This is a genomic window from Brucella sp. RRSP16 (genome assembly GCF_052246815.1).
GTDB classification, from domain to species: domain Bacteria; phylum Pseudomonadota; class Alphaproteobacteria; order Rhizobiales; family Rhizobiaceae; genus Brucella; species Brucella intermedia.
On the sequence record NZ_JBQQAM010000008.1, the window covers coordinates 1 to 223,598 of the forward strand.

The following is a 223,598-nucleotide window of genomic DNA, read 5'->3' on the forward strand; positions in this document are numbered from 1 at the left end:
AGCGGGATTATATTCGCATCGCAGCACTACCGGACGCAGAAACAGCGCTCCAGTTCATCGACGGATGGATCGAGGACTATAATGAAATCCATCCACATTCCGCGCTCAAGATGGCTTCCCCACGGCAGTTCATCAGGGCTAAATCAAACTAGCCGACCTGTCCGGTGAAATGGGGAGCACTCCAGGAACCGCTCAAGACGGTTGACGAAATCCATAATGTTAGGGCGGACTGTGCTTGTCCGGCGGGACATATTTGTTTTGACCCATTCGTCAGCGTCTTCCGTGCTGGCGCGCTCGCCCGTCTGTGAACCGACAAGGATCTTGACCGGTATCGAGATGGAAGCTGCGAACGCCTGGAGGGCGATGGCAAAGAAGTGTTCCGGGCTCGGCAGTGTGACGCCAAGTGTCTTGGCAGTCATGCCCTGCATCATCAGCAGCTTGTCAAAGCCGCGTTGCCAGTCCTCGACCTGATCATTCATGCGGTCGACAAGTTCATCCACCGGTACGCCCATGATCTTGGCCATTTCGTCAAGCTTGGCCTCGGCGTCGACTTCGAGCACTGGCGCGGACTTCGCGTTCTTCCAGAAGCCCTCGCCGCCTGCGCCGCTGACCTTCTCCAAGGTGATCAGGTCGTTGTAACCGGGCTCAAGTAACGAACGGCAATCCAGCGTTCCATCCCGCGACCAGACAATCACCCGATCTGGATGCAGCATGAACTGGCGGGGCTGGCGAGTTTCTTCTCCTACGCTGGCCTCATTGAACTGATACATCAGCGGCTGACCGTAGGTATCGGAAAGTTCATCCGTATCCCACTGCGAGACCTGCAGCTGGCCTTCCCACGCCGGGAGTACTTCGACCAGCCCCAAAAGACCGCCGGGCACCGTATCAACCGGCTCCGAGAACTTCTTGTTGTCCGCCAGACGAAGGATCAGACCGGAGTACGACCCAACCAATGACCGGCGATCTGTCTCAGCAATGCGTGACCAGATGCGCAGGTCTTCGAACCGTTGACGAATATCGGCTTCAAGCTTCGTCTCCTCGGTTCTCTTGCCCTCTGACCCGTCACGCTGCTTTTCCTGAAGGAATGGATTGTCCTGCCAGGTCTTCAATATTGTCTTGTCAACACCAGCTGCGGCAATACCGTTTCGGCGGTACATGCCATACACCATATCGAACGTCAGGTTTTCAGGATATCCGAAATCAGCGTAATGATTATGCTTGGCAGCGCTGAAGTAGCCCGGGAACATAACGTCGAGCCGACGCGCCGCGGCATTGGCCAAGGCTCGAATTGGGTTCATCGGTGCTTCTTTCTAAGGAACATTGCGACGTTTTTCTCGTCACCAAGCATCAATTCAGTGATTGCCCATACAAGGGCGTCTGCACGGTCGGGTGCCCCATCCTTCCGGCGACAACTGACAAGTGCCATCTTCAAGAATGTAAGCGTGACCGTCTACCCCACGGCCGGCGACAACGATGCCGATATCGTCGCCACCGTCATCACCACGCGTGCCTGATGGATCGACAGCGACCACGATACGAACAAGCTCTGGCGCCTGTTTCACTCGCAAGCTGTCTATACCTGGCATTATCTTGCCGTCGGCAGCCGTGCGGTCATCCAGCGCCCACAAGGCGCCGTTGACTTCACTTGCCCATTCGCCCGCTTCAAAACGAAGCCGCTTTGGTGCTGACATCGAGGCCAGCACGTCGAAATACTCCGCCGGCAGATTATCGGCATTATCGGAAGGGTTAACCTTCATCTCGACGTAGTCGTCGGGATTAGGAAGCGCCTCTTTCGTGCCAGGCTTCATTTTCGCCCGGAATAGCTGAAAGCTCCAATGCAGTTTTGACGGCGGGTTACAGTCGAAATAGGCCTTGAGCGCCAGATACTGCCGTCCGGTGGCTTTCGCTATTTGAGCCGCGAGCTCACACTTCTGGGCCAGTCGGGACATTGCGGTTTCAACCGATGCCCAAGGTATTTGGCTGCTTTCGTTGAAATAGAGCGTTGCGTATTCCTGCCCGAGAATCTTCTCAACGCGCTCCTTGTCGTCCAAGCCCGCAATCCAGACCTGAGAACCGTTCGGTAACTCGACATAGAAGTCAGTCTTATCGAACCGCACGCGCAGCGATGGGAAGCAAAGCTTCAGAACCTTCGGCAGAGTGTCGGACCAAACCGAGGTCTTGGCGTGATTGAACCGGAAACGGAAAATGACATGCCGAGAGCCTGGCGCATTGATTGCCCGCTGAACGATGGCTCGGACAAGCACGAAGGTCTTCCCCGACCGGGAGCCGCCGCGCAGCATGATGTTGCGCGCAGGACCAGCCAATAGGCGGTTAGCCTGTCGCTGTTTCTCCGTAAGTTGAATTGAAGCCATGTCTCACAGTTCAGCGTCCTCTTGCGACACAGTCAGAGATATCCCACCGGAATGCTCGTGCTTCTCAATGAACATCCCGAGGTGTTTACCAATGTCGACAAGCGCGGCCTTCTTGTCATGCAGCTTCAACTTGATCCCGCCGGTAGAATTCTGGCTGATCTCTGCGATAGCCGCCGCCGTGTCGTCGTCAATTTCGTCGCTCGATACGAGCTGCACGTTATTCGTGACCACATTCTTGACGACGAGCACGTCACCGCCATCGGGATTGTCTTCCTCGGTTACGAGCGAACCATGCCATTTGATGGCTTTCCGAATGTCCGAAAACCCGATCTTTGCCAGCTCTGCTAGAACTCGCTCTTTGGTGATCGCGAGCTTGTCGATGGCCTTTTCAGTGGCCTTGCGCTCTACCGTTTGTTCCCATTCGAGAAGCTCACTCACCCGTTTTGAAATGCTTTGTTTCCGCTTTAACGTCGCAGCATTCCCGCGGTTCGGTTTAAAGCCTGCAATCCTGTATGCTTCATCCGCAGTCTTTCCCTTTGCGAGCTCTTGCGCAAACGCTTCATGACGGGCATTTTTCAGAACAGGCATCGGCTAACCTTGGGGATTCGAGTATGGCGAAATGCGGACATTGCAATCATATCGGGACTAAGCTAACGGAAATATCTCCGTCAGGTGGCCGCTATAAAATGATGGCTGTTTGCTGTTCTAGCTGTAGCGCTATTCTTGGTGTTACCGACTACTTTAATTCCGGGACGCTGATACAATCCGTTGAGAAGAAGGTCGACACATTGAGATCAGAAGTTGGCTTTGTTAAATCCGCAGCGAATCAAATCCTGGACCTCCTGCGCAGACGCTAAACTTATACCGTTCTTGCTTTGGGGTGAGGGAAACGGTTAGCCGCTATGTAGAAATGGGAATAGAGGGGGAAAGATGAAACAACCGATATCGCTTCACGTGCTTTGCCGTACGGAAGGATTATTTCCGAAAGGTGTAGTCAAAATTGGGTCAAGCAAAGACAAAATCATTTACGATTCCATATCTTGGCGAGTGAAAAAACATGAGTTTGCAGGATTGGAGGGCAAGCCGTTTTTTTTACATGAATCAAAAACGCTACCATCTTATCGCAGCGGTATAATAATAAATCTTCGTGAAGAAGCCATCCCTGATAATAACGGCGAATTGCGTGCAATCGTACATTTTGAAGTTACGAAAGATGCCCCAAAGCCGTCTATGTGGCCGAGCACCGACAATCCAAATGAGTATTGCCGCGTGAATTACGACGATCCCTTGGAGAACTTACAGCGAAAGTAATTAGGGAGCAGATTCTCAGTCGTTACCAATTCCGCGGCCAATTCTAATCCCTCGTCTGCATCACGGCTTTGACAACAGCCTCAGACCGGTGATCGAGATGCACGTCCAACATATCGTGCATCCTTCGCCGGATATCCTCGGCGCTATCCCTGTCACCACGCATTGCGGCGGCGAAGTGCTGTCGCTGAAGGCCAAGAATGTCTTGCCATGCGGCTTCGGCCAATACGACTGGATCAGGCATCAGACAGTAAAGCTCACGTTCCCGTTCTGCATATCTATCTCAATGCCATTGCTTGTCCGAAGCTTCCCGGACGTGATCTGTCCGATGTTTGCCTGATTGATCCAAAACTTTCCATCTTGGAAGATCAGAGGCTTGGTAATCTCTGGATTGATGACCAATTCCGGCCCAGCTTCACCTGTTACGATATTCTTGACGGTCTCCGCCCTTGGCAGCGCCATTGCAGGAACGGCAGCAGCTACAGGAGCGAGGCCGAGGAATTTGAGGAATGCTCTGCGTTGCATACGGGTTCTCCGGTAAGAATTGCGCGCTCTATCGCTGCGGCTGCGGCGGCATAGACATAAGAGACATGGTGTTGTTCTTTTCGCGCCGTGCAATTGCAGCGCAACGTTCCCGCTCCGCAAGGATAGCTTTGGCGATTGCCTCATACGCACCTGCCGCATACGTCCCATCAGGGAACTGATACGCTCCATCCAGCAATTCCGTTGCCAGTGCCATTATGTCGGCTGGTATATCTGCCATGCCTTTACCCCTTCGCCTTAAGCTCTGCTGCTACTGCTGCCTCGGTCTGGTGATCCAGGTAGGCGTCCATGTGCGCGAGTATCTGCTCTCTGATCATCTGGGCGTCGTCCATGTCTCCTCGCAGCACAGCGGCAAGGTGAAGGCGCTTGAGGCCAAGAATAGCTTGCCACGTGGCGTTAGCGAGGATGATGGGGCGGCGCATCAGTATCGTCCTAGCCGTTCCAGTTCGCCGGTAATGTGGCGGAAGCTATCCGATGTCCATTTAAACGATGCGGCCAAATATCGTTGAGCGCATCGAGATCGATTGGTGCAAAAAAACCGCCCGGCCAATACCGAGCGGTTTAAATCGACTGGAGATATTTCTGCTATTAGAACTTGTAGTTCAGCCCAACCCGTACAGTGTGAAAATTCACCTTGCTTTCCAGATTGTAGTTGAACAGATCCGCATCCGTATAGTTGATCAGGGTCCGCTTGCCGAGGTCGGTGTAGAGATACTCAGACTTCAGCGTCCAGTTGTTGTTGATCGCGTATTCAGCACCAGCACCGATCGTCCAACCTGCCTTGGTCTTCGAAGTGGATTCGCCAATGCTGTCCACACCGTCGGACAAGCTGTAGCCCGACTTGACCTTGCCGTAAGCAAGACCACCCGTACCGTAAACGAGCAAGCGCTCGGTAGCAGCATAGCCCAGACGAGCACGCACGGTACCGAACCATTCAATCTTGGTTTCGGCGTTCGCGCTAAGGCCGTCGGCATGGGCGGAGACATCACCCTTTACGGTTGAGCCTTGGAAGTCAGCTTCTGCGCCTACAACAAACCGATTGTCGAATTGCCAGTTGTAGCCAACCTGCACACCGCCAACAAATCCGCTTGCATTAAAGTTCACCGAACCAGAAACCAGCGTTTCATCCAACAGTTCGTCATAAACAGAGAATGGGTGCTTGAATTTCCCGCCAGCATAACCCGCATTGATACCAATGTAGCCGCCGGTCCACGAAAATGTGTCCACTGCGACTGGTGCTGGCTCTGCTACGATTGCGTCGGCAGCTTTCGCACCGGAAACAAAAGAAACAGCAATAGTGGAAGCGAGCAGAATCGATTTCAAACGCATATTACCCCCTTAGATGGACAAGAAAGATCAAAACTTTCAAGGATATCTAAATACCCATTTCCGCAACAATGTCTGTAGCCAAAGTGCAACACCCGCAGGTTAGATCAACCATTGGTTTAAAGGAGAGACACCCTTGTGTGAATATCCCTCCTTCTTTTTCCCCTTCATGTCTCGCGCTACCCGGATAAGTGGGACGGTACTGCATGAGGGCTGACTATTGATCCTGCATTTAGATAATCGCATTATCCTGATGGGAACAGGAGGCAGCAATGTATCAGATCAAGGTATTGGAACTCTTAGAAGACGGAACTTCACGGCCATACGAGTTCACCGAACTCGAAACCGCTCAAGAGTTTGTCCGACATGCCACGTTTGACCTTAAGGTATGGATCGAAGGCTACAATATCTTTGACCGTGACGACTTCTTGAAACTCCGGTCAATGCCGCAGGATGAGGCCATCCCGTTTTGATTGGTGCGCTAGTCGGACCCTTTCGGGCGAGGCTCTCACAATGTCTTTACGCCACCCTTAACCGACTACGGCTATCTTCGCTGGCCGTCAGCTACTTTCGAGGATCGGCGCTTGATACGCTCGAAGTGCGAAACGCCCTCGCATTCCGTTGAGGCACTCCCTCGAAACTTATCGCCCCTGAAGCACTTTGACTATGTTGGGGGTGACTTGCCCACGTGAAGCAGCATTGATATCGGAATGTGTGAGGCGTCCAGACGCCATGCCATTCGTCAATCTGGTGCAGTACACCCTCGGGGCGGATGATACCGACGTATTCGCTATTCTCGCTATTCCTTTACGCGTCTTAAACGGCTTATTGCGTATTCTCTGCGTGCAAGTGCGGATGAAATCGCTCTTTACTGCCGGACTTCCCTTTAATGCTTGCTGCCCCGTCGCGTAGGTCGATGCGCTCACGCCGCAACCGGATAAGAAAATCCCCGCTATAATCGCTGGAATAAGTACTTTCCCCATTTCCTCTCTCCTTTCAGAGAGAAGATTGGGGTAACCAAACGGGCTGGTCAATGAAAAATCAGCCCAGAAGCCAATGCCACTTAGCCTAAATGCCTGCCCAAAATGATCGTAAGCCCTGCCACTAATGCGATCACCGCCAGATACACGAACTTGAACAAGGTTGGCATTGGTAGTTTGAGGCAAACATATGCCACAGGCGCACAGATCAGCAATGTGAAGGCCGCTAAAAATGCGGTGAACATCGGCTCGCCTAAAACAAGAAGCGGCCCGAAGGCCGCTGAATTCTTATTCAGGCCGCAATTTTGCACCCTGAAACTATGCGCAGATTATTCTGCTTCGCCCGACATGACAAGACATTTATCCAACTTTCTTTCGAGCTTTCGTGAAAAATGTCGATAAAGTGCATTACAGGCGAGACGAATATCCCCGATCATATGAGGGAAGTATTGGTCATTCTCCAGCATGAACTGCACAGCAGCGAACAGGTTCGAGTTTCGTGTCTCTAGCTGTGCCTCTTCAATGACGCGGCGCGCATCGCTGTAGGCCTGCTTTGCCCGAACAACCCATTTGGCATATTCATCCGGGTCACAGGCGCCGACAGGACCCGTTTGATCGTAATGCGCGGCAGGAGAGCATTCGGCCTTACGCCGGTCGTTCAGCACTTCACGATAGCGCTCGGCGGCGTCGTACTGGCTTGTGCTGATGCCTTCCGATTTGTCGCGCTTGTACGCCATGTGAAGCCTACCGAGATTGTCGCTTGCCAGATCCGAAAGCGCTTCCGATGCTGTCATGCCGAATATCCTCATCCTCGCAAGCTGGGCCGCTTTTGCTGGCGGCTCCTTTGCTCGGCTAATCTGACCAGAAGGCGTGCGCAGAGCTCCTTCCTTCTTCGGCCTTCCGCGTTTCGCCTTGATCTTTGCCGCCTTCGTCCTGGCCATGTCCGTTCCTCGCTGCCTCAGTACTTCGCCAAAATCCAAAACCAAGCCACTATCGCGAAAGCCACACCTACGATTGCGAATGACGCTGGCCAGCCAATACCGTTCATGATTGCGTGATTGATCGCTTCGTCCATCGCCCTCTCCTATGCTGCTTCACGAGCTTCGAGTTCGTCCAGAACTTTCCGCGCTTCTGAAACTGTCAGCTTTTGATTGTTAAAGAACGCTATGCTCCGGCAGGCTATGACGAAGAAGCCTATAATCGCGCCAACCCATTGCAGCGCTGAACTTTCGAGATAAACGCCGATGGAAATAAGGCCCGCAAACGTAAGGAAAGTGCCGAAATCTCGCGCCCACGAGTTCCAAACATTTTCCTTGAGAACGATGACTTTCGTGTCCTTGAACGACATGCTTCTCTCCTATGCCGCTTGTTTGTGCGCCGCGCTGAAGGGTTGAAGCCCCTGCGCAATGCGGATTTCATCTGCCAGCGCAATCAGACCCGGCATGGACATACGTCTCCACTGGCCTTTGCCACGACGAACCTTGACGCCTCCGTGGGGCGCGCCGGCAACCTCATAGCCATATTCGGCCAAGAATGGTGCAAGCCCGTGGATGCCGGAAGACGTTCCCTGCTCGAACCGGCGGGCTCCATGCTTGGCGAGGTATTCATTGATCAAAACAGTTTCAGGTTTCATGATAGTGTTCCATGCTTGACAAAACGGGCTGGGCGGCGGTTTTCATGACTGATCATCGTATGGACCCGTCGATGCGCATCGGCTTCGCTGATCCCCATGATCCTGCCTATTTCCAGCGTGTCCTTGCCTTGACGCCAAAGACGAAATGCTTCGCCGTAAACCGCGTCTTTCTCTGCCATGTAACGGGTGATGGGCTGGCGCATCATGCTGCCCTCTTTGACTGGTCATCCCAACGGACGCCGTATCGGTCTTTTCCGTCGGTTGGTTGAAGTAGATTGCTTGGAACACGGCACCCGGCATCACCGGGCATTGGACCCCATACCGCTGAAATCCAGTTAGAATTTCTGCGGGCGTAGTTGAGACGCTTTTCCCATTCTGCTTCGAGAGTTTCTGGAGCTAACTCCGTGTCTGGGGTTATGATGCGCGCCGGTTTGGCAAGCCCCTCGCCTGCCTTGATGCGGTTGTTGTAAGCGTCTTTGATCGGTCCAACGAAGAACGACCACTTGCTAGCAGGGCTGTCGCCTCTGGCTCGCATTTGAGCGGCCTTTGCCCGGATGGCCGGGAGAATATCCGTTTCGAGATCAGCACCAGCCGACATCAGGCCAAATATTGGACTGCAATGGAAAGCTCCATGCGGTTGAATTTTATCTCCAGAGGCACTTACTGCAATCAGCCTTGAGGTCGGTGATAAATACAGCGTCACTCGCGGCGATGAACGCGGGTTAATCGTTCTACGAAAAGCTAAATCGTATACGGCTCCGCTTTTGCAAGAGCCGGAAACCATCAGATTCAGACCAACATTTGTGCTCGAATTTCTCGGAAATAATGCTGGGGTCTCTGCTCAAGAGCTGCCTCTAACCGATATCTCGTTCGAGCTGATTGACGGGACCTTGGTCGGACGTCTGCCGGACACCGTGCAAACATCTGCGCTTCAGGATCGCAAAAGAAGAGTTGCTGATGCGGACATTGACTGGCGCGACGTCGTCCGTGGATATTCCGGTGCTTCAGCGGCGTTGGCGTTGGATGCGCATAGAAATGCTTTGAAGGGCGAGACTTGCAAATCAGTTCCGATTTCCGAGGCACATATGATTTGGCTGCTTAGAGAAGAAGGACATCGCGTTCAGCAGCTTAATGAGCGGCTATGGAAATTGGACGATAGCACGGCAACGCTTGGCGACCTGATTCAGCTAGCTCGGAAATATGAAGACGGATTAGTACTTGTCGCAGCGTGACAGCATTAAAACACTGTAATCCGACAGCACCAAAACATTGTGATCCGACATTGAAAAAGGTTTCGCTGGAGGCCTTTTTTAGTTTGCAACTTACATTTTAGGGCGGCATTATTGGATTATCGATACCCAGTAGCTCAGGAACATTAATAGAGCGCAGGCATGACGTCTTAAGACGATGAATGAGGTGGCTGGTTTGAATCCAGTCTGGGTATCGAGCAGAAGGTCGCTTTCGCGGCCTTTTTTTGTTGCCCATTTTTGACGTTGCGACGGCCTATGTAACCTATATGTTACAAACTCAATTTTTCCTGATTTTTTCTGATTTGCGATGAGTTGCCGACAACTCGAATTACCGCTCGGGAATATGGCTTCCAACTTTCACGCCGACGTCGCACTATTCTACGTGAAGGGAGACCCGCCATGAAAATTCCGATACCAGAGTTTGACGAATTCGGCGACGAGATCGTCCGGCCAGTCGTATCTCATAGAGATGGTCTCATCGAGGTAGTCGACAATTTCGATGAGTGGTCGGCTTATACAAAAGAGCTCGAACGGAAGCGCGACGCCGCGATGCTGGAGCGCGGGGATATCAGCCAGGATGATCTCAGAAGGAAAAACGGCATGCTGCCTAGGTCGGTACTGGCGAAGGCTCGTATCATCGAGTGAAGAGCATCGGATAAAGAAATGGCCTGAATCCAGTTCTCTAGAATTCAGGCCATCCAAATGCTTTCTCAGCTCACAGTCGCCAGAGTTTGCTGAGGTCGGCCTTCAGCAAGGAAGACCCACAGGCCACGAGGACATCCGATTCTGCGACTGCAGACGTCCGCCTGAACCAATTATTGCCACCGGCGGCATTTGATTCAAGGAGGGTTTTCGGTGGCGGTTTCGGTGGCGGTAAAACAAAAGCCCCGAAGGGCTTAGCTGTAAGTCGTTGATTTTCTTGAAGAAAAATGGTGGGCGATGAGAGACTCGAACTCCCGACATCTTCGGTGTAAACGAAGCGCTCTACCAACTGAGCTAATCGCCCGACTGCTTCGCCAAGTGTCTGGCCAGTCGTTGTGAGAGCCGTTTAGGCAATTCGCGCGACGAGCGCAAGTGCAAAAATCAGCATCTGGCTTCTTTCTTGTATTTTTCTACAAGCACCTCCGTACTCCCGCCAAGGGACCAGTCAGACGCAGGAGAGCCGGCTGAAAGACACCGCATAAAGCCAAGCGTCGGCAAAGTCGGCAACCCGTGTTGATGATTGCTGAACAGAGCAGGTAAACAAATTGTCGGGGGCGGCGAGCATTCAGCCGCCGCCCTGAATTTTTATCCCGCCAGACGGTCAGGCGAACGCAGGATGGAAGCGCCGCCCGCCGCCTGCACTGCAAGGCTTCCATATTCGATACCGGCCGCGAGCGCCCGGTGCACATCGTGACCTTCAAGCCAGGAATCGATGAAACCGGCATTGAATGCATCGCCGGCCCCGGTCGTATCGACAACCGGCACATCCTTCGCCGCCATATGAATATTGGAATCAGCAGTGCGCAGCCACGCGCCCTCGCCGCCCCCCTTGAGAGCTACGACCGGGAAATGGGCCGCCAGCGCATCGAGTGCCTTTGCCGGGTCATCGTACCCGGTGATGGCCTGCGCTTCCTCGCGGTTTGGCAGGAAGATATCGACGCCTTCACAGGCGGCAAGCAGGCTTGGATCTTGGATCAGCGCATCGTCCCAACTTGGGTCGAGCGAGACGGATAGGCCCGCCGCCTTCGCCTGCTGCACGAGGTCAGGGATTTCGTGCAGCGTTGCAAATTCAGCAATATGCAAATGCCCCGCCTCCTTCCACTGCAAGGCAGCAGAAAGGGTTGTGGGAAGCGCCGAACCGGCGCGGCGCGACAGAAATGCGCGGTCATTGCCGATCACACTTGCCACCGTCACCTGCGGCCCGGCATCGTCGGCCCGCTCCAGAAAGCGCAGATCGACACCGTCGATCTTCAAATCCGGCTCAAGCCCGCGTGACAGTCCGTCGAAGCCCAGCCGCGCAACCAGCGCAACCGCCCTTCCCGCATGGGCAAGATGCGCCGCGGAAATGAAGGCCCCGCCTCCGGCCGCCATCTTCATGCTTTCGGCAAAGACCTCGCGTCCCGGCTGCGGCAGCGATTGCAGCCCGGTGAAGATGAGGTCGCAATAAATCCGTCCGATGCTGAGGACAGCGGGACGCCTGAACTGTTGCGGCATCATAGGCGGCCCAGACTCTTCTCGGTCTTGGCATCGAAGAGATAAAGGCTCCCGGCAGGCGCAGCCACGGAAAGCGTGCCGCCCGTTGCGGGAATGACCTTGCCGGGTGCCGTTGCAATGACCGAAACGCCGTTGACATCGAGATGCACGAGCGTTTCTGCACCAAGCGGTTCAACCGCCGTCACCGTACCGGTGAGCGACAGGCCATTGGCCGTTCCCTTCTCGACCTTGAGGTCGTGCGGGCGAACGCCGATCAGAATGTCGCCATCGGGTGCAAGTTCGACGCCCGCACCGCTTCGGCGACCGGCAATCAGATTCATCGACGGGCTGCCGATGAAACGTGCCGTAAACACGTCAGTCGGATTATCATAAAGCTCTGTCGGTGTGCCGGTCTGAAGAATACGACCATCCCGCATGACGACGATGCGGTCGGCCATGGTCATGGCCTCGACCTGATCGTGGGTCACATAAACGGTCGTCGTCTTGAGGCGCTGATGCAAGCGCTTGATTTCAATGCGCATTTGCGCGCGAAGCTGGGCATCGAGATTCGACAGCGGCTCATCGAACAGGAAGGCCGACGGATTGCGCACCATGGCGCGGCCGATGGCGACGCGCTGGCGCTGGCCACCGGACAACGCTGCCGGGCGACGGTCGAGATAGGGTTCCAGCCCCAGCGCCTTGCCGGTTTCCTCGATGCGCTTGTCTTTCTCGGCTTTGGACAGCTTCGAAGTGTAAAGCCCGAAACCGATGTTCTGGCGCACGGTCATATGCGGATAGATCGCATAGTTCTGGAACACCATGGCGATGTTGCGTTGTTTGGGGTCACGTTCATTGACGACTTCACCGCCGATCTTGAGATGACCGCCAGAAATATCCTCAAGCCCTGCAATCATGCGCAAGGTGGTGGACTTGCCACAGCCTGAAGGCCCGACAAAAACGACGAATTCGCCGTCCTTGATCTGGAGATCGATTGCCCGGACCGCCTCGACCTTGCCATAACGCTTGACCAGCTTTTCAAGTTCGATGGTTGCCATCAGCGTGCCTCCACAAGTGCACTGAATTTCTCATTGAGTTCGCGAGCAGCCTTGGCTTCTGCGGCTGCATGATCGAAAGCCACCGCCTTGAAGCGATCTGCTTCCGCCTTATGCCGGGCAAGCGCTGCATTCATCGCGGCCGGTGCCGGACCGCCGAGACGATCACGCACAGCCACGAAATGCTGCGGCGACACCAGTTCTTCAAACTTCCCACGCCCGAAGGATGGTTCGCGTCCCGCGGATTCGCGGAATGCTTCAAGGAAGGGTTCGAAACCATCCTTTTCCAGACCGCCGCCCATCGACACGACAGCGCGAGCAACCTTGGCCGCGATTTCATGCGCCTGGCGGAAAGAGAGATTTTCCATACGGACCAACGAGTCCGCCAGTTCCGTGATCGTGATGCAGGAACGTCGGATGTTTTCCGCGACACGGGCCGGATCGATGCGGATCGCACCGATGAAAGCGGCCAGAAGATCGAGCACGCGATCCGCGGAGGCGAATGCCTCATATCCCATCTGCTGCGTTTCGCCTTCACTGTCGTTCATGTCTGTGAAGGGCGTGTTGTGCATCACATCCAGAACAGTGCGGGCGCGGCCCATGGTCTGGCTTGCCAGATGGCGCATATGTTCCACCGGAACCGGATTGCGCTTCTGCGGCATGATCGATGAAATCTGCACGAAGGCATTCGGCACATAAATCTGCCCGACCTCGAAACTGGTCCAGAACTGGAAGTCCTGAATGAGACGCCCGAGATGGACGAACATCAGTTCCAGCGCCGAATAGGTCGAGGTGATGTAATCCACCGCTGCGATGCAGCTATAGGAATTGGACAAGGGGGCGGCAAAGCCCAGCAGGCCAGCGACCTGTGCGCGATCGATCGGGAAGCCTGAGGTGGTGATGGCCGCCGCCCCCATGGGCGACATGTTGACGATGGCGCGCGCGGCTTCCATCCGTTCCATATCGCGAATGAGAACCTCGATTGCCGCCGAAAGATAATGGCCGAAAGTCGATGGCTGCGCAGGTTGGCCGTGCGTATAGGCGACGATCAGCGTCTGCTTTTCGCGTTCCGCAGCTTCAATCATCGCATCCAGCAGGTTGCGCGCCTGCGCCATCAGCGTATCGATGCGGGCCTTCAGGCCGAGCTTGAACAGCGTATGGTCGATATCGTTGCGCGAACGCGCCGTGTGAAGGCGACCGGCAATATCGGCGCCGATCCGCGCTTTCAGCTCCTTCTCGATGAGGAAGAAAAAGTCCTCCACCTCACCGGTATAGGTCAGTTTCGCAGGATCGATTTCCCTGTCGATTGCTTCCAGCGCACCGGCAATGGCTGCAGCCTGTTGGCGGTCGAGAATGCCGGTTTCAACCAGCATGACGAGATGGGCGCGGTCGATGCGGCGAAAGCCATCGACATGGTGGGTCTTGGCGCCGTCAAAAAGCGGGCGAAGCACGGTTTCCTTGTAAACCGGATCGGGGAATACGCTTTTATCGGACAGCCGTGGATCAAGATCGGACATGTTCAACCCTTGAGGCCAGCAAGCATGACACCGCGCACGATGTAACGCTGGAGAAGAAGAAAGACGACGAGCGTGGGAAGCGTGGCGATGGCTGCGCCGGTCATGATCATTTCCCACTGGATGGACTGCTCGACGGCGAAGCTAGAAAGCCCGACCGGCAGCGTGTAAAGCTCCGGGCTGGTGGCAACGATCAGCGGCCAGAAGAATGCGGTCCAGTTGCCGAGGAAGGTGAAGATTGCGAGCGCCGAGAGCGCAGGCGTCACCAGCGGCATGGCCACTTTCCACCATATCTGGAATTCGTTGAGACCATCGACGCGGGCAGCTTCCAGGAAGTCGTTGGGAACGCCTTCAAAGAACTGCTTCATGAGGAAGGTGCCGAAGGCCGTCATCATGCCGGGGAACATGATGCCCCAGTAGCTGTCCAGCCAGCCGAGCTTGCTCGACATCAGATACCACGGGATCACCAGCATTTCGGTGGGGATCATCAGCGTGGACAAAATGGCGAGGAAGATGAAATAGCGTCCGCGAAACTGGAATTTCGCCAGCGTATAGCCGACGAGACTGTCGAAGAAGACGTTCGACAGCGTGACCACGACTGCAACGATCATCGAATTCAGGAACCAGCGGATGAAGCGGCCATCGGCGAGAATGGTGACATAGTTTTGCAATGTCGGCTCTGCCGGGATCAGGCGCAGGTCGTAGACCTGCCCTGCCGTCTTGAGCGAGGTGGAGAACATGAAGGCCAGCGGCGTGATCATGATGAGGCCGCCGATAAGCAGCAATGTCCATGTCACGATGCGACCGGGCCGCAGGTTCTGGAACGGGAGCGGTTTGTTTTGAGCGGACGCTGTCATTTCTTTTCCCTCAGGATCCAGAGCTGCAACAGCGAAACGCAAAGCAGGATGGTGAAGAGCACGACGGTTTGCGCAGCCGCATAACCCATCGCATAGGAGGAAAACGCCGTCTGATAGATCATCAGCACCAGCGGCTTGGTTGAGCCGAGCGGCCCGCCTGGATCATTCGTGGTCATGTTGTAGACCTGATCGAAGATGCGCAGGAAGCCGATGGACGAGAAGACGACGAGGAATACCGTAGTGGGCTTCAAAAGCGGGATCGTGATCTTGCGCAGGATCGCCCATTCGCCGAGGCCGTCGATGCGTGCGGCTTCATAGAAAGTGTTGGGAACAGCGCGCAGGCCCGCCATGAAGATGATGATCTGGAAACCGAGGCCGGCCCAGATGGACGTCGCCATGATCGCATAGAGACCCTGATCGACCGAGCGCAGGAAACCCTGCTGCGGAAGACCCAGTGCATTCAGGATATTATTGATGAAACCGATAGGCGCAGGCTGGTAGAACCAGCGCCAGACCCATGCCATGGCAGCCGCCGTGGTGAGATAAGGCAGGAAATAGAGAGCACGGATAAAGCCGTGCATGATGCGCACACGATCCAGAAAATAAGCGATCGTGAACGCCACCACGAGGCTGATCGGTGTGCCGACCAGAAGATAGGTGAAGGTGTTCCGGAACACTTTCCAGAATTCGGGATCGGCAAAAAGCTTCTGGTAATTGGCGAAGCCGATGAACTTTGGCGGGTTCATCAGATCCCAATCGGTAAGCGACAGCCAGAAAGCCTCTATCGTGGGGTAAAAGCGGATGACCGAATAGAACAGGATCGGGAGAGCCAGAAAGCTCCACACCCAGATCAACCGTCTTGTGCGCATGGAAAGGCGATCCGTCAGGCGGTTGCCCGAAGGCTCCTTCGCCGTGCCGCCTGTTGCAGTCGTCCCGGCTACAGTCGTTGTCATGTTTCAAGATCCTTCGGTTGCGGCGAGGCCGTACCTCGCCGCAATTTCAAAGCCTGTTACTTGGCTGCGTCGAGCACTTCCTGCTCGGTCTTGGCGGCCTGTTCGAGAGATTCCTTGACCGGCTGCTTTTCCAGAATGACGCGGTTGGCCATGTCGACCGCAGTCTGGCGCTGCTTCAGTTCGTCCACGAACATGGTCGTGTGCGCATATTCCAGACCTTTCAGGAACGGACCGTAGATCGGATCGGCAAGGTTCGTTTCCGTCAGGGCCGCCGAACGGCGCGCAGGCAGTTCGCCTACGTCCTTAAGCCAGATTTCCATGGCTTCCGGCGAGGAGATGTAGTTCAGGAACTTCTTGGCAGCTTCGAGTTTCTCACCGCTTGCCTTGGCGCTGATGCCGTTGGCGAAGTAGCTGGCATAGTTGGAGCGCACGCCTTCCGCATTGGCCGGAAGCTCGGTCACACCCCATTCGAAGTCCTTGATGGTGCGGAACGAACCGAGACGGAAGGTGCCGTCGATGGTCATGGCTGCCATGCCGGCACGGAAAGCCGCCTGCCCTTCGTCCATGAACTTGACTTCGCCGACCTTATGTTCGGTCTGGAGACCGGTATAGAAGGCAAGCGCCTTTTCACCGGCAGCGTCATTATAGGCGACCTTACGGTCGTTGTCGGTGTAAGGCTGACCGCCGAACTGGCGCACCAGAACCTCACGCCACCAATGCTGGTCCTGCCCCGGCATGTCGAGCGTGATGCCTTCGGCCAGAAGATTGCCGGAAGCGTCGCGCTTCGTCGTCTTCTTTGCGGCTTCGACCATTTCATCCAGCGTCTTGGGCGGATTGTTCGGGTCGAGACCGGCTTCGGTGAAGAGCTTCTTGTTGTAGAAAAGCGCCAGTGAACGCACGGCGGTCGGCAGACCGTAATATTCATCGCCGCGCTTCATCGCCGAAACGATCGGGAAGAATTCGCTTTCGATCTTGTCATGCGGGAACGCGTCCTGCGGCAGCGGCTGCAGAATGCCGCCAGCCACGAACTTGTCGAGCCAGCCGTAGAAAAGCTGCATCACGTCCGGGCTCTTGCCAGCCATCTTGGCTGCGATAACGCGCGTCTGATAGTCGTCGTAAGGGAACGTGACCTGCTTGACCTTGATATCCGGATTGGCCTTTTCGAAATTCTCGATCAGCTTGTCCATCGCCTTGACGCGTGTCTCAAAGACATACTGCCAATATTCGATTTCGACAGCCTGCGCGGCATTGATCGCAAAGGTGCTGAGCCCTGCAACCAGACCTGCCAATAACAGCTTGCGCATTTAAACCTCCCTATTGCCCCGCCCACCGGTACGAATGCGGTCCCAGGCACGGCCACGGAGATGCCTGGCATCATCCGCTTATTCCACCACATGCCGCGCAGGTCGTGCGCAGCGCCCATTTTCCTCACGCAGGAACCCACTTCCCCACATGAGCAAGAGCAGTCTTCACCACCCTCTCTTACGGTTCAATGTTGCGAGCGTTTTGTCAATAAGATAATTTAGTTGAATTAATATATTGCTGTTAGAAACAGCCCGCGATATCTCTCTGACGGGAGACAGGAGGGACCATGACATCGAAATCGGACGGCGCACCGGTCACCGCATATGCGACCGCTGCAAGCGGGGCGCTTGCGGTTACCCTCGGCAAGAATCCCGAACGAATCCGCGATCATAACCGGCGCGTGGTGCTTGACGTCGTGCGCCGGCATGGGCCGCTTGGCCGTATGCACATCGCCCGCCTGACCCACCTGACTGCACAGGCCATCGCCAATATCGTCGACGAACTGGTTTCAGAGAACCTGTTGATGCAGCTCGGGCGGCTGAAAACGGGGCGCGGCCAGCCGCCGATCCAGTTCGCGGTCAATCCTGAAGGCGCGATGACCATCGGCGTCGAAATGGGATCGACGCATATGGTAACGACTGCCCTCGATCTTTCCGGCAAGCCCCGCACGCAGCACGTACGCCCGATCTATGATGTCAGCCCCGACAAGCTTTCCGCGCAGTTGCGAAAGGAAGTCGATGCAGTAAAGACTTCGTTTCCGGCGCGCCTCCTCGGCATAGGCGTGGTGATGCCGGGGCCCTTTGACATTGAAGGCATGAGTTCGGTTGGACCGACCACCCTGCCCGGCTGGTCCGGAATCGACGCGGCGGCGGTTTTGAGCGAAGCCTGCGGAGAACCCGTCCTGGTCGAAAACGATGCCAATGCCGCCGCCGTTGGTGAACGCCTGTTCGGTGCGGGCCATGCCATTTCCAACTTCGCCATGATCTATTTCGGGGCCGGTATCGGGCTCGGCATGATCCAGGAAGGCGCACCGTTTCGCGGTGCTTTCGGCAATGCCGGTGAAATCGGCCATATCGTCATTACACCCAATGGACGTGGCTGCGCCTGCGGCCAGAATGGCTGTCTTGAAACCTATGCCTCGCTTCATGCCCTGCGTGAAAAGCTTCATGCGGCGGGCATCGGGGAAACCGATTTCGACGCGCTCCAGAAACTGCACGAAGCCCGCAATCCGGTTCTGATGGGCTGGGTGCAGGAAGCTGCCGACCATCTGGCGCCAATGATCGCCATGATCGAAAATATCCTCGATCCCGAGACGATCATATTGGGCGGCATGTTGCCCGATGCGATTATCGACGACCTGATCTGGCACATGGGTGGCCTGCCGATTTCGGTCGCGAGCCGCCGCGCCCGCGCATTGCCGCGCGTTATTCGCGGACAGACGGGACAGTTTACCGCTGCTCTGGGCGCCGCATCCCTTCCGATGTTCGAGGCCATGACGCCGAAGCTCGATACCAATTCGGAAGTCTGATCATGCTGACCGCCCGCCAGCGCATTGAGCGCCAGAAATCGTCCCCCGCCCTCGTCCGCCTGCATCGGGCGCTCGGCAGGCTACGCTCCACCGTGACGCTGATGCATACCGGCGCGCATCCGGACGACGAGCAAAGCGGCCTTATGGCCTATTTGCGGTTCGGACTTGGTATGCGGGTGGTGATCGCCTGTTCGACGCGGGGCGAAGGTGGGCAGAACGCGCTCGGCCCGGAACGCGGCGGTGCGCTCGGCGTCATCCGCAGCCGCGAGATGGAGGAAGCGGCGCGCATTCTCGATTGCGACGTGCATTGGCTCGGCCACGGGCCTGACGATTGCGTCCACGATTTCGGCTTTTCCAAGGATGGTGACGGCACATTTGCCCATTGGGGAGAGGAGCAGACCATCGAGCGGCTCGTTCGCGCCTATCGCGCCGAGCGCCCGGATATCGTGCTGCCTACCTTTCTCGATGTTCCCGGCCAGCACGGCCACCATCGCGCCATGACCCGGGCCGCCGAACGGGCTATACGGCTCGCCGCCGATCCCGATGCCTTTCCTGAACATTTTGCTGACGGGCTGACGCCGTGGCAGGTAGCGAAATTCTATCTTCCTGCATGGTCAGGCGGTGGCGATACATATGATGACGAACTTCCGCCGCCGGACGCAACATTGACGCTTCATGCCAGTGGCCGGGAAGAGGCAACGGGCGCGGATTTTGACCGCATTGGCGAGTGGTCGCGTGCCTGCCACGCCACTCAAGGCATGGGTCAATGGCCGGAAAAGCCAAAGGTCGAATGGCCGCTGCATCTGAAACTGCCGGATAGCCGTTCGGAAAAGACAATTCTTGAGGGACTACCGGAAACCCTCGCCGTTCTCGCCGATGGGCTGGCATTTGAAAATCGGAAGCAGCTTTTTCATGTTCATGAATCCGTCGAACAGGCCATTGCAGCGTTTCCGGATCGTGAAGCCATCACCAAAAACCTTGCCGATGCGGCGAAAAGCCTGAAAAAAGTCCTGACCAGCGCACCTGATGGTTTTCTCCTGCTGCATGGCCACAGGCTGGAGCGCAAGCGGCAGGAAATCGATGCTGCCCTGATCGAAGCGGCGTCGCTGTTCGAGCGTGCTTATCTGGAACAGCCGATATTGGCGTCGGGGGATGAGACAAGGCTCGTCATCGAGCATGGCTCCGGAGCGGCAGAAATCGCAATAATGGCTGAACCTGTCCTGCCTGAAACCTGTTCTATCGCCTGCGAGCAGCAAACCTCGGAAGGAAAGGTTTTCACCGTCTCGCTCATGGAAGACGCGGCACCTTCCCCGCTTTTCGAGCCTGCATGGCGGTCGCTTGGCGGTAACGGGCAAGCCTTTGTCCGGCTAAGGGCGCAGTTTGACGACCATCTGGCGGAGTGCGGCTTCGATCTCGAAGAGCCATTCGCTATTGTTCCCCCCGCTTCACTGAAGTTCGATCCGCCTGCCGTCATTATATCCGGCGGAGAAGAACATTTGCCGGTCAGGCTTGTTGTCGACGGCAGGGCTGAACGGATTGCTTTCACACCGCAAAACGGCTGGAACATAAGCCTGAACGGTCAGAGCGCCGTGCTGCATGGGCCTTCCGCTCCGAAACCGGGCCTGACAAACCTCCAAGCTGCGATCAACGAAAACCCCGCCTGGCAGATGCAGTTTACCGACTATCCGCATATTGGCAGAACCGTGTGGCGCGAGCCTGCAGTGCTGCCGGTGCTGGTCCTTGACGTAAAACTGCCTAATGCACGCATCGGCTACATCGGCGGCGGTGCCGACAATGTCGACCTTTGGTTGAAACGCATGGGATTCGACGTTACCGACCTCGAAGCGCACCATCTTGCGGGCGATCTTTCACAATTCACCACAATCGTGGTCGGAATATTTGCCTTCGGCATACGCGACGACCTCGCAGCAGCGACAGCCAGGCTGCACCGCTTCGTAGAAGATGGCGGGCATCTCGTGACGCTCTATCATCGGCCATCCGATGCTTGGCATCCCGACCAAACGCCGCCGCGAAAACTGACGATTGGCTCCCCCTCGTTGCGCTGGCGCGTTACGAAACCCGATGCGGCGGTTACAGTTCTTAAGCCTGAACACCCACTGCTCGTCGGCCCCAATGTCATTAGCGAAGTGGATTGGGATGGCTGGCACAAGGAACGCGGGCTTTATTTCGCCTCCGCATGGGATGATGCTTATCAGCCGCTGCTTTCAATGCACGATGATGGAGAGCAACCGCTTTATGGCGCACTTGTTTCGGCCCAAATTGGCAAAGGCCGTCATACGCATACGAGTCTTGTATTGCACCACCAGCTCGACAAGCTCGTCCCCGGCGCTTTCCGTTTGATCGCAAATCTTATGCAACCTGCGGAATAACTGGCATATGACGCCCCCATGAAATATTCATGACGCTCACACCTTCCGAGAGGAATTATTTTTCTTTATTTTTCATTTCACTATTTAATTTTTCTTGAGTTTCCTTTGCCGAAAAATTTCGCTCTATCACAACGTGTATTTGACTCATGGAGATGAATTATCATGCGCAATCTGGTACGTGTTTCTTTGGCCGGTCTTTTCCTCGGCGCAAACCTTGCCACGGCTTTCGCTCAGGCAACGCCGGAGCAGATGGAAATGGCCTATAATGCCGCCCGCAATCAGCTTGGCGTTCTCCAGTACTGCCAGGAAAAGGGTTATACCGATGGCGGCGCCATCGAAATCCAGACGAAAATGATCGCGCTTATCCCAGCTCCAGCCGACACGTCCAAGGCCGAAGCTGCCGAAGCAACCGGCAAGCAGGGCAAGGTTTCCGCGATGGGTATGGAGCAGGATATTGCCACGAGCGCAAAAGCGCAGAACCTCTCTGAGGAAAAGCTCTGCCAGACCATGGCCGATGCCGTTAAGCAGGCTGGCGCTCAGCTGCCGCAGTAAGGTGGACGACAACCACCCGAGAATGGAGCCTCGCGCAAGCGGGGCTCTTTGCTATCTGCAACCCTGCATTCAGCAATTCTCCAATGTCCTTCATGGCGAAGTTTCGAATTTCATTTTGTATTCAGCACTTTATTAAGCATATGCAATACTCACCTTCCGTTTACCATGCAACTTAAGAGGGTGAACATAATTGCCGGATAGTTTGCTCGCAGGTCACAACGACCGCTAAACAAACAAAAATGATCTCAGGAGCAACACATGACCAAGCTTATCGCACGCTTTCGTAAAAATGAATCCGGCGCAACCGCCATTGAATACGGCCTCATCGCAGCCCTGATCGCTGTCGTCATTATTGGCGCGACGACGGCTTTGGGAACTAACATCAGCGAAAAGTTTACCGAAATCGCTACCAAGATCGGTGCTGCGAAGTCTCAGTAATCTCTGATAATGACTCCGAACACCTCAACCGCCCTCCGGGGCGGTTTTGTCTTTTGGAGTGCTTTTTACCTGTCCAAGCAACTTTTGAAACGTTATTGCGTTATTCAACAGGCTTGCAGCATCAGCTCGAAATGAGTGTCGTTGACGTGGAGATATGGAGTAAGCTAACCAAGCTAACGTTCTGTAATCTTTATTGATTATGGGTTAGCAATAGAAATGCGCATAATCCCTCTAAATAGTGGTTCGCCGCGTGGTTATTGCGTTTCCAGCGCTGACCCCGGCCTTTCGGGAGTAGCGAACATGTCATTGAAATCCATTTTACTTGCGCTTGGCATCGGCGCTGCCAGCCTGACGCTTAGCGGCTGCGTGTCCGAAGGCTATTACGGCGACGGTTACGATCCCTATTATTCGCGCGGCAGCTATATCGGCACCGGCGTCATTTATGACAGCGGCGGCTATTACCGCGATTATCGTCGTTACCCGCGTTACTATCGAGATTCTGGTTATCGCTATCGCGACGGTTATCGTTACCGCGACCGCGACAGGGATAGGAACCGTCCAAGCTACAACAGGCCGGACCGCCCCCGCCCGCCGCGTCCCGAACGTCCGTCATCCGGAGCCCCTGTCGTAGAGCGGCCCGGACCGAATACGGTTCCGGTTTTCCGACCGATCAGGCGCGAGTCGCATAACTGACAGCATGCCACCAGACAAAACACCCGCCGACATCCGGCGGGTGTTTTATTTGATATAGCGGCGTTTGGGTCAGAACCTGATCACATATTCCTTGCGGGTGGTTTCGATGACTTCCCAACTGCCCTTGAAGCCCGGTCGGATGACAAAACTGTCCCCGGCCCCGACTTCCCGGCTCCCGCCGCCGTCCTCGCTGACGATGGAGCGGCCGGAAAGAATGTGGCAGAACTCCCATTCGTCATATTCGATACGCCATTTTCCCGGCGTACTCTCCCATATGCCTGCAAAAAGCGTTCCTTCGGCGTTCTCCTCCAAGTTCCAGGTGCGGAATTCGGGGCTACCTGAAAGAATGCGCTCCCGTGGGGGAGCGCCTTCTTCCGGCTCGATGCCGGAAAGGTTGAAATTGAGAAACCGGCTCATCGATCAGACCTTCGCCAGCGCCTGTTCCAAATCGGCGATGATATCATCAGCATCCTCGATACCGATGGAAAGGCGCACCACATCCGGTCCCGCACCCGCAGCCACCTTCTGTTCGTCGGTCAGCTGACGGTGGGTGGTGGATGCCGGGTGGATGACCAGCGAGCGCGTGTCACCAATATTGGCAAGCAGGGAGAAGAGGTCGAGGCTGTCGACGAATTTCACGCCAGCGTCGTATCCGCCCTTAAGGCCGAAAGTGAACACCGAGCCGGCCCCCTTCGGTGCGTATTTCTGCTGGAGCGCATGGAATTTATCATGCGGCAGTCCGGCATAATTGACCCACGATACCTTGTCGTGACCGTGCAGCCAGGAAGCAACCTTCAACGCGTTGTCGCTGTGGCGCTGAATGCGCAGCGGCAGCGTTTCCACGCCTGTCAGTATCTGGAACGCATTGAACGGTGAAATGGCAGGCCCGAAATCCCGCAAGCCCAGAACACGGGCAGCGATAGCAAAGGAAATATTTCCGAAAGTCTTGTGCAGTTCCAGGCCGGCATAGTCCGGGCGCGGTTCTGTGAGAAGCGGGTAATTGCCGGACTTCGCCCAGTCGAATGTGCCGCCATCGACCAGAATGCCGCCCATCGAATTGCCGTGACCGCCGATAAACTTGGTCAGCGAATGGACGACAATATCCGCACCGTGCTCAATCGGGCGCACCAGATAGGGCGATGCGAGCGTGTTGTCCACGATCAGCGGCAGGCCGTGCTTGTGCGCGATTTCGGCAATCGCCTCGATATCCACCACAATACCACCCGGATTGGCGAAGCTTTCGATGAAGATGGCGCGGGTCCGATCGTCAATCTGCTTGGCGAAATCGGTAGGATTGGTAGCATCGGCCCAGCGCACATGCCAGTCGAAAGACTTGAACGACTGGCCGAACTGGTTGATCGAGCCGCCATAGAGCTGCCGCGCTGCGATGAAATTGTCGCCCGGTCGCAGAAGCGTGTGGAACACGAGCAGCTGTGCCGCATGGCCCGATGCGGTCGCGACCGCCGCCGTGCCGCCTTCAAGCGCGGCAATGCGCTCTTCCAGAACCGCCGTGGTCGGGTTGGTGATGCGCGTATAGATATTGCCGAAAGCCTGAAGGCCGAACAGGGATGCCGCGTGGTCGGCGTCCTCGAACACGAAAGATGTGGTCTGGTAGATCGGCGTTGCACGCGCACCCGTCGTTGGATCGGGCTTCGCGCCTGCGTGGACAGCCAGCGTTTCAATTCCGGGCGAACGTTTCGACATGATTTCCTCCAGCGTCTAAGCCTCAATGATGACAGGACGTTATGCGTTGCCGCCAGGAAAGCAAAGGTGGATTTTCCACCAGATGGCGGAATCGCAGAATTTAAATCCAAAACGTTCTATTTAGCGATCAGGCGGGGGTATTCGATGGCTGGACAACGGTCCATAACGACGGTCAGACCTGCTTCGCGAGCGCGGTTTCCCGCTTCTTCGTGCACCACACCGAGCTGCGTCCACAGGACTTTCGGCCTCGGCTGCATGGCCAGCACCTCATCGACGATTCCCGGCAGCGAATAGGGTTCGCGGAAGACATCGACCATGTCCACCGGCTCATCGATATCCGCCAGCCGGGCCACCACGCGCTGGCCGTGAATATCCTTCCCCGCCTGCCCCGGATTGACCGGAATCACGCGGTAACCCTTGGAAAGCAGGAACTCCATCACGCCATTGCTCGGGCGCTCCGGCTTCGGAGAAGCGCCGAGAAGCGCTATGGTTCTGACGGAAAGGAGAATTTCGCGAATCTGGTCGTCGGAAGGATTTTGCATCTCTGTTCCCTTCGAATGGCTGGAGCCAGTGCTTGCATAGAGGCACATGCACCCCTTATTGAGTACTTAAGTTGGGAGGAATGCATGATTATCAATACCACGCATCGCACAGGCGTCGGCCCCGTGATGACAATCGGGGATCTGCAAGCTTTCATGAAACGCGAGTTCCCACAGCTTGGCGACACATTCGAGATCACGGCAATCGACGATGGTTCTGCAACGATGCGCCTTCATGCCGACGAGCAGCATCTGCGACCGGGCGGCACCGTGTCCGGCCCTTCGCTTTTTGCCTTAGCCGACGTAACCGCCTATGCCGCCATACTCGCCCATATCGGTCCGGTTGCCCTGGCGGTAACGACCAGCCTGAACATCAATTTCCTGCGCAAGCCATCACCCGGAGCAATCGATGCCGTGGCGCATCTCCTGAAACTCGGGAAGCGTCTCGCGGTGCTCGAAATCAGCCTGACCGATGGTGCAAACGGCGAACTCGTCGCCCACGCGACGGCCACCTATTCGATCCCGCCGCGCTAAAAATGATGTAAAATATACGGTATTATAATACCAAATATCTAACTTATTGATTTTGTTAATTTTTAAACGAGCGCCCGGATTAAAGGGCTTGACGGAAGCGTCAACATTGTATATCGACCCGCCGGAAGCGAGCAGAAGTAATCTTTTGCCCGCTCGTTCGGGTTGGATCAGTCCAACACAAGCAACAAAAAAAGCCCGGTTCGCAAGGACAGGGATCAAGTCAAGGAAGACTTCAATGGCAACTTTCTCTCAGAAGCCGGCTGAAGTGGTGAAGAAGTGGGTACTGATCGACGCCGAAGGTCTCGTCGTCGGCCGTCTCGCATCGCTCGTCGCCAATCGCCTGCGTGGCAAGCACAAAGCAACCTTCACCCCGCATGTTGACGATGGCGACAATGTCATCATCATCAATGCCGACAAGGTTGTTCTGACCGGCAACAAGTATGCCGACAAGAAATATTACTGGCACACCGGCCATCCGGGCGGCATCAAGGAGCGCACTGCTCGCCAGATCCTCGAAGGCCGTTTCCCGGAACGCGTTCTTGAGAAGGCAATCGAGCGCATGATCCCGCGTGGTCCGCTCGGCCGTCGCCAGATGAAGAACCTGCGCGTTTATGCAGGCCCGAACCATCAGCATGAAGCTCAGCAGCCGGAAGTCCTCGACGTCGCAGCGCTGAACCGCAAGAACAAAGGGAATGCATAATCATGGCTGAGCAGCTCAACTCGCTCGAAGAACTCGGCACCGTTGCCAAGACCGAAGCTGCCGCTCCGGTTCATGTCCAGAAGCTGGACGCACAGGGCCGCGCCTATGCCACCGGCAAGCGCAAGGACGCCGTTGCACGCGTATGGGTCAAGCCGGGCACCGGCAAGATCACCGTCAACGACAAGGAATTCGAAAAGTATTTCGCACGTCCGGTTCTGCAGATGATCCTGCAGCAGCCGATCGTCGCTTCGAATCGCGCTGGTCAGTTCGACATCGTTGCCACCGTTGCCGGTGGCGGTCTCTCCGGTCAGGCCGGTGCCGTTCGTCACGGCATCTCCAAGGCCCTCACCTACTACGAGCCGGGCCTGCGCACGGTTCTCAAGAAGGGTGGCTTCCTGACCCGCGACAGCCGCGTTGTCGAACGTAAGAAGTACGGTAAGGCCAAGGCTCGCCGTTCGTTCCAGTTCTCCAAGCGCTAATAATCTTTTCGCTTCGGATTTACAGAAAAGCGGGCCTTCGGGTCCGCTTTTTTGTTTTCGTTCCGCACCGCATTTCAGCCTGCCCAACTGCGGATGGACTTGCGTTTGATCTCAAGCTGCCTTTGCGGAGACTGTTTGTAATAGTCCTGCGCCATGCCTGAAACCCAGTCGCCGTAGCTCGGGTTGGGCAGCATGAAAAACTTCGTGCCGAACGCTTCCCGGCTGGCTTCGACGAATGCGCGTCGCTGCTGGTTGTTCTTGTGAAAGGTCGCAGCTCCGAAGTCGTTGAGATTGTCCCCCATATAGATGACGACATCATATCCTTCAGCCTTGATGCTATCGAAACGCTCCTGCTTGTTGGACTGACCGCTGTTCAGCAGAAGCGTTTTTGCCGACACGCCGGGAAAGCCAAGCTTTTCAATGTTGGCTGCGGTAGACTGAAACGACCGGGCATCGCGGTTCGTGACGTAGAACATCGTACCGCCGTTCGCGTTCACATGCCTTGCAAACTCCACAGCGCCCGCAATTGGACGTGCCTGCCCAGCGGCCATCCAGCGCGCCCATGTCTCCTCCGTAAAGGCTGCACCCTGCCTTACGCGCCATCCGGCATAGGCGGTATTGTCGATCATCGTCTCGTCGAGATCGACAATTACGGCCTTCTTTCTTCCCTTTGCCGGTTTTGCTGCGTCGAAGGCCCGACGCGCGCCATTGAATGCCTGATAAGCCAGCGCGTCATATTCGCCAGACAGCTGCATCCAGTTGATTGCGCTTACATTCTGCTGCTCCAGCTGATAGCTGGCGAAGCGTTGGTTCGTTGCACAGCCCGCAAGTGAAGCGGAACAAACAAGAAGCGCCGAGATCGCAAGCAGCGTTTTTCGCATGATGTCCCTCCATAAAAGAGAGCCATTAGCGCTTAACGGTTCCCGCACCTCAATTGCTGTTATGTGCCCTCAAGATGTTAGGTAGCAGTGCGCCTTCGCCACAGTTGCAAGCCGGTTCGATAGCAGTCATGAGTATTCCAGGAACCTCTGACCCTACTCACGAGCGGATAAACCCCATGTCCCTGCCTGTAGCATCAAACCGTTTCGCGGCCACACCGGAGCAGCCGCCCTACCTGATCGTCACCTTTGCTTCGCAACGTGTCATCGGCGAGGACGATGGCTATGGCGACATGGCAGTTCAGATGGGTGAACTTGCGGCGAAACAACCCGGCTATCTCGGTATTGAAAGCGCGCGCGACGCGGAAGGCTTTGGTATCACCAATTCTTTCTGGGCCGACGAAGAAAGCATCCGCGCGTGGAAGCGCGACGTGGACCATCTGGTTGCGCAGAGACTCGGGCGTCAGAAATGGTATGAAGCCTATCGCGTGCGTATCGGCCGCGTGGAGCGCGCCTATGGATTTGATGCCAAGAGCGAATGAAAACGCTATAGAAGCCAGACCATCATCCCGGACGACAGACATGCCTGCAAAGACCATCGACCACGCGATCACTGCCCGCAGCCTGACCGGCGCAGCCACCGACCCGACCCATGCGGGCGTGCTATCGTTCATGCGGCGGATATACACGAAGTCGTTCAAGGGAGCCGAAGCGGTTGTCTGGGGCATTCCCTTCGATGCCGCCGTTTCCAACCGGCCCGGCGCACGGTTCGGTCCACAGGCGATCCGCCGGGCCTCGGCCATCTTCGACAACGACCCGCAATATCCGTTCGAGCGTGACCTCTTCGAGAATCTCGCCGTCATCGACTATGGCGACTGCCTGCTGGATTACGGCAATCACTACAAGACCCCCGCCACTATCGAGCGCGAAGCGGCAAAAATTCTGAAATCCGATGCGTTCCTGCTGACACTTGGCGGCGATCATTTCATCACGTGGCCACTTCTCAAGGCCCACGCAGCAAAATATGGCCCGATGGCGCTGGTGCAGTTCGATGCGCATCAGGACACATGGTTCGACGATGGCAAGCGGATCGACCACGGTTCATTCGTGGCCCGTGCGGTGCGCGATGGCATCATCGATCCCGACCACTCGATCCAGATCGGCATCCGCACCCACGCGCCGGAAGATTGTGGCATCAAGATCATCTATGGCCACGAGGTGGAGGACATGTCGGCGGCGGCGATCGCCGATGAAATCCTGAAGCGCACCAATGGCACGAGGGCCTATCTCACCTTCGACATCGACTGCCTTGATCCGGCCTTCGCGCCGGGAACCGGCACGCCGGTCGCTGGTGGCCCGTCATCGGCAAAGATGTTGTCCGTCCTGCGCAAGCTCGCAGCTCTTGACTTCGTGGGCGCCGATGTGGTCGAGGTTGCACCAGCCTATGATCATGCCGATATAACAGCCATCGCGGGAGCGACGATTGCAATGTACTATCTGGGCCTTCTGGCCGAACGGAAAGAACGACGATGAGGCGCTTGTTCACAAAGTGATTCAAACAGCTCAAACGCTGATTCCACGTAATGTCGTAACTTTCTGAATTCAAAGGCAAAACGCATGAAACCGAAAATCTTCATCGATGGCGAACACGGCACCACCGGCCTGCAAATCCGCGCCCGTCTGGCCGAGCGCGACGATCTCGAAGTGATCTCAATCCCGGAAGCCGAGCGGCGCAACAAGGATTTGCGCGCCGACTATCTGCGCGCTGCCGATATTGCGATCCTTTGCCTGCCGGACGATGCCTCCAAGGAAGCGGTTTCTCTGCTCGAAGGTCACAACTCGACCCGCATCATCGATACGTCGACCGCTTATCGCGTACATCCCGACTGGGCCTATGGTTTTGCCGAGCTGGCGAAAGGCCAGCGCGAACGCATCAGCGAGGCGCGCCTCGTCGCCAATCCGGGTTGCTACCCGACCGGCGCGATTGCGCTTGTTCGCCCGCTTCGCGATGCGGGCCTGCTGCCTGCCGACTACCCGGTGAGCGTCAATGCTGTTTCCGGCTATACCGGCGGCGGCAAGCAGCTGATCGCCCAGATGGAAGACAAGGACCATCCGGACTATCTGGCGGCAAACAATTTCCTTTACGGCCTGCCGCTCAAGCATAAGCACGTGCCGGAACTGCAAATGCATGGCCGTCTGGAACGCCGCCCGATCTTTTCGCCCAGCGTGGGACGCTTCCCGCAGGGCATGATCGTGCAGGTTCCCCTGTTCCTGAGCGAATTTGAAGGATCGCCGTCGCTTGCAACGGTTCATGCTGCGCTGACCGATCATTATGCCGGTCAGGATATTGTCGAAGTCGTGCCGCTCGAGGAAAGCGCGAAGCTTCCGCGTGTCGATGCGGAAGAGCTTGCGGGCAAGGATGGCATGAAGCTTTTCGTCTTCGGCACCGAAGGTGACGGAGAAGTCAATCTCGTGGCGCTGCTCGACAATCTGGGCAAAGGCGCGTCGGGTGCCGCCGTCCAGAACATGAACCTCATGCTCGGCAAGGCATGATGCCGAAGCAGCCGGTGTTTCCTGTCGAATGGAATATCGGCTCGTTCGAGCCACTGGCGGATACGCATTCGAGCCTCGTCTGGAAGGTCGAACGCATCGATCATCCGGGCGAGGTTTTTGTCGTCAAGCAATTGAAGCCGGCCGGAATGGAAGAATTGCGCGGAGCCCATTATCTTGCCTGGCAGGATGGACATGGTGCGGCGCGATTATACGCCCTGGATGGTGCGTCGATGCTGCTCGAATATGTGGGCGACTACCACCTCGATGAACACCTGAAACGCGGCAACGACGCCGAATGCCTGCTCATCTTCGGCGAGGTGCTGAGCGCGCTGCATACGCTCTCTCCCGCCCCGATACCGGCTGACCTGCAACCGCTCGACAAACACTTTTCCGGTCTTTTCGCGATGATGGATGAAAGCCCGCTCTATGCAGAAGGCGCGGCGGTCGCCAGGCGCTTGCTCGCAACGCCCCACGAAACTATCCCGCTGCATGGCGACATCCACCATGAAAACATCATCAAGGGACCCCGCGGCTGGCTCGCCATCGATCCGCACGGGGTGGCTGGGGACGCCGCCTTCGATGCGGCCAACATTTTCTACAATCCGCTCGATCGCGACGATCTCTGTCTGGACCTCGAGCGTGCGCGGCGCATGGCCGAACATTTCGCGCCGATCATCGGGCGAGATCCGGCCTATATTCTGGATTATGCCTTCGCCTATGGCTGTCTCTCAGCCGCGTGGCATCGCGAAGACGGTAACGACGCGGATGAAGCGCGGGAACTGAAGATCGCCTCCGCGCTCAGGCACTTGCGTCGGACCAGCTATCCCTCGTAAGCGCCCTTGGTTGCGCGCCAGTGCGCAACCGCGAAAGCCAGAACGATCAGCGCGAAGAACTGATGCGTCAGGCCCAGATGCAGCGGAACACTCATCAGAAGCGTTGCAATACCGATAACAGCCTGCACAAGTACCAGACCGAGGAGAACAATGGTGCGGCGTGCATGGGTGGTGCCCGGAGCGTGTTTCCAAACCTGCAGCGAATGCAGCACAGCCAGAACAAGAACCGTATAGGCGAACATGCGGTGCACGAACTGGACCGTTTTCGGGTTCTCGAACAGGTTGCGCCACCATGGCGACTGTATGAACAGATCCGACGGCACCACAGCACCATCCATCAGCGGCCATGTGTTATAGGTCAGACCGGCATGCAGCCCGGCCACGAGCCCACCCAGGTAAATCTGCACGAGCACGGCGAACACGATCCAACCCGCAAAGCGCTGGACCGACCGTTCCGCCGGTCGTTCGCTATAGGTGACAAGGCCACGCGCAATGTAGAATACCGCCGTTATGATGACACAGGCCGTCGTCAGATGGATCGCCAGACGATACTGGCTGACGCTCGTCAGCTCGCTCAGGCCGGAGGCCACCATCCACCAGCCGATAGCGCCCTGCAGGCCGCCGAGCGCGAGCAGACCCAGCATGCGGTATTTGAGGCCACCGCGGAGGCGTCCCGTCACCCAGAAGAAGGCCAGCGGAACGGCGACCAGAAACCCGACAAAACGCGCAAGCAGGCGATGCGCCCATTCCCACCAGAAAATGTACTGGAATTCCTCCAGCGACATGCCCTTGTTGATCTGCTGATACTGGGGAATCTGGCGATACTTGTCGAACTCTTCCACCCATTCGGCATGGTTCAGCGGCGGAATGACGCCGTGAATGGGCTTCCATTCGGTTATGGAAAGGCCCGAACCCGTCATGCGTGTGGCACCGCCGACCATGACGATGGCAATCAGCACGACGAAAACTGCATAAAGCCAGTGACGCACGAGGCGACGGTCGCGGTTCTCTTTCGATGACCTGCCCTGTCCTACACGCTGCGCCGTTGCTGCCGTCATGCCATTCATCCTTCGATAACAAGAGAAGGATACATGCCGCATAGGTGAAGCCGTTACAAGTTGGTGTGACGCGACATGCCGCCGCGTTTTTACCCTTTCACTGTCACCGTTCACCGGTTAGTGAAGAAACGGGAAAAGGAGAACTGCGCCATGCCCGTTCGGCTGAAGAAACTGATCGGCACTTTTTTGCTGGTTTCACTGGTCATCATCTATGCGGTATTCGCGACCGTTATCGCCGTAGCGCATCTGGCCCAGTCAAGCGCGTGGGTGCATCTCCTTTATTTCTTCGTGACCGGCATTCTGTGGGTTTTGCCAGCCATGGGCATCATCTGGTGGATGGCGCAGCCACCACGCAAGAAACAACATTAATCCCCTCCGAGGAAGCTGCAGACAATGGCGGGTGAAGTCGCAGCGCGCATTCTGACGGATTTCAGCGAGATCGCGCGGCTCTGGAAAGATGCCGAGGCCGTTCACGGCGCGCCCCAATCGCTCGAATGGATCGATAACTGGCGCGCCATCGTCAATGCCGACAGTTTTGTCGTCGGGCTTTTTCACGGAACCACGCCGATCCTGCTCGTGCCGCTGGAAGCTGTCAGCCACAGGGGTGTAAAAATTGCGCGCTATCCCGGCGGAAGCCACGCCAATTGCAATTTTCCCTGGCTCAGCAAGGAATATGATGGCGTTGCGGGTCGCGACGCAGTCAATCAGCTACTCGGCATCATCCGCAAGGTGCGACCGGACATCGATGCACTGTCGCTGACACGCCAGTTTTCTGAAATGCAGGGTGCAATCAACCCGCTGCTTGCTCTCGGAAAAGCGCCCAATCCAAATCCGGTTCTCGCCGTCTCTCTTAATGGCGGCTTCGATGCCGTGCTTGATCGCGCCAATCGCAAGCGAAAGCTGAAAAAACATCGCCAGCACGACCGCCGCTATGAAGAAAGCGGAGGCTGGAGAATTGACGCACCCCGAAGCCCTGCGGAATCAGAAAATGTTCTCGATCTCTTTTTCGCGATGAAGGCGCAGCGTTTTCGGCAAATGGGTATCAGCGACCCCTTCGCCGACGAGAAGGTGCGCAATTTCTTCAAAGCCTTCTTCTGCGCGGGCCTGACGAAAGATCATCAGTTGAACGAATTGCGCTTTCTTGAGGTGGGCGGGACCATACGTTCGATCATCGGAAAGGTGTTCGGCGCTGCAGGACCGACCGTTGAGTTCGGCGCAATCGCACAAGATGAACTGATGACGGCCAGTCCGGGTGAATTCCTCTTCTTCGAGGATATCAGCCGCAGTTGCGGTGAAGGCCATTCGGTCTACAGTTTCGGCATTGGTGACGAGCCCTACAAGCGCGAATGGTGCGACATCGATCTTGCGATCTATGACACGCTGGTGCCGCTATCAGCCAAGGGCAGGTTGTTCACGGCGCTGCAATCAACCCGCAACGCGGTCGCCGGAAGCCTCAAGCGCAATCCGCGTCTCTGGGGCATGGCCAAGGCGCTGCGCAGCAGGTTCGCGAAAAGGTAGAGCGTGCTGGCGATCCGATTCAGGAACCCGTTGCAAGACATTGTTCCAGAATCAGATTCCGGCAATCAGGCCGGTTCGTCCATCAAAATGACAACGTCTTCATAACCACCCTGGTCGAGGTCGAGCGCGGCGAGCGCGACGCCCTTGTCGTCCGGATCGACAATGCTCATCACCACGGAAGCAGGTCCATCGGCAATGCGCCCGATCTGTTCCGAAGACGACGGACCACACTCTACGACGACAAAATCATAGACGGTTTCCAGCGCGTCGAGAATGAGCGGCAGGCGATCGGCGGAGCGCATGGCGATTTCGGGATCCGCCTCCCCTAGCGGCACAACGTGAGCCTGTGAGAACCGGTCGCTGTGGATGACCTCGTTGAAACGCCGCTCGCCGGACAAAAGCTCGGTAATGCCGGGCAGATGCGTACCATCCAGCATGGCCAGACCTACGGTTCCCTGAGCAGTCATATCCACGAGAATCGCGCGCTTGCCGCGATCCGCGAATTCACGCAACAGACGCACCGTCCCCGCCGATGCCTTGTCACCTTCGGGAGAAACAACCACGATGCGCTTCTCCTTACCGCTGGCAAGCAGATCGGCGACAGCTTCCACACCATTGGGATTATGCTGGCGCGTTTCGCGCTGGCTGGTCTTGTCCCGCCTGTTCATGGGAAACTCCTCCACGGTTTTCCGTGTGTCCGATACCGGCGGCCTCACCGCAAACGGCATATTCCACGAACGGCGCGGCGCCACAATTGTTTCATTCGAAACTGCATCGCCGCCTTCGGCTCTCGATGGCGGCACGGCAGCGGCTTCGGCGGCAGCGGCAATAACCGGCATTTCGATTTCCTCCACTGCGGCAGCCCTCTGGCCACCGGTCGTCACGAACGCCCGGCCGCTGAACAATTCACGCAGCAGAACGAAAATAGACAGCAGCAGCAGGCCCGCCACGAAAGTCGAACCGACGATCGGCAGTATCATCGGATAATAGGGAACCGCCGGGGTTTCGGCGGAAGAAAAGACGCGGGCATCGACCGGCACATAGTTGCGGTCGGTACGGGACGCGGCTTCGCGATAGCGCGTCAGATAGGTTTCAAGAAGCTGGCGCTGTGCCGCCGCTTCGCGCTCCAATGCGCGCAACTCGACTTCCTGATCGCCAGCCTGTGCCGCCTGTGCCTTCACCCGGTTCAGCTCGCGATTGAGTTCGTCCTCGCGAAGCTTTGCTGCGGAAACTTCGTTGTCGAGGCTGGCAACGAGCTTGCGGCCTTCGTTCCTGATCTGCTGGTCGAGATCAGCAAGCTGCGAACGCAGCGCCTTGATACGCGGGTGACCGTCGAGAAGCGTCGTCGAAAGATCGGCAATCTGGGCATTGAGCTGGATGCGCCTTTCGGCAAGACGCTGCATCATCCCGGAAGCCAACACATCGGGCAGCGTGTCGATGGGCGCACCGGAGGCGAGCGCCTTGCGAATGCTTTCCGCCTTTGCTTCCGCAGAAGCGCGGTTGGTGCGAACCCGGGTGAGTTCGGTCGAGACTTCAGAAAGCTGCTGTGTCGCGATGGTGCTGTTGCTCTGCCCGGTCAGAAGCCCGCGCGAAGCACGGTAGTCCGCAACCTTCCTTTCCGCATCGCGGACACGGTTGCGCAGGTCGTCAATTTCAGGGGCGAGCCAACCGGTCGCATCGTCGTTCGATTCAAGCTTCGCGGCCTGTTGAAACAGGATGTACTGATCGGCCAGCGCGTTGGCGACATTCTTGGCCGTCTCCGGGTTCGCCGACGTATATTGAACCACGATGACGCGCGAAGCAGTAACGGCAAAAACCTGCATGTTCTTGCGCAGTTTCTGCAAGACGCGCTCTTCCGGGGTCAGACGCTCCGGATCGGTCCGCATGCCAAGCATGATGAGAACGCGGGTCCAGGGCTTCACTTCCGTTGTCGTGAAGGCTTCGTTGCTGGTCAGCTTGAGCTCGTCGGAAACTTTCTTGAGAAGATCGCCGGAGGAGAACACTTCGACCTGGCTCTTCACCCCTTCGGCATCGAAAAGCGGCCGCTCGGCAGAGGTCTCGCCATTGGGGCGAGTATAGATGGATTCACGGGCCTCGATCATGAGGCGGGCTTCGGCGCGGTAATCCGGTGTCAGGAGAAGGCAAATGGCCCAGGCAAGCGCCGCCATGAGAAGCGCGCCGCCCACAATGAACAGCCAGTGACGGCGCAGGCTGGAGAACAGCGCACCGATATCAATATCTGCGTCCCTTGATAACGGATCGACTTCTGCCATTCCCCATTCTCCATGGACTTCGCGAGTGCGCTTGCGCGCGTGATCGCTCTCGCCCGCGTGGGATGAAACACCCCCGAATCTGGGCGGAAGGTAAAGGAACAAGGTAACCAGAGGGTTAAGCAGGGTAAGTTCGCCACCGTGACGAAGCATAAAGATTTTGCGCCGGACCCTGTCTTCTTTACCAGCCATTAACCCTAATCAATCGATAACGCTTGCAACCGATATTCGTAATCGCGCTGGCAGTACCGCGTCGATTGCGTGCGTTGAGAAATATTGCTTTTCGGAAGAACCGAGGCGGAAAATGACGGCGAAGACAATTCAGAACAAGCGCAAAGGCCACACTCTGCTCGTGGCACTCGGCCTTGCCGCCATGACGCTTTCTGCCTGCTCCAGCTATCGCCCCGCCCCGCCCGCTTTCCACGAGGCGCTGAACCAGCCCTATATGCTGGATGCCGGCGACCGTGTGCGTATCACGGTTTTCGAGCAGCCGAGCCTTACCAATACCTATAGCGTCGATCAGGCTGGCTATATCGCTTTCCCGCTCGTGGGCAGCATTCCGGCACGCGGCAAGACATCCAAGCAACTGGAAGGCGTCATCGCATCCAAGCTGCGCGGCGGCTATCTGCGCGACCCTGACGTCAGCGCTGAAATCGACCGCTATCGTCCGATTTTCGTGATGGGCGAAGTGGGTGCTGCCGGCCAGTATTCCTATGTTCCGGGTATGACCGCGCAAAAAGCGATCGCCGCAGCGGGCGGTTTCAGCCCGCGCGCCAATCAGGAGAATGTCGATATCACGCGCCAGTTCAACGGCAAGGTCCTGACGGGCCGCGTGCTGATCTCCGATCCCATCCTGCCGGGCGACACGATCTATGTGCGCGAACGTCTGTTCTGATGGCGATTGATGGCTGATGATACCAATGCCTCCCCGCTGCGCATCCTCCACTGCTTCCGCGAACCGACCGGCGGGCTCTTCCGCCACGTCCGCGATCTGGTGGGCCTGCAAGCGGAAAAAGGCCACGCGGTCGGCATTGTCTGCGACGCAACGACCGGCGGTCCGCGCGAAGACGCGCTTATGGAGGAATTACGGCCAAAGCTCGCGCTCGGCCTTCACCGCATTGCCATGCAGCGCCATGTCGGACTGGGGGATGCAGCGGCAGCCTACAAAACATATCGCATCATCAAGAAATTGCAGCCGGACATATTGCACGGACATGGCGCCAAGGGCGGCGTCTATGCGCGTTTGTTCGGCTCAGTCTTACGGGTATTAAGGTCTCGCGTAGCCCGTATCTATTCACCGCATGGCGGAAGCCTGCATTTTGACAGAAAGACGCGCCGCGGCGGCGCCGTCTTTCTGATCGAGAGGTTGCTGGCCCCTCTGACCGATGCGGTGATGTTCGTCTCGAACTTCGAAAAGCGTATTTACGAAGAAAAGGTGGGGAGGCCCTATGGCCTTCATGCCGTCATCTATAACGGCCTGGCCGAAGATGAATTCATGACCGTCGCCGACGCAGCCGGTGCCTGCGATTTTCTGTTCGTGGGCACAATGCGCGAACTGAAGGGACCGGACGTCATGATCCGCGCCCTTGCTCGCCTGCGCGACCGGAACCAGCGCGCCCTCACCGCGACCATGGTGGGAGATGGCGCGGAAAAGCCCGGCTTCATCGCCCTTGCCGAAGAACTAGGCCTTTCCGGGCAAATCCGCTTTCTGCCCGGGATGGCTGCACGCGAGGCCTTTGCCCTGGGGCGTATAATGGTGGTTCCATCACGCGCCGAAGCGTTTCCCTATATCGTTCTGGAGGCGCTCGCTGCCGGAAAGCCCGTCATCGCCAGCAACGTCGGCGGCATTCCCGAAGTGTTTGGGCCTCGCTCCTCCGCACTGGTGGAGCCGGAGGAGGAGGCGCTTGCGGATAAGATGCTGGGCGTTGCGGATGATCCCGCAGCGTTTCGCGCCGCGATGCCGGACGCGGCGCGGCTGCATGAGCGTTTCAGCCTGCAAACCATGGCCCACTCGATCGAGACGATCTATTACGAGGCACATCCCGACCGGACAGTGCCGGAAGATTGAGGGATACCCCTCACCCAACCATCGCGGCGAAGGGTTCCGAGGCGGACACAGCTCTGTCCACTTGTGACCGAAATCCGCCCCGCGCCGCAAAATAGATATAGTGGAAGGCGTCGGCACGCCCGCCGATCAACGATATATCCTCGCGTTGCCATTGCCAGGGCAGCATGTCCAGCTTGTCTTCAAACGGGTCGGATATGGTTGCGGACCAGAACGCGGCGATGCCGTTCGGCTTCAGTGCCCGTTTCACCACCCCGAGCCCATCGTCCTCATAGATGGCTCCGTTGGCAGCGCGGACGGTGAAATCCGGTCCATTATCCGTGTCCATCAGTATGGCATCGTACCGGTCCTGCTCAGCGCGAAGGACATCCATCACGTCGGCAACCCGGACATCGACCCGCGGATCGTTCAGCGGATGATCGGCAAGGTGGCCGATATGGGTCCGGTTCCAATCCACGATCTCTGGAACAAGCTCGCACACCGTCACTCTGGCGTCGGGTCCAAGTAAGTCAAGTGCGGCCCGGAGCGTGAAGCCCATGCCGAGCCCCCCGATCAGCATATGCGACACCGCCCGTCCGTGCAGGCGAAGCGACCTCTCTGCCAATACGGTCTCGGACTGGAAGTTGACGTTCGACATCAATTCCAGGCCGTTATAACGGATTTCATAGATGTGATCGCGTTTTCGCAACAGAATTTCATCGCCGGCATGATTGCCCGCTCTCGCCAGTTCGGCCCAGATAGTCATGATCAACCCTAGCGCGCCTTGCCGAATGCCGCTAACGGCTCGGACAAAACCGCATCAAAACAAACAGTTAATACGACCTCAAAAGGTCGCAGCGTGAATTGCTCTCATCAGGATTTTGGGTCGCTGTGCGGTCAGGCGCGCAGCAACCCCATGACATCGTCCGATCTGGTGCCGATCAGAAGTGGGAAGAGAGCCTGCCTGTTGACGGCAATATGCGCCGAACAGTTCGACGGCAAAATGCCGCTTGCTGCTTTATCTTCCAACGGTTCCATATCACCGTCCTAGGCAATATAGTCCGACAAGGCAAGCCTTGCGGCTGCTTGCGTTGCGACAACTGGCGCATACCAGCAGCGGCTGCCAATGCTCTAACAGTGCGGGCAGAAATCTTTTTATTTTAGCCGTTGCTAACAGTAACGGCTTTCAGTCATGTATTTAATCGAGTGTTTACCTAAGCCATAAGCTTGTCCGGCGACGTTTATATTCTGCTTAGGACTTTGGGGCTAATCACTACGCGTCATTTTATGATCAGGGGCAATGTTGTGCGAGATAATGATGCGCTTTCTCCTTTTGGCCGAAAAGCCATGGAAGCCAGCGGCAAGCAGGATGCCGGGACACACGGTCCCGTGAAACTCGGCCCCCTTGCGCGCCAGATGGCAGAGCAATATCAGCGCGAAACATTTTCGCCGCTGATGCTGAGCGGCGTCATGCGCATCGTGGAGTTCGGGCTCGTCTTCCTGTCCGGCATTGCGAGCTTTCTGCTTTATGTCGGCCTCGGTACGCATCTCATCTTCTATTACCCACTCACAATCATCGCGGGGGGCGCGCTTTTCGTCCTGATGATGGAGATCAACGACGGCTATCAGATCAACGTGCTGCGTAGTCCGGGCCGTTATCTGCGGCGGCTGTTCATCAGCTGGGCTGCCGTACTGGGAACGCTGGCCATCGCCGGCTTCCTGATGAAGTCCTCCTCCGATTTCTCGCGCGGCTGGTTCCTTTACTGGGCGCTCAGCGCCTGTGTTCTGCTCGTGCTCTCGCGTCTCTTCATCGCCTGGAAAATCAAGCGCTGGGCACGAAACGGCACGATGGAACGCCGCGCCGTCATCGTTGGCGGGGGTCCCAATGCAGAACTGCTCATCCGATCACTGGAACAGCAGCCCGACAACGATATCCGCATTTGCGGAATTTTCGATGATCGCGATGACAAGCGCTCGCCGCCCATCGTCGCGGGTTATCCCAAACTCGGCAATATCAATGAATTGATCGAGTTCGCCCGCATTGCCCGTATCGACATGCTGATCGTGTCGCTCCCGATCAGCGCCGAAGCCCGCGTGCTGGCCCTGCTGAAAAAGCTCTGGGTCCTGCCTGTCGATATTCGCCTTTCAGCCCTCAACAATCACCTGCGTTTCCGCCCGCGTGCCTATTCCTATGTGGGCGCGGTGCCAATGCTGGATATTTTCGACAAGCCGATCAACGATTGGGACTCCGTCGCCAAACGCGTCTTCGATGTCGTGTTCAGCATTCTGGGCATCGTTCTGCTGTCGCCCATCATGATCGGCACGGCGATTGCCATCAAGCTGGACAGCAAGGGTCCTGTGATCTTCAAGCAGAAGCGGCACGGCTTCAACAATGAAATCATCAATGTCTGGAAGTTCCGGTCGATGTACACCGAGATGTGCGACCCCTCTGCGAAGCAGGCCGTTACCAAAAACGATCCTCGCGTCACGCGTGTCGGGCGCTTCATTCGCAAGGCTTCCATCGACGAGCTGCCGCAGTTCTTCAATGTTCTGGCAGGCTCCCTGTCACTCGTAGGTCCCCGCCCGCATGCGGTCGCCGCCCATTCGCATAATGTACTCTATAACGAAGTGGTCGACGGCTATTTCGCACGGCACCGCGTGAAGCCCGGCGTCACCGGATGGGCACAGATCAATGGCTGGCGCGGCGAGATCGACAATGAAAACAAGATCCGTATGCGGACGGAATTCGATCTTTATTACATCGAAAACTGGTCGCTCTGGCTTGATCTCAAGATTCTGTTCCTGACGCCGATACGGCTCCTCAACACGGAAAACGCCTATTGACCAGCATTGCGCAAAGGCTTGACGGGAATCCGCGTCCAGCTTTGACGCTGCCAGCGGAGGCGGCGCGCAAACGCGCGCTCAACCGCCTCATCGCCAACAGCGCAATCGGCCTCGGCGTCTTTCTGCTTGGCTTCGTGATGAGCGAGCCTGCGCCGTATGAACTCTACATGGTTGGCCTTATCGCGCTGGCATTGCTGTTCGGCCTGCGGTTGACGCGAACCAGCCTGGTGCTGCTGGCCATCCTCGCGGTGTTCAATTTCGGCGGCATGATCTCGGTCATGCAGATGGCTGACGTCAAGAAAGCCCCCCTCTATATTGCCGTTTCGCTGTTTCTGGCTTTTACATCGGTATTCTTCGCGACGGTGATCGAAGCAGACTACCGGCGCCTGCGAACCATCTTCAACGCCTATCTTCTCGTCGGCATGCTCTCGTCGCTCCTCGGCATTGCCGGTTATTTCGGCCTCTTCCCGGGAGCGGAAAACTTCACGCGTTATGGACGGGCGCAGGGCGCTTTTCAGGACCCCAATGTCTATGGGCCCTTCCTGATATTGCCGCTGACCTGGACGCTTTATCGCATCATGCGCGGGAGCCTGCGCGATGTGGCTGTCTATCTGCCGCTCTGCTGCCTGCTCACGCTTGGCGTACTCGTGTCCTTTTCGCGCGCGGCATGGGCTATGGTTCCTCTCTCCTTCGTCGTATTGTTTGGGGTGCTGTTTCTACAGACCAACAGCAATCGCTTCCGCCTTCGCCTGATCGCAATCGGCCTCCTCGCCGTTGTGGCGATCATTCTTGCGATCCTGATTATCCTGCAGATCCCCGGGGTCGGCGAGTTCTTTCGCGAGCGCGCACGCCTTGAACAAAGCTACGACAGCGCAAGGCTTGGACGTTTCGCGCGGCATTGGCTTGGAATGGTTCTGGCCACGCAGCATCCTCTGGGTATCGGGCCGCTGGAATTCGGGCCGATGTTCGGCGAAGACACCCACAATATCTGGCTCAAGGCCGTGCTCGACTATGGCTGGGTCGGCTTCATGGCTTTTCTGACACTGACATTTCTGACGCTCGCGATCGGATTCAAGCTGCTGTTTCGCAATCGCCCCTGGCAGCCATTTCTATTGGTGGCCTATGCAACCTATCTCGGGCATGTCCTGATCGGCAATGTCATCGATACCGATCACTGGCGTCATTTTTATCTGCTTTTCGGAATTATCTGGGGTTGTGCGGGGCTGGAATACAAGTATCAGCTTTCACTCAAACTCAAAGAAGGCTCAGGAGAGCAGAACCTTGCAATTCGCGATATACGCCGCCGCAGCCCTCTTTGAAATTGCCGGATGCTTCGCCTTCTGGGCATGGTTGAAACTCGACAAGTCACCGCTTTGGCTGGCGCCCGGCATGGTGTGCCTCGCATTGTTCGCCTATCTGCTGACACTGATTGAAAGCAATGTCGCCGGTCGCGCCTACGCGGCTTATGGCGGCATCTATATCATCGCGTCGATCCTTTGGATCTGGTTCGCAGAGGGCGCCCGCCCCGATCGCTGGGATGTGGTCGGCGCATGCACGGCCTTCGCCGGTACATGCATCATCCTGTTCGCGCCGCGCTCCTGATTTCGAAGCTCAGACCTAGCCTGCTGCGCCTATAAGCGAGATGGCTGGAACTCGCCGCCGCCTATCAGCTTCGCGAGACGGGACGGACGCGGTTCTACTTCGATTACCCAGACCGCATATTGGCCCGGCATGTTACACCAGACATTCGCCCGGCGACGACCGTCAATCAGGATGTCCGTGTCCTGCGTGCGGACCACAACCAGACACCCGTTGACATAACGGGGCGCTTCCTCTGTCCGCACTTGCTTTTGTGCTGATCGGGCATCGCTGACTTTCTGCATCTGATCGAGAAGCTCACCAATACGGCGGTTCGACCATTTCTCACGGACGACATTTCCCCGAAACACGTCGACCCGCCGAAGGCCGTAAAGCCGGGTCCACTCGCGCGCCAATCTCTGGATCGCCAGCACTCCGTCGCGATGAAAGAAGAACAACGGCAATATGTTCTCCCAGACCGGCTCGCGATTGACCGCCAGATGCGCCCGCCAGAAATCAAGCGTCTTGAAAAGGTGACTGATTCTCATCCGACGATACCCTCCTTCCCCCAATTTATTAGGAGAGGCATAGCTGCTATCGAAGGTGACAGATTGTCACAATTTCTTCACAATTCCGACACAATGCGCCACTGCCCGGTTGGAGCAACGTTTCCGATTTCGCGCATGACGTAAAGTCGGTGTGCAATTTACCAGTTTCGAGAAATTATCCCTTGCGCACCAAGTCGTTATATTCTACGGCTTTCCCCGGCTCGGAGCGTAGCGCAGCCCGGTAGCGCACTTGACTGGGGGTCAAGGGGTCGTGGGTTCGAATCCCGCCGCTCCGACCATTTTTCCCCTTAAAATTTAATGCCTTGCGATTCCTTTCAATCGGGACTGCAATGGCATTGAAGGGAACGAAACGGAATCCAGGTCCCGTAAGGAGCGCCAGAAGTCCGGAATAATACTGAAAATTCCCGCACCGTTTCCCGACTCACTCCCCGCTGTTTCAAAAGAAAAATCCACTACCAGTAATTAGCCCCGCAAGGGGAATGTGGGTAGCCAATCCCCGAACACGGAAATTCGTTCAGAACGAGTGAAGAGGAGTTTGACTACACTATAAGATTGCGGTTACTTGCAGCGCGTTGGGGGAACGATCGGGAGGGGGCCAATGATCGCCAGGCGTGACAATAATCGTCGCAATTGGACGTATAGCGAATTTGCGTCAGAAAGATTTGGCGCGTGGGTCGGTTATAAACTCGACCCGATCAAGAAATCCGAAGGCAAGACCATTTATATTGCTGGAGCTGTTCGCTCCAATGGCAAGGTTATGGCTAATACCCAAATCGGCCTTGGTCACACGCCGGAATTCGCCATTGAGGAGTTTCTTAGAAATAACGGAATGCCGGTATCCGAAACAGCGCAGAAGAATCTCGCCGGGCTATTGTAAATTAAAACAAAGATTCGGAACGAGAGAAAAACTCGTGCGGCGCCCCCGTGTTCAAGTCAAGCGGGAGGCCAATCGCGCGTTTTCCAACGGTTGGATTTTTCACTTCGGATGCGCAACAAAATGACCCGATTGAAATGATCGAGCATCCCTGCAAGGGTTTGGAATAGTACCCGGCACAAACGCTTGTACTCGGAGAGATTTCAAAGTGTGGCGCTCGGCAGCATCGCGCAGTGAAAGCGAACGAATCAAGTTCTGTCTTCGAACCTATATTTTCGTACGATCTTTCCTTTGCACATAAAGTGCAAATCGGATTACCTCTGCCATGGTTGGCATGGAGGAGAGCATGAGGAACGTTCTGGTCACCGGTGGAAGTCGCGGCATCGGTCGCGCTGTTATCCTGCGCAGCGCGGCGCAGGGTTGGTCCGTGGCCTTGAATTATGCCGGGAACGAACGGGCTGCACAGCAAACAGCGGCCGAAGCAGCGAGGCTTGGTGCGAAAGCGCTGGCCATCCAGGGCGACATATCCAGCGAAGAGGACGTGATCGCCATGTTCGACAAGGCCGAAGCGGAGCTTGGTCCGCTGAAAGGCGTGGTCCTGAACGCCGGCATCGTGGCCCAGACGATGCCGCTTGCGGACATGAGCGCCGAGCGCCTGAAAACCATGTTCGACGTGAATGTTTACGGCACCTATCTATGCGCCCGCGAGGCAGCGCGACGCTTGCAGCCCGACAGCGCCATCGTCATCGTTTCGTCCATGGCGTCACGTCTCGGGTCGCCCTTTGAATATGTGGATTATGCCGGAACAAAAGGCGCGCTCGATACGCTGACCATCGGCCTGTCGAAGGAACTGGCGCCAAAGGGCATCCGGGTCAATGCGGTGCGACCGGGCCTGATCGATACCGATATTCATGCAAGCGGAGGCAACCCGGATCGCGCGGCGCGACTGGGCGCCGGTACGCCGGTGGGGCGGGCCGGAAAGGCGGAGGAGGTCGCCGAAGCCATTTTCTGGCTGTTGAACGACGCTCCCGCTTATGTAACCGGCACATTCATTGATGTTGCCGGCGGACGCTAGAGCGCTTCGGATTTAACGGAATCGCCGGAAGCGCTCCAAGTATTTGTTTTCCGCATTTTCCAAGGCAAAACCGCTTCGCACTTTTGCTGGAAATGCTCTGGACGAGCGGTCATCGCTCGAAACTATTTCTCACGGAGCTGATAGGTTTCCGCGATGTAGCGATAGCCCTCACCTTCCCGCTTGAGATAGGCCAAGGCGGGAAACGGCATATGATAGCCGATGAAGGGCAGCCTGTCCGTCGCGATCATGTCGAACATGCGCTTGCGGGTCTGGACGGCGGCTTCCTTGTCGATATCGAAGGAAACGTGCCATTCGGGCCGCTGCAAGGTGATGACGAAATGGTTTGCCGTGTCCGAGATGAGCATGAGTGACTTGCCGCCCGTTTCGATCCGGAAAGCGAGGTGACCCGGCGTGTGGCCGTAGGCGGCCACGGAACGGATGCCGGATACGACCTCGCTGTCATCCCCCAGAAACGTCATCTTGTCGGCCAGAGGCTTGACGTTTTTTGCCACCATTTCGGCAACTGTCTTCGCGGTACTGTCAAGCCGCGCGGGGTCTGTCCAGAAATCGAACTCCTTCTGTCCGGCCGCGTATCGGGCATTGGCGAAGGCTGGCTTGCCGTCTTCCATCAACCCACCGATATGATCGGGGTGGAAATGGCTCAGCACGACCAGCGAGACATCATCCGTCTTGTAACCAGAGGCTTCCAGCGCGCTGGCCAGCCTGCCGAGCCCCGCCTCGCGAGCGCCAGCCCCCATGCCTGTGTCGAACAGCACAAGCTCCTTGCCTGTATTGATGAGCACCGGTGTGAAACTGTTGACGAAACGGTCAGCGGGCAGAAGGTTTTCCTCGAGAAGTGCGGCGACCGCCTTCGGGTCCTGCCCCACCGCATAAGTCTTTTCAGGCGCCTCGCCTGCCCTGCGCCCATCGGAAAGCGTGGTGATTTCGAAATCACCGAACTGGAAACGATGGAAGCCCGGATTTTCTACCTGGGAAGGATTTTGCACTTTGGAACCGCCTGTTTCGGCTGCTGCCCTGGCAAGCTCCAGCGGCGACAAGGCCAGTCCGGCCCCGGCAGCAGATGCTGTAACAATGAAATTACGTCTTGAGATGGTCATCGATCGATCTCCCGGCATAATCTGTGGTTAAGAACGGTAGAATACGCGAAAAAGCTCCCTGATACATGGGATGCGAGATCAAGTTTCTGTTGAACGCTCCAGAAGCGTCAATTCTCTTGCCTCTCCCAGCAAGAATCACTATTTAAAATGCCGCGCGGGACGACCTGCGCCAGTGTTCGCATCGGGGACGGCCCCATAGGAGGAAGTCCTATGGCAGGACCGATCGAACAATTTGCAATCAAGCCCATCGTTGAACTTGGCGAAATCGGCGGACAGCCGGTTGCTTTCACCAATTCCGCACTTTTCATGGTGCTGACGGTGCTGGGCGCGGCTGCATTCATGTTCCTCTCGTCCAAAAGGGGCGGCGTGGTCCCCGGACGCTGGCAGTCCTCCGCCGAAATCCTCTACGAATTCGTGTCGAAGACATTGCGCGAGAATGCCGGTGAGAAAGGCATGACCTTCTTCCCTCTCGTCTTTTCGCTGTTTCTGTTCATCCTGTTCGCCAATCTGATCGGCATGTTCCCCTACGCATTCACGGTGACGAGCCATATCATCGTGACCTTCGCGCTGGCCATGCTCGTCTTTCTGACAGTGACGATCTACGGGCTTGTGCGCCACGGCTTCAGGTTCTTCCGCCTGTTCATGCCTGCGGGCGTACCGATCGTGCTCGCACCGATCATCGTGCCGATAGAGATCATGTCCTATATCTCGCGCCCCGTCAGTCATTCAGTCCGTCTCTTCGCCGTCATGCTGGCGGGGCACATCACGCTGAAGGTCTTTGCCGGCTTCGTCATCGGGCTCGGCAGTCTTGGAACGCTTGGCATATTGACCGCCGTACTGCCGCTTGCCATGACCGTCGCGCTGACGGCGCTCGAATTGCTGATGGCGATCATTCAGGCTTATGTCTTCACCATGCTGACCTGTATGTATCTCAACGATGCACTTCATCCGTCGCACTGATCAAGGACTTCGCGGGAAGGACGGCCTTCCTGCCCTCATCAACGAACGGGACGGCCCGTTCAGAACCCTCATCAGGGAGCATTAAAATGGCATGGATTTATCTGGCCGTGGCCGGGATTCTCGAAGTTGTCTGGGCCTTCTTCATGAAAAAATCGGAAGGGTTTTCCCTTCTCACACCGAGCGTCATCACCATCGTGACCATGATCGGCAGCTTCGCTCTGTTGTCGATAGCCATGCGCAGCCTGCCGCTCGGCACGGCCTATGCAATATGGACGGGCATCGGCGCGGTGGGCGCTTTCGTGGTGGGGATCGTCATCCTCGGCGAAGCAGCCACCTTCTTCCGCGTCGCAAGCGTGACGCTGATCCTCGCCGGTATCATCGGATTGAAACTCTCATCAAGTTGATCCAGTTCGGCTACAAAAGAAAAGGGAGGCAAAAGCCTCCCTTTTTCATGGGTTAGAAGTCGATCATCGCACCTGATCGAGAAGACGCTTGCATTCGAGCAGATCGAATAATGCCTCCTGCAGCAGCGAGCGATTATCCTTCGACGGACGCCGTCCATCGGCACCGATGGGACCATCTTCCTCGCCCTTCAGGAGACCGAAAAGCTTGCGGGCCGGTTGCGGCGCCTTGATGCCGCTTGGCAAAGCCATTTCATTATCCGCCGCCTCTTCGGCAGCGCGCTTGTCGGCGGCGGCCTGCTTCTGGCGCGTGATCGCCTCTATGGCCTGCACATCGCCATTGCCAAGCGCGATGATGAACTGCGCATTGTTTTCGCGGAGCAGACGCTGCACACCCTTGATGGTGTAGCCCTGATCATAGAGCAGATGGCGAATGCCCTTCAGCAATTCCACGTCGAGCGGGCGATAATATCGGCGGCCACCGCCACGCTTCATTGGCTTGATCTGGGTAAAGCGTGTTTCCCAGAAACGCAGCACATGCTGCGGAAGATCGAGGTCCTCCGCTACTTCGCTGATCGTCCTGAATGCATCAGGGCTCTTGTCCATTCCACTTGCCCTTTCCAGAGGTTCGGGTTTCGCCGTCGCGGCGCAACCTCGCCGATCCAGATAGTTCAACTCGCCAACGCGAACGCGCTTGCTACACAAAAGGCGTTTCAGCATCGGATTTTAAAGGACGGGAGTTAACAATCTCCAGCATGCAAAAAGGCACGGCTCAACGTCATTCAAAACCGGACGGCGCTCAACGCAAACTCTTTCTGAAAAACCTGCCGTTTTTCAGATTGCAATATTAGCAAAGCGATTCGCCCTGCAAAATCCATTATATAATATCAGAGCTTTATAAGCATCCCTTCACGCAGAACGGAAGGCAGCGCGGCTGGCACCGGCGCACAGTAAGAGCCGGTTCCTGTTCTAACAGAATCGCCGGAACCGCTCTGACTACTTGTTTTATCGCATTATCCAACACATCGAAGCGAGTTAAGAAATCAGTCCAGTGAACTGATTTCCCCGCGTAGACGTTTCACACTTTTGCTGGAAATGCTCCAGCCATGCAATGGCAACCTGCATCAGGCAAAAGCCAGTCCTTGCGCTTGACCCAGGGGCAAGCGCAGAAGGAACCGATGTCAGTTTGAGATGATGGCGCAAAAACAAAAATGCCGCCCGTTGGGCAGCATTTCAGGAATTATTTCTGGCTTTTGGCTTCGCGCTTCTGATGTTCCTGCAGGATACGCTGCTTGAGAACGTTGGAAGCTTTGAAAGTCATCACACGGCGGGGAAGAATTGGAACTTCCTCGCCTGTTTTCGGATTACGGCCAATGCGCTCGTTCTTGTCGCGAACCTGAAATGTCGCGAAGGACGACAATTTCACCGTTTCGCCGTTGACGATAGCGTCACAGACTTCGTCGAGGATCATCTCGACAAGAGCCGCCGACTCCGTTCTGGAAAGGCCTACCTTCCGGTAAACAGCCTCTGCCAGATCAGCTCGCGTGACCGTTTTACCTCCCATGACCGAACCTGCCTGGTTAGCGTTTGAACAGATAATATCCTTACGTGACAGGACGTTACACAAATAAAAGCGCAACGGTCAAGCAGCGAGTTTCCTCACGGCAGATCAAATTTATCGCTTACCAACGCAACAGAACCGCGCCCCAGGTGAATCCGCCGCCCATTGCCTCCAGAAGAACGAGGTCGCCCTTCTTGATGCGACCGTCCGCAACAGCGGTTGCGAGCGCCAGCGGAACCGAGGCAGCAGAGGTGTTGCCATGACGGTCAACGGTGATGACCACCTTGTTTTCCGCAATATTCAGCTTCTTGGCGGAAGCGTCGATAATGCGCTTGTTGGCCTGGTGCGGGACGAACCAGTCGATATCCTCGGCAGTAAGGCCGGTTTCGTCGAAAGAGGCCTCGATAACATCGGTGATCATGCCGACTGCGTGCTTGAAGACTTCGCGGCCTTCCATGCGCAGGTGGCCGACGGTCTGGGTCGTGGACGGGCCGCCATCGACAAAGAGCTTCTCCTTGTGATTGCCGTCCGAACGCAGGTTGGCGGCGAGAACGCCGCGATCCGAGGTCAGGCCATTGCCCTCGGCGGCTTCCAGCACGAGCGCACCAGCGCCATCGCCGAAAAGAACGCAGGTCGTGCGGTCACTCCAGTCGAGAATACGCGAGAAGGTTTCCGCGCCGATGACCAGCACCCGCTTCGCCATGCCGCCGCGGATATAGAGGTCCGCCGTGGTGATGGCATAGATGAAGCCGCTGCACACGGCCTGCATGTCGAATGCAAAACCACTGGTGATTCCCAGCTCGCGCTGGATTTCCACGGCACTGGCCGGAAACGTATGGTTGGGTGTAGAGGTGGCCAGCAAGACGAGATCGATATCGGTCGGCTGCAAGCCTGCATTCTCGATCGCCGCGCGCGCTGCTGCGGTGCCAAGCGAAACCGTAGTTTCATCGTCGCCTGCAATGTGACGTTCACGGATACCCGTGCGCTGCACGATCCATTCGTCCGAGGTTTCGATGATACCTTCGAAATCGGTATTCTTCATGACCCGCTTCGGCAATGCCGAACCGATACCCCGCACGACAGATCTTATCATCTCTTATTTCCTGTCCTTACATGCGACCGGCGCGGCGAACATCGTGCGCGCAGTCGAGAATTCTGGCCCTACACATAACCGGCAAAAGTTACTTCACCGCTTCGGCGCCGAAGGATATCCGGCAATCCGCAAGTCTTTCAAATGCACTTCCTGGATGGCGTTGCGGAATTCAAGCCTTCGCAGCCTCGTCACCTTCACTCGAAACATGCGGATGACTGTGGTGGAAATGCGCCAGATCGGCCTCGATCTTTTCCAGAAGGCGATTTCTCACCATGTCATAGCCGACTTCCACCGCCGAACAGAAGCCTTCGGCATTCGCGCTGCCATGACTTTTGATGACAATTCCGCTCAAGCCAAGGAAAACCCCGCCATTGACCTTGTTCGGGTCCATTTTCTCACGCAGGCGGTCGAACGCACCCTTGGCGAAAACATAGCCGATCTTGGCAAGCAGCGTGCGGCTCATGGCCTGACGCAGCAGCTCCGCCATCTGCCGGGCCGTACCTTCCGCGGCCTTGAGCGCGATATTGCCGGTGAAACCTTCGGTCACAACCACATCCACCGTACCTTTGCCGATGTCGTTGCCTTCAACGAAACCGGAATAGGCAAGTCCTTCAAGCGGCGTATCGCGCAGAATCTGGCCTGCCTCCTTGATCTCGTCGAGGCCCTTGACCTCTTCCGTGCCGACATTGAGAAGCCCGACGGTCGGCTTGCGCACCTCGAACAGGGCACGCGCCATACCGGCGCCCATGACGGCGTAGTCGACAAGCTGGCGCGCATCGGCGCCGATGGTAGCGCCAATGTCGAGCACGATGCTTTCACCACGTAGCGTTGGCCAGATGCCCGCAATCGCCGGACGTTCGACATCCGACATCATGCGCAGGCAAAACTTGGACATGGCCATAAGCGCGCCGGTATTGCCGGCGGAGATACACGCCTGTGCGTCGCCGGTCTTTACGGCCTCGATGGCCTGCCACATGGACGATTTGCCACGACCGGCGCGCAGGGCCTGGCTTGGCTTGTCGTCCATGCTGATGGCAACCTCGCTCGCGCGGAACTCCGATGCGGCCTTCAGCTTCGGATAGCGCGCCAGCACCGGCTCTACCTGCGCGGGGAGACCGAAGAATATAAAGCGGATGTCAGGATGACGCTCAAGCGCCTTCGCTGCGCCGGGGATGACCACTTCAGGGCCAAAATCACCGCCCATCGCGTCAATCGAAATTTTGATCACTCTTGATTATTCCTGTGCGACCCTGCTCCTGCTCTGCCTTTTGCAGCAGACAGGTTTCGGCGAAAATAGTGCTTTTGCGTTTCCACACAACCAAATTCTGACAAACTCACTGTGAATTACGGCTTCTTTTGCCATTCCGAAAGTTTCGCAAATGGCGAAACGGGCTTCTCTTCCCCGTCATCGTCCCCGAAAACCTTCGGCTCGCTATCGTCCGGCAAACCCGGCTTGCGGGGATAGGGATCAATGGCGAGATCGAAGAATTCCTCCGCAATCGCACCGACATCGATCTTGTCGCCGACAAAAACTTCTGGACTGTCCGCGCCTTCCGCATCGAGCAGCATTTCGCCGCTATCATCAAGCTGAATTCGCGCCAGCCGTGAATTTTCCGGCACGAAAATCGTATCGACTTCCTCGGCAATGCTGTTGGTCAGCGGTTCCAGCGTCACGACGCAGGATTGAACGATTTCCGCGTCGATGCGGCCACGCACCCGGATACCGTCCTTTTTCCAAGGCGTAATCAGAAACTCCGCGGCAAAGGCATTCACGGCCTCAAGCCCATGGTCTGCCGCGAGCGCTGCGCGCTCTTTCTCATCCGTGCCTATTTTCACCGTCACGCCCTTTTGCGGCAGGTGAAGAACCGGAACAGGATAGGTGAGCGCCGGTTTATCAGTCATTCTCATTGGCCTTTTTCAGCATTGTTCGTTGGCGCAAAGTCGCCTTTGGCGCGCATCTTATCCGAAACCGTTTTACACTTTTCAGGATGCGCTCTTAAGTTTTGTTCCCAGGCAAGTCTCCCAAAACTGGTTCCCACTTTTAGGAGACATGCTTTAGTCTGCATCCATATAGGAAATGTCGCCTGCCGCCAAAGCGTCGTCTGCAATTTTTTGCAGCCGGTCGCGGCACGCCAGAACATATTCAGCCAAATGGTGGGCGTGCGGCCAGAATTCGAGGTCCGGGCGGATGTTTCGCGTCAGGGCCGCCGCCAGCGCATCGCCATCATTTGCGTCGAGCGCCTCGCCATAAGCCGCGACGCGGCCATAGAACATGCGCGCAAGCTTTTTCATGCGCTTCGGCACGCCCTGGTCGCCGATGCCCAGTTCGCGAAGCGAATGGTCGACATCCTTGAAAAACTCGTCGGCGATTTCCTGCGCGAGGTCGGCCAGCGCCCTGTTTTCTCCCCTCATGCGGTGAAGCGCGAGGAAAATATGCAGGGAAAGCATTTCATAACGGCCCAGCGGCGTGTCAGGCACCTGAAATTGTGCATAGAACCGTTTTTGCCGCGCCGCCGCCACGATCACCTCGTAAACGCGAAGCATAATTGCCTCGTTTGCTTTGGATTTGCGGCGGAAAAGTTGGAGAATCATATCCGTACGACCGTTCCAGTTGCATAAATAAGCAAGGTGGTTTACCGAAGTTCTCCCGACGGCGAAAGTGCCGCGCTGATTTAGAATGTATGGAGAGGTCTTTGTTGCAGCGAATTTTTCCAAGCATGCGCACGCAGCGTGCTCTTCTCGCAGGCACGACAATTCTCGTCTCAGTGGCGCTTGCGGGGTGCAATACTGCATCCACGCTCAATCCGTCCGAAACTCTGACAGAGGGTTACGTGCTCGATCAGAACGCGCTTGATTCGGTCCCTGTCGGCTCCAGCCGCGAGCAGGTGCTTCTGGCGCTCGGCACGCCGTCGACCACCGCGACCTTCGACAATGAAGTGTTCTATTACATTTCGCAGAAGCGTTACCGCGCCGCGCAGTTCATGAAGCCGAAGATCATCGAGCGACAGATCCTCGCCATCTATTTCGACAAGGACGGCAAGGTCGAGCATATCGCCAATTACGGTCTGAAGGACGGCAAGCTGTTCGACTTCGTGTCGCGCACGACGCCGACCGGCGGCAAGGACCAGAGCTTCCTCGGTCAGATCATTCAGGGCGTGTCCAAGGCCCCGACATCCCTGCCGGGCGCCGCAGGCGGCCCCAGCAACTGATCCTGCCGATACCTCCAAAACGAAAAACCCGCCTTCAAGGCGGGTTTCTTTGTTTGAAGCTCAGTCCGTCAGGACATATGCGCCAGCACAGCCAGCAGCAACAGGGCCACGATGTTGGTGATCTTGATCGCCGGATTGACGGCTGGACCGGCAGTATCCTTGTAGGGATCGCCGACCGTATCGCCCGTCACCGATGCCTTGTGCGCTTCCGAACCTTTCAGGTGCTTCACGCCATCGGCATCGGTAAACCCGTCCTCGAAGCTCTTCTTGGCGTTGTCCCATGCGCCGCCACCAGATGTCATGGAAATTGCCACGAACAGGCCATTGATGATGACGCCCAGAAGCGATGCACCAAGGGCTGCAAAGGCCGCAGCCTTGGAGCCTGAAATAAGCAAAACGCCGAAATAGACGACAATCGGCGCCAGCACAGGCAGGAGCGACGGGATGATCATTTCGCGGATTGCCGCCTTCGTCAGAAGATCGACCGCGCGGGCATAATCCGGGCGTTCCTTGCCGGTCATGATGCCCGGCTTCTCGCGGAACTGGCGGCGCACTTCCTGAACCACCGCGCCCCCGGCCCGGCCCACGGCGGTCATCGCCATGCCACCGAACAGATAAGGGATAAGCCCGCCAAAGATCAGTCCCGCGACCACATAGGGGTTGGAGAGATCGAAGGAGACAGGCCCCATATCCGCGAAATAGGGATAGGTCTGCCCGTTGGCGGCAAAATAGGCCAGGTCGTTGGAATAAGCCGCAAACAGAACCAGCGCACCAAGCCCCGCCGAACCGATGGCGTAGCCTTTGGTGACAGCCTTGGTTGTGTTGCCCACGGCATCCAGTGCATCGGTGGCCTTGCGGACTTCCGGGTCGAGACCGGCCATTTCCGCGATGCCGCCCGCATTGTCGGTAACCGGGCCGAAGGCATCGAGCGCCACGATCATGCCCGCAATGCCGAGCATGGCGGTGACGGCGATAGCGGTCCCGAACAGGCCCGCAAGCTGGTAGGTCGAGATAATGCCGCCAACGATCACGATAGCCGGAAGCGCGGTCGATTCCAGCGAAACTGCCAGCCCCTGGATGACGTTGGTGCCGTGCCCTGTCACAGAGGCCTGCGCGATGGAATTGACCGGGCGCTTGTTGGTGCCGGTATAATATTCCGTAATCACCACGATCAGCCCGGTAACGATGAGACCGATCAGCCCGCAGATGAAGAGATTGGTGCCCGTGATGCTTTTTCCGGCGACCGTTCCGATCTCGCCCCAGCCGATTGTCAGCGTGTTGGCGACGGCAAGCCCGACAATAGAAAGCAGGCCCGTTGCGATCAGCCCCTTGTAGAGCGCGCCCATGATGGAGCCATCGACGCTGAGCTTGACGAAGAAAGTGCCCACGATCGACGTAATCACGCAGGCGCCGCAGATCATCAGCGGATAGAGCATGACGCTTGAAAGAACGTCCGATCCGTTGAAGAAGATCGCGCCCAGAACCATGGTGGCAACGACTGTCACCGCGTAGGTTTCAAACAGGTCGGCGGCCATGCCTGCGCAATCGCCGACATTATCGCCGACATTGTCCGCAATGGTCGCGGGGTTGCGCGGGTCATCCTCCGGGATACCGGCTTCCACCTTGCCGACGAGATCTCCGCCAACGTCTGCGCCCTTGGTGAAGATGCCGCCGCCAAGACGCGCAAAGATCGAGATAAGCGAAGCGCCGAAGCCGAGCGACACCAGCGCATCGATAACGGTGCGGTCAGAGGGCGCGTAACCAAGCCAGACGGTGAGAATGCAATAGTAGACGGAGACGCCAAGCAGCGCGAGCCCTGCCACCAGAAGACCGGTAATGGCCCCGGACTTGAAGGCCAGTTCAAGCCCTCCGGCGAGGCTGAGCGATGCCGCCTGCGCAGTGCGCACATTGGCGCGAACCGAAACGTGCATTCCGATGAAGCCGGTGACGCCCGACAGAACTGCGCCGATCAAAAAGCCGATTGCCGCACTGATCGACAGCAGATACCAGGCGGCGAGGAAAACCACGACGCCAACGATGGCAATCGTTGAATATTGTCTTGTGAGATAGGCTGAGGCACCCTCGCGGATGGCTTCAGCAATTTCCTGCATGCGCTGCGTCCCCTGATCGGCTGCGAGAACCGAACGGATCGCCCATATGGCGAAAAGAACGGAAAGCACGCCGCAGGCAATGACGAGAATTAAGACTGCCACTCCCATTTGCATAAAGGCCAACTCCCATTGAGCGCATCCCGAAAAATGTGAAACGATTTTCGGGAAATATGCGCGGCCACCCAGACAATTGGAGCGCCGGCCTGTCGCAACAGATCGGAACGCGCTCCATAGCTCGCGCTGGCTGCCGTCTGACCGCGAGCCGCGATTGTCGGCAGACACGTGCGCAGGATAGGCCCGAAAACCCCTCCCCGGACCCGACTGAGCGGCATGGAAGTGCCTGAAGCCAATGCAAGATACCGGGCTTCTTCGGTATATTCGCCAGGAAACTTACGCCTTGGATTCAATGAATTGGCGCGATTCCCTGCATTTCAGCATTCTCAATGCCGCGCGACCAACATGCGAAACGGTTTAACAAACGTCAAGTCGTTCTTTGCCAGCGTACAATGAAAGAAGGGCTGCGATTTCTCACAGCCCTTCTTTCATGATTATCGTCGGCGAAGCCGGATCAGCGCGGCTTCACGCCACGGCTCTCGCCACGAATGACAAACGCCAGACGATCGAGCACGGCATTGACCAGCTTCGGCTCTTCCTCCGTATAGAAGGCCTTGGCGATATCGACATATTCCGACACGATGACTGCCGTCGGCACGTCCTTGCGCGTCTGCAATTCCCATGCACCCGCGCGGAGAATGGCGCGCAGCGTCGAATCGAGACGCGACAGCGGCCAGTCCTCCGTCAGCGCCTGATGGATCATTGGGTCGAGCTTCAGCTGCTCATCCACGACACCGGCTACGATTGCGCGGAACCATTGCGGATCGGCGTCGAGATACTGCGTGCCGTCCACTTCCTTGCCGAGGCGGAAAGCTTCGTATTCGGCCACCACTTCCAGGACGCCCGTCCCGGCCACATCCATCTGATAGAGCGCTTGCACGGCAGCAAGACGGGCGACGCCGCGCTTGTTGGCCATGCGCGGTGCATTGGGAGTCGGGCGGCCTCCGGTAGAAGAACTCATAACGATCAGACTCCGAACTTCTTGCGCAGGTCGATCATGGTCAGTGCGGCGCGGGCAGCAAAACCGCCCTTGTCCTTGTCAGCGCGGCGGGCGCGAACCCATGCCTGCTCTTCGTTCTCGACGGTCAGGATGCCGTTGCCGATGGCGATGCTCTCCTCGACCGAAAGGTCGGTGAGCGCGCGGCAGGATTCATTGGCAACGATATCGAAGTGATAGGTTTCACCACGGATGACCGTGCCGAGCGCGACATAGCCATCATATTCCGTGCCGCCATTTTCTTCACCGTCGAGCGCGAAGGAAATCGTCGCCGGAATTTCGAGAGCGCCGGGAACCGTCACGACATCATAGGTCGCCCCTGCCTCATCCAAGGCTGCCTTTGCGCCATCCAGAAGCGCGTCGGCGAGATCATCGTAGAAACGCGCTTCAACAATAAGCAAATGCGGCGCATGCGCCTCGTGCTTGGACATGAGAGACTCCATGACAAATCTTGCGGACCGCAACGATTGCGGTCAACGCTTAAAATCGGGAAATGCTGTTACAGCTTTAGAGTTTTAGGCTCTAAGCCTATTTCTGATATTGCGCAAGCCTTGCTGCGTATCGTGCCAGCTGGTCGATCTCGATATTTACCTTATCGCCCGCTTTCCGCTCGCCCCATGTCGTGACTTCCAGCGAGTGGCGGATCAGGAGCACATCGAACTCGTTTCCATCGACACCATTGACCGTCAGCGACGTACCATCAAGGGCAACCGACCCCTTCTGGGCGATGAACGGCGCCAGTTCTTCCGGCGCGCGCAAGGTGAAACGCACGGCGTCGCCCTCTTCCTTGCGGTCGATGATTTCAGCCTGTCCGTCAACATGGCCGGAAACCAGATGACCGCCCATTTCGTCGCCAAGCTTCAGCGAACGCTCCAGATTGATGTTGCGTCCGTTCTGCCAAGCGGAGATCGTGGTGAGACGCAGCGCCTCTTCCCATGCCTCCACCTCGAACCAGCGGGCATTGGTGCCTTTTTCCGGCAGCGCCACCACCGTCAGGCAGACGCCGGAACAGGCAATCGACGCGCCCAGCTCGATCGTTTCCGGGTCATAGGCGGTCTCGATACGCAGAAGGACTCCTTCATTCAGCGGCTTGATCCGGTCAACCTTGCCTATATCGGTGATAATGCCTGTAAACATCAAATCTTCCTTACATATTTTGCATAGGCATCGTCGCCATAGCGCGCCTGCCTCAGAATTTTGAATTCGTCTGCGATATGGGTTTCAAGGCCGTCCACGGCAACCCCATGTTCCGAGCCGATTTCAACCGGCGAACGGAAGATGGCAAGCCGATCCACCAGCCCCTCATCCAGAAAGCTCTTTGCAACACCCGCGCCGCCCTCAACGAGAACCGAGGAAATGCCCTGCGCGGCAAGGTCGTCCATCAACTCGGGCAATGCGATGCGGCAATCGTCGGCTTCGGTCGCGAGGATGCGGCAACCGGCAGCCGTCAACTCATAACGCCGTTCGGGCGAGGCCTCCTCGCCGCAGGCGATCCACAAGGGCTGGGCATCGGTGGTCTGTACGAGTCTTGACGAAAGCGGCAGGCGCAATCCGCCATCGAGCACAACGCGGACCGGCGAACGCTGTTCCAGTCCCGGCAGGCGGCAGTTCAGAACGGGATCATCCGCAAGCGCGGTTTCAATACCGATCAGGATAACATCCGTCTGTGCGCGGAGGATATGGGACTGCGCACGCGCAATCGGTCCCGTTATCGCGACCTGTCCCTCGCCCCGCCTGCCGATCATGCCATCGGCGGAAAGCGCAAGTTTCAGAATCACTTCCGGGCGTTTCTTCGCAGATCGATTCAGATAGCCCGCCAGATCGTCGGCAGCCTGATCGGCGAGAATGCCGGGCACGACCTCTATCCCTGCCTCACGCAGGATGGCGAAGCCCTTTCCGCTGACCCGTTCGTCCGGATCGGTCGCCGCCGCCACGACACGCGCCACCCCTGCCCGCACCAGCGTTTCGGCGCAGGGCGGCGTGCGCCCGTGATGGGCGCATGGCTCCAGCGTCACATAAGCCGTCGCGCCACGCGCGGCGTCTCCCGCCTCCGCCAGCGCCTGTGGTTCCGCATGGGGCCTGCCGCCCAGTGCGGTAACGCCGCGCCCGACGATGACGCCATCCTTGACGATGATCGTGCCGACGGACGGGTTGGTGCCGGTCAGCCCCTTGTGACGGCGCGCATATCGGATCGTCGCCTCCATGAAGCGAACATCATCCGAAGTCACGTCCGAATGCGGAAACTTGCTGCCACTCATGCTCAAGCGTCCAGATCGTCCTCGGTTTCAGGAACCGTCAGCTCGTCGATGACATTGTGGAAATCGACAGCCTTGCTGAAATTGCGATAGACCGACGCAAAGCGGATATAGGCGATATCGTCGATGCCTTTCAGCGCATCCATGGCCAGCCGCCCGATCTCGTCGGAGGTGACTTCCGCTTCGCCTGAACTTTCAAGCTGGCGGACAATGCCTGAAATGGCCCGTTCAACCCGGTCATTATCGACATCGCGCTTGCGCAACGCCACCTCGATGGACCGCGTGAGCTTGTCGCGATCGAAAGGAACGCGACGCCCGCTTTTCTTCACGACCATCAGGTCGCGCAACTGCACACGCTCGAAGGTCGTGAAACGCCCGCCGCAAACCGAACAGACACGACGCCTGCGAATGACAGCACCGTCTTCCGCCGGGCGGGAATCCTTCACTTGCGTATCTTCAGACTGGCAATAGGGACAACGCATGGAACTCTTTCAATTTCAATATCGGCAGCTTCAAAACTGGCAACCTTAACACTGGCAATGGACCGCTCATATGTGGGGTCACTCCCCTTGAAAACTCAAGAGCGCGCCCTCCGTAGCCGATTCCTGCCAATCATAGCCGATTAGTGGCAATCCACCTACCGGATGGGAGAATGAAAAAACCCCGCTCAACAGGGTTGAACGGGGTTTTCTCTCGATCATGGAAACCGGCTTATCCTTGATAACCGTACATCGGGAAACGGTCGGTGAGCGCGATGACCTTTTCCTTCACTGCCTGTTCGACAGCGGCATTGCCTTCGTCGGAATTGGCAACCTTCAGGCCGTCAAGAACTTCGGCGATCAGCGAACCGATTTCCTTGAATTCAGCAACGCCGAAACCGCGCGTCGTGCCGGCAGGCGTGCCAAGACGAACGCCGGACGTAACAAACGGCTTTTCAGGGTCGAACGGAATGCCGTTCTTGTTGCAGGTGATGTTGGCGCGGCCAAGAGCAGCTTCTGCACGCTTGCCCGTCGCGTTCTTCGGGCGCAGGTCAACCAGCATCAGGTGGTTGTCGGTGCCGCCCGAAACAATGTCGAGGCCGTGGGACTTCAGCTCTTCGGCCAGTGCGCGCGCATTGTCGACGACGTTCTTCGCATAGAGCTTGAACTCCGGCTTCAGTGCTTCCGCGAAGGCGACAGCCTTGCCGGCGATGACGTGCATCAGCGGGCCACCCTGAAGGCCGGGGAAGACAGCCGAATTGATCTTCTTGGCGATGTCGGCATCGTTGGTGAGGATCATGCCGCCACGCGGACCACGAAGCGACTTGTGCGTCGTCGTGGTGCAGACATGCGCATGCGGGACCGGCGAAGGATGAACGCCACCGGCGACCAGACCGGCGATATGCGCCATGTCGACCATGAGATAGGCGCCGACTTCGTCGGCAATCTCACGGAAGCGCTTCCAGTCCCAGATACGCGAATAGGCGGTGCCACCGGCGAGAATGAGCTTCGGCTTGTTTTCGCGTGCAAGGCGGGCAACTTCGTCCATGTCGAGCAGGTGGTCGTCCTTGCGGACGCCATAGGAAACGACATTGAACCACTTACCGGACATGTTGACCGGCGAACCATGCGTCAGGTGGCCACCGGAATTCAGGTCGAGGCCCATGAACGTGTCGCCCGGCTGGAGCAGCGCGAGGAACACGGCCTGGTTCATCTGGCTGCCGGAATTCGGCTGAACGTTGGCAAATTCGGCGCCGAAGAGCTTCTTGGCGCGTTCGATGGCCAGTTCTTCCACGACGTCGACATACTGGCAGCCGCCGTAATAGCGCTTGCCCGGATAGCCTTCGGCATATTTGTTGGTGAGGATGGAACCCTGTGCTTCCAGAACAGCGCGCGAAACGATGTTTTCCGAGGCGATCAGCTCGATTTCATGACGCTGGCGACCGAGTTCGTTGCGAATTGCACCGAAAATCTCGGAATCGATGTCCTCGAGGCTTGCATTGAAGAAAACGTCGGAAGACGCGTTCTTGGCGGCGGCGTTGGCTTGAGACATGTTTCACACCCTCCGGGTTAGCCGGTAAAAGCTATATGGATGAGGCGCATTATCACACTTGAGCGCACAAGGCCAATGGCCGCAAAGCGAAAAGCTTATTCCAAAATGCGGCAAACCGATTTGATAATTGAGCCAAGACGAAAAAGCCGCCCGGAACGGGTCCGGACGGCTTGAAACTCGCAGTCGAGATGAGAATCAGGTGTCAGTGCCAAGCGCGAGGGCCGTTGCACCGTCCATCTTGTAAATGTCGTCGCGGAACTGCACCACGCCGTCGCCGGTGGACCATGCGGAAATGTAGACGAAGTGCAGCGGAACCGGATCGGCAACCTGGATCGGCGTGTTCGTACCCGACTTGATCGTGTTTTCGATGGTCTGGCGATCCCAACCAGCCGTGTTCTTCAACAGCCATACGTCGAGATCGCGGACATTCTGGACGCGGACGCAGCCGGAAGAGTCGAAGCGCATGAGCTTGTTGAAATAGCTCTTCTGCGGCGTGTCGTGCATATAGACCTGATGCTGGTTGTGGAAGTTGATCTTGGTCGAGGACATGGCGTTGATCTTGCCCGGGTCCTGACGGAACATCAGCTTAACTGCATCATCCGTGTTCCAGTCCACGGTTTCAGGCGCAACTTCCTGGCCGGACTGGTCGTAGAGACGAATCTTGTTTTTCGCCAGATATTGCGGATCCTTCCGCATCAGCGGAATGATGTCCTTCTGGATGATCGACTTGGGCGCGGTCCAGTAAGGATTGAGAATGACCTCGTGAATCTTTGAGTTCAGGATCGGCGTCTGGCGGTCGATCTTGCCGACAACCGCCGTATGACGCTGCACGACGCTGCCGCCTTCAACGGCTTCGATGCGCGCGGCCGGAATGTTGACCATCACGAAACGCTGTTCCTGCATGCCCTGATCGGCCAGAGGCGAAAGCCGCTGGAGATTGGTCTGGAGCTGTCCGAGGCGCGTATTCGCGTCCACGTTCATCGCGGCATAGGTGAACTGCCCCATGACGCCATCGGCAGGCAGCCCATGACGGGACTGGAAGCGCTTGACGGCTGCATCGACATAGGTGTCGAACGAGCTGGAAAGACCGGCTTCCTGTGGGAGGTCGCCGGAAATCATGAGACGCTTGCGCAGTGCCTGCACGGCGGGATCGGTCACGCCGATCTGGAGCTTTGCATTGCCCGGCACGCTCGGCCAGCCGCCGCGACCGGCAATGTCGGTATACTGCGCGATGGCAGTCTGGAGATTGCCGACCGTCTGGGGGCTCAGAACCGGCTGGTTGGTCGCGACGCGTTGCCCGCCCGTCGCACGGGCATCGAACTGGTCGTCCCAGTTGCCGCGCCGCGGCGCTGCGATAACATCAGTCAGAACCTGCTGGGCATAGGCCGAGGAAACCATGGCGGAGGCTGCCACGGAAAGGCCGGCGGTTGCCGCGCCGCGCAGGAAACTGCGGCGATCTACTTTCAAAGCATCGGCTGATCTGTCGGTCTTGGTCATCTTGCGTAGTCCCAAAAGGCTAACCGCTCGCGCGGGATCTTCCCAGAGAATATCAGCAATAGTTCAGCAAGGCGATATCCGGACAGAAAGCGATGCGACGATGCCCGCTTATCCGAAATTCGACTTTCGAGCCCATTCCTGAATGAAGGAGGCACAATATTGCCCGTGCCACTGTAAAACGCTTATGTCGTTTTTTATGGCTTAATCATGTCGCATGGCCGGAATTTCAAGCCATGCGCCTTACGATTGAGAGCTTCACAGCGCCTTATTCTTCTCAATGGCAGCCTGTTGTGACAGTTCTGCAACAAACCATCAGTCAGCCAGCGGCGGCGAGCCGCTCAGAGGCGGTATGCGATGCTGTCGTTCCAGAAGCGGTCGAGACGCTGCAGCGACTTATTCATCGCCATGAATTCATCGACCTGAATACCGCCAATCTGTTCGATGGAAGAGATATGGCGTTCGTAGAGCGCGGCCACCTGATCGGCGATGGCATTGCCCTTGTCCGTCAGGCTGACGCGCACCGAACGGCGGTCGACACGCGAGCGCTGATGATGGATGAAGCCCATCTCGACCAGCTTCTTCAGATTGTACGAAACGTTGGAGCCGAGATAGTAACCGCGCGAGCGCAGTTCGCCTGCCGTCAGTTCCGAATTGCCGATGTTGAAAAGCAGAAGCGCCTGCGTCGCATTGATGTCGCTCTGGCCGTTGCGGTCGAACTCGTCCTTGACGACGTCGAGCAGGCGGCGATGCAGGCGCTCGACCAGCTGGAGGGCTTCCAGATAAAGCGAGCGAAGTGCGGTTTCCGGTGTCGTGAGCGGAACGGACAAGTCCGTCTTGCGCTGTGCGTTGATCATTTCTTTTGCCTCTCTGCCGGAGCCACATTCCATGAAACCATGATGCAGCTCCCTGTCCTGTTTTACGCGGTGTATTGTTTCTCACCGTCTTGAGAGCAATTTGGGGGAGATGCATAAAATTCGACTTAAAAGTCAGCCTTAACAGTAACTTACCGGCAAAATTGGCCATTCAGGCTTAATGTTTGCTTACTCCGCGCCGTCCTTGAGCCTGCTCCGCAATGCGCTGTTTTGGCGTAAAATGCCGGTTTTCCGGGGCTTGGAAAGCGCGTCACATTAAACTTTCGTCATTTGAGAAGTATGTGGACAGGCGCTAGTTACCGGCTATCAACATTCCATTGGAGGGACCATGACGCTTCGTTTCGCACAGTATTTTGTGGTCGGCGGACTGATAAGCTTTACCGGCTTCACGAATTTTGCTCATGCCGAACCCGTTTTCGCCGCTCCGCAAATGACCATGTACAAGGACCCTTATTGCGGCTGCTGCGACGGCTGGGCCGAACATATGAAAGCCGCCGGGTTCAATGTGACCGTGAAGGTCGAGGAAGCGATGGAAAGCGTAAAGGCAAAACATGGCGTCGCCGCCAATCTTGCCTCGTGCCACACGGCGGTCGTCGATGGATATGTCATTGAGGGGCATGTGCCGGCTGGAGCGGTCAAGCGGCTACTGGCGGAACGTCCGCAGGCAACGGGGCTGACCGCGCCCGGAATGCCCATGGGTTCGCCGGGGATGGATATGCCGGGCAGCAAGGCCGATACCTATGATGTGCTGCTTTTCAAAGGGCAAATGACGAAGCCCTTCGCCCGCTATGAAGGAACGCAGCCCCTATAAATCTATATCGGCAGGCTCGCGCGGGCCTGCCGTTTCTTCTCGAAGAAGAGCAGAATACGAAATGCGATAAATATGACGATGCAGACCGCGTTGAACCCGACCGTCAGCGGCTTGTATTCGAAATGCCGCGAAAAAACGGAATAGATGGCGATTTCGCCGAGCGCTGCCACGAACCATAGCACAGGCCCCCAGGGCGCCCGCATCCATAGTCCCGTTGCCGCGACCGGCATCAGAACAGCCAGAGCGACCACCGCCGTCTGCCAGGTCCATGGCATCAGGTCGAACCGCCACAGAAGCCCGGGATGAATACCGATCAGCCTGACCCAATAGAACACACCGCTGGCCAGCGCCACGAGAGCGAGTATCCGGACGAACCATGTGAAGGCCCATTCGGTTCCGCTCGGCTGGATATGCTGGCGCAGCTCGTTCATATGCATCAGGAGATCCTCACAAGGTCAGTTCCCCGTCGCCGAGATTTGCAAAATAGGCGTTGACCTGTTCGGGCTTCACGTCATCGAGCGTTGCAGGCTTCCATGTCGCGCGCCGTCCTTGTCGATAAGCAATGCGCGAACGCCCTCATAGAAATCATACCCTTCCAGCATGCGGTTGGCGATGCGGTATTCCATGCGCATGCAATCGTCGAGATCGAGCGCGCGCCCATCGGCAATCTGGCGGAAAGTGACAGCGACACTGGTCGGGGAGCGCGTGGCGATCACCTTTACAATGTCCATTGCGGCCTTGTTGCCGGCTTCCGCTTCCTTTTCCAGCGCGGCTATGCAGTCGGCAAGCGTTGCGCCGGAAAAACACTCCGCAATGATCTGGCGGGTTTCGACAGAGGTTTCAAAATCGGGGTACTGGCTGCGTGTCAGCGCCGCGTCGATGTCAGCGGTAGCGATGATGTCTTCGCGCAGGTCATGCAGATCGCTTGCGGCGACCGCATGGGTAGCGATCCCGCTCTGCAGGCAGTCGCCCCAGCGGATGCGGTTGCCGGTGAGCGCCAGATAATACCCGAAATTATCATGCAGATGCGGGAGGAACGCGCTGCCGCCTACATCAGGAAAGAAGCCTATGCCGGTTTCCGGCATGGCAAACATGGTGTTTTCGGTCACGATACGATGCGAACCGTGAACGGAGATGCCGGCGCCGCCGCCCATGACGATGCCGTTGATCAGGGAGATATAAGGTTTTGGAAAACGGCCAATGCGCGCATTGAGCCGATATTCGTCGCGGAAGAATTCGTAAGCTGGTGTTCCGGCCTGACCGGCCTTGTAGGCAGCGACCACATCGCCGCCGGCACAGAAGGCCCGCCCCTCGCCTTCGAGAATGACGCATGCCACTTCAGGATCGTCTTCCCAAGCCTGCAATGCGCGGTCGAGCGCCAGAATCATCTTATGCGTGAGCGCGTTGAGGGCTTCGGTCCGCGTAAGCTTCACAAGCCCCGCTTTTCCCTTGCGTTCAAAGCTGATTTCGCTGCCACCGCCGAAGTCAATCTGCATATCGTGTCTCCCGTTCCTGTAAATGGGTAGAAAGTGAGACGCCCCGCGTCAATCCTGCACAGGTCAATGTTCTTGGTTTCGGCACTTTTCCCATGATAAACGAAGCGCATCCGATACTAGTGGATTGAATTTGACGTTTGATATCCGTCCGATATTAATCCCGTTTCAAACGTCAAATTCGAAAATCCACTAGATTCATAAAGTTACCGGTGGTCTTTTTGACCAGCCCTGCGATTTCATGTTCCAGGGCCTCCATTCTCGGGAATAGCCTCATGACCGATCGCCAGTCCAAATATCTGCCCGCCAATATCAGCCAGCATGTCGATGACGTCACCGGCAGCAGACGCCTGCGCCGCATGCGCAAGGCCGACTGGTCGCGCAGGCTCGTGCAGGAAACCCGTTTGACGGTCGATGATCTTATCCTGCCGTTCTTCCTGACCTATGGCACCGGCGTTGCCGAGCCTGTCGAAGCCATGCCCGGCGTCGAGCGCTATTCGGTCGACATGGCAGTGCGCATGGCGGAGAAAGCCGCCAAGCTCGGCATCCCCGCCATTGCCCCCTTCCCGCGCGAGAAGCTGGAAGTGAAGACCGAGGACGGCGCTTTCGTCGCAAGCCCCGACAATCTGATCAATCGCGCCGTGCGCGCAATCAAGAAGGAAGTGCCGGAAATCGGCATCATCACCGATGCGGCGCTCGACCCGTTCACCACGCATGGCCATGACGGCATCCTGCGCAACGGCGAAATCATCAACGACGAATCCGTCGCCATGGTGGTTCGGGGCGCGCTTTCGCAAGCCGAAGCAGGTGCCGATATCATCGCACCTTCCGACATGATGGACGGCCGCGTCGGCGCCGTGCGTAAGGCGCTGGACGAACACGGCTTCTGCCACATTCCAATCATGTCCTATGCAACCAAGTTCGCTTCCGCCTTTTACGGGCCATATCGCGATGCCATCGGCACACAGGGCCTGCTGAAAGGCGACAAGAAGACCTATTATCTCGATCCGGCCAATCCGGAAGAAGCCGTGCGCGAAGCCGAGCAGGACATTGCCGAAGGCGCGGACATGCTGATGGTCAAGCCGGGCCTGCCCTATCTCGACATCATCCATCGCCTGAAGAGTGAATTCCGCCTTCCCACCTATGCCTATCAGGTGTCGGGCGAGTATGCGATGATCAAGGCCGCCGGGATCAATGGCTGGATCGACGAAGAAAAGGTGATGATGGAAAGCCTGCTCGCCTTCAAGCGCGCCGGCTGTGACGGAATTCTCACCTATTTCGCAATCGAAGCAGCTGAAAAGCTTAAACAGCAAGGCTGACCGGCAAGGCACGCTTTCGGGAAATCATCACATTTCCTTGAATCCGCCGGTTTTGGTTCCCATGTTGATGACTGTTCCGCCGAGGTGGCTGGGCAGCGCCGGTTGTCACATCCCCTGGGCGCTTCTTTTGAAACGACTGGAAGGAAAAATGTCCGACCATATCCTGCACGGCGAAGTCATGGGCCCGCGTTATGAAAGCCGCGCATTTTTTGAAGGCGTGCGCACGCGCCGCATTATGGCTTTTCTCATCGATTACCTGATTGTTTTCCTGCTCTGCATCCCGGCAGCAATCGTCATCGCGATCCTGGGCATAATCACGTTCAGCCTCGGCTGGATGCTCTACGGCATTATGTTCCCGATGGTGGCGCTGTTTTATGTCGCGCGGACCCTGGGCGGGCCGCAGCAGGCCACCAAGGGCATGCAGATGATGAATATCAAGCTCGTCCGGCTTGAAGGCGGCACGGTCGATCCCATGCTCGCAATCGTCCATACGGTCCTTTTCTGGGGTCTGAATGTCGTCCTGACGCCGCTGATCCTGCTTGCAACGCTGGTTCTCGACCGCAAGCGCACTGTGCACGATCTTCTGCTCGGCACGGCTGTCATTCGTTCTGATCGATAAACGACAGAGCATTTCCTGATTTTCATGAAACACCGGAAATGCTCTGCTTTTTATCGCGCATCCTGACCCGAAAACCGGGTCCCACTTTTCGGGGTGCGCTTCAGATCAAAAAAATTCAGAGCCGGCTGCGCAAAATGCCTATTGACGTTTTGTGCGGTCGGCTCAATCCTTACAAAAAGTATCGTGATGGTTTCGGTATTGCCATTTCGTGGATATTGAATGACCCATCAACCGCAACAGTCTCCGCAGTTCTTTCTGACAGCTCCGTCTCCCTGCCCGTATCTCGAAGGCCAGATGGAGCGAAAAGTCTTTACGCATCTGGTCGGCGACAAGGCGAACGAAATCAACGATCTCCTGACGCAGGGCGGTTTCCGCCGATCCCAGAACATAGCCTATCGTCCGGCCTGCGAATTGTGCCGGGCCTGCATATCCGTTCGCATCCTTGCCGGAGAGTTCAAGATGACGCGTAACATGCGGCGCGTCTGGACGCAGAACAACGATCTGATCGGACGCGTGCACAAGGCCCAGCCCAGCACCGAGCAATATGCGCTTTTCCGCGATTATCTCGATGCGCGCCATCGCTCGGGCGGCATGTCGGACATGACGGTTCTCGATTATGCGATGATGATCGAGGATACGCATGTGAACACGCAGATCATCGAATATCGCAAGCGCGGCCCGGAAAGCTTCATCAGCGCCAAGGGCGATGGAGAGCTGGTCGCGGTAGCACTTACCGACGTGATGGCCGACGGGCTGTCGATGGTGTATTCGTTCTTCTCACCGCATATGCATGAGCGGTCGCTTGGCACCTATATGATCCTCGATCATATCCAGCGCGCGCATGCTGCCGGTCTGCCGCATGTCTATCTCGGCTATTGGGTCGAGGGATCGCGCAAGATGCAGTATAAAATCCGCTTCACACCGCAGGAGCATCTGGGCCCCCGCGGCTGGCAGAGGTTTGAAGGGTAAAAGCCCCTCACAAATCCAGTATAGAGTGCCTTTTTTGAATCTCCGAAGCCAATGCCTCCAGAACATCTGGTGCGGTTCCGGGATAATCCATTATGCTAAAATTCCCATCTCGCGCTGAACCAGAAAAGAAATAAAGCTCATAATGGTCATCATGAACCTCAACTTCTATTTTTCCGTCCTTCCATAATAGGCGTACAGTCGGCCAATATCCTCTGCTTGCTGCTTCGGGTGGGAAGCCAGCAGCGCGGGTGGCAGTAATAAGGCTGGCAGCGTGTTTGAGAGCAGCTTCGGTCGGGCGCTCGTCCTCCTGCCAAAAGCACCTGATGCCGCTCCAAATATTATCCATCCGATCAGCCTAAGCCTGCGAACCCATCCTCACAACGCCCAATTCAGAATTTACCCGAACGCGGGAAGCCCTTCGGCACCAGACGGCCCGCAGAGGCGCGCGCGCCGATCCATTCCACAAGCTCTTCCTTGCTGCGATTGAAGGTGCGCTCTGCCGAATCCTGCCAGGAAAGCCCGTCGGCAATTGCAAAGGTGCGGACGTCGGATACACCGCCATCCTTGTATTTTTGCAGGCGCACGCCCTTGCCGCGGGTCATTTCCGGAATGTCGGAAAGCGGGAAGACCACCATCTTGCGGTTCTCGCCCACCACTGCGATATGATCGCCGGAAACACGCTGGCAAAGCTTCGCCTCGTCCGGCGCCTTCACGTTCATCACCTGCTTGCCCTTGCGGGTATTGGCCACAGCCTCGCTTTCGGGAACGATAAAACCGTTACCCTCGTGGCTGACGAGAAGCAGTTTCGCCGCCGGATCGTGCACGAAGGCTGTCAGAATGTCCTGATCGTTTTCCATATCGACAAGGATGCGGATCGGCTCGCCATGGCCGCGACCGCCCGGAAGCGTGTTCGCGCCGATGGTGAAGAACTTGCCGCCTGTCGTGAAGAACAGGAGCTTGTCGGTCGTCTCGGCATGGAAAGCGAGCTTGAGCTTGTCGCCCTCCTTGAAGGCGAGCGTCGAGAAATCGGCCAGATGCCCCTTCATCGCGCGCAGCCAGCCCTTTTCGGATACAACGATCGTGACCGGCTCGCGCTCGATCATTGCCTGATGGATATCTTCCAGATCGTGGGTTGGCGCGTTGGCGAAGGTCGTGCGGCGCGCACCAAGTTCGGTCTTCGGGCCGAACTTTTCGCGTACCGACTTGATTTCGGCGCTGATCTTCTTCCATTGGCGCGTGCCGGAAGCGAGCAGTCCTTCAAGGTCCGTCTTCTCAACCGTGAGTTCATCGAACTCCTTGCGGATTTCGAATTCCTCAAGCTTGCGCAACGAACGCAGGCGCATGTTGAGGATCGACTCGGCCTGAACGTCGGTCAGCTCGAAGGTGCGCATCAGGTCCTGTTTCGGCTCGTCCTCCTCGCGGATGATGCGGATCACCTCATCAAGGTTGAGATAGGCGATCAGCAGGCCGCCGAGAATTTCCAGGCGCCGTTCTATTTCCGCCAGACGGAATTGCGAACGGCGAACGAGCACTTCCTTGCGATGGTCGAGCCACTCGCGCAGGACAGCGCCCAGCGACAGGACATTCGGCACCTTGCCGTGCGACAGCACGTTCATGTTGAGCGAAACGCGGCTTTCAAGCTCGGTCAGCTTGAACAGCGATTCCATCAACAGCTCGGGATCGACCGTCCGGTTCTTCGGCTCCAGAACGATGCGAATGTCTTCCGCCGACTCGTCGCGAACATCATCGAGCAATGGCAACTTCTTTGCCAGAAGCAGTTCGGCGATCTTTTCGATGAGGCGCGACTTCTGCACCTGATAGGGAATTTCGGTGATGACGATCACCCAGGTGCCGCGATTGCCCTCTTCCTTTTCCCAACGTGCGCGGACACGAAACGCGCCGCGGCCCGTGCGATAGGCATCAAGGATATTGCCGTGCTCTTCGACAAGAATGCCGCCGGTCGGGAAATCCGGGCCTCGCACCTTGCATTTCAGCAGAGCAGCCGGATCGGTTTCGGCTTCGCGCTTCAGTTCTTCCCATTGTTCCGGGGAGGTAACGAGCTCCTCCACCGGCGCTTCGGGATGATTGATCAGATAGAGCGCGGACGAGCAAAGCTCCGCCACATTGTGCGGCGGAATGTTGGTCGCCATGCCGACCGCGATCCCGGCGGAGCCGTTGGCCAGCAGGTTCGGGAAAGCGCCGGGAAGGACGATGGGTTCCTCGTCTTCCTCATTATAGGTCGGACGGAAATCGATGGCGTTTTCGTTGATGCCTTCGAGCAGCAGCGTCGCGACTTCCGTCATACGCGCTTCCGTGTAACGCATGGCGGCAGCATTATCGCCGTCGATATTGCCGAAATTGCCCTGCCCGTCCACGAGCGGATAACGCACCGCGAAATCCTGCGCCAGACGCACCAGCGCATCGTAGATCGACGCATCGCCATGCGGATGGAACTTACCCATCACGTCGCCGACGATACGGGCGCATTTCGCATAGGCCTGATCGGGATTGAGGCGCAGCAGGCGCATGGCATGCATGATGCGGCGATGCACGGGCTTCAGGCCGTCGCGCACGTCCGGCAGCGCGCGATGCATGATCGTCGACAGCGCATAAGCGAGGTAACGTTCCTCGAGAGCCGATTTGAGATCGACCCGCTCGATGTGTTCTTCGCCGTCGTCCGGCGGAATCAGACTTTTTCCCATGTCTCTTCGTACCAACTGCGCGATTCGCCAGCAAGAGTTCAGGAGAACCAATCCAGTACATTAGTGTGCAATAGTCGCAATCCTGCCGCCATTTGCGTCCTATAGAGCTATCAGGGTGAATTTCCCCCGCTGCAATCGCAGGCTGAGGAAATCATGTTGTTATTGCGAGTGATTTCCGCCTATGAATGCCGCGCTACATCAGAGCGCCGATCCGATTGAATCAGATCGGCGCTCTGATCCTTTGTTTTGACGCGCATCTCATCCGAAAGCCGTTTCACGCTTTTCGGGATGCGCTCTAAAGATCAGGCAGGAGCTTCGAATGCAGGTTTTCGTCAATATCAGGCCAGCGGCACGTGTTCTGGCTGCCGGAACAGCGCTTTCGCTGGTATTCGGCAGTGCTGCCATGGCCGCAGACGCCAATGCAGTCGCCGAGCGCATCAAGGCGCTCTACGCCAAACAGGGTGGCGAACTGAGCTTCGCCAATGTCCAGGCGAGCGGCTCCGACATCGTGCTTCAAGGCACCAAGATCAAGCTGCCGACCATCGGCGAAAAGGAAACCGCCATCGGTGACGTGACGCTGCAGAACGTTCAGGATGCACCGGACGGCGGCTACAGCATCGAGCAGGTCACCGTGCCCGACCTGGCGCTTGCCGGTGAGACCGACAAGAACGACAAGGCCGAAATGAAGGGCCTTGCCCTGCAGAACGTGCACATTCCGTCGGAAAAGGCCAAGGGCCCGCTCGACAGCGTCGTCATGTATGACAAGCTGAAGGTCGATGAAATCCTGTTCGGCACGCCGGGCAAAGACGGCGCCACGGTGAAGGGCTTCGACCTGTCGCTCGACACCACCAACAAGGCCGAGAAGATCGGCTATGTCTGGACCATCGCCAATATCGACGCGACATTTGAAAAGGGCGGCAAGAACCCGCTGGCGCCGCTCGACATGAACACGTTCAACGGCTCGCTGACCTCGAAGGGCAGCTGGTCGCCGGCTTCCGGCGACACGTCGCTGGACCAGTTGGAGCTTGAGGCGAAGGAACTCGGCAAGATCAACATCACCGGCAGCCTCGGCGGGTATGATCTGGCATTCCTCGAAGCCGTCCAGAAGACGCAGGAAAACATGAGCAAGGCCGATGCGGACAAGGACGCCGCCGGTCTCGCCATTCTTGGTCTGGCGGAACAGCTCAACCTCAAGAACCTGTCGATCCGCTTCGATAACGATACCCTGACCCAGAAGGTCCTGGATTATTATGCGAAGCAGCAGGGCGCGGACGGCAAGCAGCTCGGCGAGCAGATGAAGATGATGGTTCCGCTGATGGCGACACAGCTCAAGAACCCGGAATTCGCCCAGCAGCTCAAGGTCGCGGCCGACAAGTATTTCACCGATCCGAAGTCGCTGACCATCAGCGCATCGCCGGATCAGCCGGTGACCTTCGCGTCCATCGTTGCGACCGCATCGCTGGATCCGACCAAGATCATCCAGCTTCTGAAAATCAGCGTCGACGCCAACAACTAGAGCATTTCCAGCAATAGCGCGAAGCGGTTTTGCGCTGAATAATGCGGCAAAACAAATACTTGGAGCGATTCCGACCATCCCGTTTCAATCGGAAGCGCCCCAGAATGAAAAAAGCCCGGTGCATTTCCACCGGGCTTTTTCTCTCAGCTGATAAAAAACCCGGCTCAAGGCCGGGTTTTTTCTTTCTGTAATACCGCTTAGCTCTTCTGTACCGGAGCCAGACGGATATGGAGGTCGCGCAGTTGCGCGGGCGTCACATCCGAAGGCGCGTTCATCAGGAGGTCGAGCGCCTGCTGATTCATCGGGAACAGCGAGATTTCGCGCAGGTTCTTCGCGCCGACCAGAAGCATGATGACGCGGTCGATGCCAGCGGCCATGCCGCCATGCGGAGGCGCACCGTACTGGAATGCGCGATAGAGACCGCCGAAGCGCTCTTCCACGTCCTGCTGGCTGAGGCCGACCTTCTCGAATGCCTTGACCATGACGTCAGGCAGCTGGTTACGGATCGAGCCGGAAGCAATTTCAAAGCCGTTGCAGACGAGATCGTACTGGTAAGCCTTGATCGCCAGCGGGTCCTGGTTTTCCAGCGCGTCCATACCGCCCTGCGGCATGGAGAACGGGTTGTGCGCGAAGTCGAGCTTCTTGTTGTCCTCGTCCCATTCGTAGAACGGGAAGTCGATGATCCATGCCAGTTCGAAACGGTCACGATCGACGAGGTTCAGTTCTTCACCGGCGCGCGTGCGGGCGTCGCCCGCGAACTTGTAGAACTTGGACGGCAGGCCAGCCACGAAGAAGCAGGCGTCGCCATCGCCGAGGCCGAGCTGGTTGCGCAGCGCTTCGGTGCGTTCTTCGCCGATGTTCTTGGCAATCGGGCCGGCGCCTTCAAGCTTGTCGCCTTCCTTGCGCCAGAAGATATAGCCGAGGCCCGGCTGGCCCTCACCCTGCGCCCAGGAATTCATGCGGTCGCAGAATGCGCGGCTTCCGCCGGTCTTGGCCGGGATTGCCCAGACTTCGACCTTCGGGTCGTTGGCGATCATGTTGGCGAAGACCTTGAAGCCCGAACCTGCAAAATGTTCGGTCACGGCCTGCATTTCAATCGGGTTGCGCAGGTCCGGCTTGTCCGAACCATAGGTTCGGATCGCATCGTCATAGGCAATGCGGCGGAATTTCTGCGTCACCGGCTTGCCTTCGGCAAACTCTTCGAAGATGCCGCGCATGACGGGTTCCATCGTTTCCCAGACTTCTTCCTGGGTCACGAAGCTCATTTCGAGGTCGAGCTGGTAGAACTCGCCCGGCAGGCGGTCGGCACGCGGGTCTTCGTCGCGGAAGCACGGCGCAATCTGGAAGTAGCGGTCGAAACCGGCAACCATCAGAAGCTGCTTGTACTGCTGCGGCGCCTGCGGCAGCGCGTAGAACTTGCCCGGATGAATACGGCTCGGCACAAGGAAGTCGCGCGCTCCTTCCGGCGAGGAAGCCGTCAGGATCGGCGTGGTGAACTCGTTGAAACCGATCTCGGTCATGCGGCGGCGCATCGCGGCAATGATCTTCGTGCGGCTCATGATGTTCTTGTGCAGCGTTTCACGGCGCAGGTCGAGGAAGCGGTACTTCAGGCGAATGTCTTCCGGATAGTCCGGTTCGCCGAAGACTGGCAGCGGCAGTTCCTTGGCAGCCGCCAGCACTTCGATTTCCGTTGCGAAGATTTCGACTTCGCCGGTCGGCAGGTTGGCGTTGACCGCATCGTCTGCGCGGGCCTTCACTTCACCATCGACACGGATAACCCATTCGCCGCGAACGGTTTCGGCAACCTTGAAGGCGGGCGAATCGGGATCGGCCACGATCTGTGTAATGCCGTAATGATCGCGAAGATCGATGAAGAGAATGCCGCCATGGTCACGGACGCGGTGAACCCAGCCGGAAAGGCGAACGTTGGAACCAACGTCCGTCTTGCGAAGGGCTGCGCAGGTATGGCTGCGGTAACGGTGCATGATTTCTGCCTTTTGGTAAGATAAATCAGTGCAGGCAAAGCGCTGCAAATTCTGGCGGAAAAGCGCATTTTGACCAGGTTTTGTCAAGTCTGCACTCTCTGCAAGCGTCGAGGTTCGGGCGCCTTGACGCAAAGTATCGACAAAAAACACTATTTGCACTTGTTATACGGCGCGTTTTGCGCATTCTTTCGCGACAAGCGGCCGCGCTTTCTCTAAAAGGTAACCATGCATCTTATTACGACGACAGAGGCCCTCGAAGAGGCCGTATCCGCCCTTGCCAAATCCGATTTCGTCACAGTCGATACGGAGTTCATCCGCGAAACGACGTTCTGGCCGGAATTGTGCCTTATCCAGATGGCCTCGCCCGACCACACGGCGCTTGTGGACGCTCTCGCGCCGGGACTGGACCTCGCGCCCTTCTTCCGCCTGATGGCCGACGAAAAGGTGGTCAAGGTTTTCCATGCCGCGCGGCAGGACATCGAAATCGTCTTCCACCTCGGCGACCTGATCCCCTCTCCCGTCTTCGACAGTCAGGTGGCAGCAATGGTCTGCGGGTTTGGCGACGCCATTTCCTACGACCAGCTCGTTCAGAAGGTTACGGGCAAGCACATCGACAAATCATCGCGGTTTACCGACTGGCGACGCCGCCCCCTTTCCGAGAAGCAGCTCGACTATGCGCTGGCGGACGTGACCTATCTGCGCGACATCTATCTCTATCTGAAGCAGGAACTTGAGAAAGAGGGACGCAGCGAGTGGGTGAACGAGGAAATGGCGGTGCTCACTTCCCGCGAAACCTACGACCTTCATCCCGACGACGCATGGCGGCGGGTGAAGGCGCGCGTTCGCAAGCCCATCGAGCAGGCAATCGTGCAGGCCGTTGCCGCCTGGCGCGAGCGCGAAGCCCGCGAACGCAATGTGCCGCGCGGACGCATCATCAAGGACGACACGATTGCCGAAATCGCCCAACAGCAGCCGCGCGACGCGGAAGCGCTTGGACGTCTTCGTTCCATCCCCAAGGGCTGGGAGCGTTCCGCGCAGGCTGCCGGTCTGGTCGCTGCGATCCAGTCGGCGCTTGAAATCCCCAAGGAAGACCTGCCGAAATTGCCAAAGCAGTCGCACTCGCCGGAAGGCAGCGCGGCGGCAGCCGATATCCTCAAGGTCCTGCTCAAGCTTGTGACAGAGGAACACGGCGTCGCGGCAAAGATCGTGGCGAGTTCCGACGACATCGACAAGATCGCAGCGGAAGGCGACAATGCAAACGTGCCTGCCCTGCATGGCTGGCGCCGCGAGGTTTTCGGTCAGAAAGCGCTCGATCTCATCGACGGCAAGATCGGCATCAAGTTCGAGAACCGGCGGATAAGGGCGGTGGAGTTAGGGCAATAAGAGTAAGGGAGTAAGGGAGTAAGGGAAGAAGATTGCTTATTCCCGGTCAAGGCCAAGATTTTACTTGCCCCGAACTTCACCTGATCGCACCCTATTCCCCTATTCCCCTATTCCCCTATTCCCCTAACTTATTCCCTTGTCCCCTCAATCGCGCCGTCGCCGACTGCGAAATAGATGTTCTTGCCCGTCAGTTTCGCCAGTTGCTGCAACCGGCCTTCGGGGCGGTCCGAAATCAGATCGGCGAGATCGCCGGGAACGACCAGCGCAATCCCGTTTTCTTCCTCGCGCCAGAAAAGACGCGGGATGACGCCCGGCATCGAAGCCGACAGAAGGTAGACCACGCGCAGAAGCGCCCCGAGCAGTTTGGCCCGTTCGCGCAGACGCGGTGTGGCGAGCTGCATGATCTCCGGTGCGATTTCGTCCTCGATCAGCCCTTCGTGACGATAGTAATTGGCAAGCGCCATGAAGGAACGTCCCGCATGGTCGATGCCCCCGAACGAACCGTGGGCGATGATGTTCAGCGCCTGCGAGCCGCGATAATCGGGATGCGCGCGCCAGCTTATGTCCGCCACGAGGCAGGCGGCCTGCCTGTAGCGCGCCTCGTCGTCGGTTTCGTCAAAACCGAGTAACGGCAGGGACAATGTCGTCCACGTCGCCAGCTCACGGGCATGGCGCGGAGAGCGCGAGCGCAGAATGGAAAACTCTTCCGCCGAGGCCAGCAGCGGATCGAGAAGCTGCTCATTCTTGGGCAAGAGCGAATAAAGATAGCCTTCGCGCACGCCGAGCGCCGAGAAAACGATCTTGGAAGGCTTCATCAGGCGGATCGTCTCAAGCAGCACCGTCGCGCCGTAGGACAAGAGCTGGCGGCGGTTCTTCGAAACTGCCTCGATGCCGCGCATCGTGTCGAGATTGCCCTTGGCGACGCGCTTCAGGAAGCTTTGCGCCTCCACCGGGTTCATCTCGTAACCGTGCATGACGTGCAGCGGATAATTCTTCGCCGTCATATGCAGCTTGGCAAGGTTACGCCACGTGCCGCCCACGGCATAGAAAACCTGCCCCTGATGGGCTTTCAGAAGCGTCGCCTTCGCCAGTTCCGCGCGCGCAATCTTCGTCGCCTCGGGCAGTTTCTCGTTGGACATATCCTGCAAGCGCAGGCCGCCGAGCGGCAAGGTGATCCCCTCGCCCACCTCGTGGTCATCCACGGCGACCAGTTCAAGGCTGCCGCCGCCAAGATCGCCCGTCACGCCCTTCGGCTTGTAGAAGCCGGAAATGATGCCGAGCGCCGAATAATAGGCTTCTTCCTTGCCGGACAACACCTCGATGTGCCGACCGAGAATGGCTTCCGCCTGGGCGATGAAGTCGGGGCCGTTCTTTGCTTCACGCGCGGCAGCAGTCGCCAGCGCATGAATGGAAACCGCGCCCGCCTGTTCGGCCAAGGCGCGAAAACGTTTCAGCGCGCGAAGGGCCGCCTCAACGGATTTCTCGTTGAGCTTGCCGGTCTTTGCGAGGCCTTTGCCAAGGCCGCAGAGAATCTTTTCGTTGAAAAGCACCGTCGGCGAACGGACGATGCCTTCATAAATGACGACACGGATCGAGTTCGAGCCAATGTCGATGACCGCAACGGGTTTCAGCCCCTTGAGGCGGCCTTGTGCTACAGCTGGACTCATGCAGTCGTTTTTCTTTCCGCCTGCGCACGCTTGCGATGCGCGATAAGGCGGGGGGCCGAAGACTTCAGCGACTTTCCGCGACCCGACAGGCTAGGATTGGTCATGAAATATTCCTGCGCGTTGAAAGCTTCCTCTCCTGCCTCTTTTTCTATCCGGCGAGAGGTGCCGTCCGCAAGTAGCTGATAGCTCTGTTGGTTATCAATTATGTTGGCAAACATGATTTGCGACAGGATTTGCTGATGCACTGTGGCATTTGTGATCGGAACGAGGGTCTCCACGCGGCGATCAAGATTGCGCGGCATCATGTCGGCGGAACCGATATAGACGATTGCCTTGTCGGAGGGCAGGTCGTTGCCGTTTCCGAAGCAGAAAATGCGGCTATGCTCCAGAAAACGGCCGACAATCGACTTGGCGCGGATATTGTCCGAAAGCCCCGGAACTCCGGGACGCAGGCAGCAGATGCCGCGCACGACGAGATCGATCTGCACGCCAGCCTGGCTCGCCATGTAGAGCGCATCAATTATCTGTGGATCGACCAGCGCATTCATCTTCATCCAGATCGCAGCCGGACGTCCGGCCTTCGCATGTGCCACCTCATCCTCGATGTGCTTGAGGATTCGGGCGCGCAGCGTGAAGGGTGAAATCGCGATCTTCATTTCCTCGGCAGGCTGGGCATAGCCGGTAATGAAATTGAAGATATGCGCCACATCGCGCGCAATATCCGCATCCGAGGTGAAGAACGAAAGGTCGGTATAGATGCGCGCCGTGATCGGATGATAATTGCCGGTGCCCAGATGCACATAGGAGCGCAGCTTCTGGTCTTCGCGGCGCACCACGAGCGACATTTTGGCGTGTGTTTTCAACTCGATGAAGCCGAACACCACCTGAACGCCCGCGCGTTCCAGATCGCGGGCCCAGCGAATATTGGCTTCCTCATCGAAACGGGCTTTCAGCTCGACCAGCGCCGTCACCGACTTGCCTGCCTCGGCTGCATCGACCAGCGCGCGCACGATCGGGCTGTCGTTGGAAGTGCGGTAAAGCGTCTGCTTGATGGCCAGCACGTCCGGGTCGGCTGCGGCTTGCCGCAGGAACTGCACCACCACGTCGAAGGATTCGTAGGGGTGATGGACCACGATGTCCTTTTCGCGAATCGCAGCGAAGCAATCGCCGCCATGTTCGCGAATGCGCTCGGGAAAACGCGGATTGTAGGACACGAATTTCAGGTCTTCACGCGGGATCGAAACGATCTCCGAAATCATGTTCAACGCCAGCAGGCCTTCGTGCACGCTGATCCGGTTTTCCGAAACGCCCAGTTCCGTCGCCACGAATATGCGCAGCGCTTCGGGCATTTCGCCGTCGAACTCGATGCGGATCACCTGGCCGCGGCGGCGGCGCTTCAACGCCGTTTCGAAGAGACGAACCAGATCCTCGGCCTCTTCTTCCACTTCGATATCGCTGTCGCGGATGATGCGGAACGTACCGGCGCCACGCACTTCATAACCGGGGAAAAGCCGCCCGATGAACAGGCTCACCGCATCCTCGATGGTGATGAAGCGATAGTCGTTGGTCTGCTCGGTCGGCAGCTGGATAAAGCGCTTCAGCGCGACCGGAATGCGCAGGAGCGCGGTCATCGGATGATTGTCGGCGCGGCGCGCAAGCTGCAACGCGATGGAGAAGCCGAGATTCGGAATGAACGGGAACGGATGCGCAGGATCGATGGAGAGCGGCGTCAGGACCGGGAAAATCGTTTCGAGGAAGTGGTTTTCAAGCCATTCCTTTTCCGGCCTGGAAAGCGCGGAGGGGCGGACGATCTCGATGCTTTCCTGTTCCAGTTCCTCGCGTAGCGCGCGCAGTCGTCCCTGCTGTTCTTCCTGCAGCCGCCCCACTTCGTCCAGAACGAAATCGAGCTGTTCCTGCGGCGTGCGCCCATCGGCACTGCGCAGCGCCACGCCAGCGCGCACCTGTGCGGCAAGTCCGGCGATGCGAACCATGAAGAACTCATCGAGATTGGCGGCGGAGATGGACAGGAAGCGCAGGCGTTCGAGCAGAGGCTGGCGCATGTTGGCGGCTTCTTCGAGAACGCGGCGGTTGAACTGCAACCAGGAAAACTCGCGGTTCACGAAGCGGTCGGCGCTCTGCATCAGTTCGCCGTTCAAAGCTTTGTGAACCTCGGGGTCCGCTTCCATATCGGGAACGACGGTTGGGTTGGGGGCCAGTCCGGCTGTCATCTCGTGGTTCCCGCCTTCGGTCACGCTGGGGGTTTCGCTCGCCATAACGCTGTTTTCGCTCATGTTTCCTGTCCCGACCGCCACCGGAACATTCCGGCTCCGTCTGTCTGTTTCTCCGCGCATCCTGATCGAAAATTGCTTCGCACTTTTCCGGATGCTCGATAAGCCTATGGCTGTCATATGACAGTTTGATAGCAAATAGCTTGAAATGTCCTCAGAATTGATGAAAACGCTTCCGGAAACAAGACTTTCGCGGTACACGCATGCCAATGTCCAGCATGATCCTGTCCGGCACCCGGCGCAAGACCATGCCCATACCGCCCATCGACCAGAACCGGAGCATGTTATGTCCGATCACATCATTCCTCACTTTCAGAACGACGCCGGCCATGCTGCCATCGAAATCGGCGTGAAGGAATTCATGTGCGTCGGTGCCAACCCGCCTTTCGATCATCCGCATGTGTTTCTCGACATGGGCGATGAAAGCGAAGCCGTTTGCCCGTATTGCTCGACGCTCTATCGCTACAATGCAAAGCTCCATGCCGACGAAACCGTTCCGGCTGGCTGCGCCTACGAAGCACCTGCCGATAAGGCAGCCTGATCACGGCTGTTGATCCGGGCTGAACTCCGGATGGTCTCACCGACATGAGCAAAGGGCGCATATTGATTGCCGGGGCCGGAGTTGCCGGCCTGTCGGCAGCGCTGGAACTGGCAGCGCGCGGCTGGAACGTCCGGCTCGTCGAAAAGGCAGAGACGCTTTCGGAAGTCGGTGCTGGCTTGCAACTTGCCCCCAATGCAATGCGCCATCTGCAACGGCTCGGCGTGGCCGATCGTCTCTCCACCCGGGCCGTCACGCCGGAAGCGCTCTACCTCATGGACGGGCGCAAGGCGCGTCCCCTGATGGAAATGAAGCTCGGCGACAAGGCCCGCCAGCGCTGGCATCATCCCTACGCCGTGTGCCATCGCGCCGACCTGCAATCGGCACTGCTCGACGCCTGCCGCGAACAGCCGGGCATCGAGATCAGCCTCGGCGCTGAAATCACAAATCATCACGTCGAGAACGGGGCCGTTGCGGCCACCGTCCGCCATGGCAATTCCGAAGAGCCTGCCGACGCTGCCTATCTGATCGCCTGCGACGGCGTCTGGTCGGCTGAACGATCCAAGGCAGGTTTCAGCAAGGCGCGGTTCAGCGGGCATATTGCGTGGCGTACGACGCTCGCCGCCAGCGCCCTGCCCGCTTCCTTCCTCAACGCCACGCCGGAACGCAAAGCCGTCTCCGCCTGGCTCGGCAACAAGGCGCATTTCATCGCCTATCCGGTCAAGGGCGGCAGTTTCTTCAATTTCGTCGCCATCACGACCGGTGAGAACCCCGGTGAAGTCTGGTCCAGAACCGGCGACCCCGCGCGTCTGCGCTCCATCTATGCCGATTGGGGCGCGCCCGTTCGCGACGTGCTGGCGGCTGCCGATGAGTGGACCTACTGGCCGCTTTTTGAAATGCCGGATGCTCAATTCGTCGGGCCGGACCGGACGATTTTTCTCGGCGACGCATCGCATGCGGTCACGCCTTTTGCGGCGCAGGGCGCTGCCATGGCGATCGAGGATGCGGCCGCGCTGGCGCAGGCGCTGGACGGCAGCGACCGCGAATCCGGGCTGAGGCGCTTCGATGCGGTCCGCAAGGAGCGGATCTCTGTTGTCGCCAAACGGGGCCAGCTCAACAGGTTTGCCTATCACGCCACCGGTATTTTTGCGCTTGGCCGCAACATGCTCTTCGCCCTGCGCAGCCCGGACAGCTTCCTCAAGGATCTGGACTGGCTTTATGGCTATGACGCTATTGCGGCCTTGCAGGATCAGGGCAGGTCCTGACCCTAGGCCGCGTCGCGTGCGGCTTCCAGCGCCCCAACATCGATCTTGACCATCTTCATCATGGCATCGGCGACGCGCTGGCGCACGTCCGGCGGACCGTCCTGCAGAATATCCAGCAGCATGTCCGGCACGATCTGCCATAAAAGGCCGTATTTGTCGGTCAGCCAGCTGCATTCCATCGGCGAACCGCCTTCCAGCAGCTTTTCCCAGAACGCATCCACCTCCGCCTGATCCCTGCATCGCACGATCAGCGAACTTGCCGGTGAAAACTTGAACTGAGGTCCGCCGTTCAGGCCACATATTTTTTGCCCGTCGAGCGTAAAGTTCACCACGACCGGCTGGTTCTCGTTTTGCTGATGGCCATGCCTGAAACGGATGGCCCCGTCGATCGAAGCCGGTCTTCCGCACGCGCGGAAGACCGAAACATAGTGGTTGGCGGCTTCTTCAGCATTTCCGTCGAACCAGAGACAAATCGTCAAACCTGACATTTTCTCCTCCATTGTCCGGGGTAGTCATTCTCCCGAATGCTAGCCCATGACCTTTTTGGCTTCTTCCATGTCCATCCACATGATCTCCCAGATATGGCCGTCGAGATCCTCGAAGCTGCGTCCGTACATGAAGCCGTAATCCTGCTTCGGGCCGGGGTCGGCCTTTCCGCCAGCGTTCACCGCCTTCTCCACCGTCGCATCCACTTCGGCCTTGCTTTCCGCCGACAGACAGACCAGCACCTCGCTAACCGTGTTGGCATCGGCGATCTTCTTCGGCGTGAACTGGCTGAACTTGTCGTGATCGAGGATCATCACGTGGATCGTATCCGAAAAGACCATGCCGGAAGCCGTTTCGTCCGAGAACATGGGGTTCCGGGTGGCGCCGATGGCTTCGTAGAAGCTTGTCGACTTCGCGACATTCTTCACAGGCAGGTTCACGAAAATCATTTTCGGCATGGGATTTCCTCCGTTGGTGGGCCGGCGGCCCGCTCCTGTTTTTTCGATTATCTATCGCCTGCCCGGTTCCCCGGCGATAACAAGGTCGAGCCTTCCGGCGCAGAACTCACGCAATTGGCATCGGAAGAACTCAAAGTTCGCTTGTACATAATGGCATATAAGTTATAATTAGCAACCATGAAGTTAGAAAAAATAACCAACTCGCAAAAACCATCGGCGAAGCGCAGCTATGACGATGCTTGTGCGGCGGCCCATGCCCTTGATTTGATTGGGGAACGCTGGTCGCTTCTGGTGATGCGCGAATTGATGTTCGGCCCCAAACGCTTCAGTGATTTGCGGGCTGACCTGCCGGGCGTGAGCGCCAATGTCCTCACGCAACGCCTTGAAGGGCTGGAAGAAGCAGGCATTCTTTGCAAGAAAAAACTGCCCCCTCCCGCCTCGGTCCAGGTCTATGAGTTGACCGAGTGGGGTTATGAGAGCGAACCTATTCTCCAGACACTGGGCCGATGGGCGGCGCGCTCGCCGAAACATGATCCCAACCTGCCGATTTCGACCGTTTCCTTCCTGCTTTCGCTGCGGACCATGATCGATCATGACAGGGCTGCGGGCCTGCGGGCGGTGATCGGCCTTTGTCTGGAGGGGGAAGACTTCACGGCTCATCTTGACGATTCCGGGGTTCGGATCGAACGCGGCGCGGCGCAGGAATATGACCTGCATTTCGAAAGTTCGCCGCGTATGCTGGCCGCTGCGATCTATGGCGGGCAACCTCTCTCGGCGCTGGAAAGCGCCAATGTTCTCAAGGTCATGGGCGACCGCGCGCTTGCAGAAAAATTCGTGACGCTGTTCCCCCTTCCCGACAAGGCCCCACTGCCTGAATAAGATATGCAACTTTTTGGTTGCTTATTTCGCCCCTACCCCTATATTGGCAACCATGAAGTTGCCAATTACGGAGGATGCAATCATGACCGTTGAAAGCAATACCGACCGCATTGTGAAGACTGTGGACATCCGCGCGGGGATTGACCGCGTATGGCGCGCCCTCACCGACCATGAAGAATTCGGGAGCTGGTTCCAGGTCAAGCTCGACGGCCCGTTCATCGTCGGCACCAGGTCGACCGGACACATCACCTATCCGGGTTTCGAGCATGAACCGTGGGAATCCTTCATCAAGGAAATGAAGGCTCCGTCCTATTTTGCCTTCACATGGCATCCTTACGCGGTGGACCACAGCATTGACTATTCCAAGGAGCCGCCGACCCTGGTGGAGTTCAGGCTGGAACCGATCGAGGCGGGAACGCGGCTGACGGTGATCGAAAGCGGTTTCGATGCCCTGCCCGCAGAACGCCGGCCGCTGGCGCTGCGGATGAACGAAGGCGGCTGGGAGGAACAGGTCGGCAACATCAAGAGACACGCCGAAAATGGACGATAGGCCAGAAATGACCGGCACGGACATGTCCATGGTTTTCGCAGCGCTTGCCGATCCAACCCGGCTGGCGCTCATCGAGACCCTGAGCGACGGCGAAAGCCGCTCGATCGTGGTTCTGTCGCAGAATGGCAGCATCACCCGGCAGGCCGTCACCAAGCACCTGTCCGTGCTGGAGCAGGCAAATCTGGTCGAACGCGAAAAGGTCGGCCGGGAAAGCCGGTTTCGGCTGCATCCCGCCCCGCTTGTCGACGCCCGCGCCTATCTCGCGAGCGTTTCCAGCCAGTGGGACGGTGCACTCCAGCGCCTGCGCCGGTTTGTCGAAGATTAGGGTTGCCTGAACAGAAGCGACGAAGTGCCCTTCACGAAGCCAAGCTTCTCGTAGAAGGGCACAAGCCGATCCGGGCAGTAAAGCTCGAAGCTTTTCACGCGCTTCAGCTTTTCATGGTGGAGTATGCGCTCCACAAGGGCCTGTCCGAGGCCCTGCCCGCGATAATCTTCGGCCACAATGACATCGAAGATCATCGCCTTGAAGGTGAAATCGCTCAGCACGCGCGCAAAACCCGCAATACGGTCATTGCCATCAGACAGAACAACAGCAGGTCGCAATGGGCCAGCATATGGGTGACGTCTTCCAAGCTGCGCTCCCTGGTCCCATTCGTTGCAATAGAATGTGTGGAACTCCTGATAGCGCTCGGCTGGAAGCTCTTCGATCCATTGAATATTCGTCACAATGCCCCCTGCTGTTCTCGTAAAAACACCCGCCGGCGGACCGGCGGGTGTTTTAATTTCGAGCGATGAGCCTGATCAGTGCAGGATCTGGCTGAGGAACAGCTTGGTGCGTTCGTGCTGCGGATTGTCGAAGAACTCGTCCGGCGAGTTCTGCTCGACGATCTGGCCCTGATCCATGAAGATCACGCGGTTGGCGACCTGACGGGCAAAGCCCATTTCGTGCGTCACGCAGATCATGGTCATGCCTTCGGCGGCAAGGCTCACCATCGTATCCAGCACTTCCTTGACCATTTCCGGGTCGAGAGCCGATGTCGGCTCGTCGAACAGCATGACTTTCGGGTTCATGCACAGTGCGCGCGCAATGGCGACGCGCTGCTGCTGGCCGCCGGAAAGCTGGCCCGGATATTTGTTGGCCTGTTCGGGAATCTTCACACGGGCCAGATAATGCATGGCGATTTCTTCCGCCTGCTTCTTCGGCATCTTGCGCACCCAGATCGGCGCCAGCGTGCAGTTTTCCAGAATCGTCAGGTGCGGGAAGAGGTTGAAGTGCTGGAACACCATGCCTACTTCGCGGCGCACTTCGTCGATCTTCTTCAGGTCATTGGTCAGCTCGATGTTGTCGACGACGATCTTGCCCTTCTGGTGTTCTTCCAGACGGTTGATGCAGCGGATCATGGTCGACTTGCCCGAGCCCGACGGGCCGGCCACAACGATGCGCTCGCCGCGCATGACCTTCAGATTGATGTCGCGCAGAACGTGGAACTCCCCGTACCACTTGTGCATGTTGGTGATTTCGATGGCGACATCGGTTTTGGAAACCTGCATCTTTGAACGGTCAACTTCCACTCCGAGCTCGGATTGCGGGAGGGCGCTTTGTGCACTCATTTCCATTATTCCCTTTATTCTTATCGTTTATGACCCGTATCGAGGCGTCGTTCCATGAATATAGAGTATCGCGACATTGCGAAACAGAAAATCCAGAAAACGAAGCCCGCAAAGATCAGACCAGTAGCAGGCGTCTGTGGAGAAGCCCAGTTAGCGTCGGCGAAGTTCTGACGGACGATGCCCAACAGGTCGAACATGCCGATGATGTAGACAAGGCTCGTATCCTTGAAGAGACCGATGAAGGTGTTGACGATTCCCGGAATGACCAGCTTCAGCGCCTGCGGCAGGATGATCAGTCCCGTTTTCTGCCAGTAGCTGAGGCCAAGCGCATCCGCGCCTTCATACTGCCCGCGCGGAATGGCCTGGAGGCCGCCGCGCACCACTTCCGCCATATAGGCCGAAGCGAAAAGCGCCACGCCGATCAAGGCACGCAGCAACTTGTCGAAAGTCACGCCCGGCGGCAGGAACAGGGGCAGCATGACGCTGGCCATGAATAGCACCGTCACCAGCGGAACGCCGCGCACCATTTCGATGAAGATGATCGAGAACGCCCTGATGACCGGCAGCTTTGAACGCCGTCCGAGCGCCAGCACGATCCCCAGCGGCAGCGACACGGCGATGCCGACAAAGGACAGGACAAGCGTGACCAGCAGCCCGCCCCACAGCGGCGTTTCCACATAGGGAAGGCCGAACCAGCCGCCGACCAGCAGGAAGAAGGCGACAATCGGAAAGACGAAGAAGAACAGGATCGCGTTGAGCCCCTTCTTCGGCGCCTTCGGAATCAGGAGCGGCACCAGAAGAACGGCGAAGATCAGCGCCGTCAGGTTGACGCGCCAGCGCTCCGAAATCGGATAGCGGCCATAGAGAAACTGCTCGTATTTCGCATTCACGAAAGCCCAGCATGCGCCCGACCAGCCTTCCGGCTGTGCGCCGCCCTGCGCGACGGTGAGGCAGGCGGTGCGATCCGCACCGGTCCACACGGCCTTGACGAACAGCCATTCGATGATCGGCGGAAGAAACCAGGCCACGACCAGCAGGCCGAGAATGGTCAGCGCCGCATCGACGGGCGTTGCGAACAGGTTGACGCGCAGCCAGTGGGAAAGCCCCTGCACCGAGCGCGGTGGCGCTTCGCCATCCACCATCTGCGTGCGTACATATTGGAGATCTGCGTTTTCCATTGTCATCTCTCCACCAGCGCCATCTTGGCATTGAACCAGTTCATGAGGCCCGAGGTAATCAGGCTGATGCCGAGATAGATCACCATCCAGATCGCCACGACCTCGACCGATTGACCCGTCTGGTTGAGGATCGTTCCGCCGACGGCGACAAGATCGGGATAGCCGATGGCGATTGCGAGCGACGAGTTCTTGATAAGGTTCAGATACTGGCTCGACAGCGGCGGGATGATGATGCGCAGCGCCTGCGGCACAATGATGAGGCGCATCGTCTGGCCGGGACGCAGGCCAACGGCATAGGCCGCTTCCGTCTGCCCCTTGTTGACGCCCAGAACACCGGCGCGGACCGTCTCAGCGATGAAGGACGCGGTGTAGAAGGACAGCGCCAGGAACAGGGCGAGGAACTCCGGCTTGACCTGCGCACCGCCGGTCAGGTTGAAGGTCCCCAGTTTCGGCAAATCGAACGAGATCGGAAAGCCGGTCGCGATCAGCGCGAGGATCGGCAGGCCGATGATGAGGGCCGCCGCCACGCGTATCGTGTGGAAAGGCTGGCCCGTCGCCATCTGGCGGCGCTTTGCCCAGCGCGCAATGACGATCGAAGCCACGATGCCGATGAGCAGCGCCACGGGCAGAAGCCATGCCCCCTCGCCCCATACCGGCGCGGGCATGAAGAAGCCGCGATTGTTCATGTATGTGCCGAGCGGCAGGGCGATGCTGTCGCGAGCCTGCGGCAGCACCGAAAGCACGCCGAAATACCAGAAGAAGATGACGAGCAGCGGAGGAATGTTGCGGAAGACTTCGACATAGACCGTGCAGATCTTGCGGATCAGCCAGTTGCGCGAAAGCCGCCCGATACCGACCAGAAATCCGATGATTGAAGCCGTCACGACACCGAGCGCGGCGACGTAAAGCGTATTCATCAGGCCGACCAGAAAGGCCCGGCCATAGTTCGAGTCGCTGCTGTATTGAATGAGCGTCTGACTGATATCAAAACCGGCGCGGCCACTGAGGAAACCGAAACCGGACGCGATGTTCGCACGCTGCAAATTGGTGACCGTGTTGCCCACGATCCAGTAGATTGCCCCGATGACCACCCCGAAGACGATCACCTGATAGAAGATGCCGCGAACCCGCGGATCATACAGGAGCGAGGTTCCGCCGCTATCTTGGCGGCGTTCAGTTGCAGAATAGGAAGCCATATGTTTCCTGTGCCTCTCGGCTGACAGCATCAAACCCGAAAAATTGACTTGGCCGCCTTTGCGGGCAACGCCTGAAATCGGAATATCGAATGCCGAACCGTTCGGTCCTGCCGTTCCTGTCCGGGCTCGGTTCGAGCCTTCGAGGACTGCAAGACGCGGTTGAATTCCCAAAAGCAGCTTGTCAGCATCCTATGCCCGGCAGATGCGGGATCGACAGCAAACGGACAAACTGCAAAGCCGACAAATCCGGCGGGCGCTGCTGCACCCGCCGATGATCAGTCCGGAGAGTAATGCCCGTCAGCGGACGGGGATGCCATATTGCAGGCCGCCCTTGTTCCACTGGGCATTGATGCCGCGTGCAATCTTGAGCGGGCTGCCGGAGCCGATGTTACGCTCGAAAATTTCGCCGTAATTGCCGACGCCCTTGATGATCTTCACCACCCAATCGTTCTCGAGACCGAGATCGGTGCCGATCTTGGTGTCCGCTTCCACGCCGAGAAGACGCTTGATGTCCGGGTTGTCAGACTTCTTCATCTCTTCGACATTGGCCTGCGTGATGCCATATTCCTCGGCGTTGAGCAGCGCGTTGTGCACCCAGCGAACGACGTCCGTCCACTTGGAATCGCCCTGACGAACGGTCAGGCCGAACGGCTCCTTGGAGATGATTTCCGGCAGGATGACATGATCGTCGGGATTGGCGAGCGCCAGACGAACGCCGTAAAGGCTGGACTGGTCGGTCGTATAGGCGTCGCAACGGCCGGAATCGTAAGCGGCGTTCGCTTCTTCGATCTTTTCGAAGACCACCGGATTATATTCCATCTTGTTGGCGCGGAAATAGTCGGCCATGTTCATTTCGGTCGTCGTACCGGCCTGAACGCAGATGGAAGCGCCGGAAAGCTGCAATGCGGAATTGATGCCCGACAGCTTCTTCGAATTGATCATGAAGCCCTGACCATCGAAGTAATTGATGCCGGCAAAATCGAGGCCGAGCGCAGTGTCGCGGCTGATGGTCCAGGTCGTGTTACGGATCAGGACGTCGATTTCGCCTGACTGCAGGGCCGTGAAGCGCTCCTTGGCGTTGAGCGGCGTAAACTTCACCTTCGCCGGATCACCGAAAATCGCAGAAGCCACGGCACGGCAATAATCTACGTCGAAGCCGGACCACTCACCCTTGTCGTTGGGGGAAGAGAATCCAAGCAGACCCGTATTAACGCCGCACTGTAGAAAACCTTTCGCCTTCACATCGGAAAGCGTGTCAGCGGATGCTCCCGAAGCTACGCAAAACAGCGCCGCCGCACCCAATACACCCGTCATAAGAGTTTTTTTCATCTGGCCTGCAACCTTTTTCGTTCCCTGGAGAGCGCCGGACCTATGGCCCATGGCGTCTCTTGTTGCTTTATTTTTTGCATAAACCCGTTGGATAAGTCGCGTGACCTCCCAAGCCCATGCCCTACAACAGCTTGCCCTCGCCCGAGACCGCTATCCGGTCTTCAATTTTTCTTTTGAGCGCAGTGACAAACCTGTCGCCTTCACGGGTCTTATCGAAGGCGAAATTTTGTCTTTGGTCAAGGCTTTAACGCAGGCGAGCGAAAAGGCTTTCAAAAAAGATGAGGGAGAAATATTCGAAAATTTACACGATTTCCCGATTTCTGGGTAGGAAGGTCGTCGGGTGCAGCCCACATTGCACGCGAGGACGGAGCACAGGTTTTTTCAAATAAACACAGATTGTTAGGCAGTACTACCATACCAGATGGGCCGCGATTCCGGCAATTTCCGGTAGAAATCAGACGCGCGGCATCGTGCTTTCGTCGTCCAGAGAAAAAATAATATTTCGCGTGGCCATATAGCGAGCCACCCACCAGGTCGTGACGAATCCGATTGTCAGACCGGCGACCACATCCGTGGGGTAGTGCGCCCCGGCTGCGAGCCTGCTTATTCCGAAGAGAATGCAGATCATAACGGTAAGGATGCGCCAGCGCGGCAGGAATATCCAGAGCGAAACCATCATGACGCCAGCCATCATGGAATGGCCGGAAGGGAAGCTTTCATAGAGGAACTGGCCCTTGAAAGGCGAGAAATAGGCTGCGCCGACGTCATCGAGCAGGAACGGGCGTGCCCGGCCAATCGCGAGCTTGCCGATTTCGACCGGCACACTTGCGACGATGATCGAGGTCAGGATGAGCGTTGCCCAGCCGTGGAGCTTCACCAGCCACGCTCTGGCGCCGGAACGCAATTTCGGTGAGAGCAGTATCGCCGTGGCGAGCCATACGACGATGCCGATTGCAAGCCATACGACGGTGCGAATCGCATCCGTTACCGTCCGCAGGAGCTGCATGATGAAATTGGTGCTTTGCGCGGTCACGCGAATGATGTCCGCATCCCACAGATGCAGCACGAGAATGATGAAGGGCAGAAGCACGACGATTGCTGTCATTTCCAGCGTCCACGAGGACGGCGCGCCCTTATAGGCCGGACGCAGAAGAGCTTGAAGGAGTTCCAGCGCTGCGCGAAAGGGATAAAGAAAAGTGCTTCCCGTGCCTGACGCCGCCATACTGAAATGTCCTTTCACAAGCTTATTACGCAACAAATGGCACGCGAGGTTGCATCCGGAACGCGCGCATCCTATCCAAGTATTCAAAATTTCCGCCGCAGACGGAATCGCAGATCTTTTTGCCGCAGCCGACCTTGATGCGACCCGGCAGAATCCTCTCTTTCGAGAATCGGCAGGCGAGAATCAGCGGGATAGCATGCAACATGGTCTGGAGGCATTTTCGTGACTAAGCAGCAGGTCAAGACAGAGAAGCTGGGTATAAACACGCGTCTCGCCCACGACGGTTATCAGCCGCGCGACTATCATGGCTTCGTGAACCCACCCGTTGTCCGTGCCTCAACCGTGCTTTTCCCCGATGCGGAAACAATGGCGACCGGCGGCCAGAAATACACCTACGGCACGCGCGGCACGCCGACCAGCGATGCCCTTTGCGCCGCGATCAACGCGCTGGAAGGTTCGGCGGGCACGATCTGCGTCCCGTCCGGCCTTGCCGCCGTCACGGTTCCGCTTCTCGCTTTCCTGTCGCCCGGCGACCATGCGCTGTTCGTCGATTCGATCTACAATCCGACCCGCCATTTCGCCGATACGATCCTCAAGCGCTTGGGCGTGGATGTCGAATATTACGATCCGGAGATCGGGTCCGGCATCGCGAAGTTGATGCGTGCGAACACCAAGGTCGTGTTCACGGAATCGCCCGCCTCGAACACGTTCGAGATGCAGGATATCCCCGCTATCGTCGAAGAGGCGCACAAGGGCGGCGCCATCGTCATGATGGACAATACATGGGCCACCGCGCTCTACTTCAAGGCGCTCGATTTCGGCGTGGATATTTCCATCCACGCCTCGACCAAGTATCCGTCCGGCCATTCCGATATTCTGTTCGGCACGGTATCGGCCAACGAAAAATGCTGGCCGCAGCTTCTGGAAACGCACGGAACGCTCGGTCTTTGCACTTCGGCTGACGACACCTACCAGATATTGCGCGGCATGCGCACCATGGGCGTGCGGCTGGAACAGCACCGCAAGAACGCGCTGGAAATCGCGCGCTGGCTTGAAGGCCATCCGGCGGTTGACCGCGTGCTGCATCCAGCGCTGGAAAGCCATCCCGGCCATGAAATCTGGAAACGGGACTTTTCCGGCTCCTCCGGCATTTTCTCCATCGTGCTTGCCGGCGGCGGGCAGAAGGAAGCCCATGCCTTCCTCGATGCGCTGGAGATTTTCGGCCTTGGCTATTCCTGGGGCGGCTATGAAAGCCTCGCGGTTCATGTCCGCCTCAATGACCGGACCATCGCCAGGGGCGACTATCCGGGACCGGTGATCCGCCTGCAGATCGGTCTGGAAGACGTGCCGGATCTCATTGCCGATCTCGAAAAAGGTTTCGCGGCAATTTGATACCGAGGCACTGAGATACTCAATCGCCGCAGGGGCTTAACAAAAGCGCGATGAGTCAGGCTCATCGCGTTTTGTCTATGCGGGCTTTGCAGCGGTTGCCTTGCGCGACTGTGCGCGCGCCGTCTTGCCCGCTGCCTTCAGCGGCTTCGGCTTTGTTTCCGACAGCCCTTCAACGACGGCCTCAATCATGGTGCAGGCGACGAAATCCGCCTGCATCTCCTCCCGCAATGCCTCCCGGTCGACAGATCGTGCTTCGTTCGGCTCATGCCACAGCACCACGCCTACCCTCACAGCGGGTTGCAGCCGCCGCAGACGGCGCACCGCAAACCGGGCGTGACGCGCCGCCTGCCGGTCCAGAAAACAGATCATCAGCGTATCCCTGCCGGAAATATCCAGCGCCTTCAATCTGGCGGGAGTGAGCGCATCATGCGCGACCGCCTCTGCCGAGGCGCCCTGCACGGCAAGCACCTGCGCCAGCATGACCGCCGCCGTGTCATCGAGCCCCCTTCGCCCGCCGAAGGTCAGGAGCGACCGACCTTCGCCGGAAGGAAGCTCCAGATCGGTTTTGCTGCCATCGCCATCAGGATTTTCAATCGCGATCTCTTCATCGTCGCCCTCCTCCTCGGTTGCAATCTGCTCCAGATTGGCCACCAGCGTCTTCGTGCTTTCAGTGACGATCTGCAACTGCTGCTCTGTCAGCACGCTGCGAAGCCGGTCGCGCTCCGCCATCAGAAGTGCGGGAACAGCAACCGAGCCGTAGAACTCGACCAGATATTTCTGTTCCAGCATTTCCTCGGCATTGTCAGTGGCTTCATCCGGGTCGCCTGCAAGGAGGCGTTGATAGAGGCGTTCCTTCGGGTCAAGCACAGGCTCATTGCCGAAGAGGATTTCCAGGAACTCGAATTTCGGTACATGGCGGCCCAGCACCACGAGGCAGACCGTCAGAGGCGTCGACAGAACGAGCCCGACCGGCCCCCACAGCCACGCCCAGAAAATGGCCGACACGATGATGGCAAGCGGCGACAGGCCGGTGCGTGAACCATAAAGCCACGGCTCGATCACGTTGTTTATAAGAAGCTCGATGACGACGAACAGCCCGATCGTCCAGAGAAGCAGGTTCCAGCCGGGCGCCACGGCAAAGGCAAGGAACAGCGGCAAGATGGCCGCGATGACCGGGCCGATATAGGGCACGAACCGCAAGACGATTGCCAGCATTCCCCACAGGGCCGCGTTGGGGATGCCGAGAATCCAGAGACCGAAGGCGAGAGGCACACCATAGGTTATATTCACCACGAGCTGCGTCAGCAGATATTGGCCGACCCGCTTTCCCGCATCCTGCAAGGCTTCGGTCGTTCGATGAAGATCGCCGTAACCCACCAGCCTTATGAAGCGGTCGCGCAGTTCCTCCCTTTCGAGCAGCATGAAAATCACCACGACAACGACGAGACCCGTCGTCGCCAGCGGTCCGATAAGCGGTTCGATGATGCTCCTAAGCGTTTCCACCGGATGGCGTGGTGCGAATATCTGGACAAGGAGCGGCTTTTCCTCGGGCTCATCGGAAGGGAGCGCCTGCGTTTTCTGTTCCGGCCGGTTGATTTCCGTGCCTATGCGCTCGGCGAAGCTGTTCAGCCTGTCGAAGAAACTGTTGTCGGAACCCGCTTCCTTGAGTGTCCTGATCTTCTCGATGATGTTGTACTGATAGTATGTAACATTCTGCGCGACTTCGGAAACCTGGAAGGCAACCACGGCGCTGAAAACGGCCACGATCAGGAAGCCGCCCGCCACGCTGGTAATCACCGCGAACAGGCGCGGAAGGCCCGCCCGGCGCAGAAAGGCGACGATCGGCGCCAGCGCGAATGTCAGCAACACCGCGATGGCAAGCGGCAGAAACACATCCTTTGCAAAGTAAAGGATGGCGACGGTGACCGCCATTGCTGCCAGGGTGGGCAGACGCGGCGGCGCCGACGTGATCGGCCGCACGGCAGAATCCGGATTGTCGATATTTTCCATGAACCCCTCTTTTGCCGCTTTATGACTTTCGGCTTGTCAGCCGGGTAACTGCAAAAGGCGCGTTCGGTTCCATAGAACGAGGGAACATATAATAAATTTAATTAGCGGGTACTAATAATAATATTACGCGGAATAAATTGCCTGCAATGGAAGTCAATATTAATATAATTCAAATACAGAAATCGGCCAGATTGAAGCATCTGCAGGAAGTTATGGGGGATACCGTGTCGTTAAAGGCAGCAACGAGCTTAATCAGTCGCAACTTATGGAAAGCTCTGCTTACTCTACTATTGGTAGCGGCTTCTTCATTCGCACACGCCCAGCAAACGCCGAGGCCTGTTCAGGTGGGTGTGTATGTAAGCGAGCCTTTCGTCAACAAGGAAGGCGATTCCTACTCCGGCATGGCCATCGACATCTGGCACGATATCGCCACGCGGATGAATCTTGCTTCGCAATATGTGGAATATCCCAACTATGGGGAGCTGGTGAAAGCTGTTTCCGAAGGCAAGGTTGAAGCAGCCGTCACCAATCTCACAATCACGGAGAGCCGGGCTGAAATCATCGATTTCACGCATCCATGGTTCGATGCGGGCCTGCGCATCATGATCCACACCCAGGCGGGCAGCGGCTGGGACGATCTGATCAATCGCCTGGATGATGCCGGGCATCTGGCGACCTATGCGTGGATATTGTTCATCCTCCTCGCCGCTACGGTGGTGCTGACGATTTTCGACCGGCGTTTTGATGAAGGTTTTCCAAAGCGGTGGCGCGAGGGGCTTGCGGAGAGCTTCTACCACGTCGTTTCCATTGCCACTTCGGGCAAAACCTCGCGCAAAAACCTGTTCGGCTGGGTGGGACGCGTCTGGCAGACATTCTGGATGGTGTTCGGCATTGCGATCATCGCCTATGTGACTTCATCGGTTACCAGCGTCATGACGGTCGCCCATATCGACAACAGCATTTCCAGCCTGTCGGACCTGCAAGGGAAATCCGTGGGCGTGCGCGCGGACAGTGTCGCGGAGCAGTTCCTGAAATCACGCTCCATCGCGACCGTGCCTTTCGATCACCTGCCTGAAGCCGTCGGCGCGCTCGTGAACGACGAGATTGCGGCAATCGTCGGCGACGGTCCGGTCCTCGACTATTATGCCCATCAGCATGCCGACCAGCCTATCGATGTCGTCGGCAATGTGTTCAGTCCGGACAAATATGGCTTCGCCTTCCCGCGCCAGAGCGAACTTGTCAAACCGGCGAGCGTGGCGATCATCAGTGCCCATGAGAATGAGGAAATCCCCAAGCTGAAAGCCAAATATTTCGGCCCCGAGAACTGATGCGCAGACGCAAAAAAGGCGGCCAGTGGCCGCCTTTTTCATTTCCGCCAGTGATTTACCGACCCGCGACGATCGACGAAATGATGCCGGTTGCGATGCCGATCAGCAGGTAATCGTTGTTGACCTTGACCCAGTGATAACCGCGCGGCGGCTGGCGCAGCTTGTAGCGCGAATAGTTGTTCACGACGTGACCGCGATAGTTCGGCGGCAGGCGGTTGCCCTTCCTCCAGCTCTGATGACGGCGGTCGTCATATCTGCGCGCATCATATTTCGGGCCGCCCTTGTGCATCTGGCCGTGAGACGGCTTGCCGTGATGCGACGGATAAGACTGTGCCATCGCAGCAGGCGCGGCGAGAAATGAAAGGGCAGTGAGAGCAATAACGATCCGCTTCATATCGGCTTTCCTTTGTTACATTCGATGGGTGGACAATGCGCCCGCCAATGTGAATGCCAAGTGAATGCGCCCATTAAATTAATTTAATGATTTCATCGGCCTGGCACAAAGCAGCAGCCCCGCATTTCCCATCCGTGCAAAATGCGCTAGGTAAAGCCCGAATACATGCGCACCCGCAAGGGCAAGGCTCAGAGGACTGGATCATGATGAACTGGGTTTTCATTCTGCAAGGCGTTATCGCGTTCGGACTGGCCGCATTGGCCATCGCGGTCATCCTGCGCCATCGCCGCCACTGACGCCGGTTCGCACCGCTATATTTTTGCCTGGACCTTGCCGGTCCGACGCAACCGAATTTGAGATCGATCGTTCATACATGGTCTGGTATTTTTTCTGGAGGAGATGGGGATGCGGAAAGTAGCACTTGGGCTGGTTGCCCTTCTGGCCATAACGGGCTGCACCACTACGGAAAAGGATCTTTCCATCGGCACGGGCGCCGGGGCCATCATCGGCGGCATTGCCGGTGGCGGACGCGGCGCCTTGATCGGCGCCGGTGCGGGTGCGCTGGGCGGCCTGCTGGTGCGTGAACTGCGCAACGGCAATTGCCAGTATCGCGACCGTCATGGCCGCATCTATGTGGCGCGCTGCCGGCGATAATCCCCAAACCGTGCAAGGTTGTCGAAAGCGCCGGTTCTCCGGCGCTTTTGCTTTCGGGGATTGCGGCCCGCCTGCCCTCGCTGGAACCTTCCCGCGCCGATGGCGTTTTACTGGAAATAACGACAGGGAGAACTCCGATGAAGCTTGCTCTCAAAGCCGCCCTTGTTGCCCTGGGCGTGTTTGCGGCGGGCGCAGCGCAGGCGGCGAACGCCATTTCCACCACCAATCTCAATATCCGCACCGGCCCCGGCACGCGCTATGCGACGCTGGGCTCCATCCCGAGCGGAGCGCCCGTGACGGTGCGCGGCTGCACAGCCGGCTACGGCTGGTGTCAGGTGAGCTATGGCCCGACCTTTGGCTGGGCCTCGTCACGCTATCTCGCGTTCAGGGAAGGAACTTCCGGCGGATATTCCGATGATTTCGGTCGAACCGCTGCGTTGATCGGCATTCCGCTGATCGCCGGCCTTGCCATAGGCTCGGCCCTCAATGATCGTGACGATTACTGGTATCGCGACCGTCGCTATTACCGGAACAGACATTGGGATCGTCGCGACTGGCGTGACCGCCCGCGCTGGCATGGCAATCACGGGCCGCGCGTCTACCTGAGGCAGCGCGGACCGGACGGCCCGCACGGTCAGTGACTGACAATTCACGTAGAGACGGCAAACGCCGCGAAGCGAACCACTTCGCGGCGTCTGCGCGCAGTTTTGTCGAGTTTCGCGCTAAAACCTGCATTATCGGATTACGGAAAGCGTCGCCCTCGACAGGTGCCGCAGGGAAGCGATCAAGCAAATAATTGATGAGGCGAAGATGGCGATCCCGGCAGGATTCGAACCTGCGACCTACGGCTTAGAAGGCCGGTGCTCTATCCAGCTGAGCTACGGGACCTGATCTTTCGATTAAGATCGAAGATATTCAATGAATGCAAGGCTTTGATGGCAAAGCCCTGCCGAACTAACCTATTGCCGGGCCTGATGCAATTGTCAGGCCATACAGGCAATCAGTGCGTCCAGGGCATCGTCCGGTCGAACCGGAAATTGTCAGAATAGGAAACCTTGCGGCGCTTCGGCTCGTTCGGCTCGAAAACGCGATAGGCGATGCCATTGCGCTTCGCATAATCGACGGCTTCCTCCCGGGTGGCGAAGAAAAGACGAATCTGGCTCTTCATATCGCCGGAAGACGTGTAGCCCATCAAAGGCTCGACCATGCGCGGGCTTTCCGGCTCATATTCCAGAAGCCACTGGTCTGTCTTGGCCTGACCGGACTGCATGGCAGTCTTAGCTGGACGGTAAATACGTGCAACCATTTGAAGAACCCTGAACTGCTTTGCTCCGCCGGGGAGCTGAAAATCCACCAAGGCAATAGTTTACACGTGAATGCATGTCAACGCGATAAAGACGCACGCCACAGCCTCTGCCGGGGCATCCAAAGTGTCGACCATTTAAACCTTGGGGAAGATGGTCGGAGCGGCAGGATTCGAACCTGCGACCCCCTGATCCCAAATCAGGTGCGCTACCAGACTGCGCTACGCTCCGTCGCTTTCAAGCGGGTGCGGCTTCACTAGATAATCAAACGAGATAAAGCAAGAGGCAAAATTGTCAGATTGCGCTTTTTCCCTTCAATCCGAACAGGATGGCGGGAAGAGCGGGTTTTCGCAGTATTTCGCTCGCCGCCCTCGACGTCCCGCCAGCATGAGCGCAACCTCCGGCAGCAGAAACGGGGTCGCTTGCAACGGATAAAGCCATTCTCCGTCCGAAAGTAGCAGAATCACCGAATTGACAGCGCTGGTAAAGTAAGCTTACCAATTATCTGCCTACATAAATTAGCAACGCACCACATGACTGCCGTTCGGGGAGAGAATGGCCGTTCATTGCATAACCGTCGGCGAAATTGCGGCGGCGTATTTCATGTCAAGGAAAGGAACGCATATCCAGGAAGGGAGGACCGATGCCCTGGAATCAAGTTTATGACCCTTTGGGAAGCATGTTCTTGTCGACATTACTTGCCGCCTTGCCGATTGTCGTCCTGCTGGGCGGTATCGGCTTCTTTCACATCAAGGCGCATACCGCAGCCATACTTGGTCTTCTTACAGCGCTTGTGATTGCAGTTGTCGGCTTCGGGATGCCCGCCGACATGGCAGGCGCCACTGCCGTTTACGGTGCCGCCTACGGACTTCTGCCCATTGGCTGGATCATTCTCAACGTCATCTTTCTTTATCGGCTGACAGAACAGACCGGCCAGTTCAACATCCTGCGCGATTCCATTGCGGGCATCACGCCGGACCGCCGTCTCCAGCTTCTCTTTATCGCCTTTTCGTTCGGCGCCTTTTTTGAAGGTGCCGCGGGTTTCGGCACGCCTGTCGCTGTGACTGCCGCGATGCTGATGGGACTGGGTTTTGCGCCCCTGCCCGCAGCAGGGCTTTCGCTCATCGCCAACACCGCGCCGGTCGCCTATGGCGCGCTTGGAACGCCGGTCATCGCGCTTTCGGCGGTGACGGGGATAGACTTGATGCAGCTGTCGGGGATGATCGGGCGTCAGCTCCCGTTCTTCTCCGTCCTCGTGCCTTTCTGGCTGATCTGGGCCTTTGCCGGGCGCAAGGGCATGCTGGAAGTCTGGCCTGCGCTGCTGGTGGCGGGCGTGGCCTTCGCCATTCCGCAATATCTGGTCTCCAATTTCCACGGGCCATGGCTGGTGGATGTGGTGGCTGCGATCTGTTCGATGGCAGCGCTGGCGGGGTTCCTGCGGGTCTGGCAGCCGAAGCGGATATGGACGTCGACGGGACAGGAAGGCGAAGTGGATGCAGGCCCCATGCCCGCACCGCCGAAACATTCCACCGGAACCGTTTTCCGGGCATGGACCCCGTGGCTTATCCTTTCGGTGTTCGTGTTCCTCTGGGGCACGCCGCAGTTCCGGACATGGCTCGATTCGCTGTGGGTGTGGAAAATGCCGATCCCCTATCTGCATAACATGGTGTTCAAGGTTCCGCCGGTGGTGGCCGAAGCGCATTCGGAGGCCGCGATCTATACGCTCAACCTGCTTTCGGCCACCGGCACCGGCATCCTTCTCTCGGCAGTGGTGGGCGGGCTGGTGCTGGGCTTCAACCCGCTCCGGCTGCTGAAGGAATATGGCAGGACGGCCTATGTGGTCCGCTTCTCGCTGATCACGATCTCGGCCATGCTCGCGCTCGGCTATGTCACGCGCTTTTCGGGAACCGACGCGACGCTCGGGCTCGCCTTCGCGCAGACCGGCTGGGTCTATCCGTTCTTCGGTGCGATGCTCGGCTGGCTCGGCGTGGCGCTGACGGGCTCCGACACGGCATCGAATGTGCTGTTCGGCGGCTTGCAGAAGATCACGGCGGAACAGCTCGGCCTGTCACCCGTCCTGATGGCTGCGGCAAACTCGTCCGGCGGCGTGATGGGCAAGATGATCGACGCGCAGTCCATCGTCGTCGCCTCCACCGCAACGCAGTGGTACGGGCATGAATCGAAGATCCTGCGCTATGTGTTCTTCCATTCCGTGGCGCTTGCCGCCCTCGTCGGCCTTCTGGTGATGGCACAGGCCTACCTGCCGCCATTTACCTCCATGGTCCCGACAGAAACACTGCCGGCCATCACGCATTGACGTGATCGACCGGAAGGCAGACCCACGCGAGCCCCCGCTTGCGTGGGTTTTGTTTTGAGAAAGTTCCTTCCGGAACCAAACCCCACGCGCTGGCGTTCTCACTTCACTACCAACCAGCTGGAGACTGAATGTGAACAGAAACGGGCTTTATCTGATTATTGGCGCGCTGATCGTCGTGGCCGCAGGTCTGGCGATCTATGTCTATCGCGAAGAGACCAAACCCGCCGGGATCGAGATGAAAATCGGAGAAGGCGGCATTTCCATTCAGGAAAATTGAAATCGAATTCAAGTTATAAACATATAAACCGATTAAGATTTCAAGCGCTTACGCTTTGTGATGCAACGTTTTCGCCCTCGCCATGTTATTTGGGGCACCAGATAAAACGGAGGACCAAATGGGTATCCAGACTGTTTCCGATGAGCTTTATCGTCGTCATGAACGCGAATGGGCGGAGTTGCGCAACGCGGTTGAAGCAAGCGAAGCCAACCAACGGCAGCAGGAGAAGGCTTCCGGCCAGACCTCCTGCGATCATAAGACGTCTGGCCACCAGTAAGTCTTGCCACCCTGCCTCGAAACGCCGCGAAAGCGGCGTTTTTTGTTGCCGTCTCAGCGCTCGGGCAGCGCTGGGGCAGCGCTCGGGCAGCACCGGCGGCAAGCCCCGGTAACCAAATGCGAAGGAACAATTGGTAGCGTCTCCCCATCGCGATTCGAACAGGAGACAGACGATGGCTGCACGCAAACGCACCACCCGCTCGCCCAAGCGCTCCACCAAGCGTTCAGCCAAATCTTCGGGCTCGTCCACTCCCCTGCTCGCGCTGGCCGCCATTCTGGGTCTCGGTGCCTTCAGCCTCTGGGCGACGTCCCAGCACAAGAGCCCACAGGCTGCGATAACAGCGCTCTTCCAGCGCCCTGTGTCCAGGCCGGTTGCGCAGCCCGCCGCGAAAACGGAACCGAAGGCGACCGTCACCAGCAAGGCCCCTGAAAGCAAGTCACCGTCGAAGGATTATGGCGCTGCGGTCGGCCCGGTGCCACGCCCGTCCGCGCCCGTTGCGGCGCCCGCTCCGCAAAAGCCGGTGCAGCAGGCTGCAATCCAGACCGCCACCCCACCGCGCCCCGCAAATCAGGTCGTTGCGCCCCAGCCGCCCGCGGCTGCGTTGCGCTCAATGCCGCCGCGCGGCGTCAACACACCGGCAAGCTCGCCTTCGGTGATCTACGCCAAGGCGCGCCTCACCATCCACAAGAATGCCTGGGACAAGTCGCCATCCATCGGCGTCGTGGAAAAAGGCCGCGAGATGCGCTCTTATGGAAAGACCGGACGCTGGCATCGCGTGATCGTCCCGAAGACGAACATGATCGGCTGGGTGCATGAGGACCAGCTTATCGGCGGACGCAACAAGCCGGACAGCGCCAGCCTGATAACCGGCTCGATTGCCAAGAAGCAGCAAACCGCGACCGTAGCGCCGTCCAGACAGGCTCCGCGTCCAGCGCATTCCCGCATGGAGCCGCCAAAAGCTGTCGGCCAGAAGAATTGATCCAGAATGTTGGATCAGACCGCCTGCGCCATTGCTTCAAGCTGTCGGTCACCCGGCAGATAATCGAATCCTGCTTCAATCAGCGATGAAGTGTCCGCGACCAGATCGCCATAAAGCTGGTCGTAAAGCCCGCTTTTGCCCGCTGCCGAAAGCAGGAGCCGCATGACGACCGGCGGAATCGGCACAAGCCGCGAAGGCTTTCCCAAGGCAGCCCGCAGCTTCGTCACCAGTTCCTTCGTGGAACGTGGTTGTGGTTCAGCAAGGTGAAACACGCGCCCGGCAACCTTTTGCGCAGGCGCAACGCTTAGAAATGTCAGCGCGCGCGCGACATTCTCCAGCGACACAAAGCTGCGCCGGTTGTTTGCCAGACCGAAAGGCAGCGGCAATCCGCTGTCGCAGAGCCTTATCAGCGCTTTCAGGTTCGCCCGCGCTCTCGGGCCATAGACCAGAACCGGACGTGCGATGACGATCTCTATCCCGCTTAGTTCCCGCAGATCGGTTTCGGCCCTGGCCTTGGCGCGCCCATAATCGTCACGCGGCTTCAGCGGCATGTCCGGCGTCAAGGGCGACGGGTTTCCCGCGACCGTATAGATCGTGGATACGAAAACGAAGCGCTTTACACCGGCCGCCTTTGCCCTGGCGGCAAGTTCCACCGCCAGCCGATGATTGACCGCATCGAATGTTGCGGCATCGGGACGTTCCGCGCCCGTCCGATGCGCGAGTGCCGCACAATGGACGACTGTTTCCACGCCTGAAAGGTCCGGACCGGACAGCGCGTTTCGGGACAGAGGCAGCGCTTCGTGCCCCTCACCGGCCAACATTTGCGTCAGTGCGCTTCCGATGAAACCGCCTGCCCCTGTGACCGCTATCCTCATCCTCAGCGTTCCGGCTGTTCGCTGTCGGCCAGAACCTGTGCGGCGAGCGTGCGCGTGATGCGGCTTTTCTGCTCCAACGCCGCGCGGTCGAGCTTGTCGACGATGCGGATTGCAGACAGAAGCGAGCGCTCTATCCGGCTGACCAGGTAGGCGACGACATGGGGCTCCACGCTCACCTGCCGGTCAGCAAAGAGCTTGTGAATGACGCCTGAAAGCAGCAAGTCGTCCGGTTCGGCGATTTCCACGACGGTCGCAGCCTTGAGGCGCGACGCAAGATCGGGAAGCTTGACGTTCCAGTTCGCGGGCCACAGCCGTGAGGTCATGAGCAAGGAAGGTCCAATTCCCTGCGCCGCATTCTGCCGGACGCTGTTGATGAGGTGGAAAAGCCCCGTTTCATCGAAAGGCGTGGCGCCAATATCGTCGATCAGCACGGGATATTCGGCAGCGCCATTCACGGCTTCTTCGGTGATGCTGGAAGGGTCGACCAGAAGCGCGCCCGTTCCGGCCCGCCAGATTTCCGCCAGATGCGTCTTGCCCGAGCCGGTCGGTCCGGCAAGGATGGTGACGGGCGACAGCCAGTTCGGCCAGCGGTCGATGAGGTCGACGGCGGCCCGGTTGGAGCCCGTGACGATCAGGTCCTCCCGGTGGTAACCGGGCTGATGCTCAAGGTTCAACGGAATCTGGCGCGGTGCCTCACGCATCGCAGCCTCCTGCACATCCTGTTGTAACGCCCGGCCCGTCACGACCCAATTTCATTTCTCTCTGCCCGCACTCTCGCCCGCCTCGATCAGCGGCCCCGCATCCGGGTCCGGCTGATGGTAGGCAGGATCATACATCGGTGAGTGGAGATAGCTATTCAATGCGAACCGCACAAGCACCCCGACCGCCGCCGCGGCAGGCACCGCCACCAGCATTCCGGTGAAGCCGAACAGCGAGCCGAAGGCGAAAAGCGCAAACATGAGCCAGACCGGATGCAGGCCCACGGACGAGCCGACGAGCTTCGGCTGGAGGATGTTGCCTTCCACGAACTGGCCAAGGAAAAACACGCCCGCGACGGCGCAGATCATGATCCAGTCGGGCCAGAACTGGACCAGCGCCACGCCGATGGCGAGCGCCAGCCCGACAAAGGAGCCGATATAGGGAATAAAGCTGATGAGACCGGCGAAAAAGCCGATCAGCAGGCCGAAATTGAGCCCCGTCAGCGTAAGGCCGATGGCGTAATAGGTTCCAAGAATGAGGCAGAGCGTTCCCTGCCCGCGAATGAAACCGGCAACGGCGGCGTTCATCTCGCGTGCGATGCGGCGCACGGTGTGAAGCTGGCGGCGCGGTACCCATGAATCGATGCTCGAGACCATGCGGTCCCAGTCCAGAAGCATGTAGAATGCGACCACCGGTGTGACGACGAAAAGGCCCGCAATATCGATCAGCGATTTCCCCGAATTCCACAGGGACTGAAGCAAGGTCGAGAGGAAACCGGCGCCTTGCTGGAGCAGCGAGCTCAGATTCTGCTGAATGACGGAACTGTCAATGCCGATGTATTTCTTCAGCCACTGCGAATCCTCATTCGCCAGAAGCGATTGCAGCTGGGTGATGTATTCGGGGATTTTGGAAATGAAATCCGCAAGCTGCGTTGCGAGGATCGGCACGACGATCATCAGGCCGAGGACCAGCGCCATCAGGAAGATGAGCAGGATGACGACCGTGGCGGCAAGCCGCGAAAGGCCGAGGCGCTCCAGCCGGTCCGCAACGGGATCGAGGAAGTAGGCCAGCGCCATCCCGGCCACGAAAGGCAGCAGGACGGAACTGAACACGACGAGAAACAGGACGAAGACCGCGACTGCGCCCACCCAGAACATCGCCTGACGGCGCACCGAAGAGCCGGTCAGCGCACCGACTTCCACATTGACGTGAATGTCGCCGTCGCGAACCTTCGCTTCCGATTGACGGATCGTTCGGCTGGCGGTGGTGCGCGTGGATGTCGGTTTCTTGACCATGTGCGTCCATTTTAAAGGAAAACTGTTGGATAGAACCAGTCCTGATAGCAGAACGGCGTTACGGATGTCTTATTGCAGTCGCGGACAAGTTAGAACGGTTGCCGAGGATTGCAATGTCTGTGCGAAAGGCCTGACGAAACACAACCTTTCTGTCGGATGATGGGCAGCGCTTTACAATTTTAGTCGGAATTCTGCGCTGTTTCACTCTTTTCGGGCCTTGTGGCCTTGCAGGCAGCGCCGTCTCATGGCATTGCGCGCACATTCTCTGTTTATCGCATTTTTCCTGAGCAAAACCGTTATACGCTTTTGCCGAAAATGCATTAGACAACTGCGTGGATAAGCGCCCATTTCAGGAGCAGGCCATGACCATGGAAAACAAGCCCGCCAATAAGCCCGCCGACAAGTCTGCCGCCCATAATGGCCTGACCTATGCGCAGGCTGGCGTCGACATCGATGCCGGCAACCTGATGGTCGAGAAGATCAAGCCGCTCGTGCGTTCCACGCGGCGCCCCGGTGCGGACGGAGAGATCGGCGGCTTTGGCGGCCTGTTCGACCTCAAGGCCGCAGGCTTCAAGGACCCGGTGCTCGTTGCCGCCAATGACGGCGTCGGCACCAAGCTGAAGATCGCCATCGACGCCGACAAGCACGACACGGTGGGCATCGATCTGGTTGCCATGTGCGTCAACGATCTCGTTGTTCAGGGTGCCGAGCCACTTTTCTTCCTCGATTATTTTGCGACCGGCAAGCTTTCGCCGGACCAGGGCGTGGACATCGTTGCGGGCATTGCCGAAGGATGCCGTCAGGCCGGTTCTGCGCTGATCGGCGGTGAAACCGCTGAAATGCCGGGCATGTACCGCGACGGCGATTACGATCTTGCCGGTTTCGCGGTTGGCGCGGCTGAGCGCGACCGCCTGCTGCCGCGCGGCGACATTGCCGAAGGTGACGTCATTCTCGGTCTGGCTTCGTCCGGCGTTCATTCCAACGGATTTTCGCTGGTGCGCCGCATCGTCGAGCTTTCCGGCCTCGGCTGGAAGTCCGATGCGCCGTTCCAGCCGGGCGCGACGCTCGGTGAAGCGCTGCTCACCCCGACGCGTATCTATGTGAAGCCGCTTCTCGCCGCGATCCGCGCTTCGGACGGCATCAAGGCGCTGGCGCACATCACTGGCGGTGGTTTTCCCGACAATATTCCGCGCGTCCTGCCGGAAGGTCTTGCCGCCGAAATCGACCTTGCCTCCATTTCCGTTCCGCCAGTCTTCTCATGGCTTGCCAAAACCGGCGGCGTCGCGCCGAACGAAATGCTGCGCACCTTCAATTGCGGCGTCGGCATGATCGCTGTCGTGAAGCCTGAAAAGGTCGATGAAGTCGTGGCAGCGCTTGCCACCGAAGGCGAAAAGGTCGTCACGCTGGGCCAGATGGTCAAGCGCGAAAAGGATGGCGTCGTCTACAAGGGCCAGCTTGCGCTATGAGCCGCAAGCGGGTCGTCATCTTCATTTCGGGCGGCGGCTCCAACATGGGAGCGCTGATCCGCGCCGCGCAACCTGCGGATTTTCCAGCCGAAATAGTGGCCGTATTCTCCGACAAGGCAGAAGCTGGCGGTCTTGCCAGGGCGCAAGGCGCAGGCGTTGCGACGCAGGTCTTCAAGCGCAAGGATTACGCCTCGAAGGATGAGCATGAAGATGCCATTCTGGAAGCCCTTGCCGCGTTGCAGCCGGACATCATCTGCCTTGCCGGTTACATGCGCCTTCTGTCGGGCCGCTTCATCGCTCCCTATGAAGGCCGCATTCTCAACATTCACCCTTCCCTGCTGCCGCTCTTCCCCGGACTGCACACCCATCAGCGGGCGCTGGATGCGGGCATGAAAGTCGCAGGCTGCACCGTTCATCTGGTGACCGAGGGGATGGATGAGGGTCCAATCCTGGCGCAGGCCGCAGTGCCGGTGCGCGCCGGAGATGATGCTGAAACACTTGCAGCGCGCGTCCTCAAGGCCGAGCACCAGCTTTATGCCGCCGCCCTTCGCAAATTCGCCGCCGGAGAGGCAGGGGATCGGGCAGAGATTCAGGCAGATAGCGTAATTGTCAGCGTCTGATCCGCGGCAAAATCATCACACACGAAGTTTTTTGTTAACAAAACTTTAATTTCCCGCAAAAAGCTCTAATTCCCCCTCGTAACGGAACTTGCTTCGGCAAACCCCGTTAAGAGTCGTGGAAAGCGATTCTTTCAATATGTTTTCAGAAGAGGACAAAGACATGTCTCTCCGTTTCTCGACTTCCTTCCTTTCGGCAATGGCCGTGGTTTCCGGCCTTGCGGTTACGGCTCCAGCTCTCGCAGCCGACTTCGTAGCTCCTCCCGCTTCGGGTCGTACCCAGCCACGCTCGGAAGTCGGTATGCTGTCCTGCGACATCTCCCCGGCTATCGGCGTAATCATCGGCAGCCAGCAGGATGTGGATTGCGTATTCCGGCTTGCCCGCGGTCGCGGCCCGATTGAGCATTACACCGGCACCATCACCAAGCTCGGCGTCGATGTCGGCTTCATCAATGGTGGCCGTGTCGCCTGGGCCGTATGGGCTCCGAGCGTTCGTCCGGAAGGCGCGCTTCAGGGCCGTTATGTCGGTGCTTCCGCCAATGCAGCCATCGGCGTCGGCTTCGGCACCAATATCCTGACGGGCGGTTCGTGGAAGACGATTTCGCTTCAGCCGATTTCGCTTCAGGGCCAGCGCGGCCTGAATGCCGCCGTGGGTGTTTCCAAGCTGAAACTGCGTTACGCCGGCTAACGGGCAGCGCGAATAAACAACAACGCGGGGCGCATATATAGTTTATATATGCGCCCCGGCGTTGTTGGATTAATATTTATGCATTTATTTTGCGTATCCAGATCTTGGTATCGTGCACCGCAAGCCCGCCATAGGGAGCTGCCGGTTCGGCGCCGATCAGGATGTTGATCCCCTCGCCGCGCTCGAAGGTGGAATTGGGGAAAATGCCCTCGGAAACAACGACACCGCGTTTTTGCCCCGCGCGCAGCACGGCATAAAGCACCAGCTCGCCGCGATGATTGCCGATCTCGATGCGCTCGCCGTCCTCTATGCCAAGCTCTGCCGCATCGTCGGGATGGATCAGTAGTTCGGGCCGGATTTCCTTGGCAAGCGATGTCGGCGTCTCGGCAAAGGTCGAGTTCAGGAAATTATGGGCCGGTGAGGTCGTCATGCGGAATGGATGTTCGGAATCCGCCGTTTCAATCACTTCCCAATGGTCCGGAAATTCCGGAATGGAATGATGAGGCCCCTGAAGTCCCATGACTTCCGGCGGCTTGTTGGGCGAAGGGCTTCCCGTCCAGTCCGGGCGGAAGCGGAACTTGCCGTCCGGCCATTTGAAACCGTTGATATAATGCGCTTCCTCGAAGGGCGGTTGCAGATCGACAAACCGCTTTTCCTTCAATTCGTCGAAATGCGGCAGATCGCTATTGGCATTCATGTTGTCGATCAGCGTGCGCTCGTCCAGGTCGAAGCCCGGCAGATGCCCTACGCCAAGCCGTTTCGCCAGTTCGTTGATGACGAAGATGTTCGGACGCGCATCGGCAAGCGGCTCGATCAGCTTCGGCCCGAGCACGACATGCTGCTGCCCGCCGCCGCGATAGATATCGTCGTGTTCGAGGAATGTGGTCGCAGGCAGGACGACATCGGCCATCTTCGCCGTATCCGTCATGAACTGCTCATGCACGGCAACGAACAAATCCTCGCGCGCGAAGCCCTTGCGGACCAGCCGCTGTTCCGGCGTCACATTCATCGGATTGGTGTTCTGGATCAGCATGGCCATGACGGGCGGCCCGCCATAAAGCGCTTCCGGGTCACCGGTCAGGATGCGTCCGATCTTCGACTGGTCGAGAAAGCGGAGGCTCACATCCTGCATGGCGCGACCTTCGATCTCGCGCTTGTCCATCTTGAAGATGCCGGAATTGGAATGAAACGCCCCGCCGCCTTCATGAAGGAAAGCGCCCGTCACGCAGGCGATCGAAGCGGCAGCATGCATGTTGACCGCGCCATTGCGCTGGCGGGTGAAACCATAGCCGAGGCGGAAATAGGTTCGTTTGGTCTTGCCGACGAGATGAGCAAATGCCTCAATCTCTTCAACGGACAGGCCGGTGATCGCAGCCGCCCATTCCGGCGTGCGGGTCTGAAGATGCTTTTCAAGCCCCTTCGGATCGTCGGTATAACGCTCCAGATAATCCCAGTCAGCCAGACCGTCGCGGAACAGCACATGCATGACCGCGCAGGCAAAGGCGCCATCGGTTCCCGGCTTCAGCACGATGCCCATATCCGCCTGCCGGACTGTCGCATTGGCATAAACGTCGATGACGACGATCTTGGCACCGCGTTCCTTGCGCGCGCGGACCGCATGGGTCATGACATTGACCTGCGTTGCGGCGGCATTGGTGCCCCAGATGACCACGACATCGGCCTTGGCCATTTCACGCGGATCGGGACCGGTCAGGCTGCCGGTTCCGGCGAAATAGCCGGTCCAAGCCATATTGGTGCAGAAACTGTCGAACTGGTTGGAATAACGCTTGGCAAAGCGCAGACGATTGATCGAGTCGCGCTGCACCAGCCCCATCGTGCCTGCATAATAATAGGGCCAGACGCTTTCGCTGCCATAATCCTGTTCGGCTTTCAAAAAACGCTCTGCGATGAGATCAAGGGCTGCTTCCCACGAAGCCTGCTTCCACTGCCCCTCACCTTTTGCACCGGCGCGAACCAGCGGGTGCTTCAGGCGGTCGGGGTGATGCACACGCTCCGCATAGCGCGCCACCTTGGCGCAGATGACGCCAGCGGTGTAGCTGTTGTCCTTTGCGCCGCGCACGCGCCCGATGGTGCGCTCGTCGAGAATTTCCACGTCGAGTGCGCAGGTTGACGGGCAATCATGCGGACAGGCCGAATGACTGATCTTGATATTCGAAATGGGAGCGTGCTGGTTCATACTACTTTATTAGCTCAAGCCACTTGCCGCAGAAACGAATTTCTGCCGGAAGATTGTAACTGTGACGAAATAAATTTTCACGACAGGCGCAATGAAATCGCGCCGAAGACAATAAGCCCGGCAGCTACAAAGCGCGGCAGGCCGACTTTTTCTTTCAGTACCACGAAGGAAATGAGCACGCCGAAGAGGATCGCCGTCTCCCGCAGTGCCGCCACGACGGCAATCGGGGCCATGGTCATCGCCCAGAGCGCCAGGCCATACGACCCCAATGTGCCCACCCCGCCGATCATGGCCGGTCGCCAGTGATTGCGCAGGTAATGGATGAAGCGGTCCGGCTCGCGATAGAATGCCCAGCCGGCGAGCGGTATGGCGTTCATCATGAACAGCCACAGCGTATAGGAAATCGGCTCTCCCGAAACGCGGACGCCAAGGCCATCGATGATCGTATAGCTGGCAATGAAACCGGCATTGGTGAGAGCCAGCAAGGCCGTGCGGCTTGAAGCACCGCGATTTCGGCGCCGGGCATCAAGCGCCATCGCCAGCACGCCGGAACAGATCAGGATGATGCCAAGCCAGCTTTGCCAGCCCATGACCTCGCCCACCAGAGGCGCGCTCACCAGCGCCACCAGCAAGGGCGGCGTGCCGCGCATGATCGGATAGGCTTCGCTCATGTCGCCGGACTTATAGGCCGCAGCCACCAGCGACATGTAAAAGGTCTGCGTGACCGTCGACAGAAGCATGTAAATCCAGCTTGCGGGATTCGGCAGCGGCAGAAAAGGCACGATGAAAAGGGCGATCAGCCCCGCAGCGCCGGTAACGCTGGCGGCGCTGAAGAACTTGTCTCCGCTCCCCTTTACGATTGCGTTCCAGCTCGCGTGGAGGAACGCGCCAAAGAGGACGATCAGAAGGACGCCACCAGACATTTCGGGACTCGACTCAGAGGATAGGAGCAGATGTTGAAGGTTGTATGTCACATTTGTGACAGGAGAGATATTGCAGCAACGACGCAGTACCCGCTCCAAAAGTCGCGAATTTCGTCGCCGCCTGCCGCTTTTTGATTGAGACACCGGGGCGTTTGCCATTCCCGGCCTCTTGCCGAAAACAGGCCAACATGAAACAAGCGCAGCCATGAACTATCGTCACGCCTATCACGCCGGAAATTTCGCGGATGTCGTCAAGCACGTCATCCTGACCCGTCTTGTCGAATATCTGAAGCGCAAGGATCAGGCCTTTCGCGTCATCGACACCCATGCGGGCATCGGCCTCTATGACCTGAAAGGTATCGAGGCTGGGAAGACCGGCGAATGGACGGGTGGCATCGACCGCATCGTGGATGCGGTGAAGAAAGGGCAGATCGAGCAGCCAGCGCTGGAATTGCTGGAGCCCTATCTCGCCGCCGTCCGCGCCGTCAACGAAGGCGAAAAGCTCCGTCATTATCCGGGTTCGCCGCTTGTCGTGCGGCATCTTCTGCGCAAGCAGGACCGTTTGTCCGCGCTGGAACTGCACCCGCAGGATTCGGCCAGGCTGGCAAAACTCTTCGACGGCGACTATCAGGTGCGCGTGACCGAACTCGACGGATGGCTGGCGCTTGGCGCGCACCTTCCGCCGAAGGAAAAGCGCGGCATGGTGCTGGTTGATCCGCCTTTTGAAAAGGAAGGCGAATTCGACCGTCTGGTCGACGGGCTGGCCAAGGCGCACAAGCGTTTCGGCGGCGGCATCTATGCGCTGTGGTATCCGGTGAAGGACCGCAGGGAAACCGAACGGTTCACCAAACGCCTGCGTGAAACCGGCATTCCCAAGATCATGCAGATCGAGCTTGCGATTCGCGCGCCTTCTGCAGAACCGCGCCTCGATGGCACGGGCATGATTGTAGTCAATCCGCCTTTTACACTCGAAAGTGAGATGCAAACCCTGCTTCCCTGCCTTACCAAGCTTCTGGCCGAGGAAAAGGGGAGCAATTTCAGCCTCAAGTGGGTGCGCAGCGAGACGGATCGCACTTGACCCGGAGAAATTGCTAGCAGAAACTGCGCCTCGACGAGGCTTCGGTCATCACAGAATTCAGCGAGCTGGCTCGCAATTTCGGACAGGATAGAGATATGCAACGAACCCTGGATCGCATCGGACAGTTTTCACGCGCAGCCGCTTTCGCCGCAGCCGTCCTTCCCCTGACGCTGGCTTCCCTGCCAGCGAGCGCCGCAGACTATCTTGCCCCGGCACCCGCAGGTGTTGCAGATGCGGGTGCGTGCAGCCAGCAGAGCGTGCTGCGCTCCGTGGTTTCCGATTTCGGCTATCAGGTGCGCCACGTCCCGAACCTGCCGCAGGTCGGCATTTCGGCCATGAGCGACGTTCAGCTGACGCGGTATGAGCCGAAGACCAACCCTGCCCAGATTGAGCGCACCTATTGCAAGGCGACCGCCGTTCTGAGCGACGGTCAGTATCGCTCGGTCTGGTATATGGTCGAGGAAGGCCAGGGCTTTGCCTCCATGGGCCGCAACGTCGAGTTCTGCGTCGACGGTTTCGACCGCTGGTATGTATACGACGCCCGGTGCCGCGTTCTTCGCTAGTGGTCTGATCCCGACATTTGCATCCCTCGGATATGAGCGCTGAGCAAATGTCGGAACCAAAAGACCACTGGTATCTGCTCTTGGAGTCGCCATGCCGGTCTCCCGCTTTTTGATTCAGACAACTGACGCCTTGAGCAACGATTGAGTGGAGGGCATATGCTGCGGAAGTTTGGCGCTGCTGCGATTACGTTGCTTGCAGCGGCAACGGCGAATGTTCTGGCAGCCCTGCCTGCACGCGCTGATGATATTCCGGGCGAGTTCGATTTCTACGTCCTCGCCCTTTCCTGGTCGCCAAGCTATTGCGCATCGGAAGGCCCACGCGCCAACAAGCAGCAATGCGGCACTAGCCGGCCTTTCGGTTTCGTGGTGCATGGTCTCTGGCCGCAGAACGAATGGGGTTATCCGGCGAACTGTCAGGTGGACAATAACCGAAGCGGCGGCAGCTATGTGCCGCGGCGGATTATTTCCAGCCTGTCGGACATCATGCCTGCTGCGGGCCTCGTCGCCTATCAATGGCGCAAGCACGGGAGTTGCTCGGGCCTTTCACAGAATGATTACTTCGCCACGCTGCGCAACGCTTTCGATCAGGTCAACATTCCGCACAGCCTGCGCAGTCTGGCCAGCGGGACGGCGGGCGGGCGACGCGTGGACCCTATCCTTGTCGAAAAAGCGTTCATCGCAGCCAATCCCGGCATGAAGCCGGACGGTATTTCGATCAGCTGCAAGCGGAATTATCTGCAGGAAGTCCGCATCTGCATGACAAAGGACCTGCAATTCCGTTCCTGCGATGAGGTGGACGCCAATGCCTGCCGAAGCCGCTCCGTGATGATGCCCGCCACGCAATAGACCCTACATAGCCTGTTCAGGAAATTACGATGACACAGATTCTCTATTCACCCGCCTCGCCCTATAGCGCGAAGGTTCGCATGGCCGCCCATCACGCCGGCATTTCGTTTGAAAGCGTCATCGTCAACACTTCGGCGGAACCGGCGGATCTTATTCAGGCCAATCCTCTCGGAAAGATTCCAACGCTTTTGGCGGATGACGGCAAGGCCGTCTTCGACAGCCGCGCGATCACCCAGTACCTGAACCGGGTTTCGGGCAACAAGCTTTTCCCGCGCAATGCGGAAAAGCGTACCGATGCCGAGCGCTATGAAGCCATCGCCGATGGTCTTTGCGACGTGCTGCTGGCCCATGTCTATGAACGGCGGATGCGCCCCGAAGAGAAGGTCCACCAGCCCTGGCTCGACCTGCAATGGCGCAAGGCCGAGCGGGCGCTCGACCTTCTGAACGAAGCGCCGCCCCGCCTTGCGGGCAAGCTGCATGTGGGACATATCGCCGTTGCCGCAGCGCTTGGCTATCTGTCGCTGCGCTTTGAAGGCAAGTGGGAGTGCAACCGCTCCAAGCTCAAGCGCTGGATGAAGCGTTTTCAGGAGCTACACCCGGAACTGACCGAACTTCTGCCGCGCGGCTGATTGATTTGAAAATGAGGAAACCCCGGATTTTCCGGGGTTTTCTTTTGCGGATCACTCGCTTTTATCGATCGCCTGCAAAATGCGGTAAGCGGCCTTTATGCGCTCATCGTTTGGATAGTTCCGGTTGGCGAGCAAAACAATGCCGGTCTTCTTCGCGGGGACAAAGGCCGCATAGGCGCCAAAACCCTTGGTCGAGCCGGTCTTGTTGATGAACATATCCGCCGAGGGCGCGTGTGGGGGATCGAATTTCTCGATCTTGTGCGATTTCAACGCCATATCCGACGAATTGCCAGCGAGAAGCGTCTTGAGCGTGACCGGATAGGTATAGATTTCCCAGCCGAGACCCTGATTGTTCGCCCCGACACGGTAATAACCCGTATGCGTGGCGACGACGGCTTTCTGGAAGTCGGACGCAAGCGAGGCGCTGTCGATATTCAGCTCCACGAAGCGAAGGAGATCGGGCGCCGTGGTCTTTATGCCATAAGCCTCCGCATCCCGCGTGCCGCTTGCCACCCGGGTCGGCTTGTCGGCCTTGGCGTAGCCATAGGCATAGTCCTTCATCCGGCTTTCCGGCACATGGACGAAAGTGTTCTTCAGGCCGAATGCGGGCAGAAGCTTCTGCTCCATCAACACGTCGAACGGCTGGCCCATGCTGCGCGCTGCGAGATAACCGAATAGCCCGATGCTGGGGTTCGAATAACGGCGCTGGGTGCCCGCCGGGTAATCCGGCTTCCACTTTCTGAAATAGGCCAGCATGGAACGGTCGTCGGTGACAGCATCGGGGAACTGCAAGGGCAATCCTCCCGGCGTATAGGTTCCAAGATCCAGCATGGTGATCTTGTCGAAACTGCTGCCCGCAAGTTCGGGAGCCCATCTGGTCGCGGGATCGGACGGGGAGAATGCGCCGGTAGCCAATCCATAGCCGCCAAGCGTCGCGGTGAAGGTCTTGCTGATCGAGCCAATTTCGAAAATCGTATCCTCATCGACTTTCTGCCCGCTTTCCTTCGACGCCACCCCGTAACCGAAGAAGTGGCTTTTGCCATCGATGCTTATGGCAACGCCCATGCCGGGGATTTTCTGCCCGGCCATGAGCGGGCGTACGGTTTCATCGACAATGCGGCGCAGTTCGTCGTCATTTATCGTGCCTGCCGCCAGAGCGCCGCCGGCGGGGATGATGGCTGAACCAGCAAGGAAACCAATCAAAAGCGTCGTATATTTTCTCATGACAGATGAATAAACCTCATGATTATGCATTCGGCTGCGTCTCAACCGAGACATAGCCGTCGCTGCGCGATCCATTATACTGAAACCCGTTTCCCACGGGATATAAGCCTTTCAGGCCCTGCTGATATACGATGCTTGCGCTGCGGCGACAAACGACGTTATCTAGCATTTGACATTAGAAAAATTTGGGTCTTCATGGTTCGTCCGCATCTTCCACTCAATTCGCTGCGCGCCTTCGAAGCGTCGGCGCGCCACCTCAGCTTCACCAAGGCCGCGATCGAGCTCTGCGTCACGCAGGCCGCTGTCAGCCATCAGGTCAAAAGCCTTGAGACCCGGCTGAATGTGACGCTGTTCGAGCGCCTGCCGCGCGGGCTGATGCTGACCAGCGAAGGGGAAACGCTGCTCCCCACATTGAAGGACGCATTCGACAGGATTGCCGGAACGCTCGAACGTTTCGAGGCGGGGCATTACCGGGAAATATTGCGGGTTGGCGCGGTGGGGACGCTGGCCGTCGGCTGGCTTCTGCCACGTCTGCGCGACTTTCAGAATCGCTATCCGTTCATCGACCTGCGGCTTTCGACCAACAACAACCGGGTGGATATTGCGGCGGAGGGGCTGGATTACGCCATCCGGTTCGGCAGCGGCGCTTGGCACGGCATCGATGCAACGCGATTGCTGGAAGCGCCCTTGTCGCCGCTTTGCATTCCCGAACTTGCGCGCGAATTGCGAACACCGGCCGATCTTGCGCGCCACACGTTGCTGCGCTCCTACCGTGCCGATGAATGGGCGCGGTGGTTTCTGGCGGCAGGCGTCACGGGCGACATGCCCCTGCCCCGAAGCATCATGTTCGATTCGTCGCTTGCGATGATGGAAGGCGCCATGCAGGGAGCGGGTATTGCGCTTGCGCCGCCGCTGATGTTTTCCCGGCAATTGCTGTCGGAAACCATCGTCCAGCCATTCGAAACGACGGTGACGATGGGCAGTTACTGGCTGACGCGGCTGCAATCGCGCGCGGAAACCGAAGCGATGTCGGCTTTTAGCGGCTGGCTGACAGATGCCGCGACCAACTGAGCCCAAAAACGGCGCAACAAAAAACCGGGCAGTTGCCTGCCCGGTTTTCCGTGTTCAATTATCAGATAATTAGAACTTGTAGCCAACGCCGACGCGGATGTCGTGGGTGTCGAGCTTGTTACGGACCGACTCGGTGCCAAGATCATAGGTCTTGTTGCCGAACTGGGTGTAACGGTATTCGACGCGGCCCAGGATGTTGTCCGTGAGCTTGGCTTCCAGACCTGCACCAGCAGTCCAACCAACGCGGAACTTGCTTTCGTCGTCAAAGCCGTTGTCGAGCTTGACCTGCTTACCAGCAACACCGGCGGTGATGTATGGCATGACCGGGTTCAGGTCGTAGCCGAGACGGCCACGCAGCGAGCCTTCGAAGCCTTCCTTGACTTCCAGGCCGTTCTTGGACTTCTTGGCCCACGAGTAGCCGGCGTCGCCTTCAACACCGTATACGAACTGGTCCTGCTGGAAGTTCCAGCCCGCGTAAGCGCCAGCCTTCATGTCGTCCGGCTTGATGCTGCCGTCGGTGTTGGTCTTGACCTTGTTCCAGCCGTAGCCGAGGTACAGACCGGTGTAGCCGCCAGCCCAGCTGTACTGCGGAGCCATTTCGACCGGAGCCGGAACAGGAGGCTGTTCCTGGATCGCGTCAGCAGCGAAAGCAGTCGCAGAGAACGGCAGCAGCGCAGCCGAGGCGATTACGAGAGACTTAAGAGTGCGCATAGCATTCTCCTTACACAAATTACCTTTTGCGCGGTCCCTTATCGGGCGGGCGACATTGGGAGTAATCGTCCATGCCGCGCTGACAGGACCGACATATCGGCGGTAATTGCGGCACGAAATGCCCGCTTCTGTGGAGAGAACCTGACGAGAACGTGGCAAAATTGCGATGTTGCATTATCGCAACGCCCGTTGCGGGCACCTATATAGTGGGAGGATGGTGTCGGTGGCGTCGCACGCCGCAAGGTCAGACGAAACGAAGTCGCTGAAATCCCTACAAATTTGTCAGCTATGAATGTTGCGGATGCTATTTTTAGCTGCAATTTTCCGACCGAAGTGGCATGAAATCGATTGAAGAATCTCGATAAGAAAGTGTTTACCGTGTTGAATGATCACGAGCCTCGCCTGCTTGCCAAATGTCCGGTTCTGGTAACCGGCGGCGCACGGCGCATTGGAAAGGCAATCGTCGAAGACCTTGCCGCCCATGGCTTCCGGGTTGCCATACACTGCAATCACTCCGTCGATGACGGCGCGGCCCTTGCCGCAGCCATAAACGAACAAGGCGGAAAGGCCTGTGTCGTGCGCGCCGACCTTGCCTCGGAAACCGATGTCCGCAACCTTGCCCGGGATGCAGCGAAGCTGATCGGGCCGATCCGGCTTCTGGTCAACAATGCATCGCTGTTTGAAGACGACCGTATCGGGCAACTGGACATGGCGCTTTGGGACAAGCACTTTGCGATCCACCTCAAGGCGCCGGTCCTGCTGGCCGAGGAAATGGCGAATGCCCTGCCCGACGGCGAGGACGCGGTTGTCGTCAATGTAATCGACCAGCGCGTATGGAAGCTCAATCCGAACTTCTTTTCCTATACGCTTTCGAAGACGGCGCTGTGGAATGCCACCCGAACCATGGCGCAGGCGCTCGCGCCTCGTATCCGGGTCAATGCAATCGCGCCGGGCCCCACATTGCCGAGCGAACGGCAAAAGCCGGGCGATTTTGAACAGCAGGTTGAACAACTTCTTTTGCAGCGCGCGCCGGAATTGTCGGAATTTGGGCGTACTGTTCGCTATTTCTGGGAAAGCCGCTCCGTCACCGGCCAGATGATCGCCCTTGACGGCGGACAGCACCTGGCATGGGAAACCCCGGATATTGCAGGAATTACCGAATGACTGGAAACCGCAAGAACAATGAGGATGCTGTCGCCAACCTGCCGCCCGACGACGAGCAGGACGTGGCCGGTATCATCATTGGCGACGCGGAGACCGAAGAGGATGACGAGAGCGACGATATAGTCGATGCTCCCGCATCGCCGTCGGCAGCCGATTCCATCCAGTGGGATTCCTCCGATGGCCTGCCGGATATCGAAGGCCTGAGCGGGCAGGACATCATCAATGCGTTCGTGAAGCGCCTGCCGAACAATCCGGGCGTCTATCGCATGTTCAACAGCGATGGCGACGTGCTCTATGTCGGCAAGGCGCGCAATCTCAAGAAGCGCGTGTCCAACTATGCGCGCGGCATCGGCCATTCCAATCGCATAACGCGGATGATCCGCGAAACGGTGACGATGGAATTCGTCGTCACCCGCACGGAGACGGAAGCCCTGTTGCTGGAGGCCAATCTCATCAAGAGATTCGCCCGCGCTTCAACGTGCTGATGCGCGACGACAAGTCGTTTCCTTATATTCTGCTGACCGGCGACCATCGGGCGCCCGGGATCTTCAAGCATCGCGGCGCCCGGTCGCGCAAGGGCGACTATTTCGGCCCCTTCGCTTCCGCCGGGGCCGTAGGCCGCACGATCAACGCGCTTCAGCGCGCTTTCCTGCTGCGAACCTGCACGGATTCGGTTTTTGAAACACGAACCCGCCCCTGCCTTCTCTATCAGATCAAGCGCTGTTCCGGCCCCTGCACGCATGAGATCAGCGACGCGGACTATGCCGAGCTGGTGAGCGAGGCCAAGGCGTTTCTTTCCGGCAAGAGCCAGTCGGTCAAGGATCATCTGTCAGCCGCGATGCAGGCCGCATCGGCGGACCTCGATTTCGAGCACGCAGCCGTTTACCGGGACCGTCTGGCGGCGCTCTCGCATGTCCAGTCGCATCAGGGCATCAATCCGCAGACGGTTGAAGAGGCAGACGTTTTCGCCATCCATCAGGAAGGCGGCATGACCTGCATTCAGGTCTTCTTCTTCCGCACCGGCCAGAACTGGGGCAATCGCGCCTATTTCCCGAAAGCCGACAGTTCGCTCGGTCCCGCGGAAGTTCTCGGTGCCTTCCTGTCGCAGTTCTATGACGACAAGCCATGCCCCCGTCTCGTCCTGTTGTCCGAGACCGTGGAGGAACAATCGCTCATCGCCGAAGCGCTCTCGACGCGCGCCGGACACAAGGTGCAGGTCAACGTGCCGCAACGCGGCGAGAAGAAGGACCTTGTCGATCACGCGCTCACCAATGCGCGCGAGGCGCTTGGGCGGCGGCTTGCCGAAACATCGTCGCAGGCCCGTCTTTTGCAGGGTATGGCCGAGACCTTCGGCCTGTCGCAGCCGCCGCGCCGGATCGAGGTGTATGATAACTCCCACATCATGGGCACGAATGCTGTCGGCGGCATGATCGTCGCCGGGCCGGAAGGCTTCGTCAAAAATCAGTATCGCAAGTTCAACATCCGCTCGACCGACATTACGCCAGGCGACGATTTCGGCATGATGCGAGAAGTGATCGAGCGGCGTTTCTCGCGGCTGGTCAAGGAACACGGCACGCCGGAAGAACCGACCGACGCCGAAGTAACGGATACGTTTCCAGCCTGGCCCGATGTCATCCTGATCGACGGCGGGCAAGGCCAGGTGGGCGCCGTGCGGCAAATTCTTGGCGAGCTTGGCATCAGCCATCTTGTCAATGCCATCGGCATCGCGAAGGGCGTCGACCGCGAAGCGGGACGCGAACGCTTTTTCGTGGAAGGCAAGCAGGCCTTCACGCTGCCGCCGCGCGATCCGGTGCTCTATTTCATCCAGCGTCTGCGCGACGAGGCCCACCGGTTCGCCATCGGCACGCACCGCGCCCGGCGCAAGAAGGAAATGGTCAAGAATCCGCTCGATGAAATCGCGGGAATCGGCCCGTCGCGCAAGCGTGCGCTCCTGCATCATTTCGGGACCGCAAAGGCGGTTTCGCGTGCTGCGGTCGAGGACCTCATGCAGATCGACGGCATTTCGGAAGCCATGGCGCGGACGATCCACGACCATTTCCGGGATCGATGACACAAACTTGTCCGGGAATCATCTACAAGCGTCATTAGAGCGCATCCTGAAAAGTGTGAAACGGCTTTCGGATAAGATGCGTGTCAAAACAAAGGATTAGAGCGCCGATCTGATCCAATCAGATCGAAACGCGCTCTAAGTCTCGGGCGAACATGTTAGCGGGAGTTGATTTTATGTCATATCCCTGTTGATGTGCGACTGACAAACATGCGGCGGAACGAATGCAGAAGAATCATACCCTCTCCCTACCCAATATCCTCACGTATGGCCGGATTATCGCCGTGCCTCTTGTGGTGTTGTGTTTCTTTATCGAGGGACGGTTGGAGTCGAGCGATTTCGCCCGCTGGACAGCTCTCGGATTGTTCGCCTTCGCCAGCATCACCGACTTTTTCGATGGCTATCTCGCCCGCATCTGGAAACAGACATCGACCATTGGCCGCATGCTCGATCCGATCGCCGACAAGCTTCTCGTATCGGCCATCCTGTTGCTGCTTGCCGCTGACGGCACGATTGCCGGCTGGACGCTCTGGGCCGCCATCATCATCCTTTGCCGCGAAATCCTGGTTTCGGGCCTGCGCGAATATCTTGCCGAGCTGAAGGTCAGCGTGCCCGTTTCGCGCCTCGCCAAATGGAAGACGACCGCACAGATGATCGCGCTTGCCTTCCTGCTGGCAGGCCCTGCCGGTGACAAGATCATGCCCTATGTAACGGAAACAGGCATTGTCCTGCTTTGGGTATCGGCCCTTCTGACGCTTTACACGGGCTGGGATTACTTCAAGGCGGGCCTCAAACACGTGATGGATTGATCCAGTGGCGGTAAAACTCGTCTATTTCGCATGGGTGCGCGAAAAAATCGGCAAGGGTGAGGAGACTATCGAACTCCCCTCGCCCAAAACGACCGTTGGCGACCTCATCGGCCATCTGAAATCGCTTGGGCCGGAATATGATGCCGCTTTCGAGCATGAGCATGTCATTCGCGCCGCGATCAATCAGGAACATGCCGAGCATGATGAACTGGTGAATGACGGCGACGAAGTCGCGCTCTTTCCGCCCATGACGGGAGGATGAGATGAGCGGGCAAGCTCCATGCCCACTGTTCGTCGGCATAAGAAGCGAAGATTTCGACACGGCGGCGGAACTGCGCAAGCTCGAACAGGGGCGCACGGATATAGGCGCCATCGTCACCTTTACCGGTCTTTGCCGCGACGAAAGCGGCACGCTTTCCGCGCTGGAACTGGAGCACTATCCCGGCATGGCCGAAGCGGAAATAACCCGCATCGCCCGACAGGCCATCGCGCGCTGGCCGATAACCGCACTTACGATCATTCACCGTTACGGGCTTATCAGGCCCGGCGAAAACATCGTTCTGGTCGCTGCGGCCTCGTCGCATCGCCACGCAGCTTTCGAGGCCGCCTCGTTCCTGATGGATTACATGAAAACCGATGCTCCGTTCTGGAAAAGGGAGCATCTCGCTGACGGTTCGGTCGGCGGATGGGTATCGTCCAAAGAGGAAGACGAAAAGATACGCGAACGCTGGAAACAGTCCTGATCTTCCGATCAGGGGCCCACTATTGATCTCAATTTTTCATTTTAATCGCGAATTAACTATTTAACCCCCTAGAATAGTGGGTAATTTAGCTGGCGTGTTCTTGCGCCGCCACAATTTTCACACGAAGATTTCGCTATTGTCGATATCATGAATCAGATGCCGACAGGCGATGATGACAGACAGACTGGAATCCGCATCAGCGCCATCTGTCTTGCAACAAACAACGCATGCGGGAACGGAAGTTTCGGGCTTTAACGATGCGAAATGGATTGGCGAAAACCCTTTCAATTGCTGCGGCACTTGTGGTCGGCATTGGCGCGCTTGGCGGCGCTGCCTTGTTCCTGACCACCTCGATGCCGACAAGCAGCCTGGCGGCGGAAAAGACCGTCAGCGGCAAGGTCGTATATCGCGAGCGGATCGCGCTGCCGCCGGAAGCAAGCCTGACGGTCCAGCTTTCCGACGTCTCGCTGGCCGATGCCCCTTCCGAGGTCATCGGCGAAACGCGGATCGAATCCGTTCAGGGATCGCCGATCCCGTTTGCCATCAATTTCGATATGGACCAGATCCAGCCCGGCCATAGCTATGCCTTGCAGGCGCGCATTTCGGCGGGCGACACGCTGTGGTTCGTCAATGACGAACGCTATGCGATCGATCCGGAAAACCCCGGCGAACCTGCGGAAATCAAGGTTGTGATGGTGCGCAAGAGCGGTGACGAAGGCGCTGCCATCGGCATCGAGGGCAAGGACTGGCTCGCGGAAGACATTCAGGGCGGCGGCGTGATCGACAATGCCCAGACAACCCTGACGGTTTCGACCGATGGCGCGGTCAGCGGGTCGGGCGGCTGCAACCGCTATTTCAGCAAGGCGACCGTGACCGGCGAAAATATTTCCTTCGCCGAGATCGGATCGACCTATGTCCAGTGCCCGCCTGCCCTCATGAACCAGGAACGCAAGTTCCTCGACGTGCTCGGCAAGACCCGGTCCTACAAGATCGATATGGGCAAGCTCGTTCTCTTCGACGACGAAGGGAAGGAAGTGGCAAGGCTCGCGCAGAGCCTTTGAAACCTGTTTCCACGCATCGCCCAGACAACAAAAAAGCCCGCCGGGAAGGCGGGCTTTTTCTTTATATTCTCGTTGGGATCAGCCGACGATTTCGGTGCCCGAGAACCAGTATGCGATTTCTTCCGCAGCGGTTTCCGGAGCGTCCGAACCGTGTACGGAGTTTTCGCCGATCGACAGGGCGAATTCCTTGCGGATGGTGCCTTCGTCAGCGTTTGCCGGGTTGGTCGCACCCATGACTTCGCGGTTCTTGGCGATGGCGTTTTCGCCTTCCAGAACCTGAACGACCGTCGGGCCAGAAGACATGAATTCGGTCAGTTCGCCGAAGAAAGGGCGATCCTTGTGAACAGCATAGAAGCCTTCAGCTTCACGCAGGCTCATCCAGACGCGCTTCGAAGCGACGACGCGCAGGCCAGCTGCTTCGAGCTTGGCGGTGATTGCGCCGGTCAGGTTGCGGCGGGTCGCATCGGGCTTGATCATGGAGAAGGTACGTTCGATTGCCATTATGACACCTTGTGCTGGAATTTTCAGAAAAGTGAGGCTCTATACCGTCGATAGCCCCGATTGCCAAGAGGCGAACCGATTAGCACCTTGAGACGACAGAAAATTGATTGCATAGATGATGCCGCGCCGATTCAGCCTCGCGGAAGCGGCGCCGACGGGTGGTCAGGGGGTTCTCGTGGAACAGCATTTTCAAATGTTCGCCTATTACAACCGATGGGCAAATGAACTGGTCTATGCCGCCGCTGCCCAGTTGAGCGACGAGGAATACAGGCTCGATCTCGGTCTCTTCTTCGGCTCCATCCATCGCACACTCAATCATCTGCTCGTCGCCGACCGCATCTGGATGAAACGCTTCACCACGGAAGGCGATCATCCGAAGACGCTTGATGCGATCATTTCCGACAATTTCATCATGCTGCGCGATCTGCGGCAGGCGGAAGACGCGCGCATATGCCGCTATGCGGACGGCCTCGACGCGCAGAAACTCGGCGGGCGCTACAGCTACACGGCGCTCAACGAAATGCGCACGATAAGCCAGCGGCTTGCCCCGTCGCTTGCCCATATGTTCAACCACCAGACCCACCATCGCGGACAGATCCATACCGCCTTTACCAGACTGGGAACGGAAGCGCCGTCGCTCGATCTCATGCATTTCCTGCGGACGGAAGGCGGGCGGCGTTTCGCCTGACTGATGTTGATACTTGCGGAAACGCTTCAAGCCGTGCAAAAGCGCTTTCATCATGCTTATCCTTGACGACATCTCCGTAAGAATTGCCGGACGCCTCCTGATCGACCATGCCAGCGTAACGCTGCCGGCGGGATCGAAGACGGGTTTCGTCGGCCGTAACGGCACCGGCAAATCCACGCTGTTTCGCGTCATCACGGGCGATCTCGCGCCGGAAACCGGCAGCATCTCGCTTCCGAAGAACACCCGTATCGGCCAGGTCGCGCAGGAAGCGCCCGGCACCGACGAAGCGCTGATCGAAATCGTCATGAAGGCGGACAAGGAGCGCGCGGCGCTTCTGGAGGAAGCTTCCACCGCGACCGATCCGCACCGCATTGCGGAAATTCACACCCGCCTTGCCGATATCAACGCTCACTCTGCGGAAGCGCGCGCCGGTGCCATTCTGTCCGGCCTCGGTTTCAGCGCGGAAGCGCAACGCCAGCCGGCATCGGCCTTTTCCGGCGGCTGGCGCATGCGCGTCGCACTGGCTGCGGTTCTCTTCGCCGAACCGGACCTGCTGCTGCTCGATGAACCGACCAACTATCTCGACCTTGAAGGCGTGCTTTGGCTGGTCGATTATGTGAAGCGCTATCCGTACACGGTCATGATCATCAGCCATGACCGCGATCTCCTGAACTCGGCCACGTCATCGATCATGCATCTTGACCAAAAGAAGATCAGCTTCTGGCGGGGCAATTACGACCAGTTCGAGCGGCAGCGGCATGAGATGCTGGAATTGCAGCAGAAGGCCCATGCCAAGCAGGAAGCCCACCGCAAGCACATGGAATCCTTTGTTGAGCGTTTCCGCGCCAAGGCCAGCAAGGCCCGTCAGGCGCAATCGCGCATGAAGGCGCTGGAAAAGCTCAAGCCAATCGAGCTTTATGTGGAAAGCAATGTGCAGCCGTTCCGCTTCCCGGATGCGGAAAAGAAGGCCGCCTCACCGATCATCGCTCTGGACAACGCCGATGTGGGCTACGTGCCGGGCAAGCCGGTGCTGCGCAATGTGACGCTGCGCATCGACAATGACGACCGCATCGCGCTCCTCGGTTCCAACGGCAACGGCAAGTCGACGCTGGCCAAGCTGATTGCCGGTCGCCTGACGCCCGAAAAGGGCACGCTCACGGTTTCGCCCAATCTGAAGGTTGCCTTCTTCGCCCAGCACCAGCTTGACGATCTGGTTCCCGAGGACAACGCCATCGAGCACGTGCGCAAGCTGATGCCGACAGAACCCGAGGCCAAGGTCCGCGCGCGCGTTGCGCAGATGGGCCTTTCGACCGAAAAGATGCTGACACCGGCCAGGGATCTTTCCGGTGGTGAGAAAGCGCGCCTCCTGATGGGGCTTGCGACCTTTCACGGTCCGAACCTGCTGATCCTCGACGAACCGACCAACCATCTCGACATTGACAGCCGCGAAGAGCTTGTGCATGCGCTCAACGCTTTCAACGGCGCGGTGATCCTGATCGCCCACGACCGCCATTTGATCGAAGCGACGATGGAACGGCTGTGGCTGGTCCGCGAGGGTGGCGTGAAGACGTTTGAAGGCGATCTCGACGAATACCGGCAGATCGTTCTGGCCGACGCCAAGGGAGAACCGGTTTCCGACCGCGACGACAACGCCAGGGTCAACAAGGCCGAGCAGCGAAAACTCGCTGCCCAGAAACGCGAAGCCATGGCGCCGCTGCAAAAAAAGATCAAGGAAACCGAAGCCTTGATCCAGAAGCTGCAGAAACAGATTCAAGTCTTCTCGTCACAGCTCGAAGATCCGGCTCTTTACGAGAAGGAGCCTCAAAAGGCGATCCGGATCAACAAGGAGATGAGCGATGCACGCTCTGCCCTTGCGGATGCAGAGGACAAATGGCTGGAACTCTCGACCGAATATGAAGAAGCGATGGCGGACTGATCCGCCACCGCTGGCAAGTCATTGCGCTGCAGTGGCAATCACAGCACGAAGAAAACTATATAGACCAAACCGATGATCGACGCGCCAGCGATCCGCAGTGCCTTCGGCAACGGGCGCGGCGCGCACCGCACCGCAAGAACTGCGAGAATGGCGGTCAGGATCGGAAAAGCCACGAACATGGCCAGATAGCCGCTCGATCCCTCAAAGGACGAACCGAACCAGCCGAGTTCCGCCATCGGAACGAGCGCGATAAAGGCGGCAAGTGCGGACAGCAGCAACAGCAGAATGCGGTCGAAAATCGCAGCGCCCATCTGCGCTTCCTCAGCCTTGAGGACGCAGGCGCGTGCGCATCAATGCATAAAGCCCGAAGGCACCGAGGATCAGGCCGATGGTCGTATAGACCTCGTTGGGCGTTTCCGCCCCTCGCCGCAACACCAGATCGGCCTTTGAAATCTGAAGTCCGTCTGTATTTCCCTGCACCAGACGAAATGCATAAAGCCCCGGAATGACGGGGTCGATGTCACCGGCACTCTGGCGCAGAACACTGCCATCCTGCGGGCGGTCCCTGTTGATGGAACCGGTGGTCAAGGCAAAGTCGAGCCCCTGCGAGAGAACCGGCTGCCCGTCGCGGCTGACGGCAAGCGTCACCGCCGAGCGCCGTTCCGCAGGCACATAACCCGGCAGAGGCGTGGCATCGATGAACACGCGCACCGGCCCATCAGCCGCCGACAGCCTGACTTCCTGAATCTTGAAACCGCTCTGCCGGTTTTCCAGCATGGTCCAGCGGCCAATTTCGCTGCCGGTGAAATGGCGCACATACCACGGATAGCCAATGGCAAGACCAAAGCCGGCGACGGCCATCAAGATGAATAGCGCCCTCATTACGCTTTGCGCTCCCAGCGGCGGTCCGGCGTCTGCTGCCAGTAAGTCAAATCGTGGTTCTCCGCCTTGAAACTTTTCCATTGCCGCGGGCAATATCGAGTTGCTCCTGATCGTGCCCGTCGAACATGACCACAAGGCGTTCATAGGCGTCCGCCTGTTCCAGCCCGGCGCCTTCGACGAGAAAGCGCACAGTCGCGCCATTCGGATTGGCTTCACTGGTGGTCAGCAATACCGGCTGGTGTTCGGGATGAGGCTCCTTGTCGGTGCCATGCGCCACGAAGGACGTGTCGGAAAAGGTCCAGAGCAAGCCGTCAAGCGCATCGCGTCTTTCCTCGCTGACGGTCTGGATCGTGACGCGCCAGCCGCGTCCGAGCGACCGCTCGACCAGGCCGGGCAAGGCTTCATCAAGTGTCGATTCCGTCAGGTGATAGAAGAGGATTTCCGCCATGCACTATCCGTTTCGCGAACGGGTGGAGAAACTGATTCCGCTTCTCCACCCATCCCTTTGTTCAGAAAAGATTTTAGCTTTCGAAATGATCCCGGACAAGGCGGTCCAGCAGGCGGACGCCATAGCCGGAAGCCCATGTCTGGCTGTATTCGTTTGCAGGCGAACCCATGGCCGTTCCGGCAACGTCGAGATGCGCCCAAGGGGTCTCACCGACAAAGCGCTTGAGGAACTGTGCCGCCGTGATCGATCCGCCGTAACGGCCAGCGCTGTTCTTCATATCGGCGAATTTCGAATCGATCATCTTGTCGTATTCGGTGCCGAGCGGCAGGCGCCACAGCTTTTCACCCGTCGACTGACCCGCATCGTAAAGCTGGTCCGCAAGCTCGTCGTCGTTGGAGAAGAGACCGGCATGATACTGGCCGAGGGCGACCATGACCGCACCCGTGAGGGTGGCCAGATTGATGATGAAGCGCGGCTTGAAACGGTCGTTCGTATAGTGCAGTGCGTCGGCGAGGACGAGACGGCCCTCCGCATCCGTATTGATGACTTCAATCGTCTGTCCGGACATCGAGGTAACGATGTCGCCCGGACGCTGGGCGTTGCCGTCAGGCATGTTTTCCACAAGGCCGATAACGCCGATGGCATTGACCTTCGCCTTGCGACCAGCCAGAGCGCGCATCAATCCGGTGACGGCTGCCGCGCCTCCCATGTCGCCCTTCATGTCTTCCATGCCAGCGGCAGGCTTGATGGAAATGCCGCCCGTATCGAACACCACGCCCTTGCCGACGAATGCGACCGGCTTTTCCTTGCTCTTCGCGCCCTGCCATTCCATGACGACCAGACGCGGCGGGCGGACAGAGCCCTGCGCCACGCCGAGAAGCGCGCCCATGCCGAGCTTCTTCATTTCCTTTTCGCCGAGGACTTCGACCTTGACGCCAAGCTTTTCGAGCTTTTCGGCTTCCTGCGCGAACTCCACAGGCCCCAGAATATTGGCAGGCTCGTTGACGAGATTGCGCGCCTGGATAACGCCGTCCGCCACCGCTTCGGCGACTTCGAGGGCCCGCTTCGCAGTGTGGGCATCCGCGACGCAGATGTTGATCTTCGCGGCGTGTTTCGGATCGCCGTTTTCCTCATCGTTCTTGCGCGTCTTGTAGCGTTCGAACTTGTAGGAGCGCAGCATCATGCCCAGCGCCAGATCGGCGGCTTCATCACCGGCGATGGTGGTTTCAGGCAGTGCCAGCGTCACGGTTGCGCGCTCCGCCTTGCCGATTCGTGAAAATGCCGCGCCGCCGATCTTCAGCCAGTCGTCATTGCCAAGCTTGCCCGGTTCTCCGACGCCGACCAGAACGATCTTGTCGACACCGCTGGAAGTCGTCTCGATCGCTTCCGCCGTCTTGCCCAAAGCACCGGTGAACCCGGAAATTTCGGCAATACGCTTGATCTTTTCCGCACCGCCAGCAGCCGCGGCCGCCTCGTCCGCAAAGCCGCCGCCCTTGGCGACGAGGACGATGGACACGCCTCTTTCCGGTACTGCAAAATCGCTGAAAGAGATCGAAGGACGTTTAGACATGACAACTCCAAACCTGATGTCGATTTAAGAATGACACGATTGTGTCGCGACTTTTCCCCACTCATGTGAGACGAATATGGCGAAACAGCAAGAGTGGAACCAAGATTGTTCCAGTTTTAGGCCGAGGAAAACCGTGCAAGACACAATTGCGAGCCTGTCTTACCCGCTCCATGCAAAAACTGGTTGCCTTGAGCCGACTCATCGCTCATTAACGGGACCCGTTAACAGGAACACGAGAGCTGGCATCTTCGTGATGGTTTTAGTAATCTGTTAACCGCGTTTATTGGGTCAATCTTAGCCAAGCGTCATTAAGTTTAGTCATTGTCACGAGTGCCGCAGCCTTTTTCGGATGCGCGCTCCTTCAACGGAACCGGGATGTAGACTCCACCTATGCGATTGATCGAGTTGTACATCCTGCGCCGGGTGGCGATCATGTTCCTCGCAGTGCTTGGCGCTGCGGTCGGGATCACCTGGACCGTGCAGGTGCTCCAGCGCATCGACTTCCTGACCACAAGCGGCCAGACATTCCAGACCATCGTTCAGTTCAGTTCGCTGTTGATTCCATCGGCTATTCCGCTCGTGATGCCGTTTGCGCTGATCATTGCGATCACGCAGACGCTGTCCACCATGAACCAGGATTCCGAGCTGGTCGTCATCAATGCGTCCGGCGCACCGCGCAGCGCGGTCATGCGCCCGATCCTGATTCTTGCCGCCGTCATTTCCGTCGTGTCGTTTCTGGTCGCAAACTATGTCGATCCCTATGCGCGCATGAACATGCGCGCCATGATCGCCAATGCCAGCGCCGACCTCATGAATGTCATCGTTCAGGAAGGCAATTTCCGCAAACTTGCCGACAATCTCTATATCCAGGTGGCGGAACGACGCGCCGATGGGAGCATTGGCGGGCTTTTCATCGCCGATTCCCGCGATCCGGCGCTCGATCTCATCTATTATGCCGCCGACGGCGCGATTGCTTCGACGCCGACCGGCGACATGCTGCTGATGCAAAACGGCGAGGTGCAACGCCGTGACGTGTCGGATGGCACGGTTTCGATCATCAAGTTCAATTCCTATGCGTTCGACCTCAGCCAGTTTGCCTCGGCCGGGGATGATTTCGTCATCTATGCCAAGGACCGTCCGCTTTCCTATCTGCTGAACCCCGACCCGAACGACCCGATCCTCCAGACGCGCCCGCTGCGCTACAAAGCCGAATTGCACCGGCGGCTGACGCAATGGCTCTATCCGGTTGTGTTTGCGATGATTGCGCTGGCGTTCGCAGGCGATTCCCGCTCGCATCGCGAAGCCCGCGTGTCCGCGTCCTTCTCGGCGATCAGCACCGCTCTCCTCGTCTATTGGGCAGGCTATTTCGCCTCTGACCGCGCCGACAAGGATGCAGGCTACATCGTCCTCATGTATCTGGTCCCGGCTGCCGTCATTCTCGTGACGGGCTTCGCGCTCGCCACCGGGCGGCGGATCGGCCTGCCGGACAAATGGAACGACCGCATTCTCGACGGTTTCGACAGTTTGAGACGCCGGGGCTCGGCGCTCTATGCCCGCCTCACCGGACGTTCGCGCAATAATGCCGGAGGAAAGGCATGATCGGCTGGACGCTTGGGCGCTATTTCTTCATCCGCTATGTGCAGATCACCTTCTATTTTCTGCTCGGCATTTTTGCCTTGTCGCTGCTTCTCGATTTCACCGAGAATGCGAGCAAGCTTTCAAACCTGCCGGACTATTCCGTGTGGGCGGCGCTCGGCCTTTCCGCCATGCGCGTGCCCTTCATCATGCAGCAGATGATCCCCTTCGTCGCCCTGTTCTCGGCAATGGCGACGCTCATTTCGCTCAACAGAAAATATGAGCTGGTCGTCGCACGCTCCGTCGGCGTATCGGCCTGGCAGTTCCTCCTGCCCGCGTGTTTCGGCGCCTTCCTGTTCGGCCTTGCCACGATCTTCATTCTCAATCCGTTCGCCGCTTATGGCTTCGCCAAGGCCGATGAAATCGCATCGACATGGAAGACCGGCAAGGTTACCGACGTTTCCGCGCTGCGCGATCCGTGGCTGCGCCAGAAGACAGATGAGGGCGAGACCATCATCGGCGCGAAAAGCATTCTGGATCAGGGCGCGACGCTGGCCGACGCGACTTTCATCCAGTTCGATGAGAAAAAGAACATCAGGGAGCGTTTCGACGCGCGCAGGGCGCAGCTCAGGGACGGTCACTGGGAGCTTACCGACGTGACGCGATTCGCGCGCGGCGAAGAGCCACAGAAAATGGCGAGTTTCCAGATCGAGACGCAGCTGCGTCCCGAATATGTGGAAGAGAAGCTCGCGACGCCCGATACGATCCCGTTCACGCAGCTGCGCCACAAGATCGAGGTCGCGCGTTCGTTCGGCTACTCCGCAAACGCATTTGACATGCAATACCAGTCACTTCTGGCTTTGCCGGCATTGCTGATGGCGATGACTCTCATTGCTGCAACAGTGTCGTTGAAATTTGTGCGATTTGGTCAGTCAGGAGCTATGATTCTGGGTGGCGTTATCGCAGGCTTCATGCTTTATGTCGTTTCGGTGCTGGTGAAGGCATTCGGGAATGCGGGATTCGTTCCGCCATTCGTGGCTGCCTGGGTGCCGGTTATTATCGCGACATTTTTTGGTGTCTCCTTTTTGTTGCATAAGGAGGATGGTTAGTGGGTTCGAGTAACGCCCGCATGGTATTGCCCCATTCGCTCTCGCGCCTGACGCGCGGGACGGCCTTGGCGTGCGTCCTTGCTTTACCTTTCATTTCTGTCGCAGCCCTGCCCTCACCCGCATTGGCACAGGACGCTCTCGGCGCCAATTACCAGAGCGATCCGAATGCGCGCATGCTCCTGCAGGCCGACGAACTCGTCTATGATCGTGACGTTAATACCGTCACGGCTCAGGGCAAGGTGCGCATCGAATATGACGGCAATCATCTTGTCGCCGACAAGGTGACCTACAACCAGCAGACGCGGCGCATGACCGCGACGGGCAATGTCGAGATCGTCGAGCGCGACGGCAACAAGATCTACTCCGACCATATGGACGTCACCGACAGTTTCCGCGACGGCTTCGTGAACGGCCTGCGCGTCGAGACGACGGATAACACCCGTTTCGCCGCTGAAAGTGCCGAACGCAGCAATGGCGAAATCACGACGTTCAACAACGGCGTCTATACGGCCTGCGAACCCTGCGCGAAAAATCCTGACAAGCCGGTTCTCTGGCAAATCAAGGCGCGCAAGATCATCTGGAACAGCACGACCAAGACGGTCCGCTTCGAACATGGCCGCTTTGAATTCTTCGGCATGCCGCTTGCCTATTTCCCGGCATTCGAAATGGCCGACCCGACGGTGAAGCGCAAGAGCGGCTTCCTGTTTCCGGGCTTCTCCTACAAGGACGATCTGGGCGTCGGCATCAAGAATTCATATTTCTGGGCGCTCGCCCCGAATTACGACCTGACGCTGTCCACGACCGGCTACACCAAGCAGGGCTTCCTGACGGAAGCCGAATGGCGTCACCGCCTGGAAAACGGCACCTACAATCTTCGCATCGCGGGCATTCATCAGAACAAGCCGGGCGAGTTTGATGTCAACACCGTTGACCGCGAAGAAGACAATCGCGGCATGGTCGCCTCGAAGGGTGATTTCGAGCTGAATTCGCGCTGGCGCTTCGGTTGGGATGTGATGGCGCAGACCGACCGCAACTTCAGCCGTACCTACAGCATTGACGGTTATAATGCAGGCACGCAGGTCTCCAAGATTTATCTGCAGGGGATCAGCAATCGCAATTATTTCGACCTGAACTTCTATCGCTTCAATGTGCAGGAATCGCTGCTGTCGAACAATCCCAATGAGATGCACTCGAAGCAGCCATGGGTATTCCCGAGCCTCGATTACTCCTACACATTGCCGGAACCGGTCTATGGCGGCGAGCTGAACTTCAATACCAATTTGCAGGTTCTCTATCGGCAGAATGCGAACTATACGCCAGCGATTAGAGACCGAAGCGGGAACCTTATTGGTCCTCGCTATCCTCGCGTTCCCGGTTTTGACGGCACCAATGCGCGCCTGACCACTGAAGCGGAATGGAAGCGCACTTTCATCACGCCTGCCGGTCTGGTCATCACGCCCTTGCTGGCACTGCGCGGTGATGCGATTGGGGCCAATACGAACTTCAATCTGGCAGATGCTGGCTATACGGATGCACTCGTGCGTTCGGAAGCACTTCGCGCCATGGCGACCGCCGGGCTTGAACTGCGCTGGCCGATCCTGTTCTCGTCCACCAGCTCGACCCACATTCTCGAGCCGATCGCACAGCTTTATGTTCGCAACAACGAACGCTATGCGGGTGAGCTGCCGAATGAAGACGCCCAGAGCTTCGTCTTCGACGCGACCAACCTGTTCTCTCGTGACAAGTTCTCCGGTTATGACCGTGTTGAAGGCGGCACACGCGCCAATCTCGGCCTGCGTTATTCGGGCAACTTCAACAATAGCGACTGGGCTCTTTATGCTCTCGGCGGCCAATCGTTCCAGCTGGGTGGCGTCAATTCGTTTGGCACAAGCGACTTCCTGAATGTCGGCGCAGATTCCGGCTTGCAGGATGCACGCTCCGACTATGTTGCGATGATCGGCACGTCCAACTCGACGGGTCTGGCCCTCGCTGCCCGCGGACGCTTCGACAAGGACAGCTTCTCGGTTCGTCGCGGCGAACTTGAAGCCCAGCAGAGCTGGCAGAAGCTGACGATCTCCGCGCAATATGCCTATATCGCGCCTCAGCCTGCTTACGGATATAACGATCTCCGTCAGGAAGTCACGGGTGCGGCCACAGCGCGTATCAACACGAACTGGCGCGTTTTCGGTTCGGGCACCTATGATCTGGTTTCCGAAACGCTGGTCCGCGCATCGTCTGGCCTTGCCTATGATGACGAGTGCTTCACTTACTCGATGAATTACGTCCAGACCCGTAACCCGGGCGATGACAAGGCGTCCCATGGCGTCGGGTTCAATATTTCGCTGCGCACATTGGGTGATATAGGCAGCGGTAACCAGACATTCTAAACTTGAAGGACCGGAAGCGTTGGAAATGCTTCCGGTCTTTCCATTTCATTCGACAAAGAAATTTTACACTTCACAGCTTAATCCGGCTTCCTTTTTGCAGTATTCAGAGGATGCAAGCCTCGCAAAATAGCTTTTGGGTCATTGTTTCGCCGCACTAGCTCATCTATACAGGCAGCTTATGATCAGCCGCTGATATGATTTTTGCTCGGCTGGATAGCGGCAATGACCATGATGGGATATGTCCGGTAAGGATTGTCGTTCGTCGACCGGAAGGAATCGGGAAAGAAAGATGATGATTGCAAGACCTCTCTTCGCCTCCATGCTGAGCGCCGCAGTCTGCCTGACGACGCTTGGGACGGTTGCAGCTCCCGCATTTGCGGCCGGCGCAGGTTCTGAGGTCAAGGTCATCGTTTCCGGCAATGCCATCACCAACAGCGATATCCAGCACCGCATGGCCTTCTTGAAGTTGCAGCGCAAGGGCGGCAATCTCGCCCAGGTCGCCAAGCAAGAGCTGACGGACGAGATGCTGAAGCGCATCGAAATGAAGTCGCGCGGCATCGATATTTCCGACCGGCAGGTCGACGAGGCCTATGCAGGATTTGCCACCCGCAACAAGATGAGCCTGGCGCAACTGAACCAGTTGATGAATCAGTCGGGCGTCACGCCGGATCATTTCAAGAAATACATCATGGTGCAGATGGGCTGGGGCCGTCTCGTCAGCGCACGCTTCCGCGCAACCGGTATGGTCAGCGAGCAGGAGGCCGTCCAGCGCATGTTGAAGGACGGCGGCAAGAAGCCTGTCGCAACCGAATATCGCCTGCAGCAGGTCATTTTCGTGGTGCCTGCCTCGAAGCGCTCCCCTGCCTTGCTTGCCAAGCGCAAGCAGGAGGCCAATGCGCTCCGTTCGCGCTTCCAGAACTGCGACGCTACCCGCCAGCAGGCCAAGGGCATTCTTGACGTGACCGTTCGCGATCTCGGCCGCATCATCGAGCAGCAATTGCCGAACGAATGGTCGAAAGCTATCAAGTCCACTTCGGTCGGCGGCACCACCCCGCCGCAGGAAACCGAAAAGGGCGTCGAATTCCTGGCTGTCTGCTCGACCCGACAGGTATCTGACGATCGCGTTGCGCAGCTGGTTTTCTCCATGGAGGGGGCGGATTCCCCTGCCGGACAGGAAAAGAAGGCCGAACAGCTCAGCGAGAAATATCTGGGCGAACTGCGCGAGAAGGCGAAAATCATCAATCGCTGACAGTCAGCGCATCTTTCGATCTGATCGATCGCCGCTTTGACTGTTTGTTTTGGGCGCATCTTTTCCCGAAAATGGGCTACCGCTTTGGGGATGCGCTCTGGACGCCTTCATCCGTATTCAGTGGAATATTGACGTGATGTCCGCAGCACCGCTTGCTCCTCTCGCCATCAGCATTGGCGACCCGTCCGGTATCGGCCCCGATGTTGCGCTTGCGGCCTGGCGGCGACGCGACGAGCTTTCGCTGCCGCCTTTCGCCCTGCTGGCGGACCCACAGCAGCTTGCCGCGCGTGCGCGGCATATGGGGCTTGAAGTCCAGATCGAAGTCATCCCAACCATTTCTGCCGCAAGCGACGTCTTTGCGGATGCTTTGCCGGTGCTTCCGCTCAACAACACGCTGACGGACAGCGTCGGCAAGCCATTGCCGGAAAACGCTGCGGGCATCATCGAAGCTATAGAACGGGCGGTCGAACTCACGCTGAAAGGTGAGGCTTCGGCGGTCGTCACCTGCCCGATTTCGAAGAAGCCGCTTTATGAAGCCGGGTTTCGGCATCCCGGCCATACGGAATTTCTGGCGGAACTCGCGAGCCAGCATACGGGCAAACCGGTAACGCCGGTCATGATGCTGGCCGGTCCGCAGCTCCGCGCCGTTCCGGTCACCATCCATATCCCGCTAACCGAAGTGCCGGTCCGTCTGAGCACTGCCGATATCATCGAAGTTTCGCGGATCACCGCCGCCGAACTGAAGCAACGCTTCGGCATTCCCGCACCGCGTCTGGCCATATCCGGCCTCAACCCGCATGCGGGTGAAGGCGGGGCCATGGGCAAGGAGGATGACGCCATCATCCTGCCAGCAATCGAAGCGCTGCGCCGCGCAGGGATTGACGCTCGCGGTCCCCTGCCCGCCGATACGATGTTTCATGCATCCGCCCGCGCAACCTATGATGCGGCGGTCTGCATGTATCACGATCAGGCCCTTATTCCTGCCAAAGCGCTGGCTTTTGACGAAACGGTGAATGTGACGCTCGGACTGCCCTTCATTCGCACATCGCCCGATCACGGTACGGCTTTCGATATTGCGGGCAAGGGCATCGCCCGTCCGGACAGTCTCGTGGCCGCGATTCGCCTGGCGCGGCAACTGGCGGAAAACGCAGCGAACGGAAACGCATGAGCATAGACAACCTTCCTCCACTGCGCGAAGTGATCGAGCGGCATGATCTGATGCCGAAGAAGTCGCTCGGCCAGAACTTCCTTTTCGACCTCAACCTGACATCGAAGATTGCCCGACAGGCCGGCAATTTGCAGGACCAGCCCGTGATCGAAGTGGGTCCGGGCCCCGGTGGCCTGACCCGCGCGCTTCTCGCACAAGGCGCTTATGTCACCGCAATCGAACGCGATGAACGATGCCTGGATGCGCTTGCGGAAATCGAGGCGCATTATCCGGGTCGCCTGCGCATCATCTCCGGCGACGCGCTTGAGCAGGATTTTTCAGCCTTGTTTCCAGATGGGCCGAAGCCGCGCATCGTTGCCAACCTGCCTTACAATGTCGGCACGCAGTTGCTGCTCAACTGGCTTCTGGTCGAGCCTTGGCCGCCCTTCTATTCGTCCATGACATTGATGTTCCAGCGCGAGGTCGCCGAACGTATCGTCGCGACGCCCGACACCGATCATTACGGGCGCCTGGGCGTGCTTGCCGGGTGGAGAACCGTTTCAAAGATCAGCTTCGATGTGCCGCCGCAGGCATTTACGCCGCCGCCGAAAGTCATGTCGTCGGTCGTCCATATCATTCCGCGTGAAGACCCGCTGCCCTGCGATGCAAATGCGCTCGGTCAGATCACGCAGGCCGCTTTCGGGCAGCGCCGCAAGATGTTGCGCCAGAGCCTGAAACCGGTTGGCGGTGCCGAGCTTCTGGCCAAGACCGGCATCGACGGGACGCGCCGCGCTGAAACGTTGAGTGTGGAAGAATTTGTCGCCCTGGCAAATGCCTATCGCCCGCCAAGATAGTCAGCGGTGACGGCTGCCCTTCCCTGAAGCTGGCTTCGTGGATTCGGGCGCATTCGGAATGACGGGCAGCTTCATTTCGTTGACGATCTGCCCGACATGGTCGATTTCCTCGCGGAAACTGTTCAGGGACGAGCCCGTTAGTTTTTCGCCAGCATTGAGGCGCGCTGTCAGCGGATTGACATATTGATCACCGACCTTGAGTTCGTAATAAAGATGCGGACCGGTCGAGTAGCCCGTCGATCCCACATAGGCGATCACATCTCCCTGCTTGACATGTTCGCCGGGCTTCAAACCCTTTCGTGCCGATGAAAGATGCGCATAGGTCGTGCTGTAGCCGCCCTGATGGCGTATGCGGACATATTTTCCATATCCCTTTTGATAGGAAATCAACTCCACGACACCGTCACCTGCCGCCACGATGGGCGAGCCGATTGGCGCGTCGTAGTCGACGCCATTGTGGTGCTTGCGCACATGCAGAACGGGATGAACGCGCCAGCCGAAACCATCGTTGAGACGGCCATTCGGCAGGGGCTTCGGCATGAGATATTTCGCCATGGACGAACCGTCTTCATTGAAATAGCCGGTGCCATTTTCGCTTTCATGACGATAAAGGCGGCGACTTTTACCGCCGGTCGTGAACTCGACAAAAACCAGTTCCGGTTCCGTCTCGGCGCTCCTGCGGAACAGTAGGTCGATCAAATCCGGCTTTCCGGCGCCATCCAGCGAAACGCCGTTCTGCGCGGCCAGCTTGCCGATCTCGTCGACGATCGCCTTCGGCGCTCCTGCTTGCCCCAGACGCGAGGCAATGGAGCCGCTGCTGTCCGGCGCGCTTTGGGGGCGGTAGGCCGTCAGCATGGCGTCACGCGAGAGGCGTGCAAACAGACGTTCATCGCCCGTGGCGCGAAAAACGCCATCGTCGGCCCGTCCATAGATTGCCTTGCCGATATCACCGTGCTCGAAACGGGCGAGAGCGATGTGCTGTTCTCCATCGGTGTGCTGTCTGGATTTATCGACCAACAGTTCGAGATTGTCGCCGGGCACGAGTTCCGTCCGCGCCAGGGCTTCTTCCAGACGCTTGCTGTCCTCAACTGCGATACCGGCCGCTTGCAGCAACGCGCCCAACCGCTCACGCGACTGCGGCGCGACGATGATCTCGTGAACCTTTGCGCCGGTAGCGGAAGCCGGTTTGGCGAGGCTGACATTGATAGGGACGCCGCGCTCCAGTTCTTCCTCGGGCCGTTTTGGAAGAGATTTCTGTGTGGAAACAGCACCGCGAAGCGCGTCGTCGATCTGGGCCCGGCTCTGGCCGTTCACGTCAAGAACGACATGCTGGTAGGTGTAAAGACGCGCGTCGCCGTCCTCGACACCTTCCGCGATATCGATACGCCGCGATACGTTGCTCGCCGGATCGCCGCCCATTGCGGGCGTCAGGCGCGCCTCTTTCGGTGCGGCGTGACTGTGAACCAGGGTTGCCGGATTGACCATGACGGGTTGTGCGGCATGGCCGTGGCGTACCAGCAGCCCTGTCGCAAACAGCAATCCTCCACCGGCGATGGCGGTAGCGGCCATCAGCGCCAGACAGAACCGCAGATGCGTGTGCAGGGAAAAACGGACCTGCCGGAATGGCTTCAAGCTTTTGGAGGAAAGCGGTTCGCCCTTCAGGGCAGTGCCGAAGGCCGCAAGTTCTCGCTCCGCCGTTTCAGCAGACTGCGTTTCGCTTGCCGGGGCGCTTGGTTGGGCTGACCCGAAGACCATTCTGATATTTCTCTACCGCTGGATTATTGAGGGATAAGCGGTAGAGAGAGCGGCTAAAATAAGGCTCGCTGTTGCGATATCCCCCGGAAGAGAACCACATTCAGCGAATTGTGAAGATCAGACCTTCGCCCGGCCCCGGCGATGCTCGACCAGCATCGACCAGGTATAGAGCGCAAGCCCTGCCCAGATCAGCGCGAACGCACCAAGCTGTGCTGCCGAGAACGGTTCGTTGAAGATGAAAATCGCAAAGAAAAACAACATCGTCGGCGTCATGTACTGCATGAGGCCCAGCGTCGTATAGCGCAGCAGCTTCGCGCCGCCAGCATAGAGGATCAGCGGGATGGCCGTGAAAGGCCCTGCCAGAAGCAGCATTGAGACGTTGAATGCAGGGCCGGTGAAGAAATGGTCCTGACCGGTCGCCGCCAGCCACAGCACATAGCCCAGCGCCGGGATGCACAGAATGAGTACTTCAAGCGTGAAGCCCTGCAATGGTGGCATCGGCAGTGACTTGCGGAAGAAGCCATAGAGACCGAAAGTCAGCGGCAACACCAGCGATACCCAGGGCAGACCGCCAGCGTTGACGGTCAGAAGCAGCACCGCCGCGAAAGCAAACCCGACGGCGACATATTGGACCCTGGTCAGTCTTTCCCCGAGGAAAAGACCGCCGAGAACCACGTTGAACAGCGGATTGATGTAATAGCCAAGCGCGGCGCCCATCACCTGATCATGGGCAACGGCCCAGACATAGATCGACCAGTTGATGGTGATGAGCCCGGCTGTCAGGGCAGCCATTGCCAGCATGCGCGGCTGGCGCACGGCGTTGAGTATATCCCTGAACTGTCCAAGGGCCAGAAGAAGAAGAAGCGCGACCGGAACCGACCAGATCACGCGATGCGAAACCACTTCCATGGCCGGAATGTGACCGAGCGCCTTGAGATAGAACGGCAGCGCGCCCCAGAGCCCGTATGCTCCCAGCGCCATCAGGAATCCGCGCGCGCCGTCAGAAAGGCGCATATCGGTGATGGTCTGGTCGGACATGCCTCTCTCCTCGGCGAAATCACAATTGTTCGCGCGCCGGATGAGGCAGGCGAAGCATCGAACTTCACCTGCTATGCGCCCAACAATTCATAAAATCCATTCAATTAAACTGATCGAAGCATCAATTGTTGTGAACGGATGGCTTCACTCGGCAGCGGCCAGTCCCGCCATCGAGCGGTTCTTCATCAGCTTGTAATTGACCGAATCCATCAGCGCCTGGAAGGACGCATCGATGATGTTGTCCGACACGCCCACCGTGCGCCAGCGCGCGCCTGTGGCATCCCCGGACTCTATCAGAACCCGGGTGATAGCCGCCGTGCCGCCATTGAGGATGCGCACCTTGAAGTCCACCAGCTCGAGATCCTCAATCTCCGCCTGAAAGCGCCCCAAATCCTTGCGCAATGCGATATCGAGCGCGTTGACGGGGCCGTGTCCTTCGGCCACCGACATGCGGACCTCGCCATCGACCTCCACCTTGACCACGGCTTCCGAAACGGTCTTCAGCATGCCGTTGGCATCGAAGCGCCGCTCGACAAGGCAACGGAAGGAGTCGACCTTGAAGAATTCCGGCTGGGGCGTCAGCATGTTGCGGGCCAGAAGCTCGAAACTCGCATCCGCACCTTCATAGGCATAGCCTTCCGCCTCGCGCTCCTTGACCAGCGCGATCAGCGTATCAAGGCGCACATCGTCCTTCGCGACGCGAATGCCCCGGCGCTCAAGTTCGGCGATGAAATTGGATTTTCCACCCTGATCCGACACCATGACGCGGCGGCTGTTGCCAACCGATTCCGGCGGCACATGCTCGTAGGTCTGCGGTTCCTTGAGCAGCGCGGAGGCATGAATTCCGGCCTTGGTCGCGAAAGCGGAAGTGCCGGTATAAGGCGCCTGCTCCGTCGGCGGACGATTCAGGATGTCATCGAAAGCACGCGAAATGCGCGTGATGCTCTTCAGTGCAGCGGGCTTGATACCCAGTTCAAAACGTTTCGCCCAATAGGGCTTCAGCGCAAGGGTCGGGATCAGCGAAATAAGATTGGCATTGCCGCAGCGCTCGCCTATGCCGTTGAGCGTCCCCTGCACGTGGCGCACGCCCGCATCGATGGCAGCAAGCGAAACAGCAACCGCCTGTTCCGTATCGTTATGAGCGTGGATGCCAAGGCTTTCGCCGGGAACCACAGCCGTCACGGCAGCGATGATTTCGGCCACCTCCGATGGCTGCGTGCCACCATTCGTATCGCAAAGAACGACCCAGCGCGCGCCTGCCGAATAGGCCGCCTTTGCGCAGGCAAGCGCATATTCGGGATTGGCCTTGTATCCATCGAAGAAATGCTCGCAATCGACCAGCGCCTCCCGCCCCGCCATGCGCGCAGCGGTGACCGAGGCAGTGATTGAATCGAGATTTTCCTCATTGGTGCAACCAAGCGCGAGCCGGACATGATAGTCCCAGCTCTTGGCAACAAAGCAGACGGCATCGGCGGAAGCCTGCAGGAGGCTGGACAGGCCGGGATCGTTGGACGCCGAAACGCCTGCACGCTTCGTCATGCCGAAAGCGGCGAATTTGGCGCGAGCAGTCTGGCGGCGCTTGAAAAACGCCGTATCGGTCGGGTTGGCACCTGGATAGCCGCCTTCCACATAGTCGACGCCCAGCTCTTCCAGCAACACGACAATCGACTTCTTGTCCTCCACGGAAAAATCCACGCCGGGTGTCTGCTGCCCATCCCGCAGGGTGGTGTCATAGATGTAGATGCGTTCGCGTGCCATTATTCTGCCCCCTGCATTCGGGCTGCACAGCAACCACCCGTTTCAACCTCTGTCCGTCCTCGCACGCTTCGCGGCTGCGGGCGGCCATTCGATTTACTTTCTGTCCGTCCTCGCACGCTTCGCGGCTGCGGGCGGACGGTAACTGTCTGCTGCCCATCCCGCAGGGTCGTGTCATAGATGTAGATGCGTTCGCGTGCCATTGTGCCTGCCTGTCGGTGGGTATGCTGCGGTCCGGTCAACCTTGCTGTTGCGGCCAGCTTTCAGTGTCGTGATCGGGATGCTGGTAGGATACCATCGTTCTCACAAACTCGATGCTCTCCGGATCGCGTTCCGTTACATAACCGGGAAGACTCGCAAGCTTCGGCACATAGGTCAGCTGCTTCTCGATCCCCCATTGAATGGTCGGCTCGATTTCCTCCGGGGCATCGAAAGCACCGATGGCAAGCGCGATTCCATCAGGCGCTTCATAGGTAAGCGGCGTGCCGCATTCAGGGCAGAAACCCCGCTGCACGTGATTGGACGAACGGAAGCGCTTCGGCTCGTTGCGGGTCCATTCGAGCTTCGCCTTGCTGACGGAGACCAGCGGCGCATAGAAATTGCCAAACGCTTTCTGGCACATGCGACAGTGACAGATCGATGGGGAGCCCATCGCGCCATCGACCCGAAAGCGAACCGCACCGCACTGGCATCCGCCGGTATAGACCGGTTTATTATCAAGCGTCATATTACCCTCCCTGTTCCACAAGCCTGCCAGAGCGGTTCCGATTAAGACGGAATGGCGGGAACCGCTCCAGGCATTAGCCTACCACATCCCAGCTGGTTATGCGTTCGCCCGTTGCCGGGTTCTTGCCATCCTTGAGCTGGATACCTTCGCCGAGCAGTTCATCGCGAATGCGATCAGCCTCGGCCCAGTTCTTCTCATTGATGAAGCGCAAACGCTCCGCGATACGTGCTTCGACGGCTTCGCTATCCACCTCTGCCTTTGCAAAGACCGGAATGTCATTCGCCGTCACGAAATGCGGATCGAAAAGGCCCAGCAGCGCCATGCCCTCGCCCAACCCGGCGACATCCCGCGCCTTGAAAGCCTTGCGCAAGGCCGTGATAGCCGTCCAGCTGTTCAGGTCGTCAGACAGAGCCTCAACCACTTCGCCAACCGCCGTCAGCTTTTCCGGCACCGTGAAATTCCTGTCGCGCAGCAGGCCGTACCAGCGATGCAGCTCCTCGGCGGATTCCGCCAGCCGCTGCGCCGTCCAGTTGATCGGCTCGCGATAATGCGTCTGCAACATCGAAAGGCGCGCTGCCAGGCCGACCCAGCGGTCACGCACATCAACATCGTCCCAGACACCCAGTTCCGGCAAGCCATCATTCAACACATCGCGAATGGTGATGAAATTGCCGAGCGATTTTGACATCTTCTGCCCTTCGACCTGCAAGAAGCCGTTATGCATCCAGATGCTCGCCATGCGCTCCGTGCCGAATGCACAGCATGATTGTGCGATTTCGTTCTCGTGATGCGGGAAGACGAGATCGATACCGCCGCCGTGAATGTCGAACTGGTTCTTCAGCGGATCATCGCATTTGAGGCCCCCGCCGAACGGCTCAAGCAGTTTGGCCATCGACATGGCCGAGCACTCGATATGCCAGCCCGGGCGGCCCAATACCGCGATTCCAGCAGGAGACGGCCAGCCTGGCTCCCCTTCCTTCGACGGTTTCCACAAAACGAAATCCATTTCGTCCCGCTTGTAGGATGCCACGTCGACGCGGGCACCGGCCAGCATCTCATCCAGCGAGCGGCGGGCAAGCGCGCCATAGCGCGGCCCCTTCCGCTCGTTCATGGCGGATGGCGAGAAGAGGACGTGATCCTCGGCGACATAGGCCACGCCAAGCTTCACCAGACGGTCGATCATGGCGCGCATTTCGTCCATATGCTCGGTGGCCCGCGGCTGCACGCTTGGCGCCAGATTGCCCAGCGCCGTCACATCGGCCTGAAACTGCGCATTGGTACTTTCCGTCACCCGGCGAATTGCTTCATTAAACGGCAGGTTAGGATAATCGCGGGCCGCGCGGGCGTTGATCTTGTCATCGACGTCCGTGATGTTGCGCGCATAGGTGACATGATCCGCGCCATAGACATGGCGCAGCAGACGAAACAGCACGTCGAAAACGATCACGGGACGGGCGTTGCCTATATGCGCGAAATCATAAACCGTGGGGCCGCAGACATACATGCGCACATTGTCGGCATCGATGGGGGAGAAATCCTCCTTCGTGCGGGTCAGCGTGTTGTACAGACGCAGTTGCGGCGCATAAGCCATTGTAAATATTCCCCAAAAAGACCTGTGAAATCAGTGCGCGACTGACTGCAGCCGACTGGCCGGGGCGTTATCATCCAATTTTTATGAAGGGAGACGAAAACGGCCGGACCAGCAAGCTGCTAGCCAATAATAATCGCACAAATACAAATGATCGTGGTCGGCGTTTTCATGCCAGCACTTATCCTCAGTGGAGGTGCCGCCGTCAAGAACTTTCACGAGATGGCTGATAGTTTAGCGTCTGCGGGAAGCAGGTTTGGAGCCAGGTCCTCGCAGGTCCCAGTCACATCGCCGGAAATGTTGTATTTTTGCAACCCGCGACTGTCCTTTCCGGCGTTAACCGGAAAACCCCAAAACCGGCTCCAAACAGCCTTCATTCGGTCTCAATCCATCACAAAATGGTGATCAGGCATTATCGAAAGGAAGGACAAATGTCTAAGAGTGAACTGCAACCCCGCCAAGACCGACTGGTTGACAAATACCGCGAGATCGGGCCTGCCGTGCTTGTTGCAGCATTGCTGAACGCAACGCGGCGCAGCAGCGACGGTCGCAACGACAATCGCCGGGGTTCCATTCTCGCCGTCAAGAAGACAGGCTGAGAAAGCTGATCCGGTTCAGCGCCCGGAGTGCCCACAAGTGAGGCGCCCGTAGTTGGTGGATGCGTAATAAACGGCGCCAGTCCGGAAAGACTGGCGAATGCTGTCAGAACATCGAAAGCTGCCCGTCATCGCCGTTATCGGAATCGGGCTTGCTCTTTCGCTTCGGCACTGCACGCTCCGAAGATAGCTGTTCCTTCACGCGGTCCTGCAAATCGGGCGTCGTGTTGGCCACCTTGTTGACCCTGTCCGACACGGGAATGGCTTCAAAGAAATCATCCTGAGCCGGGCGCATTATATCCGCCACTTCACGAGGCAGGAATCGCTTGCAGTCCAGCCAGCGGGCAAAATCCTCGGGCTGCACGACAACGGGCATCCTCTCATGGATCGGTCGCAGCAGGCCGTTTGCGCTCGTGGTCAATATGCCTCCGGTATCGATCTGCGATCCGTCCGCACTGCTCCACGTCTCGACCAGGCCGCCAAAAGCCACCATACCGCCCCCGCGCGGTCGCACCCAATAGGCTTGCGCCTTGTTCTTTCCCTCGCGACGCCATTCGTAGAAACCCGATGCCGGGATCAAAACGCGCCGGTGGTTCAGGGCTGCGCGAAACGAATTCTTCTCCGCAGCGGTCTCGGAGCGGATATTGAACATGAGCGGCCAGTCGTTCGGGTCCTTGACCCAGGACGGAACAAATCCCCAGCGCACCAGCAACCCGACGCGATCCGGCCTGTTGCTGCCCGGGGGCGGCGTTTCCCCGCCCAGAATGGTCAATATGGGCTGCGTTGGCGCGATATTATATCGTGGAGGAAAATCCTCTGCGATCAATGCGGCCGCGAAGGCTTCCAGCTCTTCCCGGCTTGCAGTCAATGAAAAACGTCCACACATAGTGGGCATGTTCAAGCTTTTTGGTAAGCGGTCAAGGGGCGCTTTGCCATTGCCAACCAGTGTCTGCACGATCATAGCTAGGGCATGATGAAAACAGTTCCCGTATTTCCGATTCCCGCCAAGGTTCATGGTGTGTCGCTGATCTGCCGGCGCGAAGGGCGCTTCCTGCTGGTCGAGCGCGGGAAAGAACCGTGGAAAGGCTGGCTCGCCTTTCCGGGTGGCAGTATCGAAGCAGGCGAAACGCCGGAACAAGCGGCAATTCGTGAACTGAAGGAAGAAACCGCGCTCGATGCAAAGGCCCTGTCGCATGTCATAACCGTGGATCTGGCGCTTGAGGGCAAGGCCTATGCCAGGAGCTATTACCTGTCGGTCTTCCGCGCCCTGCACGTGTCGGGCCGGGAGATAGCGGGGGACGACGCCGCTTCCATCCACTGGCTGACGATAGAAGAAATGGCCTTCGCGAAGGTGACGGACAGCACGCTCGATGTCGCCCGGTCGGTGGCGGAGACAGAAGACGAATGTCCGGATATTAATCCTGTTTAGCGATCTGCCTTGAAGCGGCCCCTATTTGTGGCAATAGCTCATTTCAGGTGAGAGGTTTCGATTGAAGAGCATTCCGTTTTTTCGACCGGCTGCCTGCTTCTCGATTGCTTTGTGGGTCGGGGCGGCATTTCCGGCCTTCGCTCAGGACGCGCCCTATGAAGGGAAGATGTTGCGGCTCGCCGAAATTCTCGGCTCGCTTCATTACCTGCGCAATCTGTGCGGCGAAGCCGGCAGTGAATGGCGCGATCGGATGGATGCGATCGTGACGGCGGAAAAGCCTTCCGAAGCCGAACGGGTGCGGCTCGTTTCAAGCTTCAACCACGGCTATCGCGTTTTCAGCGACAACTATACCCGCTGCACACCCTCGGCGCTTGCGGCGATAGATCGCTACATGAAGGAAGGCGGGGACTTGTCGAACGAGATCATCTCACGCTATGGAAATTAACCAATCATTCACTCTTGTGCGGATTGACAGGATTAGTTCATTCAAATCCGTGATAATCTGTTAACACTGTCTTAAGAAGGCAGTCACGTTGCCAGGTGGTTGAGCTCCCGCAAAACGGTGAGACACCGACAGCGCAACAGAAAGGCGAAAGCCAGGATGAAGTCTATGGAACATGCACCGGCCGATCTGGACGAAATGATTGCGCGCGAGAAAAAGCTCGTCGCAATCGAATATCATAACGAGGCCTGGGCAGACGGTATCTCTGAAGGTATCGAACCGGAAATCCTTGCTGAAGCGGCCTTTACGACCGCGCTTACCGAATTGATCCGCGAAGCCGGTGACGACTGTGCACTGGAGTTGATCGAGAAAATGCGTGAACAGATCGTGGCGGGAACCTTCCTGCCGCAGCGCGTTCTTCAGTAAACATTCCATATAACGCCGGTCGCGGGACCAGACCGGCGCAGCGGTTCCCTCCGGCGTCCCCCATTCCAGCGCCAAATGTCATTCTCGATCAGGAACTCCGCCTCGCCCCGAAATCTACTGGCAGGGATATTCCTTGCCTGCGGCATTGCCTTGCCCGCGGCGGCGGCAAACGCATTCGACGTCGCGCTGGCGGATCAGTCGGATTTCCTGCAACGCCCCGGCGCCCGCGTTGCGGCGGATGAAGACGACAACCCTTCCCCCATTCCCCTGCCCGGCGCGCTTCCCCGCGCCGTGCCGAGAATTTCACCGGACAACGCACCTGTCCCGGCAGCGTCCGCGAAGCCCATGCCGGAAATCCACCGCGACTTCGACAAGCTACCTGAGCCTGTCAGGCTGATGCGCGAGCGCATGTTGCAAGCCGCCCGTTCCGGGGACATAGAGCAATTGCGTCCGCTTCTCGGTATCGAGGACAAGGCTACACAACTGTCGCTGGAAGACCACGAGGAAGACGTCATCGATTTCCTCAAATCGCTTTCGGGCGACGAGGCAGGCCGCGAGGTGCTGGCGATCATCGTCGATCTGCTGGATACGGGCTACGTGCACCTGAATGCAGGCAAGGATGACGAGGTCTATGTCTGGCCCTATTTCTACGCCATGCCGCTCGACAGGCTGACGCCGCCGCAGATCGTCGAGCTGTTCGAAATCGTCACCGCAGGCGATTTCGAGGACATGAAGAAGGCGGGCGGCTACATCTTCTACAGTATCGGCATCGGACCGGACGGGAGCTGGCGCTTTTTCACCGCTGGCGAATAATCAGACCGCAAGGCGAACCCGGCTCGGCGGCTCGTTGTAGATGCGCTGCCAGACCCGGCGAAATTGCCGCGCGGATGCAAAGCCAGCCCTTGTCGCCACATTCTCGATATCGAGTTCGGAATTCAGAAGCATATCGCGTGCGAGGCTGATCTTGAGCCTGTTGACGTAATCCGTCACCGTCATTCCGGCATATTCATTGAACAGGCGCGAGAAGTTGCGCGGGCTTGCCCCACCGATATGCGCCAGCCGCTCCACAGACCAGTCCGCTACCGGATCATGGGCGATGGCATCCTGTGCCCTGTGCACGACGGGGTTCATGTGATTTCGCCCCTCAAGCCAGGGCGATAACTGCGGATCACTGCCGCTGCGGCGCAGATAGACGACCAGATAACGCGCGACCGCCAGCGCCGTGGCGTGATCGGCAAGCCCTGCAACGATGTGCAGCATCAAATCGATCCCGGCGGTGATGCCCGCGCTCGTCAGCCGCTCGCCATCTTCCACGAAGAGCCTGTTTTCCTGCACCCGCGCGGCGGGCGCCAGCCTCTCAAGCTCGCCGATCGTCAGATGGTGGGTGGTGCATGAGTAGCCGTCGAGAAGGCCCGCACGCGCTGCGAGCAGCGCGCCGGAACAGATCGTCACCAGCCGCACTCCGGGACGAACCGCCTGCCGAAGCCACACAACAATGTCCTTTTCCAGCGCGGCATCGGTAGACCGGTCAGTCTCCGCATTTCCCAGCGGCACATCGGCTGCACCCGAAACAATGACCAGCGCGCCATCCGGCAGAGCCTGCGGCAACGGTTCCACGCCCGCGACCGGCAGGCCGATGGAACTGATCGCAGTCGGTGCGGGCCCGACAAAGTGAACGTCGAACCGCACCTTGTTCTGTTCAAGATTTGCCTTGCGCAGAACCTCAAGCGGTCCCGCCACGTCGAGCAGAAGCACGCGTGGCGGGATGACGACATAAACCGGTATCAGCCGGGCGATGTCCGCGTGGTCACTCATGCCGCCTTCCGTTCTCCGGGCGCAGCCAGCGCCTGTTCCACGGTTACGATACGGGCAAAGCGATTGGCCAGCACAAGTTCCGTGCGAGCCTTGATTTCCGCAGCGCTCCATTCACGGCCAGCTGCGTCCGTCATCGGAAAGGTCAACGTCGCTTCGCTGACGAAATCGACCTGATATCCAAAATCCGATGCCTGCCGCGTGGTTGTCTCGCAGCACTGCTCGGTACGAATGCCGGAAACCAGCACGCGGCGGATGCCATTGGCAACCAGCCAGACGTCGAGCCCGCTTCCGACCAGCGCGCTGTGGCGGCGCTTGCGGAAAACCGCATCGGGTTCAATCGATAGCGGCGAAATCGGCTTCACCAGACCCGAGGCTTCCGAGAACGGGCCTTCATTCTCGACGTGAAAAATCTGGACCACCGGAATGCCGGCACGCTTCGCGCCGTCTATAAGCGCCTGCTGGCGTTCAATATAGGCACCCACCTCTTCGTCCCGGTAATAAGGCCGATGGCGGAATGACTCCTGAGCGTCGATAACCAGCAGGGCTGTATCGTGAGCGGACATTTTCGTTCTCCCTATGAAAAGACTATAGGGAGAAAATAGGCCTTGCAACCACGACCGAAAGCCACCTTGCGGACAAAGAGCGGACAGATCACGCCAACGCGCGGGGCCCGCAGCCCTTATCTACAGAGTATCGGCCAGAGCCGGAGCATATTTCACGGGGGTGAACTCGGTAACATCATAAGTCGCCAGCCCGTACTGCCTGAAAGGATCCAGGTTCAGTATCGTTTCCAGCTCATTTCTGCTGATCTTGCCGCTTGCGAGGATCACGCCGCCGTCGCGTGGATTTTTCGGTCCGGAAGCCAGAAAAATACCCTCCGCATATTGACGGTTCAGAAAATCCCGATGCGCCTCGAGATGCCTCTCGATCTCTTCGAGAGGCTTGATGTAAGTCAGGTTGACAACGAACATGAGACGACTTTCAGCGATGCGGCAGCGCTTCGAGGAACTCCACCGGCTCGCCCTTGCTGGCGTTCACGATTTCCGCTTCCCACATCACCTTGATCCCGCGCACGAAAGTGCCTACCGGCCATCCGGTGACGGTCTTGCCGTGATAGGGCGTCCAACCGGCTTTCGAACCGGCCTGTTCATGCGTGATCGTTTCGCGGCGCTTCATGTCCACGATGGTCAGGTCTGCATCGTAGCCAACCGCGATACGCCCCTTGCGGGCCATGCCGAAAATACGGTTGGGGCCATGGCTGGAAAGATCGACGAAGCGCTCCAGTGTCAGCCTGCCCGCATTGATGTGATCGAGCATGATCGGCACCAGCGTCTGCACGCCCGTCATGCCGGACGGGGAAGCCGGATAGGGCTTCTGCTTTTCTTCCAGCGTATGCGGAGCATGGTCTGAACCGAGCACATCGACAATACCCTGATCGATCCCTTTCCACACGCCATCGCGGTGGCGCTTGTCGCGAACGGGCGGGTTCATCTGAAGGAGATTGCCAAGCGTTTTGTAGTCATCGGCCGACAAGGTGAGATGATGCGGTGTTGCTTCGCACGTCGCGACATCCTTGTGATCTTTCAGGAAGTCGATTTCCTCGGCAGTTGAAATATGCAGCACATGGATGCGTGCGCCGGTGTCGCGTGCGATGCGCACAAGGCGTTCCGTGCACTGAAGCGCTGCAATTTCATCGCGCCAGACCGGATGGCTCGACGGATCGCCCTCTACGCGCAGACCCTTGCGCTCCTCCAGCCGGAACTCGTCCTCGGAGTGAAAAGCCGCACGGCGGCGCGTGTTCTTGAGGATGGAGCGAACGCCGTCGTCATCCTCGACCAGCAGATCGCCGGTGGACGACCCCATGAAAACCTTGATGCCGGCAGCGCCCGGCAGGCGTTCCAGTTCCGCAACGTCCTTCGCATTATCGCGCGTGCCACCAACCCAGAAGGCAAAATCGCAGTGCATGCGATGGCGGCCACGCCTCACCTTGTCTTCCAGCGTCTCGGCGGAAGTGGTGAGGGGCTTGGTGTTCGGCATTTCGAAGACAGAGGTCACGCCACCCAGCACGGCGGCAAGGGAACCGGTTTTAAGATCTTCCTTATGCTCAAGGCCCGGCTCGCGGAAATGCACCTGACTGTCGACCACACCGGGCAGGATATGCAGGCCGGTGCAATCGATCACCTCACCCGCCGCATGGGTGGCAAGGGAGCCTATGGCAGCAATGCGACCATTCCGAATCCCGATGTCTCGCTGGCCTATACCGTCGTGGTTGACGATGGTTGCACCCTTCAAAATCGTATCGAATGTTTCGGCCATGGTTGTCTCCTGCCAGATTGATGGGACTTGCGAGCCTGTCCATTGGGGCTTACGTAACGAGGGCGCGAAAGGCAAGGACGAAGCGATGACGACGGCAGCTGAAACGGTAAATCTTTCCAACAAGGCGTTGGTTCATATCACGGGCGAGGAAGCGGAAAAATTCCTGCAGGCGGTGATCACCACCGATCTCGACAAACTCGGACCGGACGACCTGAAACCCGGAGCATTGCTCATTCCACAAGGGAAAATCCTGTTCGATTTTCTCGTTTCACGCATCGATGGCGGCTTGCGCTTCGATCTTCCGGCAAGCGTTGCCGCCGATTTCATCAAGCGGATCACCCTCTACAGGCTGCGCGCGAAAGCCGAGATAACCCAGCAGCCAGAATCACTTGTCAGCGTTTCCTGGCAAGGTGATTCACCGCCTTCACAAGATGATTCAATCAAGCGCGACAGCCGCTTTCCGGCTGAACTGAATGTCCGCCGGATTTATGGCCGGGCAGATGGCACGACCGACCAGAGCGCGTGGACAAAGCTGCGGGCGGAACATGGCATAGCGGAAGGTGAAACGGATTTCGCTTACAATGACGTCTTCCCGCATGACGTCAATTTCGACCAGACGGGCGGCGTCTCCTTTCCGAAAGGCTGCTTCATCGGACAGGAAGTCGTTTCCCGAATGCAGCATCGCGGCACGGCCAGACGGCGCGTTCTGGTGGCACGTTCCGAAGCCCCTCTTCCGCCAATGGGTACACCGATTACTGTGGACGGGCGCGAGATCGGCACAATGGGAAGTTCGGACGATATGGTAGGCATCGCACTTGTGCGCATCGATCGCGTCAAGGATGCAATGGATGCCGGCAGCACCGTTCTGGCGGGCGAGACGCCCATAACGCTTACATTGCCGCCGCATGTGCGGTTCGGGTTTCCGGAAGCCGAAGCAGGTAACGCCTGATGGCAAGCGCCGACCAATCTTCCGGCAAGACGCGCGCCTGGCAACGCATGTTGTCGGGGCGGCGCCTTGACCTGCTCGACCCCTCGCCGCTCGATGTCGAGATAGAGGATATAGCCCATGGTCTCGCCCGCGTGGCGCGGTGGAACGGGCAGACTGTCGGTGAACACGCATTTTCCGTTGCCCAGCATTCGCTGCTGGTGGACCAGATATTCACCCGACTGGTGCCTGACGCCAGCATTGAGTGGCAGCTACTCTCGCTTCTGCACGACGCGCCGGAATATGTGATCGGCGACATGATTTCACCCTTCAAGGCGGTGATGGGCGGCAACTACAAGATGATCGAAACGCGGCTGGAAAACGCCATTCACCTGCGTTTTTCTCTACCTATAACCGTTCCCGCCCAACTCAAGACGCTCATCAAGCGCGCCGATCAGGTCGCAGCCTTCTTTGAGGCCACGCGGCTCGCAGGTTTCACCGAGGCGGAAGCCGTCAAATATTTCGGCCGTCCACGCGGTTTCGATCCGGCAGGGCTGGATATAACACCCCGCCCCACACAGGAGGTGCAGACGGATTTCCTCGCACGGTTTGCGGCATTGGAAGAAGCACGGCAGAACCGATGAGTCTGGTCGTCGTGACGCCCTTGTCGCAACTGGCGGCGCAACTCGCATTGCACCGGCCAAGCCATGTCGTGACGCTGGGAAGCGAGGCCCCAGCAGCCTTGCCTGATAGCCATGATGCCAACCGTCTCACGCTGACATTCAACGATATTGTTGAGCCGCGCGAGGGGCTGGTTGCGCCCGATGAAAGCCATGTGCACGCACTTCTCGACTTCGCGAAGGTCTGGCCCAGGAACACGCCTTTGCTCATCCATTGCTACGCCGGCATTTCCCGCTCCACGGCGGCGGCTTACATCGCAGCTTCCGCTTTGAAGCCGGAACTGGGTGAAAACGAGCTAGCCGCGATTATTCGCAGCCTCTCTCCTTCCGCGACGCCGAATATCCGGCTAGTGGCGCTCGCAGACGAAATTTTGGGGCGTCAGGGGCGGATGGTTGCAGCCATACGCGCGATCGGGCGCGGAGCAGATGCCTTTGAAGGCGAGGTTTTCAGCCTGCCTGTAAATCCACCAGATTCATAAAGTTGCTAGTGGTCTTTTTGATTCCGGCATTTGATCAGCGCTCATGTGGAACCGCTCTAACTGTTTGTTCTATCGCATTATCCAACGCAAAACCGTTTCACACTTTTGCTGGAAATGCTCTAGGCATTGATCGCCCGACCGAGGGCGTTCAGGAACCCGCCCCGCGCATCGGATGGCGTTATCGCACGTGGTTCCCAGACGTGCCGCATCAGAAAATAGCCTGTCATCGTGAAGGCATGGTCGATGTCGTCATAGGACGCCGCGCGAATGGCAGTATTATTGACGAAGCCCGGCAAAAGCAGGAGCTTGTCGGCCCAGGGCTCACCCGCTTCGCGGCAGACCGCACGCCCCGATTTTGGCGAGACATAGATCAGGTCTTCCTTGACGCCGGTCGCGGCGCATTCCTTGAGATCTAGGCCGAAGCCCAGCTCTTCCAGCATCATAACTTCAAAGCGCAATACCAGTTCGCCAGACGCAAGCGGATCGTCGAAATGTTCGATGATGAGCCGAAGCGTCTCATAAAGACCGCGATGCGGGTCGCGCTCGGGCAAAAGGCGCAGGTGGGAAGCCGCAAGCTGGATGCCATAAAGCGCCACTGGCGTTTCGATGAGGCGGGCGGCCGCAAACTCCAGCGGTTCGATTGTAAAGCTGCCCATATGCTCATCCAGCCGCGCCCACCATGTCACATCCACATGATTGCCCGGCTGCAGCAGAGGCTGCATGCGGCGGGAACGCCCGCCGCGCACCATACCCATATGGCGGCCATGCTCACGGGTCATCACTTCCACGATGGCGCTTGTCTCGCCATGGCGTCGTGTCCCGAGAATTATGCCTTCATCGCGCCATTCCATGGTCGCCAGTGTTATAATCTAGGTTGGGAAATCAAGACCCATCTCGCGATAGCGTTCCGGATCGTTACCCCAGTTCTCACGCACTTTTACGAAAAGGAAGAGATGAACCGTCTGTTCCAGTATTTCGGAGATTTCCTTGCGTGCGGATTGTCCGATTGCCTTGATCGTCTCGCCCTTGTGACCGAGCACGATCTTCTTCTGGCTTTCGCGCTCGACATAGATGACCTGCTCGATGCGAACGGAACCGTCCTTGCGTTCTTCCCAGCGCTCCGTTTCCACGGTCGACGCATAGGGAAGTTCCTCGTGCAGGCGCAGGTAAAGCTTTTCGCGGGTGATCTCGGCTACGAGCTGGCGCATCGGCATGTCGGAGATCTGGTCTTCCGGATAGTACCATGGACCATTCGGAACATTGTCGGCCAGATATTTCGCCAGATCCTTGCAGCCGGATCCGTTCAAGGCCGAGACCATGAAAGTCTGGTCGAATACGACAAGCTCGTTGGCCTTGCGGGCGAGATCCAGCAGAACCGGCGGATCGACGCGATCTACCTTGTTGAGCACCAGAACCTTCTTCTGGCGCACATCCTTCATGCTCGAAAGCAGCGCTTCGGCATTTTCATTCAAGCCGCCTTGCGAATCGAGAAGGACCAGAATGATGTCGGCATCCTTGGCGCCGCCCCAGGCCGTGGTGACCATGGCGCGGTCGAGCCTGCGCTTCGGGCGGAAAATCCCCGGCGTGTCCACCAGAACGATCTGCGCCGGACCTTCGATGAATATGCCGCGCACGAGCGCGCGTGTCGTCTGCACCTTATGCGTGACAATAGAAACCTTTGTTCCCACAAGCTGATTGACCAGTGTGGATTTCCCCGCATTCGGCGCCCCTATCAACGCCACGAAGCCGGAACGGGTTTGTCCTGCTTCGTTTTCGCCGTCAGCCGGCGTCGTCCGATTATTCATTGTTTATCCTTCCAGACGATATTTCCTTGCGGGACGCCGCCGTCCTCCAGCGCACGACGTCCCAGATACGACAAAACTGCTCGTGAAAGCGGCATTATCCGTATCAGACCATTATAACCGATCACGATTTAAAATTTGCCAATTCTTGCATCAAGCCGGATTGTCACGCTTCCAGACGCCTTCACGATAAAGCATCGCTTCCGCCGCGTGCTGCTCGGCTATCCGTTTTGAACGGCCCTCGCCCGTTTCCGCGGCAAAGCCCTTGACCGTCACCTCCACCATGAACAGCGGATCATGGTCCGGGCCGGTGCGGCTGATGATCGAATAGGCAGGGTGGACATTGCCCTGCTGATGCGCCCATTCCTGCAATTCCGTCTTGGCGTCACGGCGGGCGGCACCGGTTTGCAAAGACCGTTTCTTCCAGAAGCGCTTGACGAAGGGACGCACGGCGTCCAGTCCGCCATCCAGATAGATCGTGGCGATCAGCGCCTCCACGACATCGGCGCGCACATTCAAAAGGCGTTTGTCATTCAATGATTTTATATCGGAACCCGTATGGATGAGATCGGCAAGCCCGATCTCGTCGGCAATCGCCGCACAGGTTTCCGCGTTCACCAGCGCATTGAGACGAACCGACAATTCGCCTTCGGATGCTTCAGGAAACTCGTCGAACAGCATTTCCGCGACGGTTAGTCCCAGAACGCGATCGCCGAGAAATTCGAGACGTTCATAATTTGCCCGCGAGGGCGCTTGCACACTTGAGTGGGTGAGCGCACGATCCAGCCGCTTTACGTTGAGAAAACGGTGTCCGGTGCGCTCTTCCAGAATTGCTGCTGCCTGATTTGCCGAAGCCATTTCAGTTTCCGGTTACGGCTGTATGCGGTGTGCCTGCAACTGAACTGAACAGTCGGCCAAAGCGTACTTCAGTCGGCCATTTCCAGATTTCAAGCGGACTCGCCTTGTCGGCGATGGAGAAGAAGATGATGTTCGCGCGTCCGACAAGATTTTCAAACGGCACGTAGCCAACGCTGAAGCGGCTGTCGAGCGAGTTGTCGCGGTTGTCGCCCATCATGAAGAAATGACCGGCAGGAACTTCAAAGACGCGCGTATCGTCACCGATGGAATTCGGTGCGAGATCAAGCGTATCATAGGTCACGCCTTCCGGCAGGGTTTCCCGATAGACATCGACCGGACGGTTCTGCTCGGTCACATCGGGATTATCGATCGTGCCGATCCGCTCGCGCTTGACCGCCTGATCGTTGATATAGAGCACGCCGCCGCGCATCTGCACGCGGTCGCCCGGCAGGCCGATCACGCGCTTGATATAATCGACCGATGGGTCGCTTGGCAGCTTGAACACCACCACGTCGCCGCGCTTCGGCTCCGTGCTCCAGATACGGCCCGAAAACAGGTCCAGTCCAAACGGCAGCGAATAGCGCGAATAGCCATAGGCATATTTCGACACGAACAGATAATCGCCTTCCAGAAGCGTTGGGCGCATCGAGCCGGACGGTATGCTGAAAGGCTGGAAAAGAAGGGTGCGGATGACCAGTGCCAGCAGCAGCGCCTGCACGATAACGCTGATGGTTTCGCCAAGGCCGCCGGATTTTTTTGTCTCACTCTTGCTGGACACGCTCATTGTATCTCCGCTTCCGATAACGCGATCTAATAACGACTATGAATGGATGACGCAATCACGCCGCCCGCAGAACGCGGGTTTATCGCACGATTATGAGCAGGAGTTATCTGTCACAATCACAATTATTCCGTCTCAAGCAGGGCTTCGATGATAACGAAGGCCTGAGCGAGAGGAAAATCATCGGTAATTGTCAGATGTATGGCGGCGCGCGTTCCAGCGGGCAAGAGTTTTTGCAACTGTTTCGCCGCACCGCCGGTTAGATGCATCGTGGGCTTTCCGGAAGGAGCGTTGACCACGCCCATGTCGCGCCAGAACACGCCCTGGGCTATGCCGGTTCCCAGCGCCTTGGCGCAGGCTTCCTTCGCCGCGAAACGCTTCGCATAAGATGCGGCGCGCTGCTTGCGTCCATCCGATTTCTTCTGCTCGATCTCTGTAAAGACCCGGTTGCGGAAACGGTCACCATGCCGTTCAAGCGCACTTTCGACACGGCGAATATCGATGAGGTCGCTGCCAATCCCGACAATCATACTTTCTGGGGCTCCTGTACGCGGTGCAGGCGGTGCTTTTCCGCAAGACGCTCCATACGGCGGCGGCGGAAAGCCGAAACCGCAAACCGGGTGACAAAATAGACCACGACGGCGAATGCAGCACCCAGAATGGTGGAACCGAAAAGCATGGGCTTCAGGAGCGGGGTCCAGATTTCATCGAAACGCATGGTTTCCAGGGCCCGCCCCAGATGGATCGGCGGCGCATCGTCGATGCTTCCATTCATGATGAAGCGGCCAAGCTCGAACGTGCTTCCCCAGATGAACGGCAGCGTCAGGGGGTTGGCAAGTGTCGTGCCAAGGGCCGCAGCCGCGATATTCCCGGCAAGGACATAAGCCAGCACGATTGCAATGATGAGATGGAAGCCGAAGAAAGGCGTGAAGGCCGAGAACACGCCGACTGCCAGGCCAGCGGCCACGGCATGGGGCGAGGCAGTGATGCGCAGAATCCGCTTGCCACCGTACCGGAGGGAACGGGAGAAGGAGCGGCGCGGCCAGACCAGAAGCCTCAGGCGCTCTTTTCTGGTCGGGGGATTACGGCGTTGAAAAAGCATGTGGCCCTATTAATGCGCTCCAATCGCAGAGACAATTGTTATTATTCCGCCGCGACGCTATCGCTGCGTTCAAACGGAACAGTATCCAGCCGCGGCAGATAGAACCGCGGCGAAACTCCGAGCATCCTGCGGAACATCGTCGTGAAAGCGGAAACGCTGTCATATCCCAGATCCAGCGCCACGCTCGTCACCGCTTCCCCTTCCGTGAGGCGGGGGACCGCAGCGAAAAGGCATGCCTGCTGACGCCAGACCGAAAGGCTTACGCCGGTTTCACGCTGGAAATGCCGAGTGAACGAGCGTCGGCTCATCGCCATTCTGTCCGCCCAGTCGTCAATTGTGGCGCGTGAAGAAGGCTTTTTCACGAATTCCCGGCATAGTTTCTGCAAGCGCGGATCGGATGGAAAAGGCAGCCCCAACGAGCGCTGCGGCAATGTGTGAAGGTCCCGCAATATAAGCTCGATCACCAGAGCATCGCGACTGTCCGGTTCCGGTGTGCTGTCCTGCGCCGTTGCATCGGTTATGAGGCACCGCATCAGGTCGGTCAGCCCGACCACATGAAGATAATCCGGCACACCGGACACGGCATCGACGCAGATATAGATCGACCGCATGAAGACTTCGCCGAGGATTTCGACCGAATGCTCCACACCCGCCGGTATCCACATGGCGTGATCGCTCGGGATCATCCAGCGTCCGGCGTCAGTCGTCACCAGCACCACCCCCTGGGAAGCGCAAAGAAGCTGCGCCCGGCTGTGACGGTGGCGCGGCACGAAATAGCCATCGGGATAGCGCGTCGGCAGGGCAATCACTGGCCCGCTCATGCCTTCCAGCATGGCAATGCGCTGCTCGTGGAACTTCTGCAGTTCCTCGCTTCCCGGAAGCAGCAGGCCCGGGGGCGACTTCGGTTTCATTGCAGCTCTGCCCCTTGTTTGGCCCACTCTCGAAACTATTGGACCAAATCACGAAAGCGGGCGAGAGGCAATAGTCCTATTAATAGCGTGCTGAGAATGGGTCGCGACATTCGCTGGCGGAATGAATTTGACGTTTGAGCAGAATACGTGCCTGTTCAGACATCAAATTCGCAAATTTTCGCCGGTTTCTCATCAAAACCCCGCAATTTCCTTGAGGTCTCGTTTCCAGTCGTCAGATAGTATCGGCAGGAAATACACCAGAAGACTGACTTCCATCTTCGGAGTAGCAGTATGAGCATGAGTGCTGCACAGCAGCCATCAAACAGCGGCGCGGACAATACTGTCCTCGCCATTATTCTGGCCACTAGCATGGGCCACTTCCTGAACGACATGATGCAGTCGCTCCTTCCGGCCATCTATCCGATGCTGAAGGACAATTACAGCCTGTCATTCTGGCAGATCGGACTTCTGACGTTCACCTTTCAGATGACGGCATCGATCCTGCAGCCACTGGTGGGTATCTACACCGACCGCAAGCCGATGCCTTATTCCCTGCCCTTCGGCATGGGTTGCACGCTTGTCGGCCTCGTCTTTCTGGCGACCGCGCATCATTATTCGATCCTGCTTCTGGGTGCGGCCTTCGTCGGCTTCGGCTCGTCTGTTTTCCATCCCGAAGCGGCCCGTGTGGCACGTCTCGCCTCGGGTGGACGACATGGCTTTGCGCAGTCCCTGTTCCAGGTGGGCGGTAATTTCGGCTCGTCGATCGGCCCTCTTCTGGCAGCGTTCATCGTTCTGCCGTTCGGCCAGATCAGCGTGTCCTGGTTCTCCGTTGCCGCGCTGATCGGCATTATGCTGCTCTGGTATGTGAGCAACTGGTACAATCGCTACCGGATTGCCAACGCCAGCAAGGCAAAGCCGGACAAGACCCTTCCGCTGCCGCGCAACAAGGTTCTCGTCTCGGTTGGCGTTCTGGCGATGCTGGTCTTCACCAAGTACATCTACATGGCCAGCCTGACGAGCTACTACACCTTCTACACCATCAGCCACTTCGGCGTGACGGTGCAGTCATCGCAGTTGCTGCTGTTCCTGTTCCTCGGCGCGGTTGCCGCGGGAACGATCATCGGCGGCCCCATCGGTGACAAGATCGGTGCGCGCAAGGTGATCTGGGCATCGATCCTCGGCGTCCTGCCGTTCACGCTTGCCCTGCCCTATGCCAACCTCGAAATGACGGCTATCCTGACGGTCATCATCGGCCTGATCCTCGCCTCGGCTTTCCCGGCCATCGTGGTATTCGCACAGGAATTGCTGCCGGGACGCGTCGGCATGGTGTCGGGCCTGTTCTTCGGTTTCGCATTCGGCATGGCCGGTATTGCCGCCGCCGTCCTCGGCGTCGTGGCTGACCAGAAGGGCATCGAGTATGTTTACAACATTTGCTCGTATCTGCCCCTGCTTGGGCTGCTGACGATTTTCCTGCCAAAGCTGGAAAAGAACCGTAAAGCCTGATCCTTAGAGCATTTCCAGCAAAAGTGTGAAACGGTTTTGCGTTGGATAATGCGATAAAACAAATAGTTAGAGCGGTTCCGCGGTTCTATTAGAACAGGAACCGCTCTAAACGCACAGCCCAAAAGCCATCCGGCTTCCGGGCTGTGCTCTAAACAGTGGAGCACCGCACGTCCCCCAACGGCGGTGCTCCCATGCCACTGACCTTTTGACGGCCCGGTGCAGCAGCATTCTTTTGATAGAGCTTCTTTCGCTCTACCTCTTTGTTCCAGCGCAAGTTCAGACGGCAAAACTGAAGCCGTGCATCGTCTCCCTGCGAAATTCATCAAAAGCGGCAGCAACCAGACGGATCAGCGGCTTTCCGTCGCTCGTCGCGCTGATGACCCCGCCACGGATTTCCACCAATCCGTCGGCGACCAGAGGGCGCAACAGGGCCATTTCGTCGGAAAACTCCACGCCCGGCGCGGTCATGTTCAGATCGACCCGGAAATTGCACATCAACGCTGTGATGATACCGGCGCGGATACGGTCGCTGTCGCGCATGGCATAACCGCGAACCGTTGCAAGTTCACCCGCTTGGACGCGTTTTGAATATTGCGTCACGTCCGAGATATTCTGGGCATAGCCGCCGGGGAACTGCGAAATCGATGACGGGCCCAGGCCGATCAAAGTCTGGCAGCGATCATCCGTATAGCCCTGGAAATTGCGGTGCAGCGTGCCGTTGCGCGCGGCAACGGCCAAGCTGTCGTCCGGCAATGCATAATGGTCGATCCCCACAGGTTCATAACCGAAACCCATGAAGCTTTCCGCGACGACGCGCGCCTGCGCGAAGCGTTCATCGGCATCCGGCAGGAGGCTCGCATCGATGAGGCGCTGATTGGCGCGGCGCTGCGGAAGATGCGCATAGCCGTAGCAGGCAACGCGATCAGGCTTGAGCGCGGCAACCTTTTCGCAGGTCTCGCGCAATGTCTCCACCGTCTGCAAGGGCAGGCCATAGATGAGATCGAAGTTGAGCCGATCGATGCCGACTTCGCGCAGAAGACTCGCTGCCTTGGCAACCGTCTCTATCGGTTGGATGCGGCCGATGGCTTTCTGAACCTCGGCGTCGATATCCTGCACGCCGAGGCTGGCGCGATTGACGCCCATGAGCGAAAGCGTACGGGCGAGCTGTGGCGTGACGGTGCGCGGATCAAGCTCGATGGCATGTTCCATCTCGGGCGAAAAGTCGAACGCAACGCGCAGTGCAGCCAGAATGCTGGTAAACTGGCGCGGGTTCAAGATCGAGGGCGTCCCCCCGCCCCAATGAAGATGGACGACGTTTGGCCGCGCGGTCAGGCTCTTGCTGACGGTCTCGATTTCGCTCAGCAGAGCGGTACAGAAATTCTCGACCACATCGTTGCGGACAGCCATTTTTGCGTGGCAACCGCAGTAATGGCACAACTGCCGACAATAAGGCACATGGATGTAAAGGGAGACACTTTCCTCCGGCCCGATCTGGCGCAGCCAGCGATGCGTCGTCTCGACACCTACCGGTATGAAATCCGCAGCCGTTGGAAAGGATGTATATCTGGGAACCGCCAACGCCGCGTAGCGTCTTATCGCTTCTTCATGCATAGCGCGTCCACCTTAAGCGTTGAGCGCTCCGGCGAAGCCCGTCCGGGGATACGCACACCCGAACCGGGGCGACATTCTGCGGGGCAAGACGGCATGATGCGGCAAGGAAGCCCGCATGCATGACAGCCGATATTGCAATTCCCAGCCACAACAGCACCTTTTTTCCCCATTCTGAACGGCGCGACCCTCAAGGCCGCGTCAACTTCCATGGTCAGAAATAGGCTGTTCCGCCGGACTCCGCATTGATTTGAATCAACGCAAATAGGCCCGGAGATGGCTCGAAATCAGAGTATTTTTTCAGAAATTTTGCTGGAAAGCCTAAAGGCTCTCCGGGTCCATTCCGGCAACGGCCGCCAGCGACCGGCGGGCCAGGATTTCCACCGTATTGGCGTCTATCAACTGAATCAGGCCCTGGGTTTTCAGCTTTGTGAAGCTGCGGCTGACGGTTTCGATCGTCAGGCCGAGATAGTCGGCAATGTCGGTACGGTTCATCGAAAGATGAACGGGGTTGGGCTTCTCACCGCGCTTTTCCGCACGGGCGGAAAGAACCAGAAGGAAGCTCGCGAGCTTTTCCACTGGCGCAAGGCGACCGAGAACCAGCTGGTTGTCGCGCGCGGTGCGAAGCGCGGCCCGCGTCATCTGATGCAGGCGCTCCTTCAGCCTGGGAAAGCGCTCCATCAGGTCGTCCATCTCCCTGGTGGAAAAGGCGCACAGGACCGAGGGCACCACAGCCTCGACCGACTGGGAGTAAGTCTCGTCGTCAGCCAGACCGAGATAATCGCCGGGGAACAGGAAACCCGCAATCTGCCGACGCCCATCGGGAAGCGACGTATAGATGCGCAGCATGCCGGAAGTCAGGCTGAAGACACGACGCTTCGGCTCGCCCTCCTCCACCAGCTGCTCATTGGCATCAAGCCGCTTGGAGGTCATGATTGCTTCCAGAGCGCCGAGATCCCCATCGTCCAGCGCAGCACAAACCGCCATCCGCCGAACACCGCAATCCACGCATACCCCACATGGCGCACGATAGGGCGACCTGGGATCGAATATGATAGGCGCTACACTCACGATGGAATCCTGTTTACGGGGCCGGAAGTGTGTCTTCGCGACACACCCTAAATAGGTAACTAGAACGCGTCCCGCAAAGCGGAATTTCGCCGCAGGGGTGTATCCTCCCCTGCAGCGTGTGGAAAGCCGTCGGCTGGCCTGCTTAAATGTTGCGGCTACCGGGCTTCACAGCCGGTATTGCAGCAAGCTCCGGCGGCAATTTATCCGCAGGATAGGCTGGAACTTCATATTCGGCCAGAGAAATCAACCTCGTGCCGACATCGGCCTTCCCCGCCGAGCGGTCGACGATGCAGGCCGCAGCCACGACTTCGATACCGAGGTGCTTCATGCAGTCTATGGTTTCGCGAATGGAAAGCCCCGTCGTGACGATATCTTCCACGATGACGACGCGCGCGCCTTTGGGCACATCGAAACGTCGCAGGCGGAACACCCCGTTCTCGCGCTCCACCCAGATCGACGGGACGCGCAGATGACGCGAGGTCTCATAGGAAGGAATCAGGCCGCCAATCGCCGGTCCGACCACGTAATCGATGGCCCCGAGATTTGCCGCCCCGATCTTTGCCGCCAGTGCCTTGCAGAGCTTTTCCGTCTTGTCGGCGTGCATGAAAACGCGCGCCTTTTGAAGAAAAACAGGGCTGCGCAGGCCCGATGTGAGAATAAAGTGGCCTTCAAGGATCGCTCCCGCTTCGCGGAAGACGGCAAGCACATCTTCGGTGTTCATCTTAGTCCTATCCGTTCACGCGTTTCGCGCCGCTGACGCTCGCGCTTTCTTTCAATTGGGAAATGATACGGTTGAGATGCTTGAGGTCCCAAACCTCGACATCGATAATCATCTCGGTGAAATCCGGTGCGGTGCGCACCATGGAAAGATTGTGAATATTCGCGTCGTTGGCCGCCACGATCTGCGCAATCTCGGCCAGCGAGCCCGGCGAGTTGATGGCCGACACGCTGACACGCGCAGGGAAACGCTCGCTCATCTGCTCATCAATGTCCCAGCGCACATCGATCCAGCGCTCCGGCTGATCGTCATAGGCTGTCAGCGCGGGTGACTGGATCGGATAGATCGTGATGCCGGCGCCCGGCTGAAGAATACCGACGATACGGTCGCCGGGCACGGCGCCCTCGGGGGCAAAGCGCACCGGCAGGTCCGAATTGGTGCCGCGAATCGGCAATGCCTTTTTCCCCGGTTTCGGCGCGGTGTCGGCATCGGACTTTGTCGCGTCCTCACTGCCCTCCGGCACCTTGAATATCATGCCGGCTGCGTTCTGGATGTTGAACCAGCCCTTCTCGCCGGTCTTCGCCGGGTTGTTCTGGGAGGTCACGCGGGTATCCTGATAGTCGGGATAAACAGCCTTGACGACATCGGTCGACGGCAGTTCACCGCGGCCGACTGCGGCCAGCACGTCCTCGACATCCTTGCGCGCCAGACGGGGCAGCCCCGGCTTCAGGATATCCTTGCTGAATGGCTTTCCGGCCCGCTCGAAAGCGCGTTCGAGAATGCGCATGCCCAGTCCCGAATATTGCTTGCGGACTGCCGAGCGCGTTGCACGGCGGATGGCGGCGCGCGCCTTGCCGGTCGCGACAAGCGATTCCCAGGCCGCAGGAGGAACCTGTGCCTTGGAACGGATGATATCCACTTCGTCACCGTTCTTCAGCTCCGTCATCAGCGGCATGATGCGGCCATTGACCTTCGCCCCGACGCAGCTGTCGCCAATATCGGTATGAACGGCATAGGCGAAATCGATTGGGGTCGCGCCGCGCGGCAAGGCGATGAGACGGCCTTTGGGCGTGAAGCAGAAGACCTGATCCTGAAAAAGCTCAAGCTTGGTATGTTCGAGAAATTCTTCCGGATTGTCGCCTTCGGAAAGCTGCTCGATGGTCTGGCGCAACCATGCATAAGCATTGGTCTCGGTGGAGATCTTGTGCGGATTGTTCGCGCTGCCGCGATCCTTGTAGATCGAGTGGGCGGCGACACCAAATTCAGCAATCTCATCCATTTCGCGCGTGCGAATCTGCAACTCGACACGTTGGCGCGACGGACCGATGATAGTGGTGTGGATCGACCGGTAATCGTTCTGCTTTGGCGTGGAGATATAATCCTTGAACCGGCCCGGAACCATCGACCATGTCGTATGGATAAGACCAAGCGCCCGATAACAATCCTGCACCGTATCCACCATGACACGGAAGCCGAAAATGTCGGAAAGCTGCTCGAACGACAGCCCCTTTGTTTCCATCTTGCGGAAGACGGACCAGGGCTTTTTCTGGCGGCTCTTCACACTGGCCTTGATGCCGTGTTTCTCGAAAATCTCGGACAGGTCCTTCTCGATCTTCTGCAGAAGGCCGCGATTCTTTTCCAGAAGTTCTGCCAGACGATCCGTGACCGCGCGCCACGCATCCGGGTTGATGTAGCGGAAAGCAAGTTCCTCAAGCTCTTCGCGCATGTCCTGCATACCCATGCGGCCAGCAAGCGGCGCATAGATATCCATCGTTTCCTCGGCGATGCGCAGGCGCTTGTCTTCCCGCATAACGCCTAGCGTGCGCATATTGTGCAGACGATCCGCCAGCTTGACGAGAAGCACGCGCACATCTTCGGAAATCGCCAGAAGCAGCTTGCGGAGGTTTTCCGCCTGCACAGCCTTCTTTGAAACGAGGTCGAGCTTCTTGAGCTTGGTCAGCCCTTCAACAAGCTTGCCGATTTCGGGGCCGAAAAGCTGGTCGATTTCCTGTCGGGTTGCCGTCGTGTCTTCAATCGTATCATGCAGAAGGGCGATCGCAATCGTCGCTTCGTCGAGATGCATATCGGTGAGGATCGCGGCGACTTCGAGAGGATGGGAAAAATAGGGATCGCCGGAAGCACGTTTCTGACTGCCATGCTTTTGCATGGCATAGACATATGCCTTATTAAGAAGCGCCTCATTCACGTCAGGCTTGTATCGCTGTACACGCTCCACAAGCTCATATTGGCGCATCATCTACGAAAACTCCCTTTGGAAACCGATACTTGCATGCATACGCGGCAACATATCGGGCATTCTGACCCAAAATCGCCGAAAATCGAACAATTCTCGACATTCAGGTTTGATTTTCTGCCAACAATATTAATTTCCGGCGGAAATGGCTCGTCATTAAAGGGGTGCGCGTCCACTCGACGCACAAAGGATGCCTCCACCCACCGAAGCTGCGCGCCCGCCTTTCCGAAAATCGCAACCGATAGTTCAGGTTGTCACCGGCGCATAAAAACATGCGCCACGACCGGAAAGTCGCAGCGCATGCAAAAAGAATTAACCCAGAGGACGATCAGAAATCGTCGTTCTTCTCAGGCGCAACGAGGCCTTCGATGCCAGCGAGCAGTTCTTCTTCCGACATGCGGTCGAAAGCAACCACATCTTCCTCAGCGGCTTCTGCAATGCCTTCCGCGACGTCTTCAGACGAAGAGGCGATTTGTGCAGGTGCAGCCGCTTCCGGCTCATCGACTTCCACATGCTTCTGCAGCGAGTGGATAAGGTCTTCCTTCAGATCGTCCGGCGACAGGGTTTCGTCGGCGATTTCGCGCAGGGCAACGACGGGATTCTTGTCGTTGTCGCGGTCGATGGTGATCTGTGCACCCTGGGAAATCTGGCGAGCACGGTGACCAGCCAGCAGAACCAGCTCAAAACGGTTCTCGACCTTATCTACGCAGTCCTCAACAGTGACGCGGGCCATGCGCGGTCCCTTTCATTTCTCGAACTTTAATGGATTTTTCCCCACATAACGCGTGTGGAGCCAAATTACAAGCAAAAGCGGAATTGCTCGTGCATCGCCGCATTGAAATCTGCCAAAACAACGTCAATTTCATGGATTCGCCTCATAAAACACGGCGGCGCGTCAAAACGGCACAATATTTTATAATCTCGAACGCGATTACTGAGACAAGACTCCCTTACTGGTAATTTAGTGGGGGCAAATAACAACCAATGGTTGCTTGTTTTTCTGTGATATGTCCTTAGAAGGCAATAAACGCACTGGTAAATTTCGATACCACCCGCCGTTTAGAAAACAAACTGAATAAGCGGTCGCCGGTCCACTCCCGTCCGGCCGTAGAGTGGATATATTGCACGATGTTCGATTCTCGTGAAAAGATTGCGCTTTTTATTGATGGCGCCAATTTATACGCCGCCTCCAAGACCTTGGGGTTCGATATTGATTATCGGAAGCTTTTGAAAGCGTTTCAAAAGCGTGGCTATCTGCTCCGCGCTTATTATTACACTGCCCTTGTTGAAGATCAGGAATATTCCTCGATCCGCCCGCTGATCGACTGGCTGGATTACAATGGCTACAAGGTCGTCACCAAGGCTGCCAAGGAATTCACCGATTCCACCGGACGCCGCAAGGTGAAGGGCAACATGGATATCGAACTGACGGTTGATGCCATGCAGCTTACCGATACAGTTGACCATTTCGTTATTTTCTCTGGCGATGGCGATTTCCGGTCGCTCGCTGAAGCTCTTCAGCGCAAGGGCCGCAAGGTTTCGGTCGTCTCGACCCTCACCACCCAGCCAGCCATGATTTCGGATGAGCTGCGCCGCCAAGCCGATCATTTCATCGATCTGGTCTCGCTCAAGGCCGAGATCGGCCGCGATCCATCAGAACGTCCGCCGCGCCGTCAGGATGATGATCTCGACGAGAGCTATTGACGCCACCGTCGAGCCGGTTCATGCAAGGGCATGATTTCCGAACCATCTCCCAACTGTCACATCTGCCCGCGGCTGCACGCCTTTCTGCAAGAATGGCGGCGCAAGGAGCCGTCGTGGCACAACGCCCCGGTTCCTCCATTTCTTCCGGCAGATGACGCCGATGTCCGGCTCCTGATTGTGGGTCTGGCACCGGGCCTGCGCGGCGCCAACCGGACCGGGCGTCCCTTTACCGGCGATTATGCCGGCGATCTTCTCTATAGCACTCTGTGCGAATTCGGATTTGCGACCGGCAAGTTCGATGCACGTCCGGACGACAGCCTGCGGCTGCTGGATGCCAGCATCGTCAACGCGGTACGCTGCGTCCCGCCGGAAAACAAGCCAATCGGCTCCGAGATCAATAATTGCCGTCAGTTCCTGTCGCCGATGCTGACCCGGTTTCCCAATCTGCAAGCCGTCGTTACGCTGGGAACGATCGCGCATCAATCGACCGTTCGTGCACTCGGCGCGCCGGTTGCGCGGCACCCCTTCGGCCACGACAGGGCAAGCGACATTGGCACCTTGCGTATTTTTTCCAGCTATCACTGCTCACGCTATAATACGAATACCGGGCGACTGACGGATGCCATGTTCCGCACCGTGTTCCGGAATGTGCGTGATTATCTGAATCAAAAGAGCGCCTGAGGCGCTCTTTCTACATCCCGGTGCTCAACCGCGGTCCCGCAGCAAGCGAGCCTTTTCGCGATTCCAGTCGCGCTTCTTTTCGGTCTCGCGCTTGTCGTGAGTCTTCTTGCCTCGCGCCAGCGCCAGTTCCAGCTTCGCGCGGCCACGATCATTGAAGTAGAGCTTCAACGGCACCACGGTCATCCCTTCCCGGGACACGGAATTGAACAGGCGGGACATTTCACGCTTGCTGATGAGCAGCTTGCGCAGGCGCCGCGGCTCATGGTTGAAGCGATTGCCCTGCGTATATTCCGGAATATAGGAATTGATGAGCCAGAACTCGCCATTTTCAAAGCTCGCATAGCTTTCCGCTATGTTGGACTGATTGGCGCGCAACGACTTAACCTCGGTGCCTGTCAAAACGAGACCGGCTTCGAGCGTATCGAGGATTTCAAAATTGAAGCGCGCCTTGCGGTTTTCCGCGATGATCTTGCGCACGGGAGAATTCTTAGGCTTGTTCATGATGGCACCATATAATGTGCAATGCCTGAAATGAAAACGCTCCCGAAGCTACGGGAGCGTAAAAATCAGCGCAAGCGGCAAAGTTTGCAGGTCAGTTGATCAGACCCGCATGTTTCATGGCCTGATCGATCTTCTCTGCCGTCGCGGCTTCAACCGTCACCATCGGCGAACGCAGTGCATTTTCCACGCGGCCAAGTCGCGACAGGGCATATTTCGGACCCGACGGATTCGGCTCGATGAAGAGCGCCTTGTGCAACGGCATGAGGCGATCCTGCAATTCAAGCGCCCTGGCGAAATCGCCCGCCTGACATGCATCCTGGAATTCGGCGCAAAGACGCGGCGCGATATTGGACGTCACCGAAATGCACCCTACCCCACCATGGGCGTTGAAGCCGAGCGCAGTGGCGTCTTCACCGGAAAGCTGGATGAAGTCCTTGCCGCAGGCTGCGCGCTGTTCCGAAACGCGCTCGATCTTGCCGGTGGCATCCTTGACGCCCACGATGTTCTTGTGGTCGCGAACAAGGGCGCCCATCGTTTCGGGCGTCATGTCGATGACCGAACGACCCGGAATGTTGTAGATGATGAGTGGAATAGAGATCGAGCGGGCCACGCGCGAGAAATGTTCGTAAAGGCCACGCTGGTTCGGCTTGTTGTAATAAGGCGTGACGACGAGAACGGCATCGGCACCGGCCTTTTCGGCGTGCTGCGCCAGTTCGATCGCTTCCACCGTATTGTTGGAACCGGCACCGGCAATGACCGGAACGCGGCCAGCCGCAACTTCGATGCAAACCTCGATGACGCGCTTGTGCTCGTCATGCGAAAGAGTCGGCGTTTCGCCGGTCGTGCCGACCGGAACCAGTCCTTTGGTACCTTCTTCGATCTGCCAGTTTACAAATGCGCGAAAGGCTTTCTCGTCGAACGCTCCTTCGGAATCGAATGGCGTGACAAGCGCGGTAATTGAGCCCTTCAGCATTAGTGAACTCCTGAAAAAAGAAAGACGGGACCTCATTCCCCAGTCATCTTGGGCATGTGACCGGGTCGAGGCGTTGCACAATAGTCTTGCAGCACGAGTGGAGCAAGCGGGGTATGCTGGCAAAACAGGCGCAATGCGGCAGTTTTGCGGCAAAATTTGTTGCCGGTTCCGTGCACTGCCGATGATACACCGGGATTGTTTAAAGGAACATCAAACGTCACGGAGTAGCTGTGTCAGGCAGAGCTCGCAGATAACACTTTGTTAAGGATAGATTCATTCCTTGAGCCTAACCTCGAAGGAGAAATCGGCGGCAAAAAGCCCGGCTAAGAAAAGCCTGATTTCAACAACATATTGCGCATCAACCAAGTCTTTGTTCTAGTTAGCCAATGTCAAAAGAAGCCGCAGCGATATCCCTAAAGAAAAGAGCACTCCTCGCGAGTTGCTTTGTTGCGGCTGCCTTGCAGCCGATGATTTCGCTCGCGCAATCGTCGCTGCCGTCGGATATTCCAACCCCGCTCGCGCGCCCGTTTGCGCCGACCGCGACACATCAGTCGCCGATGAATCTGGTGACGCCGAAACCCCGTCCGGCTACGCCCGACCCGCTTGTGACATCGGCGGTCGGCCGCGTAGAAAATCCGGCCACCATCGGCGGAACGCTGAAAAGCGGGCTCGATGCTCTTTCTTCTCGTGATGCAGCAAGTGCGATCGCGTTTCGCAACGCCATGCCGCATGGGTCGCTCGACCGCCAGATCCTGACCTGGGCGATTGCGACTTCGGGCCTCGACGGTGTGCCGAGTGCGGAAATTGCTGCCGCAGCGACGGATCTTCGCGGCTGGCCGGGAATGTCGGCTCTGCGCAGCAATTCGGAACGGGCCCTCTTCAAGGAAAATCCTGCTCCCGCCACGGTCATCGCCACGTTTGGCAACAGGCGCCCACAAACGACCGAAGGCATGATCGTACTCGCCCGCGCCTATGTCGGCTCCGGCAATGCTGGCAAAGCGCGTGAGTTGCTTTCACCATGGTGGGCTACGCAGCGCCTTTCTGCCGATGACGAGCAAAAGATCCTGAAAGAGTTCTCGGGCGTCCTGACCCGTGAGGACCATCAGCGCCGTATTCTGCGCTCTCTCTATAATGACCGCATGCAATCGGCAAAATTGCTTGCAGGTCCGGCGCAGGCTCAATCGCTCTACAACGCCTTTGCGGCAGTTGCACAAAAATCTCCGAACGCCGCCGAGGCGATAGCGGATGTCGACCGCAGCTGGCAGGGCAATGCCGCCTACCAGTTCCTGAAGATTCGTTATTTGCGTCGCGCCGAACGCTACAACGAAGCAACGGACCTCATGCTGAAAGCGCCGCGTCAGGCCTCGGCACTGGTCGATCCGGATGCCTGGTGGGTGGAGCGGCGTATCCTGTCGCGGGAACTGCTTGATCAGGGCAAGCCGCAACTCGCCTACAAGGTGGTTTCGACTCACGCAGCCGAATCCCCGACAATGGCGGCAGAAGCTGAATTTCATGCCGGGTGGTATGCGCTCCGCGCCCTGAACCAGCCAAAGACGGCTGCACCGCATTTCGCAAGGATCGCGGAAATTTCCTCGCGTCCCATTTCCGCCTCACGGGCATTCTACTGGCTCGGTCGGTCGGCTGAGGCGGGCAGTGGCGGCGATGCGCGGGACTTTTATCGTCGCTCCGCTCATTTCGGCACGACCTTCTACGGACAGCTTTCAGCAGCCAAGCTGAACGAAAAGGCACCCGAACTCATTTATCCGAAACCGACCGACGCGGATCGTACGCGCTTTGCCGGTCGCCCTGCTGTGCAGGCAATCAAGCGGCTGGAACAGGTCGGCTATAGTAATCGTGCAACCGCGCTCTATAACCAGCTTTCGCAGGAACTCGACAGTGTGGGCGAACTGGCCCTGCTAGCGGTCATGGCCGAACGCAACGAAAATCATTATCTGGCGCTGCGCGTCGGCAAAACCGCTGCGTTGCGTGGTCTCGATGTCGGCGCTCTGTCACATCCGCTCGGTGCAATTCCTGCTACCGCCAATATAAGTGGGTCCGGCAAGGCGCTCGCCTATGCAATCGCGCGACAGGAAAGCGAATTCAACGTCGGTGCCGTTTCAAAGGCCGGTGCACGCGGCCTCCTGCAATTGATGCCCGCAACAGCGAAAAGCGTGGCGACCCGTAACGGCATGAGCTTCTCCGCGCCGCGTCTCACGACGGATGCAGGCTACAACGCGACGCTTGGCGCCCACTTCCTCGGAGAACAGCTCGACCGTTTCAACGGTTCCTATGTGCTCACCTTCGCCGGTTACAATGCCGGCCCCAGGCGCGCATCGGAATGGGTCGAAAAATACGGCGATCCGCGTGGGAAGTCTATCGATCAGGTCGTGGACTGGATCGAGCGCATTCCCTATTCGGAAACGCGGAACTATGTTCAGCGCGTGATGGAAAACTACGAGGTATATAAGGCTCGCCTGACGGGCAGCGCCGATATTCAGGCTGACCTGATCCACGGTCGCCGTTAGAGTGGTTCCTGTTTAACAGAAGCGCCTGAACCGCTCTAACTATTTACTTTATCGCATTATCCAACGCAAAACCGTTTCACACTTTTGCTGGAAATGCTCCAAGCGAAAATACAAGACAAAGAAAAAGCAGGCTACTCGCCTGCTTTTTTTGTCCGTCGCGGCTTGGTTTTGGCCGCCGCCTTACGGGGCTTGTCCGCCTGCTTGGCGCTGGCTTTGTTCGCTGCATTTGCCAGTTTCGCAGCTTGCCCGATCCAATCCTCGCGCTCCACGCGGCGCGGGAAACCAATATTTCGCTCAATCCAGCGCGATTCTTCATCGTTCCAGCTGGCAATCTGGTCATAGTGAAATACGCCGATACCGTTGAGCAAATCCTGAACAGCCTTGCCGATACCTTTTATGACGGTCAGATCGTCGGCTTTTCCACGACGCGCAGCTTCAAGAAGCTCTGGACGGCCCGGATCGAGAACCGGTTCCGCATCTGCGTCAGGGCTTTCGGCCTCCAAGGGCCAACTTCCAACGACTTCTGCCTCGGGTACGGCTTTGACCGGAATCGTCTCCGGTTCGCTAGGCTGTGTTGCAGCCTTGGGCTCTTCGGCTTCAGCCGGTGCTGCAGCTTCCTTGGGCGTTTCCGGCTTCTCATCGACTGGCAATGTCGCACGTGCTGCGGCAATGATCGTGCGTTCGCGATCGGGGACAGCAGCATTTCTCCGCCTCACGAAGCGGCCCAGAAGGCACCCGATAATAAAAGCGACGGCAACAAGAACAGCCAGTTGAACAATCAGCAACGGCATATGGTTTCCTCGTACTCCAAATTACTCAAGCCCGGCGAACATAGTCACCGTCAATTTTCCCTGCCCCAAATTTGCAACCATTACTTCGAACCGGTCAGCCAGCCCACGACCGCGCCGATCAGGACCGACATGACGAGAACCGGCCAAAACGATACAGCTAAATAAAGCATTGTCAGGTCCGCTTTCTATTCCGGAAACGGAACATATGCTCCGCTATGCCTATTCATAGTGCGAAAGGAAAGGCCCGAACAGGCGGGCTGTCAATTCCGAACAGAAAACTGGCGGAGATGAACTCCAAATCGGATCAGCCTGCCTCACTGCCGAAGCTCGGCTTCGCCAATCTCCACCTGTCCGGCCGTCAGGCCGAAAGGGAGCGGCGAATTCAATCGGGCCTGGAGCTTTTGATAGCTCGCCGTGTCTGCTGCGCTGCCCTTGATCGAAATATTGCGATCAGAAATCCCGATCTCCCCTTCCCGCAATCCCGACAGAAGTTGCAAGGCAAACTCCACCGAATCAGCGAAGTTCGGTGGGCTGCCGCGGCCCACTGCCATTTGATCATCAAGCGGAATGCCCGGAGCCGCTCTTTCGGCGGCAGTCATGATTCGGTCTCTGACATCATTATCCGGAACTGAACCGGACAGGACTATTCCGTCAGCACTCTTCCTTATCTGCAATGCATAGGGCGACACGAGCGGCAATACACTCGTCAGATCTGTGATCTCGCGAATCCCCCATACCTTTGCCAGCGCATCCTGCGCGGCAGATTGCGCCGCTGGATCGGGGGCAATGCCCTTCAGCGTCACATCGCGGCCATCCACATCGAAGCCCGTCCACACGAATGGAGCAAGCGCTTCGCCGGTCCGCGTCGCAATATCCGTCTCGACCCGATCGGCCCCGAACCAGAGCGCAAGCGCTGTCAGCGCTGCGGTCCATGTTATGCCGGGCCAAAACCATTTGAACATATCGCGGCGTCTCCACGCTGGAAATGATGGGAGGTGAAGCGACGAAACACGTATCGTCTTCTTATCCGTACAAAGACCGAGTTTTCGGTGAAAGCAAGATCACAACGTCGAAAATCGAAAAACAAAAAACCCGGCAGCGATGCTGCCGGGTTCTTTTTGAACAATCCCGAAGGATTAGAACGAGCGCTGGAAGCGAACCATGCCCTGCCAAGCGTCTTCGCCCTTGAGGACGGAGTTCTTGTCGTTCCACTTGGTGTAGGAAACTTCCGGGGTGATGGTGAAGCCAGGAACCAGTTCGTAAGCAACGTTTGCGGTTGCTGCGAAGGTTTCTGCATCTTCGTAAGCGAGCTGAACGTTGAAGGTAGCCTTTTCGGTTGCCTTGAACGCTGCGCCGCCCCAAACGGCCCAATCGCCGCCCCAGGTGCCGTAGAAGCTGTCATAAAGGCGGATACCGCGATCACGACCATTGGCATCCGTGTAAACGTATTCATAGGTGTCGTCGTTAGACTTGTATCCACCCATTACCCAGACCGAGAAACGGTCGGTAACGTTTACGTCAGCGCGGACCTTACCAGCCCATTCTTCGTTACGAGCGTCGTAAGCTGCAACAGCTGCGATGGAACCCCAGCCGCCAGCGTACTTCAGACCGCCAACAACGTGCGGCATGTAGTCCTTGATGGTGACGTCTACGTCAGAGTCGCCATTGCCGCCTTCTTCGAGCGACAGGATGGCCGAGAAGCCGTTGCCGCCGGTGAAGGTGTAGCTGATGAGGTTGGTGCGGTAGCCGCCAGCTGCGATCACGTCGTCGTTGATGACGTTGCCGAGGTAACCAGGGAAGGTCACGAAAGCCGATTCATCAAGACCAACGCGGAAGCCGCCGAGCTGGATGTAAGCGTAACGGAGCGAGCTGTTTTCGTTAGACGTGCCATCGTGCGTTTCTGCACCGTCGCTGCCGCCGTTCCAGTTGTAACGCAGCTCAGTGAACGTCTTCAGAGTGCCGAGTTCGGTTTCCGAAGCGGTCGAGAAGCGAACCGTTGCACGGGCATTCTTGCCCCAGGTGTCGCGGTCAAGGTCGCCAATGCGATAGCGGCCAAGCTCATCAAAGGAACCTGCGCCACGTGCGTAAACGCGGTCGCCGCCCTTGGCGTCGTAACGAACGTAGCCATGAATACGCAGGCAGGTTTCGGTGCCTGGGATGTAGAAGTAGCCAGCGCCGTATGCGTCGCAAACGCGGACATATTCAACAGCTTCTGGTTCTGGTGCTACAATCGCGTCGGCAGCCTGAGCGCCGGAAGCTGCAACCAGAGCTGCAGCGGAGCCAAGGAGAAGGCTCTTGATGTTCATTTCTGACCTCCAGTCAAAGTTAAAAATGGGTCTGGGCATTCTGATTTGGCTGAAGGACAACCTGTCCCCATCCCCTTTTGAAAAAGTCACCCCGAAGCGCTCCTTCTTCTGGATGTGAAGATACTCGCCCGCTTTCTCGTTTCAACATCGAATGCACTCTCCCAACCTTTCTGGTGCTTCTATGAGGGAGCTCTGTTGCAGAAAAGACACGAAATTGCCCGTTTCCGGGCAGGAGGTTTAGGGTTTATTAACATGAGTAAATGGGAATTAACGGGTCTTAACGCTTGAAAACACGCGTTTTTTGGCATCAGCCGCACTTCGGGGAAGCGAATCCACGACTTATGGCGTTAAAGGCGGAGAATATGTCAGACTATCGTCATGGGTCGCCACAATGGTCGAAACCAGGGCGAATCTCTCCTTCTTATGCGCCGCAAAACGACACCGCCGGGCCAGACGAAAGCCAATGATTCCATGCACATTCCTGATCGCGTATATATAAAGAGCGATAATTCGCAGGAAATTTTGCCAGTTGGCGCGCAATTCGCTTGAAATGACAAAGCGTACCGGCTATCTCGCCCTTACCGGAGAGGTGGCCGAGTGGTCGAAGGCGCTCCCCTGCTAAGGGAGTAGACCTCATAAGGGTCTCGTGGGTTCGAATCCCATCCTCTCCGCCAGTTGCTCCAAGCACATTCCCTCACAAGATCAGACCCTAATTCGCTTCTTGGCGTGCGATTATGTGCCTTTTCGCACCATATCAGCCACGCCACCGACTGGACCCCAATTTCCTGACTTTTTGCGCTTCGGATTCCGAAATCTGGCAACCGATTGAAATATATAGTTTATTTTCAAAACCTCCGATTCTTGACTGGAGGTCAGAAATGAACATCAAGAGCCTTCTCCTTGGCTCCGCTGCAGCTCTGGTTGCAGCTTCCGGCGCTCAGGCTGCCGACGCAATCGTCGCGCCAGAGCCAGAAGCCGTTGAATATGTCCGCGTCTGCGATGCTTACGGCGCCGGCTACTTCTACATCCCAGGCACCGAAACCTGCCTGCGTATCCATGGCTATGTTCGTTACGATGCAACCGGCGGTGACAATGTTTACGGCCGCGGTTTCGCTGATCGTAACGGCGACGTCGATACCGACCGTGACACTTGGTCCAAGCTCGCTCGTTTCGCCCTCAGGGTTTCGACGGCTTCGGAAACCGAACTCGGCACCCTCAAGACCTACTCCGAAATGCGTTTCCAATGGGCTGACGGCGCTGACTCTGGCTCGACCGGCACCCTGCGCTTCGGCTACATCCAGCTCGGCGGCCTGCGCGTCGGTCTCGATGAATCGGCCTTCGTGACCTTCCCAGGTTACCTCGGCAACGTCATCAACGACGACGTGATCCTCGCTGGCGGCTACCGCACCGGCTTGATCAGCTACACCTTCACCGGCGGCAACGGCTTCTCGGCCATCCTGTCGCTCGAACAGGGCAACACTGTTGACGTTGACACCGGCACGTATCGCGACGTGAATACTGGTGCAGAATACACCATCTCCGGCAAGATCGATGACTACATGCCACACGTTGTGGGTGGTCTGAAGTATGCTGGCGGCTGGGGCTCGATCGTTGGTGTTGCGGCTTACGACGCCTACAACGAGGAGTGGGCTGGTAAGATCCGCGCTGACATCAACGTTACCGATCAGTTCTCGGTCTGGGTGATGGGTGGTTACAAGTCCAACGACGATACCTATCAGTACGTCTACACGGACGCCAATGGTCGTGACCGCGGTATCCGCCAGATCAATAGCTTCTACGGCACGTGGGGCGGTGACTGGGCTATCTGGGGTGGCGCTGCTTACAAGGCAACCGAAAAGGCTACCTTCAACCTGCAGCTCGCTTACGACGACTCTGAAACCTTCGCCGCGACCGCAAACGTTGCTTACGAACTGGTTCCTGGCTTCACCATCACGCCAGAAGTTTCCTACACCAAGTGGGAAGACAAGAACTCGGTCCTCAAGGGCGAAGACGCTTGGCAGGGCATGGTCCGCTTCCAGCGCTCGTTCTAATCAGATCGACGCTTAGGCGAAAAGCGCCAACGGGAAACCGTTGGCGCACATTCATTTGAAACGATGCTCACGAATGCGTGAATTTGATCCCTTAGAGATGGGGATTTCGAAAAGGATCGAAAACCGAGGGGAGTGACGGGGGACGACACAAAGCTGGGGGCAAACACGGTCTTTTAGAAAGGTCCGAGCATGTCTCCGCATAAAGTTAGCTCACTTATCTTGTGCTCTGAGAATTATTTCATTAATTGTGCGTCTCATAAAGCTATGGGGGGCGTGCAATGATCGTCGTTGGGGAAACGAAGATCGACATGGGCGACAAGTTTACGCCGATAGTCGACTACAACTTAAAGTACACATCCAGCAAAAGTCCGAACCACCGGCTTGTCGAACAATTTTCGGTGGCGGAACTGACGGGGAAATACATCAACATCCTGTGGGATGACGGGTCGCACAAGTATAATGTGAAGTCGTTTCTCGGCGAAATTGACGAGATTCTGAAAGGCGAGCGCTTTTCAGGTTTCGATCAGGAAATGCTTGACTCCGTTATCGGTTCGCTCCGTGAGCGCGGCAACAGCAATGCAACCATCAATAGAAAGATGGCTGCGCTGAGCAAGCTGCTGCGAAAGGCGCACAAGATGGGAGATATCTTCAATTTACCGGAGTTCGTCCGGCAGAAAGAGCGAGTCGGACGCATTCGATTCCTTGAATATGAGGAAGAAAAGCGCCTGTTCGCCGCGATCAAATCGCGCTGCGAAGATAGCTACCGGCTTTCCCTGTTCCTTGTCGACACGGGTTGCCGTCTGGGTGAAGCGATCGGCGTTACCTGGAACGATGTTCAGGATCAGCGGGTTACATTCTGGCTCACCAAGTCGAATCGTAGTCGCACTGTCCCCCTCACCCGGCGTGCACGAAAAGCAGCACATATCCCGCATGAGAAGCTCAAAGGTCCCTTCTCGATGCTCAATCAAGTCCGGTTCCGCCAGATCTGGAATGAGGCAAAGATGGAGGTTGGGCTGGGCACCGACGATCAGGTCGTTCCGCATATTCTGCGTCATACCTGTGCCTCCCGTCTGGTCCGGGGCGGGATCGATATCCGTCGCGTTCAGATGTGGCTGGGCCATCAGACTCTGCAGATGACCATGCGTTATGCGCATTTGGCGACACATGATCTCGATTCATGCGTGAAAGTGCTCGAAGTCCATTGAAACACCTTGGAAAGCTGCGAAACGGTTTTCGGAAGATGTGAGACGGCTATCGGCTGGAATTCATTCCGTCGAACTGATCAAAATGCGTCCGGTGCGACTTCAACACTGTGGGGGATTTGACGGCCAACTGGGTTGGTGCGGCAGTGATAATGGCGATGCCCATATTCGGACCTGCGTCCAGATCATTCAGTTTGGGTGGATCCGGAGTTCAACTCAGTTGAACGTCTGCCAGCCTGATCGTTGCTTGATTATTCAGCCGACGCAGAATCATTGTGATGGCACCGGCCAATACAAGTTGCTATGCCTTTCTCACCGGAACAGGCGCGGTGACTGACAGCATTATCGGTCGCTCGACTTGTCCGCATTTACAGGACTGAGAATCGACTGGAAATCGTCATGGGATCGCCTCGCCTTACACCGCTCGTTGCAAACCTGCCGTCTACCGTTCCATTTACCGGTCCCGAGACGCTTGAGTTGCAGCGTGGAAAGCCATTCAAAGCGCGGATCGGCGCGAATGAGAGCAGTTTTGGGCCTGCACCTTCTGTCCTCGAAGCTATTCAAGCCGAAGCAGGCGAGATCTGGAAGTACGGCGATCCTGAAAATTATGAGCTGCGTCACGCAATTGCGGCACATCACGGCGTAAAGCCCGAAAATATCATGCCGGGAGCCGGTGTCGATGCTTTGCTTGGCCTTGTGGTCAGACAATATGTTCGGGACGGCGACAGGGTCATCAACTCGCTTGGTGGCTACCCGACTTTCAACTACCACGTTGCCGGTTATGGCGGCAAACTGGTCACCGTTCCCTATATCGCTGACAAGTCCGACCTCAATGGCCTGCTTGATGCGGCGCGCAAGCAAGATGCAGCGATTTTGTATCTCGCCAACCCTGATAACCCGATGGGGACCTGGCATGAGGGTTCGGATATCCAGTCCTTCATCGAGCGTGTGCCGGAAAGCACGCTGCTCATTCTCGATGAGGCCTATTGTGAAACAGGGCCTGCATCCGCTTTCCCGCCCTTCGAAACCGACCGCCAGAACGTCCTTCGTATGCGCACCTTCTCCAAAGCCTATGGCCTTGCCGGAATTCGGTGCGGCTATGTTGTGGGCAGTGCCGAAGCCATCAAATCCTTCGATAAGATTCGCGATCATTTCGCGGTGAACCGGCTTGCACAGGCGGCAGCTATAGCTGCCCTCAAGGACCAGGCCTACCTGAACGCCGTGGTTGCGAGAATACAGGCCGGGCGGGACCGTATCGCTAAAATCGCCGAGGCCAATGGCCTTTCAGCCATTCCATCCGCCACCAATTTTGTCGCCATCGATTGCGGCAGGGATGGAGCGTTTGCCACGGCAGTTCTCAACGGGCTCATTGCGCGGGACATTTTTGTCCGCAAACCCGGAGCTCCGGTTCTGGAACGCTGCATTCGCGTGAGTGTCGGCGTTGAAGAGCAGCTCGATCTTTTCGAGGCTGCCCTTCCCGCAGCTTTGGAAGATGCCCGCAAGCACGCAGACATTCGCGAAACTGCCTGAACGGTGGAGGTCAAATTGCAGAAACGATCCGATAGCTGGCCTCAGAATATTCTTTTCAACACGCTTGCGGGCTCGTGCGGCGCATTTGCGATTGCCGCTTATGCGGGAGCTGCCCACGGAGGAGAGAACCATCTGGGCAACATTGCTCCGCTGCTTCTCGGCCATGCGCCTGCCTTCCTCGCGCTGTCGCTGATTGTACCGGGAAGCCGCGTCGCTTATCTGGGCGGGGCATTGCTCGCTCTCGGCCTCGCCTTGTTCTGCGGCGACCTCTTCATGCGCGACATGACGGGCGACCGGCTTTTTCCCATGGCCGCACCGACTGGTGGATCATTGATGATTCTTGGCTGGCTCATCGTCGCAGTCGCGGGTTGGTTCTCAAGAACCAAATAAAAAGGGGCCGAAAGGCCCCTTCTCGTTCTCATGCGTCGAACAAATCAGGAGTTACCCTTCAGGCGTGCATTGCAGAGGCTGTAATAACCGCCGCCCTTCTGCACCCACTTCAGGCCGCCCAGCGCATTGGCGTCCTTCAAAGCGTGGTACTGTTCGAGGCAGGTGTGCATACGAGCCTTGCCAGCGGATTCACTGGAATACTTCGCCGATACGGCGGTCGGGAACTTTACGCCCTTCGGCGCAGCAACCGTCGGCGCCGCGGGTTCGGAATTACCGTCCGTGCTGAGCGCAACCGGATCGGCGCCCGGGCCGCACTCGGCCTTGCGGAAATCGTTCCACTTCGCGCCATTGTCCGTGCCGGCGTCCTTCGCTGCCTGATACTTGGCACTGCACTGCTTCATCGTCAGGCCCTTGGCGCTATCGTCTGCTGCAGGTGCAGCGGCGGCCTTTTTGGTCGGAGCAGCAGCTGCGGGCGCAGCCGGAGCTGCGGCGGCATCCGCGTCGTCACCGCACTGAGCCTTGCGGAAATCGTTCCATTTCATGTTGCCAAGCGTACCGGCATCCTTGGCCGATTGATACTTTGCGCTACATTCCTTCATCGTCAGCGCATTGGCTGGCGAAGAAAAAGCGAATGCGGCGGCACTCATGATAATGGCTGTGCCGGCCATAGCTGTGATGGATCGAATAGACATCTTGTCACTCCTGTCGAATGCAGCTCTTGCAATCACCCGGCATGTTTCATGCCTTGCGATCTTGCTAATATAGAAAAACGGCAGACGTCGTCGTTGCTCTGACCCGTTCCGCTTATACGTCAACATTGCGCCTCGCAAAGTTGACTGTCAATCATCTGGGCAATATTACCTTCAACTCCAATACAAATTTTCTAACGGACTTTCTTTGCTTGTTATGGTCATTCGGGTGCCATGAAGTAAAATTATAGTACTTCGCTCCTCATGTCCGATTTTTATTCGAACAGAGTTAAAATCCGGGAACGAGACAGGTGACGAAGCGGATCATGATCATTGGCGGTGCCGGTTCCGGAAAATCAAGCCTTGCGCGTGCGCTTGGCGACATTACCGGCTTGCCGGTCGTTCATATCGATACCCTCTATTGGCAGCCCGGCTGGGTGATGCGACCGCGTGACGAGATCGGTCGCCTCACCATCGAAGCGACAGATCAGGATGCTTGGATATTCGAAGGCAATCATAGCGAAACTATGGATTATCGAGCCTCACGAGCGGATATGCTCATTTTTCTCGATATATCGACCGGACGGCGGCTATGGCGAGTCGTGAAAAGGACGCTAAAGCACTATGGCCGCTCCCGTCCGGATATGGCGAAAGACTGCGTGGAGCGTTTCGACTGGGACTTCCTGAAATGGGTGGCGGGCTATCGCAAGAACGGGCGCATTCGTGCGCTCGCCTTTCTGGACAAGGCGCCCCCGCACCTCGTCAAGCACCATTTGCGCAACCCGCGTGAAGTGGAACGCTTTCTGTCGCGGGTGAAGCGCGAAATAAAATAAAACAATCCCCCCTTCCGATAGCGACAAATCCACAAAGTCGACCGCGAAATAACAATATTTCAAGCGGTGCGAAGGGCCGAGGCGACTGTTATATTTGGCCGTCTCCCAAGACTTTACGCTGCGTGCCACGGCCTCGCCATCTGCACAGCGCGAATGCATGCCACACCGGATTTCTTTCCGGCACCGTAATCTTTTTGCCGGCCTGCCGGCTTTTAGCTGTTCTGGAGTTTACCCGTGGCCGATATCGCTGATAACGCCGCCCCGCTCATCGATGCGTCAAAATCCGCCGCGCCCGACCGCCACCGTCTCTATGAAGATGCGATGGCGATGCTGATCGGCTCATCCTTCATCGCGCTCGGCATTACACTTTACAGCCAGGCCAGGCTGATGACCGGCAGCACCGCCGGCATTGCACTCCTCATCCAGTATGCGACGGGCGCAGAATTCGGATTGCTTTATTTCCTGATCAATCTGCCGTTCTATTATTTCGCCGTGCGGCGGATGGGCTGGGCGTTCACCATCAGAACTTTCGTCGCGGTGGCGATGATGTCGGGCTTTGCCCGGTTGATGCCGCTCAGCGTCGATTTCTCAAGCGTCCATCCGCTTTTCGCGGCACTCATGGGCGGCACGCTGATTGGCATGGGCGTGCTGGCGCTATTCCGGCATCGTTCCGGCGTCGGCGGCGTCAATATTCTCGCGCTCTATCTGCAGGATACTTATGGGATAAGAGCAGGCTGGTTTCAGCTCGGCCTCGATGGCGTGATCATGCTGGCATCGCTGTTCTTTATTCCGTGGGAAAATATGTTGCTTTCGCTGATCGGCGCCATTGCGATGAACCTCATTATCGCGATTAACCACAAGCCCGGTAGATATCTCGGCATAAGCTGAACAACAAAAAGCCGCCCGAAAGGCGGCTTTTGTCACAAAAGATAACTCGTCAGTGGGTGGTCATCCACTCGCGCGCGCCACGCAGGGCTGCAGCCAGTTCGCCCTTGCTCATCGTAGCCGCTACCTGGTTGCGCATGCGGGCGGCTTTTTCGCTACCGCGGATGGCGGCGATATTCAGCCACTTGTGGGCTTCCACAACGTCGATCTCGCAATCACGGCCGATAGCGTATTTCATGCCCATTTCCAGAAGAATGCGATCCTGTGCAACTGCGCTGTTCCTATTCGTAAAGCTCTGAAACTGTGCCATTTTCTTTTGTCCCTGTTAAATCCCGAGAACCGTCCGGTCTTTTTTTCAAAGCTTGATTTCATTGCTTTGAAACTGCCGTCTCTGTCGTTCCGTTCATGCTCTCAAATCTACGGGAAAGGGTTGAAATGCACGTTAAATCGGATGCTTAACGAGCGACCAACAAAATCCGAACAAGGGGTAAACTTGGGATTTTGTTAAACATGCAAGTGCCGCCGATTGCTGGATTTTGCAAAATTCGATTCAAATGCTCTTCGTCGAACGAAACCAGTTGCTAACTATAGACAGCATTCAAACGCAGCCATCCGTATAGAAGCAGGCTGTTTCACGGATGATTTGCAGGCGCAACTATCCTCTTCCGCTCGGTCAAAAACTATATTACGTTTACGTTTGCGTAAGTTTGGCAGGTGGTCGAGGAGGCTTCTGTTTCAAACCTCAGAGCGCAGAACAGCGGTTTCATCGCTGCAACCGGCAATGCCGGGCCAGCGGCGACTTGGGAGGAACGAATGATCCGCACATTTATTCTTGGAATGACGCTTGCAGCCACTTTTGCCGCTCCTGCCCTTGCCGAGGAAGGAATTGTCGGCACGTGGAAGCGCCCCAACGGTACGGTCATCAGCTATGCATCCTGCGGCGCCAACAAGTTTTGCGGTACGGTGCAGACGGGCGAGTACAAGGGCAAGTCCATCGGCACGATGTCCGGCACCGGGGGCAGCTACAAGGGTGAAGTCAACAAGCTCGACGAAGGCAAGACCTATACCGGCAAGGCCAGTGTCAAAGGCAACACGCTCTCACTTTCCGGCTGCGTGATGGGCGGCCTGATCTGCAAGAGCGAGAGCCTCACGCGCCAGTAATGGCGGCATCGGAATCGAAAAGGGCGGCCCGGGGCCGCCCTTTCTATGTCCGCCTCAGCGTGCCTTCTGGCCGAAGAGAATTTTCTGGGCTTCCTTGTCGGTTGCCAGATTGGATTTCTCCCGCTCCTCTTTTCCCACAAGCAGGCCGCGCTGCACTGCGGGACGAGCGTTCATCGTCTCATGCCAGCGCTTCAGGTTCGGGAAATCATCAAGGTTCTGGTCATAGTTCTTGTAGGCGTTGATCCAGCCTAGCGAGGCCATGTCGGCAATCGAATATTCGCCCGCGATATATTCCTTGCCTTCCAGCTGCCTGTTCAGCACACCATAAAGGCGATTGACTTCGTTGGTATAGCGGTCGATCCCGTACTGAACTTTTTCCGGCGCGTAGATACGGAAATGCCCCGCCTGCCCCGACATCGGGCCAAGGCCGCCCATCTGCCACATCAGCCATTCATCGACGGCCACGCGCTTGCGCTCGTCAGTGGGATAGAACTTGCCGAATTTGCGCCCGAGATATTGCAGGATTGCACCGGACTCGAAAACCGAAATCGGTTCGCCGCCCGGACCTTCGGGGTCGATGATGGCGGGCATGCGATTGTTCGGAGCAATCTTCAAAAAGTCGGGCTGAAACTGATCGCCTTTGCCGATGTTGACATATTTAACCTCATAGGGAACGCCCAATTCTTCCAGCATGATGCTGATCTTGAAGCCATTCGGCGTGGGCCAGTAGTACAATTCGATGGGCTTGGTCTGTTGGGCCATGGGCTCTCTCCCGCTGATCCTGAAGTTGCGCGGGACACGGTCCCGCATTCCAATGATGGGAAACATAAGACCCTTTCGAACAGGCACAAGAGCCCGGTGCCGCAATAAACGGAACATCAATATTTTTGAACGCCGCATGAACGACGCTCTCAGGGGCGGTTCAGGCGTGATCGCTAAATTGGCAAGGGAGAACGGAAATCAGAACGGCTTTGGGGTCAGTGGTATGCTTCGTCGTTTAACAATTGTCTGCCTGATGATCGCTGGCTTTGCGGCTGTCGCCAGCATTTTCGTCGACCAGCGATACAATGTGTATCGGGACCAGCCGGTGATCGGGCCTGTCGCCGTATTCACCCAGAAGCACGCCGGAGAACGGCAATGAGGCGAACCCGGGCCATCGCCGCAATCGCGCTTCGTGTTTTCCTTTTCACGGCCATTTTCACGGGTCCGGCAGCCACCTTCGCCTATACGCAGATCGGTCAGCATTCCCAGATGAGCGGCATCGGCCTCGTACTTTACGTAAGCCTGCAGCGCGCCGCATAAACTGGGTCATGTCATGGTCGTAGACTTTGCTATACTGGCGTCCTGATTCTGAAATTTGCATTGGGCTGATATATCCAGCGAGATGCAAATTTCAGAAGCAAAGGGATACTAGCAGCGTGGTTTCCTAGTGTCGTTTCGATCTCGAAGTTCGGTTGCGACGACGATATCGAAACACAAGCGAACTTCGAGATCACGACACCAGGCCATGACACAGCGAATCGAACATCCATTTCTGACCGAGATCAAAACACCGCCGACGGTTGACCCGGAGGTTTTCACCGATGCCGGTGCGGCGGTTGCCGCCCTGCAGAAACTCTATGATCGCAACACGGCCTTCCTGCGCGATGCGTTCGAGAAGGTTGCGCGCGGCGAGGTTCCGGCGCAGCGTTACCGCGCCTATTATCCGGAAATATGTCTGTCGACATCCAGCTTCGCGCACGTAGATTCGCGGCTGGCTTATGGGCACGTCTCGACGCCGGGGGATTATTCCGCAAATATCACGCGCCCCGATCTGTTCGATCATTATCTGAACGAGCAGATTCGCCTTCTGATGCGCAATCACGGTGTGACCGTGATGGTGAAGGAATCCTCGACGCCAATTCCGATCCATTTCGCCTTCAAGGAAGGCACCTATGTCGAGGCATCTGTCGCGAGCGCTTTCACGCATCCGCTGCGTGATCTGTTCGACGTACCCGATCTGGCTGCAACGGATGACAAGATCGTCAATGCTGACTTCGAGCCCGCACCGGGCGAACCGATGCCGCTTGCGCCATTCACCGCCCAGCGCGTCGATTATTCGCTGCATCGGCTGGCGCATTATACGGCGACAAGCCCCGCGCATTTCCAGAACTTCGTGCTTTTCACCAACTACCAGTTCTATATGGACGAGTTCTGCGCCTATGCCCGCGAATTGATGGCAGAGGGCGGCGGCGGTTACGAACGGTTCGTGGAGCCGGGCAACATCGTCACGCTGGCGGGAGAAACCGCGCCCACCAACGGCAATCCGCTCCAGCGCCTGCCCCAAATGCCCGCATATCATCTGCAGCGGGCAGACCATTCGGGCATCACCATGGTCAATATCGGTGTCGGCCCGTCCAATGCCAAAACCATTACCGATCATATCGCGGTGCTTCGCCCGCACGCCTGGCTGATGCTCGGTCACTGCGCAGGACTGCGCAACAGCCAGCAGCTCGGCGACTATGTTCTGGCGCACGCCTACATGCGTGAAGACCATGTTCTGGACGATGACCTCCCGGTCTGGGTGCCTTTGCCGGCGCTTGCGGAAATTCAGGTCGCACTTGAAGAAGCCGTCGAGGAAATCACCGGCCTGCAAGGCTATGACCTCAAACAGATCATGCGCACCGGCACGGTCGCGACCATCGACAATCGCAACTGGGAACTGCGCGACCAGCGCGGCCCGGTACAGCGCCTTTCGCAAGCGCGCGCCGTCGCACTCGATATGGAGTCTGCCACGATTGCCGCGAACGGGTTCCGCTTCCGCGTGCCTTACGGCACCCTGCTTTGTGTTTCCGACAAGCCATTGCATGGCGAATTGAAACTGCCGGGCATGGCGACCGAATTCTACAAGCGGCAAGTGGCGCAGCATCTGCGCATCGGCATCCGGGCGATGGAAAAGATTGCGGCCATGCCGGATGAGCGGCTGCACTCCCGCAAGCTACGCAGCTTCTATGAAACGGCTTTCCAGTGAGGCAGGGAATAGGTGAGTAAGGCAATAGGGCAGTAGGGCAGTATGCGAGTTAGCGCTCTTAACATACTGCCTTATTCCCCTACCGCCTTAATGCCCTCACCTTCATCATCACGCCGCAATCGACACCTATGGGAATTTTCATGTCGAAAAGCCGTGAAAACCTTTCATTCCTGTTGCTGCTGGCTGCCGTTGCGCTGTCTGTCCCGCTCGTGCTTGGATTTCTGGGGGCAGTGCATCCGGCTCTCGATTCTTTCTCGCACTTCAGAGCCCATATCGCCGTCCTGCTGGCAGTGCTGACCTTGCCCTTGCTTTTCACCAGGATGCGGCGTGAAGCGGCTATGCTCCTGCTTTTTGCGGTCATGGCTCTCAGCACGACTATCGGTGCGGCACGCGATTTCCTCAGCGGATCCACCGGCGCACAGGCAGACGAACAGGCTGGCGCGCGCTATAGCCTCGTCCAGATCAATCTGCGCGAAGACAATCCTGAGCCGAAACGCATTCTCCAAATGATCGCGCGGGAGAAGCCCGACGTCATCACCTATGAGGAAGCGAGCGACCAATGGACGAAATGGCTCACCATCCTCCAGGGCTCTTATCCCTACCATCTTAATTGTGCTGACGACCCCAACACATGGGGCGTGGGAATCCTGTCCAAGCGGCCTTTCAGCGAAGAGGCGCAGACGGCCTGCGTCGGTGACGGCTTGCTGGCCATCGCGCCGATCAACTTCGGCGGAACCACCGTGCATGTGGCCGCCATTCACTTTTCATGGCCATGGCCACGATGGCAACCGCATCAGCTCCGCTATATTGAACCGGAATTGCAGAAGCTGAACGGTCCAGTGATCATTGCCGGCGATTTCAATGCGGCTCCGTGGAGCAATGCCGTTCGCCGGGTCGAGTACGCCTCCGCAACCCGCCATTTGACCGGTATCGGCGGCACGTGGATGACACATCTGCTGCCGGTTTCACTGTCGCCTTATATCGGCCTGCCGATTGATCAGATACTTGTAAGCCCCGAAATCGGAGGGGCGAAGGTCTCAGCCCGCGAAGACGCCGGCTCCGATCACCTGCCGGTGCGGCTCGAGTTTTCCGTTCCGCCGCCTGTCCGACCCGATGAAGAAGAACCGGAAACGCAGTCCGTGATGCTGCAATAAAAAAGGCGGTCGGGGACCGCCTTTTTCTTTTACATGTTCACGTAAACGGGTCCTTCGCCGACACTCCCTTAGACGCATTTCCGAAACGCAAAACCGGTGCCCACTTTTGCTGGAAATGCTCGGACGGCGGACGAAACGGACGCCGTTTCCGCAAACATCACATGTTTACGTAAACGGGTCCTTCGCCGCCTTGTGGCGGCACCCAGTTGATGTTCTGGTTCGGGTCCTTGATGTCGCATGTCTTGCAGTGCACGCAGTTCTGCGCGTTGATGACGAACCGCACGTCCTTTGCCTGCGGATCGGCAGCGGCGTTACCGTCCGCATCCACCCACTCGTAGACGCCCGCAGGGCAGTAGCGTGTCGACGGACCTGCAAAAACATCGTGCTCCGAAGTCTGTTGCAGTTTCATGTCAGCGACCTGGAGATGCACAGGCTCGTTCTCATCATGGTTCGTGTTCGACAGGAACACCGACGACAGCCGGTCGAACGTCAGAACACCGTCCGGTTTCGGATAGTCGATCTTCGTGTGCTTTGCGGCCGGTTCCAGCGACTGCGCATCGGTCTTGCCGTGTTTCAGCGTCCCGAAGATGGAGAAGCCGAACAGCTGGTTGGTCCACATGTCGAGACCGCCGAGCGCTACGCCCACAATCGTGCCGAACTTCGACCACAACGGCTTGACGTTGCGCACGCGCTTCAGATCCTTGCCGATCAGGCTCGAACGCCAGTTGTTTTCGATCTCCACCGGCTCGTCATTGGCGCGGCCCGCTGCAATCGCCTCTGCGATCTTGTCGGCGGCGAGAATGCCCGACAGAACGGCATTGTGGCTGCCCTTGATGCGCGGCACGTTGACCAGACCAGCCGAGCAGCCGATGAGCGCACCGCCCGGGAACGAAAGCTTCGGCACCGACTGGAAACCGCCTTCGGTAATCGCACGTGCACCGTAGGAAAGACGCTTGCCGCCCTCGAATACGTCGCGAATAGCCGGATGCGTCTTGAAGCGTTGGAATTCCTCAAATGGCGACAGATACGGGTTTTTGTAGTTGAGGTGCAGCACGAAGCCGACCGCAACCATGTTGTCTTCCAGATGATAAAGGAACGAGCCGCCGCCGGTCTTCATGTCGAGCGGCCAGCCGAAGGAGTGTTGGACCAGACCTGGCTTGTGCCTGGAAGGGTCGACCTGCCACAGTTCCTTGAGACCGATACCGTATTTGGCCGGTTCGCGACCTTCGTCGAGCTTGAACTTCGAGATCAGCTGCTTGGCAAGCGAACCGCGTGCGCCCTCGCCGACCAGCGTATATTTACCGAGCAGCGCCATACCGCGCGTATAGTTCGGCCCGTGCGTTCCGTCGCGTTCAACGCCCATATCGCCCGTGGCGACGCCGATGACCGCGCCTTCATCATTATAAAGCACTTCGGTTGCCGCAAAGCCCGGATAGATTTCCACGCCCAGTTCTTCGGCTTTCGTGCCAAGCCAGCGGCAGACATTGCCGAGCGACACGATGTAATTGCCGTGATTGTTCATCAAAGGCGGCATGGCAAAATTCGGCAGGCGCACCGAACCAGCAGGCCCCAGAACGAGGAAATGATCAGCCGTCACCGGCGTCTTGAACGGATGTCCCTCCTCCTCGCGCCAGCCCGGCAGAAGCTGGTCGATACCCACGGGATCGACGACAGCGCCGGAAAGAATATGCGCGCCGACTTCCCCGCCCTTTTCGAGGACAACGACGGAAAGCTCCGGATTCGCCTGTTTCAAACGGATTGCCGCAGCAAGGCCCGCCGGGCCTGCGCCGACGATCACAACGTCGAACTCCATGCTCTCGCGTTCGGGAAGCTCCTGATTTGCATATTCTGGGGCTTCAGACATTCATCCCTCCGTCCGGTGTAATATCGTCTTCTCACTAAGATAGCCCAGACGACACATCCAATTGTTTTTGTGCATGATCTGATCGCGAATATCCATGAACCGACTGCCCGTCAGCACTGGCGGCACACGAAAGACCTGCCGTTTCCCCGTATTCCGCCTTACCCTGTCGCAGAGTTGGAGACTGTCGCAAATGCGTCCAATTGTCCAAAACGGGCGTCTTACGTCCTCAAATATATTTACCTTAACGTAAACGTCAAATCTATTCCATTCAAGAAGCTACGATGAGCATTTGTCCGAACGGTAGGGAAGCATAGCTTCATGTCATATTGAGGGTTCTGGTCAAGCCCGCGCAGGAAACAGGGTACGAACCGGAACTAATGGGCCAAACACCCCCAAAATCTGAACAGGGCTATTGCATTCACCTGCAAAATTCGCCACCTCAAAGGTGAGGTAGATAATGGCTGAAAATCGCGAAACGCTGGATATTGAAGGTTTGCTACGCTTCTATGCAGAAGCGGGCGTCGACATGCCGCTTTCCGAAACGCCGATAGACCGGTTTGCCGAGCCGCAACGCCCTGCCCCGGCCCAGCCCGCCATGCAGACGCCAAGCCCGCCTGAACGCCCCCGGCAGCAGCCCCGCCCCGCACCAGCGCCTGCTCCTACCAGCAGACCTGTTCAAGCTGCGGCCGATCTTCCCGATACGGCGCAGATTGCACTTGCGCGCGAAGCGGCGGCGCAGGCTTCAACGCTGGACGAACTGCGGGAAAAGCTTGCGGCATTCGATGGCTGCAATCTGAAATTCACGGCGAAGAACCTTTGCTTTGCCGATGGCGATCCATCCTCCGACATCATGTTCATCGGCGAAGCGCCCGGACGGGATGAGGATATGGAGGGGTTGCCCTTCGTCGGAAAATCCGGCCAGCTTCTCAATCGCATGATCGAATCCATCGGCCTGAAGCGGGAAAGCGTCTATATCGCCAACACGATCCCGTGGCGTCCGCCGGGTAATCGTACACCGACGCCGCTTGAAACAGAGCTTTGCCGGCCTTTCATTGAAAGGCAGATCGAGCTTGCCGCGCCCAAGGTTCTGGTTGCGCTGGGCGGACCGGCGGGCAAGGCGCTCACCGGTGCGACGGAAGGCATCCTGCGGCTGCGCGGCAACTGGAAGATTCATCGGACACCATCCGGCATCGAAATCCCCGTCATGCCGACGCTGCATCCGGCTTATCTTCTGCGCACTCCGGCGCAGAAACGTTTCGCCTGGCGTGATTTTCTGGCCGTGAAGCTGAAATTGGCTGAATTGACGAGTTGAAAACCGGATATTTCAGTGGCATCGGCAAGGACCCGGGCGGCATTGTCACCAACATGCCGCAAACATGGTCTATTCCGCCGCTTGCCAAAGCGCCTATCGGCGACATGTAGCCCTAAATTCTGGTTCATAGAGCGGAATGCGCTCTATCCGTTTGTTTTATGCATTGTCCGACGCAAAGCCGCTTCGCACTTTTGCTGGAAATGCTCGAGTGGAGTTTTTCATGGCTGGCCAGCTCCTGCCCATAGCCGCTTTGCTTGCAAGCACCTTTCTCATGCTGCTTGCAGGTGGCCTTGCGGGCATTCTTCTGCCTTTGCGCGGCGGCATGGAAGGTTGGTCGACCACGACCATCGGCTGGATGGGCACGAGCTACTCCTTCGCTTTCACGATTGGCTGCATCGTGGTACCGCATCTGGTGCGGCGCGTGGGGCACGTACGGGTTTTCTCCGCGCTGCTGACACTGCTTTCGATGGCGCTTCTCTTGCACGCACTGCTCGTCAACCCCGTCGCATGGATGATCTTCCGCGGCGTTGCCGGCTTTTCACTCGCGGGCAGCTACATGATTATCGAAAGCTGGCTGAACGAGCGCGTGACCAATGAATCGCGCGGCCGCATCTTCTCGATCTATATGATCATCACGATGCTCGGCCTGCTCTGCGGGCAGTATATCCTGCCGTTCGGCGACGCAGGAACCCAGACGCTCTTCATCATCTGCGCCATCATCTATGCCAGCGCGCTGCTTCCGACCGCCCTTTCAAGCGCGCAATCGCCCAATCCGCTGACGCAGGTTTCGCTCGACCTCAAGGGGCTTTACCGGCGGTCGCCCGCTGCTGCTGTGGGCTCGCTGATCGCCGGTATCGTTGCGGGCACGTGGAATTTCCTCGCCGCGATCTACGGCGAGATGAATGGCCTTTCCACCTTCGGCATTGCGACCATGCTTGCCTGCGCGATGATCGGCGGTGCGATCTTCCAGTATCCGCTTGGCCGGGGATCAGACTTCGTGGACCGTCGCTATGTGATGGTGATAGCCGGGATCATCGGCTTTGTCCTGTCGTTGGTGATGGTGCTGTTCCATCCCACTTCGCCCACAGCGCTCTACATCATGATGTTTCTGTTCGGTTCGGTGATTTATCCGATCTACAGCCTGAACGTCGCCCATGCCAACGACTATGCAGACGCCAGCGAATTCGTGAAGGTTTCCGGTGGATTGCTGATCATCTACGGGGTGGGCAGTGTCATCGGCCCCGCGCTTTCCGGCCCGTTGATGGATCTGATTGGCGCTTCCGGCTTCTTCGTGACCATGGCTATCGCTTACGCTTTATATGGCCTGCACGCGTTCTGGCGCATCCGCCGCTTCGAGCGTCCGGCCATCAGCGACCAGAAGACCGAGTACAAGTTCCATACGCCGGACGGCCAGTCCACGCCGGAGACCATGCAGCTCGACCCTCGCGCAGAAGGCGCACCTGGCCAGAGTTGATTTACTGCGTTTGCGGCGCATTCACCTTGTGCGGCGCTATGGAAAGCTTGTGCTCGCGATAGATGATGAAACCGCCAGCCGCCATGACGATGGCGCTGCCTGCCAGCATTTCCAAGGTCGGGATATCGCCGAACAGCAGGAACCCGATGGCAAGCCCCAGCAGCATCGATGTGTATTCGAAAGGGGCAATGGTCGACATGGGCGCGTGGCGATAACATTCCGTCAGAAGGATCTGCCCGACCCCACCGGCAAAACCGGCCCCTATCAGCATGGCAAGCTGCGGCCAGCTGGGTACGATCCAGCCGAATGGAAAGCTCGCCAGGGAGATGACGCTCGCCGATATGGAAAAATAGATCACGATGGTCGATGTGCGTTCTGTCTGCACGAGATGGCGCACAAGCATCATGGCTACCGCGGACATGACCGCTCCACCGAGGGCGGCAAGGGCACCGATGGCCTCTTCAAACCCTATATCGCCGCCAGAGAACACCGTCAGCCGCGGCCATATGATGAACGTTACCCCGCCGAGCCCGATGAGCACCGCGCTCCAGCGATAAAGCCGCACCACTTCGTGCAGGACGACCGCGCCAAGAATGACGCTGATCAGCGGCGAAGCGTAATTGATGGCGATTGCTTCCGGCAACGGCAACTTGGTCAGAGCGAAAAAGCTCATCGACATGGAACAGACGCCGACCAGCCCGCGCCAGAAATGGCTGAAACCGTTCTGCGTGCGGAATACGCCCGAAAGTTGCCCGCGCCAAGCGAGATAGAGCAATATCGCGAAGATAGCGAAGAACGACCGGAAGAAGATCAACTGTCCGACCGGCACGCCATCAGTCGCCTTCAGCAAGGTGGACATGGCGACGAAAACGGCAACGGAAGCGATTTTGAGACCGATGCCAAGCATCGGGTTCGTTTCAAGATGGGCAGCCTCGACAGGCGCGCTCGCATGAGCGTTCACAACGCAATTCCTTAAAATATGATGCGCAGCTACACCCGAAATATTCGCGTGCCCGTCTTTCTTATTCCTGTTTGTGACACAGCACCAGTAGCTCAAAGGTCAAGTCGAAAAATATTTGGTAAAACATCCATCCTGCTGCAAAGCCCGGTTGGTTGTTCTGGAATTAAGTTTCCCTCGGCAGCAATTCCGGGTACGAATCCAGCATCGTGAGTTCAACGTGAGTTCAGGGAGAGAGTTTCGCTATGCGTACTGAAACCGGCCAGACATTTCGTCTCGAATATTACCGTCCGACCCCTTACGCCATACCCGAGACGAAACTGGATTTCTCACTGGAACCGGAAAAAACCATCGTCCGTGCGACCCTCACGATCGAGCGCCGCGACGACACCCCCGCCGGTACGCCTCTGGTGCTGGATGGCGACGAACTGAAACTCGTCAGCATCGCCATTGATGGCAAGCCGCTCGCCGATAACAGCTATGTTGCAACGCCCGACCAGCTGGAAATCAGCGACCTGCCGGAAGGAAATCGCTTCACGCTTGAAATCGTGACGGAAATCAACCCAACGACAAACCGCCAGCTGTCCGGCCTTTATCGCTCAAGCGGTGTCTATTGCACCCAGTGCGAAGCCGAAGGCTTCCGCCGCATCACCTATTATTACGACCGCCCGGATGTGCTGTCAGTCTATACGGTCCGCATCGACGCTGACAGGCAAGCCGCTCCAATTCTTCTGTCCAACGGCAATCCGGTCGATGGCGGATCGGTCGAAGGCAAGCCCGACAGGCATTTCGCCGTCTGGCACGATCCGCACCCGAAACCTTCCTATCTTTTCGCGCTCGTTGCCGGATCGCTCGGCGTCGTGAAGGATCACTTCACCACGCAGTCGGGAAAACCGGTCGATCTGGCGATCTATGTCGAACATGGCAAGGAAAGCCGCGCAGTCTATGCGATGGATGCATTGAAACGCTCCATGCGCTGGGACGAGGAGAAATTCGGTCGAGAATATGATCTCGATGTCTTCAACATCGTTGCCGTGTCCGATTTCAACATGGGCGCAATGGAGAACAAGGGGCTCAACGTCTTCAATGACAAATATGTGCTGGCCGATCCAGAGACAGCAACCGACATCGACTATGCAGGTATCGAGGCGGTCATCGCGCACGAATATTTCCATAACTGGACCGGAAATCGCATCACCTGCCGCGACTGGTTCCAGCTGTGCCTCAAGGAAGGCCTGACGGTCTATCGCGATCACGAGTTTTCCGCTGACGAGCGTTCGCGCCCGGTCAAGCGCATTACCGAAGTGAAGATTCTGAAAGCGCAGCAATTTCCCGAAGATGCGGGGCCGCTCGCCCATCCGGTGCGCCCGCGTGAATATCGCGAGATCAACAATTTCTATACGGCGACCGTCTATGAAAAAGGCTCGGAAGTGGTGCGCATGATCCGCACGATCATCGGACCCGATCTCTTCCGCAAAGGCATGGACCTCTATTTCGAGCGTCATGACGGGGACGCTGCGACCATCGAGGATTTCGTCAAGGTTTTCGCTGATGTTTCCGGCCAGGACTTTTCACAATTCGCTCTCTGGTACGATCAGGCGGGAACGCCGAAGGTAGAAGCCGCCTTCGCCTATGATGCGGCAAAGGAAACCTACACGATTGAACTTTCGCAGTCGCTTGGAGCCACGCCGGGGCAATCGGTCAAGAAGCCGATGCATATTCCGATCGCCTTCGGCCTTGTCGGGCCAGACGGCCAGGACATGGTTCCAGCTTCCATTGAAGGTGGCGATGTGCGCGGCGATGTCATCCATCTGCATCGCTCATCGGAAACCATTGTCTTTCATGGCATCAAGGAACGCCCTGTGCCGTCGCTACTGCGTGGGTTCTCGGCTCCCGTCAATCTGTCAGCGCCATTATCGGACGATGACCGCGCATTCCTTGCCCTGAACGACAGCGACCCGGTCGCACGCTGGCAGGCGCTGACCGGAATTTTCAGCCAGGTCCTGCTCGAAGGAGCCAAGCGCGTTCGCGGCGATCATGCACCGGCGATTGATGAGAGAAATGTGGAACTTGCGGGCAAGGTGGCGTCCGATGAGACGCTTGATCCGGCCTTCCGCGCGCTCTGCCTGACGCTGCCTACCGAAAGCGACATCGCGCGCGAAATGGGCAGCAATGTCGATCCGGACGCGATCCTTGCGAGCCGGAACCATTTCATCGATGCCATCGCCGACCGCTATGCCGATGAATTTGCGAAGCTCTACGATGCCCTCAAACAGGATGGCGCCTTCTCACCGGATGCCGATGCAGCAGGCAAGCGCGCGTTGCGAAACGCACTGCTCGACTATCTGAGCCGTCATGAAAAAAGCCAGCAACGCGCCGCCGGCCAGTTCGCCCTTGCCGATAACATGACCGACCGCTTCGCGGCGCTGACCGTGCTGGTGCATCGCTTTGGGGATACGCGCGAAGCAAAGGACGCACTGGCAAGCTTCGAACAGCAGTTCGGCAAGGATGGGCTCGTCATGGACAAATGGTTCAACGTGCAGGCGAGCCGTCCCGGTGATGTAGCCTTGCAGGCCGTGCGCGACCTTACGAAACACGCCCTCTTCTCGCTCGACAATCCTAACCGCGTCCGTTCATTGATCGGTTCGTTCTCCGCGTCCAACCCGACCGGCTTCAACCGCAAGGATGGTGCGGCTTACGAGTTCTTTGCCGACACGATCCTGTCCATCGACCCGGAGAACCCACAACTGGCGGCGCGGCTTCTGACTGCGCTCCGTTCCTGGCGTTCGCTCGAAGATGTCCGGCGTGAACATGCGAGAGCAGCGCTGGCGCGCATTTCCGGCGCGGGCAAATTGTCGACCGACCTGCGCGACATCGTGGACCGCACTCTCGCCTGATTCGCGTTCCATCCTGCCATCGTGATGATTCGCCCGTTCCGGTTGCTGATATGCTACCGGAACGGAGCTTTTGATGCGGGCCAGGGCAAAGGTGGCGAGGCAGTCAGCTTTCATGAGCCTTTTCATGCGTTTAGCCGAATCAAATGCCACGCAGATTCCACTTAACAGCTTGAGATTCATGAATAAATTGGCCGGTGAATTTCCGATTTTTACGCCTCATTAACGAATTCGCTGGACAGCGCGAATCACTTTTGATTCATTGATGTCATTCGGAGGTGGCGTATTCCGAATCACTTCACTCGCAGGGAATTCACGAGGGACCATTATATGGCGAGCACCGACGCGTATGGCGCGCCGGCGGGGACGCATTGCGAATCCGGTCGGAAAAGAAGAAAGGGCAAGCTTTCGGGCCATGTCAGTCTTCTTGCTGGTCCGGCCTATGGCAAATTCGTCTCAATCGAGCCTATCCTGCGACGTCTCGTACCTGCACTCATCATCATTTTCCTGATTATTCTCGGCGTTGCGCGCGTCTTTTCGATGCTGGCGTGGCGCGACGATATCGAGCAGCAGCACAAGGCATTTCTGTCCGCTGCAACGGCCAATCTTGCACAAATGATCGAACGCGCCGCCAATGGCACCGACGCCGGCGCGCAGTTATCCGCGAAGGACATTCAGGACACGATGGCGGAGTTTCGCTCTCGCGGGCTGTCATCCCCGGGCATGACGCTTGCCGTCATTGACGGGCAATCGTCCGTGGTGGCGGCATCGGGTCCGGGCCCTGATATTTCCGGCAAACCGGTCGACACGATCCTGTCGGATGCGCAGCCGCTGTTCCTGTTTGCAGAGCGTGCAGGTGTGCTGAAAGTCACGCTGCAGGACGAACCGGCATTCGGCGCCCTGTCGAAGCCGCTGTCCCTGCCCTATTCCATTATCGCCGTGGAACCGGAAAGCACGATCTTTGCGGAATGGCGCCGGGCCGTGTCGCTCAATGTGACACTCTTTGCCGGTACGACGGGCGTCATGTTCGCCATTCTCTACGCCTATTTCAGCCAGGCGGCGCGCGCTCGCGAGGCCGACGATCTTTCCGGCCAGATTCAGCGGCGTATCGATCTGGCGCTGGCGCGCGGCCGTTGCGGGTTGTGGGATTGGGACATGGCGCGGGGCCGCATCTACTGGTCGCGCTCGATGTATGAAATGCTGGGCTATGAAGCGCAGGACGCAGTGCTGCCATTCGGCGACGTGGCTGCAATCATCAATACGGAAGACGGCGACCTCTATTCCATCGCCGAACAGGCAGCTGCGGGCGATATTTCGCATGTTGATCGTGTGTTCCGCATGCGTCATGCCGATGGTTCATGGGTGTGGATGCGTGTCCGCGCAGAAATTGCGAGCGAAGGCGACCTCCATCTGGTCGGCATTGCCTTCGACGTCAGCGAACAGCACCGCTTTGCACAGCAGACGGCGGAAGCCGACATGCGCATCCGCGAAGCCATCGAGAACATTTCGGAAGCCTTCATCCTGTGGGATTCCAACAATCGCCTCGTCATGGCGAACTCCAAATTCAGCGAATATGCAGGACTGCCGGTCTGGACGCTGAAACCCGGCGTGCCACGCAACGAAGTCGACGCCCATACGCGCCCATTCACCTTCGAGCGCCGCATGGCCAATGAGCATAACCGCGCCGGTGGCCAGACATTTGAACGGCAGTTGAGCGATGGCCGCTGGCTACAGGTCAACGAACGGCGCACGCAGGATGGCGGCCTTGTCTCCATCGGCACGGATATTACCCAGCTCAAACTGCATCAGGAACGTCTGGTCGATAGCGAACGCCGCCTGATGGCGACCATTCACGACCTGTCGATTGCGCGAAAGGGCGAGCGCGACCGTGTGCGCGAGCTGTCCGAGCTTGCCCGCAAATATGGTCAGGAAAAGGAACGCGCCGAGGCCGCAAACCGCGCCAAGTCCGAATTCCTCGCCAATATGTCCCACGAATTGCGCACGCCGCTCAACGCGATCATCGGTTTCTCGGAAATGATCCAGGCTGGCACATTCGGCCCGCTCGGCTCCGATCGCTACGAAGAATATATCAACGACATCCATACGAGCGGCAACTTCCTGCTCAACGTCATCAATGACATTCTCGATATGTCGAAGATCGAGGCCGGACATTTCTCGCTGGACCGCGAGGAAATCGATCTCTGCCCGCTCATCAACGAGACAGTGCGCATGATCTCGCTACAGGCGGATGAGAAGAATATTGCGGTCAATACGCGCATTGAAGACGCGATGCAGCTTTATGCCGACCGGCGTGCGATCAAGCAGGTGCTGATCAATCTTCTTTCCAATGCGGTGAAATTCACGTCCTATGGCGGGCAGATCACGGTGCGGGCACGCAAGACCGGCTCGGCCCTGTTCATGACCATTCAGGATACCGGCGTCGGCATTCCGAAATCGGCGATCAAGAAGATCGGACAGCCCTTCGAGCAGGTGGAGAACCAGTTCACCAAAACCCACACCGGTTCCGGTCTGGGGCTTGCCATCACCCGCTCTCTGGCCGAACTTCACGGCGGTTGGCTTCGCATTCGCTCGACCGAAGGCGTCGGCACCGTGGTTTCTGTCTGCATTCCTGACCGCAAGCGCGGTCTCGTTGGAAATGGCGCAGAAACTCACGCGGCTTGATCAGATATTCAAGAGCTTCTCGAAACCTGTCCGCACGTCGGTGGCAACTTCCGCCAGATGATGCTCGACACGCTTTATATCGGGCATGTCTGCCGCACGGCATAACAGATCGATCATGCCCGGAATGAACTCCTCGCGCTTCGCATCGCTTCCAAGGCACAGGCGGATCGTCTGGCTCAGATTGGTATAGAGGCGGTGTGCACTCACCAGATTGTCGGCAAGCGCCGGATCGGCAAAGGACGGGTCGAGCGCTGAAAGGATTTCTTCCGTACCCAGGGGGCGCGGCTTCCGGTCAACCCTGTTCGCCAGCACGGCAAATTGGGCAATGAACTCCAGATCGACAATGCCACCGGGCTTGAGCTTGAAATCCCAATCATCGGCAGGCGGTTTTTCCTGATAGATGAGATCGCGCATCTCACGCACATCCTTGGCGATCTTCTTTACATCACGCTGCGTTGAAAGAACCTCGTCTATCTCGCTCCTGATGTGCTCCATAAAGGCCGCGTCGCCGTGGATCGGGCGCGCGCGGGTCAGGGCCATATGTTCCCATGTCCATGCTTCGCTGCGCTGATATTTGCCAAAGGATTCGATATGGGTCGCAACCGGCCCCTTGTTGCCGGAAGGGCGCAGCCGCATATCGACTTCGTAAAGTACGCCTTCCGCCGTCGGCGCGGAAAGTGCTGCAATGAGCCGCTGCGTCAGGCGGATATAATATTGCGACGGAGCCAGCGGCTTTTCGCCGTCGGATTCATCCGTTTCCTTGTCATGATCGTAAAGCAAGATCAGATCGACATCGGAACCAGCGGTCAGCTCACGACTGCCAAGCTTGCCCATCGCCAGAAGGCGACTTTTGCGCCCTTCACCCTGCCGTGTCGCCTTTCCAGTTCAGCCTCGACAACCTCGAAAGCCTTGCCGATCATCAGTTCGGCCAGATCGGAAAAAGCGCGGCCAGCCCGCACGCCGTCAATGGCGCTTGTGAGCAAGCGAACACCGATCAGAAAGCGATGCTCGGCGGCAAAGATGCGCAACCGGTCCAGAACTTCCTCATAGTCGGTCGCAGGCCCCAGAAACACGCGAAGGCGTTCTTCCAGATAGGCACGCGTGGGCATTTCGGAAAAGATCGCCGGATCAAGCAAACCGTCGAAAACATGCGGATTTCGCGTGATGATTTCAGCAAGCCGGGGTGCGGCGCTCATGATCATCACGAGAAGGTTCAGGAGGCGGGGATTGGATTGCAGCAGGCTGAAAAGCTGGATGCCCGCCGGCAGGCCTTTCAAAAAGCCATCGAAACGCAGCAACGCCTCGTCGGCACGTTTGGTCTCGGCAAAAGCCTTGAGCAGGGCTGGCGTAAGTTCGGTCAGACGCTCACGCGCTTCGGCAGATTGGGTCGCGCGATAACGCCCGAAGTGCCATGTACGGATCACGCGGCATATATCGCTCGGACGCTCATAGCCCATTGCGGCGAGTGTCTCCAGCGTACCCGGATCGTCCACATCGCCGGTAAAGACCAGATTGCCGGATGAGCTTCCAAGTTCGGGAGCCTGTTCGAACAGCGCCGCGTAGTGCTTTTCAACGATCCTGAGCGCGTCGAGAAACGCATCGGCAAAGACTGCCGGATCGGTATAGCCCATCATATGGGCGACACGCGCAAAGCCTTCATCGTCTTCCGGCAGTATGTGCGTCTGTTCGTCGGCAATCATCTGGATGCGATGCTCCACATCGCGCAGGAAATAATATTCCTTCGCCAGAGCGTCGCGGGCCTTATCGGTGATCCAGCCCCGCTCCGCCAGTCTTGCCAGCATCGGCACCGTCTGGTTTCCCCGCAATTCAGGAAAGCGCCCGCCAGCGATCAGCTGCTGCGTCTGGACGAAGAATTCGATTTCACGGATACCGCCGCGTCCAAGTTTCACATTGTGGCCGCGCACGGCAATATCGCCATGGCCCTTATGAGCGTGAATCTGCCGCTTGATCGAGTGCACATCGGCAATGGCCGCATAGTCGAGATATTTGCGCCACACGTAGGGGGAAAGTTCCGCCAGCACCTGCTTTCCGGATTCGCGATCACCGGCAACAGGCCGCGCCTTGATCATGGCCGCGCGTTCCCAGTTCTGGCCGCGCCCTTCGTAATAGTGAAGTGCCGCGCCGACAGGAATGGCCAGCGGCGTGGAACCGGGATCGGGGCGCAGGCGAAGATCGACACGGAAGACATAGCCGTCACCCGTCCTGTCCTGCAGGATGCGGACAAGGCGGCGCGTCAGCCGTGAAAAAGTTTCGACGCATTCATATGGATCGCCGATGGCTGGTCTGGTCTCGTCGATAAAGACGATAAGATCAATATCGGATGAGTAGTTGAGTTCACGCGCACCGAACTTTCCCATGCCAAGCACGATCCAGCCACTGTCCTTGTCGGGATGGTTGCGGTCAGGAAGTTTGATCTTGCCCGCGCTATCCGCATCGAGCAGCAGGAAGTGGACGGCAGCGCCCGTGCAGGCTTCAGCCAGATCGGTGAGCCAACCGGTCGTTGCCTGCGTGTCGAAGATACCGGCGAGATCGCAGAGGGCGATCAGGACATGTGCTTCGCGTTTCAAAACGCGCAAGCTCGTCATGAGCGAGGCTTCCGTCACGGCATCGCTTGCAGCGCTGGCCGATATTTCCGACAGAATATCCTGCAACGCCGCCTCGGGCGTTTTTGCGACGATGCGGTCGAGAATGCGCGGATGGCGGGTTAGAGCTTCGCGAATGAACGGTGAGAGATCGAGAACAGCCGAAAGGAAACGGGCGGCTTCCGCCTTTCCCAGCAAGGCAACGACGCCCGTAAGCTCCTCTTCTCCGGCGCGTGCTGCAAGGTCGGCTAAAAAACTTTCCGCCCTTGCGGGATCAAGAGGCGTCAAAGCACGAATATCTCTGTCGAAAAACTGTGCCTTTGCGTTTTCTGCCGCCATGATCCCCTCTTACGTCACGTTATTCCACCTTCTCCGATGGCAACGGGAACTCCAGAACGGCGCGCAGGCCCGGATCGTTGCCTTCAAGACGAAGTGCGCCACCGTGCAATTTCATCACAGCCTTGGCAAGGCTTAAACCGAGTCCAGAGCCGGGTTGTGTGCGGCTTTCCTCAAGGCGAACAAAACGTTCCGTCGCCTGTTCGCGGTTTTCCTCCGGAATGCCGGGGCCGTTATCGGCAACGATAATGCGGACCCAGTTCGGATCACGTTCCATCGAAAGACTGACGGTCGCGGTCCGCTCATCGCCGCCCGCATATTTGATCGCATTATCAACTAGATTGGAAATCGTCTGCCCGACCAGTTCGCGGTTGATGTGAAGCGCTACTTCATCCAGATCGCCAAGCGTGAGATTCACGCCAGCATCTTCGGCGACCGGTTCGTACATTTCGGCCACGTCCCGAAGAATGGGCGCCACCGGCATGTTTTCGAGACTCTCCGATGAATAGCCCGCTTCAAGCCGCGAGATCATGAGGATTGCGTTGAAGGTACGGATCAGTTGATCCGACTCGCCAATGATGTCTTCCAGGGCCTCACGGTATTCCGGGCCAGCCTTCTTGCCGGAAAGGGCTTCTTCCGCACGGTTGCGCAGGCGCGTGAGCGGTGTCTTGAGATCATGGGCGATATTGTCGGAGACCTGTTTCAGCCCTTCGTTCAATTCGAGAATCTTGCCGAGCATGACATTGAGATTGCCCGACAGGCGGTCGAATTCATCGCCCGAACCGTTGACCGGAAGCCTGCCCGTCAGGTCGCCATCCATGATGCGCTGTGAGGCCTTCGATACTTCATCGATGCGCTTCAAGGCGCGCCGCCCCACGAACAGCCATATCAGCAGCGCCCCGATTCCCATGATGCCCAGCGCCAGCATGAGCGACCGGCGGACCACGTCGCGGAACCGTTCCGGTTCGCCAAGATCACGGCCAACCAGCAGCCGCATGCCGTTCGGCAAGGCGATCACGACCGCGATGGCGCGGTGTTCCGTCTCGGCACCCTGCTCGCCGTAGCGCCGATATTTGAAATCACGCTCGATAACGCCGTTCGTGTCCAGAACACCGGGTTCCACACTCTCGACATTGCCCGCAAGGATGCGGCCCGTCGGATCAGCGACCAGATAGAGGTAGGCCCCCGGCTGGCGCGAGCGATAGTCGATGGTTCGCACGAGCTGCGGAATGCCGCCTCGCGCATAGCTCTTACCGATGCTGCCTATTTCCTCGCCGAGCGACTGCTGCGTCTGTGCGGCCAGCATGGAGGCGGACAGATTGGTCATATAGAAGACCAGCGCCACCGCACCCACAATAAAGAGCAGCAGATAAAGCGTCGACAGTCGAACGGCGGTGGTGCGCATGAGCGCGGAAAAGCGGCCCATTAGAGCATTTCTTGTTTAAACTGAATCATAGGAAACGCTCTTCCTTTGTTTCTACGCATGTCTTTATCCAAAACCGGTTCCCCCTTTTGGGAGACATGCTCAATCCACTTTGGCGGCTGTGGACTGTTTCCATTTGCCAGCCTTCAGCATGTAACCGGCGCCCCGCACCGTGTGAAGCAAAGGAACGTCAAAGCCCTTCTCGATCTTCGAACGCAAACGCGAGATATGCACGTCGATCACATTGGTCTGCGGATCGAAGTGGTAATCCCAGACATTTTCGAGCAGCATGGTGCGCGTGACGACCTGCCCGGCGTGGCGCATCAGATATTCGAGGAGGCGGAATTCGCGGGGCTGGAGGGTGATGTCCACATCCTGACGGCGCGCGGTGTGCGCGAGCCGGTCAAGCTCCAGATCGCCGACACGGTAGATGGTATCCGCCTCACGCGGGCTGGAACGGCGCTGCAAAACCTCGACGCGGGCCAGCAATTCCGAGAATGCATAGGGTTTGGTCAGATAGTCGTCGCCGCCGGCGCGCAGGCCGGTAACGCGGTCGTCCACTTCGCCCAGCGCGGAAAGGATCAGGACCGGCGTTTCCATGCCCTTGGCGCGCAAACCAGCCACCACGGACAGGCCGTCGCGCTTCGGCAGCATGCGGTCGACTACGAGAACATCGTAGCTTCCATTTTCGGCCAGCGCATAGCCGGTCTCGCCGTCACCGGCGATATCGGCGGAGTGTCCAGCCTCGGTGAAGGCCTTCTCCAGATAGCGGGCCGCTTCGCGGTCATCTTCGATAACGAGAATCTTCATGGCGCTACTATAATAGTGTTTGAGGATAAGGCGATGCCAGGCGGTGCACCGCCTGGCATCGAATTTCTCAGAGCCTTGAGCAGCCGGTCATCATCCCTGATCGATCGGCAGGGCCACGAAGCGGCTCTGGTCGTTGCTCTGCAATTGCAGCAGCACTGCCTTGCGACCCGACTTTTCGGCTTCGCTGATGGCGTTGTTGATGTCCTTGGCGCTCTTCACCGTCTGGTTGTTGACACTGACGATAATGTCGCCGGAACGGATACCACGGTCGGAGGCATCGCTGTCAGGATCGACATCGGTCACCACCACGCCGTTACCGTCCTCGGACGGGGTCACGGTCAGGCCATAGGAGTCGAGGGTCTCGTTCTGGCCGCCGCCATTGTCGGACGAAGGGTTGGCCGACTTGCCCATATCGCCAGGCATCGCTTCGATGGTGACGCTGATTTCCTCGGCCTTGTTCTTGCGCCAGACGGTCAGAGCCGCCTTTTCACCGGGAGCAACGCCCGCCACCTTGCGTGCCAGATCACGAGTGTCCTGCACGGTTTCGCCGTTGACTGCCGTGATCACGTCGCCGGACTGGATGCCAGCCTTGGCAGCCGGGCCATCTTTCTGCGGCGAAGCGACGAGTGCGCCCTTCTCTTCGGCAAGGCCGAGCGAAGCCGCGATATCCTTCGTCACCGGCTGTATCTGTACGCCAATCCAGCCACGTTCCACCGAGCCCTTCTTGATGAGCTGGTCAACGACCTGCTTTGCGGTCGAGGCCGGGATTGCAAAGGCAATGCCCACGCTGCCGCCCGAAGGCGAGAAGATGGCGGTGTTGATACCGATGACCTGGCCCGAAAGGTTGAAGGCGGGACCACCGGAGTTACCCTTGTTCACGGCCGCGTCGATCTGGATGAAGTCGTCGTAAGGACCAGCGCCGATATCACGGCCACGGGCCGACACGATACCGGAGGTCACCGTACCGCCGAGACCGAACGGATTACCGACAGCCACGACCCAGTCACCGACGCGGATCTTGTTATCGTCGCCGAATGCGACATAGGTGAACTTCTGCTTCGGATCGTTGACCTTCAGTACGGCCAGATCGGTGCGCGGGTCGGTGCCGATCAGCTTGGCGTCGAGTTCCGTGCCATCGTCCATGACCACACTATAGGCATCGCCGTCGGAAACAACGTGGTTGTTGGTTACGACATAACCGTCTTCAGAGATGAAGAAGCCGGAACCTTGAGCAACCGGACGTTCGTGGCCCGGACGGGGACCGCGCTTGCCGGGGCCGCGGCGATCAGGGCGCGCATCGGGACGTGCATCGCCGCGCGGGTCCATGCCAAAATCACGGAAGAAGCGCTTGAGCGGATGGTCGTCCGGAAGCTGATCGAAGCCCTGAGGGCCGGAGAACTGGCCGCCGCCACGATCAGCGGTTTGCTGCACGTCCTTCTTGACGCGGACGCTGACAACAGCCGGACGAACCTTCTCAACGAGATCGGCAAAACCCGCAGCCTGCGGCGGCGGCGTTACCTGCACGGCATCCGCACGGGCGTCATTCAGCGCGCCGATAGGACCGGTCGCGACAAAACCACCGGCAAGAACGGCCGACAATGCAATCGCGGCAACGCCCTTGCGATAGTTGGAAATCCTGGCTCTGGACATCTATTTCTCCTTACGAGCAGTAATCCGGCCGCGGTCCTGATCATTCAGGAAACGTGGACCTGTGAAACCTTTATAGAGCGTAAGATAGTCAGGGCTACCTTACCGCTCCGTTTCCACCACATGAAAGTTTCGTAAGGTTACGAATAACAAATGCCGGCGACCGGCGCCTATTTTCCGTCCAGCAAGCGCGAGAGTTCCGCCTTTTCGCTTTCGGTAAGCGGTTGAGGCGCTTCTCCCACCCGCTTGCGTCCGCGAAAGGCGAAAACCAGCGCTACAGCACCGATCAGCAATATGACGACCGGAAATCCCCACAGAAGTACGGTGCGCGCGTTGAGACGCGGCTTCAGAAGGACGAACTCTCCGTAACGGTCGACGATGAAGTCCATCACCTGTTCGTCACTGTCGCCTTCTTTCAGCCGGTCACGGACAAGAATGCGGAGATCGCGGGCAAGCTCGGCATTGGAATCATCGATGGATTCATTCTGGCAAACCATGCAGCGCAGTTCGCCGGAAATGGTGCGGGCGCGCTTTTCAAGCACTGGATCGGAGAGAACCTCGTCTGGATTGACGGCGAGCGCTGCCGTTCCCTGAAAGGCCAGGGCTGCGCCAAGCAGAAGTGCCGCAAATGCCGAGCGCGTTTTCATGCTGCGGCCTCCGCCTCTTGGCGAGCCGATTTGCGGGTGCGCGAAGGCGCACCCACCCGCAGGCGCCGGTCAGCCAGCGAAAACAGTGCACCCACCATCATGACGAGAGCCCCGTACCATATCAGTGTCACGTCCGGCTTCCACCAGATACGGACGACGACCGATCCGTCTCCCGGTTCGTCGCCAAGCGCGACATAGACCTGGCTGAACCATAGCGTCTTGATGCCCGATTCAGTTGTCGGCATCTGGCGAGCTGGGAAAAACCGCTTGGACGGTTCGATCTGTCCAAGACTGCGCGAGCTCGAATCGAGCAGCGTGAAAGTACCGCGATTTTCGGTGAAGTTGGAGCCAGTCAGCGGGCGCAGGCCTTCAAAGCGCAGCGTGTAATCCTGCACCCTGGCGGTATCGCCCGGACGCATGATCAGCACATTTTCCGTGCCGAAGGTGGTGACGCTCACGATGCCGAGCAGTGTCACGCCGAGCCCGATATGGGCAAGTGCGGTACCGAAAACCGAGCGCGGCAAACCCTTGAAGCGCGCAAACGCCTTGCTTGCGGAGACCTTGCCTATCCCAGCCTTGAGAACAAGGTCCGTCAGGCTGCCGAAGATCAGCCATGCCGCAAGCCCGATCCCGCAGGCGGCGAGAACCGATTTCGCCGATGTGCTCCACAGGACGATTGCCGCAGCCACGAGCGAGAGCGCGAAAGCCGTCATAAGCCGCTGCGAGACGCCGTAAAGATCGCCGCGTTTCCAGGCGAGCAGCGGGCCGAAGGGCACCGCGAACAGAAGCGGGATCATCAGCGGGCCGAACGTCATGTTGAAGAACGGTGCGCCAACGGAAATCTTGTCGCCGGTCATCACTTCCAGCAGCAGCGGATAAAGCGTGCCGATCAGCACGGTCGCAGCGGCGGTCGTCAAAAACAGATTGTTGAACACCAGTGCGCCTTCGCGCGAAATCGGATGGAAGATGCCGCCTGCCGTCAGGCTCTGCACCCGAAGCGCGAAAAGCGACAGCGAACCGCCAATGAAGATGGCAAGGATAGCCAGAATGAAGAGGCCGCGCCCCGGATCGGTGGCGAAGCTGTGAACCGAAGTCAGAACGCCGGAGCGTACAAGGAACGTGCCGAGCAGCGACAGCGAAAAGGTGAGGATCGCCAGCAGCACCGTCCAGATTTTCAGCGCCGAGCGCTTTTCCATGACGAGTGCTGAATGGAGCAGTGCGGTGCCGACCAACCAAGGCATGAAGGATGCATTTTCAACCGGGTCCCAGAACCACCAGCCGCCCCAGCCAAGCTCGTAATAGGCCCAGTAGGAACCCATGGCGATGCCGCCGGTCAGGAACATCCATGCGACAAGGGCCCATGGACGCACCCAGCGCGCCCATGCTGCATCAAGGCGTCCCTCCAACAGGGCGGCCACGGCAAAGGAGAAACAAACCGAAAACCCGACATAGCCGAGATAGAGCAGCGGCGGATGGATCGCGAGGCCGATATCCTGAAGGATCGGATTGAGATCACCGCCCTCCATCGGAGCCGGAAAAATACGAGTAAAAGGATTGGAGGTGAAGACGATGAACGCCAGAAACGCTACCCCGATCCAGCCTTGCACGGCGAGGACATTGGCGCGCAGCGTCTCAGGCAGGTTGCCGGAAAAAGCCGCGACCAGCGCACTGAAGAAGGTGAGAATGAACACCCACAGCAGCATTGAGCCTTCGTGATTACCCCAGACGCCGGTGATCTTGTAGAGAAGCGGCTTTTGCGAGTGAGAGTTCTCGACCACATTCAGCACCGAGAAATCCGACACGACATAGGCATGGACAAGCACGGCGGATGCAAGGCAGATCAGCGCAAAGACTGCAATTGCCGTCGGGGCGGCGACTGACATGAGCTGTGTGTCGCGACGATGCGCGCCGACCACCGGCACGATCGATTGGACAATCGACAGTGCCAGTGCCAGAACCAGAGCAAAATGGCCGATCTCGACGCTCATCTGCAGTCTCCATCAGGCACGCAACCGGACATCGCCGGTTGGAGTGCCCCAACTGTTACTTGCCTTCCCAGACGCCCTTTTCCTTCAGGCTGTCCGCAAGGTCCTTGGGAATGTAATTTTCGTCGTGCTTCGCCAGCACGTTGTCGGCGCGGAAAACCCCGCCATCACCGAAACGGCCTTCGGCGACGACGCCCTGCCCTTCGCGGAAGAGATCAGGCGGAATGCCCTCGAACACGACCTTCACGGTCTTGATCGTATCGGTCACCGTGAAACGCAGTTCGCTGCCCTCGCGGCTGACCGACCCTTCCTCGACGAGACCGCCGAGACGGAATCGCGAGCCTGAGGCCATGTCCTGTTCCGTCAGGTCGGCTGGCGTGCGGAAAAAGCGAATGTCCTGACTGAAAGCCATCAGCATCAGCCCGACCGCCACGGCCAGAACTGCCAGCGCGCCGCCGATCAGGAACAGGCGCTTGCGCTTTCTCTGACTTACGGTACGGGCGAAACTGGCCACCGGTTTGCTTTTGCGTGCATTGTCGTCTGCGGTCGCGCTCATTTTTGTGCGTTCCCTGCCTTTAGATCTAGTCCAAGCCCGGCTGCGAAACTCTCAAGGTTCGACCGGCTTTCGCCATCAAGGGCTGTCATTCCGCGATTGAGAGCGTCGAGCGCTGCATCGCGGCGGTTGAGGATCATATAGGAGCGCACAAGGCGCTTCCAGCCTTCGACATCCCCGCTATTCTGGCGAAGACTTTCATCGAGACGTTGAACCATGCCTTCGATCATCGCCTGCCGGTCTTCGGGGCTCATCGACGAAGCGGCATCGACATCGTCAGCCGTTGGCCCCTTCGGCTGCTGCTGAACGGCAGCGGGATCGCGAAGCCGGGCGATGGCCTGTTCAATCTGGCCGCGCCACGGCGCGTCGGCGGGGGCTTTGTCGAGGAACGCCTGCAGGCGGTTGGCCGCCAGATCCATGCGACCATCCTGCATCTCACCCTGCGCGAGATAGAATTGCGGGCGCACATCATTCGGTTCGAGATCGGCAGCCTTCCTGAAGAAACCTTCGGCCTCGGCGGTAACAGTGCCGCCTGAAGCGGTTGCCAGTGCTTCACCCAGCCCCAGAACGCGCGGGAAATTCTCACCCGCGATACGAATGGAACTGCGATATGCATTGACGGCATCGGCAGCGCGGCCAAGCCGCAAGTAAATCGGCGCCAGCACATCCCAACCACGCACATCGTCGGGATTTTGTGCCAGATGCGCTTCGGCACGCGCTACCAGCTCATCGACAGAGCCACGATCCGCGCTTGCCGAAAGCCGCTCGGCGAGCGGCATGGACGGCATGTCCGGCTTTCCGAACAGCGGGTAGACGCCCCAGGCGACCAGCGGCACTGCAAGCACGGCCAGAAAAGCGAGCCACCGGCCCGGTGTCGTCTTGCCTGCGACTTCGGCAGCTTCCCTTGCTGACTTTTCGGCATTCAAAATGCGACGTGAAATCTCGATGCGCGCCTGTTCGGCGCTTTGCGGGTCGATCATGCCTCGGGCAGCGTCGGCTTCGACCTCGCGCAATTGGTCCCGATAGACCTCAAGGTCGTTCTTTTCAGCGGGCAAAAACGCCTGCTTGCGCCGCGTGAGAGGCAACAAAACAACCAGAGTGGCTGCCAATGTCAGTAATGCTGCAATAAGCCAGAATCCCATGGCTACGACTTAAGCGCAGCCAAGGGAAAAACCAACCACTACCTGCAGTAAGTTGCTGCCTAGGGCAATTCGCCGCAAAGGATGTCAGGTCAATGGCGTCCAGCTGCCATCCGGATTGCGACATGCCGTTCCGCGCGAAGTCTGCTGCGATCCGCCGATGGTGAAGCTGTGCGAATACTGGCGGCAATTCTGGGAGCCGACCTGATAAGGCTGCGCCGCAGTCACATCGCCGGAATTCGATCCGCTGCCGCTCCAGGATACGACCTTGCCCGCGGGCGAATATTCGAGCGCGCGATATTCGGCCTCAAGCGCCTTCTTTCGGTCGGCTGCATTCAGCTGATTTGCCGAACTGCCGAGAAGACCATTGCCGAGCGGCGTCAACAGGCTGGTTTCCGGCTTCTGCGCCGCAGAGCCGCCGCCTAGCGAGCCAAGCCCGATGCCCTTGCCGGTGGTCGTGCCACAAGCTGACAATGCAAGCGCCACGGCAAACATCGTCGAAGCAACTGAAACCGGGTGAGAAGACAACCTGGATACCATTACCATAACAACCAGCCTTCATGAACAATTAGCACGCATACTATAACGGCATGCGGCTTTTCAATTTATCTTCTAGTTCGCTTTCAGCCAAAAACAACCGTCAATCTTCTGTCAGGGGCAACAGGACCCGGACTCCCAGTCCGCCGAACGAACTCTTGCCCAGATGCAAGCCGCCGCCATATTCGCGGACGGTATCCTGCACGATCGCCAGTCCCAGCCCGGTTCCCGGTTTCGTTTCGTCGACGCGGCTGCCACGTTTCAGCGCCGCCTCGATCTTATCCGATGCCAGCCCCGGCCCGTCGTCTTCGATCAGGATTTCGAACTGGCGCTGCTCGCCGGAAACGGGGGAAAGGCTGATATTGATGCGTTTGCGGCCCCATTTCCCCGCATTCTCCAGCAGGTTGCCGACGATTTCTTCCAAATCCTCCCGTTCCCCCGCGAAGACCGCGTCAGGCAAATCGTTGCGGAACGTGACCTTGAAAGCCGGGTTGAGCTTAGCCGTTACCCGCTGCATGCGCTCGAGAACCGGGGTCACAGGCGTGCGGAAAACAACGCTGTCGCGCTGCGCGGCGATACGTGCGCGTTGCAGATAATGCTGTATCTGCACCTGCATCGCCTCGCTTTGTTCCTGCACGATGCGCCCATGTTCGCCGCCCATGCTTCGTGCTTCATTGACCAGCACCGAAAGCGGTGTCTTGAGAGAATGGGCGAGATTGCCGACCTGCGTTCGAGACCGTTCCATGATGCGGCGGTTGTTTTCGATCAGCGCATTCATTTCGCTGGCGAGTGGCGCGATCTCGACAGGCAGCGACGTGTCGAGCTTTGACGAACGCCCCTCGCGAATGTCGGCCAGAGACTGACGCACCTTGTCGAGCGGGCGCAGTCCGAACAGGATTACGGCCGCGTTGATGAGAATGCTTCCGATGCCGAAGATCGCCAGATAGGTCGCGAGGCTGGTTCTGAAATCGGATATTTCCTTGAGGACTTCGCTGAGATTGCCCATCACGCGAAAACGCGCAACCCGATTGGCGGCGTCCAGAACCACTTCGGTTTCAACGATGAAAAGTTCCTCGCCATGGAGACCGGGCAAGGTGTAGCTGCGCATGAAGGAACTGTCGAACGGGGCCTGCGAGACCGGCATTTCCGGCACGATGCGACCAAGCAGCGAAGGTGACTGCAGTTTTCCGGACAGATTCGGCGTGACGGGGTCGACAGACCAGTACCAGCCAGAGAGCGGGCTGGAATAGCGCAGTTCTCCCAGTTCAGGCCGCCCCTGCAAGAAGCCTTCGCCCGACGTACTGACGGCGCCGACAAGGCTGAACAGATGGGCGGTCAAAAGCCGCTCGAAGTTGCTGCGCGCAGCTTCGCCGTACAGGGAGCCGATAAAGGTCGCGACCACCACAAGGGCCACGATAACCCAGATCGTTGAGAGGGTGACGACGCGGACCGCGAGCGAACGCAGCGGAGGAAAGACGCGAAGAAGCTTCAGCTGTCGTTGCCTTTCGTTTCGCCCCCGCCTTCCGAACGGATGCGGTAGCCCATGCCGCGCACGGTCTCGATCAGGTCCACGCCCATCTTCTTGCGCAGGCGACCGACAAAGACTTCGATCGTGTTGGAATCGCGGTCGAAATCCTGATCGTAAAGGTGTTCCACCAGTTCGGTGCGTGACACCACTTCATCCATATGGTGCATAAGATAGGACAGAAGCCGGTATTCATGCGAGGTCAGCTTGAGCGCGACGCCGTTGATGCTGGCCTTCGATGTTTTCGTAGCGAGATAAAGCGGCCCGCAGACAAGCTCAGACGACGCATGGCCAGCCGCACGGCGGATCAACGCGCGCAGCCGCGCCAGCACTTCCTCGATATGGAAAGGCTTGGCAACATAGTCATCGGCGCCCGCGTCGATGCCGGCAACCTTGTCGCTCCAGCGATCACGGGCGGTGAGCATGAGAACGGGCATGGCGCGGCCACTGCGCCGCCAGCGCTCCACGATGCTGATGCCGTCCATGCGCGGCAGGCCGATATCGAGCACGACCGCGTCATAAGGCTCGGTGTCGCCCAAATGATGGCCTTCTTCGCCGTCATAGGCGCGGTCGACCACATAACCGGCAGCAGCCATTGCTTCCGCAAGCTGCCGATTCAGGTCCTTGTCGTCTTCAACGATCAGGATACGCAAGCGGACATTCTCCCTCAATCCATTACCGAATGGCGGTGAAAGCCGTTGTCATTGAGCGCATCCCGAAAAAGCGAAGCGGTTTTCGGAGGAAGATGCGCGTCAAGACAAACTGGCAGAGCGGTTTCGACGATTCAGTCTGACGAAACCGCCCTATTGAGCGGGAACAGCCACTTCAACGCGGCGCGGACGTTCGCCATCACGGCCCGGCACCAGCACGACGACCACACACATGGGGCGGCCATTCTGCGTCGTGGCAGTTGCCTTGGCCAGCTGGCCACCCTGCTGGGCGGCCACCTGTTCGCCGACCGCGGCGCAATCACCAGCGGCAGCGACAATGAGATTGGACTTCTGCGGCGCGGTTATCGGCAAGGCACCGGCACTGACCGGCAGCAAGCCAATACTAACGGCGAGAAGCGCGAAAACTTTGAGTGCAGGGTTCTGTTTCATCATGCCGCCTTATATAGCGCCCAACAGCTGAATGATGCATGAACAACCAAACTTCTTGCGGGCCCAAAGGAAAAATCAGCATCTGACTATCACGGTTTGTGTAATTATGAAATGCGTGATGTTGCCCCGATGCGCCCGATAATCGTAACAATTCCGGCAATTGCGGTCGCCAGTTGCAGCAAAACATCCGTTAGCGCGCCCTGGTCGAAGAGATCCGTCGCCACGCCGAAAACGCCCGCAAGCGATAGAAAAAGCGCAACCAGACCAGCCCAGACCGTGCGCGAAAGATACCATGATTTATCTGCGTTCATATTTTTTCCTGTCAGTTGCCGACACGCCAATTGAGTTCAAATCCGACTTCCGACGCTTGCAGACTGGCAGCCACAACCGCACCGTCCAGCCATATGAAAGGTGTCTCGGCATTCTTCACGACCGACGCGGCCTGCTCTGTTTCAAAATGCCCGCGTGAGGCGCGCGTGAGTTTCCAGCGATTTAGAGCGATTTCCTCCTCATCCAAAACAGGAGCACCCTCCCTTCTCCATTGGGCGCCGCAGCAGGCCTGTATTGGCGCCATTCAATATCTGCGCCCTTGGCCGCGATTGCATCTCGTCGGAATGAAGTGCGACCTCAACCGATTGCCCCTCCACCACCCTTCCCTTTGGAGCGCCTGGCTTGCCGATTCCAGTGCGATCTCGAAGGTCACCTCGGCATCGTGATTGCCACCATGTTCGGGCGCCGTTATCTGAAACGGTCCGCGGATCGTGCCGAAATCCTTCTGCGGCGTAGACAGCGGCTCGATCCGCCCCCAGACCATGCCGACGTCGAACCAGCTCTCGGCGAGGCTTGTTTCCCGCCACGACAGGCGAGCGTCCCGCCCCTGTCCCTCACCGGCGAACGCCGCAAAGCCCGTGGCAAATTCGGTATTCGCGGCAGTTCGGCTCAGCCCCGTATTCCGCGTGAGCCAGCGTTCGAATTCACGGATCGTCGGCAGTCCCCGCCTTGCCGCTGCTGACACGCCTGCGGCCGCATCGGAAAGGTGACGACCGAGATTTCCCAAAGATCGGCTTTGATGATGTGGCGCGGGCCAGTGCGGGCATCCGTGCGCGCCTTGACGGTGCGAAAGCCGATGGACAAGCCTTCCAGCCGCCGCCGCGCATCAGTTCCAGCGCATCGCGCATCCGCGCCAGCCTGCCCTCGACATAAAGGCCGCGCGCATCCTCGCAGATTGCCGTCCACATGCCGATTGGCTCCGCCGCATCATGCTTGCCAGAGCATCCGCACGTCCGACACGCGGCCTTGGCGGGCGAGCGGGCGATCGCCCCCCGTTTGACGACGTCTTTGCGCAGAGCGGACAGGCCGAAGACACTGGCATAGCCGGAAAGGCTACCGGCCAGTTCCACATCCTCGATGGCGAGAGCGGGCTGCATCGTTTCGGGCCGCATATCAAGCATCGCCATTGCTTTCCCTTTCCTCAGTCAGGATTCCAGGGATCGGCGCCTTTTTCAGCCGTTCAGAAAAGCGCTTGAAGATGCCAAGCGCCGACCAGGCGGTAATGCTTACTGCAGCCGATCCCATCAGCATCAGCTCGGCCTGGCCAAGCAATCCGCTGAGAGCAAGGGTGTCGGTAATCCTGACGCCAGCCGCTCCTCCGAAAACCATGCCGCAAATGATGCCGACGGCGAAACGAATGGCCGCTTCACGCTTTCCATGCGGCAACATATAGGCGAGCGATACGGCAGAACCTGCCATCGCGCCCACCATCTTGGCGAACCATATCCACGTCGTCTCCGAGGTAAATACTGCATCGGTGAAGTTCGTCATGATGACCTCCTGGCTGAATGCGGTGGTAGCCCACCGCATCGCGTTTTTTCTTCGTCGCTGAGAAATGAGGCATCGAAAATGCGCGCCGTCGAGTTCCCGCCGTCCCAGAGGCATCTCGCCATAGCGGTCGCTGATCGTCTGCATGAGCCTTGCGCCAGATTCGCGGAGTTTTCGTCCGTGCGCATGGGCGTCATCGAAACCGAGGCATCGCGGACCAACGCTTTCAGCAGCGGAACAGCTCGCGGTGTCATTGTCACGACCTGTCTTGGAGAAGCGCGCAGACGCAAGTCGAATTGCAGCATGCCCCAGGTTTCCTTCAGGTGCGCCAGGTAACCATAGGGGACAATTGCGCATCACGCGCCTGAAACAGCCATTCCTCCTCCGCTGCTTCCACTTGCTGCGGCGTCAGGCCTGCCGTCCAGGATCTCCCACGCCCGACTTTCTGCACGCGCCAGGATTGCATCGCGTGTCTTCACCTGCGAATCAGCCGCAGCGTATGAACAGTCCAGGTTGAGGCGATTGAGACGGTTGAGATACTGGCTTACCGGAACAGATAGCAATAGCGCGATATCCGCGGGGTCGATGCCGTATGCAACCTGTAATTGGTGCGCCAAACGAAGGCGTGCTTCGCCACGTGCTAACTTATTCACAATTTCAGGGTGTACCCTCACAATTTTTACAATTGTCTAAAAGACATAACCCTGAAAAGCCGCTATAGCCTCTCAGGGTTATGCACACCGGTATCTGCCGGGGGTATTTAGCAGGGACCGACGACAGTCACACTTTGTCGACCGTAGAGAAAACCTAGCAAAGCACCGTTACGCTGTCGAGGACTATTTTCCTATAGTTTGATTTTGTTCCTACCCATAAAAAGCTGCCAGGGCCTTAACCATTTCACATGAGCTGTGGCTTATTTATCTGCTATGATGGACACTCCACCTGTCTGCGACAACCAACCGTGCCGAAGTTAGTGAATGCGTAAGACGGCAGAAAAAGAACCGGGAAGCGAGAAGCGCAAACCGTTCAGGGTTTCGCGCCTGATCGGGCTCGACGCGTGGATCGATTCCACCCTCTACAGCCTGCGCTACAATCTCGGCGAGTGGTGGGAAAACATCACCATCTTCTCCCGGCGTTTTCGCGTGCGCGGGTTCCGGCGTTTCGTCGTCGAGGTTCTCGACGAGGGATTTACGCTCGGGGTCGCCGGTGCGGTGCTGATGCTGGTGCTGGCCCTGCCCGCCTTCGAGGAAACCAAGAAGGACTGGCGCGCGCAGGACGATTATGCCGTCACCTTCCTTGATCGCTACGGCAATGAGATCGGCCAGCGCGGCATCCTGCATCGTCAGGCCGTGCCCATCGATGAATTGCCGGATCATGTCATCAAGGCCGTGCTCGGCACCGAAGACAGGCGCTTTTTCGATCATTACGGCATCGACTTCTGGGGCCTGACCCGCGCTTTCAGCCAGAACATGCGCGCCAATGGCGTCGTCCAGGGCGGCTCGACCATCACCCAGCAGCTTGCCAAGAACCTGTTTCTCTCCAACGAGCGCACCATCGAGCGCAAGATCAAGGAAGCCTTTCTCGCGCTCTGGCTGGAAAGCAATCTCAGCAAGAAGGAAATCCTGCAGCTTTATCTCGACCGCGCCTATATGGGCGGCGGAACCTTCGGCATTGCCGCCGCATCGGAATTCTATTTCGGCAAGAACGTGAAGGATATTTCGCTTGCGGAAGCCGCGATGCTGGCCGGGCTTTTCAAGGCGCCTGCCAAATTCGCCCCGCATGTCAACCTGCCTGCGGCGCGTGCGCGCGCCAATGTCGTGCTTTCCAATATGGTTGAAAGCGGTTTCCTGAGCGAAGGGCAAGTCGCCGTTGCGCGCCGCCATCCGGCAAGCGTCATCGACCGCGCCAAGAACGAGAGCCCCGACTATTTCCTCGACTGGGCTTTCGAGGAGGTGAAGAAGGTCGCCGCCAATATTCCCCAGCACACGCTGATCGTGCGCACGACGCTGGACCGCAATATCCAAAAGGCGGCGGAGGAGTCGCTCGAATATCACCTGCGCCAGTTCGGCAAGGATTATAATGTCTCGGAAGCGGCGACCGTGGTGATCGCCAATGACGGCTCCGTGCGCGCACTGGTCGGCGGGCGGGACTATGGCGAAAGCCAGTTCAACCGCGCCACCAAGGCATTGCGGCAGGCCGGTTCGTCCTTCAAGCCCTATGTCTATGCGGCGGCGATGGAAAAGGGGCTGACGCCCAGCACCATAGTCTCGGACGCGCCGATCAGCTGGGGCAACTGGTCGCCCCGCAATTATGGCCGCAGCTTTGCGGGCCGCGTGGACCTGACCACCGCGCTTGTCCGTTCGCTGAACAGCGTGCCGGTGCGGCTGGCGCGCGATTATCTGACCACGGCCCCCATCGTTGCGCTGACCAGGGCGATGGGCGTGGAATCGCCGATCTCGTCGCACAAGACCATGGTGCTCGGCACATCGGAAATGACGGTGATGGATCAGGCTACCGGCTTCAACGTGTTTCCAAATGCGGGCATGGCCGGTAATCGCCACGCCTTCACGCAGATCGTTTCATCGGACGGCAAGGTGTTGTGGGATTTCGGTCGCGATGCACCGAAGCCGCACAGGGCGTTGTCGGAGAAAGCGGCGCTCGAGATGAACTCCATGCTGGTGCAGGTGCCGGAACGCGGCACCGGACGCCGCGCCGCACTGCCGACGACGCGCGTTGGCGGCAAGACCGGCACGACGCAGAATTATCGCGACGCATGGTTTGTCGGTTTCACCGGCAATTTCACTGCGGCGGTGTGGTTCGGCAACGACAATTTCACCCCAATGAAGGAAATGACCGGCGGTGTCCTGCCTGCCATGGCCTGGCAGCGGATGATGGCCTATGCGCATCAGAACATCGAACTGAAGCCCATACCGGGCGTGACGCCGCCCTTCCCCGCGCCGCCCAAGAAGAGCGAGCCGCAAGTGGCAAATGCCAAGCCGGAAGAAGTCATGGCCGCGCCGCCGCGCGTGCTCTCGCCCATGTCGACAAAAGTCATCAAGGAACTGCATGACCGCTTCCTTGCGGCACCGCCTCTGCCTAAGATCGCCGGGCGCACAAAAGTATCGGTACTCTGAGGGGCGATGTTCAAGACGATATTCAACACGGCGATTGTGCTTGTGCTGGCGCTCGGCGGCGGCATCTGGAGCGTCGACAAGGTGCTCGACCGGTTCGAGGGTTTCGGTGAACTCCGCGTCGGGGCCTGGAGCGCCTATCCGGCGGCTGGCACGCCGGATGCCGATCCCTATTCCAAGGCCCGTGCGGCCCGCAAAGCCTATCTCGCGCTTGGAACGGCGGAAGGGCTGCCCTTCTATGCGCGTACTGACAATGGCGGGCGCACATTGCAGCGCGGCTGCACCTATCGCCTCAGCGGCATGACCCCGACCGCCCGCTTCTGGACGGTCTATCCGGCCACGCCCGATCTCGAGCCGATCACGCCGCGCAACGGATTGCTGGAAGCACTGCATTCCCGCGAGGTGCTTTATGGCGATGACGGCAGCGTCACGATCACCATCGGCCCGGATGCCGCGCCCGGCAACTGGCTTCCCGTCGAAGGGGGCGGCGATTTCGTTCTCGTCATGACGCTCTACGACACGCCTGCGGCATCATCCTCGGGTCTTTCCGATCTGGTCATGCCGGGGGTCGTGCGCGTTGCGGGAGCAAATCCGGGAGCGTGCCGTGGCTAGAATTTTCCGCCTCGTCCTTCTCGGCATCATCGGCGCGGCGATCGTCCATATCGCGGTTCTCTTCCTCGTTCCCTTCTATTCCGACAAGAATGCCTGGTCGCGGATCGAAACCGGAAGCGAGCCATACCGTTTCCAGCGGCTGGATCAAAAGACCGGCCCGGTCAGCGACAGCGATCCGCTGATACAGGAAGCGACCTGCCGCTTCGATCTTGCCGACGGCCCCGTGCACATCACGACAGGTGCAAACGTGCCTTACTGGTCGCTCTCGATCTACGCGCCCAACGGGGACAATCTCTATAGCCTCAACGACAGCGTTTCCAACGAACGCAAGCTCGACCTGATCCTTGCCGATCCCATCGGCATGGCAAGTCTGCGCTCGGATGGTTCGCAGGCCGATGCGCGTTCGATCCTGATCGAGCAGAATATCGGCGAAGGCGTCGCCGTCCTGCGCGCTTTCGTGCCCGATGGAACTTGGAACAGGCAAGTGCAGCGCTTCTTCACCGAAGCGCGCTGTGCGCCGTTTGAGGGTCTCTAATACCCGTGCCCGGCATTTTCAGCGCGTGATGCATTGGCATCCCAGCGTCCGGCCATAACGCATTTCCGGCAACCTTTGGTTCGACTGGAACCTCTCCAAGCCTGAAGCGATGCTGTTTCTTTTTGGCACGGTTAATGAGTTGCTAAGGCTTCAACGCTACTATCCGGAACACCGACCCATGCGGGGTGCATTTTCGCGCAAACCGGCTGCTGCCGGAGGCGTGATCTGCGATTTGGGGCGGGTGAGTTGTGTGCCTACCGGAGTATTCTGCGTGACAAATGATCAGTTCCGCGCCCTGGAGGATATTTCAGGCCACCGGAGCCCGTCGAATTCAAAAGCGGGGAGCAGCAAGGCGGACGACCTTCTGGCGGCCGCCATTTCGGCATTCGCGGGTATCACGCGCCCCGGACGGCAGGATATGCAGCAGCTCGAAGATCTTGCCATGCCGCTTCTGCAATGCGCTTCCACCCGCGGGAAGCGCCACGCAGCCAATGCACTGGCGCAATTGGAAGACGCGCCACGCCGCCTCATTCTGGCGCTGGCCGACCAGCCCGTGGAAATCTCCGCGCCTATTCTCCTGCGCTCTCCCCTTCTGCGCCCGTCCGACCTGATCGAGATCATCGGCAGGAACGGCCTTGCCCATGCGCGCGCTGTTGCGCGGCGTCAGTCCGGCGATGTGCTTCTGCAAGGCGTGCTGCGCAGTTTTGCCGATCCGGTGATCGACCGCACGCTGGCGCTTCAGGAAAATCTCGCCAATATGGAAGCCGAGCCGCTGGAAAAGCCGGTTGTGCCCGACCTTTCGACCGCCAGAACACCGCTGATGAAGGAAGGCAGTTCCGAGCGGCTGGCGCGCGCGCTGCAACAGCCTTTCTACGAGACAGGTGCCGCCACCGGCGCGCAGCATCTCATCGATACCGCGCTTCTGATCGACAGCCAGTTCTTTCGCAACGCGCTGGCCGATGCGCTCGACATTTCGTTCGAGCGGGCCGATGCGATCATCGGCCAGTGGCCGGATTCACATCTGCCGATTGCGCTCAAGGCGCTGGGATTGTCGCCTGCGGAATGCTATCTCACCATGACAGCCATTCTGGGCCCGATCGACACCAATCGCGACAGCCTGCGGGAGTTCGTCCACATCTACCGATCCATCGACCGCGAAAAGGCGATGGCGCTCGTGCGGCGCTGGAAGGCTGAAGACATGTCGGCCATGCTGCGCGGCAAACTGCGCGAAATGGCGGAAGCCGAAGACGACACCCCGCTCGTGGATGCGGCCAATTCCGATCATCCCTCCCGCCAGCGGCTGGCGAAATAAGCGCATCAAAAAGTTCAGTACGCCTCTCCGTCCTGCGAAATCGAGAACAGCGCCGAAGCATCGGCAATATCTTCCAGTTCGACCAGCCACAGGTCGGGGTCGAAGCGGGTTTCCCGCGCCATGCGATCACTTGCCGCCATGTCATCGGCGTCGTGAAGAATGCGCAGGAACATGCGCTCCCCGTCATTTTCTTCTTCATAGGAGGTTTGCGGCGCTGGCGAATAGAGATCGCAGGTGCCAAAGCGCGAGCTTACCTTGATGAATATCGCGCCGGCTTCCGGCGAGCCGCGGCGGGCGAGATAGGCAAAGCCGCCCTCGCCCTGCACCTTGCGGATCAAGGCTGAAACCCAGAAATCGGATGTCAGGCGCATCGCAAATCCATCAGCTGATCAGGCCGATCTCGCGCATCTTGGCGATGAGCGTTCCATCGATTTCGCCCGTCACCGGCAGGCTGAACAGTTTCTGGAATTCGCGCACTGCTTCCTGGGTCGACTTACCCGGCTGTCCGTTCACCGGCACCGTGTCGTTGCCGAATGCCTTCAGCCCGGCCTGCACGCGGATGATATCCTGCGAACTCACCTTGGCCGACTGACCGGCGGGTGCTGCGGCAGCCTGTTTTTTCAGCGCCGGTTTTTCATAGGAAGCAAGGTCCGGCTTCGGTTTGGAAACTGTTTCCGATTTCAGGACAGCGGGCTGCGGACGCGGCGATGGAACCGCGACCTCGATGGCTTTTGCCACTTCGTCCCGAGCCGGAGTGCGGTTCGAGTTACCGTTTTGGGTGTCGGCCAGCAATTGCGGCGGGATGTTGGCCTCCTGCACGCCGAGCTTCTGCTGCAAGGCGCGCCAGCGTTCCACCGCTTCGCGGGTCTGCGGCCCGGTGAAACCGTCCACCGGCCCCTTGTAGATTCCAAGCGTCGAAAGCCGATACTGCAGCCGCGCTATTTCCAGATCGGCATTGGGCGCAAGCGCCGGCAGCATATCGTCCACCGAGGCGTTCATATTCAGCCGGTCAGCCGACAGATTGGCGGGTTCCAGCGGTTGGGCTGGCGCGTTGCTCACCGGCGCTGCGGAAGCGCTTTCGGTCGGTTTTGGGGCATTGTCGCTCGCCGCCGCCGTTCCCGGCAGGACCGCACGCGGCGTTGGCTTGAACACGAAATCCGGTCTTGTGCGGAAGAACACGGCATTATGCGCCTCCGGCTGATACCAGAGCGCATTGGCCGAAACGAAACTCATGACCACCAGAAACGCGGTTGCCCCGCCGGTGAGGACGGGGTTGCGGGCGATGAACTCTCCGGCAGCAATTGCCAGCGCCGAGGCCGACGTGAAGAAGAAATGGAGGAGCCGCGATCCGAGACTACGCCGTTTTGCGGGTTTGCGCATTTTTCTGCTCCCGGATTTCGTCGTTCTGCCAGTCATGACGCCTTTCTCCCTGGTGACGGTGCATGTCGATCACCATGCCAAGCTCTGGGCCAAGCTCCTGATATTCGTCTTCTCCCATCACAAATTGCGGACCCGCCACCGGAAGGCGGACCGTGACGACCGTGCCTTCGCCGGGACAGCTTTTCAGCTGCATCGTTCCCTGATGCAGTTCCACCAGCCCCTTGACCACCGAAAGGCCGAGGCCGCTACCTTCCTGCGCGCGCGCATAATTGTTGTTGGCGCGCACGAATGGCGTGCCGATGCGCTGCATGTTTTCCGGCTCGATGCCGATGCCGGTATCCGACACGCTGAATTCCAGCATCGCACGGCCTTCGGCCATAACGCGCGCTGCATCGATGGTGACGCAGCCGCCGCTTTGCGTGAACTTCACCGCATTTCCGGCAAGGTTGAGCAGAATCTGCTGGACGGCGCGGCGGTCGGCCACCAGTTCGCCAATGCCGTTGCCGACGCGATGGCAGAAGGCGACGCCCTTCTTTTCGGCCAGCGGCAGCATGACGGCGGTGCACATTTCGGCTGCTTCGCGGAAAGCGAGCGTCTGCGGATCGATGCTGTAATTGCCGGTCTCCAGACGCGAAGTGTCGAGAACGGCGTTTACAAGCTCCAGCAAATAATGGCCTGACTGGTGGATGAGGCCCGCATATTCGCGCTGCTTTTCACTGGCGAGCTTGCCGCCCATTTCATGCGACAGCATGTCGGAAAAGCCGATGATGGAATTAAGCGGCGTGCGCAGTTCGTGGCTGACGGCTGCCAGCAGTCGGCCCTTGCCGATGCGCTCCGATTCCAGCTCCGCTTTCAGCGTTGCAATTTCTTCCAGAAGCTTCTGCTCGCCTTCCAGCGAACGGCCTATCAGCGTGATGGCGTGGGCGCTTGCAGCTCCTTCGAGACGATAGGTGCGGAAGATGGTCTCGCCATTTTCGATGGAGCGCAGGCGGACATCGATCTTGCGCACGGTGGCACCGGCGCGAAGATCGGCCAGAAGCGAAAGATATTCCACGCGGTCGGCCACATGCACGCGGTCGATCAGGGCCGTGCCTTCGAGCATTTTCGGCTGCACGCCCAGAAGCTTGGCAGAATTTGCATCGACCGAAGACACCACACCTTCCGCGTCGAGGCTGAACTGCACGTCACCGGCAGCAACCGCGATCTGCGGTGCGCCGACCTTGATCTCGGCAGGTTTGGCAGCGTTCACAAAGCCACGCGCGACAAGGCTTGCAGCGTAAAGGACAAGAACCGCGACAGACGCATAGCTGCCGCCGGAAACAGCGCCGCCGCTTGCGGTCGCGAGGAAAGCCAGAACCATGGCGGCGAACGCAGCGCCTGCTGCGGCAGCGCCCGGCCGGCGGGTCGCAAACCAGACTTCAAGCGGCAGGCCTGCCGCCATCAGCCACAGAACCGCATTGCCATGCGAGAAGGCGCCAATGGCAGCGAGACCCGCGCCATAGGCGGCGAAGTTCAGGCCCGCCAGAACGGGCGCGGCAACGCCCATCAGCGACAGCGCACACAGGATCATGGCCACGCCTGCAAAGCTGGCGGCGAGAATCGCAAATTCCGTGAAGCCCGGCGTTACACCGGAGCCAAGCACCGCAGCACAAAGCAGGACCGGCACGGTGATGACCGAGCCGATGACACGTATGGAGGCCGCGTCGGGTGTGGACACCCAGCGGCGGCAGAAACGTTCGTAAAAACGGC

The 223,598-nt window shown here is 58.1% G+C and carries 220 protein-coding genes, 5 tRNA genes and 8 pseudogenes (1 of these 233 running past the window's edge); 105 read left to right on the plus strand and 128 right to left on the minus strand.

Going from position 1 to position 223,598, the window contains the following annotated elements; translation table 11 throughout:
• A partial coding sequence (locus tag ACS5UA_RS13615) for an integrase core domain-containing protein (RefSeq protein WP_443101218.1) occupies positions 1–152 on the plus strand: 152 nt, incomplete at its 5' end.
• On the opposite strand, the gene ACS5UA_RS13620 is transcribed toward ACS5UA_RS13615, so the two are convergent.
• The 3 genes and pseudogenes from ACS5UA_RS13620 to ACS5UA_RS13630 all read right to left on the minus strand — a co-directional run bounded on the left by ACS5UA_RS13620 (position 144) and on the right by ACS5UA_RS13630 (position 2,960).
• Complete coding sequence (locus ACS5UA_RS13620; protein ID WP_278501917.1) at positions 144–1,280, minus strand: anti-CBASS protein Acb1 family protein; 1,137 nt, start codon at positions 1,278–1,280, stop codon at positions 144–146. The two genes, ACS5UA_RS13615 and ACS5UA_RS13620, sit on opposite strands and share 9 nt — an antisense overlap.
• 105 nt (positions 1,281–1,385) lie before the next feature.
• Positions 1,386–2,372: pseudogene (locus tag ACS5UA_RS13625) on the minus strand (phage terminase large subunit); the annotation flags it as partial.
• Between the two features lie 3 nt (positions 2,373–2,375).
• Entirely contained in the window at positions 2,376–2,960 is a 585-nt protein-coding gene (locus ACS5UA_RS13630; RefSeq protein WP_196108523.1) for a terminase small subunit, read from the minus strand.
• 342 nt (positions 2,961–3,302) lie between these two features.
• On the opposite strand from ACS5UA_RS13630, the gene ACS5UA_RS13635 reads away from it, so the two are divergent.
• Complete coding sequence (locus ACS5UA_RS13635; RefSeq protein WP_162718818.1) at positions 3,303–3,683, plus strand: hypothetical protein; 381 nt, start codon at positions 3,303–3,305, stop codon at positions 3,681–3,683.
• A 240-nt stretch (positions 3,684–3,923) separates the two neighbouring features.
• Here the strand turns inward: ACS5UA_RS13635 and ACS5UA_RS13640 are convergent, their stop codons facing one another.
• Both ACS5UA_RS13640 and ACS5UA_RS13645 read right to left on the minus strand, forming a co-directional pair.
• A complete protein-coding gene (locus ACS5UA_RS13640) occupies positions 3,924–4,205 on the minus strand; it encodes a hypothetical protein (RefSeq protein ID WP_112701458.1) in 282 nt (93 codons plus the stop codon).
• A 28-nt stretch (positions 4,206–4,233) separates the two neighbouring features.
• A complete protein-coding gene (locus tag ACS5UA_RS13645; RefSeq protein WP_196108522.1) occupies positions 4,234–4,443 on the minus strand; it encodes a hypothetical protein in 210 nt (69 codons plus the stop codon).
• Here ACS5UA_RS13645 and ACS5UA_RS13650 point away from each other — a divergent pair.
• Positions 4,442–4,732 carry a hypothetical protein gene (locus tag ACS5UA_RS13650; RefSeq protein ID WP_162718819.1) on the plus strand — a complete coding sequence of 97 codons (291 nt, stop codon included), beginning with the start codon at positions 4,442–4,444 and terminating at the stop codon, positions 4,730–4,732. The two genes, ACS5UA_RS13645 and ACS5UA_RS13650, sit on opposite strands and share 2 nt — an antisense overlap.
• Positions 4,733–4,811: 79 nt before the next feature.
• Here ACS5UA_RS13650 and ACS5UA_RS13655 read toward each other — a convergent pair whose 3' ends face one another.
• Complete coding sequence (locus tag ACS5UA_RS13655) at positions 4,812–5,546, minus strand: outer membrane protein (protein ID WP_112701567.1); 735 nt, start codon at positions 5,544–5,546, stop codon at positions 4,812–4,814.
• Positions 5,547–5,821: 275 nt separating this feature from the next.
• Between ACS5UA_RS13655 and ACS5UA_RS13660 the strand changes: the two genes are divergently transcribed.
• On the plus strand, positions 5,822–6,022 hold the full coding sequence (locus tag ACS5UA_RS13660) for a hypothetical protein (protein WP_112701460.1): 201 nt from the start codon (positions 5,822–5,824) through the stop codon (positions 6,020–6,022).
• An 836-nt stretch (positions 6,023–6,858) separates the two neighbouring features.
• Here ACS5UA_RS13660 and ACS5UA_RS13665 read toward each other — a convergent pair.
• From ACS5UA_RS13665 to ACS5UA_RS13680, 4 genes are all read right to left on the minus strand, one after another.
• Positions 6,859–7,470 (minus strand): hypothetical protein, encoded by a 612-nt coding sequence (locus ACS5UA_RS13665; protein ID WP_443101482.1) that lies wholly within the window; start codon positions 7,468–7,470, stop codon positions 6,859–6,861.
• Positions 7,471–7,613: 143 nt separating this feature from the next.
• Positions 7,614–7,877: a hypothetical protein gene (locus ACS5UA_RS13670; RefSeq protein WP_112701462.1), complete on the minus strand. Its 264-nt coding sequence runs from the start codon at positions 7,875–7,877 to the stop codon at positions 7,614–7,616.
• 9 nt (positions 7,878–7,886) lie between these two features.
• The gene (locus ACS5UA_RS13675) at positions 7,887–8,162 is read right to left on the minus strand and encodes a hypothetical protein (RefSeq protein WP_112701463.1); all 276 of its coding nucleotides are present in this window, start codon (positions 8,160–8,162) and stop codon (positions 7,887–7,889) included.
• Entirely contained in the window at positions 8,159–8,368 is a 210-nt protein-coding gene (locus ACS5UA_RS13680; RefSeq protein WP_113463544.1) for a hypothetical protein, read from the minus strand. Before ACS5UA_RS13680 ends, ACS5UA_RS13675 begins: the two co-directional genes overlap by 4 nt.
• A 558-nt stretch (positions 8,369–8,926) precedes the next feature.
• On the opposite strand from ACS5UA_RS13680, the gene ACS5UA_RS13685 reads away from it, so the two are divergent.
• Positions 8,927–9,394 carry a hypothetical protein gene (locus tag ACS5UA_RS13685; RefSeq protein WP_162718820.1) on the plus strand — a complete coding sequence of 156 codons (468 nt, stop codon included), beginning with the start codon at positions 8,927–8,929 and terminating at the stop codon, positions 9,392–9,394.
• A gap of 417 nt (positions 9,395–9,811) precedes the next feature.
• The gene (locus ACS5UA_RS13690) at positions 9,812–10,057 is read left to right on the plus strand and encodes a hypothetical protein (RefSeq protein WP_112701466.1); all 246 of its coding nucleotides are present in this window, start codon (positions 9,812–9,814) and stop codon (positions 10,055–10,057) included.
• A gap of 285 nt (positions 10,058–10,342) precedes the next feature.
• Here ACS5UA_RS13690 and ACS5UA_RS13695 read toward each other — a convergent pair.
• The 7 genes from ACS5UA_RS13695 to ACS5UA_RS13725 all read right to left on the minus strand — a co-directional run bounded on the left by ACS5UA_RS13695 (position 10,343) and on the right by ACS5UA_RS13725 (position 17,267).
• Positions 10,343–10,418 (minus strand) — tRNA-Val (locus ACS5UA_RS13695).
• A 281-nt stretch (positions 10,419–10,699) separates the two neighbouring features.
• Positions 10,700–11,611: a carbohydrate kinase family protein gene (locus ACS5UA_RS13700; RefSeq protein ID WP_100648471.1), complete on the minus strand. Its 912-nt coding sequence runs from the start codon at positions 11,609–11,611 to the stop codon at positions 10,700–10,702.
• On the minus strand, positions 11,608–12,642 hold the full coding sequence (locus ACS5UA_RS13705) for an ABC transporter ATP-binding protein (RefSeq protein WP_196108520.1): 1,035 nt from the start codon (positions 12,640–12,642) through the stop codon (positions 11,608–11,610). The genes ACS5UA_RS13700 and ACS5UA_RS13705 overlap by 4 nt, the downstream gene beginning before the upstream one ends.
• Positions 12,642–14,156 carry an argininosuccinate lyase gene (gene argH, locus ACS5UA_RS13710; RefSeq protein WP_443101407.1) on the minus strand — a complete coding sequence of 505 codons (1,515 nt, stop codon included), beginning with the start codon at positions 14,154–14,156 and terminating at the stop codon, positions 12,642–12,644. Before argH ends, ACS5UA_RS13705 begins: the two co-directional genes overlap by 1 nt.
• A gap of 2 nt (positions 14,157–14,158) precedes the next feature.
• Positions 14,159–15,010 carry a carbohydrate ABC transporter permease gene (locus ACS5UA_RS13715; protein ID WP_021587748.1) on the minus strand — a complete coding sequence of 284 codons (852 nt, stop codon included), beginning with the start codon at positions 15,008–15,010 and terminating at the stop codon, positions 14,159–14,161.
• Positions 15,007–15,879, minus strand: coding sequence for a carbohydrate ABC transporter permease (locus ACS5UA_RS13720; protein WP_036565766.1), 873 nt, complete (start codon positions 15,877–15,879; stop codon positions 15,007–15,009). The genes ACS5UA_RS13715 and ACS5UA_RS13720 overlap by 4 nt, the downstream gene beginning before the upstream one ends.
• Positions 15,880–16,019: 140 nt before the next feature.
• The gene (locus ACS5UA_RS13725) at positions 16,020–17,267 is read right to left on the minus strand and encodes an extracellular solute-binding protein (protein WP_021587749.1); all 1,248 of its coding nucleotides are present in this window, start codon (positions 17,265–17,267) and stop codon (positions 16,020–16,022) included.
• A gap of 287 nt (positions 17,268–17,554) precedes the next feature.
• On the opposite strand from ACS5UA_RS13725, the gene ACS5UA_RS13730 reads away from it, so the two are divergent.
• The 5 genes from ACS5UA_RS13730 to ACS5UA_RS13750 all read left to right on the plus strand — a co-directional run bounded on the left by ACS5UA_RS13730 (position 17,555) and on the right by ACS5UA_RS13750 (position 22,869).
• Complete coding sequence (locus ACS5UA_RS13730; RefSeq protein WP_353392506.1) at positions 17,555–18,796, plus strand: ROK family protein; 1,242 nt, start codon at positions 17,555–17,557, stop codon at positions 18,794–18,796.
• Between the two features lie 2 nt (positions 18,797–18,798).
• A complete protein-coding gene (locus tag ACS5UA_RS13735) occupies positions 18,799–21,186 on the plus strand; it encodes a PIG-L family deacetylase (protein ID WP_112701469.1) in 2,388 nt (795 codons plus the stop codon).
• A 162-nt stretch (positions 21,187–21,348) separates the two neighbouring features.
• Positions 21,349–21,738 (plus strand): pore-forming ESAT-6 family protein, encoded by a 390-nt coding sequence (locus ACS5UA_RS13740; RefSeq protein WP_100648464.1) that lies wholly within the window; start codon positions 21,349–21,351, stop codon positions 21,736–21,738.
• Positions 21,739–21,996: 258 nt separating this feature from the next.
• Complete coding sequence (locus tag ACS5UA_RS13745; RefSeq protein WP_353392504.1) at positions 21,997–22,176, plus strand: Flp family type IVb pilin; 180 nt, start codon at positions 21,997–21,999, stop codon at positions 22,174–22,176.
• Between the two features lie 300 nt (positions 22,177–22,476).
• On the plus strand, positions 22,477–22,869 hold the full coding sequence (locus ACS5UA_RS13750; protein WP_006466525.1) for a hypothetical protein: 393 nt from the start codon (positions 22,477–22,479) through the stop codon (positions 22,867–22,869).
• A 69-nt stretch (positions 22,870–22,938) separates the two neighbouring features.
• On the opposite strand, the gene ACS5UA_RS13755 is transcribed toward ACS5UA_RS13750, so the two are convergent.
• From ACS5UA_RS13755 to ACS5UA_RS13765, 3 genes are all read right to left on the minus strand, one after another.
• Positions 22,939–23,286, minus strand: a complete 348-nt coding sequence (locus tag ACS5UA_RS13755) for a cupin domain-containing protein (protein WP_112701472.1) — start codon at positions 23,284–23,286, stop codon at positions 22,939–22,941.
• A gap of 3 nt (positions 23,287–23,289) precedes the next feature.
• Entirely contained in the window at positions 23,290–24,573 is a 1,284-nt protein-coding gene (locus tag ACS5UA_RS13760; RefSeq protein WP_006466523.1) for an O-acetylhomoserine aminocarboxypropyltransferase, read from the minus strand.
• A 116-nt stretch (positions 24,574–24,689) separates the two neighbouring features.
• The gene (locus tag ACS5UA_RS13765; protein WP_006472814.1) at positions 24,690–25,115 is read right to left on the minus strand and encodes a CoA-binding protein; all 426 of its coding nucleotides are present in this window, start codon (positions 25,113–25,115) and stop codon (positions 24,690–24,692) included.
• Positions 25,116–25,199: 84 nt separating this feature from the next.
• On the opposite strand from ACS5UA_RS13765, the gene ACS5UA_RS13770 reads away from it, so the two are divergent.
• The 3 genes from ACS5UA_RS13770 to rpsI all read left to right on the plus strand — a co-directional run bounded on the left by ACS5UA_RS13770 (position 25,200) and on the right by rpsI (position 26,825).
• On the plus strand, positions 25,200–25,646 hold the full coding sequence (locus tag ACS5UA_RS13770; protein ID WP_006472813.1) for a PaaI family thioesterase: 447 nt from the start codon (positions 25,200–25,202) through the stop codon (positions 25,644–25,646).
• Between the two features lie 235 nt (positions 25,647–25,881).
• Positions 25,882–26,346, plus strand: a complete 465-nt coding sequence (gene rplM / locus ACS5UA_RS13775) for a 50S ribosomal protein L13 (protein WP_006472812.1) — start codon at positions 25,882–25,884, stop codon at positions 26,344–26,346.
• A 2-nt stretch (positions 26,347–26,348) separates the two neighbouring features.
• Positions 26,349–26,825, plus strand: coding sequence for a 30S ribosomal protein S9 (gene rpsI, locus ACS5UA_RS13780; protein ID WP_006466519.1), 477 nt, complete (start codon positions 26,349–26,351; stop codon positions 26,823–26,825).
• 74 nt (positions 26,826–26,899) lie between these two features.
• On the opposite strand, the gene ACS5UA_RS13785 is transcribed toward rpsI, so the two are convergent.
• Positions 26,900–27,706, minus strand: coding sequence for a 5'-nucleotidase, lipoprotein e(P4) family (locus ACS5UA_RS13785; RefSeq protein ID WP_113463540.1), 807 nt, complete (start codon positions 27,704–27,706; stop codon positions 26,900–26,902).
• A gap of 176 nt (positions 27,707–27,882) precedes the next feature.
• Here ACS5UA_RS13785 and ACS5UA_RS13790 point away from each other — a divergent pair, with 176 nt between their 5' ends.
• From ACS5UA_RS13790 to ACS5UA_RS13805, 4 genes are all read left to right on the plus strand, one after another.
• A complete protein-coding gene (locus ACS5UA_RS13790) occupies positions 27,883–28,245 on the plus strand; it encodes an antibiotic biosynthesis monooxygenase family protein (RefSeq protein WP_353392500.1) in 363 nt (120 codons plus the stop codon).
• 40 nt (positions 28,246–28,285) lie between these two features.
• A complete protein-coding gene (gene speB / locus ACS5UA_RS13795; RefSeq protein ID WP_113463538.1) occupies positions 28,286–29,236 on the plus strand; it encodes an agmatinase in 951 nt (316 codons plus the stop codon).
• Between the two features lie 84 nt (positions 29,237–29,320).
• Positions 29,321–30,256 carry an N-acetyl-gamma-glutamyl-phosphate reductase gene (argC, locus tag ACS5UA_RS13800; protein ID WP_113463537.1) on the plus strand — a complete coding sequence of 312 codons (936 nt, stop codon included), beginning with the start codon at positions 29,321–29,323 and terminating at the stop codon, positions 30,254–30,256.
• Positions 30,256–31,089: an aminoglycoside phosphotransferase family protein gene (locus ACS5UA_RS13805; protein ID WP_113463536.1), complete on the plus strand. Its 834-nt coding sequence runs from the start codon at positions 30,256–30,258 to the stop codon at positions 31,087–31,089. The genes argC and ACS5UA_RS13805 overlap by 1 nt, the downstream gene beginning before the upstream one ends.
• On the opposite strand, the gene ACS5UA_RS13810 is transcribed toward ACS5UA_RS13805, so the two are convergent.
• The gene (locus ACS5UA_RS13810) at positions 31,077–32,147 is read right to left on the minus strand and encodes a COX15/CtaA family protein (RefSeq protein WP_353392497.1); all 1,071 of its coding nucleotides are present in this window, start codon (positions 32,145–32,147) and stop codon (positions 31,077–31,079) included. The genes ACS5UA_RS13805 and ACS5UA_RS13810 overlap by 13 nt on opposite strands.
• Before the next feature lie 150 nt (positions 32,148–32,297).
• Here ACS5UA_RS13810 and ACS5UA_RS13815 point away from each other — a divergent pair, with 150 nt between their 5' ends.
• Together ACS5UA_RS13815 and ACS5UA_RS13820 are read left to right on the plus strand one after the other, a co-directional pair.
• Positions 32,298–32,516: a DUF2842 domain-containing protein gene (locus ACS5UA_RS13815; RefSeq protein ID WP_113463535.1), complete on the plus strand. Its 219-nt coding sequence runs from the start codon at positions 32,298–32,300 to the stop codon at positions 32,514–32,516.
• Between the two features lie 24 nt (positions 32,517–32,540).
• On the plus strand, positions 32,541–33,665 hold the full coding sequence (locus tag ACS5UA_RS13820; RefSeq protein WP_353392495.1) for a GNAT family N-acetyltransferase: 1,125 nt from the start codon (positions 32,541–32,543) through the stop codon (positions 33,663–33,665).
• A 65-nt stretch (positions 33,666–33,730) separates the two neighbouring features.
• Here the strand turns inward: ACS5UA_RS13820 and ACS5UA_RS13825 are convergent, their stop codons facing one another.
• On the minus strand, positions 33,731–35,938 hold the full coding sequence (locus tag ACS5UA_RS13825; RefSeq protein ID WP_113463533.1) for an exopolysaccharide transport family protein: 2,208 nt from the start codon (positions 35,936–35,938) through the stop codon (positions 33,731–33,733).
• A gap of 301 nt (positions 35,939–36,239) precedes the next feature.
• On the opposite strand from ACS5UA_RS13825, the gene ACS5UA_RS13830 reads away from it, so the two are divergent.
• On the plus strand, positions 36,240–36,830 hold the full coding sequence (locus ACS5UA_RS13830; RefSeq protein ID WP_025091383.1) for a polysaccharide biosynthesis/export family protein: 591 nt from the start codon (positions 36,240–36,242) through the stop codon (positions 36,828–36,830).
• 9 nt (positions 36,831–36,839) lie between these two features.
• Positions 36,840–38,003 carry a glycosyltransferase family 4 protein gene (locus tag ACS5UA_RS13835; protein ID WP_353392492.1) on the plus strand — a complete coding sequence of 388 codons (1,164 nt, stop codon included), beginning with the start codon at positions 36,840–36,842 and terminating at the stop codon, positions 38,001–38,003.
• A gap of 10 nt (positions 38,004–38,013) precedes the next feature.
• Here ACS5UA_RS13835 and ACS5UA_RS13840 read toward each other — a convergent pair whose 3' ends face one another.
• Both ACS5UA_RS13840 and ACS5UA_RS13845 read right to left on the minus strand, forming a co-directional pair.
• A complete protein-coding gene (locus ACS5UA_RS13840; RefSeq protein ID WP_113463531.1) occupies positions 38,014–38,745 on the minus strand; it encodes a spermidine synthase in 732 nt (243 codons plus the stop codon).
• 131 nt (positions 38,746–38,876) lie between these two features.
• Positions 38,877–39,017, minus strand: coding sequence for a hypothetical protein (locus ACS5UA_RS13845; RefSeq protein ID WP_021587771.1), 141 nt, complete (start codon positions 39,015–39,017; stop codon positions 38,877–38,879).
• A gap of 249 nt (positions 39,018–39,266) precedes the next feature.
• Between ACS5UA_RS13845 and ACS5UA_RS13850 the strand changes: the two genes are divergently transcribed.
• Genes ACS5UA_RS13850 through ACS5UA_RS13860 form a run of 3 tightly spaced genes read left to right on the plus strand, consistent with a single transcriptional unit; the run spans position 39,267 to position 42,425 of the window.
• Positions 39,267–40,823, plus strand: a complete 1,557-nt coding sequence (locus ACS5UA_RS13850) for an undecaprenyl-phosphate glucose phosphotransferase (RefSeq protein ID WP_424945372.1) — start codon at positions 39,267–39,269, stop codon at positions 40,821–40,823.
• On the plus strand, positions 40,820–42,142 hold the full coding sequence (locus ACS5UA_RS13855; RefSeq protein WP_353392489.1) for an O-antigen ligase family protein: 1,323 nt from the start codon (positions 40,820–40,822) through the stop codon (positions 42,140–42,142). The genes ACS5UA_RS13850 and ACS5UA_RS13855 overlap by 4 nt, the downstream gene beginning before the upstream one ends.
• Positions 42,105–42,425, plus strand: a complete 321-nt coding sequence (locus ACS5UA_RS13860) for a YnfA family protein (protein WP_006466505.1) — start codon at positions 42,105–42,107, stop codon at positions 42,423–42,425. Before ACS5UA_RS13855 ends, ACS5UA_RS13860 begins: the two co-directional genes overlap by 38 nt.
• Before the next feature lie 29 nt (positions 42,426–42,454).
• Here ACS5UA_RS13860 and ACS5UA_RS13865 read toward each other — a convergent pair whose 3' ends face one another.
• Positions 42,455–42,949, minus strand: a complete 495-nt coding sequence (locus tag ACS5UA_RS13865; RefSeq protein WP_353392487.1) for a hypothetical protein — start codon at positions 42,947–42,949, stop codon at positions 42,455–42,457.
• A 222-nt stretch (positions 42,950–43,171) separates the two neighbouring features.
• Between ACS5UA_RS13865 and ACS5UA_RS13870 the strand changes: the two genes are divergently transcribed.
• The 3 genes from ACS5UA_RS13870 (at position 43,172) to ACS5UA_RS13880 (ending at position 44,919) form a co-directional block, all read left to right on the plus strand.
• A tRNA-Pro gene (locus ACS5UA_RS13870) sits at positions 43,172–43,248 on the plus strand.
• A gap of 320 nt (positions 43,249–43,568) precedes the next feature.
• Positions 43,569–43,847 (plus strand): hypothetical protein, encoded by a 279-nt coding sequence (locus tag ACS5UA_RS13875; protein WP_112701486.1) that lies wholly within the window; start codon positions 43,569–43,571, stop codon positions 43,845–43,847.
• Positions 43,848–44,190: 343 nt separating this feature from the next.
• Entirely contained in the window at positions 44,191–44,919 is a 729-nt protein-coding gene (locus tag ACS5UA_RS13880) for an SDR family oxidoreductase (RefSeq protein WP_353391518.1), read from the plus strand.
• A 122-nt stretch (positions 44,920–45,041) separates the two neighbouring features.
• Here the strand turns inward: ACS5UA_RS13880 and ACS5UA_RS13885 are convergent, their stop codons facing one another.
• Entirely contained in the window at positions 45,042–46,037 is a 996-nt protein-coding gene (locus ACS5UA_RS13885) for an MBL fold metallo-hydrolase (RefSeq protein WP_353391516.1), read from the minus strand.
• 210 nt (positions 46,038–46,247) lie between these two features.
• Between ACS5UA_RS13885 and ACS5UA_RS13890 the strand changes: the two genes are divergently transcribed.
• Both ACS5UA_RS13890 and sugE read left to right on the plus strand, forming a co-directional pair.
• Positions 46,248–46,997: a F0F1 ATP synthase subunit A gene (locus ACS5UA_RS13890; protein WP_112701489.1), complete on the plus strand. Its 750-nt coding sequence runs from the start codon at positions 46,248–46,250 to the stop codon at positions 46,995–46,997.
• 86 nt (positions 46,998–47,083) lie between these two features.
• Positions 47,084–47,401, plus strand: a complete 318-nt coding sequence (gene sugE / locus ACS5UA_RS13895; RefSeq protein ID WP_021587779.1) for a quaternary ammonium compound efflux SMR transporter SugE — start codon at positions 47,084–47,086, stop codon at positions 47,399–47,401.
• Between the two features lie 63 nt (positions 47,402–47,464).
• On the opposite strand, the gene ACS5UA_RS13900 is transcribed toward sugE, so the two are convergent.
• The 6 genes from ACS5UA_RS13900 to ACS5UA_RS13925 form a co-directional block, all read right to left on the minus strand.
• Entirely contained in the window at positions 47,465–48,004 is a 540-nt protein-coding gene (locus tag ACS5UA_RS13900; RefSeq protein ID WP_021587780.1) for a MerR family transcriptional regulator, read from the minus strand.
• A gap of 634 nt (positions 48,005–48,638) precedes the next feature.
• Positions 48,639–48,962 carry an integration host factor subunit alpha gene (locus ACS5UA_RS13905; protein WP_006472791.1) on the minus strand — a complete coding sequence of 108 codons (324 nt, stop codon included), beginning with the start codon at positions 48,960–48,962 and terminating at the stop codon, positions 48,639–48,641.
• A gap of 118 nt (positions 48,963–49,080) precedes the next feature.
• Positions 49,081–50,052, minus strand: coding sequence for a beta-ketoacyl-ACP synthase III (locus tag ACS5UA_RS13910; RefSeq protein ID WP_006472790.1), 972 nt, complete (start codon positions 50,050–50,052; stop codon positions 49,081–49,083).
• Between the two features lie 169 nt (positions 50,053–50,221).
• Entirely contained in the window at positions 50,222–51,280 is a 1,059-nt protein-coding gene (gene plsX, locus ACS5UA_RS13915) for a phosphate acyltransferase PlsX (protein ID WP_006466495.1), read from the minus strand.
• Between the two features lie 116 nt (positions 51,281–51,396).
• Complete coding sequence (locus tag ACS5UA_RS13920; protein WP_006472789.1) at positions 51,397–51,954, minus strand: YceD family protein; 558 nt, start codon at positions 51,952–51,954, stop codon at positions 51,397–51,399.
• Between the two features lie 153 nt (positions 51,955–52,107).
• A complete protein-coding gene (locus ACS5UA_RS13925; protein ID WP_006472788.1) occupies positions 52,108–52,644 on the minus strand; it encodes a ubiquinol-cytochrome C chaperone family protein in 537 nt (178 codons plus the stop codon).
• 101 nt (positions 52,645–52,745) lie between these two features.
• Here ACS5UA_RS13925 and ACS5UA_RS13930 point away from each other — a divergent pair, with 101 nt between their 5' ends.
• The gene (locus ACS5UA_RS13930) at positions 52,746–53,261 is read left to right on the plus strand and encodes an outer membrane protein assembly factor BamE (protein WP_036565756.1); all 516 of its coding nucleotides are present in this window, start codon (positions 52,746–52,748) and stop codon (positions 53,259–53,261) included.
• Positions 53,262–53,329: 68 nt separating this feature from the next.
• Here ACS5UA_RS13930 and ACS5UA_RS13935 read toward each other — a convergent pair whose 3' ends face one another.
• From ACS5UA_RS13935 to ldtR, 9 genes are all read right to left on the minus strand, one after another.
• Positions 53,330–55,486 (minus strand): sodium-translocating pyrophosphatase, encoded by a 2,157-nt coding sequence (locus ACS5UA_RS13935; RefSeq protein WP_006472786.1) that lies wholly within the window; start codon positions 55,484–55,486, stop codon positions 53,330–53,332.
• A gap of 454 nt (positions 55,487–55,940) precedes the next feature.
• The gene (gene nusB / locus ACS5UA_RS13940) at positions 55,941–56,447 is read right to left on the minus strand and encodes a transcription antitermination factor NusB (RefSeq protein ID WP_006466489.1); all 507 of its coding nucleotides are present in this window, start codon (positions 56,445–56,447) and stop codon (positions 55,941–55,943) included.
• 5 nt (positions 56,448–56,452) lie between these two features.
• Positions 56,453–56,914, minus strand: a complete 462-nt coding sequence (locus tag ACS5UA_RS13945; protein ID WP_006472785.1) for a 6,7-dimethyl-8-ribityllumazine synthase — start codon at positions 56,912–56,914, stop codon at positions 56,453–56,455.
• Positions 56,915–57,011: 97 nt separating this feature from the next.
• Positions 57,012–57,620: a riboflavin synthase gene (locus ACS5UA_RS13950; protein WP_006472784.1), complete on the minus strand. Its 609-nt coding sequence runs from the start codon at positions 57,618–57,620 to the stop codon at positions 57,012–57,014.
• Entirely contained in the window at positions 57,620–58,741 is a 1,122-nt protein-coding gene (ribD, locus tag ACS5UA_RS13955) for a bifunctional diaminohydroxyphosphoribosylaminopyrimidine deaminase/5-amino-6-(5-phosphoribosylamino)uracil reductase RibD (RefSeq protein WP_443101408.1), read from the minus strand. The genes ACS5UA_RS13950 and ribD overlap by 1 nt, the downstream gene beginning before the upstream one ends.
• Positions 58,742–58,743: 2 nt before the next feature.
• Positions 58,744–59,220: a transcriptional regulator NrdR gene (gene nrdR / locus ACS5UA_RS13960; RefSeq protein ID WP_006466485.1), complete on the minus strand. Its 477-nt coding sequence runs from the start codon at positions 59,218–59,220 to the stop codon at positions 58,744–58,746.
• Between the two features lie 229 nt (positions 59,221–59,449).
• Positions 59,450–60,769, minus strand: coding sequence for a serine hydroxymethyltransferase (gene glyA / locus ACS5UA_RS13965; RefSeq protein ID WP_006466484.1), 1,320 nt, complete (start codon positions 60,767–60,769; stop codon positions 59,450–59,452).
• A 195-nt stretch (positions 60,770–60,964) separates the two neighbouring features.
• The gene (locus ACS5UA_RS13970; protein WP_006472782.1) at positions 60,965–62,266 is read right to left on the minus strand and encodes a L,D-transpeptidase family protein; all 1,302 of its coding nucleotides are present in this window, start codon (positions 62,264–62,266) and stop codon (positions 60,965–60,967) included.
• 338 nt (positions 62,267–62,604) lie between these two features.
• Positions 62,605–63,120 carry a transcriptional regulator LdtR gene (gene ldtR / locus ACS5UA_RS13975; protein WP_006472781.1) on the minus strand — a complete coding sequence of 172 codons (516 nt, stop codon included), beginning with the start codon at positions 63,118–63,120 and terminating at the stop codon, positions 62,605–62,607.
• A 346-nt stretch (positions 63,121–63,466) separates the two neighbouring features.
• Here ldtR and ACS5UA_RS13980 point away from each other — a divergent pair, with 346 nt between their 5' ends.
• Entirely contained in the window at positions 63,467–63,949 is a 483-nt protein-coding gene (locus ACS5UA_RS13980; RefSeq protein ID WP_151658644.1) for a DUF411 domain-containing protein, read from the plus strand.
• Between the two features lie 2 nt (positions 63,950–63,951).
• Here the strand turns inward: ACS5UA_RS13980 and ACS5UA_RS13985 are convergent, their stop codons facing one another.
• Together ACS5UA_RS13985 and ACS5UA_RS13990 are read right to left on the minus strand one after the other, a co-directional pair.
• Positions 63,952–64,386 carry a DUF6163 family protein gene (locus ACS5UA_RS13985; RefSeq protein ID WP_113463044.1) on the minus strand — a complete coding sequence of 145 codons (435 nt, stop codon included), beginning with the start codon at positions 64,384–64,386 and terminating at the stop codon, positions 63,952–63,954.
• A gap of 10 nt (positions 64,387–64,396) precedes the next feature.
• Positions 64,397–65,445, minus strand: a pseudogene (locus ACS5UA_RS13990) (enoyl-CoA hydratase/isomerase family protein).
• 272 nt (positions 65,446–65,717) lie between these two features.
• On the opposite strand from ACS5UA_RS13990, the gene hemB reads away from it, so the two are divergent.
• From hemB to ACS5UA_RS14005, 3 genes are all read left to right on the plus strand, one after another.
• Entirely contained in the window at positions 65,718–66,761 is a 1,044-nt protein-coding gene (gene hemB, locus ACS5UA_RS13995) for a porphobilinogen synthase (RefSeq protein ID WP_151658642.1), read from the plus strand.
• Between the two features lie 148 nt (positions 66,762–66,909).
• Complete coding sequence (locus tag ACS5UA_RS14000; protein WP_151658641.1) at positions 66,910–67,380, plus strand: RDD family protein; 471 nt, start codon at positions 66,910–66,912, stop codon at positions 67,378–67,380.
• Positions 67,381–67,599: 219 nt separating this feature from the next.
• A complete protein-coding gene (locus ACS5UA_RS14005; protein WP_031347222.1) occupies positions 67,600–68,349 on the plus strand; it encodes an arginyltransferase in 750 nt (249 codons plus the stop codon).
• 7 nt (positions 68,350–68,356) lie between these two features.
• On the opposite strand, the gene ACS5UA_RS14010 is transcribed toward ACS5UA_RS14005, so the two are convergent.
• Positions 68,357–68,695, minus strand: a complete 339-nt coding sequence (locus tag ACS5UA_RS14010; protein ID WP_006472774.1) for a hypothetical protein — start codon at positions 68,693–68,695, stop codon at positions 68,357–68,359.
• A 43-nt stretch (positions 68,696–68,738) separates the two neighbouring features.
• Entirely contained in the window at positions 68,739–71,051 is a 2,313-nt protein-coding gene (locus tag ACS5UA_RS14015) for a DNA topoisomerase IV subunit A (RefSeq protein WP_077684206.1), read from the minus strand.
• Between the two features lie 319 nt (positions 71,052–71,370).
• Between ACS5UA_RS14015 and ACS5UA_RS14020 the strand changes: the two genes are divergently transcribed.
• On the plus strand, positions 71,371–72,567 hold the full coding sequence (locus ACS5UA_RS14020) for a hypothetical protein (RefSeq protein ID WP_006472404.1): 1,197 nt from the start codon (positions 71,371–71,373) through the stop codon (positions 72,565–72,567).
• 197 nt (positions 72,568–72,764) lie between these two features.
• Here the strand turns inward: ACS5UA_RS14020 and aspS are convergent, their stop codons facing one another.
• Complete coding sequence (gene aspS, locus ACS5UA_RS14025; RefSeq protein WP_006472405.1) at positions 72,765–74,552, minus strand: aspartate--tRNA ligase; 1,788 nt, start codon at positions 74,550–74,552, stop codon at positions 72,765–72,767.
• Between the two features lie 225 nt (positions 74,553–74,777).
• Between aspS and rnd the strand changes: the two genes are divergently transcribed.
• Positions 74,778–75,935, plus strand: a complete 1,158-nt coding sequence (gene rnd / locus ACS5UA_RS14030) for a ribonuclease D (protein ID WP_006472406.1) — start codon at positions 74,778–74,780, stop codon at positions 75,933–75,935.
• A 128-nt stretch (positions 75,936–76,063) separates the two neighbouring features.
• Here rnd and ppx read toward each other — a convergent pair whose 3' ends face one another.
• The gene (ppx, locus tag ACS5UA_RS14035) at positions 76,064–77,602 is read right to left on the minus strand and encodes an exopolyphosphatase (RefSeq protein WP_006472407.1); all 1,539 of its coding nucleotides are present in this window, start codon (positions 77,600–77,602) and stop codon (positions 76,064–76,066) included.
• Complete coding sequence (locus ACS5UA_RS14040) at positions 77,599–79,830, minus strand: RNA degradosome polyphosphate kinase (RefSeq protein WP_077684302.1); 2,232 nt, start codon at positions 79,828–79,830, stop codon at positions 77,599–77,601. Before ACS5UA_RS14040 ends, ppx begins: the two co-directional genes overlap by 4 nt.
• A 346-nt stretch (positions 79,831–80,176) precedes the next feature.
• Here ACS5UA_RS14040 and ACS5UA_RS14045 point away from each other — a divergent pair, with 346 nt between their 5' ends.
• Positions 80,177–80,431, plus strand: a complete 255-nt coding sequence (locus tag ACS5UA_RS14045; protein ID WP_006472410.1) for a zinc-finger domain-containing protein — start codon at positions 80,177–80,179, stop codon at positions 80,429–80,431.
• Positions 80,432–80,475: 44 nt separating this feature from the next.
• On the plus strand, positions 80,476–81,693 hold the full coding sequence (locus ACS5UA_RS14050; protein ID WP_006472411.1) for an FAD-binding protein: 1,218 nt from the start codon (positions 80,476–80,478) through the stop codon (positions 81,691–81,693).
• A 2-nt stretch (positions 81,694–81,695) separates the two neighbouring features.
• Here the strand turns inward: ACS5UA_RS14050 and ACS5UA_RS14055 are convergent, their stop codons facing one another.
• Positions 81,696–82,181, minus strand: a complete 486-nt coding sequence (locus ACS5UA_RS14055) for a VOC family protein (RefSeq protein WP_443101409.1) — start codon at positions 82,179–82,181, stop codon at positions 81,696–81,698.
• Positions 82,182–82,220: 39 nt separating this feature from the next.
• Positions 82,221–82,637, minus strand: a complete 417-nt coding sequence (locus ACS5UA_RS14060) for a VOC family protein (RefSeq protein ID WP_006472413.1) — start codon at positions 82,635–82,637, stop codon at positions 82,221–82,223.
• A 177-nt stretch (positions 82,638–82,814) separates the two neighbouring features.
• Between ACS5UA_RS14060 and ACS5UA_RS14065 the strand changes: the two genes are divergently transcribed.
• From ACS5UA_RS14065 to ACS5UA_RS14075, 3 genes are all read left to right on the plus strand, one after another.
• Positions 82,815–83,516 carry a winged helix-turn-helix transcriptional regulator gene (locus tag ACS5UA_RS14065; protein ID WP_443101410.1) on the plus strand — a complete coding sequence of 234 codons (702 nt, stop codon included), beginning with the start codon at positions 82,815–82,817 and terminating at the stop codon, positions 83,514–83,516.
• An 82-nt stretch (positions 83,517–83,598) separates the two neighbouring features.
• On the plus strand, positions 83,599–84,066 hold the full coding sequence (locus tag ACS5UA_RS14070) for an SRPBCC family protein (protein ID WP_039852923.1): 468 nt from the start codon (positions 83,599–83,601) through the stop codon (positions 84,064–84,066).
• A gap of 7 nt (positions 84,067–84,073) precedes the next feature.
• The gene (locus ACS5UA_RS14075; protein WP_006466463.1) at positions 84,074–84,391 is read left to right on the plus strand and encodes an ArsR/SmtB family transcription factor; all 318 of its coding nucleotides are present in this window, start codon (positions 84,074–84,076) and stop codon (positions 84,389–84,391) included.
• On the opposite strand, the gene ACS5UA_RS14080 is transcribed toward ACS5UA_RS14075, so the two are convergent.
• The 5 genes from ACS5UA_RS14080 to ACS5UA_RS14100 all read right to left on the minus strand — a co-directional run bounded on the left by ACS5UA_RS14080 (position 84,388) and on the right by ACS5UA_RS14100 (position 89,380).
• Positions 84,388–84,792, minus strand: coding sequence for a GNAT family N-acetyltransferase (locus ACS5UA_RS14080; protein WP_235691656.1), 405 nt, complete (start codon positions 84,790–84,792; stop codon positions 84,388–84,390). The genes ACS5UA_RS14075 and ACS5UA_RS14080 overlap by 4 nt on opposite strands.
• A 75-nt stretch (positions 84,793–84,867) precedes the next feature.
• Complete coding sequence (locus ACS5UA_RS14085; RefSeq protein WP_021587807.1) at positions 84,868–85,677, minus strand: amino acid ABC transporter ATP-binding protein; 810 nt, start codon at positions 85,675–85,677, stop codon at positions 84,868–84,870.
• Between the two features lie 20 nt (positions 85,678–85,697).
• The gene (locus ACS5UA_RS14090) at positions 85,698–86,855 is read right to left on the minus strand and encodes an amino acid ABC transporter permease (protein ID WP_039852490.1); all 1,158 of its coding nucleotides are present in this window, start codon (positions 86,853–86,855) and stop codon (positions 85,698–85,700) included.
• Positions 86,856–86,857: 2 nt separating this feature from the next.
• On the minus strand, positions 86,858–88,051 hold the full coding sequence (locus ACS5UA_RS14095; protein ID WP_021587809.1) for an amino acid ABC transporter permease: 1,194 nt from the start codon (positions 88,049–88,051) through the stop codon (positions 86,858–86,860).
• Between the two features lie 297 nt (positions 88,052–88,348).
• A complete protein-coding gene (locus ACS5UA_RS14100; RefSeq protein WP_006472421.1) occupies positions 88,349–89,380 on the minus strand; it encodes an amino acid ABC transporter substrate-binding protein in 1,032 nt (343 codons plus the stop codon).
• Between the two features lie 100 nt (positions 89,381–89,480).
• Here ACS5UA_RS14100 and ACS5UA_RS14105 point away from each other — a divergent pair, with 100 nt between their 5' ends.
• Positions 89,481–89,708, plus strand: coding sequence for a hypothetical protein (locus ACS5UA_RS14105; RefSeq protein WP_006466457.1), 228 nt, complete (start codon positions 89,481–89,483; stop codon positions 89,706–89,708).
• A gap of 126 nt (positions 89,709–89,834) precedes the next feature.
• Here ACS5UA_RS14105 and lpxE read toward each other — a convergent pair whose 3' ends face one another.
• Positions 89,835–90,602 (minus strand): lipid A 1-phosphatase LpxE, encoded by a 768-nt coding sequence (gene lpxE, locus ACS5UA_RS14110; protein WP_039852485.1) that lies wholly within the window; start codon positions 90,600–90,602, stop codon positions 89,835–89,837.
• Positions 90,603–90,824: 222 nt separating this feature from the next.
• On the opposite strand from lpxE, the gene ACS5UA_RS14115 reads away from it, so the two are divergent.
• Positions 90,825–91,994 carry a cystathionine beta-lyase gene (locus tag ACS5UA_RS14115; RefSeq protein WP_006466455.1) on the plus strand — a complete coding sequence of 390 codons (1,170 nt, stop codon included), beginning with the start codon at positions 90,825–90,827 and terminating at the stop codon, positions 91,992–91,994.
• A gap of 75 nt (positions 91,995–92,069) precedes the next feature.
• Here the strand turns inward: ACS5UA_RS14115 and ACS5UA_RS14120 are convergent, their stop codons facing one another.
• Entirely contained in the window at positions 92,070–94,004 is a 1,935-nt protein-coding gene (locus ACS5UA_RS14120) for an AI-2E family transporter (protein ID WP_006466454.1), read from the minus strand.
• Between the two features lie 344 nt (positions 94,005–94,348).
• Here ACS5UA_RS14120 and ACS5UA_RS14125 point away from each other — a divergent pair, with 344 nt between their 5' ends.
• Positions 94,349–95,332 (plus strand): transporter substrate-binding domain-containing protein, encoded by a 984-nt coding sequence (locus tag ACS5UA_RS14125; protein ID WP_443101411.1) that lies wholly within the window; start codon positions 94,349–94,351, stop codon positions 95,330–95,332.
• Positions 95,333–95,387: 55 nt separating this feature from the next.
• On the opposite strand, the gene ACS5UA_RS14130 is transcribed toward ACS5UA_RS14125, so the two are convergent.
• Positions 95,388–95,726, minus strand: a complete 339-nt coding sequence (locus ACS5UA_RS14130; RefSeq protein WP_006466452.1) for an RcnB family protein — start codon at positions 95,724–95,726, stop codon at positions 95,388–95,390.
• A 405-nt stretch (positions 95,727–96,131) separates the two neighbouring features.
• Here ACS5UA_RS14130 and ACS5UA_RS14135 point away from each other — a divergent pair, with 405 nt between their 5' ends.
• The gene (locus tag ACS5UA_RS14135) at positions 96,132–96,380 is read left to right on the plus strand and encodes a YMGG-like glycine zipper-containing protein (protein WP_021587819.1); all 249 of its coding nucleotides are present in this window, start codon (positions 96,132–96,134) and stop codon (positions 96,378–96,380) included.
• 137 nt (positions 96,381–96,517) lie between these two features.
• Positions 96,518–97,021 (plus strand): SH3 domain-containing protein, encoded by a 504-nt coding sequence (locus tag ACS5UA_RS14140; protein WP_006472428.1) that lies wholly within the window; start codon positions 96,518–96,520, stop codon positions 97,019–97,021.
• Positions 97,022–97,191: 170 nt separating this feature from the next.
• On the opposite strand, the gene ACS5UA_RS14145 is transcribed toward ACS5UA_RS14140, so the two are convergent.
• The 3 genes from ACS5UA_RS14145 to ACS5UA_RS14155 all read right to left on the minus strand — a co-directional run bounded on the left by ACS5UA_RS14145 (position 97,192) and on the right by ACS5UA_RS14155 (position 97,915).
• Positions 97,192–97,268, minus strand: a tRNA-Arg gene (locus ACS5UA_RS14145).
• A gap of 112 nt (positions 97,269–97,380) precedes the next feature.
• Entirely contained in the window at positions 97,381–97,686 is a 306-nt protein-coding gene (locus tag ACS5UA_RS14150; protein WP_006472429.1) for an ETC complex I subunit, read from the minus strand.
• A 152-nt stretch (positions 97,687–97,838) separates the two neighbouring features.
• A tRNA-Pro gene (locus tag ACS5UA_RS14155) sits at positions 97,839–97,915 on the minus strand.
• Between the two features lie 412 nt (positions 97,916–98,327).
• On the opposite strand from ACS5UA_RS14155, the gene ACS5UA_RS14160 reads away from it, so the two are divergent.
• From ACS5UA_RS14160 to ACS5UA_RS14175, 4 genes are all read left to right on the plus strand, one after another.
• The gene (locus ACS5UA_RS14160) at positions 98,328–100,001 is read left to right on the plus strand and encodes an L-lactate permease (RefSeq protein ID WP_039852479.1); all 1,674 of its coding nucleotides are present in this window, start codon (positions 98,328–98,330) and stop codon (positions 99,999–100,001) included.
• Positions 100,002–100,131: 130 nt separating this feature from the next.
• Positions 100,132–100,278, plus strand: a complete 147-nt coding sequence (locus ACS5UA_RS14165) for a hypothetical protein (protein ID WP_006466447.1) — start codon at positions 100,132–100,134, stop codon at positions 100,276–100,278.
• 118 nt (positions 100,279–100,396) lie between these two features.
• Positions 100,397–100,555: a hypothetical protein gene (locus tag ACS5UA_RS14170; RefSeq protein WP_006472432.1), complete on the plus strand. Its 159-nt coding sequence runs from the start codon at positions 100,397–100,399 to the stop codon at positions 100,553–100,555.
• Between the two features lie 172 nt (positions 100,556–100,727).
• Entirely contained in the window at positions 100,728–101,534 is an 807-nt protein-coding gene (locus ACS5UA_RS14175; RefSeq protein ID WP_039852477.1) for a hypothetical protein, read from the plus strand.
• Between the two features lie 14 nt (positions 101,535–101,548).
• Here the strand turns inward: ACS5UA_RS14175 and ACS5UA_RS14180 are convergent, their stop codons facing one another.
• The 3 genes from ACS5UA_RS14180 to ACS5UA_RS14190 are packed head-to-tail and all read right to left on the minus strand — an operon-like array spanning position 101,549 to position 104,403.
• Positions 101,549–102,409 (minus strand): NAD-dependent epimerase/dehydratase family protein, encoded by an 861-nt coding sequence (locus ACS5UA_RS14180; RefSeq protein ID WP_443101412.1) that lies wholly within the window; start codon positions 102,407–102,409, stop codon positions 101,549–101,551.
• Between the two features lie 2 nt (positions 102,410–102,411).
• Positions 102,412–103,110, minus strand: a complete 699-nt coding sequence (gene hdaA, locus ACS5UA_RS14185; protein ID WP_006472435.1) for a DnaA regulatory inactivator HdaA — start codon at positions 103,108–103,110, stop codon at positions 102,412–102,414.
• A gap of 51 nt (positions 103,111–103,161) precedes the next feature.
• Complete coding sequence (locus tag ACS5UA_RS14190; protein WP_443101413.1) at positions 103,162–104,403, minus strand: AI-2E family transporter; 1,242 nt, start codon at positions 104,401–104,403, stop codon at positions 103,162–103,164.
• 362 nt (positions 104,404–104,765) lie between these two features.
• Between ACS5UA_RS14190 and purM the strand changes: the two genes are divergently transcribed.
• The 3 genes from purM to ACS5UA_RS14205 all read left to right on the plus strand — a co-directional run bounded on the left by purM (position 104,766) and on the right by ACS5UA_RS14205 (position 107,174).
• Positions 104,766–105,869, plus strand: coding sequence for a phosphoribosylformylglycinamidine cyclo-ligase (gene purM, locus ACS5UA_RS14195; protein ID WP_050790995.1), 1,104 nt, complete (start codon positions 104,766–104,768; stop codon positions 105,867–105,869).
• Complete coding sequence (purN, locus tag ACS5UA_RS14200; RefSeq protein ID WP_443101414.1) at positions 105,866–106,489, plus strand: phosphoribosylglycinamide formyltransferase; 624 nt, start codon at positions 105,866–105,868, stop codon at positions 106,487–106,489. Before purM ends, purN begins: the two co-directional genes overlap by 4 nt.
• A 160-nt stretch (positions 106,490–106,649) precedes the next feature.
• On the plus strand, positions 106,650–107,174 hold the full coding sequence (locus tag ACS5UA_RS14205; RefSeq protein ID WP_443101415.1) for a DUF992 domain-containing protein: 525 nt from the start codon (positions 106,650–106,652) through the stop codon (positions 107,172–107,174).
• Between the two features lie 76 nt (positions 107,175–107,250).
• Here the strand turns inward: ACS5UA_RS14205 and ACS5UA_RS14210 are convergent, their stop codons facing one another.
• Both ACS5UA_RS14210 and ACS5UA_RS14215 read right to left on the minus strand, forming a co-directional pair.
• Entirely contained in the window at positions 107,251–109,371 is a 2,121-nt protein-coding gene (locus tag ACS5UA_RS14210; protein WP_443101416.1) for a molybdopterin oxidoreductase family protein, read from the minus strand.
• A 77-nt stretch (positions 109,372–109,448) separates the two neighbouring features.
• Positions 109,449–110,294, minus strand: a complete 846-nt coding sequence (locus tag ACS5UA_RS14215; protein ID WP_443101417.1) for an EamA family transporter — start codon at positions 110,292–110,294, stop codon at positions 109,449–109,451.
• 205 nt (positions 110,295–110,499) lie between these two features.
• On the opposite strand from ACS5UA_RS14215, the gene ACS5UA_RS14220 reads away from it, so the two are divergent.
• From ACS5UA_RS14220 to ACS5UA_RS14235, 4 genes are all read left to right on the plus strand, one after another.
• On the plus strand, positions 110,500–111,372 hold the full coding sequence (locus ACS5UA_RS14220) for a 23S rRNA (adenine(2030)-N(6))-methyltransferase RlmJ (RefSeq protein ID WP_039852475.1): 873 nt from the start codon (positions 110,500–110,502) through the stop codon (positions 111,370–111,372).
• Positions 111,373–111,467: 95 nt separating this feature from the next.
• Positions 111,468–111,935 (plus strand): phage portal protein, encoded by a 468-nt coding sequence (locus tag ACS5UA_RS14225; protein WP_006466434.1) that lies wholly within the window; start codon positions 111,468–111,470, stop codon positions 111,933–111,935.
• Positions 111,936–112,091: 156 nt separating this feature from the next.
• On the plus strand, positions 112,092–112,781 hold the full coding sequence (locus ACS5UA_RS14230) for a ribonuclease T2 family protein (RefSeq protein WP_151566458.1): 690 nt from the start codon (positions 112,092–112,094) through the stop codon (positions 112,779–112,781).
• 29 nt (positions 112,782–112,810) lie between these two features.
• Positions 112,811–113,410: a glutathione S-transferase gene (locus ACS5UA_RS14235; RefSeq protein ID WP_443101418.1), complete on the plus strand. Its 600-nt coding sequence runs from the start codon at positions 112,811–112,813 to the stop codon at positions 113,408–113,410.
• 51 nt (positions 113,411–113,461) lie between these two features.
• Here ACS5UA_RS14235 and blaOCH read toward each other — a convergent pair whose 3' ends face one another.
• Positions 113,462–114,634 carry an OCH family extended-spectrum class C beta-lactamase gene (gene blaOCH / locus ACS5UA_RS14240; RefSeq protein WP_443101419.1) on the minus strand — a complete coding sequence of 391 codons (1,173 nt, stop codon included), beginning with the start codon at positions 114,632–114,634 and terminating at the stop codon, positions 113,462–113,464.
• 195 nt (positions 114,635–114,829) lie between these two features.
• Here blaOCH and ACS5UA_RS14245 point away from each other — a divergent pair, with 195 nt between their 5' ends.
• A complete protein-coding gene (locus ACS5UA_RS14245) occupies positions 114,830–115,705 on the plus strand; it encodes a LysR substrate-binding domain-containing protein (RefSeq protein ID WP_443101420.1) in 876 nt (291 codons plus the stop codon).
• Between the two features lie 69 nt (positions 115,706–115,774).
• On the opposite strand, the gene omp25 is transcribed toward ACS5UA_RS14245, so the two are convergent.
• Positions 115,775–116,416, minus strand: coding sequence for an outer membrane protein Omp25 (gene omp25 / locus ACS5UA_RS14250; protein ID WP_006472445.1), 642 nt, complete (start codon positions 116,414–116,416; stop codon positions 115,775–115,777).
• A gap of 348 nt (positions 116,417–116,764) precedes the next feature.
• On the opposite strand from omp25, the gene ACS5UA_RS14255 reads away from it, so the two are divergent.
• The 6 genes and pseudogenes from ACS5UA_RS14255 (at position 116,765) to ACS5UA_RS14280 (ending at position 122,261) form a co-directional block, all read left to right on the plus strand.
• Positions 116,765–117,580: an SDR family oxidoreductase gene (locus ACS5UA_RS14255; protein WP_443101421.1), complete on the plus strand. Its 816-nt coding sequence runs from the start codon at positions 116,765–116,767 to the stop codon at positions 117,578–117,580.
• Positions 117,577–119,651, plus strand: a pseudogene (uvrC, locus tag ACS5UA_RS14260) (excinuclease ABC subunit UvrC). The gene ACS5UA_RS14255 and the pseudogene uvrC overlap by 4 nt, the downstream one beginning before the upstream one ends.
• Before the next feature lie 221 nt (positions 119,652–119,872).
• A complete protein-coding gene (pgsA, locus tag ACS5UA_RS14265; RefSeq protein ID WP_443101422.1) occupies positions 119,873–120,457 on the plus strand; it encodes a CDP-diacylglycerol--glycerol-3-phosphate 3-phosphatidyltransferase in 585 nt (194 codons plus the stop codon).
• 4 nt (positions 120,458–120,461) lie between these two features.
• Positions 120,462–120,719 (plus strand): molybdopterin converting factor subunit 1, encoded by a 258-nt coding sequence (gene moaD, locus ACS5UA_RS14270; RefSeq protein ID WP_006466425.1) that lies wholly within the window; start codon positions 120,462–120,464, stop codon positions 120,717–120,719.
• A gap of 1 nt (position 120,720) precedes the next feature.
• Positions 120,721–121,200 carry a molybdenum cofactor biosynthesis protein MoaE gene (locus ACS5UA_RS14275; RefSeq protein WP_121994416.1) on the plus strand — a complete coding sequence of 160 codons (480 nt, stop codon included), beginning with the start codon at positions 120,721–120,723 and terminating at the stop codon, positions 121,198–121,200.
• A gap of 257 nt (positions 121,201–121,457) precedes the next feature.
• Positions 121,458–122,261, plus strand: a complete 804-nt coding sequence (locus ACS5UA_RS14280) for a YbaY family lipoprotein (RefSeq protein WP_443101423.1) — start codon at positions 121,458–121,460, stop codon at positions 122,259–122,261.
• Between the two features lie 78 nt (positions 122,262–122,339).
• Here the strand turns inward: ACS5UA_RS14280 and ndk are convergent, their stop codons facing one another.
• Positions 122,340–122,762, minus strand: coding sequence for a nucleoside-diphosphate kinase (gene ndk / locus ACS5UA_RS14285; RefSeq protein ID WP_006466421.1), 423 nt, complete (start codon positions 122,760–122,762; stop codon positions 122,340–122,342).
• A 175-nt stretch (positions 122,763–122,937) separates the two neighbouring features.
• Between ndk and ACS5UA_RS14290 the strand changes: the two genes are divergently transcribed.
• Entirely contained in the window at positions 122,938–123,450 is a 513-nt protein-coding gene (locus ACS5UA_RS14290) for a DinB family protein (protein WP_100648603.1), read from the plus strand.
• Positions 123,451–123,502: 52 nt separating this feature from the next.
• Positions 123,503–125,386 carry an ABC-F family ATP-binding cassette domain-containing protein gene (locus ACS5UA_RS14295; RefSeq protein ID WP_443101424.1) on the plus strand — a complete coding sequence of 628 codons (1,884 nt, stop codon included), beginning with the start codon at positions 123,503–123,505 and terminating at the stop codon, positions 125,384–125,386.
• Positions 125,387–125,424: 38 nt separating this feature from the next.
• On the opposite strand, the gene ACS5UA_RS14300 is transcribed toward ACS5UA_RS14295, so the two are convergent.
• The 4 genes and pseudogenes from ACS5UA_RS14300 to ACS5UA_RS14315 form a co-directional block, all read right to left on the minus strand.
• On the minus strand, positions 125,425–125,697 hold the full coding sequence (locus tag ACS5UA_RS14300; RefSeq protein WP_443101425.1) for a hypothetical protein: 273 nt from the start codon (positions 125,695–125,697) through the stop codon (positions 125,425–125,427).
• Positions 125,698–125,707: 10 nt separating this feature from the next.
• Positions 125,708–126,268, minus strand: coding sequence for a type IV secretion system effector BspB (gene bspB, locus ACS5UA_RS14305; RefSeq protein WP_443101426.1), 561 nt, complete (start codon positions 126,266–126,268; stop codon positions 125,708–125,710).
• Positions 126,268–126,716: pseudogene (locus ACS5UA_RS14310) on the minus strand (DNA polymerase III subunit chi). Before ACS5UA_RS14310 ends, bspB begins: the two are co-directional and overlap by 1 nt.
• Before the next feature lie 73 nt (positions 126,717–126,789).
• Positions 126,790–128,286, minus strand: coding sequence for a leucyl aminopeptidase (locus tag ACS5UA_RS14315; protein WP_006472347.1), 1,497 nt, complete (start codon positions 128,284–128,286; stop codon positions 126,790–126,792).
• Between the two features lie 390 nt (positions 128,287–128,676).
• On the opposite strand from ACS5UA_RS14315, the gene lptF reads away from it, so the two are divergent.
• From lptF to rsmA, 6 genes are all read left to right on the plus strand, one after another.
• Positions 128,677–129,885 (plus strand): LPS export ABC transporter permease LptF, encoded by a 1,209-nt coding sequence (gene lptF, locus ACS5UA_RS14320; RefSeq protein WP_006466415.1) that lies wholly within the window; start codon positions 128,677–128,679, stop codon positions 129,883–129,885.
• The gene (gene lptG, locus ACS5UA_RS14325; RefSeq protein WP_100648331.1) at positions 129,882–130,970 is read left to right on the plus strand and encodes an LPS export ABC transporter permease LptG; all 1,089 of its coding nucleotides are present in this window, start codon (positions 129,882–129,884) and stop codon (positions 130,968–130,970) included. Before lptF ends, lptG begins: the two co-directional genes overlap by 4 nt.
• Before the next feature lie 20 nt (positions 130,971–130,990).
• On the plus strand, positions 130,991–133,357 hold the full coding sequence (locus ACS5UA_RS14330) for an LPS-assembly protein LptD (RefSeq protein ID WP_443101483.1): 2,367 nt from the start codon (positions 130,991–130,993) through the stop codon (positions 133,355–133,357).
• Positions 133,358–133,646: 289 nt separating this feature from the next.
• Positions 133,647–134,606 (plus strand): peptidylprolyl isomerase, encoded by a 960-nt coding sequence (locus ACS5UA_RS14335; RefSeq protein ID WP_021587848.1) that lies wholly within the window; start codon positions 133,647–133,649, stop codon positions 134,604–134,606.
• Between the two features lie 136 nt (positions 134,607–134,742).
• Positions 134,743–135,774, plus strand: coding sequence for a 4-hydroxythreonine-4-phosphate dehydrogenase PdxA (gene pdxA / locus ACS5UA_RS14340; RefSeq protein ID WP_443101427.1), 1,032 nt, complete (start codon positions 134,743–134,745; stop codon positions 135,772–135,774).
• A complete protein-coding gene (gene rsmA / locus ACS5UA_RS14345) occupies positions 135,771–136,607 on the plus strand; it encodes a 16S rRNA (adenine(1518)-N(6)/adenine(1519)-N(6))-dimethyltransferase RsmA (protein ID WP_113474510.1) in 837 nt (278 codons plus the stop codon). The genes pdxA and rsmA overlap by 4 nt, the downstream gene beginning before the upstream one ends.
• Here the strand turns inward: rsmA and ACS5UA_RS14350 are convergent, their stop codons facing one another.
• The 5 genes from ACS5UA_RS14350 to cysS form a co-directional block, all read right to left on the minus strand.
• The gene (locus ACS5UA_RS14350; protein ID WP_443101428.1) at positions 136,608–138,362 is read right to left on the minus strand and encodes a M23 family metallopeptidase; all 1,755 of its coding nucleotides are present in this window, start codon (positions 138,360–138,362) and stop codon (positions 136,608–136,610) included.
• Between the two features lie 117 nt (positions 138,363–138,479).
• Positions 138,480–139,400 (minus strand): EamA family transporter RarD, encoded by a 921-nt coding sequence (gene rarD, locus ACS5UA_RS14355; protein ID WP_443101429.1) that lies wholly within the window; start codon positions 139,398–139,400, stop codon positions 138,480–138,482.
• A gap of 144 nt (positions 139,401–139,544) precedes the next feature.
• Positions 139,545–141,158, minus strand: coding sequence for a citramalate synthase (cimA, locus tag ACS5UA_RS14360; RefSeq protein WP_443101430.1), 1,614 nt, complete (start codon positions 141,156–141,158; stop codon positions 139,545–139,547).
• 235 nt (positions 141,159–141,393) lie between these two features.
• Positions 141,394–141,882 carry a GFA family protein gene (locus tag ACS5UA_RS14365; protein ID WP_443101431.1) on the minus strand — a complete coding sequence of 163 codons (489 nt, stop codon included), beginning with the start codon at positions 141,880–141,882 and terminating at the stop codon, positions 141,394–141,396.
• Positions 141,883–141,955: 73 nt separating this feature from the next.
• Entirely contained in the window at positions 141,956–143,473 is a 1,518-nt protein-coding gene (gene cysS / locus ACS5UA_RS14370) for a cysteine--tRNA ligase (RefSeq protein WP_443101432.1), read from the minus strand.
• A 428-nt stretch (positions 143,474–143,901) separates the two neighbouring features.
• On the opposite strand from cysS, the gene ACS5UA_RS14375 reads away from it, so the two are divergent.
• A complete protein-coding gene (locus ACS5UA_RS14375) occupies positions 143,902–144,069 on the plus strand; it encodes a hydrolase (protein ID WP_443101433.1) in 168 nt (55 codons plus the stop codon).
• Between the two features lie 103 nt (positions 144,070–144,172).
• Here the strand turns inward: ACS5UA_RS14375 and ACS5UA_RS14380 are convergent, their stop codons facing one another.
• Complete coding sequence (locus ACS5UA_RS14380; RefSeq protein WP_443101484.1) at positions 144,173–144,952, minus strand: SOS response-associated peptidase; 780 nt, start codon at positions 144,950–144,952, stop codon at positions 144,173–144,175.
• An 87-nt stretch (positions 144,953–145,039) separates the two neighbouring features.
• On the opposite strand from ACS5UA_RS14380, the gene ACS5UA_RS14385 reads away from it, so the two are divergent.
• From ACS5UA_RS14385 to ACS5UA_RS14400, 4 genes are all read left to right on the plus strand, one after another.
• Positions 145,040–145,495: an NUDIX hydrolase gene (locus ACS5UA_RS14385; RefSeq protein WP_183514656.1), complete on the plus strand. Its 456-nt coding sequence runs from the start codon at positions 145,040–145,042 to the stop codon at positions 145,493–145,495.
• Between the two features lie 70 nt (positions 145,496–145,565).
• Positions 145,566–145,940 carry a TIGR02301 family protein gene (locus ACS5UA_RS14390; protein ID WP_374846156.1) on the plus strand — a complete coding sequence of 125 codons (375 nt, stop codon included), beginning with the start codon at positions 145,566–145,568 and terminating at the stop codon, positions 145,938–145,940.
• 165 nt (positions 145,941–146,105) lie between these two features.
• Positions 146,106–146,363: a hypothetical protein gene (locus ACS5UA_RS14395; protein WP_022568172.1), complete on the plus strand. Its 258-nt coding sequence runs from the start codon at positions 146,106–146,108 to the stop codon at positions 146,361–146,363.
• 75 nt (positions 146,364–146,438) lie between these two features.
• The gene (locus tag ACS5UA_RS14400) at positions 146,439–147,176 is read left to right on the plus strand and encodes a hypothetical protein (protein ID WP_063882639.1); all 738 of its coding nucleotides are present in this window, start codon (positions 146,439–146,441) and stop codon (positions 147,174–147,176) included.
• On the opposite strand, the gene ACS5UA_RS14405 is transcribed toward ACS5UA_RS14400, so the two are convergent.
• The 4 genes from ACS5UA_RS14405 to ACS5UA_RS14420 form a co-directional block, all read right to left on the minus strand.
• Positions 147,177–148,178, minus strand: a complete 1,002-nt coding sequence (locus ACS5UA_RS14405; RefSeq protein ID WP_443101434.1) for a GlxA family transcriptional regulator — start codon at positions 148,176–148,178, stop codon at positions 147,177–147,179. It abuts the gene before it with no gap.
• Positions 148,175–148,741, minus strand: coding sequence for an isochorismatase family protein (locus tag ACS5UA_RS14410; RefSeq protein ID WP_443101435.1), 567 nt, complete (start codon positions 148,739–148,741; stop codon positions 148,175–148,177). The genes ACS5UA_RS14405 and ACS5UA_RS14410 overlap by 4 nt, the downstream gene beginning before the upstream one ends.
• A 120-nt stretch (positions 148,742–148,861) precedes the next feature.
• The gene (locus tag ACS5UA_RS14415) at positions 148,862–149,149 is read right to left on the minus strand and encodes a YciI family protein (protein ID WP_022568177.1); all 288 of its coding nucleotides are present in this window, start codon (positions 149,147–149,149) and stop codon (positions 148,862–148,864) included.
• Positions 149,150–149,159: 10 nt separating this feature from the next.
• Entirely contained in the window at positions 149,160–150,494 is a 1,335-nt protein-coding gene (locus ACS5UA_RS14420; protein WP_443101436.1) for a dihydroorotase, read from the minus strand.
• An 85-nt stretch (positions 150,495–150,579) separates the two neighbouring features.
• Here ACS5UA_RS14420 and ygfZ point away from each other — a divergent pair, with 85 nt between their 5' ends.
• The 3 genes from ygfZ to ACS5UA_RS14435 are packed head-to-tail and all read left to right on the plus strand — an operon-like array spanning position 150,580 to position 152,578.
• Positions 150,580–151,443 (plus strand): CAF17-like 4Fe-4S cluster assembly/insertion protein YgfZ, encoded by an 864-nt coding sequence (gene ygfZ / locus ACS5UA_RS14425; protein WP_443101437.1) that lies wholly within the window; start codon positions 150,580–150,582, stop codon positions 151,441–151,443.
• A complete protein-coding gene (locus tag ACS5UA_RS14430) occupies positions 151,443–152,063 on the plus strand; it encodes a YfbR-like 5'-deoxynucleotidase (RefSeq protein WP_443101438.1) in 621 nt (206 codons plus the stop codon). The genes ygfZ and ACS5UA_RS14430 overlap by 1 nt, the downstream gene beginning before the upstream one ends.
• Positions 152,060–152,578, plus strand: coding sequence for a tyrosine phosphatase family protein (locus tag ACS5UA_RS14435; protein WP_443101439.1), 519 nt, complete (start codon positions 152,060–152,062; stop codon positions 152,576–152,578). Before ACS5UA_RS14430 ends, ACS5UA_RS14435 begins: the two co-directional genes overlap by 4 nt.
• 119 nt (positions 152,579–152,697) lie before the next feature.
• Here ACS5UA_RS14435 and recO read toward each other — a convergent pair whose 3' ends face one another.
• The 7 genes from recO to ACS5UA_RS14470 all read right to left on the minus strand — a co-directional run bounded on the left by recO (position 152,698) and on the right by ACS5UA_RS14470 (position 158,032).
• Entirely contained in the window at positions 152,698–153,429 is a 732-nt protein-coding gene (gene recO, locus ACS5UA_RS14440; RefSeq protein ID WP_443101440.1) for a DNA repair protein RecO, read from the minus strand.
• 18 nt (positions 153,430–153,447) lie between these two features.
• Positions 153,448–154,383, minus strand: coding sequence for a GTPase Era (gene era / locus ACS5UA_RS14445; RefSeq protein WP_443101441.1), 936 nt, complete (start codon positions 154,381–154,383; stop codon positions 153,448–153,450).
• A 150-nt stretch (positions 154,384–154,533) separates the two neighbouring features.
• On the minus strand, positions 154,534–155,238 hold the full coding sequence (rnc, locus tag ACS5UA_RS14450; RefSeq protein ID WP_022570351.1) for a ribonuclease III: 705 nt from the start codon (positions 155,236–155,238) through the stop codon (positions 154,534–154,536).
• Position 155,239: 1 nt separating this feature from the next.
• Positions 155,240–156,022 (minus strand): signal peptidase I, encoded by a 783-nt coding sequence (lepB, locus tag ACS5UA_RS14455; RefSeq protein ID WP_151686539.1) that lies wholly within the window; start codon positions 156,020–156,022, stop codon positions 155,240–155,242.
• 122 nt (positions 156,023–156,144) lie between these two features.
• Positions 156,145–156,549: a holo-ACP synthase gene (gene acpS, locus ACS5UA_RS14460; RefSeq protein ID WP_443101442.1), complete on the minus strand. Its 405-nt coding sequence runs from the start codon at positions 156,547–156,549 to the stop codon at positions 156,145–156,147.
• Positions 156,546–157,121, minus strand: coding sequence for a type IV secretion system effector BspA (bspA, locus tag ACS5UA_RS14465; protein ID WP_443101443.1), 576 nt, complete (start codon positions 157,119–157,121; stop codon positions 156,546–156,548). The genes acpS and bspA overlap by 4 nt, the downstream gene beginning before the upstream one ends.
• Positions 157,122–157,162: 41 nt before the next feature.
• On the minus strand, positions 157,163–158,032 hold the full coding sequence (locus ACS5UA_RS14470) for an AraC family transcriptional regulator (protein WP_006472322.1): 870 nt from the start codon (positions 158,030–158,032) through the stop codon (positions 157,163–157,165).
• 291 nt (positions 158,033–158,323) lie between these two features.
• On the opposite strand from ACS5UA_RS14470, the gene ACS5UA_RS14475 reads away from it, so the two are divergent.
• Positions 158,324–159,535, plus strand: coding sequence for an MFS transporter (locus ACS5UA_RS14475; protein ID WP_443101444.1), 1,212 nt, complete (start codon positions 158,324–158,326; stop codon positions 159,533–159,535).
• A gap of 276 nt (positions 159,536–159,811) precedes the next feature.
• On the opposite strand, the gene hemN is transcribed toward ACS5UA_RS14475, so the two are convergent.
• The 5 genes from hemN to rpoZ form a co-directional block, all read right to left on the minus strand.
• Complete coding sequence (gene hemN, locus ACS5UA_RS14480; protein ID WP_112701521.1) at positions 159,812–161,146, minus strand: oxygen-independent coproporphyrinogen III oxidase; 1,335 nt, start codon at positions 161,144–161,146, stop codon at positions 159,812–159,814.
• 318 nt (positions 161,147–161,464) lie between these two features.
• The gene (locus tag ACS5UA_RS14485; RefSeq protein WP_443101445.1) at positions 161,465–162,130 is read right to left on the minus strand and encodes a helix-turn-helix domain-containing protein; all 666 of its coding nucleotides are present in this window, start codon (positions 162,128–162,130) and stop codon (positions 161,465–161,467) included.
• Between the two features lie 226 nt (positions 162,131–162,356).
• Positions 162,357–162,935: an orotate phosphoribosyltransferase gene (gene pyrE, locus ACS5UA_RS14490; RefSeq protein WP_112701523.1), complete on the minus strand. Its 579-nt coding sequence runs from the start codon at positions 162,933–162,935 to the stop codon at positions 162,357–162,359.
• 7 nt (positions 162,936–162,942) lie between these two features.
• Positions 162,943–165,189 carry a RelA/SpoT family protein gene (locus ACS5UA_RS14495; RefSeq protein ID WP_006466380.1) on the minus strand — a complete coding sequence of 749 codons (2,247 nt, stop codon included), beginning with the start codon at positions 165,187–165,189 and terminating at the stop codon, positions 162,943–162,945.
• 325 nt (positions 165,190–165,514) lie between these two features.
• Entirely contained in the window at positions 165,515–165,919 is a 405-nt protein-coding gene (rpoZ, locus tag ACS5UA_RS14500) for a DNA-directed RNA polymerase subunit omega (RefSeq protein WP_022569110.1), read from the minus strand.
• A gap of 395 nt (positions 165,920–166,314) precedes the next feature.
• Here rpoZ and ACS5UA_RS14505 point away from each other — a divergent pair, with 395 nt between their 5' ends.
• Positions 166,315–166,890 (plus strand): LabA-like NYN domain-containing protein, encoded by a 576-nt coding sequence (locus tag ACS5UA_RS14505; protein ID WP_006466378.1) that lies wholly within the window; start codon positions 166,315–166,317, stop codon positions 166,888–166,890.
• A 30-nt stretch (positions 166,891–166,920) separates the two neighbouring features.
• Positions 166,921–167,571: a uracil-DNA glycosylase gene (locus ACS5UA_RS14510; RefSeq protein WP_443101446.1), complete on the plus strand. Its 651-nt coding sequence runs from the start codon at positions 166,921–166,923 to the stop codon at positions 167,569–167,571.
• A gap of 24 nt (positions 167,572–167,595) precedes the next feature.
• Here the strand turns inward: ACS5UA_RS14510 and smpB are convergent, their stop codons facing one another.
• Both smpB and dapA read right to left on the minus strand, forming a co-directional pair.
• Entirely contained in the window at positions 167,596–168,072 is a 477-nt protein-coding gene (smpB, locus tag ACS5UA_RS14515; RefSeq protein WP_006466376.1) for an SsrA-binding protein SmpB, read from the minus strand.
• A gap of 91 nt (positions 168,073–168,163) precedes the next feature.
• A complete protein-coding gene (gene dapA / locus ACS5UA_RS14520) occupies positions 168,164–169,045 on the minus strand; it encodes a 4-hydroxy-tetrahydrodipicolinate synthase (RefSeq protein ID WP_443101447.1) in 882 nt (293 codons plus the stop codon).
• A 467-nt stretch (positions 169,046–169,512) separates the two neighbouring features.
• On the opposite strand from dapA, the gene ACS5UA_RS14525 reads away from it, so the two are divergent.
• Positions 169,513–171,570 (plus strand): lytic transglycosylase domain-containing protein, encoded by a 2,058-nt coding sequence (locus ACS5UA_RS14525; RefSeq protein ID WP_443101485.1) that lies wholly within the window; start codon positions 169,513–169,515, stop codon positions 171,568–171,570.
• A gap of 131 nt (positions 171,571–171,701) precedes the next feature.
• Here ACS5UA_RS14525 and ACS5UA_RS14530 read toward each other — a convergent pair whose 3' ends face one another.
• The 3 genes from ACS5UA_RS14530 to ACS5UA_RS14540 form a co-directional block, all read right to left on the minus strand.
• Positions 171,702–172,361, minus strand: coding sequence for a 50S ribosomal protein L21 (locus ACS5UA_RS14530; RefSeq protein ID WP_443101448.1), 660 nt, complete (start codon positions 172,359–172,361; stop codon positions 171,702–171,704).
• 314 nt (positions 172,362–172,675) lie between these two features.
• Positions 172,676–173,323: a BON domain-containing protein gene (locus ACS5UA_RS14535; protein ID WP_443101449.1), complete on the minus strand. Its 648-nt coding sequence runs from the start codon at positions 173,321–173,323 to the stop codon at positions 172,676–172,678.
• Between the two features lie 174 nt (positions 173,324–173,497).
• Positions 173,498–174,667, minus strand: a complete 1,170-nt coding sequence (locus ACS5UA_RS14540; protein ID WP_443101450.1) for a porin — start codon at positions 174,665–174,667, stop codon at positions 173,498–173,500.
• Between the two features lie 583 nt (positions 174,668–175,250).
• Between ACS5UA_RS14540 and ACS5UA_RS14545 the strand changes: the two genes are divergently transcribed.
• From ACS5UA_RS14545 to ACS5UA_RS14565, 5 genes are all read left to right on the plus strand, one after another.
• Positions 175,251–175,341, plus strand: a tRNA-Ser gene (locus ACS5UA_RS14545).
• A 204-nt stretch (positions 175,342–175,545) separates the two neighbouring features.
• Positions 175,546–176,718 (plus strand): porin, encoded by a 1,173-nt coding sequence (locus ACS5UA_RS14550; protein WP_187963323.1) that lies wholly within the window; start codon positions 175,546–175,548, stop codon positions 176,716–176,718.
• Between the two features lie 278 nt (positions 176,719–176,996).
• Positions 176,997–177,923 (plus strand): tyrosine-type recombinase/integrase, encoded by a 927-nt coding sequence (locus tag ACS5UA_RS14555; protein WP_113341866.1) that lies wholly within the window; start codon positions 176,997–176,999, stop codon positions 177,921–177,923.
• Between the two features lie 396 nt (positions 177,924–178,319).
• The gene (locus ACS5UA_RS14560) at positions 178,320–179,450 is read left to right on the plus strand and encodes a pyridoxal phosphate-dependent aminotransferase (protein ID WP_443101451.1); all 1,131 of its coding nucleotides are present in this window, start codon (positions 178,320–178,322) and stop codon (positions 179,448–179,450) included.
• A gap of 15 nt (positions 179,451–179,465) precedes the next feature.
• Complete coding sequence (locus ACS5UA_RS14565) at positions 179,466–179,840, plus strand: DUF423 domain-containing protein (protein ID WP_443101452.1); 375 nt, start codon at positions 179,466–179,468, stop codon at positions 179,838–179,840.
• 44 nt (positions 179,841–179,884) lie between these two features.
• On the opposite strand, the gene ACS5UA_RS14570 is transcribed toward ACS5UA_RS14565, so the two are convergent.
• The gene (locus tag ACS5UA_RS14570) at positions 179,885–180,532 is read right to left on the minus strand and encodes an antifreeze protein (protein WP_443101453.1); all 648 of its coding nucleotides are present in this window, start codon (positions 180,530–180,532) and stop codon (positions 179,885–179,887) included.
• A 308-nt stretch (positions 180,533–180,840) separates the two neighbouring features.
• On the opposite strand from ACS5UA_RS14570, the gene ACS5UA_RS14575 reads away from it, so the two are divergent.
• Entirely contained in the window at positions 180,841–181,362 is a 522-nt protein-coding gene (locus ACS5UA_RS14575) for a DNA topology modulation protein FlaR (protein ID WP_443101454.1), read from the plus strand.
• 234 nt (positions 181,363–181,596) lie between these two features.
• Positions 181,597–182,250, plus strand: a complete 654-nt coding sequence (locus ACS5UA_RS14580; protein ID WP_443101455.1) for a YitT family protein — start codon at positions 181,597–181,599, stop codon at positions 182,248–182,250.
• A gap of 49 nt (positions 182,251–182,299) precedes the next feature.
• Here the strand turns inward: ACS5UA_RS14580 and ACS5UA_RS14585 are convergent, their stop codons facing one another.
• Positions 182,300–182,557: a sel1 repeat family protein gene (locus ACS5UA_RS14585; RefSeq protein WP_443101456.1), complete on the minus strand. Its 258-nt coding sequence runs from the start codon at positions 182,555–182,557 to the stop codon at positions 182,300–182,302.
• Positions 182,558–183,060: 503 nt separating this feature from the next.
• On the opposite strand from ACS5UA_RS14585, the gene ACS5UA_RS14590 reads away from it, so the two are divergent.
• The gene (locus ACS5UA_RS14590) at positions 183,061–183,408 is read left to right on the plus strand and encodes a DUF2147 domain-containing protein (protein WP_112701534.1); all 348 of its coding nucleotides are present in this window, start codon (positions 183,061–183,063) and stop codon (positions 183,406–183,408) included.
• A gap of 54 nt (positions 183,409–183,462) precedes the next feature.
• Here ACS5UA_RS14590 and ACS5UA_RS14595 read toward each other — a convergent pair whose 3' ends face one another.
• The gene (locus ACS5UA_RS14595; RefSeq protein ID WP_443101457.1) at positions 183,463–184,170 is read right to left on the minus strand and encodes a glutathione binding-like protein; all 708 of its coding nucleotides are present in this window, start codon (positions 184,168–184,170) and stop codon (positions 183,463–183,465) included.
• A gap of 136 nt (positions 184,171–184,306) precedes the next feature.
• Here ACS5UA_RS14595 and ACS5UA_RS14600 point away from each other — a divergent pair, with 136 nt between their 5' ends.
• The 4 genes from ACS5UA_RS14600 (at position 184,307) to ACS5UA_RS14615 (ending at position 187,572) form a co-directional block, all read left to right on the plus strand.
• Complete coding sequence (locus ACS5UA_RS14600) at positions 184,307–184,549, plus strand: hypothetical protein (protein WP_100648296.1); 243 nt, start codon at positions 184,307–184,309, stop codon at positions 184,547–184,549.
• On the plus strand, positions 184,546–184,710 hold the full coding sequence (locus tag ACS5UA_RS14605; protein ID WP_006466359.1) for a hypothetical protein: 165 nt from the start codon (positions 184,546–184,548) through the stop codon (positions 184,708–184,710). Before ACS5UA_RS14600 ends, ACS5UA_RS14605 begins: the two co-directional genes overlap by 4 nt.
• 205 nt (positions 184,711–184,915) lie before the next feature.
• On the plus strand, positions 184,916–186,418 hold the full coding sequence (locus tag ACS5UA_RS14610; protein WP_443101458.1) for an AMP nucleosidase: 1,503 nt from the start codon (positions 184,916–184,918) through the stop codon (positions 186,416–186,418).
• Between the two features lie 140 nt (positions 186,419–186,558).
• Positions 186,559–187,572: an endonuclease/exonuclease/phosphatase family protein gene (locus ACS5UA_RS14615; protein ID WP_443101459.1), complete on the plus strand. Its 1,014-nt coding sequence runs from the start codon at positions 186,559–186,561 to the stop codon at positions 187,570–187,572.
• Positions 187,573–187,729: 157 nt separating this feature from the next.
• Here the strand turns inward: ACS5UA_RS14615 and ACS5UA_RS14620 are convergent, their stop codons facing one another.
• On the minus strand, positions 187,730–189,436 hold the full coding sequence (locus ACS5UA_RS14620) for an electron transfer flavoprotein-ubiquinone oxidoreductase (RefSeq protein WP_006466356.1): 1,707 nt from the start codon (positions 189,434–189,436) through the stop codon (positions 187,730–187,732).
• Positions 189,437–189,893: 457 nt separating this feature from the next.
• Here ACS5UA_RS14620 and ACS5UA_RS14625 point away from each other — a divergent pair, with 457 nt between their 5' ends.
• Both ACS5UA_RS14625 and ACS5UA_RS14630 read left to right on the plus strand, forming a co-directional pair.
• Positions 189,894–190,748 (plus strand): uracil-DNA glycosylase, encoded by an 855-nt coding sequence (locus tag ACS5UA_RS14625; RefSeq protein WP_021587894.1) that lies wholly within the window; start codon positions 189,894–189,896, stop codon positions 190,746–190,748.
• Between the two features lie 220 nt (positions 190,749–190,968).
• Complete coding sequence (locus tag ACS5UA_RS14630; RefSeq protein ID WP_031347247.1) at positions 190,969–192,222, plus strand: MFS transporter; 1,254 nt, start codon at positions 190,969–190,971, stop codon at positions 192,220–192,222.
• Position 192,223: 1 nt separating this feature from the next.
• Here the strand turns inward: ACS5UA_RS14630 and ACS5UA_RS14635 are convergent, their stop codons facing one another.
• The gene (locus tag ACS5UA_RS14635) at positions 192,224–193,183 is read right to left on the minus strand and encodes a DMT family transporter (RefSeq protein ID WP_021587896.1); all 960 of its coding nucleotides are present in this window, start codon (positions 193,181–193,183) and stop codon (positions 192,224–192,226) included.
• 242 nt (positions 193,184–193,425) lie between these two features.
• Between ACS5UA_RS14635 and pepN the strand changes: the two genes are divergently transcribed.
• Both pepN and ACS5UA_RS14645 read left to right on the plus strand, forming a co-directional pair.
• Complete coding sequence (pepN, locus tag ACS5UA_RS14640; RefSeq protein ID WP_443101460.1) at positions 193,426–196,077, plus strand: aminopeptidase N; 2,652 nt, start codon at positions 193,426–193,428, stop codon at positions 196,075–196,077.
• 327 nt (positions 196,078–196,404) lie between these two features.
• Positions 196,405–198,756, plus strand: a complete 2,352-nt coding sequence (locus ACS5UA_RS14645) for a PAS domain-containing sensor histidine kinase (protein WP_312968845.1) — start codon at positions 196,405–196,407, stop codon at positions 198,754–198,756.
• Here the strand turns inward: ACS5UA_RS14645 and ACS5UA_RS14650 are convergent.
• The 19 genes and pseudogenes from ACS5UA_RS14650 to ACS5UA_RS14740 all read right to left on the minus strand — a co-directional run bounded on the left by ACS5UA_RS14650 (position 198,757) and on the right by ACS5UA_RS14740 (position 215,345).
• Positions 198,757–201,698 (minus strand): annotated as a pseudogene (locus tag ACS5UA_RS14650) (bifunctional [glutamine synthetase] adenylyltransferase/[glutamine synthetase]-adenylyl-L-tyrosine phosphorylase). It lies immediately after the preceding gene.
• A gap of 19 nt (positions 201,699–201,717) precedes the next feature.
• Positions 201,718–203,121: an ATP-binding protein gene (locus tag ACS5UA_RS14655; protein ID WP_443101461.1), complete on the minus strand. Its 1,404-nt coding sequence runs from the start codon at positions 203,119–203,121 to the stop codon at positions 201,718–201,720.
• Positions 203,122–203,220: 99 nt separating this feature from the next.
• Complete coding sequence (locus ACS5UA_RS14660) at positions 203,221–203,928, minus strand: response regulator transcription factor (RefSeq protein ID WP_443101462.1); 708 nt, start codon at positions 203,926–203,928, stop codon at positions 203,221–203,223.
• 90 nt (positions 203,929–204,018) lie between these two features.
• Positions 204,019–205,578, minus strand: a complete 1,560-nt coding sequence (locus ACS5UA_RS14665; protein WP_112701543.1) for a Do family serine endopeptidase — start codon at positions 205,576–205,578, stop codon at positions 204,019–204,021.
• Positions 205,579–205,745: 167 nt separating this feature from the next.
• Positions 205,746–206,222 (minus strand): cytochrome c-type biogenesis protein, encoded by a 477-nt coding sequence (locus ACS5UA_RS14670; protein ID WP_006466347.1) that lies wholly within the window; start codon positions 206,220–206,222, stop codon positions 205,746–205,748.
• Positions 206,219–208,210 carry a heme lyase CcmF/NrfE family subunit gene (locus ACS5UA_RS14675; RefSeq protein ID WP_443101463.1) on the minus strand — a complete coding sequence of 664 codons (1,992 nt, stop codon included), beginning with the start codon at positions 208,208–208,210 and terminating at the stop codon, positions 206,219–206,221. The genes ACS5UA_RS14670 and ACS5UA_RS14675 overlap by 4 nt, the downstream gene beginning before the upstream one ends.
• 55 nt (positions 208,211–208,265) lie before the next feature.
• Entirely contained in the window at positions 208,266–208,763 is a 498-nt protein-coding gene (gene ccmE / locus ACS5UA_RS14680; protein ID WP_112701545.1) for a cytochrome c maturation protein CcmE, read from the minus strand.
• On the minus strand, positions 208,760–209,902 hold the full coding sequence (ccmI, locus tag ACS5UA_RS14685) for a c-type cytochrome biogenesis protein CcmI (RefSeq protein WP_112701546.1): 1,143 nt from the start codon (positions 209,900–209,902) through the stop codon (positions 208,760–208,762). Before ccmI ends, ccmE begins: the two co-directional genes overlap by 4 nt.
• Positions 209,903–209,986: 84 nt before the next feature.
• Positions 209,987–210,445, minus strand: a complete 459-nt coding sequence (locus ACS5UA_RS14690; protein ID WP_006466343.1) for a hypothetical protein — start codon at positions 210,443–210,445, stop codon at positions 209,987–209,989.
• A gap of 94 nt (positions 210,446–210,539) precedes the next feature.
• A complete protein-coding gene (locus ACS5UA_RS14695) occupies positions 210,540–211,850 on the minus strand; it encodes an ATP-binding protein (RefSeq protein ID WP_112701547.1) in 1,311 nt (436 codons plus the stop codon).
• Between the two features lie 74 nt (positions 211,851–211,924).
• A complete protein-coding gene (locus tag ACS5UA_RS14700) occupies positions 211,925–212,614 on the minus strand; it encodes a response regulator transcription factor (protein ID WP_443101464.1) in 690 nt (229 codons plus the stop codon).
• A gap of 150 nt (positions 212,615–212,764) precedes the next feature.
• The gene (locus ACS5UA_RS14705) at positions 212,765–213,061 is read right to left on the minus strand and encodes a hypothetical protein (RefSeq protein WP_006472696.1); all 297 of its coding nucleotides are present in this window, start codon (positions 213,059–213,061) and stop codon (positions 212,765–212,767) included.
• A 104-nt stretch (positions 213,062–213,165) separates the two neighbouring features.
• Positions 213,166–213,372 (minus strand): hypothetical protein, encoded by a 207-nt coding sequence (locus ACS5UA_RS14710; RefSeq protein WP_022568935.1) that lies wholly within the window; start codon positions 213,370–213,372, stop codon positions 213,166–213,168.
• 11 nt (positions 213,373–213,383) lie between these two features.
• Positions 213,384–213,635, minus strand: a complete 252-nt coding sequence (locus ACS5UA_RS14715; protein WP_443101465.1) for a hypothetical protein — start codon at positions 213,633–213,635, stop codon at positions 213,384–213,386.
• A gap of 96 nt (positions 213,636–213,731) precedes the next feature.
• Positions 213,732–214,076, minus strand: a pseudogene (locus ACS5UA_RS14720) (phage tail tube protein); the annotation flags it as partial.
• Positions 214,001–214,518: pseudogene (locus ACS5UA_RS14725) on the minus strand (HK97 family phage prohead protease). The pseudogenes ACS5UA_RS14720 and ACS5UA_RS14725, both read right to left, overlap by 76 nt.
• Positions 214,505–214,882 (minus strand): DUF6107 family protein, encoded by a 378-nt coding sequence (locus ACS5UA_RS14730; RefSeq protein WP_443101486.1) that lies wholly within the window; start codon positions 214,880–214,882, stop codon positions 214,505–214,507. Before ACS5UA_RS14730 ends, ACS5UA_RS14725 begins: the two are co-directional and overlap by 14 nt.
• A gap of 84 nt (positions 214,883–214,966) precedes the next feature.
• A pseudogene (locus tag ACS5UA_RS14735) lies at positions 214,967–215,199 on the minus strand (DNA-packaging protein); the annotation flags it as partial.
• Positions 215,199–215,345 (minus strand): hypothetical protein, encoded by a 147-nt coding sequence (locus ACS5UA_RS14740; protein WP_155268919.1) that lies wholly within the window; start codon positions 215,343–215,345, stop codon positions 215,199–215,201. The pseudogene ACS5UA_RS14735 and the gene ACS5UA_RS14740, both read right to left, overlap by 1 nt.
• A gap of 511 nt (positions 215,346–215,856) precedes the next feature.
• On the opposite strand from ACS5UA_RS14740, the gene ACS5UA_RS14745 reads away from it, so the two are divergent.
• The 4 genes from ACS5UA_RS14745 to ACS5UA_RS14760 all read left to right on the plus strand — a co-directional run bounded on the left by ACS5UA_RS14745 (position 215,857) and on the right by ACS5UA_RS14760 (position 220,469).
• A complete protein-coding gene (locus ACS5UA_RS14745; RefSeq protein WP_100648262.1) occupies positions 215,857–218,013 on the plus strand; it encodes a penicillin-binding protein 1A in 2,157 nt (718 codons plus the stop codon).
• A gap of 6 nt (positions 218,014–218,019) precedes the next feature.
• On the plus strand, positions 218,020–218,622 hold the full coding sequence (locus tag ACS5UA_RS14750) for a DUF1214 domain-containing protein (RefSeq protein WP_443101466.1): 603 nt from the start codon (positions 218,020–218,022) through the stop codon (positions 218,620–218,622).
• The gene (locus tag ACS5UA_RS14755; protein WP_039852424.1) at positions 218,615–219,157 is read left to right on the plus strand and encodes a DUF1254 domain-containing protein; all 543 of its coding nucleotides are present in this window, start codon (positions 218,615–218,617) and stop codon (positions 219,155–219,157) included. Before ACS5UA_RS14750 ends, ACS5UA_RS14755 begins: the two co-directional genes overlap by 8 nt.
• A gap of 271 nt (positions 219,158–219,428) precedes the next feature.
• Positions 219,429–220,469 (plus strand): DUF2336 domain-containing protein, encoded by a 1,041-nt coding sequence (locus ACS5UA_RS14760; RefSeq protein ID WP_063882676.1) that lies wholly within the window; start codon positions 219,429–219,431, stop codon positions 220,467–220,469.
• A gap of 14 nt (positions 220,470–220,483) precedes the next feature.
• Here ACS5UA_RS14760 and ACS5UA_RS14765 read toward each other — a convergent pair whose 3' ends face one another.
• The 3 genes in view from ACS5UA_RS14765 to ACS5UA_RS14775 are tightly spaced (at most 10 nt apart) and all read right to left on the minus strand, a layout consistent with a single transcriptional unit that may run on beyond the window.
• Positions 220,484–220,840: a DUF1491 family protein gene (locus ACS5UA_RS14765; protein WP_443101467.1), complete on the minus strand. Its 357-nt coding sequence runs from the start codon at positions 220,838–220,840 to the stop codon at positions 220,484–220,486.
• Between the two features lie 10 nt (positions 220,841–220,850).
• Positions 220,851–221,849 carry a peptidoglycan-binding domain-containing protein gene (locus ACS5UA_RS14770; RefSeq protein ID WP_443101468.1) on the minus strand — a complete coding sequence of 333 codons (999 nt, stop codon included), beginning with the start codon at positions 221,847–221,849 and terminating at the stop codon, positions 220,851–220,853.
• Positions 221,824–223,598 carry the 3' portion of an ATP-binding protein gene (locus tag ACS5UA_RS14775; protein WP_443101469.1) on the minus strand. 58 nt of this gene lie beyond the right edge of the window, so 1,775 of the gene's 1,833 nt are visible here — the last part of the coding sequence; the start codon falls outside the window, past its right edge; its stop codon occupies positions 221,824–221,826. Before ACS5UA_RS14775 ends, ACS5UA_RS14770 begins: the two co-directional genes overlap by 26 nt.

Bases quoted from the DNA above. Each gene is read 5' to 3' on its own strand.
- ACS5UA_RS14075 (WP_006466463.1), top strand. From the start codon at position 84,074: ATGACCGGCACGGACATGTCCATGGTTTTCGCAGCGCTTGCCGATCCA.
- ACS5UA_RS14295 (WP_443101424.1), top strand. From the start codon at position 123,503: ATGCTTATCCTTGACGACATCTCCGTAAGAATTGCCGGACGCCTCCTG.
- ACS5UA_RS13725 (WP_021587749.1), bottom strand. From the start codon at position 17,267: ATGCGCAAGCTGTTATTGGCAGGTCTGGTTGCAGGGCTCAGCACCTTT.
- ACS5UA_RS13785 (WP_113463540.1), bottom strand. From the start codon at position 27,706: ATGCGAAAAACGCTGCTTGCGATCTCGGCGCTTCTTGTTTGTTCCGCT.
- ACS5UA_RS14015 (WP_077684206.1), bottom strand. From the start codon at position 71,051: ATGGGAAAAAGTCTGATTCCGCCGGACGACGGCGAAGAACACATCGAG.
- ribD (WP_443101408.1), bottom strand. From the start codon at position 58,741: ATGAGTGGCAGCAAGTTTCCGCATTCGGACGTGACTTCGGATGATGTT.
- ACS5UA_RS13935 (WP_006472786.1), bottom strand. From the start codon at position 55,486: ATGCAAATGGGAGTGGCAGTCTTAATTCTCGTCATTGCCTGCGGCGTG.
- ppx (WP_006472407.1), bottom strand. From the start codon at position 77,602: ATGAGTCCAGCTGTAGCACAAGGCCGCCTCAAGGGGCTGAAACCCGTT.
- lptG (WP_100648331.1), top strand. From the start codon at position 129,882: ATGATCGGCTGGACGCTTGGGCGCTATTTCTTCATCCGCTATGTGCAG.
- ACS5UA_RS14140 (WP_006472428.1), top strand. From the start codon at position 96,518: ATGAAGCTTGCTCTCAAAGCCGCCCTTGTTGCCCTGGGCGTGTTTGCG.
- ACS5UA_RS13755 (WP_112701472.1), bottom strand. From the start codon at position 23,286: ATGAGCCGGTTTCTCAATTTCAACCTTTCCGGCATCGAGCCGGAAGAA.
- ACS5UA_RS13910 (WP_006472790.1), bottom strand. From the start codon at position 50,052: ATGATAAGATCTGTCGTGCGGGGTATCGGTTCGGCATTGCCGAAGCGG.
- ACS5UA_RS13890 (WP_112701489.1), top strand. From the start codon at position 46,248: ATGGCAGGACCGATCGAACAATTTGCAATCAAGCCCATCGTTGAACTT.
- ACS5UA_RS14060 (WP_006472413.1), bottom strand. From the start codon at position 82,637: ATGCCGAAAATGATTTTCGTGAACCTGCCTGTGAAGAATGTCGCGAAG.
- ACS5UA_RS14630 (WP_031347247.1), top strand. From the start codon at position 190,969: ATGGCTGGCCAGCTCCTGCCCATAGCCGCTTTGCTTGCAAGCACCTTT.
- ACS5UA_RS14495 (WP_006466380.1), bottom strand. From the start codon at position 165,189: ATGATGCGCCAATATGAGCTTGTGGAGCGTGTACAGCGATACAAGCCT.
- ACS5UA_RS13900 (WP_021587780.1), bottom strand. From the start codon at position 48,004: ATGGACAAGAGCCCTGATGCATTCAGGACGATCAGCGAAGTAGCGGAG.
- rarD (WP_443101429.1), bottom strand. From the start codon at position 139,400: ATGTCCGACCAGACCATCACCGATATGCGCCTTTCTGACGGCGCGCGC.
- ACS5UA_RS13830 (WP_025091383.1), top strand. From the start codon at position 36,240: ATGACGGCGAAGACAATTCAGAACAAGCGCAAAGGCCACACTCTGCTC.
- ACS5UA_RS13700 (WP_100648471.1), bottom strand. From the start codon at position 11,611: ATGATGCCGCAACAGTTCAGGCGTCCCGCTGTCCTCAGCATCGGACGG.
- ACS5UA_RS13645 (WP_196108522.1), bottom strand. From the start codon at position 4,443: ATGGCAGATATACCAGCCGACATAATGGCACTGGCAACGGAATTGCTG.
- cimA (WP_443101430.1), bottom strand. From the start codon at position 141,158: ATGGCACGCGAACGCATCTACATCTATGACACCACCCTGCGGGATGGG.
- hemB (WP_151658642.1), top strand. From the start codon at position 65,718: ATGACCGATCGCCAGTCCAAATATCTGCCCGCCAATATCAGCCAGCAT.
- ACS5UA_RS13670 (WP_112701462.1), bottom strand. From the start codon at position 7,877: ATGTCGTTCAAGGACACGAAAGTCATCGTTCTCAAGGAAAATGTTTGG.
- ACS5UA_RS13640 (WP_112701458.1), bottom strand. From the start codon at position 4,205: ATGCAACGCAGAGCATTCCTCAAATTCCTCGGCCTCGCTCCTGTAGCT.
- ACS5UA_RS13675 (WP_112701463.1), bottom strand. From the start codon at position 8,162: ATGAAACCTGAAACTGTTTTGATCAATGAATACCTCGCCAAGCATGGA.
- ACS5UA_RS13945 (WP_006472785.1), bottom strand. From the start codon at position 56,914: ATGTCCAAGCACGAGGCGCATGCGCCGCATTTGCTTATTGTTGAAGCG.
- ACS5UA_RS14085 (WP_021587807.1), bottom strand. From the start codon at position 85,677: ATGAGTGCACAAAGCGCCCTCCCGCAATCCGAGCTCGGAGTGGAAGTT.
- ACS5UA_RS14160 (WP_039852479.1), top strand. From the start codon at position 98,328: ATGCCCTGGAATCAAGTTTATGACCCTTTGGGAAGCATGTTCTTGTCG.
- ACS5UA_RS13980 (WP_151658644.1), top strand. From the start codon at position 63,467: ATGACGCTTCGTTTCGCACAGTATTTTGTGGTCGGCGGACTGATAAGC.
- ACS5UA_RS14605 (WP_006466359.1), top strand. From the start codon at position 184,546: ATGAGGCGAACCCGGGCCATCGCCGCAATCGCGCTTCGTGTTTTCCTT.
- ACS5UA_RS14620 (WP_006466356.1), bottom strand. From the start codon at position 189,436: ATGTCTGAAGCCCCAGAATATGCAAATCAGGAGCTTCCCGAACGCGAG.
- ACS5UA_RS14540 (WP_443101450.1), bottom strand. From the start codon at position 174,667: ATGAACATCAAGAGCCTTCTCCTTGGCTCCGCTGCAGCTCTGGTTGCA.
- ACS5UA_RS14670 (WP_006466347.1), bottom strand. From the start codon at position 206,222: ATGAAAACGCGCTCGGCATTTGCGGCACTTCTGCTTGGCGCAGCCCTG.
- ACS5UA_RS14225 (WP_006466434.1), top strand. From the start codon at position 111,468: ATGCAACGAACCCTGGATCGCATCGGACAGTTTTCACGCGCAGCCGCT.
- ACS5UA_RS14205 (WP_443101415.1), top strand. From the start codon at position 106,650: ATGTCTCTCCGTTTCTCGACTTCCTTCCTTTCGGCAATGGCCGTGGTT.
- ndk (WP_006466421.1), bottom strand. From the start codon at position 122,762: ATGGCAATCGAACGTACCTTCTCCATGATCAAGCCCGATGCGACCCGC.
- ACS5UA_RS14375 (WP_443101433.1), top strand. From the start codon at position 143,902: ATGTCTAAGAGTGAACTGCAACCCCGCCAAGACCGACTGGTTGACAAA.
- ACS5UA_RS14475 (WP_443101444.1), top strand. From the start codon at position 158,324: ATGAGCATGAGTGCTGCACAGCAGCCATCAAACAGCGGCGCGGACAAT.
- ACS5UA_RS14350 (WP_443101428.1), bottom strand. From the start codon at position 138,362: ATGGTCTTCGGGTCAGCCCAACCAAGCGCCCCGGCAAGCGAAACGCAG.
- ACS5UA_RS13820 (WP_353392495.1), top strand. From the start codon at position 32,541: ATGGCGGGTGAAGTCGCAGCGCGCATTCTGACGGATTTCAGCGAGATC.
- ACS5UA_RS13660 (WP_112701460.1), top strand. From the start codon at position 5,822: ATGTATCAGATCAAGGTATTGGAACTCTTAGAAGACGGAACTTCACGG.
- omp25 (WP_006472445.1), bottom strand. From the start codon at position 116,416: ATGCGCACTCTTAAGTCTCTCGTAATCGCCTCGGCTGCGCTGCTGCCG.
- rpoZ (WP_022569110.1), bottom strand. From the start codon at position 165,919: ATGGCCCGCGTCACTGTTGAGGACTGCGTAGATAAGGTCGAGAACCGT.
- ACS5UA_RS14170 (WP_006472432.1), top strand. From the start codon at position 100,397: ATGGGTATCCAGACTGTTTCCGATGAGCTTTATCGTCGTCATGAACGC.
- ACS5UA_RS13680 (WP_113463544.1), bottom strand. From the start codon at position 8,368: ATGATGCGCCAGCCCATCACCCGTTACATGGCAGAGAAAGACGCGGTT.
- ACS5UA_RS14220 (WP_039852475.1), top strand. From the start codon at position 110,500: ATGAACTATCGTCACGCCTATCACGCCGGAAATTTCGCGGATGTCGTC.
- ACS5UA_RS13810 (WP_353392497.1), bottom strand. From the start codon at position 32,147: ATGACGGCAGCAACGGCGCAGCGTGTAGGACAGGGCAGGTCATCGAAA.
- ACS5UA_RS13735 (WP_112701469.1), top strand. From the start codon at position 18,799: ATGCTGACCGCCCGCCAGCGCATTGAGCGCCAGAAATCGTCCCCCGCC.
- pepN (WP_443101460.1), top strand. From the start codon at position 193,426: ATGCGTACTGAAACCGGCCAGACATTTCGTCTCGAATATTACCGTCCG.
- nusB (WP_006466489.1), bottom strand. From the start codon at position 56,447: ATGAGTTCTTCTACCGGAGGCCGCCCGACTCCCAATGCACCGCGCATG.
- aspS (WP_006472405.1), bottom strand. From the start codon at position 74,552: ATGCACCGTTACCGCAGCCATACCTGCGCAGCCCTTCGCAAGACGGAC.
- ACS5UA_RS14330 (WP_443101483.1), top strand. From the start codon at position 130,991: ATGGTATTGCCCCATTCGCTCTCGCGCCTGACGCGCGGGACGGCCTTG.
- ACS5UA_RS14765 (WP_443101467.1), bottom strand. From the start codon at position 220,840: ATGCGCCTGACATCCGATTTCTGGGTTTCAGCCTTGATCCGCAAGGTG.
- ygfZ (WP_443101437.1), top strand. From the start codon at position 150,580: ATGACGACGGCAGCTGAAACGGTAAATCTTTCCAACAAGGCGTTGGTT.
- ACS5UA_RS14275 (WP_121994416.1), top strand. From the start codon at position 120,721: ATGAGCGGGCAAGCTCCATGCCCACTGTTCGTCGGCATAAGAAGCGAA.
- ACS5UA_RS14095 (WP_021587809.1), bottom strand. From the start codon at position 88,051: ATGGCTTCCTATTCTGCAACTGAACGCCGCCAAGATAGCGGCGGAACC.
- ACS5UA_RS14385 (WP_183514656.1), top strand. From the start codon at position 145,040: ATGAAAACAGTTCCCGTATTTCCGATTCCCGCCAAGGTTCATGGTGTG.
- ACS5UA_RS14300 (WP_443101425.1), bottom strand. From the start codon at position 125,697: ATGGGCGCTGCGATTTTCGACCGCATTCTGCTGTTGCTGCTGTCCGCA.
- speB (WP_113463538.1), top strand. From the start codon at position 28,286: ATGCCTGCAAAGACCATCGACCACGCGATCACTGCCCGCAGCCTGACC.
- ACS5UA_RS14215 (WP_443101417.1), bottom strand. From the start codon at position 110,294: ATGTCTGGTGGCGTCCTTCTGATCGTCCTCTTTGGCGCGTTCCTCCAC.
- ACS5UA_RS14410 (WP_443101435.1), bottom strand. From the start codon at position 148,741: ATGTCCGCTCACGATACAGCCCTGCTGGTTATCGACGCTCAGGAGTCA.
- ACS5UA_RS14190 (WP_443101413.1), bottom strand. From the start codon at position 104,403: ATGGTCAAGAAACCGACATCCACGCGCACCACCGCCAGCCGAACGATC.
- ACS5UA_RS13905 (WP_006472791.1), bottom strand. From the start codon at position 48,962: ATGGGAGGTAAAACGGTCACGCGAGCTGATCTGGCAGAGGCTGTTTAC.
- ACS5UA_RS14365 (WP_443101431.1), bottom strand. From the start codon at position 141,882: ATGACGCTTGATAATAAACCGGTCTATACCGGCGGATGCCAGTGCGGT.
- bspB (WP_443101426.1), bottom strand. From the start codon at position 126,268: ATGAGGGCGCTATTCATCTTGATGGCCGTCGCCGGCTTTGGTCTTGCC.
- blaOCH (WP_443101419.1), bottom strand. From the start codon at position 114,634: ATGAGAAAATATACGACGCTTTTGATTGGTTTCCTTGCTGGTTCAGCC.
- rsmA (WP_113474510.1), top strand. From the start codon at position 135,771: ATGAGCATAGACAACCTTCCTCCACTGCGCGAAGTGATCGAGCGGCAT.
- dapA (WP_443101447.1), bottom strand. From the start codon at position 169,045: ATGCTGAAGGGCTCAATTACCGCGCTTGTCACGCCATTCGATTCCGAA.
- ACS5UA_RS13925 (WP_006472788.1), bottom strand. From the start codon at position 52,644: ATGATTCTCCAACTTTTCCGCCGCAAATCCAAAGCAAACGAGGCAATT.
- ACS5UA_RS14210 (WP_443101416.1), bottom strand. From the start codon at position 109,371: ATGAACCAGCACGCTCCCATTTCGAATATCAAGATCAGTCATTCGGCC.
- ACS5UA_RS14715 (WP_443101465.1), bottom strand. From the start codon at position 213,635: ATGGCGCCAATACAGGCCTGCTGCGGCGCCCAATGGAGAAGGGAGGGT.
- argH (WP_443101407.1), bottom strand. From the start codon at position 14,156: ATGTCCGATCTTGATCCACGGCTGTCCGATAAAAGCGTATTCCCCGAT.
- ccmE (WP_112701545.1), bottom strand. From the start codon at position 208,763: ATGAGCGCGACCGCAGACGACAATGCACGCAAAAGCAAACCGGTGGCC.
- ACS5UA_RS14435 (WP_443101439.1), top strand. From the start codon at position 152,060: ATGAGTCTGGTCGTCGTGACGCCCTTGTCGCAACTGGCGGCGCAACTC.
- ACS5UA_RS14280 (WP_443101423.1), top strand. From the start codon at position 121,458: ATGCGAAATGGATTGGCGAAAACCCTTTCAATTGCTGCGGCACTTGTG.
- ACS5UA_RS13730 (WP_353392506.1), top strand. From the start codon at position 17,555: ATGACATCGAAATCGGACGGCGCACCGGTCACCGCATATGCGACCGCT.
- ACS5UA_RS14230 (WP_151566458.1), top strand. From the start codon at position 112,092: ATGCTGCGGAAGTTTGGCGCTGCTGCGATTACGTTGCTTGCAGCGGCA.
- ACS5UA_RS13865 (WP_353392487.1), bottom strand. From the start codon at position 42,949: ATGAGAATCAGTCACCTTTTCAAGACGCTTGATTTCTGGCGGGCGCAT.
- ACS5UA_RS14405 (WP_443101434.1), bottom strand. From the start codon at position 148,178: ATGAGTGACCACGCGGACATCGCCCGGCTGATACCGGTTTATGTCGTC.
- ACS5UA_RS14615 (WP_443101459.1), top strand. From the start codon at position 186,559: ATGTCGAAAAGCCGTGAAAACCTTTCATTCCTGTTGCTGCTGGCTGCC.
- ACS5UA_RS14470 (WP_006472322.1), bottom strand. From the start codon at position 158,032: ATGAAACCGAAGTCGCCCCCGGGCCTGCTGCTTCCGGGAAGCGAGGAA.
- ACS5UA_RS14040 (WP_077684302.1), bottom strand. From the start codon at position 79,830: ATGACAGCCGGACTGGCCCCCAACCCAACCGTCGTTCCCGATATGGAA.
- sugE (WP_021587779.1), top strand. From the start codon at position 47,084: ATGGCATGGATTTATCTGGCCGTGGCCGGGATTCTCGAAGTTGTCTGG.
- ACS5UA_RS14710 (WP_022568935.1), bottom strand. From the start codon at position 213,372: ATGAACGCAGATAAATCATGGTATCTTTCGCGCACGGTCTGGGCTGGT.
- purN (WP_443101414.1), top strand. From the start codon at position 105,866: ATGAGCCGCAAGCGGGTCGTCATCTTCATTTCGGGCGGCGGCTCCAAC.
- lpxE (WP_039852485.1), bottom strand. From the start codon at position 90,602: ATGGCGGCGTCAGGCACGGGAAGCACTTTTCTTTATCCCTTTCGCGCA.
- ACS5UA_RS13880 (WP_353391518.1), top strand. From the start codon at position 44,191: ATGAGGAACGTTCTGGTCACCGGTGGAAGTCGCGGCATCGGTCGCGCT.
- ACS5UA_RS13790 (WP_353392500.1), top strand. From the start codon at position 27,883: ATGTCCCTGCCTGTAGCATCAAACCGTTTCGCGGCCACACCGGAGCAG.
- ACS5UA_RS13740 (WP_100648464.1), top strand. From the start codon at position 21,349: ATGCGCAATCTGGTACGTGTTTCTTTGGCCGGTCTTTTCCTCGGCGCA.
- ACS5UA_RS14560 (WP_443101451.1), top strand. From the start codon at position 178,320: ATGGGATCGCCTCGCCTTACACCGCTCGTTGCAAACCTGCCGTCTACC.
- ACS5UA_RS14745 (WP_100648262.1), top strand. From the start codon at position 215,857: ATGCGTAAGACGGCAGAAAAAGAACCGGGAAGCGAGAAGCGCAAACCG.
- ACS5UA_RS14070 (WP_039852923.1), top strand. From the start codon at position 83,599: ATGACCGTTGAAAGCAATACCGACCGCATTGTGAAGACTGTGGACATC.
- ACS5UA_RS13770 (WP_006472813.1), top strand. From the start codon at position 25,200: ATGATTATCAATACCACGCATCGCACAGGCGTCGGCCCCGTGATGACA.
- ACS5UA_RS14590 (WP_112701534.1), top strand. From the start codon at position 183,061: ATGATCCGCACATTTATTCTTGGAATGACGCTTGCAGCCACTTTTGCC.
- ACS5UA_RS14600 (WP_100648296.1), top strand. From the start codon at position 184,307: ATGAACGACGCTCTCAGGGGCGGTTCAGGCGTGATCGCTAAATTGGCA.
- ACS5UA_RS13750 (WP_006466525.1), top strand. From the start codon at position 22,477: ATGTCATTGAAATCCATTTTACTTGCGCTTGGCATCGGCGCTGCCAGC.
- ccmI (WP_112701546.1), bottom strand. From the start codon at position 209,902: ATGGGATTCTGGCTTATTGCAGCATTACTGACATTGGCAGCCACTCTG.
- ACS5UA_RS14005 (WP_031347222.1), top strand. From the start codon at position 67,600: ATGACCCATCAACCGCAACAGTCTCCGCAGTTCTTTCTGACAGCTCCG.
- ACS5UA_RS14335 (WP_021587848.1), top strand. From the start codon at position 133,647: ATGATGATTGCAAGACCTCTCTTCGCCTCCATGCTGAGCGCCGCAGTC.
- ACS5UA_RS14550 (WP_187963323.1), top strand. From the start codon at position 175,546: ATGAACATCAAGAGCCTTCTCCTTGGCTCCGCTGCAGCTCTGGTTGCA.
- ACS5UA_RS14655 (WP_443101461.1), bottom strand. From the start codon at position 203,121: ATGGGCCGCTTTTCCGCGCTCATGCGCACCACCGCCGTTCGACTGTCG.
- ACS5UA_RS14010 (WP_006472774.1), bottom strand. From the start codon at position 68,695: ATGGATAATATTTGGAGCGGCATCAGGTGCTTTTGGCAGGAGGACGAG.
- ACS5UA_RS13825 (WP_113463533.1), bottom strand. From the start codon at position 35,938: ATGGCAGAAGTCGATCCGTTATCAAGGGACGCAGATATTGATATCGGT.
- ACS5UA_RS14175 (WP_039852477.1), top strand. From the start codon at position 100,728: ATGGCTGCACGCAAACGCACCACCCGCTCGCCCAAGCGCTCCACCAAG.
- ACS5UA_RS14395 (WP_022568172.1), top strand. From the start codon at position 146,106: ATGGAACATGCACCGGCCGATCTGGACGAAATGATTGCGCGCGAGAAA.
- ACS5UA_RS14400 (WP_063882639.1), top strand. From the start codon at position 146,439: ATGTCATTCTCGATCAGGAACTCCGCCTCGCCCCGAAATCTACTGGCA.
- ACS5UA_RS14430 (WP_443101438.1), top strand. From the start codon at position 151,443: ATGGCAAGCGCCGACCAATCTTCCGGCAAGACGCGCGCCTGGCAACGC.
- ACS5UA_RS14130 (WP_006466452.1), bottom strand. From the start codon at position 95,726: ATGAAGCGGATCGTTATTGCTCTCACTGCCCTTTCATTTCTCGCCGCG.
- era (WP_443101441.1), bottom strand. From the start codon at position 154,383: ATGAATAATCGGACGACGCCGGCTGACGGCGAAAACGAAGCAGGACAA.
- bspA (WP_443101443.1), bottom strand. From the start codon at position 157,121: ATGCTTTTTCAACGCCGTAATCCCCCGACCAGAAAAGAGCGCCTGAGG.
- ACS5UA_RS14645 (WP_312968845.1), top strand. From the start codon at position 196,405: ATGGCGAGCACCGACGCGTATGGCGCGCCGGCGGGGACGCATTGCGAA.
- ACS5UA_RS14625 (WP_021587894.1), top strand. From the start codon at position 189,894: ATGGCTGAAAATCGCGAAACGCTGGATATTGAAGGTTTGCTACGCTTC.
- ACS5UA_RS13630 (WP_196108523.1), bottom strand. From the start codon at position 2,960: ATGCCTGTTCTGAAAAATGCCCGTCATGAAGCGTTTGCGCAAGAGCTC.
- ACS5UA_RS14505 (WP_006466378.1), top strand. From the start codon at position 166,315: ATGTTCGATTCTCGTGAAAAGATTGCGCTTTTTATTGATGGCGCCAAT.
- ACS5UA_RS14595 (WP_443101457.1), bottom strand. From the start codon at position 184,170: ATGGCCCAACAGACCAAGCCCATCGAATTGTACTACTGGCCCACGCCG.
- lptF (WP_006466415.1), top strand. From the start codon at position 128,677: ATGCGATTGATCGAGTTGTACATCCTGCGCCGGGTGGCGATCATGTTC.
- lepB (WP_151686539.1), bottom strand. From the start codon at position 156,022: ATGAGCGTGTCCAGCAAGAGTGAGACAAAAAAATCCGGCGGCCTTGGC.
- ACS5UA_RS14610 (WP_443101458.1), top strand. From the start codon at position 184,916: ATGACACAGCGAATCGAACATCCATTTCTGACCGAGATCAAAACACCG.
- ldtR (WP_006472781.1), bottom strand. From the start codon at position 63,120: ATGATCAACGCACAGCGCAAGACGGACTTGTCCGTTCCGCTCACGACA.
- ACS5UA_RS14730 (WP_443101486.1), bottom strand. From the start codon at position 214,882: ATGACGAACTTCACCGATGCAGTATTTACCTCGGAGACGACGTGGATA.
- ACS5UA_RS13665 (WP_443101482.1), bottom strand. From the start codon at position 7,470: ATGGCCAGGACGAAGGCGGCAAAGATCAAGGCGAAACGCGGAAGGCCG.
- ACS5UA_RS13885 (WP_353391516.1), bottom strand. From the start codon at position 46,037: ATGACCATCTCAAGACGTAATTTCATTGTTACAGCATCTGCTGCCGGG.
- ACS5UA_RS13950 (WP_006472784.1), bottom strand. From the start codon at position 57,620: ATGTTTACAGGCATTATCACCGATATAGGCAAGGTTGACCGGATCAAG.
- ACS5UA_RS14415 (WP_022568177.1), bottom strand. From the start codon at position 149,149: ATGTTCGTTGTCAACCTGACTTACATCAAGCCTCTCGAAGAGATCGAG.
- rnd (WP_006472406.1), top strand. From the start codon at position 74,778: ATGCATCTTATTACGACGACAGAGGCCCTCGAAGAGGCCGTATCCGCC.
- recO (WP_443101440.1), bottom strand. From the start codon at position 153,429: ATGGAATGGCGCGATGAAGGCATAATTCTCGGGACACGACGCCATGGC.
- purM (WP_050790995.1), top strand. From the start codon at position 104,766: ATGACCATGGAAAACAAGCCCGCCAATAAGCCCGCCGACAAGTCTGCC.
- ACS5UA_RS14055 (WP_443101409.1), bottom strand. From the start codon at position 82,181: ATGTCAGGTTTGACGATTTGTCTCTGGTTCGACGGAAATGCTGAAGAA.
- rpsI (WP_006466519.1), top strand. From the start codon at position 26,349: ATGGCTGAGCAGCTCAACTCGCTCGAAGAACTCGGCACCGTTGCCAAG.
- ACS5UA_RS14000 (WP_151658641.1), top strand. From the start codon at position 66,910: ATGTCCGACCATATCCTGCACGGCGAAGTCATGGGCCCGCGTTATGAA.
- hdaA (WP_006472435.1), bottom strand. From the start codon at position 103,110: ATGCGTGAGGCACCGCGCCAGATTCCGTTGAACCTTGAGCATCAGCCC.
- ACS5UA_RS14570 (WP_443101453.1), bottom strand. From the start codon at position 180,532: ATGTCTATTCGATCCATCACAGCTATGGCCGGCACAGCCATTATCATG.
- glyA (WP_006466484.1), bottom strand. From the start codon at position 60,769: ATGTCTCAAGCCAACGCCGCCGCCAAGAACGCGTCTTCCGACGTTTTC.
- ACS5UA_RS13970 (WP_006472782.1), bottom strand. From the start codon at position 62,266: ATGACCAAGACCGACAGATCAGCCGATGCTTTGAAAGTAGATCGCCGC.
- ACS5UA_RS14065 (WP_443101410.1), top strand. From the start codon at position 82,815: ATGAAGTTAGAAAAAATAACCAACTCGCAAAAACCATCGGCGAAGCGC.
- ACS5UA_RS14020 (WP_006472404.1), top strand. From the start codon at position 71,371: ATGCAGGTTTTCGTCAATATCAGGCCAGCGGCACGTGTTCTGGCTGCC.
- ACS5UA_RS14740 (WP_155268919.1), bottom strand. From the start codon at position 215,345: ATGCAATCCTGGCGCGTGCAGAAAGTCGGGCGTGGGAGATCCTGGACG.
- pdxA (WP_443101427.1), top strand. From the start codon at position 134,743: ATGTCCGCAGCACCGCTTGCTCCTCTCGCCATCAGCATTGGCGACCCG.
- ACS5UA_RS14135 (WP_021587819.1), top strand. From the start codon at position 96,132: ATGCGGAAAGTAGCACTTGGGCTGGTTGCCCTTCTGGCCATAACGGGC.
- ACS5UA_RS14245 (WP_443101420.1), top strand. From the start codon at position 114,830: ATGGTTCGTCCGCATCTTCCACTCAATTCGCTGCGCGCCTTCGAAGCG.
- ACS5UA_RS14090 (WP_039852490.1), bottom strand. From the start codon at position 86,855: ATGGAAAACGCAGATCTCCAATATGTACGCACGCAGATGGTGGATGGC.
- ACS5UA_RS13745 (WP_353392504.1), top strand. From the start codon at position 21,997: ATGACCAAGCTTATCGCACGCTTTCGTAAAAATGAATCCGGCGCAACC.
- ACS5UA_RS14665 (WP_112701543.1), bottom strand. From the start codon at position 205,578: ATGTCCAGAGCCAGGATTTCCAACTATCGCAAGGGCGTTGCCGCGATT.
- ACS5UA_RS13635 (WP_162718818.1), top strand. From the start codon at position 3,303: ATGAAACAACCGATATCGCTTCACGTGCTTTGCCGTACGGAAGGATTA.
- ACS5UA_RS14770 (WP_443101468.1), bottom strand. From the start codon at position 221,849: ATGCGCAAACCCGCAAAACGGCGTAGTCTCGGATCGCGGCTCCTCCAT.
- ACS5UA_RS14485 (WP_443101445.1), bottom strand. From the start codon at position 162,130: ATGGCGGTTTGTGCTGCGCTGGACGATGGGGATCTCGGCGCTCTGGAA.
- ACS5UA_RS14660 (WP_443101462.1), bottom strand. From the start codon at position 203,928: ATGAAGATTCTCGTTATCGAAGATGACCGCGAAGCGGCCCGCTATCTG.
- ACS5UA_RS13875 (WP_112701486.1), top strand. From the start codon at position 43,569: ATGATCGCCAGGCGTGACAATAATCGTCGCAATTGGACGTATAGCGAA.
- ACS5UA_RS14380 (WP_443101484.1), bottom strand. From the start codon at position 144,952: ATGTGTGGACGTTTTTCATTGACTGCAAGCCGGGAAGAGCTGGAAGCC.
- ACS5UA_RS14525 (WP_443101485.1), top strand. From the start codon at position 169,513: ATGATTTCGCTCGCGCAATCGTCGCTGCCGTCGGATATTCCAACCCCG.
- ACS5UA_RS14235 (WP_443101418.1), top strand. From the start codon at position 112,811: ATGACACAGATTCTCTATTCACCCGCCTCGCCCTATAGCGCGAAGGTT.
- smpB (WP_006466376.1), bottom strand. From the start codon at position 168,072: ATGAACAAGCCTAAGAATTCTCCCGTGCGCAAGATCATCGCGGAAAAC.
- ACS5UA_RS13715 (WP_021587748.1), bottom strand. From the start codon at position 15,010: ATGACAGCGTCCGCTCAAAACAAACCGCTCCCGTTCCAGAACCTGCGG.
- ACS5UA_RS13985 (WP_113463044.1), bottom strand. From the start codon at position 64,386: ATGCATATGAACGAGCTGCGCCAGCATATCCAGCCGAGCGGAACCGAA.
- rnc (WP_022570351.1), bottom strand. From the start codon at position 155,238: ATGGCTTCGGCAAATCAGGCAGCAGCAATTCTGGAAGAGCGCACCGGA.
- ACS5UA_RS13835 (WP_353392492.1), top strand. From the start codon at position 36,840: ATGGCTGATGATACCAATGCCTCCCCGCTGCGCATCCTCCACTGCTTC.
- ACS5UA_RS14690 (WP_006466343.1), bottom strand. From the start codon at position 210,445: ATGGTAATGGTATCCAGGTTGTCTTCTCACCCGGTTTCAGTTGCTTCG.
- hemN (WP_112701521.1), bottom strand. From the start codon at position 161,146: ATGCATGAAGAAGCGATAAGACGCTACGCGGCGTTGGCGGTTCCCAGA.
- ACS5UA_RS13920 (WP_006472789.1), bottom strand. From the start codon at position 51,954: ATGACTGATAAACCGGCGCTCACCTATCCTGTTCCGGTTCTTCACCTG.
- ACS5UA_RS13705 (WP_196108520.1), bottom strand. From the start codon at position 12,642: ATGGCAACCATCGAACTTGAAAAGCTGGTCAAGCGTTATGGCAAGGTC.
- ACS5UA_RS13805 (WP_113463536.1), top strand. From the start codon at position 30,256: ATGCCGAAGCAGCCGGTGTTTCCTGTCGAATGGAATATCGGCTCGTTC.
- ACS5UA_RS14120 (WP_006466454.1), bottom strand. From the start codon at position 94,004: ATGGAAAATATCGACAATCCGGATTCTGCCGTGCGGCCGATCACGTCG.
- ACS5UA_RS14180 (WP_443101412.1), bottom strand. From the start codon at position 102,409: ATGAGGATAGCGGTCACAGGGGCAGGCGGTTTCATCGGAAGCGCACTG.
- ACS5UA_RS14555 (WP_113341866.1), top strand. From the start codon at position 176,997: ATGATCGTCGTTGGGGAAACGAAGATCGACATGGGCGACAAGTTTACG.
- ACS5UA_RS13690 (WP_112701466.1), top strand. From the start codon at position 9,812: ATGAAAATTCCGATACCAGAGTTTGACGAATTCGGCGACGAGATCGTC.
- ACS5UA_RS14045 (WP_006472410.1), top strand. From the start codon at position 80,177: ATGTCCGATCACATCATTCCTCACTTTCAGAACGACGCCGGCCATGCT.
- ACS5UA_RS14675 (WP_443101463.1), bottom strand. From the start codon at position 208,210: ATGAGCGTCGAGATCGGCCATTTTGCTCTGGTTCTGGCACTGGCACTG.
- ACS5UA_RS14705 (WP_006472696.1), bottom strand. From the start codon at position 213,061: ATGAAACAGAACCCTGCACTCAAAGTTTTCGCGCTTCTCGCCGTTAGT.
- ACS5UA_RS14150 (WP_006472429.1), bottom strand. From the start codon at position 97,686: ATGGTTGCACGTATTTACCGTCCAGCTAAGACTGCCATGCAGTCCGGT.
- acpS (WP_443101442.1), bottom strand. From the start codon at position 156,549: ATGATTGTCGGGATTGGCAGCGACCTCATCGATATTCGCCGTGTCGAA.
- ACS5UA_RS13760 (WP_006466523.1), bottom strand. From the start codon at position 24,573: ATGTCGAAACGTTCGCCCGGAATTGAAACGCTGGCTGTCCACGCAGGC.
- ACS5UA_RS13850 (WP_424945372.1), top strand. From the start codon at position 39,267: ATGATCAGGGGCAATGTTGTGCGAGATAATGATGCGCTTTCTCCTTTT.
- ACS5UA_RS13815 (WP_113463535.1), top strand. From the start codon at position 32,298: ATGCCCGTTCGGCTGAAGAAACTGATCGGCACTTTTTTGCTGGTTTCA.
- argC (WP_113463537.1), top strand. From the start codon at position 29,321: ATGAAACCGAAAATCTTCATCGATGGCGAACACGGCACCACCGGCCTG.
- cysS (WP_443101432.1), bottom strand. From the start codon at position 143,473: ATGGCTTATGCGCCGCAACTGCGTCTGTACAACACGCTGACCCGCACG.
- ACS5UA_RS13845 (WP_021587771.1), bottom strand. From the start codon at position 39,017: ATGGAACCGTTGGAAGATAAAGCAGCAAGCGGCATTTTGCCGTCGAAC.
- pyrE (WP_112701523.1), bottom strand. From the start codon at position 162,935: ATGAACACCGAAGATGTGCTTGCCGTCTTCCGCGAAGCGGGAGCGATC.
- nrdR (WP_006466485.1), bottom strand. From the start codon at position 59,220: ATGCGTTGTCCCTATTGCCAGTCTGAAGATACGCAAGTGAAGGATTCC.
- ACS5UA_RS14535 (WP_443101449.1), bottom strand. From the start codon at position 173,323: ATGTTCAAATGGTTTTGGCCCGGCATAACATGGACCGCAGCGCTGACA.
- ACS5UA_RS14420 (WP_443101436.1), bottom strand. From the start codon at position 150,494: ATGGCCGAAACATTCGATACGATTTTGAAGGGTGCAACCATCGTCAAC.
- ACS5UA_RS14100 (WP_006472421.1), bottom strand. From the start codon at position 89,380: ATGAAAAAAACTCTTATGACGGGTGTATTGGGTGCGGCGGCGCTGTTT.
- ACS5UA_RS14510 (WP_443101446.1), top strand. From the start codon at position 166,921: ATGATTTCCGAACCATCTCCCAACTGTCACATCTGCCCGCGGCTGCAC.
- ACS5UA_RS14750 (WP_443101466.1), top strand. From the start codon at position 218,020: ATGTTCAAGACGATATTCAACACGGCGATTGTGCTTGTGCTGGCGCTC.
- ACS5UA_RS14315 (WP_006472347.1), bottom strand. From the start codon at position 128,286: ATGTCTAAACGTCCTTCGATCTCTTTCAGCGATTTTGCAGTACCGGAA.
- ACS5UA_RS14050 (WP_006472411.1), top strand. From the start codon at position 80,476: ATGAGCAAAGGGCGCATATTGATTGCCGGGGCCGGAGTTGCCGGCCTG.
- ACS5UA_RS13720 (WP_036565766.1), bottom strand. From the start codon at position 15,879: ATGCGCACAAGACGGTTGATCTGGGTGTGGAGCTTTCTGGCTCTCCCG.
- ACS5UA_RS13650 (WP_162718819.1), top strand. From the start codon at position 4,442: ATGCCTTTACCCCTTCGCCTTAAGCTCTGCTGCTACTGCTGCCTCGGT.
- ACS5UA_RS14585 (WP_443101456.1), bottom strand. From the start codon at position 182,557: ATGGCACAGTTTCAGAGCTTTACGAATAGGAACAGCGCAGTTGCACAG.
- rplM (WP_006472812.1), top strand. From the start codon at position 25,882: ATGGCAACTTTCTCTCAGAAGCCGGCTGAAGTGGTGAAGAAGTGGGTA.
- ACS5UA_RS14530 (WP_443101448.1), bottom strand. From the start codon at position 172,361: ATGCCGTTGCTGATTGTTCAACTGGCTGTTCTTGTTGCCGTCGCTTTT.
- ACS5UA_RS13840 (WP_113463531.1), bottom strand. From the start codon at position 38,745: ATGACTATCTGGGCCGAACTGGCGAGAGCGGGCAATCATGCCGGCGAT.
- ACS5UA_RS13765 (WP_006472814.1), bottom strand. From the start codon at position 25,115: ATGCAAAATCCTTCCGACGACCAGATTCGCGAAATTCTCCTTTCCGTC.
- pgsA (WP_443101422.1), top strand. From the start codon at position 119,873: ATGCAGAAGAATCATACCCTCTCCCTACCCAATATCCTCACGTATGGC.